This is a genomic window from Sulfurimonas sp. NW15, from assembly GCF_051132285.1.
In the GTDB taxonomy this organism is placed as follows: domain Bacteria; phylum Campylobacterota; class Campylobacteria; order Campylobacterales; family Sulfurimonadaceae; genus Sulfurimonas; species Sulfurimonas hydrogeniphila.
Genome location: NZ_CP093237.1, coordinates 2,181,646 through 2,364,656, shown reverse-complemented (window position 1 = coordinate 2,364,656; position 183,011 = coordinate 2,181,646). Strand labels below are relative to the sequence as shown.

At 39.0% G+C, this 183,011-nt stretch carries 182 protein-coding genes, 6 tRNA genes, 3 rRNA genes and 1 other RNA gene (1 of these 192 running past the window's edge); 101 read left to right on the top strand and 91 right to left on the bottom strand.

The window, feature by feature from the left end:
• The first annotated feature begins 47 nt into the window (after window positions 1-47).
• Both ruvC and MLC52_RS12195 read left to right on the top strand, forming a co-directional pair.
• Entirely contained in the window at window positions 48-527 is a 480-nt protein-coding gene (gene ruvC, locus MLC52_RS12200; RefSeq protein ID WP_151899245.1) for a crossover junction endodeoxyribonuclease RuvC, read from the top strand.
• A gap of 3 nt (window positions 528-530) precedes the next feature.
• A complete protein-coding gene (locus MLC52_RS12195) occupies window positions 531-842 on the top strand; it encodes a pyrimidine/purine nucleoside phosphorylase (protein WP_434580660.1) in 312 nt (103 codons plus the stop codon).
• A 2-nt stretch (window positions 843-844) separates the two neighbouring features.
• Here MLC52_RS12195 and trxC read toward each other — a convergent pair whose 3' ends face one another.
• From trxC to purB, 5 genes are all read right to left on the bottom strand, one after another.
• The gene (trxC, locus tag MLC52_RS12190; RefSeq protein ID WP_151899247.1) at window positions 845-1,270 is read right to left on the bottom strand and encodes a thioredoxin TrxC; all 426 of its coding nucleotides are present in this window, start codon (window positions 1,268-1,270) and stop codon (window positions 845-847) included.
• Between the two features lie 92 nt (window positions 1,271-1,362).
• Window positions 1,363-1,758, bottom strand: a complete 396-nt coding sequence (gene fliW / locus MLC52_RS12185; RefSeq protein WP_434580658.1) for a flagellar assembly protein FliW — start codon at window positions 1,756-1,758, stop codon at window positions 1,363-1,365.
• A 9-nt stretch (window positions 1,759-1,767) separates the two neighbouring features.
• Complete coding sequence (locus tag MLC52_RS12180) at window positions 1,768-2,118, bottom strand: hypothetical protein (RefSeq protein ID WP_346389054.1); 351 nt, start codon at window positions 2,116-2,118, stop codon at window positions 1,768-1,770.
• Window positions 2,100-4,466, bottom strand: a complete 2,367-nt coding sequence (locus MLC52_RS12175; protein WP_151899250.1) for a ribonucleoside-diphosphate reductase subunit alpha — start codon at window positions 4,464-4,466, stop codon at window positions 2,100-2,102. The genes MLC52_RS12180 and MLC52_RS12175 overlap by 19 nt, the downstream gene beginning before the upstream one ends.
• A gap of 224 nt (window positions 4,467-4,690) precedes the next feature.
• Window positions 4,691-6,019 carry an adenylosuccinate lyase gene (purB, locus tag MLC52_RS12170; protein ID WP_346389053.1) on the bottom strand — a complete coding sequence of 443 codons (1,329 nt, stop codon included), beginning with the start codon at window positions 6,017-6,019 and terminating at the stop codon, window positions 4,691-4,693.
• A gap of 92 nt (window positions 6,020-6,111) precedes the next feature.
• Here purB and MLC52_RS12165 point away from each other — a divergent pair, with 92 nt between their 5' ends.
• On the top strand, window positions 6,112-7,020 hold the full coding sequence (locus MLC52_RS12165) for an RluA family pseudouridine synthase (RefSeq protein WP_151899252.1): 909 nt from the start codon (window positions 6,112-6,114) through the stop codon (window positions 7,018-7,020).
• Window positions 7,021-7,546: 526 nt separating this feature from the next.
• Here MLC52_RS12165 and rlmN read toward each other — a convergent pair.
• Genes rlmN through hisF form a run of 3 tightly spaced genes read right to left on the bottom strand, consistent with a single transcriptional unit; the run spans window position 7,547 to window position 9,920 of the window.
• Complete coding sequence (gene rlmN, locus MLC52_RS12160) at window positions 7,547-8,620, bottom strand: 23S rRNA (adenine(2503)-C(2))-methyltransferase RlmN (RefSeq protein WP_151899253.1); 1,074 nt, start codon at window positions 8,618-8,620, stop codon at window positions 7,547-7,549.
• On the bottom strand, window positions 8,617-9,159 hold the full coding sequence (locus tag MLC52_RS12155; RefSeq protein WP_346389051.1) for a purine-nucleoside phosphorylase: 543 nt from the start codon (window positions 9,157-9,159) through the stop codon (window positions 8,617-8,619). The genes rlmN and MLC52_RS12155 overlap by 4 nt, the downstream gene beginning before the upstream one ends.
• Before the next feature lie 2 nt (window positions 9,160-9,161).
• Window positions 9,162-9,920 carry an imidazole glycerol phosphate synthase subunit HisF gene (gene hisF, locus MLC52_RS12150; RefSeq protein ID WP_346389050.1) on the bottom strand — a complete coding sequence of 253 codons (759 nt, stop codon included), beginning with the start codon at window positions 9,918-9,920 and terminating at the stop codon, window positions 9,162-9,164.
• A gap of 119 nt (window positions 9,921-10,039) precedes the next feature.
• Here hisF and MLC52_RS12145 point away from each other — a divergent pair, with 119 nt between their 5' ends.
• The 5 genes from MLC52_RS12145 (at window position 10,040) to fliI (ending at window position 15,303) form a co-directional block, all read left to right on the top strand.
• Entirely contained in the window at window positions 10,040-10,510 is a 471-nt protein-coding gene (locus MLC52_RS12145) for a CZB domain-containing protein (protein WP_434580654.1), read from the top strand.
• Window positions 10,511-10,580: 70 nt separating this feature from the next.
• A complete protein-coding gene (gene rsmA, locus MLC52_RS12140) occupies window positions 10,581-11,423 on the top strand; it encodes a 16S rRNA (adenine(1518)-N(6)/adenine(1519)-N(6))-dimethyltransferase RsmA (protein ID WP_151899257.1) in 843 nt (280 codons plus the stop codon).
• Window positions 11,362-13,308 carry a ribonuclease J gene (locus MLC52_RS12135; RefSeq protein WP_151899258.1) on the top strand — a complete coding sequence of 649 codons (1,947 nt, stop codon included), beginning with the start codon at window positions 11,362-11,364 and terminating at the stop codon, window positions 13,306-13,308. The genes rsmA and MLC52_RS12135 overlap by 62 nt, the downstream gene beginning before the upstream one ends.
• 99 nt (window positions 13,309-13,407) lie before the next feature.
• Entirely contained in the window at window positions 13,408-13,992 is a 585-nt protein-coding gene (folE, locus tag MLC52_RS12130; protein ID WP_346389048.1) for a GTP cyclohydrolase I FolE, read from the top strand.
• A gap of 3 nt (window positions 13,993-13,995) precedes the next feature.
• Window positions 13,996-15,303, top strand: a complete 1,308-nt coding sequence (fliI, locus tag MLC52_RS12125; protein ID WP_434580651.1) for a flagellar protein export ATPase FliI — start codon at window positions 13,996-13,998, stop codon at window positions 15,301-15,303.
• Here fliI and MLC52_RS12120 read toward each other — a convergent pair.
• The 3 genes from MLC52_RS12120 to MLC52_RS12110 are packed head-to-tail and all read right to left on the bottom strand — an operon-like array spanning window position 15,298 to window position 20,596.
• A complete protein-coding gene (locus MLC52_RS12120; RefSeq protein WP_434580650.1) occupies window positions 15,298-17,388 on the bottom strand; it encodes a hypothetical protein in 2,091 nt (696 codons plus the stop codon). The two genes, fliI and MLC52_RS12120, sit on opposite strands and share 6 nt — an antisense overlap.
• A gap of 9 nt (window positions 17,389-17,397) precedes the next feature.
• The gene (gene recJ, locus MLC52_RS12115; protein ID WP_418640827.1) at window positions 17,398-18,987 is read right to left on the bottom strand and encodes a single-stranded-DNA-specific exonuclease RecJ; all 1,590 of its coding nucleotides are present in this window, start codon (window positions 18,985-18,987) and stop codon (window positions 17,398-17,400) included.
• Window positions 18,977-20,596 (bottom strand): CTP synthase, encoded by a 1,620-nt coding sequence (locus MLC52_RS12110; protein WP_151899263.1) that lies wholly within the window; start codon window positions 20,594-20,596, stop codon window positions 18,977-18,979. The genes recJ and MLC52_RS12110 overlap by 11 nt, the downstream gene beginning before the upstream one ends.
• A 76-nt stretch (window positions 20,597-20,672) precedes the next feature.
• Between MLC52_RS12110 and MLC52_RS12105 the strand changes: the two genes are divergently transcribed.
• A complete protein-coding gene (locus tag MLC52_RS12105) occupies window positions 20,673-22,295 on the top strand; it encodes a cation:proton antiporter (protein ID WP_151899264.1) in 1,623 nt (540 codons plus the stop codon).
• 10 nt (window positions 22,296-22,305) lie between these two features.
• Here MLC52_RS12105 and pyrE read toward each other — a convergent pair whose 3' ends face one another.
• Genes pyrE through secG form a run of 3 tightly spaced genes read right to left on the bottom strand, consistent with a single transcriptional unit; the run spans window position 22,306 to window position 23,827 of the window.
• Entirely contained in the window at window positions 22,306-22,914 is a 609-nt protein-coding gene (gene pyrE, locus MLC52_RS12100) for an orotate phosphoribosyltransferase (RefSeq protein ID WP_188110002.1), read from the bottom strand.
• A gap of 3 nt (window positions 22,915-22,917) precedes the next feature.
• Window positions 22,918-23,475, bottom strand: a complete 558-nt coding sequence (frr, locus tag MLC52_RS12095) for a ribosome recycling factor (protein ID WP_188110003.1) — start codon at window positions 23,473-23,475, stop codon at window positions 22,918-22,920.
• Between the two features lie 22 nt (window positions 23,476-23,497).
• Entirely contained in the window at window positions 23,498-23,827 is a 330-nt protein-coding gene (gene secG / locus MLC52_RS12090) for a preprotein translocase subunit SecG (protein WP_418640826.1), read from the bottom strand.
• 116 nt (window positions 23,828-23,943) lie between these two features.
• Here secG and MLC52_RS12085 point away from each other — a divergent pair, with 116 nt between their 5' ends.
• The 4 genes from MLC52_RS12085 to MLC52_RS12070 are packed head-to-tail and all read left to right on the top strand — an operon-like array spanning window position 23,944 to window position 27,137.
• On the top strand, window positions 23,944-24,879 hold the full coding sequence (locus tag MLC52_RS12085) for a metal ABC transporter solute-binding protein, Zn/Mn family (protein WP_434580646.1): 936 nt from the start codon (window positions 23,944-23,946) through the stop codon (window positions 24,877-24,879).
• The gene (locus MLC52_RS12080; RefSeq protein WP_151899267.1) at window positions 24,876-25,640 is read left to right on the top strand and encodes a metal ABC transporter ATP-binding protein; all 765 of its coding nucleotides are present in this window, start codon (window positions 24,876-24,878) and stop codon (window positions 25,638-25,640) included. Before MLC52_RS12085 ends, MLC52_RS12080 begins: the two co-directional genes overlap by 4 nt.
• 8 nt (window positions 25,641-25,648) lie before the next feature.
• Window positions 25,649-26,446 carry a metal ABC transporter permease gene (locus MLC52_RS12075; RefSeq protein WP_151899268.1) on the top strand — a complete coding sequence of 266 codons (798 nt, stop codon included), beginning with the start codon at window positions 25,649-25,651 and terminating at the stop codon, window positions 26,444-26,446.
• Window positions 26,447-26,456: 10 nt separating this feature from the next.
• Window positions 26,457-27,137 (top strand): methyltransferase domain-containing protein, encoded by a 681-nt coding sequence (locus MLC52_RS12070; RefSeq protein WP_434580644.1) that lies wholly within the window; start codon window positions 26,457-26,459, stop codon window positions 27,135-27,137.
• Here MLC52_RS12070 and MLC52_RS12065 read toward each other — a convergent pair.
• Window positions 27,127-27,534 (bottom strand): thiamine-phosphate pyrophosphorylase, encoded by a 408-nt coding sequence (locus tag MLC52_RS12065; protein WP_188110004.1) that lies wholly within the window; start codon window positions 27,532-27,534, stop codon window positions 27,127-27,129. The genes MLC52_RS12070 and MLC52_RS12065 overlap by 11 nt on opposite strands.
• Window positions 27,524-28,222 carry a Bax inhibitor-1/YccA family protein gene (locus MLC52_RS12060; RefSeq protein ID WP_346389041.1) on the bottom strand — a complete coding sequence of 233 codons (699 nt, stop codon included), beginning with the start codon at window positions 28,220-28,222 and terminating at the stop codon, window positions 27,524-27,526. The genes MLC52_RS12065 and MLC52_RS12060 overlap by 11 nt, the downstream gene beginning before the upstream one ends.
• A gap of 579 nt (window positions 28,223-28,801) precedes the next feature.
• Here MLC52_RS12060 and MLC52_RS12055 point away from each other — a divergent pair.
• From MLC52_RS12055 to MLC52_RS12035, 5 genes are all read left to right on the top strand, one after another.
• A 16S ribosomal RNA gene (locus MLC52_RS12055) occupies window positions 28,802-30,322 on the top strand.
• A gap of 286 nt (window positions 30,323-30,608) precedes the next feature.
• Window positions 30,609-30,685: transfer RNA gene (locus MLC52_RS12050), tRNA-Ile, on the top strand.
• Window positions 30,686-30,973: 288 nt separating this feature from the next.
• Window positions 30,974-33,864, top strand: a 23S ribosomal RNA gene (locus MLC52_RS12045).
• Window positions 33,865-34,078: 214 nt separating this feature from the next.
• Window positions 34,079-34,194, top strand: a 5S ribosomal RNA gene (gene rrf, locus MLC52_RS12040).
• The 16S, 23S and 5S rRNA genes sit together here with 1 tRNA gene alongside, the layout of an rRNA operon.
• Before the next feature lie 422 nt (window positions 34,195-34,616).
• Complete coding sequence (locus MLC52_RS12035; RefSeq protein WP_434580643.1) at window positions 34,617-35,888, top strand: OmpP1/FadL family transporter; 1,272 nt, start codon at window positions 34,617-34,619, stop codon at window positions 35,886-35,888.
• A gap of 311 nt (window positions 35,889-36,199) precedes the next feature.
• Here the strand turns inward: MLC52_RS12035 and purM are convergent, their stop codons facing one another.
• Together purM and MLC52_RS12025 are read right to left on the bottom strand one after the other, a co-directional pair.
• The gene (gene purM / locus MLC52_RS12030; protein ID WP_434580642.1) at window positions 36,200-37,198 is read right to left on the bottom strand and encodes a phosphoribosylformylglycinamidine cyclo-ligase; all 999 of its coding nucleotides are present in this window, start codon (window positions 37,196-37,198) and stop codon (window positions 36,200-36,202) included.
• A complete protein-coding gene (locus MLC52_RS12025; RefSeq protein WP_151899275.1) occupies window positions 37,198-37,398 on the bottom strand; it encodes a YgaP family membrane protein in 201 nt (66 codons plus the stop codon). The genes purM and MLC52_RS12025 overlap by 1 nt, the downstream gene beginning before the upstream one ends.
• A 122-nt stretch (window positions 37,399-37,520) precedes the next feature.
• On the opposite strand from MLC52_RS12025, the gene MLC52_RS12020 reads away from it, so the two are divergent.
• From MLC52_RS12020 to dapF, 3 genes are read left to right on the top strand one after another with little or no spacing between them, the layout of a single operon-like run.
• Window positions 37,521-38,072, top strand: coding sequence for a spermidine synthase (locus MLC52_RS12020; protein WP_151899276.1), 552 nt, complete (start codon window positions 37,521-37,523; stop codon window positions 38,070-38,072).
• Window positions 38,072-38,668: a dephospho-CoA kinase gene (gene coaE, locus MLC52_RS12015; RefSeq protein WP_151899277.1), complete on the top strand. Its 597-nt coding sequence runs from the start codon at window positions 38,072-38,074 to the stop codon at window positions 38,666-38,668. The genes MLC52_RS12020 and coaE overlap by 1 nt, the downstream gene beginning before the upstream one ends.
• Window positions 38,665-39,423, top strand: coding sequence for a diaminopimelate epimerase (gene dapF / locus MLC52_RS12010; protein WP_151899278.1), 759 nt, complete (start codon window positions 38,665-38,667; stop codon window positions 39,421-39,423). The genes coaE and dapF overlap by 4 nt, the downstream gene beginning before the upstream one ends.
• 9 nt (window positions 39,424-39,432) lie before the next feature.
• On the opposite strand, the gene MLC52_RS12005 is transcribed toward dapF, so the two are convergent.
• The 3 genes from MLC52_RS12005 to rpsT form a co-directional block, all read right to left on the bottom strand.
• Window positions 39,433-39,621: a hypothetical protein gene (locus MLC52_RS12005; protein ID WP_434580640.1), complete on the bottom strand. Its 189-nt coding sequence runs from the start codon at window positions 39,619-39,621 to the stop codon at window positions 39,433-39,435.
• Window positions 39,622-39,712: 91 nt separating this feature from the next.
• A complete protein-coding gene (gene prfA, locus MLC52_RS12000) occupies window positions 39,713-40,780 on the bottom strand; it encodes a peptide chain release factor 1 (RefSeq protein WP_434580638.1) in 1,068 nt (355 codons plus the stop codon).
• 12 nt (window positions 40,781-40,792) lie between these two features.
• Window positions 40,793-41,053, bottom strand: coding sequence for a 30S ribosomal protein S20 (gene rpsT, locus MLC52_RS11995; protein WP_151899280.1), 261 nt, complete (start codon window positions 41,051-41,053; stop codon window positions 40,793-40,795).
• A 207-nt stretch (window positions 41,054-41,260) separates the two neighbouring features.
• On the opposite strand from rpsT, the gene glmM reads away from it, so the two are divergent.
• The 10 genes from glmM (at window position 41,261) to MLC52_RS11945 (ending at window position 49,543) form a co-directional block, all read left to right on the top strand.
• Window positions 41,261-42,601, top strand: a complete 1,341-nt coding sequence (gene glmM, locus MLC52_RS11990; RefSeq protein WP_434580636.1) for a phosphoglucosamine mutase — start codon at window positions 41,261-41,263, stop codon at window positions 42,599-42,601.
• Window positions 42,594-43,055 carry a signal peptidase II gene (gene lspA / locus MLC52_RS11985; RefSeq protein ID WP_418640814.1) on the top strand — a complete coding sequence of 154 codons (462 nt, stop codon included), beginning with the start codon at window positions 42,594-42,596 and terminating at the stop codon, window positions 43,053-43,055. Before glmM ends, lspA begins: the two co-directional genes overlap by 8 nt.
• Before the next feature lie 72 nt (window positions 43,056-43,127).
• Complete coding sequence (tig, locus tag MLC52_RS11980; protein WP_151899283.1) at window positions 43,128-44,426, top strand: trigger factor; 1,299 nt, start codon at window positions 43,128-43,130, stop codon at window positions 44,424-44,426.
• Between the two features lie 3 nt (window positions 44,427-44,429).
• On the top strand, window positions 44,430-45,020 hold the full coding sequence (gene clpP / locus MLC52_RS11975; RefSeq protein ID WP_151899284.1) for an ATP-dependent Clp endopeptidase proteolytic subunit ClpP: 591 nt from the start codon (window positions 44,430-44,432) through the stop codon (window positions 45,018-45,020).
• A gap of 9 nt (window positions 45,021-45,029) precedes the next feature.
• The gene (locus MLC52_RS11970; protein WP_151899285.1) at window positions 45,030-46,067 is read left to right on the top strand and encodes a GGDEF domain-containing protein; all 1,038 of its coding nucleotides are present in this window, start codon (window positions 45,030-45,032) and stop codon (window positions 46,065-46,067) included.
• Between the two features lie 23 nt (window positions 46,068-46,090).
• Window positions 46,091-46,615, top strand: a complete 525-nt coding sequence (def, locus tag MLC52_RS11965; RefSeq protein ID WP_346389824.1) for a peptide deformylase — start codon at window positions 46,091-46,093, stop codon at window positions 46,613-46,615.
• Window positions 46,616-46,692: 77 nt separating this feature from the next.
• A complete protein-coding gene (locus tag MLC52_RS11960; RefSeq protein WP_434580633.1) occupies window positions 46,693-48,201 on the top strand; it encodes a YifB family Mg chelatase-like AAA ATPase in 1,509 nt (502 codons plus the stop codon).
• Between the two features lie 101 nt (window positions 48,202-48,302).
• Window positions 48,303-48,554, top strand: a complete 252-nt coding sequence (locus tag MLC52_RS11955) for a hypothetical protein (protein ID WP_151899288.1) — start codon at window positions 48,303-48,305, stop codon at window positions 48,552-48,554.
• Window positions 48,555-48,568: 14 nt separating this feature from the next.
• Window positions 48,569-49,234 carry a glucosaminidase domain-containing protein gene (locus MLC52_RS11950; RefSeq protein ID WP_434580631.1) on the top strand — a complete coding sequence of 222 codons (666 nt, stop codon included), beginning with the start codon at window positions 48,569-48,571 and terminating at the stop codon, window positions 49,232-49,234.
• A 153-nt stretch (window positions 49,235-49,387) separates the two neighbouring features.
• Window positions 49,388-49,543 (top strand): Fe-Mn family superoxide dismutase, encoded by a 156-nt coding sequence (locus MLC52_RS11945; RefSeq protein WP_434581635.1) that lies wholly within the window; start codon window positions 49,388-49,390, stop codon window positions 49,541-49,543.
• 20 nt (window positions 49,544-49,563) lie between these two features.
• On the opposite strand, the gene metH is transcribed toward MLC52_RS11945, so the two are convergent.
• Window positions 49,564-53,052 (bottom strand): methionine synthase, encoded by a 3,489-nt coding sequence (gene metH, locus MLC52_RS11940; RefSeq protein WP_434580629.1) that lies wholly within the window; start codon window positions 53,050-53,052, stop codon window positions 49,564-49,566.
• 200 nt (window positions 53,053-53,252) lie between these two features.
• On the opposite strand from metH, the gene MLC52_RS11935 reads away from it, so the two are divergent.
• From MLC52_RS11935 to aroC, 8 genes are all read left to right on the top strand, one after another.
• Window positions 53,253-53,888, top strand: coding sequence for a recombinase family protein (locus tag MLC52_RS11935; protein ID WP_151899291.1), 636 nt, complete (start codon window positions 53,253-53,255; stop codon window positions 53,886-53,888).
• 17 nt (window positions 53,889-53,905) lie between these two features.
• On the top strand, window positions 53,906-55,351 hold the full coding sequence (ccoG, locus tag MLC52_RS11930) for a cytochrome c oxidase accessory protein CcoG (protein ID WP_151899292.1): 1,446 nt from the start codon (window positions 53,906-53,908) through the stop codon (window positions 55,349-55,351).
• A gap of 134 nt (window positions 55,352-55,485) precedes the next feature.
• Window positions 55,486-56,550 (top strand): YeiH family protein, encoded by a 1,065-nt coding sequence (locus tag MLC52_RS11925; RefSeq protein ID WP_434580626.1) that lies wholly within the window; start codon window positions 55,486-55,488, stop codon window positions 56,548-56,550.
• A 92-nt stretch (window positions 56,551-56,642) separates the two neighbouring features.
• Window positions 56,643-57,113 carry a hypothetical protein gene (locus MLC52_RS11920; protein ID WP_151899294.1) on the top strand — a complete coding sequence of 157 codons (471 nt, stop codon included), beginning with the start codon at window positions 56,643-56,645 and terminating at the stop codon, window positions 57,111-57,113.
• A 137-nt stretch (window positions 57,114-57,250) separates the two neighbouring features.
• The gene (locus MLC52_RS11915) at window positions 57,251-58,156 is read left to right on the top strand and encodes a tetratricopeptide repeat protein (RefSeq protein WP_434580624.1); all 906 of its coding nucleotides are present in this window, start codon (window positions 57,251-57,253) and stop codon (window positions 58,154-58,156) included.
• Window positions 58,131-58,565, top strand: a complete 435-nt coding sequence (gene rnhA, locus MLC52_RS11910) for a ribonuclease HI (protein ID WP_151899296.1) — start codon at window positions 58,131-58,133, stop codon at window positions 58,563-58,565. Before MLC52_RS11915 ends, rnhA begins: the two co-directional genes overlap by 26 nt.
• A gap of 13 nt (window positions 58,566-58,578) precedes the next feature.
• Window positions 58,579-59,262 carry a ribonuclease III gene (rnc, locus tag MLC52_RS11905; RefSeq protein WP_151899297.1) on the top strand — a complete coding sequence of 228 codons (684 nt, stop codon included), beginning with the start codon at window positions 58,579-58,581 and terminating at the stop codon, window positions 59,260-59,262.
• The gene (gene aroC / locus MLC52_RS11900; RefSeq protein WP_346389822.1) at window positions 59,259-60,332 is read left to right on the top strand and encodes a chorismate synthase; all 1,074 of its coding nucleotides are present in this window, start codon (window positions 59,259-59,261) and stop codon (window positions 60,330-60,332) included. Before rnc ends, aroC begins: the two co-directional genes overlap by 4 nt.
• A 3-nt stretch (window positions 60,333-60,335) precedes the next feature.
• On the opposite strand, the gene MLC52_RS11895 is transcribed toward aroC, so the two are convergent.
• The 17 genes from MLC52_RS11895 to MLC52_RS11815 form a co-directional block, all read right to left on the bottom strand.
• Complete coding sequence (locus MLC52_RS11895; protein WP_193150735.1) at window positions 60,336-61,076, bottom strand: DUF4395 domain-containing protein; 741 nt, start codon at window positions 61,074-61,076, stop codon at window positions 60,336-60,338.
• A gap of 22 nt (window positions 61,077-61,098) precedes the next feature.
• A complete protein-coding gene (locus MLC52_RS11890; RefSeq protein WP_434580622.1) occupies window positions 61,099-62,067 on the bottom strand; it encodes a hypothetical protein in 969 nt (322 codons plus the stop codon).
• Between the two features lie 91 nt (window positions 62,068-62,158).
• Window positions 62,159-62,602 carry an MOSC domain-containing protein gene (locus tag MLC52_RS11885; protein WP_151899301.1) on the bottom strand — a complete coding sequence of 148 codons (444 nt, stop codon included), beginning with the start codon at window positions 62,600-62,602 and terminating at the stop codon, window positions 62,159-62,161.
• A 97-nt stretch (window positions 62,603-62,699) separates the two neighbouring features.
• Window positions 62,700-63,014: a thiosulfate oxidation carrier complex protein SoxZ gene (gene soxZ / locus MLC52_RS11880; RefSeq protein ID WP_151899302.1), complete on the bottom strand. Its 315-nt coding sequence runs from the start codon at window positions 63,012-63,014 to the stop codon at window positions 62,700-62,702.
• A 48-nt stretch (window positions 63,015-63,062) separates the two neighbouring features.
• Complete coding sequence (locus MLC52_RS11875; protein WP_188110005.1) at window positions 63,063-63,515, bottom strand: thiosulfate oxidation carrier protein SoxY; 453 nt, start codon at window positions 63,513-63,515, stop codon at window positions 63,063-63,065.
• Between the two features lie 17 nt (window positions 63,516-63,532).
• Window positions 63,533-64,690 (bottom strand): c-type cytochrome, encoded by a 1,158-nt coding sequence (locus tag MLC52_RS11870; RefSeq protein WP_230973281.1) that lies wholly within the window; start codon window positions 64,688-64,690, stop codon window positions 63,533-63,535.
• Entirely contained in the window at window positions 64,690-66,066 is a 1,377-nt protein-coding gene (gene soxC / locus MLC52_RS11865) for a sulfite dehydrogenase (protein WP_346389820.1), read from the bottom strand. Before soxC ends, MLC52_RS11870 begins: the two co-directional genes overlap by 1 nt.
• Before the next feature lie 277 nt (window positions 66,067-66,343).
• On the bottom strand, window positions 66,344-66,613 hold the full coding sequence (locus tag MLC52_RS11860; protein ID WP_151899304.1) for a hypothetical protein: 270 nt from the start codon (window positions 66,611-66,613) through the stop codon (window positions 66,344-66,346).
• On the bottom strand, window positions 66,613-66,750 hold the full coding sequence (locus MLC52_RS11855) for a hypothetical protein (RefSeq protein ID WP_434580618.1): 138 nt from the start codon (window positions 66,748-66,750) through the stop codon (window positions 66,613-66,615). Before MLC52_RS11855 ends, MLC52_RS11860 begins: the two co-directional genes overlap by 1 nt.
• 3 nt (window positions 66,751-66,753) lie before the next feature.
• The gene (locus MLC52_RS11850) at window positions 66,754-67,353 is read right to left on the bottom strand and encodes a DUF2231 domain-containing protein (protein WP_434580616.1); all 600 of its coding nucleotides are present in this window, start codon (window positions 67,351-67,353) and stop codon (window positions 66,754-66,756) included.
• Between the two features lie 95 nt (window positions 67,354-67,448).
• The gene (locus MLC52_RS11845) at window positions 67,449-68,495 is read right to left on the bottom strand and encodes a DUF6781 family protein (RefSeq protein ID WP_434580614.1); all 1,047 of its coding nucleotides are present in this window, start codon (window positions 68,493-68,495) and stop codon (window positions 67,449-67,451) included.
• 9 nt (window positions 68,496-68,504) lie between these two features.
• Window positions 68,505-68,780: an HP0495 family protein gene (locus MLC52_RS11840; protein ID WP_151899307.1), complete on the bottom strand. Its 276-nt coding sequence runs from the start codon at window positions 68,778-68,780 to the stop codon at window positions 68,505-68,507.
• Window positions 68,761-69,231 (bottom strand): cyclic pyranopterin monophosphate synthase MoaC, encoded by a 471-nt coding sequence (moaC, locus tag MLC52_RS11835; protein WP_346389818.1) that lies wholly within the window; start codon window positions 69,229-69,231, stop codon window positions 68,761-68,763. The genes MLC52_RS11840 and moaC overlap by 20 nt, the downstream gene beginning before the upstream one ends.
• 51 nt (window positions 69,232-69,282) lie before the next feature.
• A complete protein-coding gene (mobA, locus tag MLC52_RS11830) occupies window positions 69,283-69,864 on the bottom strand; it encodes a molybdenum cofactor guanylyltransferase MobA (RefSeq protein ID WP_434580611.1) in 582 nt (193 codons plus the stop codon).
• Window positions 69,865-70,989, bottom strand: a complete 1,125-nt coding sequence (locus MLC52_RS11825) for an OmpA family protein (RefSeq protein WP_434580610.1) — start codon at window positions 70,987-70,989, stop codon at window positions 69,865-69,867.
• 31 nt (window positions 70,990-71,020) lie between these two features.
• Entirely contained in the window at window positions 71,021-72,280 is a 1,260-nt protein-coding gene (gene leuC, locus MLC52_RS11820) for a 3-isopropylmalate dehydratase large subunit (RefSeq protein WP_434580608.1), read from the bottom strand.
• Between the two features lie 75 nt (window positions 72,281-72,355).
• Entirely contained in the window at window positions 72,356-72,859 is a 504-nt protein-coding gene (locus MLC52_RS11815; protein WP_434580607.1) for a hypothetical protein, read from the bottom strand.
• 178 nt (window positions 72,860-73,037) lie between these two features.
• Here MLC52_RS11815 and MLC52_RS11810 point away from each other — a divergent pair, with 178 nt between their 5' ends.
• The 4 genes from MLC52_RS11810 (at window position 73,038) to MLC52_RS11795 (ending at window position 77,746) form a co-directional block, all read left to right on the top strand.
• Complete coding sequence (locus MLC52_RS11810; RefSeq protein ID WP_434580606.1) at window positions 73,038-74,261, top strand: NifS family cysteine desulfurase; 1,224 nt, start codon at window positions 73,038-73,040, stop codon at window positions 74,259-74,261.
• Between the two features lie 247 nt (window positions 74,262-74,508).
• Complete coding sequence (locus MLC52_RS11805; protein ID WP_151899314.1) at window positions 74,509-75,489, top strand: iron-sulfur cluster assembly scaffold protein; 981 nt, start codon at window positions 74,509-74,511, stop codon at window positions 75,487-75,489.
• 56 nt (window positions 75,490-75,545) lie between these two features.
• Window positions 75,546-76,145, top strand: a complete 600-nt coding sequence (locus MLC52_RS11800; protein ID WP_151899315.1) for a 2OG-Fe(II) oxygenase — start codon at window positions 75,546-75,548, stop codon at window positions 76,143-76,145.
• Window positions 76,142-77,746 (top strand): EAL domain-containing protein, encoded by a 1,605-nt coding sequence (locus MLC52_RS11795; protein ID WP_434580604.1) that lies wholly within the window; start codon window positions 76,142-76,144, stop codon window positions 77,744-77,746. The genes MLC52_RS11800 and MLC52_RS11795 overlap by 4 nt, the downstream gene beginning before the upstream one ends.
• On the opposite strand, the gene MLC52_RS11790 is transcribed toward MLC52_RS11795, so the two are convergent.
• Both MLC52_RS11790 and MLC52_RS11785 read right to left on the bottom strand, forming a co-directional pair.
• Window positions 77,743-78,885, bottom strand: coding sequence for a sensor histidine kinase (locus MLC52_RS11790; RefSeq protein WP_418640800.1), 1,143 nt, complete (start codon window positions 78,883-78,885; stop codon window positions 77,743-77,745). The genes MLC52_RS11795 and MLC52_RS11790 overlap by 4 nt on opposite strands.
• On the bottom strand, window positions 78,878-79,531 hold the full coding sequence (locus MLC52_RS11785) for a response regulator transcription factor (RefSeq protein ID WP_434580602.1): 654 nt from the start codon (window positions 79,529-79,531) through the stop codon (window positions 78,878-78,880). Before MLC52_RS11785 ends, MLC52_RS11790 begins: the two co-directional genes overlap by 8 nt.
• Before the next feature lie 26 nt (window positions 79,532-79,557).
• Between MLC52_RS11785 and MLC52_RS11780 the strand changes: the two genes are divergently transcribed.
• On the top strand, window positions 79,558-80,337 hold the full coding sequence (locus tag MLC52_RS11780) for a TrmH family RNA methyltransferase (RefSeq protein ID WP_434580600.1): 780 nt from the start codon (window positions 79,558-79,560) through the stop codon (window positions 80,335-80,337).
• On the opposite strand, the gene MLC52_RS11775 is transcribed toward MLC52_RS11780, so the two are convergent.
• The 5 genes from MLC52_RS11775 to MLC52_RS11755 are packed head-to-tail and all read right to left on the bottom strand — an operon-like array spanning window position 80,324 to window position 88,121.
• A complete protein-coding gene (locus tag MLC52_RS11775; RefSeq protein ID WP_434580598.1) occupies window positions 80,324-82,039 on the bottom strand; it encodes an ATP-binding protein in 1,716 nt (571 codons plus the stop codon). The two genes, MLC52_RS11780 and MLC52_RS11775, sit on opposite strands and share 14 nt — an antisense overlap.
• Window positions 82,032-82,997, bottom strand: a complete 966-nt coding sequence (locus MLC52_RS11770) for a diguanylate cyclase domain-containing protein (protein WP_434580596.1) — start codon at window positions 82,995-82,997, stop codon at window positions 82,032-82,034. The genes MLC52_RS11775 and MLC52_RS11770 overlap by 8 nt, the downstream gene beginning before the upstream one ends.
• On the bottom strand, window positions 82,998-84,611 hold the full coding sequence (locus MLC52_RS11765) for an ATP-binding protein (RefSeq protein ID WP_434580594.1): 1,614 nt from the start codon (window positions 84,609-84,611) through the stop codon (window positions 82,998-83,000).
• Entirely contained in the window at window positions 84,598-86,148 is a 1,551-nt protein-coding gene (locus tag MLC52_RS11760; protein ID WP_434580592.1) for a hybrid sensor histidine kinase/response regulator, read from the bottom strand. The genes MLC52_RS11765 and MLC52_RS11760 overlap by 14 nt, the downstream gene beginning before the upstream one ends.
• Complete coding sequence (locus MLC52_RS11755) at window positions 86,145-88,121, bottom strand: EAL domain-containing response regulator (RefSeq protein ID WP_434580590.1); 1,977 nt, start codon at window positions 88,119-88,121, stop codon at window positions 86,145-86,147. Before MLC52_RS11755 ends, MLC52_RS11760 begins: the two co-directional genes overlap by 4 nt.
• Before the next feature lie 96 nt (window positions 88,122-88,217).
• Here MLC52_RS11755 and MLC52_RS11750 point away from each other — a divergent pair, with 96 nt between their 5' ends.
• Both MLC52_RS11750 and dbpA read left to right on the top strand, forming a co-directional pair.
• On the top strand, window positions 88,218-88,877 hold the full coding sequence (locus MLC52_RS11750) for a response regulator transcription factor (protein ID WP_151899325.1): 660 nt from the start codon (window positions 88,218-88,220) through the stop codon (window positions 88,875-88,877).
• A gap of 27 nt (window positions 88,878-88,904) precedes the next feature.
• Window positions 88,905-90,263 (top strand): ATP-dependent RNA helicase DbpA, encoded by a 1,359-nt coding sequence (gene dbpA, locus MLC52_RS11745; RefSeq protein ID WP_434580589.1) that lies wholly within the window; start codon window positions 88,905-88,907, stop codon window positions 90,261-90,263.
• Here dbpA and MLC52_RS11740 read toward each other — a convergent pair.
• On the bottom strand, window positions 90,260-92,092 hold the full coding sequence (locus MLC52_RS11740) for an ABC-F family ATP-binding cassette domain-containing protein (RefSeq protein WP_434580587.1): 1,833 nt from the start codon (window positions 92,090-92,092) through the stop codon (window positions 90,260-90,262). The genes dbpA and MLC52_RS11740 overlap by 4 nt on opposite strands.
• Window positions 92,093-92,172: 80 nt before the next feature.
• Here MLC52_RS11740 and MLC52_RS11735 point away from each other — a divergent pair, with 80 nt between their 5' ends.
• A complete protein-coding gene (locus MLC52_RS11735; RefSeq protein ID WP_346389801.1) occupies window positions 92,173-92,400 on the top strand; it encodes a hypothetical protein in 228 nt (75 codons plus the stop codon).
• 5 nt (window positions 92,401-92,405) lie between these two features.
• Here the strand turns inward: MLC52_RS11735 and MLC52_RS11730 are convergent, their stop codons facing one another.
• Window positions 92,406-92,945 carry an RBBP9/YdeN family alpha/beta hydrolase gene (locus tag MLC52_RS11730; RefSeq protein WP_346389800.1) on the bottom strand — a complete coding sequence of 180 codons (540 nt, stop codon included), beginning with the start codon at window positions 92,943-92,945 and terminating at the stop codon, window positions 92,406-92,408.
• A 2-nt stretch (window positions 92,946-92,947) separates the two neighbouring features.
• Window positions 92,948-93,832, bottom strand: coding sequence for a DUF234 domain-containing protein (locus MLC52_RS11725; protein WP_151899330.1), 885 nt, complete (start codon window positions 93,830-93,832; stop codon window positions 92,948-92,950).
• Between the two features lie 145 nt (window positions 93,833-93,977).
• Here MLC52_RS11725 and MLC52_RS11720 point away from each other — a divergent pair, with 145 nt between their 5' ends.
• The 8 genes from MLC52_RS11720 to MLC52_RS11685 all read left to right on the top strand — a co-directional run bounded on the left by MLC52_RS11720 (window position 93,978) and on the right by MLC52_RS11685 (window position 101,670).
• Window positions 93,978-94,262 (top strand): hypothetical protein, encoded by a 285-nt coding sequence (locus tag MLC52_RS11720; protein WP_151899331.1) that lies wholly within the window; start codon window positions 93,978-93,980, stop codon window positions 94,260-94,262.
• Between the two features lie 162 nt (window positions 94,263-94,424).
• Window positions 94,425-94,865 carry an HvfX family Cu-binding RiPP maturation protein gene (locus tag MLC52_RS11715; protein WP_434580584.1) on the top strand — a complete coding sequence of 147 codons (441 nt, stop codon included), beginning with the start codon at window positions 94,425-94,427 and terminating at the stop codon, window positions 94,863-94,865.
• A 3-nt stretch (window positions 94,866-94,868) separates the two neighbouring features.
• Complete coding sequence (locus MLC52_RS11710; RefSeq protein WP_434580583.1) at window positions 94,869-96,620, top strand: glutamate synthase-related protein; 1,752 nt, start codon at window positions 94,869-94,871, stop codon at window positions 96,618-96,620.
• 71 nt (window positions 96,621-96,691) lie between these two features.
• A complete protein-coding gene (locus tag MLC52_RS11705; protein ID WP_151901463.1) occupies window positions 96,692-96,880 on the top strand; it encodes a hypothetical protein in 189 nt (62 codons plus the stop codon).
• Window positions 96,864-97,352, top strand: coding sequence for a gluconate 2-dehydrogenase subunit 3 family protein (locus MLC52_RS11700; protein ID WP_434580581.1), 489 nt, complete (start codon window positions 96,864-96,866; stop codon window positions 97,350-97,352). Before MLC52_RS11705 ends, MLC52_RS11700 begins: the two co-directional genes overlap by 17 nt.
• Window positions 97,353-97,365: 13 nt before the next feature.
• Window positions 97,366-99,030, top strand: a complete 1,665-nt coding sequence (locus MLC52_RS11695) for a GMC family oxidoreductase (protein ID WP_434580579.1) — start codon at window positions 97,366-97,368, stop codon at window positions 99,028-99,030.
• Complete coding sequence (gene msrA / locus MLC52_RS11690; RefSeq protein WP_434580577.1) at window positions 99,027-100,202, top strand: peptide-methionine (S)-S-oxide reductase MsrA; 1,176 nt, start codon at window positions 99,027-99,029, stop codon at window positions 100,200-100,202. The genes MLC52_RS11695 and msrA overlap by 4 nt, the downstream gene beginning before the upstream one ends.
• A 67-nt stretch (window positions 100,203-100,269) precedes the next feature.
• Complete coding sequence (locus MLC52_RS11685) at window positions 100,270-101,670, top strand: MBL fold metallo-hydrolase RNA specificity domain-containing protein (RefSeq protein WP_434580575.1); 1,401 nt, start codon at window positions 100,270-100,272, stop codon at window positions 101,668-101,670.
• Window positions 101,671-101,673: 3 nt separating this feature from the next.
• Here the strand turns inward: MLC52_RS11685 and MLC52_RS11680 are convergent, their stop codons facing one another.
• The 9 genes from MLC52_RS11680 to MLC52_RS11640 all read right to left on the bottom strand — a co-directional run bounded on the left by MLC52_RS11680 (window position 101,674) and on the right by MLC52_RS11640 (window position 110,631).
• Complete coding sequence (locus MLC52_RS11680) at window positions 101,674-102,042, bottom strand: HvfA family oxazolone/thioamide-modified RiPP metallophore (protein ID WP_151899337.1); 369 nt, start codon at window positions 102,040-102,042, stop codon at window positions 101,674-101,676.
• A 12-nt stretch (window positions 102,043-102,054) separates the two neighbouring features.
• Window positions 102,055-104,358 (bottom strand): copper-transporting P-type ATPase, encoded by a 2,304-nt coding sequence (locus MLC52_RS11675; protein WP_346389794.1) that lies wholly within the window; start codon window positions 104,356-104,358, stop codon window positions 102,055-102,057.
• A 14-nt stretch (window positions 104,359-104,372) separates the two neighbouring features.
• Window positions 104,373-104,582, bottom strand: coding sequence for an SHOCT domain-containing protein (locus MLC52_RS11670; protein ID WP_151899338.1), 210 nt, complete (start codon window positions 104,580-104,582; stop codon window positions 104,373-104,375).
• Window positions 104,583-104,592: 10 nt separating this feature from the next.
• Window positions 104,593-104,973, bottom strand: a complete 381-nt coding sequence (locus tag MLC52_RS11665; protein ID WP_434580572.1) for a DUF302 domain-containing protein — start codon at window positions 104,971-104,973, stop codon at window positions 104,593-104,595.
• A gap of 126 nt (window positions 104,974-105,099) precedes the next feature.
• Window positions 105,100-106,302, bottom strand: coding sequence for a hypothetical protein (locus MLC52_RS11660; protein ID WP_346389792.1), 1,203 nt, complete (start codon window positions 106,300-106,302; stop codon window positions 105,100-105,102).
• A gap of 142 nt (window positions 106,303-106,444) precedes the next feature.
• Entirely contained in the window at window positions 106,445-107,128 is a 684-nt protein-coding gene (locus MLC52_RS11655; RefSeq protein ID WP_188110010.1) for a copper resistance protein B, read from the bottom strand.
• A 10-nt stretch (window positions 107,129-107,138) separates the two neighbouring features.
• A complete protein-coding gene (locus MLC52_RS11650; RefSeq protein WP_151899342.1) occupies window positions 107,139-108,854 on the bottom strand; it encodes a copper resistance system multicopper oxidase in 1,716 nt (571 codons plus the stop codon).
• Window positions 108,855-108,870: 16 nt separating this feature from the next.
• On the bottom strand, window positions 108,871-110,232 hold the full coding sequence (locus tag MLC52_RS11645; protein ID WP_151899344.1) for a protein-disulfide reductase DsbD family protein: 1,362 nt from the start codon (window positions 110,230-110,232) through the stop codon (window positions 108,871-108,873).
• Between the two features lie 12 nt (window positions 110,233-110,244).
• On the bottom strand, window positions 110,245-110,631 hold the full coding sequence (locus MLC52_RS11640) for a FixH family protein (RefSeq protein ID WP_151899345.1): 387 nt from the start codon (window positions 110,629-110,631) through the stop codon (window positions 110,245-110,247).
• 136 nt (window positions 110,632-110,767) lie between these two features.
• Between MLC52_RS11640 and MLC52_RS11635 the strand changes: the two genes are divergently transcribed.
• The 6 genes from MLC52_RS11635 (at window position 110,768) to MLC52_RS11610 (ending at window position 114,287) form a co-directional block, all read left to right on the top strand.
• The gene (locus MLC52_RS11635; protein WP_418640783.1) at window positions 110,768-111,250 is read left to right on the top strand and encodes a putative iron-sulfur cluster-binding metallochaperone; all 483 of its coding nucleotides are present in this window, start codon (window positions 110,768-110,770) and stop codon (window positions 111,248-111,250) included.
• Window positions 111,251-111,285: 35 nt separating this feature from the next.
• A complete protein-coding gene (locus MLC52_RS11630; protein WP_346389789.1) occupies window positions 111,286-111,600 on the top strand; it encodes a nucleotidyltransferase family protein in 315 nt (104 codons plus the stop codon).
• Window positions 111,593-111,955, top strand: a complete 363-nt coding sequence (locus tag MLC52_RS11625) for a HepT-like ribonuclease domain-containing protein (protein ID WP_151899348.1) — start codon at window positions 111,593-111,595, stop codon at window positions 111,953-111,955. Before MLC52_RS11630 ends, MLC52_RS11625 begins: the two co-directional genes overlap by 8 nt.
• Entirely contained in the window at window positions 111,952-112,599 is a 648-nt protein-coding gene (locus MLC52_RS11620; RefSeq protein ID WP_151899349.1) for a response regulator transcription factor, read from the top strand. The genes MLC52_RS11625 and MLC52_RS11620 overlap by 4 nt, the downstream gene beginning before the upstream one ends.
• Window positions 112,592-113,707 (top strand): sensor histidine kinase, encoded by a 1,116-nt coding sequence (locus tag MLC52_RS11615; RefSeq protein ID WP_418640782.1) that lies wholly within the window; start codon window positions 112,592-112,594, stop codon window positions 113,705-113,707. The genes MLC52_RS11620 and MLC52_RS11615 overlap by 8 nt, the downstream gene beginning before the upstream one ends.
• A 67-nt stretch (window positions 113,708-113,774) precedes the next feature.
• Window positions 113,775-114,287 (top strand): ferritin-like domain-containing protein, encoded by a 513-nt coding sequence (locus tag MLC52_RS11610; protein WP_230973283.1) that lies wholly within the window; start codon window positions 113,775-113,777, stop codon window positions 114,285-114,287.
• Window positions 114,288-114,296: 9 nt separating this feature from the next.
• On the opposite strand, the gene MLC52_RS11605 is transcribed toward MLC52_RS11610, so the two are convergent.
• Window positions 114,297-117,419 carry an efflux RND transporter permease subunit gene (locus tag MLC52_RS11605; protein WP_434580569.1) on the bottom strand — a complete coding sequence of 1,041 codons (3,123 nt, stop codon included), beginning with the start codon at window positions 117,417-117,419 and terminating at the stop codon, window positions 114,297-114,299.
• A 269-nt stretch (window positions 117,420-117,688) separates the two neighbouring features.
• Between MLC52_RS11605 and MLC52_RS11600 the strand changes: the two genes are divergently transcribed.
• Entirely contained in the window at window positions 117,689-118,963 is a 1,275-nt protein-coding gene (locus MLC52_RS11600; RefSeq protein ID WP_151899353.1) for an MFS transporter, read from the top strand.
• An 8-nt stretch (window positions 118,964-118,971) separates the two neighbouring features.
• On the opposite strand, the gene MLC52_RS11595 is transcribed toward MLC52_RS11600, so the two are convergent.
• Genes MLC52_RS11595 through MLC52_RS11580 form a run of 4 tightly spaced genes read right to left on the bottom strand, consistent with a single transcriptional unit; the run spans window position 118,972 to window position 121,703 of the window.
• A complete protein-coding gene (locus MLC52_RS11595; RefSeq protein ID WP_434580567.1) occupies window positions 118,972-119,244 on the bottom strand; it encodes a type II toxin-antitoxin system RelE/ParE family toxin in 273 nt (90 codons plus the stop codon).
• Window positions 119,237-119,485 (bottom strand): prevent-host-death protein, encoded by a 249-nt coding sequence (locus tag MLC52_RS11590; RefSeq protein ID WP_346389785.1) that lies wholly within the window; start codon window positions 119,483-119,485, stop codon window positions 119,237-119,239. The genes MLC52_RS11595 and MLC52_RS11590 overlap by 8 nt, the downstream gene beginning before the upstream one ends.
• A 44-nt stretch (window positions 119,486-119,529) precedes the next feature.
• Window positions 119,530-120,528: an efflux RND transporter periplasmic adaptor subunit gene (locus MLC52_RS11585; RefSeq protein ID WP_188110011.1), complete on the bottom strand. Its 999-nt coding sequence runs from the start codon at window positions 120,526-120,528 to the stop codon at window positions 119,530-119,532.
• Window positions 120,525-121,703, bottom strand: a complete 1,179-nt coding sequence (locus MLC52_RS11580; RefSeq protein ID WP_434580565.1) for a TolC family protein — start codon at window positions 121,701-121,703, stop codon at window positions 120,525-120,527. Before MLC52_RS11580 ends, MLC52_RS11585 begins: the two co-directional genes overlap by 4 nt.
• Window positions 121,704-121,857: 154 nt before the next feature.
• Here MLC52_RS11580 and MLC52_RS11575 point away from each other — a divergent pair, with 154 nt between their 5' ends.
• On the top strand, window positions 121,858-122,196 hold the full coding sequence (locus tag MLC52_RS11575) for a hypothetical protein (protein WP_151899357.1): 339 nt from the start codon (window positions 121,858-121,860) through the stop codon (window positions 122,194-122,196).
• A gap of 48 nt (window positions 122,197-122,244) precedes the next feature.
• Window positions 122,245-123,729: a sensor domain-containing diguanylate cyclase gene (locus tag MLC52_RS11570; protein ID WP_434580564.1), complete on the top strand. Its 1,485-nt coding sequence runs from the start codon at window positions 122,245-122,247 to the stop codon at window positions 123,727-123,729.
• On the opposite strand, the gene MLC52_RS11565 is transcribed toward MLC52_RS11570, so the two are convergent.
• Both MLC52_RS11565 and MLC52_RS11560 read right to left on the bottom strand, forming a co-directional pair.
• Window positions 123,712-124,617 carry an A/G-specific adenine glycosylase gene (locus MLC52_RS11565; RefSeq protein ID WP_434580562.1) on the bottom strand — a complete coding sequence of 302 codons (906 nt, stop codon included), beginning with the start codon at window positions 124,615-124,617 and terminating at the stop codon, window positions 123,712-123,714. The genes MLC52_RS11570 and MLC52_RS11565 overlap by 18 nt on opposite strands.
• A 29-nt stretch (window positions 124,618-124,646) precedes the next feature.
• Window positions 124,647-126,419: an ABC transporter ATP-binding protein gene (locus MLC52_RS11560; RefSeq protein ID WP_434580560.1), complete on the bottom strand. Its 1,773-nt coding sequence runs from the start codon at window positions 126,417-126,419 to the stop codon at window positions 124,647-124,649.
• 102 nt (window positions 126,420-126,521) lie between these two features.
• Between MLC52_RS11560 and MLC52_RS11555 the strand changes: the two genes are divergently transcribed.
• Window positions 126,522-126,776, top strand: a complete 255-nt coding sequence (locus tag MLC52_RS11555; RefSeq protein WP_151899361.1) for a hypothetical protein — start codon at window positions 126,522-126,524, stop codon at window positions 126,774-126,776.
• 141 nt (window positions 126,777-126,917) lie between these two features.
• Window positions 126,918-127,919, top strand: a complete 1,002-nt coding sequence (locus tag MLC52_RS11550; protein WP_418641418.1) for a cytochrome-c peroxidase — start codon at window positions 126,918-126,920, stop codon at window positions 127,917-127,919.
• Between the two features lie 13 nt (window positions 127,920-127,932).
• Here the strand turns inward: MLC52_RS11550 and gltX are convergent, their stop codons facing one another.
• Window positions 127,933-129,321, bottom strand: coding sequence for a glutamate--tRNA ligase (gltX, locus tag MLC52_RS11545; RefSeq protein ID WP_434580559.1), 1,389 nt, complete (start codon window positions 129,319-129,321; stop codon window positions 127,933-127,935).
• Between the two features lie 174 nt (window positions 129,322-129,495).
• On the opposite strand from gltX, the gene MLC52_RS11540 reads away from it, so the two are divergent.
• The 4 genes from MLC52_RS11540 (at window position 129,496) to MLC52_RS11525 (ending at window position 131,491) form a co-directional block, all read left to right on the top strand.
• Window positions 129,496-130,332, top strand: a complete 837-nt coding sequence (locus MLC52_RS11540; RefSeq protein WP_434580558.1) for a peptidylprolyl isomerase — start codon at window positions 129,496-129,498, stop codon at window positions 130,330-130,332.
• A 3-nt stretch (window positions 130,333-130,335) separates the two neighbouring features.
• Entirely contained in the window at window positions 130,336-130,773 is a 438-nt protein-coding gene (locus tag MLC52_RS11535; protein WP_151899364.1) for a deoxycytidylate deaminase, read from the top strand.
• Window positions 130,774-130,962: 189 nt separating this feature from the next.
• Entirely contained in the window at window positions 130,963-131,196 is a 234-nt protein-coding gene (locus MLC52_RS11530) for an addiction module protein (RefSeq protein WP_188110013.1), read from the top strand.
• 1 nt (window position 131,197) lies between these two features.
• A complete protein-coding gene (locus MLC52_RS11525) occupies window positions 131,198-131,491 on the top strand; it encodes a type II toxin-antitoxin system RelE/ParE family toxin (RefSeq protein ID WP_151899366.1) in 294 nt (97 codons plus the stop codon).
• A gap of 290 nt (window positions 131,492-131,781) precedes the next feature.
• Here the strand turns inward: MLC52_RS11525 and arsC are convergent, their stop codons facing one another.
• Entirely contained in the window at window positions 131,782-132,141 is a 360-nt protein-coding gene (gene arsC / locus MLC52_RS11520; RefSeq protein WP_418640771.1) for an arsenate reductase (glutaredoxin), read from the bottom strand.
• 40 nt (window positions 132,142-132,181) lie between these two features.
• On the opposite strand from arsC, the gene MLC52_RS11515 reads away from it, so the two are divergent.
• The gene (locus MLC52_RS11515; protein ID WP_418640770.1) at window positions 132,182-132,721 is read left to right on the top strand and encodes a GAF domain-containing protein; all 540 of its coding nucleotides are present in this window, start codon (window positions 132,182-132,184) and stop codon (window positions 132,719-132,721) included.
• Between the two features lies 1 nt (window position 132,722).
• Window positions 132,723-133,217, top strand: coding sequence for a GAF domain-containing protein (locus MLC52_RS11510; RefSeq protein WP_151899369.1), 495 nt, complete (start codon window positions 132,723-132,725; stop codon window positions 133,215-133,217).
• A gap of 21 nt (window positions 133,218-133,238) precedes the next feature.
• On the opposite strand, the gene MLC52_RS11505 is transcribed toward MLC52_RS11510, so the two are convergent.
• From MLC52_RS11505 to MLC52_RS11455, 11 genes are all read right to left on the bottom strand, one after another.
• The gene (locus MLC52_RS11505) at window positions 133,239-133,685 is read right to left on the bottom strand and encodes a DUF1931 family protein (RefSeq protein WP_434580554.1); all 447 of its coding nucleotides are present in this window, start codon (window positions 133,683-133,685) and stop codon (window positions 133,239-133,241) included.
• 82 nt (window positions 133,686-133,767) lie between these two features.
• Window positions 133,768-134,748: a lytic murein transglycosylase gene (locus tag MLC52_RS11500; RefSeq protein WP_434580552.1), complete on the bottom strand. Its 981-nt coding sequence runs from the start codon at window positions 134,746-134,748 to the stop codon at window positions 133,768-133,770.
• Entirely contained in the window at window positions 134,738-135,397 is a 660-nt protein-coding gene (gene murU / locus MLC52_RS11495) for an N-acetylmuramate alpha-1-phosphate uridylyltransferase MurU (RefSeq protein WP_434580550.1), read from the bottom strand. Before murU ends, MLC52_RS11500 begins: the two co-directional genes overlap by 11 nt.
• Before the next feature lie 79 nt (window positions 135,398-135,476).
• The gene (locus MLC52_RS11490) at window positions 135,477-136,421 is read right to left on the bottom strand and encodes an aminoglycoside phosphotransferase family protein (RefSeq protein WP_434580549.1); all 945 of its coding nucleotides are present in this window, start codon (window positions 136,419-136,421) and stop codon (window positions 135,477-135,479) included.
• Window positions 136,408-137,502, bottom strand: coding sequence for an anhydro-N-acetylmuramic acid kinase (locus tag MLC52_RS11485; RefSeq protein ID WP_434580547.1), 1,095 nt, complete (start codon window positions 137,500-137,502; stop codon window positions 136,408-136,410). Before MLC52_RS11485 ends, MLC52_RS11490 begins: the two co-directional genes overlap by 14 nt.
• A 288-nt stretch (window positions 137,503-137,790) precedes the next feature.
• Window positions 137,791-139,071, bottom strand: coding sequence for a transposase (locus MLC52_RS11480; protein WP_434580545.1), 1,281 nt, complete (start codon window positions 139,069-139,071; stop codon window positions 137,791-137,793).
• Window positions 139,072-139,225: 154 nt separating this feature from the next.
• The gene (locus MLC52_RS11475) at window positions 139,226-140,740 is read right to left on the bottom strand and encodes a sodium:solute symporter (RefSeq protein ID WP_434580544.1); all 1,515 of its coding nucleotides are present in this window, start codon (window positions 140,738-140,740) and stop codon (window positions 139,226-139,228) included.
• The gene (locus MLC52_RS11470) at window positions 140,733-142,415 is read right to left on the bottom strand and encodes a glycoside hydrolase family 3 N-terminal domain-containing protein (protein WP_434580542.1); all 1,683 of its coding nucleotides are present in this window, start codon (window positions 142,413-142,415) and stop codon (window positions 140,733-140,735) included. Before MLC52_RS11470 ends, MLC52_RS11475 begins: the two co-directional genes overlap by 8 nt.
• A gap of 16 nt (window positions 142,416-142,431) precedes the next feature.
• Window positions 142,432-142,977, bottom strand: a complete 546-nt coding sequence (locus MLC52_RS11465; RefSeq protein WP_434580541.1) for a hypothetical protein — start codon at window positions 142,975-142,977, stop codon at window positions 142,432-142,434.
• Between the two features lie 196 nt (window positions 142,978-143,173).
• Window positions 143,174-143,271: signal recognition particle sRNA small type (gene ffs / locus MLC52_RS11460), an RNA gene on the bottom strand.
• A gap of 28 nt (window positions 143,272-143,299) precedes the next feature.
• Window positions 143,300-143,536 (bottom strand): hypothetical protein, encoded by a 237-nt coding sequence (locus tag MLC52_RS11455; protein ID WP_230973287.1) that lies wholly within the window; start codon window positions 143,534-143,536, stop codon window positions 143,300-143,302.
• Window positions 143,537-143,610: 74 nt separating this feature from the next.
• On the opposite strand from MLC52_RS11455, the gene rpmI reads away from it, so the two are divergent.
• From rpmI to MLC52_RS11435, 4 genes are all read left to right on the top strand, one after another.
• Complete coding sequence (rpmI, locus tag MLC52_RS11450; RefSeq protein WP_151899377.1) at window positions 143,611-143,805, top strand: 50S ribosomal protein L35; 195 nt, start codon at window positions 143,611-143,613, stop codon at window positions 143,803-143,805.
• A 107-nt stretch (window positions 143,806-143,912) separates the two neighbouring features.
• Window positions 143,913-144,272, top strand: a complete 360-nt coding sequence (gene rplT, locus MLC52_RS11445; RefSeq protein ID WP_434580538.1) for a 50S ribosomal protein L20 — start codon at window positions 143,913-143,915, stop codon at window positions 144,270-144,272.
• A 187-nt stretch (window positions 144,273-144,459) separates the two neighbouring features.
• Window positions 144,460-146,847: an EAL domain-containing protein gene (locus MLC52_RS11440; protein ID WP_434580536.1), complete on the top strand. Its 2,388-nt coding sequence runs from the start codon at window positions 144,460-144,462 to the stop codon at window positions 146,845-146,847.
• Between the two features lie 2 nt (window positions 146,848-146,849).
• A complete protein-coding gene (locus MLC52_RS11435) occupies window positions 146,850-147,869 on the top strand; it encodes a GGDEF domain-containing protein (RefSeq protein ID WP_434580534.1) in 1,020 nt (339 codons plus the stop codon).
• 7 nt (window positions 147,870-147,876) lie between these two features.
• Here the strand turns inward: MLC52_RS11435 and MLC52_RS11430 are convergent, their stop codons facing one another.
• From MLC52_RS11430 to hrpB, 3 genes are all read right to left on the bottom strand, one after another.
• Window positions 147,877-150,624 carry an EAL domain-containing protein gene (locus MLC52_RS11430; RefSeq protein WP_434580532.1) on the bottom strand — a complete coding sequence of 916 codons (2,748 nt, stop codon included), beginning with the start codon at window positions 150,622-150,624 and terminating at the stop codon, window positions 147,877-147,879.
• A 101-nt stretch (window positions 150,625-150,725) separates the two neighbouring features.
• Entirely contained in the window at window positions 150,726-151,646 is a 921-nt protein-coding gene (locus tag MLC52_RS11425) for a cytochrome-c peroxidase (protein WP_434580531.1), read from the bottom strand.
• Between the two features lie 36 nt (window positions 151,647-151,682).
• Window positions 151,683-154,187 (bottom strand): ATP-dependent helicase HrpB, encoded by a 2,505-nt coding sequence (gene hrpB, locus MLC52_RS11420; RefSeq protein ID WP_434580530.1) that lies wholly within the window; start codon window positions 154,185-154,187, stop codon window positions 151,683-151,685.
• A gap of 188 nt (window positions 154,188-154,375) precedes the next feature.
• Between hrpB and MLC52_RS11415 the strand changes: the two genes are divergently transcribed.
• The gene (locus MLC52_RS11415; RefSeq protein ID WP_434580529.1) at window positions 154,376-155,836 is read left to right on the top strand and encodes a sulfurtransferase; all 1,461 of its coding nucleotides are present in this window, start codon (window positions 154,376-154,378) and stop codon (window positions 155,834-155,836) included.
• A gap of 71 nt (window positions 155,837-155,907) precedes the next feature.
• Here the strand turns inward: MLC52_RS11415 and MLC52_RS11410 are convergent, their stop codons facing one another.
• The 7 genes from MLC52_RS11410 to MLC52_RS11380 form a co-directional block, all read right to left on the bottom strand.
• Window positions 155,908-156,453 carry a hypothetical protein gene (locus MLC52_RS11410; protein WP_434580527.1) on the bottom strand — a complete coding sequence of 182 codons (546 nt, stop codon included), beginning with the start codon at window positions 156,451-156,453 and terminating at the stop codon, window positions 155,908-155,910.
• Window positions 156,441-156,854 (bottom strand): thioredoxin fold domain-containing protein, encoded by a 414-nt coding sequence (locus MLC52_RS11405; protein ID WP_151899389.1) that lies wholly within the window; start codon window positions 156,852-156,854, stop codon window positions 156,441-156,443. The genes MLC52_RS11410 and MLC52_RS11405 overlap by 13 nt, the downstream gene beginning before the upstream one ends.
• A 59-nt stretch (window positions 156,855-156,913) precedes the next feature.
• Window positions 156,914-156,989 (bottom strand) — tRNA-Ala (locus tag MLC52_RS11400).
• Between the two features lie 43 nt (window positions 156,990-157,032).
• Window positions 157,033-157,121, bottom strand: a tRNA-Ser gene (locus MLC52_RS11395).
• A gap of 25 nt (window positions 157,122-157,146) precedes the next feature.
• Window positions 157,147-157,220, bottom strand: a tRNA-Cys gene (locus MLC52_RS11390).
• A 19-nt stretch (window positions 157,221-157,239) separates the two neighbouring features.
• A tRNA-Leu gene (locus MLC52_RS11385) sits at window positions 157,240-157,326 on the bottom strand.
• Between the two features lie 41 nt (window positions 157,327-157,367).
• Window positions 157,368-157,442 (bottom strand) — tRNA-Gly (locus MLC52_RS11380).
• 142 nt (window positions 157,443-157,584) lie between these two features.
• Here MLC52_RS11380 and ilvD point away from each other — a divergent pair.
• The 20 genes from ilvD to nosD all read left to right on the top strand — a co-directional run bounded on the left by ilvD (window position 157,585) and on the right by nosD (window position 176,370).
• A complete protein-coding gene (gene ilvD, locus MLC52_RS11375) occupies window positions 157,585-159,276 on the top strand; it encodes a dihydroxy-acid dehydratase (RefSeq protein WP_151899390.1) in 1,692 nt (563 codons plus the stop codon).
• A gap of 15 nt (window positions 159,277-159,291) precedes the next feature.
• Entirely contained in the window at window positions 159,292-161,100 is a 1,809-nt protein-coding gene (thrS, locus tag MLC52_RS11370) for a threonine--tRNA ligase (protein ID WP_151899391.1), read from the top strand.
• Complete coding sequence (infC, locus tag MLC52_RS11365; protein ID WP_188110014.1) at window positions 161,097-161,615, top strand: translation initiation factor IF-3; 519 nt, start codon at window positions 161,097-161,099, stop codon at window positions 161,613-161,615. Before thrS ends, infC begins: the two co-directional genes overlap by 4 nt.
• 128 nt (window positions 161,616-161,743) lie before the next feature.
• Window positions 161,744-162,256, top strand: coding sequence for a YeeE/YedE thiosulfate transporter family protein (locus MLC52_RS11360; RefSeq protein WP_346389757.1), 513 nt, complete (start codon window positions 161,744-161,746; stop codon window positions 162,254-162,256).
• The gene (locus tag MLC52_RS11355; RefSeq protein WP_230973288.1) at window positions 162,246-162,851 is read left to right on the top strand and encodes a YeeE/YedE thiosulfate transporter family protein; all 606 of its coding nucleotides are present in this window, start codon (window positions 162,246-162,248) and stop codon (window positions 162,849-162,851) included. The genes MLC52_RS11360 and MLC52_RS11355 overlap by 11 nt, the downstream gene beginning before the upstream one ends.
• Before the next feature lie 71 nt (window positions 162,852-162,922).
• Window positions 162,923-163,372 (top strand): hypothetical protein, encoded by a 450-nt coding sequence (locus tag MLC52_RS11350; RefSeq protein ID WP_434580524.1) that lies wholly within the window; start codon window positions 162,923-162,925, stop codon window positions 163,370-163,372.
• Window positions 163,373-163,379: 7 nt separating this feature from the next.
• Window positions 163,380-164,048, top strand: coding sequence for a Crp/Fnr family transcriptional regulator (locus MLC52_RS11345; protein ID WP_151899394.1), 669 nt, complete (start codon window positions 163,380-163,382; stop codon window positions 164,046-164,048).
• Window positions 164,041-164,994 carry a hypothetical protein gene (locus MLC52_RS11340; RefSeq protein WP_434580522.1) on the top strand — a complete coding sequence of 318 codons (954 nt, stop codon included), beginning with the start codon at window positions 164,041-164,043 and terminating at the stop codon, window positions 164,992-164,994. Before MLC52_RS11345 ends, MLC52_RS11340 begins: the two co-directional genes overlap by 8 nt.
• A 109-nt stretch (window positions 164,995-165,103) precedes the next feature.
• Window positions 165,104-167,710, top strand: coding sequence for a Sec-dependent nitrous-oxide reductase (nosZ, locus tag MLC52_RS11335; protein WP_434580520.1), 2,607 nt, complete (start codon window positions 165,104-165,106; stop codon window positions 167,708-167,710).
• Window positions 167,711-167,863: 153 nt separating this feature from the next.
• A complete protein-coding gene (locus tag MLC52_RS11330; RefSeq protein WP_151899397.1) occupies window positions 167,864-168,649 on the top strand; it encodes a cytochrome C in 786 nt (261 codons plus the stop codon).
• 1 nt (window position 168,650) lies between these two features.
• Window positions 168,651-169,865 carry a nitrous oxide reductase family maturation protein NosD gene (locus MLC52_RS11325; protein ID WP_151899398.1) on the top strand — a complete coding sequence of 405 codons (1,215 nt, stop codon included), beginning with the start codon at window positions 168,651-168,653 and terminating at the stop codon, window positions 169,863-169,865.
• A gap of 25 nt (window positions 169,866-169,890) precedes the next feature.
• On the top strand, window positions 169,891-170,634 hold the full coding sequence (locus tag MLC52_RS11320; RefSeq protein WP_434580519.1) for a 4Fe-4S dicluster domain-containing protein: 744 nt from the start codon (window positions 169,891-169,893) through the stop codon (window positions 170,632-170,634).
• Between the two features lie 8 nt (window positions 170,635-170,642).
• Window positions 170,643-171,257 carry a c-type cytochrome gene (locus MLC52_RS11315; RefSeq protein WP_230973289.1) on the top strand — a complete coding sequence of 205 codons (615 nt, stop codon included), beginning with the start codon at window positions 170,643-170,645 and terminating at the stop codon, window positions 171,255-171,257.
• The gene (locus MLC52_RS11310; RefSeq protein ID WP_434580517.1) at window positions 171,254-171,754 is read left to right on the top strand and encodes a c-type cytochrome; all 501 of its coding nucleotides are present in this window, start codon (window positions 171,254-171,256) and stop codon (window positions 171,752-171,754) included. Before MLC52_RS11315 ends, MLC52_RS11310 begins: the two co-directional genes overlap by 4 nt.
• Window positions 171,755-171,756: 2 nt before the next feature.
• Complete coding sequence (locus tag MLC52_RS11305; protein WP_151899401.1) at window positions 171,757-172,662, top strand: NapH/MauN family ferredoxin-type protein; 906 nt, start codon at window positions 171,757-171,759, stop codon at window positions 172,660-172,662.
• A 3-nt stretch (window positions 172,663-172,665) separates the two neighbouring features.
• Window positions 172,666-173,304 (top strand): ABC transporter ATP-binding protein, encoded by a 639-nt coding sequence (locus tag MLC52_RS11300; RefSeq protein ID WP_151899402.1) that lies wholly within the window; start codon window positions 172,666-172,668, stop codon window positions 173,302-173,304.
• Window positions 173,305-174,132, top strand: coding sequence for an ABC transporter permease (locus MLC52_RS11295; RefSeq protein WP_151899403.1), 828 nt, complete (start codon window positions 173,305-173,307; stop codon window positions 174,130-174,132). It begins immediately after the preceding gene.
• An 8-nt stretch (window positions 174,133-174,140) separates the two neighbouring features.
• Entirely contained in the window at window positions 174,141-174,608 is a 468-nt protein-coding gene (locus MLC52_RS11290) for a nitrous oxide reductase accessory protein NosL (RefSeq protein ID WP_434580515.1), read from the top strand.
• Between the two features lie 9 nt (window positions 174,609-174,617).
• Window positions 174,618-175,142: a PAS domain-containing protein gene (locus tag MLC52_RS11285; RefSeq protein WP_151899405.1), complete on the top strand. Its 525-nt coding sequence runs from the start codon at window positions 174,618-174,620 to the stop codon at window positions 175,140-175,142.
• A gap of 19 nt (window positions 175,143-175,161) precedes the next feature.
• The gene (nosD, locus tag MLC52_RS11280) at window positions 175,162-176,370 is read left to right on the top strand and encodes a nitrous oxide reductase family maturation protein NosD (protein ID WP_151899406.1); all 1,209 of its coding nucleotides are present in this window, start codon (window positions 175,162-175,164) and stop codon (window positions 176,368-176,370) included.
• Here nosD and MLC52_RS11275 read toward each other — a convergent pair.
• Entirely contained in the window at window positions 176,351-176,797 is a 447-nt protein-coding gene (locus MLC52_RS11275) for a hypothetical protein (protein WP_151899407.1), read from the bottom strand. The two genes, nosD and MLC52_RS11275, sit on opposite strands and share 20 nt — an antisense overlap.
• 65 nt (window positions 176,798-176,862) lie before the next feature.
• Window positions 176,863-178,188, bottom strand: coding sequence for an MFS transporter (locus MLC52_RS11270; protein WP_434580513.1), 1,326 nt, complete (start codon window positions 178,186-178,188; stop codon window positions 176,863-176,865).
• A gap of 111 nt (window positions 178,189-178,299) precedes the next feature.
• Between MLC52_RS11270 and rdgB the strand changes: the two genes are divergently transcribed.
• Window positions 178,300-178,890 carry an RdgB/HAM1 family non-canonical purine NTP pyrophosphatase gene (rdgB, locus tag MLC52_RS11265; RefSeq protein ID WP_434580511.1) on the top strand — a complete coding sequence of 197 codons (591 nt, stop codon included), beginning with the start codon at window positions 178,300-178,302 and terminating at the stop codon, window positions 178,888-178,890.
• Window positions 178,891-179,035: 145 nt separating this feature from the next.
• On the opposite strand, the gene MLC52_RS11260 is transcribed toward rdgB, so the two are convergent.
• Window positions 179,036-179,806, bottom strand: coding sequence for an undecaprenyl-diphosphate phosphatase (locus MLC52_RS11260; protein ID WP_434580509.1), 771 nt, complete (start codon window positions 179,804-179,806; stop codon window positions 179,036-179,038).
• 90 nt (window positions 179,807-179,896) lie between these two features.
• Between MLC52_RS11260 and MLC52_RS11255 the strand changes: the two genes are divergently transcribed.
• The 3 genes in view from MLC52_RS11255 to MLC52_RS11245 are tightly spaced (at most 19 nt apart) and all read left to right on the top strand, a layout consistent with a single transcriptional unit that may run on beyond the window.
• Window positions 179,897-181,024 (top strand): pyridoxal-phosphate-dependent aminotransferase family protein, encoded by a 1,128-nt coding sequence (locus tag MLC52_RS11255; RefSeq protein WP_434580507.1) that lies wholly within the window; start codon window positions 179,897-179,899, stop codon window positions 181,022-181,024.
• Window positions 181,025-181,873 carry an ATP phosphoribosyltransferase regulatory subunit gene (locus tag MLC52_RS11250; protein WP_151899412.1) on the top strand — a complete coding sequence of 283 codons (849 nt, stop codon included), beginning with the start codon at window positions 181,025-181,027 and terminating at the stop codon, window positions 181,871-181,873.
• A 19-nt stretch (window positions 181,874-181,892) separates the two neighbouring features.
• On the top strand, window positions 181,893-183,011 hold the 5' portion of the coding sequence (locus tag MLC52_RS11245) for an adenylosuccinate synthase (protein ID WP_434580505.1). 141 nt of this gene lie beyond the right edge of the window; 1,119 of the gene's 1,260 nt are visible here — the first part of the coding sequence; it begins with the start codon at window positions 181,893-181,895; the stop codon falls past the right edge of the window.

Here is a 183,011-nt window from a genome sequence, read left to right as displayed (position 1 = left end):
TTATATTGTTTTCTATATAATGGTGAAAAATGTTTTAAAGGCCTTAAATGACTATACTTGGTATAGATCCCGGAACCAGAAATATGGGGTATGCACTTATTTCGTTACAAAATTCCAAAATATCGCTTATCGAAGCGGGACTTATAAAAATGAAGGCAGAAGATTTGCAGTTTCAAATACCGCAAATGGTTGAAGGATTGAGCAGTATATTTGAAAATCATGTTATTGACGAAGTAGCCATGGAAGATATATTTTATGCCCACAATCCCGCAACAACAATTAAACTGGCACAGTTTCGCGGAGCAATAATGCTAAAACTTTTGCAGGAGTTTGGACAGTTTCATGAATATACGGCACTGCAGGTAAAAAGAGCGCTTACAGGCAAGGCAAAAGCACAAAAAGAACAGGTGGCATTTATGGTTCAGCGCCTGTTAAACATAAAAAAAGAGATCAAACCTCTTGATATATCAGATGCCATGGCTGTAGCCATAACACACTCTCAGAGAGTCAAACTAAAAAAAGGATAAAAAATGTCAAAATTTGAAAATGTGAATATTGTAAAAGAGGCAAATATTTATTATGACGGAAAAGTAACGAGCAGAACAGTTGAATTTCCTGACGGAAGTATAAAGTCTTTGGGAATTATGCTGCCGGGCGAATATACTTTTAATACGGCAGATAAAGAGATTATGGAGATCATGAGCGGTGATGTGGAAGTAAAACTGCCAGGCGAAGAGTGGCGCACACTTCTTGTGCCTGAAATTTTTACAGTACCGGCCGACTCTTCATTTGATATAAAAATAAAGAGTGTAACCGATTACTGCTGTTCGTATATAAAATAAATTTAATTGCTGTGTTTTGAAGCGAGAGAAACAAGTGCATTTACATCAAGCGCACCGCTGACTCTTTCGACTTCACGGCCATTTTTAAAGACGATAATTGTCGGAATTGAACGAATTCCAAAACGTGCACCCAGATTTTGCTCATTTTCAGTATTTACTTTTGCAAAAAGTGCTTTGAGCGGAAATTGAGTGGCAGCACGTTCAAAATTTGGAGCCATCATTTTACATGGACCGCACCATGGTGCCCAAAAGTCAACTATTACCGGAATATCACTGTTGACAATTACTTCATCAAAATTTGCATTTGTAAGTTCTACAGGTTTTGTGTCTAAAAGTGATTGTTTACACTTCCCGCAGTTTGCTTTTTTATAACTCTCTTTTTTTGGAACATTGTTTACAGTAAAACAGTGTGGACATACAATTTTCATAGAATTCTCCTTTTTGAAGTGTATTTTACACTCAATTTGGCAATTGTAATGCTACCTAAGTTCCATATTATAGTCTAATTTCAAAATATATTTTATGAAGATGTCTCTTTTTTAAATGATTCTATACTTTCTGCCATGCCATAATCCGGATTTTGTTTTGGTTCTAAAACAATTTGGGCCAATGTATTGTTGTCATGGTTAATAATAATGGGCGCTAAAAAATTAATTGTTGATTTTTCCAAAGGTTTCTGAATAAGTAAAATATTGAAAACACTTATTTCTGAATTGTCAGTAATTTTGAGTAACTCTTTTGTTTTTTCAGGAATTTCAAAAGGGTATTCGCGTAACATATAAGGATTGACCAGAGTAAAAGATATGCCCGGATTTTGGCTGTCTTTCATAATGGAAAAAAGTGCATCTATTTCATTTATATCTACCTGCCTGGTATTTACAAATCCAAGTATTTCGCCTTTTACCTCATATGCCATTGTCATCCTTTAAAATTGTCCCTCTTTATATTTCAGATCCTTAGAAATGATATAGAGCGTCGAGTTTTTAATTGCTTGGATATTATAGCACTCTCCTATGCCAAATGCAAATTCTTTGTTTACATGTAAAAGACTTGCTCCGTCACTCATATTTATAAACTGTAACTTGCTTTGTTCAAGCAGTCTTGCATCTGTTACCTCTGTAAAATCAAGTGTTAGGGTTATCCAGTCATAATCACGTGCGGCATCTTGAACTGCAAGAACTAATTTCAGATGAGTGGGTGAAATGACTTCGAGGGAACGCAAGTCGGCATTTTTAAAGCTGTCAAACCGCTCAAGGTCTATTGGCAACCGACACACTCCATACTTCTGTCTTCGACATCGCTTGCCATTTCCGGTGACTGTGAACGCAGATAATAGGTAGATTTGAGTCCCAGTTTCCATGCCAGCATATAAATTTCATTAAGATAGCGTCCGCTTGCTTTGTCAAGTGTTATAAAAATGTTGAGAGACTGCCCCTGATCTATCCATTTTTGTCTGATAGCGGCTGCTTTTATAAGAACGGTCTGGTTTAAATCATATGCCGGAGTATAATAACTCCATGTCTCAGGTGAAAGATTAGGAACAACAACAGGAATCAGTCCGCTGAGATTTTCTTCTGACCATTTGCGTTTAAAAACAGGCTCAATAGCCTGTGTAGTACCTGTTAAAATAGATATGGATGATGTAGGGGCTACAGCCATCAGATAACCGTTTCGCATTCCCTGTTTTTTTACTTTGGCCCGGAGTTCATCCCATTCGTATTTTGAAGCAAAGAGTCCGCCACGGTCAACCAGGTTTACCACCTCGGCATTTGCATGGTCTTGAGGCATTATTCCTCTGCTCCACTTGCTTCCTTCAAATTCGGGATAGCTTCCTTTTTCAACAGCCAGATCAGAAGAGGCGGAAACTGCGTTATAACAAACAGCTTCCATAATTTCGTCTATTTTGTCAAAATGTTCCTGACTTCCCCACATAATTCCGGCTTCTGCAAGCATCTGTGCTTCGCCCATAACACCCAAACCGATAGAGCGGCTTCGCATGTTAGTCCGTTTTACTTTTTCAACCGGATAAAAATTTAAATCTATAACATTGTCCAAACATCTGATAGCTGTGGGGACAATTCTGTCTATATCTTCTTTTGTATTTATGCGTGAGAGATTTATAGAAGCAAGGTTACAAACAGCCGTAGCGCCGTCAATTTTTTCTTTTTCCACAGCAAAAATAGGAAGTCCTCCCAGTGAATCCAAAGCAGTGACTTTTTTGGCGGGTTTTGTTATACCACTGTCTACAGTTACCAACTCCTCTTCTTCATAACTGATGCTGTCACCGTTTTCAAAAATAAATTTTATTTTATAATGGTTAGGCTGAGTGTTTTGAAAAATTTCTGTACAGAGATTGGAACTTCTGATAATTCCGTAATGATCATTCGGATTTGCACGGTTAGCATTGTCTTTAAAACAAAGAAACGGTGAACCTGTCTCAAAATAAGAAGTCAAAATCTTTTTCCATAAATCTTTTGCCTTTACTTTTTCTTTGATGATACTCTCATCCTGTTCAAATTTGAGATAAAGTTTATTAAATTCTTCGCCGTAGACATTCGTGAGTTCTCTGGTATCATATGGGTCGAAAAGTGTCCAGATTGCATCCTCTTCCACACGTTTCATAAACATATCGTTTAGCCATAGAGACGGAAACAGATCGTGAGCGCGACGACGCTCTTCACCGGAGTTTTTCTTCAGGTCTAAAAAGTCGTTGATATCTATATGCCATGGTTCAAGATAAACAGCAATAGCACCTTTTCTGGTACCGAGTTGGTCTACGGCGATGGCAATATCATTTGTTATCTTTAAAAAGGGGATAGTTCCACCTGCTGCATTTTTGTGGCCGTCTATAAAAGAACCCATTGAACGAACCTGGGTCCAGTCCCACCCGATTCCTCCGCCAAATTTTGAAAGCATTGCCATCTCTTTGTATGTGTCAAATATACCTTCGATATTATCAGGAGTAGAGCCTATATAACAAGAACTTAACTGGTGTCTTGGTGTTCTTGCATTGGAGAGTGTGGGCGTGGCTAACATAACTTCGAATTTACTAATCATGTTATAAAATTTGATGGCCCACTCTTGACGGTTTTCCTCACGCTGTGCCAAAAACATTGCGATGGCCATAAACATATGTTGAGGAAGCTCTATCGGGTTTGCATCTCTGTCTTTAATCAGATATCTGTCATAGAGTGTTTTAATGCCCAGATAATTAAACTGCAGATCTCTTTCCGGTTTAATATGTTTTTCCAGTTCGTCAAGATCATACATCTCTTTTAGGCCCAGAAGAATTCGTCCCTCTTTTTCTCCTTTTTCAAAATACTTTTCCAGTTTGCAATAACCGGTAAAACCGTTTACCTGATGGTAAAGATTAAAAAGAAACAGACGTGAAGCCACAAATGTCCAGTTGGGTGCATCAATATCTATTTTATCTACCGCGGTTTTAATTAAAGTTTCTTGTATCTCTTTTGATGTTATACCGTCACGAAAGTGAATTTGGGCATCAACTTCCAGTTCACTTTGGCTGACATTGGCCAAACCTTTTACAGCAGCAGAAGTATATTTTTGGATTTTGGATATGTCAAGAGGTTCTGTTCGTCCGTTTCGTTTTATAACTGTTATCATAAATTTATTCCCTGATTAAGAATTTTTTATATAATTATATATGCAATAATCATATAAAAAACTATAAGATATTGTTAATTAGCATAGTTAGTATTCTAGCGAAAACTCTCTCTTAAAAATATTAAAGCAGTAAAATTTTTACAAGTTTTATATATTTGTTATATCTAAGAAGATAGAAGAAAAAGTTATATTCAGCATAGCTGTAATTGCTATGCTGAAGTTGTTTATTTGAAAACTCTTGCAAATATTTTATCTACATTTTTTGTATAGTAGTCGTAATTAAAACATTCTCTGATAACTTCTTCACTGAGTGAATTTCTCAACTCTTCGTCTGCAAGCAGATGATTAAGATAGAGGCTCTCTCCTTTTTCATTAACCGTAGGTTTGCCCTGTTGAATCTCTTCCCAGACTTTCATGGCATTTCTCTGTACGATTCTGTAGGCATCTTCACGACTCACACCCTGCAGCGGAAGTTCAAGTAAAACACGTTGAGAAAATACAAGTCCGCCTGTCAGGTTGAGATTTCTCATCATGTTTTCAGGATATACAGTCAGGTTTGCGATAACGTTATTCATGCGGTGCAGCATAAAATCACTTGTAATAAATGCATCAGGGAGCCAAAAACGTTCTGTGGATGAGTGGGAGATGTCACGTTCATGCCAAAGAGCTACATTTTCCATAGCAGGGTTTGCATAGGCACGTATCATGCGAGCCAAACCTGTTATGTTTTCTGTGAGGATAGGATTGCGTTTATGAGGCATTGCGGATGAGCCTTTTTGGCCTTTTGCAAAATACTCTTCGCACTCATATACTTCCGTTCTTTGCCAGTGACGAACTTGTACGGCAAATTTTTCTATGGAACTTGCCATTAATGCCAAAGCTGTTGCCAGTCTCGCATAACGGTCACGCTGAATAACCTGGTTTGAAACAGGTGCCGGCTTTAAACCAAGCTCTTCACAGGTATACTCTTCAAGTTCCAAAGGAGCATGCGCAAAATTTCCCATTGCTCCACTTACCTGTCCGACTGCTATAACATCCATAGTCTGTTCAAGGTTTTCGAGATGACGAGCCATTTCATCATACCAGACAGCTAACACGAGACCAAATGTTATAGGTTCTCCGTGAATTCCGTGAGAACGTCCGACCATTAAAGTCATTTTGTGTTCCATGGCACGTTTTTTAATAGATTCCATAATCATCTTTACATCTTCTATTATAAGCGAAAGGGAATCTTTCATCTGAAGCGCAACGGCTGTATCAATAGTATCTGAAGATGTCATACCATAATGAAACCATCTGCTCTCTTCACCGAGAGATTCTGATACCGAAGTTGTAAAGGCAATCAGGTCATGGCGTGTTACCGCTTCTATTTCATCTATGCGTTTAATGTCAAACTTTGCGTTCTTAACAATTTTGTCCGCATCTTCCTGAGGGATTTTTCCCAGTTTTGCCCAAGCTTTTACTACAGCAATTTCAACATCAAGCCACGCCTGGTATTTTGCCTGGTATGTCCATTTTGATGCCATCTCTTCCCGTGAATATCTATCTACCATTATATAGGTTCCTTATGATTGTTTTTATGCTAGAATTCGCATAGATTAAAGTAGTTTATTTTACTCAAATATTCATTAAAGAGGATTGAAATTTGCCATTCGTAAGAAAGAGAATGTTTGCACCAAAAAAACAAAAAGCATTTTTATATTTAATTCAAGAACTTGGGTATACCCAAAAAGAAGCACAGCGTCTTATTGCCAAGGGAAGGCTTTTTGTTAACGGAGAACCGATGACGAGGACTGCAGGTGAAATTGAAGGTGAATTTGAATTTATCTACTTTGAACCTATTACAAGAGGTTTGGAACCTACATACGAAGAAGAAGAGTTTGTTGTTTTTGACAAGCCGAGTGGTGTGCTTATTCATCCTCAAAACAGATACACGCCCTACTCTCTTATAGATGAATTAAAATACCAATACGGCAGAGATGCAAATATTACACACAGAATCGATCAGGAGACAAGTGGTCTGGTCTTGTGTGCAAAGAACAAGCAGAGTGAACGTGATATTAAAATGATGTTTGAGCAAAGAGATATGAAAAAGAAATATTTGGCATTTGTACACGGAGATTTTAAAAAAGAGCTTACTGTGGTGGAGCCGCTGTTAAGAGCAGAAGATGAAAGTGCTATTGTTCGTATGGTAGTAAAAGTTGATACAAAAGGCAAAGCTTCAAAAACTTTTTTTAGACCATTGGAATATTTTGAAAAACTAAATATGACACTTGTGGAATGTGTGCCGTATACAGGAAGACAGCATCAAATCAGAGTGCATTTGTTTCACGTGAAACATCCGATAGTCGGTGATCCGATTTATGGACAGAGCGAAGAGAATATTGTTAAATTTTTAGAGAGAGAACTATCTGCCGAACAAAGAATAAAAAACAGCGGAGCACAACGTTTATTGTTACATGCCAGTGAATTGGCATTTGATTTATATGGGGATTCTTATACCATAAAAAGTAAGGTAGACTTTTTAAAAACATGTTTATTACATGTAATGTGAATAACTTTTTTTTAAGAAGATAAAAATAATATTTATTTATGTGAATAATTTTTTTAAATCTCTTTATAGCCCTGTAAATAGGGCTTTTGGAAGATTTGTAAACTGTTTTAAGGTAAAATTTACATAAAATATTTCTTAAAAAATAAGAAAATTTACAAATTTTTTATCCATGAAATTATGTGATATTCACACTTTAGAACAATGTGTGAATACTACACATTTAGAGAAAATTGACAAATTTTATTATGATTAAAATTTATTTTAAGATGAAATTTATTTTTAAGATTAGTAGGGTATTATTACACTCATAGACGACCTCCCTGGTGTGTTGGTCGTCTGCTTTATTTTGATCCAGCTTTATATGAATTTAATTAAAACTTTACTCTTTTTCTTCTTTGGTTGCTGCCCATATAAAACCGCCAACGCCAATGGCAAAAACTATCACTAACAAAACTACTTCACTGATATCAACACTACTCATAACTATCCTTGATTTTTATTATAATTATACTCTTAGATTTGTTATCTAACTGTTTATCTCATCTTGATTTTTTTCTTTTAACTGTCCACAAGCGGCACTGATATCTATTCCTTTAGAATCGCGTATGGTAGAGAGTAAACCGTGGTTTATAAGGTATTCCTGAAATTTGATCATATCTTCGCGTGATGGACGTTCGTAAGGTGTACCAGGATAGGGATTAAAATAGATAAGGTTTACTTTTGCTTTAATTCCGCTAAGGAGTTTTACAAGTTTTTTTGCAGAACCCAAATCATCATTTTTATTTTTAATGACAAGGTATTCAAACATAACACGCTTGCGTGTATCAATTGGAAAACGTTTTACCGCTTCTATAATTGAGTTGATGTTATGTGCTTTATTCATAGGAATAAGCTCTGTGCGCAGTTCATCATCAACCGCATGGAGTGATATGGCTATATGTACACCCAGATCCATTTGACCGAGTTTGTCTATTTTGTTACTGAGACCACTTGTGCTTACTGTTTGTCTTTTTGCAGAAATGGCAAGTCCCTCTTCTTCTTTAAAAATTTCTATAGCCTGTGCAAGATTTTCAAGATTGTCGAGAGGTTCCCCCATTCCCATGTACACTATATTTATCTTTCTGTTATGTTTGTGTTTGTTGTCACGTTTGAGTGTTACTACCTGTGCAACAATTTCTCCGGCAGTCAAATCACGGGTAAAACCGCCTTTGGCCGTCAAACAAAAACTACAGCCGACTTTGCAGCCAACCTGCGTGGAAACACAGACTGTATATTTTGCCTCTTGTGTTATTTCACCATTTTCATCAACTTGCTCATCTTTCATTTTAAGCCAGACTGCTTCAACGGTCTTGCCGTCCTGTAGCTGCAAAAGATATTTTATTGTACCGTCGCTTGACTCTTCTTTTCGTACGATTTCCATGGGATTGATGGTATATTTTTCGCTCAGTTCTTCTTTTAATGCTTTTGGGATGTTTTTCATTGCATCAAAATCCTGTGCATACTGATGATACAGCCAACCATAAATCTGTTTGGCACGAAAAGATGGTTTGACTAACTGTGTCAGTTCTTTTTGTGTGAAGTCATATAAAGAAGGTTTCATTTTGCTGTTAGCTCTGCTATACGCTTTTTTACATGCTCTTCAAGGAGTTCTTTTGCTTTGGATTGATTCTTGAGAAAATCTTCATGAGCCTGTTTGTTAGTATAGTTTGTTATACAAAACACACCGCCGGCAGGAATATTAAACTCCTGGGCAATGCGCAACACTGAAAAAAATTCCATATTTTCTATGCCGACACCAAATTTTAAAAAGTTTTTTGTCAATGTTTCGTTTGTAGATATATAATTTGATGAGTTGACAACAATGTCTTTTTTATTGGTAGTGTTTGTTGTGACAACATTATCAAGCGGTGTATAGGCATCATTACTTAAAAATGCCAGTTCTATATTTGCAGCAGTTTTTGATTCTATGATATCAAATATTTTTTTTTCTCCATAGCTTCCTGCAGTTCCTACAAAGAGTAAAAATTCCGGTTTGTCAAATAGACAAAGCCGTGTAAGATTCATAGCTGTTTCAATGAGCCCTACTCCCATTGGAGTTGCAAAAGAAAATGTTTCATTGTTTCCTGCACATATAATCATTGTTATAGCCTTACCGGAATATTTTGTTCATGTAAATAATGTTTTAGATCCATTATATCTATCTCTTTGTAGTGAAATATGGAAGCAGCCAATGCAGCATCTGCTCCGTGTTCAAATGCTTCTTTTATATGTTGCATTGTACCTGCACCGCCACTGGCTATGACCGGTACATGTACTGCACGGCTTATCTGTTCTGTTATATTGAGTTCAAAACCTGCTTTGGTTCCATCCGCATCCATAGATGTCAAAAGAATTTCTCCGCTTCCTCTGTCTACAACCTCTTTTGCCCACTCTACGGCGTCTATACCTGTATCTACGCGTCCGCCGTTTAAGTAAACATTGTATTTGTCACCTGTTTTTTTCACATCAATTGCTGTGACAATACACTGTGATCCAAAGCGTTTGGCACCTTCGTCTATGAGTTGGGGTCTTTTTATGGCTGCGGAATTAACGCTGACTTTATCACAGCCGACATTTAAAAGTTTGTATATATCATCTAGTTTGCGAATGCCTCCGCCTACAGTTAGCGGTATGAAAATTTCTCGTGCTACCTGGGCAACTATATCTACTATTGTGTCTCTGTTGTCAGAAGAAGCTGTAATATCCAAAAATGTAATTTCATCCGCACCCTCTTCATTGTATCTGCGGGCTACTTCAACAGGATCACCGGCATCTTTGAGTCCTACAAAATTGACGCCTTTGACAACACGTCCGTCTTTTACATCCAGGCATGGGATGATTCTCTTTGCAAAATAATTCATAGCGCAATTATACACTTTTAGGCTTAATGATTGATTTTGTTTCACGTGAAACAAAAGTTTTATATTGCTTTAATATAGTTAGGACTATAATCGTTCATTATATTTGGATAGGAATGTAGATGAAGAAGGATGAAACATTAAAAAGTTTAGAAAATGCAGAAGTAGAATTGACAAGGTTTGTAGAAACAGCAAAATCTTTAATAGACGGGATAGATCCGGAAGATAGAATTTTACCAACTTCATCCAGAGAAACAAAATTTGGTCAATGGTTTTATACCGATGGACAGAAGTTGAAGATACTCTCAAACAATCCGCTGGAGTGTATGAGCAATATTGAAGAGCTTCATGACAAACTTCATGAAAGATATCGTGAAATTTTCGACTTGTATTTTGCTGAAGAAAAAAAAGGCGGATTTTTATCAAGAATATTTAAACCAAAGCAAAAGGTATTGACTGAGTCGGAGTTGAAGCTTGTAAACGAAAAGTATCTTGCAATGCAACAAATAGCCGAAGAACTTTTGGCAGAAATAGCAAGACTGCAAAGACGACTAGTGGCCGTTTCAGAAGAAAAAATCAATGCTTTAGTATAAAAAAAGAGAAAAAAATTGATTTTTTCAGTCTGTTACCTTTTTGTAAGTAAAAAAAAGATATCATAGTGCTATGAATAGAGAAAGTATTGTAGCAAAGAAGAAGTTTGGACAAAACTTTCTGAAAGACCAGTCAGTTTTAAGACAAATCGTCGAAGCGATGCCCAAAAACGAGAATAAAATCGTAGAAATTGGGCCTGGCTTAGGTGATTTAACTAAATTTTTAGTTGATGTCAAAAGTGTAGAAGCTTTTGAGGTAGATACCGATTTATGTAAACTGTTACAAAGTACATTTAAAGAAGAGATTGCTACCAAGCGACTCCATATAAACTGTGGAGATGTTTTAAATGCTTGGCAGAGTGAACTTGTGCGTGAGCCTTATGATTTGGTGGCAAATTTGCCCTATTATATTGCTACGAACATACTATTGAAAGCACTCGCAGATCCTATGTGTAAAAATATACTTGTAATGGTTCAACTTGAAGTAGCAGAAAAGTTTTGTGCAACTGCAGGTGAAAAAGTTTTTGGTTCTTTGAGCGTAATAGCCCAAAGTATAGGAACAGCACAGATTGTTGTGAAAGTTCCCCCGACTGCATTTGATCCTCAGCCCAAAGTGGATTCTGCTGTTTTTCTGATAGAGAAAAATGCTGATAGAAATGACAAAGAGTTCGAGGATATGCTTAGAGTTGCATTTTCGCAGCCTCGAAAAACTTTGGTGAAAAATCTATCTTCAAAATATGACAGGAAAAAACTTCAGGAAGTTCTGGAAAAACTGGAACTTGCATTAACGGTTCGGCCTCATCAGGTAAGCACTAACGACTATCACCAACTCTATAAATTAACAAGGAGTTTGGATGGCAGAAGAGACACAAGAGGCAGCACAAAGCAAACCTCAGGAACAACGCAAACCAAATAACAACCGCAAACCAAATAACAATCGTAGACCAAACGGCAATCAGAAGAAGCCAAACGGTGAAAAAAATGCAAATGCAAAACCAAGAACAAACAACAATAAAAACAAAAGTCGCGGCCGTCACAAAAGAGGAGCTTCTCCTATTGATGACAAGCTTAAAGCATTTGTTGTAAAAAATCAGGAAGCACACAAGCAAAGACTGAATCCTCACTATAAACTTGATTTGGAATCAAAAGCGAGAGTCCGTGTCACACCACTTGGAGGGCTTGGAGAAATCGGCGGAAATATTGCTGTATTTGAAACTGACAATGAAGCGATTCTTGTCGATGTAGGGATGAGTTTTCCGGATGAAGAGATGCACGGGGTTGATATACTGATTCCCGATTTTACCTATCTGCATGAAATCAAGCATAAAATTGTCGGTATTATCATTACGCATGCGCATGAAGATCATATCGGTGCAGTACCGTATCTTTTTAGAGAACTGCAGTTTCCTATATACGGAACGCCATTGCCTTTGGCAATGATTGGAAACAAATTTGATGAGCATCATTTAAAAGAGGCTAGAAAATATTTTAATCCTATTGAAAAAAGAAAAGTCTATAAAATAGGAAATGATTTTGAAGTTGAGTGGATGCATATGACCCACTCTATTTTAGACTCTTCTTCTGTGGCGATTACAACAGCAGCCGGAACTGTGATACATACAGGTGATTTCAAGATTGACTATACACCGATAGACGGGTATCCCGCAGACTTACACCGTTTGGCACATTATGGCGAAAAAGGGGTGTTGTGTTTGATGAGTGATTCGACAAATTCACATAATCCTAATCCTACACCGTCTGAGTTAAGCGTTGCACCGGCACTTGATCGTGTGTTTAGCAAGGCAGAGGGAAGAGTGGTTCTTTCAACGTTCAGCTCAAATATTCATCGTGTTTATCAGGCAATTCAGTATGCTGTGAAATATGGTCGTAAAATTTGTGTTATCGGACGTTCTATGGAGCGTAATCTTGAAGTGGCTATGCAATATGACTATATTAAATTACCAAAAAATATCTTTGTGGAACCGGATGAAGTGGCACACATGAGTGATAAAGATGTTTTAATCGTGACAACAGGTTCTCAGGGTGAAGGCAATTCGGCACTGTTTAGAATGTCAATAGGTGAGCACAGACATATTAAAATTAAACCGACTGATTTGATTGTTCTCTCTTCCCGTGCTATTCCCGGTAATGAGGGTTCTATTTCCCAAATGCTTAATCACCTGCAAAAATGTGGAGCTAAAATTGCCTATGACAAAGATTTACATGTTTCAGGACATGCATCTTTAGAAGAGCAAAAATTGATGCTTCGTCTCGTTAATCCTAAGTTCTTTTTACCGATTCACGGTGAATACAATCATGTAATGAAACATAAAGAGACTGCAATGCTGTGTGGTGTTCCTGAGAGAAATATTTTACTTATGACAGATGGAGAACAGATAGAGATTGCACCAAAATATATGAGAAAAGTCAAAACTGTAAAAACCGGCAAGACATATATTGACAATCAAAACAATTATGAAATCGAAGATGACATAGTTATGGATCGCCAAAAACTTGCGACAGACGGTGTTGTTATGATAGTGGCTCAGGTGAGTGAACAAACCGGAAAAATGATGGATAAACCAAAAGTGACATCATTTGGTCTGGTCGCTGACAAAAGAGACAGGGCTTTTGCAAAAGAGATAGAAGAAATACTGGAAAACTTCCTGTTGAACATGAAGCCCGGACTTATCGGTAATCCTAAAACTTTAGAAGGTGATTTGCGTCAGGTTATCAGAAAACATATTTTTAGAAAAATGAAAAAATACCCGCTGATTGTTCCAAATATCTTTATTCACTAAAAAAATACCTCAAGTTTACTCTTGAGGTATTTTTATTACATCATCTTTTCAGCAAATTCTTGCTACTCTATCATACTAAAAACTTTAAAAGGCATAACCTTGTCAGAGAATAAAAACAGTGAATTTGAAAATGCAGTCAAAATAATGATGCATCATGTCGGAGAAGATCCAAGTCGTGAAGGGCTGTTGGATACACCTGCACGCGTGCGAAAAGCCTATGAGTTTATTTACGGCGGATACAAAGAAGATCCTGCGGAAATTTTAAAAAAAGCGCTTTTTACGACCTCCAATGATGAAATGGTTTTGGTAAAAGACATAGAGTTCTATTCTACATGTGAACATCATCTTCTGCCTATTATCGGTCGGGTACATGTAGCCTATATTCCAGACGGAAAAGTGGTCGGACTTTCAAAAATTCCCCGAGTTGTCAATGTGTTTGCCCGCCGTATGCAGATTCAAGAACAGCTGACGGAACAGATTGCTGATGCCATTATGGATACGATTGCGCCAAAGGGTGTTGGTGTTGTCATTCAGGCGCGTCATATGTGTATGGAGATGCGCGGTGTTGAAAAGATAAACTCAACGACAACATCATCAGCGCTTCGCGGACTTTTCAAAAAAGATGAAAAAACACGCAGTGAATTCTTTTCTCTCATTAATTCTCCTACGGGAAACAGATACTAAAATATGCCATTATCATCACTGAAAGAGAAACTTGCAAATAAAAACTATTCGGTCTCTTTTGGCGAGGTTGTGAAAATAAACGCAACGATTATCACGGCAAAAGGTTTACATGTAAGCATCAGCGATATGGTAAAGATTGTCTCAGATACTACAGGACAGGAGACTGTTGGGATGGTAACGGAGATTGATGCAGATCTCTTTTTCATTACACCTTTTTCATTTGTAGAGGGATTTCGTTCGGGAGATAAAGTATTTTTAGATTCCACAGGGTTGAATATTCCTGTAGGCCCTGCTCTTTTGGGACGTGTAGTAGATCCGTTTATGCGCCCTGTTGACGGCAAAGGCAGTATAAAAGAGGGAAAGCTTACTCCTATCATAAAAGCACCAATAGCGGCAATGAAAAGAGGCATGATAGATGAAGTTTTTTCTGTAGGGGTCAAATCAATTGACGGACTGCTTACCTGCGGAAAAGGACAGAAACTCGGAATATTTGCAGGAAGCGGTGTCGGAAAATCAACCTTGATGGGTATGATTGTCCGCGGAGCAGATGCCCCTATCAAGGTCGTAGCGCTCATCGGTGAACGCGGTCGTGAAGTTCCTGAGTTTATAGAAAAAAATCTCGGTGGTGATTTGACAAATACTGTTATAGTCGTGGCAACGTCAGATGATTCTCCTTTGATGCGAAAATACGGTGCTTTTGCCGCAATGAGTGTTGCCGAACATTTTAAGGATCAGGGCAGAGATGTGCTCTTTATTATGGATTCTGTCACACGTTTTGCTATGGCACAGCGTGAAATAGGGCTGGCACTTGGAGAACCACCGACTTCAAAAGGCTACCCTCCCTCCTCTCTCACCCTTTTGCCCCAGTTAATGGAACGTGCCGGAAAAGAAGAAGGCAAAGGAAGCATTACGGCCTTTTTTACCGTTTTGATAGAGGGGGATGATATGGGTGATCCTATCGCTGATCAGTCCCGTTCCATTTTAGACGGACATATTGTACTCTCACGGGAAATGACAGATTTTGGCATCTATCCGCCTGTGCATATTTTAAATTCGGCTTCAAGGGTTATGAGTGATATCATTACACCGGAGCATCTCAAGGCAGTGATGAAATTTAGACGCCTGTATACGCTACTCAAAGAGAATGAAACACTCATAAGAATAGGTGCCTATACAAAAGGCAGTGATGCTGAACTTGACGAGGCTATTGATAAAAAAGAGGATATGGAAAAATTCATAACGCAAGATTCGACAGTACAGATACCGTTTAGTGAGACTGTCGAGGTGTTGACTGCTCTTATGAATTCATAATATTTGTGAATCAAACCAGCTGTCCCGTGAACGTTTTTCCCCCTGTTCGTGAGTAATGGCAAGTTTTTTGGTACTATTTGTTTCATAGCCATTCATGATAATTCTAATCTCTTTGTCTATACCGAAAATATCAATATAGGAATAAATGATATTTTCGGCACTGTTGAATCTATTTGTATTGATGAGTTGTTTTATCTGTGTGTAGAAACTGAGTCGAAGAAGATTCCCTGTTCTTTGTTTTCTTGAAGGTGTGTATATCAGTTCCCCCAGTGTCTTTTTTATGTGTTGTATATCACCGTTAAGCGCATGTTTTTCACACTCATTCATAAGCTTCTGCCAGTGTTTTTCAAGAAGTTTTGTAATTTCAAGATTTTGCAGTCTTGTATCGCTGTCTATAAGTTCATAGCATTTTTTAAAATCATTATTTGCATAGTATGAGAGAAATTTTTGTACAGATTGCGCATATTCATATAACTCTTGCAGTATATTATTGTTACATGTAAAGAGCTGTGCAGATTTTATTTGCTGTAGTGCTTTTTCAACATTGGCGCTGTCAATTGTATTTTTTATATTTTGCAAAAGCATTTTTTGTGATTTTTGCAGTTCATAATATCCGGGAATATCCTTAAAAACCTCATATTTTGATATAAGTCTGTCAATTGTCCTGTATTCTTTATATTGCAGTGCTTTTAAAAATACTAAAAATTCTTCATTTTGTCTGAGCAAAAGGTTTATAAGCGGGCGTTTTGACAAAATTGTTATGTATGGAAGCAAAAGTTCTTTTGCTCTGTCTAAATTGCCAATGAGGATCTGTTTTTGGGCAAAAATATATGATTTTTTAAAATCAGCTTCCATTTTTTTATAGACAGAGGTATGTTGCAAGGGTGCAAACTTTTCACTGAGTTTGTAGGCAAGAGCATATTTTTTGTCTCTGTAAAAATGTTGAAAGGCTGCATAATTTTTATGCGCTTTGAACAAAAGCTTAATATCATCTGTTTTACTGTTTATCTGCTGTAGGATATGGAGAATTTTTTTTAGTTCATTTTTATTGGAGTTTATAAGATGAACGAATGCTTTTGCATAAAGTTTTTGATAAAGAGTTTCAACTTTTTTATGCTCTTTTGTACCTTGAAGTCGCGGATCTGCATCGATTATGTCAAAAGCTTTGACAATATCTTTGCGAAGTATACACATTTTCAGATCATCGGCATCGGCAAATGTAATAGTGTAGAGTTGTTGGTTTTTTAGAGCAACAACAAGCTTTTTCTTATGCGTCAAAATCATAGTATCGACTTCATGCCCGAAGCTGAGATATTTTGGGCTTACAAGCTTTTTGCTTCTAATATTTACAAGCGAAATACTCTTTGATCTTCCGCTTATAAGTGCAAAATCAGTCCGGGGAAAATATATAATATTTTTTATTGCACCAAAAGGCATATGTAAAGAGAAGTTTTCTTCATCTTCGTGAAGTTTTTGTATATAGAGTGTGCCATCATGACTGCCAAGCATAAGCGTCTGCTCGTTTATGAAGCATAAAGCCTCAATAGCTACTTTGGAAACACAAAGTTTTTTTATCTGCTGGTGTGACTGCAGATGAATTATACTGACATAACCTCCATAGCCGCTGCATGCCATATAGTTTCTATGAAAAGCAAAAGCATTGATATTTTGGTGTTTAAACGAGATAAGACGGGCTATTTCTCTTTGAGTATCATGCCGGTAGAGCATAACTCTACCCTCGTTCGTAGCACTGACAATATAAGGCATATCCGGTATAAAATGAAGTGCGGTAACAGTACCATTGTCGGTATAAATAGTTTGCAAAAGACTTTTGTTTGTTAAAGAAACTATATATATTTGGATACCATTGGCTATGGCGCAAATATTTTCGCTTGGATGAACAGCAACGGCAGTTGTTTTATAATTTAACTGTGCGATGGAGAGGATTTTTTTATTTTGACAATCATCAGCATCAAAAATTCGCATACCATGGAGTTTGGTACTGAGTGCTACGGTGTTATTGTCCAAAGCCTGTAAGACAGTGATTTGAGAGCGGACTTTTAGACACTCATAAATCTTTGGCATGCAAGGCTTCTAAAAGATTTTATTCACTAAAAGCTGGGCAGAGACCCTGCCGTTAAATTCATTTTTGGTTACGGAGTAACTGCATGTAATCTTTTTATTCTCTGGCATTTCATAAACACGCCGAAAAGCAATAAGCTCTATAGTCTCTCTTTGATGCGGGTATTGTCTGATTTCAATGCGCGAATGTGATTTGTCGGCACCCATCAGTTTTATACTGACAACTTCTGCATCTTTTATAAGAAAAGTCGGCCGGAGATTCGCTTCTCCATAGGGTTCAAACTGTTCAAGCAAATCCAGCAGTTCTGTATCTATATCTTCGCTTGCCAAGATTCCGCTTATCTGTTCTTTTGGTATAAAATCATCATCAGGAATTCTTTGTGCACTTCTATTGACAGCTTCTCTAAAGGCTGCTATATCCTTTACATGTAAACCCAGTCCTGCTGCCATTTTATGCCCGCCAAATTTAGTTAACAGATGTTCATTTTCTTTTATGAGTTCATATATATTGACCTCACCGATACTTCTGGCACTCCCTTTGGCTTCTTCATCTTTTATACTCAAAACTATCGCAGGAGATCCAAACTTATCAACCAAACGGGCGGCTACAATGCCTACAACACCTTCATGCCAGTTTTTACCTGCCACAACAATAATTCTATCGTTTTTATTGACAGAGTTCAGTGCCTCTTGCGTTGTTTGTGCTTCAGTCTCTTTTCGTAGATTATTGAGCTGTCCCAAGAGTTCAAACTGTTTATAAGCCGTATGTGTATCGGATGCAGTATAAAAATCAAGGGCAATAGAAGCATCTTCAAGGCGTCCGGCAGAGTTGATACGCGGTGCTATGTTAAATGCGATATCTTCACTTGTGATGTTTGACTTGTTTAAAAAGTCCCTGATAATAACACTGGCAGGCCTGTTGGAGTGCATAAGGAGATTAAGCCCTTCTTTGACAAGTGTTCTGTTTATATTGACAAGAGGCATAATGTCCGCAATAATTGCAATCGCCAAAATATCTAAAAATTGCTTCATATCTATACTGAGTGCAAGCTCTTTTTTAACAAGTCCAAGTAAAAGCCATGCAACCTGTGCGCCACATATCTCTTTAAAAGGATAGTTACATGTAGAGAGCTTTGGATCAACAATAGCATAGGCATCTGGTAAAACATCGCCTGGAGTATGATGATCAGTAATAATTAGGTCTATTTTGCGTTGTTTGCATATATCGGCTGCTTCTATTGCAGATATTCCGTTATCAACAGTTATAATCAAGTCCGTATCCACTCTTTGCAAAACAGTAGGATTTACCCCATAACCATCATGAAAACGATTGGGAATAATAGCTTCAAGAGGATAGGGAATCTGCTTGAAAAAATCAACAACTATAGCAGTAGAGCTGACACCGTCTACATCATAATCACCTACTAACGTTATACGTTTGTTAGCGCGTATAGCTTCTGCAATTTTTTTTGCGGCTTTATCCGCATCATGAAGCAATTGTGGATTTGGAATTTGGGAAAGTTTTTTGTCTTCCTTGTCAAACCTTTGTGCAAGCAGAGCAAAAAGGTCTGATTTGTTTAAGTGGGGTATATTACTCAGCATTTAAACTGGCATTGACAAATGCTAGTATAGATGGATTTGGAGTTTGGAGGCGTGATGTGAATTCAGGGTGAAACTGCACCCCTAAAAACCATGGATGGCCTTGAATCTCTACTGTTTCTATCAACCCGTCAGACTCACCTGTGACTATCATGCCGGCATCCTCAAGCTGTTGTCTGTAGGCAGGGTTTGCTTCATATCGGTGACGGTGTCTTTCATAAATTGTTTTTTGTCCGTTATAGGCTTCACGGAGCAAAGAACCCTCTTTTGTGTCACACGGGTACTCTCCAAGACGAAGGGTCCCGCCCATCGGCGACTGATGTGTCCGAAGCTGCATACCGCCGCTTTGGTCCAAAAAGTTGTCTATAAGATAAATCATAGGGTGCGGTGTGTTTTCATCAAATTCAACGGAGTTTGCACCCTCCAGTCCAAGCACATTTCTTGCATATTCTACAAGCGTAAGCTGCATGCCCAGACAGATGCCGAGATAAGGTATCTTGTTGACACGGGCATACTCAATTGCCTGTATTTTTCCTTCAATTCCCCGGTTTCCAAAACCGCCTGCTACCAATATGCCGTCACAGTCACTCAGAAGTGTCTGTGCATCTCTTTCTTCTATCTCTTCAGAATCAACCCAGCAGATTTCAACTCTGCTGTCAAGATGAGCTCCGGCATGAATAAGAGCCTCTGTTAGTGATTTGTAGGACTCTTTGAGGGCAAGATATTTTCCGACAAATCCTATAACCACTTTTCCTTTTGGCTGTACGATTTTTTTGACAAGAGTATCCCACTCCTGCATATCAGGTTCTATCTCGCCAAGATCAAGTTCTTTTGCTATAGGTTTTAAAATATTTTGTCTTAAAAATGACATAGGAACATCATATATGCTTGCAGCATCAAGTGCTTCTATAACACTGTCCGGTGCAACATCACAGCTCATTGCAAGCTTTTTCTTGAATGTTTTGGGCAGAGCATTTTCGCTTCTTGCTATAATCATCTGCGGTGTGATACCGATACGGCGAAGTTCCTGAACCGAGTGCTGTGTCGGCTTTGATTTCATCTCACCGGCTGCTTTAATGTAGGGAATAAGGGTTACATGGACAAAAAATGTACCGGCAACTTCATCATCATGTTTCATTTGGCGAATCGCTTCCATAAATGGCAGCCCTTCAATATCACCAACCGTTCCTCCAAGTTCCACTACAAGAATATCATGCCCTTCCCCGGCTGCTTTTATACGCTTGACAATTTCACCGACAATATGCGGAACAACCTGAATGGTCTGTCCGAGATACCCGCCTGCGCGTTCACGCTCAATTACACTTGAGTAAACCTGCCCTGTTGTAAAGTTGGATGTTTTTAAAAAAGACTTGTCCAGGAAACGTTCATAGTTTCCAATATCAAGATCAGTTTCTGCGCCGTCTTTTGTAACAAAAACTTCTCCATGCTCCAGCGGACTCATCGTACCCGGGTCAACATTGATATACGGATCAATTTTAAGCATGCCTATATTCTTACCGGCATGTTTGAGTAAAGTACCTATACTGGCAGCTGTAATCCCTTTTCCAAGAGAGCTTAATACTCCACCGGTAACAAAAATGAATTTAGTCATTAAAAAATCTCCATATATATTAAGTATAAGCGCGATTATAGTATATAATGTCTTATTAAATTATGAAAGTAACTGTATGCAAAATGTTTTAGTCTATATAATCATCGCTCTTGGGGTTTCCATAGTTATTAATATCTTTTTGAAAAAAATAGGCATATCGCAGATTATAGGCTATATTCTGACCGGAACACTTATTGCCTATGGTTTTGATCTGCATAAAGCCAGTCATTCGCATGCTTTGGAGATGGCAGGGGAATTCGGTATTGTATTTTTGATGTTTACCATAGGGCTTGAAATATCTTTGGCAAAAATGGGTTCGATGAAAAGAGAGATTTTTGCCAACGGATTTTTACAGGTCGGACTGACTACGGTTGTCACCTATCTGCTAGCCCATTATATTTTTGCTCTGGGACCAAAATCATCCATAATTATAGCACTCGCGTTTTCGCTTTCATCAACAGCAATCGTACTGACATATTTAAAAAGTTCTAAAGAGATTTATACTCCGTACGGGCAGAATGCAACAGGAATTCTGATTTTTCAGGATATTGCAGTGATTCCTATTTTAATTCTGATAAGCTTTTTAACCAAAGAGGGAGATCAGGAGATCTTTGTCATTTTATGGCATACACTTTTAAGTGTTTCTGTTGTTATCGCTGTGATGTTTACATTCGGCAAGAGAGTTGTTGCCTGGCTGCTGCATTTTTCATCCTCGTCAGAGGTAGACGAACTCTTTATGGGTTCTGTACTCTTTATCGTCATGGCATCTTCTCTTTTTGCCTACTATATGGGTTTTACCTACTCTTTAGGCGCATTTGTAGCCGGTATGATTATCGCGGAAACGAAATACCATCATAAAGTAGAATCAGATATCGCACCGTTTAAAGATATTCTTTTGGGAACATTCTTTGTTGTTGTGGGTATGAAAATTGACATCTTCTTGTTCGTTGACAATATCGGACTTATTATCGGTCTGTTTTTACTGATTTTTATTATAAAATCGCTCCTTATGTTTTTGGTCTTGCGGTTAAGCTCAAGCAGTGCAGTTTCCTTAAAAACGGCACTCTTCCTTTCTCAGGTAGGCGAATTTTCATTTGTAATTTTTGCACTCGCGGCATCAGGGCATATTATTGATGAGCAGTTGGCTTCTTTGTTGGTACTGATAGTGATTTTTTCCATGATAGTGACACCGTTTTTTGTTCCCTTTATCAATGCTGTAACCACCAGGCTGATAAAAGAAAAAGATATTGTTACAGATATGTCTGCACTTAAGGGCAGAGAAAATCATGTGGTTGTGTGCGGATACAGCGTGGTCGGTAAATTTGTGACACAGTATCTTGAAGAACTTGATGTTCCCTATGTTATCATTGACAATTCAAACAAACATGTACAGGAAGCACTGGAAGAAGGAAGAGAAGCCTATCTCGGAGATGCTTCCAAAACAGCTATTTTGCAAGCGCTCCATATTGAAAAAGCTGCTGCAATAATTGTAACACTTGACAATATTGCGAAGAAGCGCCTTATTTGCGAAGCAGTGCTGAATCATTCAAGAAATGCAAATTTGATTGTAAAAGTGGTTTCACTGGAAGAGAAAGAGAAGCTTTCGGACTTGGCTATAACGAATATTGTGGACGGAAAAGTAGAGGTGGCACGTGTTTTGGTTGAGAGAATGTTAACCTGCCAGCTAAAATATCGCTAGCGGTTGTATACTAGTTTCCGCGTGAGCCCGGCTTAATGGCTTGGCTGCCGTCTTTGCAAAGCGGACATGTCTCAGGCGGATACATTTCAAAGGTGAAGTCTGCAAGTGCAAAAAACGGAATATCCTGAGGAAGCTTGCAGTTTGGCTTTGTCTCTATGTTGCTGCCCTCTCTGTGGCAAAATCCGCGGTTCGCCAATGCGGCAATGCCGACTATTTCACCACCCAGTTCTTTGACAACTGCAGCAGCTTCCATAGCGCTTCCTCCGGTTGTAATGATATCTTCGCACATCAAAACCTTTTCACCCGGTTTGATTTCAAAACCGCGGCGAACAGTCATCTTGCCGTCAACCCGTTCAGCAAATATACTTCTTGCATCAAGTGCCGTAGCAAGCGCAAAACCTGCAATCAAACCGCCAAGCGCCGGAGCACAGACGGTATCAATCTCAAGGCCGCTTGCCTTGATCTGCTTGGCAAGTTCCTCTGCTAAAAGTTTCGCTGTTTTGGGATCTTCCAAAACTTTTGCAGATTGAAGATAAAACTGTGAATGGTTGCCTGAACTCAATTTGAAATGCCCTTCCAAAAGTGCTTCGGCATCCATATATATTTGCTTTATGTCCACGAATTAAACCTTTAGAATTTCAGCTTCTTTGTCTTTTAAGATGCTGTCAACTTTAGAGATATATTTGTCTGTTATTTTTTGTATATTGTCCTGAGCGGATTTAGACTCATCCTGCGTAATCTCTTTTTCTTTTTCAAGTTTTTTGATTTTGTCGTTGGCGTCGCGTCTGTCATTTCTAATGGATACTTTGGCATTCTCACCCATAGTTTTCATTTTTTTTACAGATTCCTGACGCTGTTCCACTGTCATGGCAGGAAAGAAAAGTTTAATCTGCTCTCCGTCATTATTAGGGTTTACGCCGATATTTGCCGCATTGATAGCAGACTCGATATCAGACAAAAGGTTCTTTTCCCAGGGATTGATGACAATAGTTGTCGCATCGGTTGCCAAAACAGAACCCACCTGATCAAGAGGAGTAGGCGTGCCGTAATAGTCAATTTTTACATTATCAAGTACAGCAGTTGTGACCTTCCCTGTTCTGAGTGTTTTGAAATCTCTTTGCATATGTTCAATGCTGCCTTGCATTTTCGTTTCACATTCATTAAATATTTCGTTTAACATTCTGTTTTTCTCCTTAAAAAGATTATTTTTTTGGTGTTTCTGGTTTTTCAGTCGAAGCAGTCGGTACTGCAGGAGCAGCTACATTTGTTGTCGGAACCATTTCATCTATCACAGAAGACTGTGCAGACTGAGAATACATGTATCCCAGTGTGATCGTATTGACAACGAACAAAAAGCCGATGGTAAATGTTGTTTTTGCCAAGAAACTGCTTGGCCCTTTTGCACCAAAAACCGATTCATTTGAACCACTGTAAGCACCAAGGCCTATGCTTGAGCTTTTTTGTAAGAGCACAGCGATAACCAAGATGATAACTAAGACGATTTGAATTATAAGTAAAAGACTGGTTGTCATATATTTTCCTAAATTATAAAGTGGAGAATTATATCTAAAAAACCTTATATTATCAAACTCTAAAAAAGAGGGTATAATTACAATTATTAAATAAAAATTATTTCGAAGGGTGGGCAGTGAAAAATATAAAAATTATTGCATTGATTCTTATTTTGTTTATGGCAAGCCTGTTTCTTGTTATAGAAAATGAAAAAAAACCTCAAACAAATACAAAACCGATAGTCGGGGTAACCACATTTGCTCTTTATGATATTACAAAGCATATTGCAGGCGATACTCTTGATGTCGTTAATATTTTGCCTTTTGGTGTTGACCCTCACAGTTTTGAACCAACTCCAAAGCTTATGGGCAACATAGAAAAAAGTGCCCTGGTTTTTTACAGCGGCGCAGGATTGGAACCATGGGTACACGGATTTGCATTTAAACAAAATGCTGTAAATATCAGTAAATATGTAAAATTACGAGAACTTGCAGATACGGATGAAAACGAAGAAGAGGAACATATCGGGCATCAGCATCATGAAGGAGTAGACCCTCACTATTGGCTTGATTTTGACAATATGAAAAAAGCTGCACAAGTGATAACAAATGAACTTATTGCACTGCAGCCTCAATATAAAGAACTTTACATTAAAAACAGAGACAGATATGTAAAAATGCTCAATGCGCTTGACCAGGAATACAAACAGAAACTTGCAAACTGTAAACAAAAAAGTGTTGTTGTTACACATAATGCTCTTGGCTATATTGCAGACAGGTACGGATTTGGAGTAGAATCATTGACGGGACTCTCTCCCGAAGCTGAACCGAGTGCCAAAGCAATGAAAAGAGTTTTTCAGGATATTCGCAAAAAAGGCATACAGACAATTTTTTATGAAAATTTTGTAAATGACAAGGTAACCAAAACAATAGCAAAGGATGCAAATATCACTGTTGATGTTTTTCAGCCTTTGGGCAATATTACAGCAGATGAAGCAAAGGCGGGTATGACATACCAGGCAATTATGCAAAAAAATCTTAAAAAACTCTCAAAGGCGCTTATGTGCAGATGAAATTCAAAGTTCCCATCTTTGATGTAAAAAAGCTTAGCTTTATTGTTCGCGGACAGAAAATTCTTGAGGATATTTCATTTGAAATTTTTGAAGGAGAATACATTGCCATTATCGGACCAAACGGTGGCGGGAAAACAACGCTCATCCGTATGCTTCTCGGATTGGAACAGCCTACATCCGGGGAAATCAGAATATTTGGCAAAAAGTTAAAAGAGTTTAAAGAGTGGTACAAAATAGGCTATGTACCACAGCGCGCAACGCTCGTAGACGAAAACTTTCCGGCGACTGTTGAAGATATTGTAAAAATGGGGCGTATAGCAAAAAGAGGAATACTGGCCGGTATAAGTAAAGAAGACAAAGAAATGGTAGAAGATGCCATGATAAAAATGGATATTCTTAATTTAAGAGATAAAATGGTTGGTACCCTCTCAGGCGGTCAGCGTCAAAGGGTCATGATAGCAAGAGCTCTGGCTTCTTGCCCAAAAATTCTGATTCTTGACGAACCCAATACCGGTGTAGATATGGTGTCTCAGCAAAGATTTTACACATTGCTGGCGAAGCTGAATAAAGAAGAAAAGATAACCATTTTGTTTATTACGCATGATATCGGTGTTATAGCTGATGATATCGGACGTTTATTTACAATAAATCAAAAAGCGACAATTTGTAATGACCCAAAAAAGATGCTTTCTTGTGAAGAAGTAAGTGATTTGTATGGCATAGATGCCCATGCACTTCATCACCACAAGCATGAGCATTAAGGATTCCTATGTTTGAAATGTTTGAATATGATTTTATGCAAAGAGCCTTTGTTGCAGGACTTTTTATAGCCGTGCTGGCTTCTGTAAGCGGAAATTTTGTAGTACTTCGCCGTTACTCTCTTATGAGTGAGACTCTGGCACATTCGGCGCTTGTCGGAGTTGCTGTAGGACTTGTGGCAGGATATAATCCTTTGTGGGTTGCTGTTGGTGTTGCGATTGCTTCTGCATGGTTGATAGAATATCTGCGAAGTGCATTTTCACTCTACAGCGATGCTATATTGGCTATAATCCTTTCAGGTTCACTGGCAATTGCTGTGATTATTGTCTCTTTGGGCGGTGCTTTTAACAATTCTCTTTTTTCTTATCTGTTTGGTTCTATTTTATCGGTGACAGATGAAGATGTAATGACAATAGTCACAGTAGGGAGTCTCTCTTTACTCTTTTTGCTGCTTTTCTCAAAAGAACTTTATTTTATTGCTTATGACGAAGAAGTAGCTCAAACAAGCGGTATCAAAGTAAAGTTTTTAAACTTTTTACTTGTTACCGTAGTGGCTGTTATTATTGCACTCTCGATTCGGGTTGTGGGGAGTCTGCTTATCGGAGCTTTGATGGTGATTCCGACTGTCGCTGCCTTGCAGTACCGAGTGGGCTTTAGAAGCACAATGCTTATTTCACTCTTTTTTGCCCTTTTCAGTGTTGTATTCGGCATGAGCCTTTCTTACTACTATTCTTTACCTTCCGGGGCTACTATAGTGCTTTCAATCATAGTTATTTTTATTGTTTCACTGATAATAAACAAGAAATGATAGAGAAGAGATGAAAATAAGTTCTGAATTTTCCAAGTATGCAATGCATTACGGTTCTTATAATGTTATTCAGCAAAAAGTGGCCGATAAGCTTCTCTCTCTGATCACCTCGCAGCCAAAAAATATTTTGGACCTTGGTTGCGGAAGCGGTACTTTGGCAAGAAAAATAAATTGGCAGTATGATAAACTGATGGCAGTTGATTTTGCTCCGGGAATGTTGGAGTTGCATCCAAAGTCTCAAAAGATAGAGTGCATTTACGGAAATTTTAATGATGTAAATCTTTTTGATCTTCTGAGAGAATACAGTTTTGATTATATTCTTTCCTCTTCTGCTTTACAATGGGCAGATGATATGGAAAAAACATTCCAGCAGTTGCAAGCTTTTCATACCCCTGTTGCGCTCGCAGTTTTTACCTCAAATACATTTAAAACATTACATGTAACAGCAGGATTGGAACCACTGCTTATAGATACATGTAAACTTGAAAAACTGCAAAAAAAATATTTTAATGCGAACTTTGAAGTAGTACGGTATAAGCTGGACTTTGATAATGTGAGAGATATGTTTCGTTATATAAAAAAGAGCGGAGTGAGTGCCTCCCGCAATGTTTTAAGCTACAAAGAGATGAAAAAACTGATGCAGGAGTATCCCTTAAGCTATTTGGAGTTTGAAGTCGCCTTTATCTATTGAGCATGACTTCTTTTTCTAAATTATACAGCTCATAACGCAGAGTTTTAAAGTTTTCGCTGTAGTCTATGTTGTCTAGCTTATACAACTCTTCTAAAACCCTGGCAGATTCCTGCGCGCGTTTAAAGTTGGCAGTCAGGATATCTTCAAGTGTGGAACGGTTTTGTTCACTTTTTGTAGAGGGTCGCAAGACATCATTTATACTGTCTCTGTTCTTGAGAAGCTCTTTTGTTTCTTGAATCTGTGCTTTGTGTCGGAGTGATTTGAGTCTGGAGGAGAGTTCTTTGTTGTTGTCTTTATATCGAAGTATATCTTCAACAACGCGTATGCCTTCTTTGAGACGGTTTATGTTGGCATCAATCACCCGAAAAAGCTCGGGTGAGAGAGTACTACTCTTCATTTCCAAAGATACCAAAAAGCTGCAGCAGTGCTATAAAGATGTTTAAAAAGTCCAAATAAAGCGCAATGGCACCGTCAATAGGCGTTTGATATGCTCCTTTCATGATATTTTGCGTATCATAAATTACCAGGATGCTAAAAAGTATGACTACTGCTCCGGCAATGATAATTTGGAACATCGGATTTCCAAGAAATATGTTTATTATTGAAAATCCGATGATTACAAAAAGAGCAATCATTAAAGGTTTTCCGTATCCTGTAAAATCCTTTGTGCTTTTTATAGCAAAAAAGCTCATTGCACCGAATACTACAGCTGTCATGGCAAAAGCATTACCTACTATCGCACCGCCGCCGTTCATTCCAAGTGTATAAGCCAATAATGGCGCTGTTGTCAGTCCTGTAACAAATACAAAAGCAAACATTACCAGCAGATTGATACCAGGTTTGTTTTTTACAAACTGCAAACCGATTAAAAGACCGATTTCCAAAAAGAAGAGCGGCCAGATCAAACCAGAAATGCTGGCAGCCAAAGGCACACCTACGTAAGCACCGGCTGCTCCTGCAAGCATTGATGCAGCGAAAAGCTTATATGTCTCTTTTACAAAAGAGACTATCTGCGCTTCGCTGCGACTCTCTACATGTGAAGCATAAGTATTACCTCTTGCATAATCACGATCATATAGTCCCATAGTTTTTTCCTTTTTCAATATCTATCCATAAGATATTTTTTTATTTAGTGAATTCTATAGATAAAAAGTTAATGGAAGGCAACATAAGAGAAGAAGAATGCTTACACTATAGTATATATTAGTGAATAAGCTATGCTAAAATAAGCAAAACTAATTCTAAATGAAACAGACCAAAAAGAAATTTAAAATTTCTCTCAAATACTATTGACATTAAAGTCGAAATCCCCTATAATTCCCATCCACAAACAGAGAGACCTTGTTTAAAAGGCCTGAAGAGACTTCGAGTAGAAGCTTTTAAAAATGTTTGAGATCATTGAAAACTAAGCAAGTAAGAGACTTTTTAACTTTAGAGTTAAAGAGATAAATTACTTAGAAATAACTAATAAACAACAACCGTCTATTCTATTTTGAAATCCATACAGGTTTACCTGTATGGTTCCCTTAATAGTAATAGATAACTATACAGTCTAGTAATAGAACCTTAAGCAGTTTTATTAAGACTTAAAATAACAAAGCCAATGATTTAATAATCTTGGGCAAAAGATCAGTAATAAGTTTACTTATCTTTCTGTAATAACAATTATGGAGAGTTTGATCCTGGCTCAGAATGAACGCTGGCGGCGTGCTTAACACATGCAAGTCGAACGGTAACAGATGGTAGCTTGCTACTATGCTGACGAGTGGCGCACGGGTGAGTAATATATAGATAATGTGCCCCTTGGACCGGGATAGCCATTGGAAACGATGATTAATACCGGATACTCCTTCTTATCACAAGATAAGTCGGGAAATGGATTCCGCCAAGGGATCGGTCTATATCCCATCAGCTAGTTGGTAGTGTAAGAGACTACCAAGGCTATGACGGGTAGCGGGTTTGAGAGGATGATCCGCCACACTGGTACTGAGACACGGACCAGACTCCTACGGGAGGCAGCAGTGAGGAATATTGCACAATGGGGGAAACCCTGATGCAGCAACGCCGCGTGGAGGATGACGCATTTCGGTGTGTAAACTCCTTTTATATGTCAAGAAAATGACGGTAGCATATGAATAAGCACCGGCTAACTCCGTGCCAGCAGCCGCGGTAATACGGAGGGTGCAAGCGTTATTCGGAATCACTGGGCGTAAAGGACGCGTAGGCGGGTTGGCAAGTCAGATGTGAAATCCTACAGCTTAACTGTAGAACTGCATTTGAAACTGCCGACCTAGAGTATGGGAGGGGGAGATGGAATTAGTGGTGTAGGGGTAAAATCCGTAGATATCACTAGGAATACCGAAAGCGAAGGCGATCTCCTGGAACATAACTGACGCTAAGGCGTGAAAGCGTGGGGAGCAAACAGGATTAGATACCCTGGTAGTCCACGCCCTAAACGATGTTCACTAGTCGTCGCTCTGCTAGTCAGGGCGGTGATGCACTTAACAGATTAAGTGAACCGCCTGGGGAGTACGGTCGCAAGATTAAAACTCAAAGGAATAGACGGGGACCCGCACAAGTGGTGGAGCATGTGGTTTAATTCGAAGATACGCGAAGAACCTTACCTAGCCTTGACATTGAGAGAACCTGCCAGAGATGGCGGGGTGCCCTTTTGGGAGCTTGAAAACAGGTGCTGCACGGCTGTCGTCAGCTCGTGTCGTGAGATGTTGGGTTAAGTCCCGCAACGAGCGCAACCCTCGTCCTTAGTTGCTAGCAGGTTAAGCTGAGCACTCTAAGGAGACTGCCTTCGTAAGGAGGAGGAAGGTGAGGACGACGTCAAGTCATCATGGCCCTTATGGCTAGGGCTACACACGTGCTACAATGGGGCGTACAGAGTGTTGCGATACCGCGAGGTGGAGCTAATCACTTAAAGCGTCTCTCAGTTCGGATTGGAGTCTGCAACTCGACTCCATGAAGCTGGAATCACTAGTAATCGTAGATCAGCAATGCTACGGTGAATACGTTCCCGGGTCTTGTACTCACCGCCCGTCACACCATGGGAGTTGATTTCACCCGAAATCGGGAAGCCAACCTTCGGGGGGCTACCGCTTACGGTGGAATTAGCGACTGGGGTGAAGTCGTAACAAGGTAACCGTAGGAGAACCTGCGGTTGGATCACCTCCTTTCTAGAGTAAAGAGCACTCATTCGATTGAGTGGCTCAACACAAGAAAATCTCACACGAGAAATAGTTTATTGGTTGTTTCAAAAGTTAACTTACTTGCTTAGTTTTCAGTGATCTGTGTTCATTTGAATTACGATTATGTCAAAGGTGTAACCTTGAGAGGGCTTTGCTTTCTGAGGGATTTTAGCTTTAGTCAAGGAAGGTTCTTTGCTGAAGGCGGAGCGTACAAACTGTACGTGACAACTGAAGTAAAGGTTCTGACGCAGAATAAAGTTAAAAGCACCAGAAAGGGCCTATAGCTCAGCTGGTTAGAGTGCACCCCTGATAAGGGTGAGGTCCCAGGTTCAAGTCCTGGTAGGCCCACCATTTCTTAGCGATTTGCACTTAAAAAAGAAACTCACATACTAAAGTATGCTTCGCTTCTTTTTTAAGCACAACTCATCTAAGAAACAAGTTTCTAAATTAAATATAAGTTCTTAAAGTCATAAGAATTTATATTTGGTTTAAAAACCAAACGATCATTAAATTACAATTGTTAAAGTCAACAACTTTAATTATAGAGATATAATTAAAAACTAAATAACTACAATAACAGATCATTCATCTTGTTTAATGTATTCATACATTAAATAAGGTAGTGAACGCAACATAGAATAAAAAGATATTAAGGGCCATAGGTGGATGCCTTGGCTAGTAGAGGCGATGAAAGACGTACTAGGCTGCGAAAAGTCTCGGGGAGCTGCCAAGAAGCTTTGATCCGGGAATTTCTGAATGGGGCGACCCAGCACGGAGCGATTCGTGTTACCACCTTCGGGTGGGGCGAACCTAGGGAAGTGAAACATCTCAGTACCTAGAGGAAGAGAAATCAAACGAGATTCCGAGAGTAGCGGCGAGCGAAATTGGAATAGGGCGCATACATTTAGCATATTTGTTAGCAGAACATTCTGGAAAGGATGAGCATAGAGGGTGATACTCCCGTAAGCGAAAACATTTATGTGGAACTAAGGTATGGAACGAGTAGGTCGGGACACGTGTTATCTTGACTGAATATGGGGGGACCACCCTCCAACCCTAAATACTACTACTAGACCGATAGCGAACAAGTACCGTGAGGGAAAGGTGAAAAGGACCGCGGTGAGCGGAGTGAAATAGAACCTGAAACCTATGGCTTACAATCATTCGGAGCACTATTAAATAAGTGTGACGGACTGCCTTTTGCATAATGAGCCTGCGAGTTGTGGTATCTGGCAAGGTTAATCGAACGAGAAGCCGTAGCGAAAGCGAGTCTTAATAGGGCGACATAGTCAGATGCTGCAGACCCGAAACTGAGTGATCTATCCATGAGCAGGTTGAAGCTGGTGTAAGAGCCAGTGGAGGACCGAACCCGTAGAAGTTGAAAATTCTTGGGATGACTTGTGGATAGGGGTGAAAGGCCAATCAAACTCAGTGATAGCTGGTTCTCTCCGAAATATATTTAGGTATAGCCTCGAGCATTAGCGTATAGGGGTAGAGCACTGACAGGGCTAGGGCTGCTTACCGCGGTACCAAACCCTATCAAACTCCGAATACTATACGTGTAACCTCGGGAGTCAGGCGTAGGGTGATAAAATCCTATGTCGAGAGGGGAACAACCCAGACTAACAGCTAAGGTCCCAAAGTTTTATCTAAGTGGAAAAGGATGTGGAGTTGCTGTGACAACCAGGAGGTTGGCTTAGAAGCAGCCATCCTTTAAAGAAAGCGTAACAGCTCACTGGTCTAGCGATTCTGCGCCGAAAATATAACGGGGCTAAGATAAACACCGAAGCTTTAGATTTACAGTTTACTGTAGAGTGGTAGGAGAGCGTTCCATTCAGCGCTGAAGGTATACCGGTAAGGAGTACTGGAGCGGATGGAAGTGAGCATGCAGGCATGAGTAGCGAGAAAAGAAGTGAGAATCTTCTTCGCCGTAAACCCAAGGTTTCCTACGCGATGCTCGTCATCGTAGGGTTAGTCGGGACCTAAGTCGAGTCGAAAGGGGTAACGATGGCAAATCGGTTAATATTCCGATACCGACATTACATCGTTTGAGTGATGGGGGGACGCATAGAGTTAAAGGGGGTCACTGATGGAATAGTGGCTCGAAGGACGTAGGTCGACGAGTAGGCAAATCCGCTCGTCAAGCGACCGAGATCTGACAGGCTGGTCAATCTTTTCGGAGAGCGACCAGAACCCTTGATACTGTCGTGCCGAGAAAAGCCTCTAAACGAGATGTAATGTTGCCCGTACCGTAAACCGACACAGGTGGGTGAGATGAGTATTCTAAGGCGCGTGGATGAACCCTTGTTAAGGAACTCTGCAAACTAGCACCGTATCTTCGGTATAAGGTGTGCCCTAAGTGTTATGGGATTTACTCCCAGAAGCACTGACGGGTCGCAGCAAAGAGTCCCTCCCGACTGTTTACCAAAAACACAGCACTCTGCTAACACGTAAGTGGATGTATAGGGTGTGACGCCTGCCCGGTGCTCGAAGGTTAAAAGGATTCTTAGCTTCGGCGAAGGCATGAATTGAAGCCCGAGTAAACGGCGGCCGTAACTATAACGGTCCTAAGGTAGCGAAATTCCTTGTCGGTTAAATACCGACCTGCATGAATGGCGTAACGAGATGGGAGCTGTCTCAACAAGGGATCCAGTGAAATTGTAGTGGAGGTGAAAATTCCTCCTACCCGCGGAAAGACGGAAAGACCCCGTGCACCTTTACTATAGCTTGACACTGCTATTGGGATATTCATGTGCAGGATAGGTGGGAGCCGTTGAATCCAGGACGCCAGTTCTGGAGGAGGCATCCTTGAGATACCACCCTTGAATATTCTGATAGCTAACTCCGTACGATTATCTCGTGCGAGGACAATGTCTGGTGGGTAGTTTGACTGGGGCGGTCGCCTCCTAAAAAGTAACGGAGGCTTACAAAGTTCGGCTCAGAAGGGTTGGAAATCCTTCGTAGAGTATAATGGCATAAGCCGGACTGACTGTGAGACATACAAGTCGAGCAGAGTCGAAAGACGGTCATAGTGATCCGGTGGTTCTGTGTGGAAGGGCCATCGCTCAAAGGATAAAAGGTACGCCGGGGATAACAGGCTGATCTCCCCCAAGAGCTCACATCGACGGGGAGGTTTGGCACCTCGATGTCGGCTCATCGCATCCTGGGGCTGGAGCAGGTCCCAAGGGTATGGCTGTTCGCCATTTAAAGCGGTACGCGAGCTGGGTTCAGAACGTCGTGAGACAGTTCGGTCCCTATCTTCCGTGGGCGTAGGAACGTTGAGGAGAGCTGACCCTAGTACGAGAGGACCGGGTTGGACGTGCCACTGGTGCACCAGTTGTCCTGCCAAGGGCATAGCTGGGTAGCTACGCACGGATGAGATAACCGCTGAAAGCATCTAAGCGGGAAGCCAACTCCAAGATGAACGTTCCCTGAAGTACGCTTGAAGACTACAAGCTTGATAGGCTGGATGTGTACGCACAGCAATGTGTTTAGCTGACCAGTACTAATAGTACGTTTGTCTTTTTATCAAGTTCTTAAATGAACACAATTGCTTCACTACCTTATTTAGTGTATATATACTAATAAGAGATATGTTAGTAGTTATTTGGAACCGGTACTTTAGTGCCGGCTGTTGTTGATTTTACCAATTCTAACTTAATGAGTAATCATTAACTCACTCAACTGGTCCTTGTAAGATCAGATATAAATACATCAGTCAGATGTCTTTATATCTGATCTTGTCTAGGTGGCTATAGAGAGAGGGAAACGCCTGGCCCCATTCCGAACCCAGAAGCTAAGCCTCTCATCGCTGATAATACTGCAGGTTTCACTTGTGGGAATGTAGGTCGCTGCCTAGTTGATCAGATTTTCTTCCTAACTTTCAATCTTTATAAAATTTTTCTCTGCTATATTTCTATTTACTTTATTTTTACATTTCTTTTGTACAATACTTATATATTTTAATATGTGATAAAAATGTTACAAATATACACATTGTTATTTTTTTATCACATATCTACATTTTCATCTTTTTTATCATATAGTGATATTTACTATTAATACAGCTGATATTTTCTCTATTTCTTCCATTTTTATAATATTTTATTATGTTCCTCAGTGATTTTTGTTATACAATGAACTATAATGATTTAATCTATAAGTTTTTATGATACTTATGTTTCTCTTCTTAAGATGCAATTAATTTTTTATCCCATATAATACTTTCAGTCGAAATAGCTTTGGCTATCTCAAAAATTTGACATACTCTTAAGGAGAGAAAATGAAAAAAACAATTAAATTAGCAGTAGTAGCTGCATTAGCTTTAGGTGCAACGTCTGCATTTGCAACAAACGGATCTACATTAATAGGTCTTGGTGCAAAATCAAGAGGTATGGCTGGAACTGCAATTGGTATTGGTCACGGGGCTGAATCTGCATTAGCAAATCCGGCTTTAATTACAACTATTAAAAAAGATCATGAGATTAGTTTTGGTGGCACACTTTTTATGCCAAATGTTAAAACTGATGGTGGTAGCAACGGTACAAATTGGGCAGAGAGCGATGCTAATATGAATATGATTCCTGAAGTTTCTTTGGCAACAAAAGTAAATGATAATTTTTACTGGGGTATCGGTATGTGGGGGACTGCCGGTATGGGTGTTGATTATAGAGATTCGACAAATCCTGGAACTATGAATATGGTTACAAATCTTCAAATTATGCAGTTTGGGGTACCTTTAGCATATACTACAGCTGGTTTTACAGTAGCGATAGCTCCGATTCTTCAATATGGAGCATTAGATATTAACTACAATACAGTTGATACATCAAATAATCCACTTGAAGTGGGCGAGGGTGTTGCACAAGATTTAGCTTTTGGTTATACATTAGGACTTTCATATCAAATGGAAGGGTTAACTATAGGTGCTGTTTATAAAGCAGAAATTGAGATGGACTATAAAGGTCAACTGAGTTCAGCCACACAGCCATTTGTTAATTTTGGAATTTTTCCAGCTGCTATGAAAGATAAGCTTTCAACTCCAGCAGAAATGGGTGTGGGTGTAAGTTATGCTATGGGTGAACATACAGTTGCAATTGATTATAAGCAAATTAAATGGTCAACTGCATCTGGATATGAAGATTTTGGATGGGATGATCAAAATGTAATTGCTCTTGGTTATGAATATTCTACTAAAGGTTGGGCAGTTCGTCTTGGATATAACTATGCAAGTAATCCAATAAAAGATGCGGGTGCTATGACGGTTGCACAAGCTGGTGCTGCAGCTGGTGGACCAGCTATCTATCCATATCTTGGTGGAAATGCGCTTAACACATTTAACTTGTTAGGCTTTCCTGCAACAACAGAATCTCATATTGCTGTTGGTGGATCATATAATGTAAGTGACACGACATCAGTTGATCTGGCATATACTTATGCGCCAGAAACAGAAACAACATTGTTAACTATGCCTTCGGCTACAGGCCAGGATGTTAAAACAACTGTTAAGCACTCACAAACTGCTTTAACTGTGCAGTTAACTTATGCTTTTTAAGAGTTAGAAAATTCTCCTTTCTTTATAATGTCGCCTTTTGGCGGCATTCTCTTTAACTTTCACACTTTTTTCAAAGGTAGAGTTTATTTGATTTTATTATAATATTATCTTTTAATGGGGTTGTATAATTCTTTGAGATAAGCACTCAACCTAAAATTTCATACTATTTAGATAAACGTTTTTTTGGAACCCATACTTGAGTGTGTGGTAAAAGTGACAGAAAAAAGTTGCAGCAGTCGGCACTTATGTGCCGATTCCGAAGGATGTAGAGTTTCATTGATATATACCATATCTAATTTTAATAAAAAAAGCTATACAAGCTTAGCTTCGCGTTTGCCCTCTTTTATCTCCCCGATCAGGTAAGATCCCTCGGCAGATGCCAAGACTTTCTCAACATTTGCTTCTTCAACGACAAGTATCATTCCGACACCCATATTAAATGCTCGAAACATCTCATCACGAGCTACATGCTCGCTCATAAGTTCAAAGATAGGAAGAACCCTGATAGCATCTTCTTTTACTTCTGCCATTAAGTTTTCAGGCAGTACACGTGGAAGGTTTTCTACAATGCCGCCACCTGTGATGTGTGCCATAGCTACTATCTCGTTTTTAAGTGCTTTGAATGTTTTGACATAGATATTTGTCGGCTCCAAGAGAGTTTCTATCAGCGGTTTACCATGAAAGTCGTCATCAAAGTTGAGTTTCATTTTTTCAAAGAGCACTTTTCTTGCAAGAGAAAAACCGTTTGAATGCAGTCCGGAACTTGGAAGTGCTATAAGTTTGTGTCCTGCACGAACCAAGCTTACTCTGTCCATTTCAGATTTTTCTGCAACACCGACTGCAAAACCGGCAAGGTCATAGTCATCTTCGGAGTACATTCCCGGCATTTCAGCTGTTTCTCCTCCAATAAGTGCACATTCACTGCGGATACATCCCTCTGCTATGCCTGCAACGACATTGGTTGCTACATTTACATCGAGTTTTCCGGTTGCATAGTAATCAAGAAAGAAACTCGGAGTTCCAAAGTTACAGATTAAATCATTAACACACATTGCAACCAAATCAATACCTACAGTATTGTGAATACCGCTGTCAATGGCAAGTTTGAGTTTTGTGCCGACACCGTCGGTTGCCGCAAGCATGACAGGCTCTTTAAAACCTTTTGGCAATTCAAAGGCACCGGCAAATGAGCCGATGCCTCCAAGGACTCCGGGAACTTTTGTACTTTTGACAAGAGGTTTTATATTTTCTACAAAACTGTTTCCTGCATCTATATCTACACCCGCGTCTTTATACGAAATTTGACTCATTATTTTGACTCCGAATCTTGTGGTAAATCACATTTTTTTGAAATGATACAAAGTGGACAGAAGTTAGTCAAGCCCGCAATGAGAGGAATAAGTCCAAGATAGAACCATACTATGCCTGTGATTAAGCCTGCAATAATGAGAGCAAGACCAAGTGCAATGCGAAACACTCTGCAAAACTTTCTAATTTTGTTATAATCCATTTTATACCTTTAAGTTTTTATAAATATTATGTAATTATAGCGATATTAAGTAAAATTAATCCAAATATGCTAAAATCGCTTTTAATTAATCTACGGGCAAAGCCCATAACAGGAATTTAAGAATGAAAGATTTTATATATAACGAAATGATGGTGCATGTGCCATTGTGTACACATAAAGAGCCAAACAATGTTTTAATCATCAGTTCAAACTCGGCAGGCTTTGTGCAAGAGATACAAAAATATAAATATGATGATATTAATTGTGATGTAATTTCAGCAGATATAAATTTGCTTCGTGAGGTTGCCGATGACAAATATGATGTAGTGATCTCAGAACTTGAGACAGATGCTGCAGTTTTAGCGCATTTTAATCGTGTGTTAAACGAAGAGGGACTTTTGGTAACAGCGCACCCTTCTTTGGATGATGTACCTGAAAACAAAAGAATTATGCAAATTTTAGGCAAATATGCAAAAATCATTATGCCATATAACCTAGGTAATGGAAAAACAGCTCTTTTGGCATCAAAAGAGTATCATCCAACAGCAGATATAATTTTACAAAGAACAGATTTGCTTGACGGTTTAGAATATTACAACTGTGATATTCATCCTGCTGCTTTTGCTACCGGAAACAATGTGAGAAAAGAGTATCTGGGCATTATTAAAAACTAATGGCTTATGAGTATGCTATTGCACTGACAGGCGGCATTGCTACTGGAAAAAGTACAGTAGCCTCACTGTTGGCACTGAACGGAATGCGGGTTATTGATGCAGATACGATTTCACATGAAATTCTCGATGACTCTGTAGAATGGGTGATAGAAACTTTTGGAAGTAAGTATGTAAACGGTACAAAAGTAGACAGAACAAAGTTAGGAAGTTATATTTTTTCTCATCCTGCCGCGAAAAAAACACTTGAAGCGTATCTGCATCCTAAAATACAGGCTGAAATAGAAAAACGCAGTGAAAAGCAGGATAAATTTCAATTCCCCTATCTTATAGATATCCCGCTTTTTTTTGAAAATTCCAATTATGATATAAAAGAGAGTGTTGTAGTCTATACTCCTGAAGATATTCAACTTGAGCGTTTTATGAAACGTAACGGTTACTCAGAAGAGGAGTCTTTGAAGCGAATTGCTTCACAAATGCCGATTGATAAGAAAAAAAACAAAGCGACATGGATTATAGACAATTCAAAAAATCTCAAACATCTGCAAAATGAGGTAGAGCAATTTGTAGAGAAGATAAAGGAGATATACAAAAAATGAAAATAAGCAAATACAGTGCAAACGGAAATGATTTTGTAATATTTCATGATGATAAAAAACAAGAGCGCAACGAGCTTGCAAAAGTCTTATGCCATCGTCAAGAGGGCATCGGAGCAGACGGACTGATAGTCATCGTGCCTCATGAAAAGTATGATTTTGAATGGGAGTTTTATAATTCTGACGGAAGTCATGCGGATATGTGCGGAAATGGCAGTCGGGCATGTGCACATTATGCGTACAATCATAACCTTGCACCTGCAAAAATGCAGTTTATGACAGGAGCCGGTGTTATTGGCGCAGAAGTCGAAGAAAATACTCCCAAAAATGCTATGGTGACAAGCGAACTGACAGCTCCTGAGATTCTTGAAACCGGTATAGAATTTGGCGGGCACTCCTGGTGGCTGATAAATACAGGTGTGCCGCATTTGGTACGATATACCGACTCTATAGAAGATTTTGACACAGAAGAGGCAAGAGAACTTCGCTATGTTTATAATGCAAATGTCAATATTATGCATGTAGAAAGCGGCAATTTGAGAGTCCGTACTTATGAACGCGGTGTGGAAGATGAAACATTGGCCTGTGGGACAGGAATGGCTGCCTGCTTTTACAGAGCTTACAAAGAGGGCAAAGTCAAAAACAATATTGAGGTTTATCCGACAAGTGGCGATACACTCTATTTGGGTGTAAATGAAAAAACGATTACTTTTAAGGGGCGTGTGAAAAAAACTTTTGAAACAGAGTGGGAAGTTTAGATTGCTAGGTTACATGTAAAGCTTATAAGCTTGAGGCTTTAGCATAGAACGTACGGGTTCCGAGGGAGCGTTGAGCTTTACATGTATATTTTTAGGAATCGGTACTTCAGTGCCGACTGCTGCAACTTTTCTGCCACTTTCAGCCCAGACTGAAGTCTGGGTTCCGAAAAAGTTGATGAAACTTAACGGAATAAGCATTGAATTCTGGGTTTCGGTACCTGCATCGGCTTTACATGTAAGCTTGTAAAGATATTTGCAAGCTTTAATAACGAAGTTAAAGCAAAGCCCTTTAGAGCCCTGCAGCCTCTACAATTTTTGCCTGATGGTCTGCAATAAGCGGCTCGATGATTTCATCAAGCAGTCCGCCGCTCATAATTTCATTGAGTCTGTAAAGTGTCAAGTTGATTCTGTGATCACTGATACGGTTCTGCGGATAGTTATATGTTCTGATTCTTCCGCTTCTGTCGCCTGTTCCGACTTGTGTAGCACGAGCCTCACTGTCTTTTGCCTGCGCTTCTTGCATCTCAAGGTCATAAAGTCTTGCTTTTAAGACTTTCATCGCTTTTTCTCTGTTTTTATGCTGTGATTTCTGATCCTGATTAGTGACAACCAGACCTGTAGGCAGGTGAGTAATGCGAACAGCCGAGTCGGTAGTGTTGACAGACTGCCCTCCACAACCTGATGAACGCATTACATCAATTTTTAAATCATTCTCGTTAATCTCAATTTCGACATCATCAACCTCAGGCATAACTGCAACTGTGATTGCAGAGGTGTGTACCCGGCCCTGACTTTCTGTCTGAGGCACGCGTTGCACCCTGTGTGTACCGCCTTCGTATTTCAACCTGCTGTAAACCTGTTCCCCTTTTATAAGTGCTATAACCTCTTTGTATCCGCCTGCATCTGAAGGAGAAGTGCTCATCAGTTCTATTTTCCAGCCTTTTAAATCTGCATAGCGCGTATAGGCATCAAACAGGTCTCCGACAAAGATTGCCGCTTCATCTCCACCGGCACCGGCACGAAGTTCTACAATGATATTTCTGTCATCATTGGGATCTTTTGGAAGAAGGAGCATTTTTATCTCTTCTTCCAAAACGGAAACCTGAGGTTCAAGTTCTTTAAGTTCTTCTTTTGCCATATCACCCATTTCCGGGTCTGAGAGCATCTCTTTTGAGTCACTGATTTCTTCTAAAAGTGCTTTGTACTCTTTTGTCTTTTCAACGATCGGTAAAAGGGAAGACTGTTCTTTGGAAAGTTCTGTCATCCGTTTGATGTCAGAGGTGATGTCAGGTGAACTTAGCAATTCGCTAAGTTCGTTATAGCGGTTGATAAACGGTGTAAGTTTATCTGCTAACATTTGTTGCTAGCCTTATATTGCGTTTACAGATTTGTGTAGACGGCTTACTTTTCTTGCAGCAGTCTCTTTTTTCAAGATACCTTTGCTTACAAATTTGTGAATTTGCTGGTTTGCAACTTTAAATGCTGCCTGTGCTTCTTCTTTGTTACCAGCTTCAACTGCTGAACTAACTGCTTTTACGATATTTTTAAGACGAGTTCTATAGAAACGATTACGTTCGGTACGAACGAGTGTCTGGCGAATTCTCTTAATTGATGACTTGTGATTTGCCATTTAATGAGTCCTTTTTGGAATTTAAGTGCGAAATATTACCTTAAAAATAATTAAAATTAAGTTAAAGGGTGGTAAAATACTTGAAATTGTCCTGAATGTTTACTTTCAAGCTTCAAAAAAAGAGAGCGAATCCTCCCTTTGGTCTGAGTCTCTTTTTTTAAATCTTGCAAGTAAACCGGCAAATCGAATATTTTGAGTGGAGTGAATATGAAATTATTTGGCACAGACGGCGTACGAGGCGAGGCAGGTTCTTTTTTAAGTGCTCCGGTTGCTATGAAGGTTGCTATGGCTGCGGGGATTTATTTGAAATCGTCGGCAGTTACAAATAAAATACTTGTAGGAAAAGATACACGCAGAAGCGGCTACATGATAGAGAATGCTATTGTAAGCGGATTGACGGCTATTGGGTATGATGTCATTCAGGTTGGTCCTATGCCTACACCGGCCATAGCATACATTACAGAAAATATGCGCTGTGATGCGGGGATTATGATTTCTGCTTCACATAATTCTTATGAAGATAACGGGATTAAGTTTTTTAACGCCCACGGGGATAAATTTTCAAGTGAGACAGAAAAAGAGATAGAAAATATATATTTTAACGATGCACTTCTTAATAACTCCCAGGTTACAGGCAAGGCAATAGGAAAAGCAAAACGTATTGATGATGTGATAGGGCGATATATAGTACAGCTTAAGAACTCTTTTCCTGTGCATATGACACTGCAGGGAATGCGTATAGTGCTTGACACGGCAAACGGTGCAGCTTATAAAGTAGGCCCGACTGTTTTGGAAGAACTTGGTGCCGAAGTGATTGTACTGCATGACAAACCAAACGGTTTCAACATTAACGAAGACTGCGGTGCTTTGCATACAAAAGATTTATGCAAGAGTGTTGTCAGATATAGAGCCGATCTGGGAATAGCACTTGACGGTGATGCTGACAGACTTGTTGTTGTAGATGAAACTGGAGAAGCAGTAGATGGTGACCATCTTCTGGGTGCACTTGGCGTTTACCTACATAAGCAAAACAAGCTCAAAGGCGGAGGAATCGTAACGACTGTCATGAGTAATCAGGGGCTTGAAGATTACATGTCAGAAAATGGTTTGAAACTTTTTCGATCAGATGTCGGAGACAAACATGTTTTGGCAATTATGAAAAAGCAGGACATTAACTTTGGCGGGGAACAAAGTGGGCATATTATATTTAGTGATTTTGCAAAAACCGGAGATGGACTTGTAGCAACACTTCAGCTACTTGCCTTATTGAATGATAAAAAGAAAAAAGCTTCAGAGCTTTTACGACCATTTCCTTTATATCCGCAAAAACTTGTGAACTTACATGTAAAGAGAAAAAAGCCTTTAAGTGAAATTACTTCTCTGGATGAAAAGTTGCATGCTTTAGAGAAGAAAGGAATACGGCATTTGATCCGCTACTCAGGGACAGAAAACAAACTGCGTGTTCTTTTGGAGTGTAAAGAAGCTGATATCATGAATGAAAAAATGAATGAAATCGTAGAATTCTTTAAAAAAGCGCTCAATGAATAACAGTAATAAAATGTTACGCCTTTCAGCGATATTGCTCTTTAGTATCGCAGGTGTATTTATCATCGATCAAAATATTAAAAGTCTCTTTGTTGAGGGCTTTCGTTATTATACAGAGTGTATAGATCTGATACTTGTTTACAACAAGGGTGTTGCATTTTCAATGTTTGCATTTTTGAATGAGTATTTAAAGTATATTCAGCTTTTGCTTGTAAGTGGTGTTTTGATATATGTACTGTACCTCAAAAAGCTATGTTACGCTTTACCGGTGGGAATACTTCTTGGAGGGGCGTTTTCCAATATTTATGACAGGTTTGTTCATGAGGGCGTTGTAGATATGGTCTACTGGCATTGCGGATTTGATTTTGCTGTTTTTAATTTTGCAGATGTGATGATAGATTTTGCCGTTTTATGGCTGCTTATTTTAAATTTCAAACCAAATTTATGCAAAAATTAATCGCAAAAAAAGCACATTTTTGGTATGATTGTCCAAAATAATGGTGTATACAATACAGATAAAAGGAAATTGATGGAAATCAAAGCAAACAAAATTAATGGTGCAAATGCTCAAATTGAAGCAACAATCTCAAGAGATGAGGTGAATGAAAAGATAGAAAAAATTGCGAAACAACTCTCTAAAACTGCGAATGTTCAAGGTTTCCGTAAAGGGAAAGTTCCTGTTGCTATTATCAAAAAGCAATATGGTGAAAAACTTGTTGAAGATGCTGAAGCAGAAGCACTTCGTGAAGTTCTTGCAAAAGGCTTGACAGAGTTAAACATTGACAGTGCATCTTTGATTGGTGAGCCGACTATTTCTAAATTTGAGAAAAGTGATGATAAAATAGAGGTAGCCGTAAAAATAGCTATGCGTCCTGAAATAAATTTAGAGAATGTAAAATCTTTTGTTCCTGATTTTGAAAAACCTGAAGTGACAGATGAAGAGGTTGAAGAGAGAATTAAGGAAATCGCTGAAAATCAAGCGCCTTTGGTTGACATCAAGCGTAACCGCAAAATGAAAGAGGGTGATACTGCTGTTATTGACTTTGAAGGTTTTATAGACGGAAAAGCTTTTGAAGGCGGTGCTGCAGAGAATTTTGAGCTTAAACTTGGTTCGGGACAGTTTATCCCAGGATTTGAAGATCAGTTGATTGGCGTAAAAAGAGATGAAGAAGTTACAATCAATGTGACTTTTCCTGAAAACTACGGTTCAGACACACTTGCAGGAAAAGATGCCGAATTTAAAGTAAAAGTAAACGGTATTAAAGTAAAAGACGAGGTTGTTATAGACGATGAGCTTGCAAAAAAACTGCTTCCTGGTGAAGAAGATGCAACTTTGGAAAAACTTAAAGAAGAAGTAAAAAAAGCACTTGAGCAGGAAAAACTTGCAAAACTCTACAATGAAGAGCTAAAACCGAAACTTTTAGAGACGCTGGTTGAAAAAATTGATTTTGATTTACCGGAGTTTGTCGTAGATCAGGAAATTGATATGGCTGTTAACAAAAAAGCATCGCAAATGAGTGAAGATGAAATCAAAGAGCTTAAAGAAAACCCTGAAAAGCTAGAAGAACTTCGTGAAAGCTTTCGCGATGATGCAGTAAAAAGTGTAAAAGCTACATTTATTATAGATGCCTTAGCGCAAGAGATGGGTATAAAAGTAGAAGAGCAGGAAGTGATGCAGACTATCTACTATGAAGCAATGCAAATGGGTCAAGATCCGCAAAAGGCATATGAGCATTATAAAGAGGCAGGGTATCTTCCGGCAATTCAAATGTCAATGGTAGAAGACAAAGTGTTAACTGCTCTCTTGAATGAAAAGTCAGAAGCGTAAGCCATGAGCTATATTCCTTATGTAGTGGAAAAAACAGGACGCGGTGAGCGTTCTTATGATATTTTTTCCCGTCTTTTAAAAGACAGAATTGTGATGCTCAGCGGAGAGGTAAATGATGCTGTGGCATCTACTATAGTTGCACAGTTTTTGTTTCTTGAAGCAGAAGATCCCGAAAAAGATATCTATTTTTATATTAACTCTCCCGGCGGAGTTGTAACTGCGGGAATGGCTATTTTTGATACGATGAACTATATTCGTCCTCATGTTGCTACGATTTGTATCGGTCAGGCTGCATCTATGGGTGCATTTTTGCTTTCAAGCGGTGAAAAAGGCAAACGCTATGCATTGCCTCATGCGAGAATAATGATACATCAGCCTTTAGGCGGTGCACAGGGTCAGGCAACTGATATCGCAATTCAGGCAGAAGAGATTCTTCGCATGAAAAAAGAACTCAATGCAATATTGGCAGAAAATACCGGGCAAAGCATTGAAACAGTTGAAAAAGATACAGATCGTGACAACTTTATGAGTGCTGCAGAAGCAAAAGATTATGGCATGATTGATGAAGTGTTAGTTAAGAACGACAAAGAGTAGGGAGAAAATATGGCAGGTGGATTAAAATCAAAAGTACAGAAAAACTCTAATGCAAAGACAACTGTCATAAAAAAACTGGATCTAGAGAGTTCTTCGAGTGATATTGAAATTTATGCAAAAGAGGTTTTAAATGCACTTATTGCAGACAATTTACCGCCTACTCCCAATAACTTTTCACTCTATTTTGACAGACTTTTGGAAGATAAAAGCGAAAATCTTCGGAAGCAGATACACTCTATTTTGGAACTTGAAGAGAACAATGATGATGAAAATACTATTGTTTTGGAACAAAATCTTAAACAGGGATTTAGTTCCATCAAGCATATTCTTACGGTAACAGCCAACCTGTACAAAAATATGTCTTTAATGATAAAAATTTTAGAAAAAAGAAAAAAAGAGCTCAGTAATGTACCTAGTGAAAAAGAGGCTGTGAATATAATTGGTATTTTAGAGGGGGATGTTTCCAAACTGAATTCTATTTTGAAAACACAAAGCTCTCAAATGAAAACAATCTATGATGATACAGCTAAAATTGTTAAAAATGTTGAGAATGAGACAATATTTGACAATCAATTCGGAGTCTATAACAAACGTTATCTGCTTACAAAAATTGAGCAGGAAATTGGGCTTATTAAAGAGTTTAATCATAAAAGTTCTCTTATTATGATAGAACTTTCTCGTGAGCTCAAGAAAAGCGTCAACAATGATAAGGCGGTTTTACTGATGACCAGAACAATTGCAAGACTGCTTTTAAAAACTTCAAGACGAAGCGACATTGTGGCACATTACGGGAATGGCGTCTTTGCAATGCTGCTGAAGCATACAGATATAGAGAGTGCCCAAAAGGCAAGTGAGCGACTAAGTGATTTGGTTTCAAACTCTAATTTCTTTTTGGCAGACAGAGAAATTCATCTAAAAATTTCTATCGGTGTGACAGATGTAAATCCTGAAAATTCTGTTGAAGAGATTGTAGTCAGTGCAATGGACGGTATCCAAAAAGCGTATGAAGATAAAAACAGTGATTATGCTGTCTCATTGAGATCATAAAAAGCAGGAAAATTTTTTAAGAGATGAAGTTAACTATAGTAGAATATCCGGATAAAAAACTAAGAGAAAAATCTTGCGAAGTCAAAGAGTTTGATGATTCTTTGCATGAATTGCTCGATGCCATGAACCCTTTGATGATAAGCACAAACGGTATAGGCCTTGCAGCGATTCAGGTTGGACATCCGATTCGGGCTCTTATTTTAAATATTCCTGATGAAGATGGAGAGCAGCCTCCTGAAAACCTGCTTGAAATTATCAATCCGGTTATGACGCATAAAAGCGGAGAAACAACCTATCAAGAGGGTTGCTTGAGTGTTCCCCAGTTTTATGAAGATATTAAACGATATGAAAATATTATTATAAATTATCAAGACAGATACGGGAACACAAAAACACTCGAAGCAGATGGGCTTTTGGCTATAGCTATTCAGCATGAGATGGATCACCTTGAAGGTATTTTATTTATAGACAAACTCTCCTATGCAAGACGAAAGAAGTTTGAAAAAGAGTATAAAAAAATGCAAAAAGAGAAAAAAAACAACAAATAAAATGACAATTTGTCATATTATGCCTTACATGTAAAGCATTCAGCTAAGATAGAAGCAACTAGAGGAAGGTTGATTCAATGAAAAAAGTTCGCTGTGCAACATATGAGGGAATAGATGCCAAAGTCGTTGATGTGGAATCAACTTTGACGAAAGGGCTGCCGTCCTTTTCTATAGTAGGAATGGCATCGACTGCTATTACAGAATCAAAAGAGCGGGTAAAATCTGCACTCCTGAGCAATGATTTTTCTTTTCCTCCCAAGAGAATTACTTTTCTTCTGGCTCCGTCTGAACTTGCAAAATCGGGTTCACAGTTCGATTTGAGTATGGCTTTGCTCATACTTTTGAATGAGAGTGATGCAGACTTGAACGGCTGGTTTGTCTTTGGTGAACTGGGGCTGGACGGAAGTGTAAAAGAAAATATTCAGCTCTATCCTTTAATTCTTTCTTTGGCAAATCAGGGGCTTATATCGCAAGCTGTTGTGCCGTACGAATCACTGCAAAAGCTGTCAAAAATTCCAAATGTTTCATTTTACGGAGTTAAAAGTGTCAATGAGGCTGTCAGTCTTTTGAAAAATCAGGAGACTGCAACGCCAAATATAGAACAAAGTGAAATTGGCTATCCGTATTATCAGTTAGAGGGACAAAGGTATTATTATACAAAAGAGTATACAGAAGATTTTATCGATGTCAAAGGACAAGAAATTGCCAAAAGAGCGGCTTTAATAGCCGCGGCAGGGTTTCATAATATTATTTTTGAAGGCAGTCCCGGGTGCGGGAAGAGTATGATTGCAAACAGACTCCGTTATATTCTTCCGCCCATGACAGAGAGTGAAATCCTGGATGTTGCCAAGCTTGAAGTTTTAGAGGGATATGAACCGGAATTCAAACCTCATAGAACACTGAAAAATCCACATCACAGTTCTACACCGGCAAGTATTTTTGGCGGTGGCAGTCATAAGGCAAAAATAGGAGAGGTAGGGCTTGCAAACAACGGTATACTGTTTTTTGATGAATTACCGCATTTTTCAAAAGCTGTTTTGGAATCACTCAGAGAACCAATGCAGGATGCAAAAATAAGAATTTCAAGAGTCAATTCAAAGGTAGAATATCCGGCTAAGTTTTTGTTTGTAGGTGCTATGAATCCTTGCCCGTGCGGAAATTTATTAGATTCACACAAAGAGTGCAGGTGCAGTGATCTGGAAATACAAAAATACAAAAACCGTCTCTCTGAACCATTTTTAGACAGAATAGATTTAAATGTGGTGATGCAAAATGTAAATGTCAATGATTGTCCAAGTTTTTCATCAAAAGAAATGCACAAAACGGTTATTGAAGCACATATATTTTGCCAAAAACGTGGACAAAAAGTATTTAATGCACATCTGTCAGATAAAGATATGGAGAGATTTTGCAAGATGGATAATACATCCAATACAATACTTCAGACTGCCATAGAAAGGTTTGCTTTGTCATTTCGAAGTATAAAAAAAATTCAAAAAGTTGCTCGGACAATAGCAGATTTGTCTCAATCGGTTCTGATTAAAAAAGAACATATGCTTGAGGCTCTTTCATACAGAAGAAGGTAGGTTAGTAAAAGATATTTATATATCTTTTACTTTCATTCAGTTACAATGGTTGGGATTGGTATTGTATATAGTGCGCTTAAAATGAAGAGGAGAAAAGAAATATGCATGACAGAAGAAAAAAATCAAAAATATTACCGATCTTTTTTTTATTTTTGCAGATAACTGCATTTTTCTTTGCAAGCTGTTTCTTTTATCAGTTGGCAGTTATTATGGGGGTATCGGCTAATATTACAGTACTGATTATAGCAATTGCCAGTGTATATGCCATAATAAAATTTTTTGCCAGGTATTTTGAAATTAAAAATCGGATAAAATATATGGACTATGAATATTTCGGAAAAAAAGAGAAGTGATAAAATTTGTTTTTATGTTGTGTATAAGCCCATCTCTGCTTGTTTTGAGTGATGAGCGTCTCATTATTAAAAAGAGCAAGAAGAGAGCAGCTACACATCAGCTGTCTGTAAAAGAGAAAAAAAAGAGATTTTTGATGTTGCTGGTTCCTGTTATTCGTAAAGTACATAATGAACTGATGCAAAGATATAAAAGAATTGCAAAAGATATCGCGAATAAAGAAAACAGAGAAGAGATTGAGTTCTTGAAAAAAAAATATAAGGCGACAAGTGATGAGGATTTGTTGGCACGTTTGAAACCGCATCCTGTAAGCATTGTATTGGCTCAGGCTGCTATGGAGAGTTCATGGGCTACTTCGAGATTTTTTAAAGAGGCAAACAATGTTTTTGGAATGTGGAGTTCCCATTTAAATGAAAAACGTATTGCCGCAGGTAGAAAAAGAGGTGGTACACAGACGATATGGCTAAGAAAATTTGATACACTGGAAGACGCTATACGTGCCTATTTTGAGATGATTGCAACAGGAAAGGCATATCACAGGCTTCGTCAACTGCGTTTAGAGTATGATGATCCTTATAAAATAACACAGGGTCTGGATAAGTATTCTGAAATGGGAGAGGATTATATAAAGGTGTTAAACCAGGTGATTAAGTTTAATCATTTAACAAAATATGACCGCTAAAGTATTATTTTTGGGAGCTGCTGGGTTACGGAACAAATTTTATGGCAAAGAATAAAATGATAGGGGTCTATTTAAAATAATTTTAGTTTTTTGGTTGCAGTAGTTTGTTAAGCAGTGGAATAGTTGAGATGATTTTTACATCATGAAACGCCTCTGTTTACATGTGATGTCTGGGAACATGCCTATTATCTTGATTACAAAAATGAAAGAGCAAAATATCTGGATGCTTTTTGGGCACATATTAACTGGGACAATGCTTCAAAAGTATTTGCAGATAAAGAGCAGAAGAAAGAAGAAATAGGTCCCTGATTTATAAAAACACCTGTCGGCTACACATTGTAATATGTAGCTTCAGGATGGTATACAACAAGTGCCGAAGTTGACTGCTCGGGGTGTATTTGAAATGTTTCACTCAGTTCAATTCCAAACTCTTCCGGTTTTAAAAGATTAAACAAAGGACGGTTGAGCTCCAAGTCAGGGCAGGCCGCATAGCCAAAAGAGTAGCGGCTTCCCTGATATCTGTTCATGCGTACATCGGCGAGAGTGTTTCCTTCATCTTTTGCAATGTTGAGATCAAGGCGTATTTGTTTATGGGCAATTTCGGCAAGGGCTTCAGCAAGTTCAACCCCTAGTCCGTGAAACTGGTAATACTCCGTATAATCGCCTCTGTCATATATTTCGCGCTCCGCATCACTGATTTTACTGCCGGCACTCACACAGGTAAGTGCGATGACATCATGTCTGTCATTATGAAAGAAGTCACTGAGTGCGCGGTGGGGCTTTTTTCGCTGACGAGGAAAGGTAAAAACTTCTTCGGCACGTCCTATGATGTGTTCAAGCGGTTCGCGGTTGATATCTTCTTCTTTGAACCAGCCCTCGCTTTCATCAAAAATCAAAAGGGAGGTATCATCACTTCTGCATGGCCAGTAGCCGTAGAGTATGGTCGGCTCAAAAAGTTTTTCTTCAATAAAACGCTTTTTGAGTTTTTCATAGGCAGGCCAAACGACTTCGTCAAGCTGTTTTTGATAGGCTTCTTTGCTCATGCCTTTTGAAGAGTAGCCCCAGCGGGATTTGAAAAGTATTTTATGGTTTATCCATTCAAAAGCCATTTCAATTTGCTGCGAGGTAAGTTTAATTTCGCGTCTGCCCCAAAACGGCGGTGTCGGTACGGGCACATCCCGTGAAGGCATTTTTATTTCAGACAACGGCGGGATAATAACCTCTTTGACTTCTTTACGCTCTATTTCAGGTGCATCAGGATGCAGATTGGTATCAAAATTACCGGCTTCTATACGGCTCATGGCAGTGACACCGTCAAAAGCATCTTTGCAGTAAAAGATAGGACCGTCATACGCAGGTCGGCAAAAATCATCTATAAAGGCACGTGTAAGAGCTGCGCCACCCAAAAGAATCGGAATTTTAATACCTTTTTCCTGTAAAATATTTAAGTTTTCAAGCATCACCTGTGTTGATTTTACCAAAAGACCGCTCATACCAAGAGCCTGTGCGTTTGATTTTTCCAATGTTTCAAGAAAGTTGTCAAGTTCTACTTTTATACCAAGATTGATGACCTTGTAGCCGTTGTTGGAGAGAATGATATCGACAAGGTTTTTGCCGACATCATGAACATCTCCTTTGACGGTTCCCAGTATCAGTGTGGTATCAGTCTCTTTTTCAATTTTTGGCAGATAGGGTTTGAGATGGTCAACGGCCTTTTTCATTGTTTCTGCTGACTGTAATACAAAAGGGAGCTGCATCTGTCCGGAACCGAAAAGTTCGCCGACAACTTTCATGGCATCTATGAGAATCTCATTGACTATTTTTTCAGGGGCAATTTTGTGACGGACTTCTTCCACAAGGGGAATCATTCTGTCTTTGTCCCCGTCCATCAGCAGTTTGGCTATCTTCTCTTCATCGCTCATTTTGAGATAGGCTTCATCTACCGCATCATTGTCAACTGCTTCTTTGGAGGAGAAATGTTCTATAAAAGTAAAGAGCGCTTCGCCGTTTGGTTTGCGGTTGAAAATCAAATCATCACAAATTTCCTGATCTTCTTTGGGAATCTTATTCAGAGGAATAATATGCTTGACATTGATGATAACCGAGGTAAGTCCCGCCTCTACACAGTGATGCAGAAACATAGAATTAAGGTAAGGCCGCGCATCTTTGTCGAGTCCGAAAGAGATATTTGAAAGCCCTAAAATTGCACCGACTTCCGGGTGTTTTTGACGAAGTTGGCGAATGGCTTCTATAGTGTTGATGCCAGCATCAAAATACTCTTCGTCTCCTGAGCCTAATGTAAAGGTTAAAACATCAAACACAAGGTCCTCTTTTTTGATGCCGTGACGGTTTGTTGCGAGGTCGATAATGCGCTCTGCTACTCTGATTTTGTCTTCAACGGTTTTTGCCATCCCTTTTTCATCAATCGTCAGACAGACAAGGCTCGCCCCAAATTTTTTTGCCAATTGGCAGACCGCATCAAATTTTGGTTCACCGTCTTCGAGGTTCACAGAGTTGAGAATCGGCTTGCCTCCGATATGTTTGAGGGCAGTCTCAAGCCCCTTTGTCTGGGTGGAATCGGGCATAAGCGGCAGGGCAATTTTTTGGGCATACATTGCCATGACTTCTGTCATATCTTTTGTTTCATCACGTCCCGCAAATCCGACATTGACATCAAGAACATGTGCGCCTGCACGGACCTGCTGTTGTGCAACGGAAAGCGTTCCTTCATAATCTTCTGCCAAAAGCAGTTCGCGGAATGCTTTTGAACCGGTTGCATTGGAACGCTCTCCGACAAGCAGCGGTGCGGGTTCTTGCATAAGCGGTACGGTATTAAAGAGTGACGCGATAGAGTTTTGCTGTGAACCTGATGGCGGTTTTGGAACAACACTCGAGACCTTGTTGACAAGCGCACGGATATGTTGCGGTGTCGTTCCGCAGCAGCCGCCTAAAAAGCTTACGCCGTCATACTCTAAAAACTTCTCCTGTTGTGCTACAAATTCATCAGGTCCCATCGGATAATAAGTATAGCCTCCACGGTTTTGCGGCAGACCGGCATTGGCATGCACACTGATTGGTTTGCCCCAGAGTTCACTGAGTGTTTTGACATGTTTGAGTACCTGCTCAGGTCCTGTTCCGCAGTTGAAACCAAGAGAGAGAATATCAAAAGGCTCCATAATGGTGGCAATGGTTTCGGCATCTGTTCCTATAAGCATTGTTCCGCTGAGCTCAATTGTCACAGAAACCATGATGGGGATTTCGACCTCTTTTTGTCTGCATGCTTCCTGAATGGCATGCAAAGCAGCCTTTATCTGCAGCGGGTCCTGTGCCGTTTCAATGAGAAATACATCAACTCCTCCGTCGATAAGGGCGAGACAAAATTCAGTATAGCCCGCATACATTTCATCATACGTGATATGTCCGAGAGAAGGAAGTTTTGTTCCCGGTCCGATAGAACCAAGACAAAAACGGGGATGCTCCGGTGTTGAAAAAGCTTCACACTGTTTTTTGACAAGTTCGGCTCCGGCACGTGTCAGTTCATATGCACGGTGGCCGATGTTGTATTCATCCAAAACCCAGGAAAAAGAACCAAAGGTATTGGTTGTGATGAAATCAGCCCCGGCAGTCAGATAGGCATGAAAAATATCATTCATAATTTCAGGAGCTGTAACATTTAAGAGTTCATTGCATCCCTCATTCCCTTCCCATGCCTCTTTTGGAATTTGATCATCACGTTGCTGCAGTTGTGTACCCATTGCCCCATCGATGATAAGCGGGCGTTTTTTGATAGTTTCCAAGATGTATTGTTTTGTTGTCATATATAAAATCTTTTTATTTAAATATTTTATTATTTTAACATTATTGGATATAAAATTTGCTGTATTATCAGTCTAAATTTCACTTTTTAAGTTCGAGAAATGCTAAAATGACGAAATAATAAAAAAAAATATTGACTTTTATCGTCAAATAAGTGTATAATGACGATGAAAATCAATTATTAGAGAGGTTTAATCGTTAAATGACTATTGCCTATATCCGTCCGGATAAAAATTTTTTATCCGCACATGAACAGTTGAAATATATAAATTCTTACACAACGACTAATAATCTTGTTGTTGATGATGAATTTGTAGATTACATATCGCAAAATAAACGTTTGGAAGATCGCATAAATGTAACATCTTATTTTCAATCTAAAGAAGAAGCTATACTGCTTATATATGATGTTTGGGTTTTAACTACAAATATGGAAGATTTAATTCAAATGGTAAGTTGTTTGTTGAAAAATAAATATAAAGTGCATATTATAAAACACTCTGTTATAATTTCACAAGAGAGCAGTGCAATGTTGATTTTAGGGCTTATGGATCAACTCCGGCAAAAATTGAAAAATGATGCTAAAAGAATGATAGGGAGACCAAAAGGAAGCAGATCCAGTTCTAAGTTTGATATTTATTTAAATGAGATTATAGAGTATATAAGAGAGAAAAAAAGTGTAAGTGAAATGGCACGTCTTTTAAATGTCAGTAGAAGTTCACTAAAAGATTACATTGAATCAAGAGAGTTAAAACAGATAGCTTCGGGTTCGTTGCTGACGCATACTCAAGAAGATGCCGAAGCTCAGGTTATTAATACAATAGTATGTCCAGATTAATTTAATAGGAGAAATAGATGAGTGAAAAGAAAAAAAGTATAGAGATACCTACCCCTTGGAGAATTAAACGCTATTATGTTTATGCGTTGGCGACAATAGTAGCTTTGGTGTTGCCATGGATTAAAGTCAATGGACACCACTTCTTTTTATTGAGTTTTGACAAAATGAAACTGGACCTTGCTTTTGTGCAGTTTGATATGCAAGAGTTGTATTTGATGCCATTTTTATTGATGCTTCTTTTTATTACTATATTTGGTATGACAGTTTTAGGCGGTCGTGTTTTTTGTGGATGGGTATGTCCGCAAACTGTGTTTCGTGTCATTTATCGTGACTTGATTGAAACAAAATTATTGCATTTACGAAAGCGTATCGGAAACAAGCAGCAAGAACCGGATATGTCAAAACCTGAAAACAAAGTAAAAAAAGCGATAGCTGTTATGATATGGACTGTGCTTGCATTGATTGCAGGAGCCGATTTTATGTGGTATTTCGTTCCACCGGAGACCTTTTTTCAGTATTTAAGTAATCCTGGAGAGCATTTGACGATGATTGGTTTTGTTGTAGGGATTGCAGCATTTTTGATTTATGACATTGTATTTTTAAAAGAAAATTTTTGTATTTATGTCTGTCCATATTCCCGTGTACAGTCAGTACTCTATGATGAACACACAGTTATGGCGATCTATGACTTTAACAGAGGCGGACATATCTATGACGAGCATCACCATAAAAAATTTGAAAAACAAAAAGAGTTGCAAGCAGCAGAACCAAATGCCGAATGTACGACATGTGAAAAATGTGTAACAGTCTGTCCTACTCATATTGATATACGTGAGGGACTGCAACTTGAATGTATAAACTGTCTGGAATGTGTTGATGCCTGTACAACAGTTATGGGTAAACTTGGAAAACCATCACTCGTGACATGGTCAAGTGAGTATGAGATTGCTGAGAAAAAGGGAAAAACAAAATATTTCCGTCCAAAAATCATAGCATATATGGTTTTACTTGTGGGTCTTATGTTTGCACTTGGATATATGAGTACGACAAAAGAGCATATGCTGTTAAATATCAATAAAGAGACAAGACTTTATTCTGTCAAACATCTTGCAAATAATAAATTTGCAGTTGAAAACTCTTATGTCTTTTTATTGCAAAATACTGAGAATGAACCAATGAAATTTTTCTTTGAAGTTATTCCTCCAAAAGGAATGGAAGGGAAAATTCAAATAGTAAAACCGTCAAAACCTTTCAGAGTGGTACCTGGTGTTAAAAAGAAAAAAATTGTAACACTTAGAACAACAGAGATGTTGGTTGATGACAAACGCAAGGATACTATTATTCCTATTACTATTCATGCATATGCTTTGGATAAAGACGGAAAGCCTAGCAAACTTATTTCTGTAATGAGACATACAATTTTCGTCTTTCCTAAAGAGAATGTCCTTTTAGACTCAAAATAAATTTAATAATAAGAAATCACACCATGGTGTGATTTCTATCAAATTCTTCGCAAATAAATAATTTGTTTTCTCCTCAGCATAAAATTTGCTATAATTCGCCTCTATTTATAAATTTATAATAAAAGGTAATAACTATGGCATTCTCAAAAGAAAATAGAAAAGGTACTGTTTCAGGTATCATCTTTGTTGCAATTTTTGCAGCTGCTGCAACATCAATAGCGCAAATTGCATTTGTCAAATCACTTGGCATCTCTCCTCTTGTTATCGGTATAGTATTAGGTATTTTTTATGCAAATACTTTACATAACCATATTCCGAGTGCCTGGGGAACCGGTATTACGTTTTCAGGCAAAAAGATTCTTCGTTTTGCAATCGTATTTTATGGTTTTCGTATAACATTTCAGCAGATTATGGATGTGGGGCTCAGTGGTTTTACCGTTTCACTGATTATGCTTTCCACGACTTTTTTACTGGGAACATATTTAGGTATAAAAGCGTTTAAGATGGATAAAGACACATCAATGCTTACAGCAGCAGGTGCCTCTGTCTGTGGTGCTGCAGCAGTTCTTGCAACAGAACCTGTTTTAAAAGCAGAAGGGTATAAAACTGCAGTAGCGGTTTCAATGGTTGTGCTCTTTGGTACAATTTCTATGTTTTTGTATCCTGTTTTGTATGCATCAATTATTGAGCCGGCAACAGGATTTTTGCATATGACTCCGGAACAGTTTGGTATCTATACGGGCGGAACTATTCATGAAGTGGCACAGGTTGTAGCCGTGCCTGCTTCTATTCCAGGTGCACCTGAAATTATGGCAAACTCTGCAGTGATTGTTAAAATGACTCGTGTTATTATGATTGCACCAATGCTTATTGTTTTGGGAATTTATTTGTCTATGCAGGCAAAAAAAGAGGGAAAATCTGGCGGTAAATTACAGCTTGTTATCCCTTGGTTTGCAGTATATTTTATAGGTATGGCCGGATTTAACTCTTTGGATTTGGTACCGCATACTATTGTTGATACTATCAATACAATTGATACTTTTCTTTTAACGATGGCAATGACAGCACTGGGTATGGGAACAATCTTTTCCAAATTCAAAGGGCTTGGTTTGGCACCGCTGTATACTGCCGGTGCGATGTTTGTATGGCTGGTTATAGGCGGTTTTGTGGTGACTAAGTTTGTAACAGCTGCTCTTTAGCAGCTGTTGCAGCTTTGGCAATGAAGCTTCTTAATATACTTATTTAAATAAATATTATATAATATTTATACTAGTTCACAAGGAGTTTAATTTTGTCATATATTCCAAATACATTAAACTCTTTTTGGCTTTGGAAAGAGGTTTATGTAAAACTGGGAATTTCTAATCCTGCCTATAAATATTGGAAAAACACTCCAACGTTAAAATTGAATAATAAATATATTTTTATTCAAAAACAGACACTTCCAAAAAAACATGAACATGTTGAAAATATTCTAACAGATCTTTCGGGATATTTGCCAATTAAATATGCATCAGATCAGTTACATGTAAATGAACACTTGTTCGTAAGTGATAAAATGGCACTTCATACAGAGTTTGAGTATAAGTTTGTCGAAGATGTAAAATTTGTAAATGTAAAAAGATTTTTTAGAGAATATGGAATTAAAGTGAACAAAAATTCCATTGTACAGTTAGGGAAAATCAAAGATTTGGAAATATCTTCGGATGCAATATTTTATAATTTGAAAAATGATTACGGATTGGTGGTATATAATTCATGAATACTTTTTTTATAGAGTTTCGAGACCCTCTATTTTCCATTATTATTTTCTTTACCATTATATTTATAATTACTTTTTTTTCTTATTGGTGGGGGAGATATAAAAGAAAAGAGGACTCTAAACAAATAAGTAAATTTTTGGAACAGTTTCGTACCTTACCATCACATAACGAATTGAAAATTTTAATAGCTGAAGGAGGGCTGTCAGAAAAATCATGGCTGCTTCTTGCGAGTGCATACTATAAAAACGGCGATTATGAAAAAAGTATAGAGATATATAATGAAATATTAAAACTCGGAAATAAAAGAAATACGAGAGAAACAATGTTCTTACTTGGAAAAACATATTTTAAAGCAGGATTTTTAGAACGTTCCAAGCAGGTTTTTTTAGAAATTCTGAAAAAGAATCCCCGTACACCGGAAGCTTTGCATTATTTGCTTCTTGTGTATGAGTACATGAAAGATTATAAATCCGCTTTGGAAGTTTTAGAGCCGTTGGATGAACTTCAAGAAGATGTTATTCTTGAACGTGCATACCTGCATGTTTTGGAAGCTCTTGATTCGCCGAATATGACAAAAGAAGAAAAAGTCCAGAAGTTGTTGGAGATATATAAAAATGCTCATCGTCTGGCTTATTTGATATTTGATTATATTTTTCAGGTAGATCCGCAACTTGCCTGGAAAAATATTGACATCTCTAAAAGTGAACTTTTGACAGAACTCTTCTGGCGATGTGATTCAAAAGATTTGAATTTGGATATAATTACAGACAATGGCTATCTGCGGGAACTTTATACTGCAAGAGGTGATGTGAAACTTGCATACAACAGCAGTATATTTGAGCTTGATGTGTTGATAAAACTTGAGGGAAAATCAAATGCAACACTCAGTTTTGAATATGTGTGTGATAACTGTAAAGGGACATATCCTTTTGCTTTCAGCCGTTGCAGTTCATGTCATGCGATAGATACAGCAAGAGTGGAGTACAGTTTAAGTAAAGATTACGCTAAGGAATTCAGTGAAGAAAATAACTCTTTTCAGTGACGGCAGTGCCTTGGGAAATCCAGGTCCTGGAGGTTATGGTGTTATTTTGCGATATGGTAAAAGTGAAAAAGAGCTTTGGGGCTCGGAACTCCATACTACAAATAACAGAATGGAACTCAAAGGTGCAATAGAAGGGCTTCGTGCTCTAAAGGAGCCTTGTGAGGTCGATATAATTTCTGACTCCTCTTATGTGGTGAAAGGAATCAATGAGTGGTTGCAAAACTGGATTAAAAGAGATTTTAAAAAAGTAAAGAACCCTGATTTATGGAAAGAATACATAGAAGTGGCAAAACCGCATAAGATTCATGCCATATGGGTACGGGGACATGACGGTCATGAAGAAAATGAGCGATGCGATGTATTGGCAAAAGAAGCGGCGCAAAAAGCCAAAGAGGCTTTAACACAATGAGGAGAAGGTATTTATGCATAAAAATATAAAGACATTGGAAGAAAAATTAGGATATGAGTTTCGTGACAAAAAGCTCATTATCGAAGCGCTGACACATAAAAGCTATAAGCAGCCCTACGATAATGAGCGATTGGAATTTTTGGGTGATGCCGTATTGGACCTTGTGGTCGGAGAGTATCTTTTTAAAAAGTTTCGGACATCTGATGAAGGAAAACTCTCCAAAATCCGAGCATCACTGGTCAATGAAACAGGTTTTGACAAACTGGCACGGGCTTTGAATCTGGGTGATTATATACTGCTTTCAAATGCTGAAGACAATAATGGCGGACGCGAAAAATCTTCTCTGCTTTCAAATGCTTTTGAAGCTATAATGGGTGCAATATATTTGGAAGCCGGTTTGGCAGAAGTACGAAGAATAGCCATTGATTTAATAGAAAAAAATCATGATGAGATCTCTTTGGATTCTTTGTTCCGTGATTTTAAAACAACACTTCAGGAATTGACACAGGCCCGCTTCGGGATAACGCCGGAGTATAAAGTTTTGGCATCACGTGGTCCTGATCATCAAAAAGAATTTGAAGTGGGTGTATTTATAGAAGACAAAGAGTATGCCAGAGCAAAGGGAAAGAGTAAAAAAATTGCACAACAAGAGGCAGCGAGAGTTGCTGTAGATATGTTAAATAAGGAAAAAAAGTGAACAGTTTTGGAATGAAATTACGATTTTCAACATTTGGAGAGTCTCACGGAAAAGCATTAGGCTGCCTTTTGGATGGTGTTCCGGCGGGCTTGAATATTGATGAAGAATATATTCAAAGTGAACTTGACAGAAGAAAACCCGGAAAGAGTAAATTTGAAACTGCCAGAAAAGAAGCAGACAAGGTTGAAATCTTAAGCGGTGTGTTTGAGGGAAAAAGTACAGGTACTCCAATTGCAATGGTTATATACAATACAAACCAAAAATCCAAAGACTATACAAATATAAAAGATGTGTTTCGTCCCGGGCATGCAGATTTTACCTATTTTCACAAATATGGTATACGAGACTACAGAGGCGGGGGGCGCAGCTCTGCGAGAGAGACTGCTGCAAGAGTAGCAGCAGGGGCTATTGCAAAACTAATGCTTCAAGAGCTTGGTATTACAGTGCTTAGCGGTATCAGTGAAGTTGCAGGCATACAGGCAGAAGATTTTAATTATGAAGGTGCGAAGAAAAGTGTAATTTATGCACTTGATGCCAATAAAGAAGAAGCACAAAAAGCAGCAATACTTAAAGCAAAAGAGGAGCATGATTCTGTCGGCGGTGTTTCGCGTGTAGTCATCAAAGGCACACCCGTAGGTTTGGGGCAGCCTCTTTACTATAAACTAGACGCTGTTTTAGCGGATGCTATGATGGGTATTAATGCTGTAAAAGCTGTTGAGATTGGAGATGGTGTATTGAGTGCCAAGGTACACGGTTCTCAAAACAATGATCAGATACGTGCAAATGGATTTGAATCCAATCATTCGGGTGGAATACTCGGTGGTATCAGTAACGGGGAAGATATAGTGCTTAATGTCTATTTTAAACCAACGCCATCTATTTTCAAAGAGCAGCATACTGTTACAACAGCAAATGAAGAAGTTGATTTTTCACTCAAAGGCAGGCATGATCCTTGTGTTGCTATTCGCGGTACTGTTGTATGTGAATCAATGGCCGCTTTGGTTATAGCTGATATGATACTGCTCAATATGGGTTCAAAAATGGATGGTGTCATTAAATATTATAAATAATATTTAAAAATCATCATCTCCAAATTCTTTTTCCATTGCTTTTTGATACTTTAATTCTTCTTCTTTTTGGAGTTGTTGTTTTGTTAAGACGGCTTCATGAAGAAACGCACCGAAAAATGTCTTTGGTTCTAATTTTGCCAAAGCAAGATAAATACCGCTGATAAGGGCAATGATTGTTATACCTGCTACTGCTTTTTGTATAGGATTAAATCTCTGTATAGGTTCTTTTATTCGCATTTCACAGGTTCCGCCCGGGCAGAGTGTTGGACTTTTTCTTGTTATAAACTTGTAAATCATACAGCCTACACATATCGAAAAAGCACTTTCGAGAAACATTAATGCAAGGCACAGTACACAGATGAGTACTTTGTAAAAAGTAATATCCCAGTTGAGAACAAACCATTGCATCATAGGCAAAGATATCAGCCAGCCAAGAGTCCAGGCAAAGCGTTTTTGGAGTCCGCCTACATATTCCGGTTTTTGATTTTGTACAGCCAGTTTTCCCAGCAGTAAAGAGGGCGAGTATTTGGGAGAAATCATCCTTGCTGTAAAGTCAATAAACAAAAATGTCAAGTAGACTCTTGCTACGATGACATGTCCAAATCCTATTCCTATAAAAATTACAAGCATTCCCAGCAAGCCAAGTATGCCAGCAGCAGCTCTTGCCTCACGCTCGTTAATGACGGTTACATCATAACCCGGAACTCTTTCTCCGTAGTCTAGTAAAAAACTTTTTAAATTCATAAAATACCTTTAGTTGTAATAATTATTCTGTCATTTCTTTTAAAATTTTGACAATCATCCCCTGGGCCTCTTTTAACGGACGGATAGATTTTTCGTCTTGTATGTCGAGTGTATTTATCCAGTTTTCAACACCCAAAAATCCCATATACATCTTTGATTCATTTTTTTTCTTGTAAAGATAAAAAGAACACGGTGCCCAGGCACCTGCTTCGGGATGAAGTTTTGAAACAGGGTATATTACATCAAATTTGCAAATGGAATATGTATGAAAAAAATCATATTCATGAAAATCGTAATCATCAAATATTTCTTCTTGCAGATTAGTATAGTTTGGAAACAAAAATCCCAAAGGTTCTAATTCGCCTTCAAATTCTGCTTCAAAATCTTCTATATAGTCTTCCATTGGCAGGTCGGTCTTTACTTCTGTGGCCATATCAATTGCAAATGATTTTTTTGGAAATTTTACAGTGTAATTTAAGTCTTTAAAATGTCCGTCTGGCATTGCTTTTTTCAGTCCTGTTTGTATCAAAGCAGCATATTTTATTAGATCCGGATCATTTTTCGGGATACCTGTCGCTCTTGACATTCCGTTGAGCGTCAAGGTTGCTATATTCATATTGCCGTCTCTGTCTTCCCAGATAGACATAGTTAAAGGTGTCAATGCACCAAATTTTGGATACTTCTTGATAATCTTATATGTAAGTTCGCTGTTTATATACATAGCAAGGTTGTAAGTTTTATAATGCACTTTACCAAATCTGGTTTTAAACGGCTTATTCATATCATTGTTTCCGGGAACACTCAGTCCAATGGCATCAAAAGCAGCTTCTATTGTTTTGGGAGTAACCTTTTTGTTTGTATTGTGTGTTGTAAAAACCTGCACATCCTGTGTTTGGGCAGGTTTGGAAGGTGTTACGGTAGATGTAGCATTACAGCCGTTAATAGACAGCGTTGCTAAAACAACCATTATCAGAGTGTATATCTTTTTCACTTAGTCTCCTTGAGTTTTCTATTGCATAATACGGATTAAATTTATACTGTGTAACTTTATCATTATTGTTATATAAATAATATTAATAGAGTCAAATACTTACTGTATCTCCGACTTTAATTACGCAAGGACCACTTATTATTTTTGCAAATATACCTCTGTCGTTTTTTAGCAGTTTAGGCAACTTTGGGTTTATGATGGACAAGCCTTTGCACAGAGTGCAGTTTTGTGTTATTTCCAATGTTGTATCACCTATTGTAAAGGTCTCCCCTGTATTTAAATGGTAGGGGTTGATATCAATTAAAATATTTTCGCCCAGTGCTCCGTCTGATAGGTTTATGTTTGTATCATATGCCATATTGTAGCTTTGGATAGAGGTAATTAAAATAGCTCTTTGATCATTTTTATTGTAAAATTTGTCATTTAGAATTCCGTGTTCGTCGGCATCTATATGAGAGGTGTTTATTCTTGTTTTATCTGTATCATTTTTTGTGATGAATAATTTCAGAACTTTACCCTGCAGGTTTTTCTTCATCTGTTTTTGCTCATTATTTGTATTTGTTGTAGTTGTTGTAAAAAATTGAGAGTATGAGAGCCAATGTAGTAATTGGCTCTTAAAAAAGAGGGTAAAATTATTTAATTTTACCTTTGCCTTTGTAAGTTTTACCTTTAAGGTCAACTGCTAACATTTCAACCTTATCACCTTTTTTACCAATTCCTTTAAATTGAAATTTGAAAATAGGATTTTTAGATAAGAATTGTGAAGTAGACATATCTAAAACAGTCTCACCATTGACTGTAGCAGTTAAATGAGTAATAAAGTTTGCGTTATCTCTGCTACCGGTTTTCTTTTCTGCCATATTGTAAGTCATCATTTGATGTTTAACCATTGCTTTAACTTTAACAACACCGCCTTTTAATTTTGCTTTTACTTTAATTCCAGCCATTGTATTTCCTTATTTATTTTATTTTTTTTGTATCAAAATGAGAAGGAATTATCCTTCACATCCACCAAGAGCAACATCAAGAGTTTTCTTAGCAGCGTATAGTTTGCCGTCTTTACCCTCAGCAACGATTGTTATCGTACCGGATTTAGCCATTTTGATTTTAATAGAATATTTGTTTACACTGTACTTGTTTGTTTCTACGACAAGTACTGCTGCTTCCGGATTTGCATCTTGAAATACAGAAATTGTTTTTACATCTTTGTCAGTTGAAAAATCAACCGGAATTGCACCACCGTTACTTGCAACATCAGGAGCAGTAAGTTTCACGCCTTCCATTGTTAATGCATTTGAACCATACATTGCTTTTATAGCATCATCAACAGTTTTTGCTGTCCATACAGTCGGTTTGAGTTTTCTGTAGTCTTCTGCTCTTACACTTGCCGGTACAACCGCTAACGCCAGTGCGCCTAAAGTCATGCTTAAAAATTTTCTTCTTTCCATCATTTTATCCTTTTTGTTTATTTACTTTGGTTGATAATATAGTCAACAACTGATTTGAATTGTTTGTCAGAGAGTGATGAACCGCCTTTAGGAGGCATTCCTGTATCAGTCCCTTTTAAACCATTTTCATATACTTTATCCATTCCTTTTACAAGCAACGGTGCCCATGCGGACTTGTCCCCAGGTGCTGGAGCAGCACCTGTGTCATGGCACATTGCACAGTTTGCCGCATATGCTTTTTTCGCATCAAAACTGCTCTCTTCTTTCTCTTTTGGAAGATCTCTTACTGCAGACAAAGGCGGATGAAAGTCACTGATTCCGGCACCTTTTATATAAACAACTTTTGCAGTCGGTTCCTGGCAGTTTTTCATACATCTTGATGCAGGGTTTTTGACATCATATTTCTGTCCGCCAAAGTTTTTTGCATTTGCATAATACTTACGTACATTTTCAGGACCATTCGGACCAGCGATATCCGGTTCAAATCCGTCTCTGTTTGGCATTTTTATTTTTAGGAATTTTTCACGATTAAGTACATACTCATCATCAACTTCCACACCGTCTATTTCCATTTCATTGGCATTTAATATATATGCAACCAAAGCATATACTTCATCATCACTGAGACTGTCAGTCAACGGATGAGGCATCGCATCTTTGATGTACCACCATAGAGTACTTGCCTGTGGCCAGTATGTACCAAAAACACGTACTGGACCGTCAGTATCTGGTTTGATTCTTTGATTTGTTAATGTTTTATGCAATTCATAGGCATTTCCTTTGGATAAAGCAGGATAGCCACCGCCGCCTGAACCAAAGTCACCATGACACATGACACATTTTGCTTCATAAATATTTTCGCCTTCTTCTACACTTCCCTGACCTTCCGGTAAACCGGTACCGTCAGCCATGACATCAGAATTCCACTCATCATATTCCGCTTTTGTCGGAGTACGGCCATATTTTACATCTGCATTATGCGCATTTGTATTGACATAGTATGGTCCTGTTTTTCCGTTTACAACAGGATAATCTACTCCACCGTCAATAGAAGCTTTTGTAGGCACATTTGAACCTGCAGGTGAAGCATTTTCCACACATGCAGAAAGTCCCAGTGACAATACAGCTGCAGTAGAAATTGAAATTAATAATTTTTTATTTAATGTAAACATCATTACGCTTTTCCTTCTATTACTAACTCGCCATTTGCTTTACGCCCTAATTGAGAACGTACTTCAACGTGAGTTATCTTTCCGTCTTTTTCAACTTTCCATGTTTCCACTGCATTTCTATGGTACACAGCTTCTACACCTACAGTAAGAATTTCCTGGTCAACTGTCGGTTGGATGTATCCTGCATCATCTCTGGCACGAGAAGTAAGGAAGAGTTCCTGTCCTTTTTTGTATGTATGCATATAGCTCCAGCGTGTCCAGCATTTAGGAAGAACCAAACCTTTGAGTTTTGCTTCAACATAATTTCTTCCACCGTCAAAAGAGAGATCCACACCTGTAATTGTTCCCATTCCAGACCATGCAAGACCTTCTATCTCTACTATGTCACCATCTTCCAGGTCTGTCCAGTCAATTTCCGGAGACGGAGAAGTTACTGTTGAGTTTACTTCATTTGCATAGAAGTGTTGGATGGCCTTTCCGGTTGGTTTCAAGACTGTGTATTTAGATGTTTCTTCTTTACAGTACCAAGGTTCACTTGCGAAGTCTAAACGTCTTAGCCATTTTACACAGAGGTTACCCTCCCAGCCCGGAACAAGTAAACGAATCGGATATCCTTGTTCAGGACGCAGTGCTTCACCATTTTGGCCCCATACAATCATGGCATCATCCCAGACTTTTTCCATTGGAATAGTTCGACCCATTTTTGAGGAGTCTCCGCCTTCTGCAAGCATCCACAGTGCCTCTTTTTTTACACCCAGGTCTTTGAGGATGTCTTTAATGTAAACACCTGTCCATTCTGCACAGGACATAAAGCCTTTTGCAAACTGTAAAGAGTTGTATTGTGGACCTCTCCATTCTTGACCGCCGTTTGCAGGACACTCAATAAAGTGAGTACGTGTTACACTTGGGTAGCGCTTCAGCTGCTTCATAGTAAGAACCAGAGGTTTTTCAACCAAACCGGTAATCATAAGTCTGTGCTCATTCGGGTCAATATGTGCCACACCACCGTGACAACGACTGAAAAAGAGGCCGTTTGGTGTGATGATTCCGCTTGACTCTTGTAAAGGCGTAACCGCAATAGATGCTCTGAAGTTACCCGAAGCAAGGAGCTTCGTGTATCTTCTTGTTACGTTATGCTCATACTTGGATGGCATTCCGTAAAGATTCTTTGTTACAGGATCTCCCCATTTTGTTCCCCACGGTGTAGGTTCTAAAATAGCGGGGTCGCCTGCTTCTTCTGATGCCAGCAGAGAAGTTCCAGCAAGTGCAGTTACAGATAATGCAGCTGTTTTTCTGAAAAAGTCTCTTCTGCCAAGACTTGAGTCGTTACTGTTGTCAGTAGCAGACTCTACATCTTGTTGAGATTTTTTTATATCCACAATGTTCTCCTTGGTAAGTTGTTATTCTGTTTAATACTTTTAATATCTCATTAATTTCCAGGCAATACAAATAATTGCTGATTTGTATTATGCCATTGTATGCTTAAATTATAAATACATAGCAAAAGGTATTATACAAAAAAATGAGACAAAAATGTGATATCAGCACCTAAAATGCACTAATTGGTTACTTATTGAAACACTCTCCATATATAACTAAAAATAATATTTGTACAGGTTATTTTTGGAATAACATAAACTTATTAGATAATAAAAATTATTTTTCAACTATACCCAGCACAAGATAGGTTTCAGAGGCTTTGTCAATGAAAAACGGTATTATAAATCCCTGGTGCTCAAGGTCTTTTATGTTTTCATCATTAAAATAGACAGACTGCTTGTATTTTTGTGCTTTTGTCGGAATATTGATTATTACAGTATCCAAATACATTTTAAAGTTTTTTGTTGCCATAAAATCTTCTTTTGCGAATTTTTGCAAAATATCCTGTAGCTGTTTTTCAAACAGGTCAGTGCATAGTATTTGCATCATTTGGCCTTTTCGTTAAGCCAGTTTGAAAGTTTTTGTGTGCAAGGATAGAACTCTTTTACAGAGTTCTTGTCCTGTTTGTATGTTTCAAATGCTTTTTGCATCTTTTTTTTTGCATCTTCATTAATCTTTTGCATTATCTACTCGTCATCATCTTCTTCTTGGGTTTTTGGTGTATTGCCATAAACAGCATCCACTTCTTCTGAAAGTGAACTAATCTCATCTATTGCGTCTTCATAGACTTCCACTTTTTCATCACAGTCCTCAGTGGCTTCAGCATTAGCTGTTGCTTCATGGAGAGAATCTTCTATCATATAGGCTTTAAAAGGCATACCGTAGTTGTAAACTATTTCTCCACCGTGTTTTCCTTGCAAAAGTGTTGTTGCTGTTGCTGCAAGTAAAAGAAGAATGGCCAATGCCTGCACAGCAAAATTTTTCATTTTATATCCGACTATCTGCACCAATGCGATAATACCCGTTGCTATTGCCAGATACAGCCCAAGCTCTTTATGTTCCAGGAGTTCTTCTTTACCGGCTTTGCTCAGATAATCAAAAATTTCCGGTCCGGCCTGATTCCCTGTATACCAGGCTACTGTCATTGCAAGTGCTGCCGCAAGTGTCATTATAAGAGAAGTTTTCGACATCATTTCACTTTTGCTGTAAAGATAAACAAGTCCAAAAACTGAAGCAACTACAGGTAAAGCCATCGCAAAGTGTACGGTTGCAGGGTGTAACATCATAGTAAATCCTTTGTATTTGAGTTTAGAAAATTATATTAAAACATTCAAATTTATTTTTTAGTTAATTATAATAATAAATTATCTTAAGATGAAATTTATCTATCTTTTTTTTCCATCGCATCTTTGGCTGACTTTATTGCACTGCCAAGTGCTGCCCGGGCAACTTCCCATGCCTGTATGCCCATTTTTTTGGCTTCCTGTGCCTTTGGCGAATGCAGGGCATTGTCTGCTTTCTTGGCTGCAATTTTTGCAAAGGCAGAAAACTTTTCTTTGATAACTTCAGCTGTTTCTTTGGAGATAAGAATAAGCTCTTCGAGATCATAACGCATTTCTTTGTTAAGTTCGAGAAGGATTTTTTTAATGTATTGTGAACTTTCGGAAGCCTGCGTGATGATTATCTGTGAAAAAAGTGTATCTGTCTGATGCAAATCTTCTATGATAGTATCATAGTCTTCGATAAGTATATGTTTGGCTTCTACAGGCATAAATGCAACTCTTTGTTTAAATCTGTCAATAGATTTGATCAATCCGCTTCGCATACCTTTGAGTGTGGCAGAGAGAATCTCTTGGGCTCTTGTCGGTGTTGCTTCTGCAACTTCTATAGTCGTTGCAAGAATTGTGGAGAGGATTTTTCTCACACGTATTGTATTGAGAGAACCTTCTTTTATAGACTCAAAGGTAATATCTTTTATAACCTCTTTGATTGATTCGTTTACATCACCGTCTGTATCTTTTTCCAGTGCTGTAATAATGGCTGATTCCACCATTTCGCTGAGCATATCATACAGATCAATGGACTGCAGTTTGATTTGATGTAACATGTGAATAGCTTTGTCATCTTTGAGTTGCTCTTCAATAGCATTGAAAACCTCATATTTTGCTATTTGCAGCTCTTCTGATTTTTTGTGCAAAGCTCTTTCGATGGCTTCTTTTTGTTCCAAAAGCTTTTCAACCTCTTCTTTCAAAGTATGTGTTTCTTCTTCAACAAAAGTATTTGTTAAGGCTTTCATCTCATCCAGTGAGATGTTTTTCAGATCTACTTTTGCATCGGACAATGCATGTCCGATTCTTTTTTCTATACTTTTAAATTTATGACTGTATGCTTCTTTGAGTTTTGTTTGCAGGGTTTGATTTTGATCCATGGGTTACTCCTAAAGTACCATTTTAATATCTTGATGATTTTTCAAAGCATCATATATAAATTTTCTGTCATCTTCGTTATGAACAAGTAAATCAAGGTTCATGCTGACATATTTGCCTGTTTTAGACTTGTTTGAGTCTGTAAGTTTGTGTGAGCGTTCATCAATGACCTCTTTTATGGCATTTTGCAGAGCCTCTTTCTCACTTGCAATGACTTTATAGCACCAGTTACAAGGATATTCAAGTTCCAATTGTTTGTCTTTGAGTTTATCGTTTAAAGTCTCCACTTTTTCCTCCTGATTTAGATTCAAGTTGAACATTCTGTATCACCATTCCTTTGTCGATAGCCTTTACCATGTCATAAATTGTCAAAAGCCCGATGCTGACTCCTGTTAATGCCTCCATCTCAACACCTGTCTGTCCTGTGAGTTTCGCAGTAACTGTAAGCTTAAATCCAGGAAGCTGTGTCAGTTCTTCTACCTCACAGTTTATGCCGCTTAAATTTAAAGGATGACACATAGGAATGAGTTCGCTGGTTTTTTTCGTCCCCATAATAGCTGCAATAACGGCTGTTTGCAATACAGGACCTTTTTTTGTTTTTTCGCTGACTATGGCATCGTAGGCATCTTGACTCATTCTTATGATACCGCTTGCTATTGCTACTCTTGTTGTATTGTTCTTATCACTTACGTCAACCATTTTAGGTCTTTGGTTTTCATCAAGATGCGTTAAATTCATTACTAAACTGCTCTCTGTTAAATTATTTTTTACTATTATAGCAAAGTGCCGTTAATAATGCGTGAGAATTTCAAGAGCTTTTTGATAATCTTTAGGGTGATTCATATTTAAAAAGGGTTTTGAATCAGGAAAATAAACATAGCTTGTTTTGGAATTTTTTAAAAGAGAACCAAGTTTATGATTGTTTTCATGAAGCATCTGTAAAAATTTTGCTTGTAAATTTTTGGAGTAGATCCCGCATAAGGGCTGTACACCCTCATCTGTTTTGGCAATAACCGCATCAGAAGCAGAGTTGTCGGCAAGTATGATTTTTTCTATTTCTCTTTGGGAGACAAAGGGGGTGTCAACGCTCAGAACAAATATTTTTTCTGCACTGAGCGTATCAAATAGTGTGACAAACCCAAGAGTAGGAGCGAAAACAGAAGAAACTTTTTTATCTTCTATGAAGTTCGCATCAAAAGAAAAAACTGATTTGTTTTTGCAGGAGATATAGACCTTTGTAAAAATTTTACCCAGTCTGACGTATTGGTACTCTGTCAGGGTACTGAAACCGGCAAAAGGGAGAAGCGATTTGTCCTCTCCCATTCTACTGCTTTTGCCGCCTGCAAAGATGACACAGGGAATATCGAACATTTAGTTGAGTGTTAAGTTTGCTTCAATACGTCTGTTTTGTGCGCGACCTTCAGCCGTTTTATTACTTGCAATAGGGTTAAGCTCACCCATTCCTACCGTTGTCAGTCTTGAAGCAGGTACTCCTTTTTGTACAAGAAGTTTTTTTACTTCATCGGCTCTTTTTTGAGAAAGTTTTTTGTTATAAGCTTCGCTTCCTCTGCTATCAGTATAGCCGACTATCTCAGCACTGTAGTTTTTGTATTTTTTCAAAAAGTTTGCAAATGCATCTATTTTTGCAAGAGATGTTTGCTTGACTGCATACGAATTGCTTTCAAAATGAATGTCTAAGTTAATCGTTTGAGGGCATCCATCTACATTTACCGGAGTTCCTGTAGGAGTGTTTGGACATTTGTCTAAAGAATTTTCTACTCCGTCATGGTCATCATCAAGAGAAATTTTGCAACCGTTTATATCAACTGTACTGTTTGGCGGAGTATTTGGACATTTGTCGAGGGCATCATAAATGCCGTCACCGTCACTATCCACTTCCGGTTTTTCTATGCGGATAACTTTTTCTTCGACAATTGTAACAACCTCAGGGATTGTTTGTGCTTTTTGTGCACCAAAAGAGTAAGTAAGACCGACAAGACCTACAAGGTTGCTGTCAGCATTTCCGGCATTGTTTGAAGCAATTTTTGCCATATAAATAGCTTCTAATTTAAGCGCCCAGTTTTGAGTAAAAGGGATTTTCACTCCTGCCCCTGCATCTAAAAACATACCGGTTTCATTATTTCTGTTTGTATCAGAAATATTTTCAATGCCTACACCCATTTTTGCAAAAGGGATGACGGTATGTGTTTTTTCAAAAGTATACACGCCATTAAAAGCACCACGGGTAATTTGTGTATCTCCACCTGACTTATAATCTACGCCGCGAGAATGAAATACTGAAAATTCCGGGCTTATTTTACTTTCTAAAGTATTGAATTGTACTTCAACGCCTCCTGTAAAATAGCCGTCATCTTTAATGCCAAGATTGCCTTCTGCGATATCGTATCCTATCATTGGAGAGATTTCGTATTTGTAATCGCTCGCTTGAATCAGTGTCCCTGCTAATAAAAGTGGTAGCAAAAATCTTTTTTTCATAAAATGTTCCTTATTTGTTATTAATATATCATTATCTCGGGTCTGTAATATACCCTGTAATTGCTGATGCGGCAGCAACTGCTGAGTTTGCCAGATAAACTTTGGAAGAGCGGCTGCCCATACGACCGACAAAGTTTCTGTTTGTTGTGCTGATGGCTACTTCATTGTCCCCTAAAATACCCATGTATCCGCCGAGGCAGGCACCGCAAGTAGGATTGCTCACAACACCGCCGGCATCGACAATGATGTCGATATAGCCCAAATGGTTTGCTTCACGCAGGATTTTTTGTGTTCCCGGTGTGACAATGAGACGAACATCAGGATGGACTTTTTGTCCTTTGAGTATCTCGGCGGCTACTTTGAGGTCAGCAAGCCGGCCGTTGGTACAGCTTCCGATAAAAGCCTGGTCCACTTTGATTTTATCTTTGACCGCTTTTTTGACAGAGTGACCGTTTGACGGCAAGAAAGGATAGGCAATAACGGGGTCAAGGTTTGCAACATCAATCTCTAAAACCTGAACATACTGGGCATCTTCATCAGAGTAGTGAATGCGAGGCGCGCGGGCGAGGTTTTTGTCTGCCAAAAACTCTGCTGTAATCTCATCATAGGCTACGATACCGTTTTTCGCACCGGCTTCAATTGCCATATTGCACATAGAAAATCTGTCATCTATCGTAAGGTGCTTAATCGTACTTCCTGTAAATTCCAAGGTTTTGTACAGTGCACCGTCGACGCCGATAAGACGGATAATCTCCAGGATAATATCTTTTCCTGTTGTATATTTTCCGGGTTTGCCTGAGAGTACAACTTTGATAGATTCGGGTACTTTGAACCAGTTCCCGCCGGTAATCATAGCAAATGCAAGATCCGTTGAACCCATTCCTGTTGAAAATGCACCGAGTGCTCCGTGCGTACATGTATGCGAATCGGCACCGATGATAACATCACCCGGAACAATCAGTCCCTTTTCCGGCAATAAAGCATGCTCAATGCCCATATCCTTTTCATCAAAATAGTTTTTGAGTTGGTGTTTTTTTGCAAAATCGCGGGAAATTCTTGCCTGATTCGCTGATGCAATGTCTTTTGCCGGAATAAAGTGATCAAGAACGATAGAGAAACCGTCCGGATTTGCCAGTTTTTGTGCACCACTCTCTTCAAAAGCTTTGATAGAAATAGGTGTAGTAATATCGTTTCCGATAACCATATCAATATCGCAACGGATAATTTCACCCGCTTTGACTTCACGACCGATATGCTGTGAGAATATTTTTTCAGTTATAGTTTGCCCCATGATGGTTACCCTCTTATAATATAATTAATTTCGCGATTATAACATAAGAGATTTAAAGTGATATTTCAGGAGATGCTAGATTTGATATTTAATGGCTTTTTTAGTAAATTCGGTTGAACAAAAAAACAGAGCAATAAAAACAGGGTTAAATACGATAACATCATCTTCAAGCGTTTCAAAAACAGTAAAACTGAAACCTTCTCCGTCATTGGGATTTTGGGGAGTGATGACAAACTTCAAAGGTGCAAGTGCCCGCGACATGTTGATGATGCTCTTTTTTACTTTTGAATTTGTCCCGTGTAAGATATTGAAATCTTTTTCTTCAGCCTCTCTGTGCGCAACGAGAATATTTTGAATCAGATCTATTTTGTCTTTAAAAACTACTTTGTTCCATTTTATGATTGTATTGTTTGAAGCAATTTGGCAGTTCTTTTGCATAAGCGGATGCGGTTTTTTTGCACGCATGGCTTCAATGAGTGCAAGTAAATAGTTTACGCCACCTATATTTTTGGCTGCTTTTGTTAAAAAAAGATGTAAAAACTCTTTTTTCTTTTGGTCTAGATTGTTAAAATTACACATTGTTTTTTCCTTGTTAATTTGTTATTATAACATTATTATTGGCTGTTTGAATTCTTAAACAAAATGTAAACTCAGTTTTGCTTAAGCAAATCATAATGACAAAACTATTATGATGTCAAAAGTAAAAGAAGACAAAAATAGTCTGATTTAAAATATAACCCAATTAAGAGGTAAAAATATGCAAGTTTATTTAGACAATAACGCTACTACAATGACGGACCCGCAGGTAGTAGAAGTAATGCAACCATTCTTTAGTGAAATTTACGGAAATCCCAATTCGCTTCACAAGTTTGGTACAGCATCACATCCATACCTGAGAAAAGCAATAGACCAGGTTTATACAGCACTCAATGCGAGTGACAATGATGATATCGTATTCACATCATGTGCAACAGAATCAAACAACTGGGTATTAAAGTCCATCTATTTTGACAAAATTGTCAATGGAGAAAAAGACCATATCATTACAACAGAAGTTGAACATCCTTCAGTGCTTGCTACATGCAGATGGCTGGAAGAGCAGGGCGTGAAAGTAACTTACCTTCCTGTCAATGAAGAGGGTATTGTTGAGTCACATACGGTAAAAAGCTTCATCACAGACAAAACCGCACTTGTAAGTGTTATGTGGGCTTCAAACGAAACAGGGATGATTTTCCCTATTAAAGAGATTGGTGAGATTTGTAAAGAAAAAGGGGTTCTTTTTCATTCGGATGCTGTTCAGGCAGTCGGAAAAATTCCTGTTGACCTACAAGATGTACATGTAGATTTTTTAAGCATGTCTGCGCATAAATTTCATGGACCAAAAGGTATCGGGGCACTTTATATTAAAGATTCACAGCCTTTGACTCCACTGTTTCACGGTGGAGAGCAGATGGGTCACCGTCGTTCTGGAACATTGAATGTTCCCTATATAGTAGGCATGGGAAAAGCTATCGAACTTGCTACAACAAACATTGAAGAGACAATGGCTTCTATTCGTGCAAAACGTGACAGACTTGAAGATGCACTTTTGGAGCTCAGTGATACTTTTGTTGTCGGCAGCCGTGAAAACCGTACACCAAATACAATTCTTATTTCCATAAGAGGTGTTGAGGGCGAAGGGATGCTTTGGGACTTGAATAACGGTCAAATCGGGGCATCTACAGGTTCAGCATGTGCTTCTGAAGATTTGGAAGCGAACTCTGTTATGCTTGCAATCGGTGCTGACAATGAACTTGCACACACAGGTATCAGACTATCACTTTCGCGTTTTACAACAGATGAAGAGATAGACTACACCATAGAGCATTTTAAGAGTGCGGTGGCAAGACTTCGTGCTATATCGAGTTCGTTTGCGAAAGTTGCACCGACTCCGGGCGGCGAAGCGGGGGAGTGTCATATTCCTCACCACATGGCACATTAAGAAGTAGTGGTGCCATGTTTTTCTCTATAAAATTCCGAGGGCGAATCCTCCTTACGGTCTGAGCCTCTTCATTTTACAGAGAAAAACATTATGGTAAAGCAACGGGTTGCGCGAGCTTTGCATTGAGCAAAACCAAGTGTTAGCGTAGGGAAAAGAATCGAGGTACCCCTTGAGGGTATACTTCCTTTCCCGTAATAATAATGAAGGGTCGTCTTCATTTTATAAAATAAAATTAAGGAAGAATAGTATGGCAAAAGCAGATATGTTAGGCGAGTCTCTATGGGACGCGTATTCAAATAAAGTAACTACATTAATGAACAATCCCCAGCATCAAGGGGAAATTACACCGGAAGAAGCTGAAGCACACGGAAACAAGCTCATCGTAGCAGATTTCGGAGCGGAGAGTTGTGGAGATGCGGTAAGACTCTACTGGGAAATTGATCCAAAAACAGACAAAATTGTAAACTCAAAATTCAAATCATTCGGTTGCGGTACGGCTATTGCATCAAGTGATGTAATGACAGAACTTTGTATTGGCAAAACAGTACAGGAAGCGGTAAAAATTACAAATATTGATGTGGAAAAAGCACTGCGTGATGATCCGGATACTCCGGCAGTTCCACCGCAAAAAATGCACTGTTCGGTAATGGCATATGATGTTATTAAAAAAGCAGCTTCATTGTACCTCGGTGTAGATGAAGAGAGTTTTGAAGATGAAATCATTGTATGTGAATGTGCACGTGTTTCACTCGGAACGATTCAGGAAGTTATTAAACTGAATGACCTCAAAACAGTTGAAGAGATTACAGACTATACAAAAGCCGGCGGTTTTTGCAAGTCTTGTATCAAACCGGGCGGTCATGAAGACAGAGAGTGGTATCTGGTTGACATTTTAGAGCAGACTCGCAAAGAGATGGAAGCAGAAAAAATGAAAGCAGCTGCAGATGCGATGAGTGCAGGCGGCGGAAATTTTGAAGAGATGACACTTGTACAGCAAATCAAAGCTGTTGATGCTGTCATTGATGAGAGCGTCAGACAGTTCCTGATTATGGATGGCGGAAATGTGGAAATCATAGACATTAAAAAGAATGATGACAACATTGATATCTATATCCGCTATCTCGGTGCATGTGACGGTTGTGCCTCATCTGCTACGGGTACACTCTATGCAATTGAATCAACACTAAAAGAAAAACTTTCTAACAAAATCAGAGTTTTGCCTATCTAATTTTCTTCTCTGACTCTCCTCTTGACGGAGAGTCTTCTTCTTGCTACAATACTTCCATGTATAAAAAGCTTTACTCAAAAATAACAGATGCCCTGGTCGACAACGGCTATATTATTTTAGAAAATGTGTTTGAACCTGCACTTGCAAAGCAACTTTTACAGATGTCACAAAATATCAGACAATACAAACAGGCGGGAATTTCCCATCACTCTACGATCAATACAAATCGCAGAAAAGATAAAATATACTGGATAGATGCAGAAAATGAGCCAACTGCCAGGTACCTGGATTTTATGAACGGACTTCAAAATTATTTGAACCGGCAGCTTTATCTTGGGATTAAATACTATGAGGCACATTTTGCTTTATACCAGGCAGGTGATTTTTACGAAAAACATCTTGATGCTTTTGGCGGTACAAAAAACCGTGTTGTTACGACTGTCTATTATCTTAACGAAGCGTATGCGTCTCAAAATGGGGGAGAACTGGTCATGTATGACAAAAATGATAGACAAATGCAAACAGTTACGCCTCTTATAAATACTCTGGTTGTATTTTTGAGCGAAGAGTTTCCTCATGAAGTTCTGGTTTCCAAGAAAGAGAGATACTCTATTGCAGGTTGGTTTAGAGTTGATGAAAGAGGAGTGAATATTTGAGCTTGCCATATCATGATGAAATTCAGAAACTCAAGCAGTATAAGATGATTTTGGATCATAACAGTATTGTCTCCAAAACGGATGTCAATGGCATTATAACCTATGTGAATGACAAATTTTGTGAAGCTTCCGGTTACTCCAAAGATGAACTGATCGGGAAAAATCATCGCATTATCAAACATCCTGACAACCCGGAACATATCTATCAACATATGTGGGATACGATAAAAAATAAAAAAATATGGCAAGGTACGCTTAAAAACAGAAAAAAGAACGGAGAGGCCTATTATGTAAAGTCAACTATTGCCCCTATTTTGAACTCCTATGATAAAATTATAGAATATATCGCTGCTAGAATTGATGTGACGGACCTTGTGCACAAAGATGAAATCATTAAAAATCAGTTTATGGACGAACTTACCGGTTTGCAAAACAGGACGGCATTGTTACACGATTTAAAGCTAAACGGAGAGAATAAAGCCTCTTTGGTTCTTATCAATATAGACAGGTTCTCAGATATTAATGATTATTTTGGATATGAAGTCGGAGATGAGGTGCTAAAAAGTTTTTCACAGACTCTGTTGCAGGCCCATAAAAAAGTCTACAGAATAAGTGGTGATGAATTTGCAATCTTGTGTGAGCATACATTAAACAATACGGCGAAGCAGGCAATTACAGCAATTCTGGATACCCTTCAAAACAGCAGTTACTCTTTTGAAGGGATGAACATTTCACTGTTTCTCTCTTGCGGCGTCTCCTATGGAAAAAAGAAAGATATTTACAAATTCTCCCATATTGCCTTAAAAGACAACAAAAGAACAAACAAAAAAGTGACATTTTTTAATGAAAATCCGGATCTGCAAAACCGTATCAAAGAAAATCTTGAAATAATAACAAAGATTAAAAATGCGATTGACAATGACAGGTTTGTCCCATACTATCAGGGCATTGTAGATAACAAAACACAAGAGATTGTTAAATATGAAGCGCTTATCCGCTTACAGGAAAAAGACGGGAAGATTATTTCTCCTGTCTTTTTTTTGGAACATGCCAAAAAAGCCAAACTCTATACGCAATTGACAAAGATTATGCTTGAAAAAGTATTCCAAAAATTTGCTGATTCAAAGTGCTCATTTGCAATCAATTTTACACTTGAAGATATAGAATCACAAGAGGTTGTGCAGACTTTGGTGGAGAATCTGCAGAAGTATGCATGCGGAGAGCGGGTAACTGTAGAGATTGTGGAATCCGAGGGGATAGAAAATTTTGATGAGGTCTCAAATTTTATAAAAAAAGCAAAAATGTATGGATGTAAAATTGCTATTGATGATTTTGGAACAGGATATTCAAATTTTTCATATCTTGGAAAACTTGATATAGATTTTATAAAGATTGACGGTTCTCTGGTTTTGAATATGCATCAGGGTGGTGCTGAAATGGCAACCCTGGAAAGTATTTTGCATTTTGCGAAAAAAATGCAGATTAAGACAATAGCAGAGTTTGTTAAAGATGAAGAGACATATGAAACATTGCATCAAATGGGTGTTGACTATTCACAGGGGTACTACTTTTGCAAACCGCAGGAAAATTTGAGAGATTAAACAAAGGTAAGTGTAATTTTGGTTCCTAGATTTTCTTTGGACTCTATGTTTATTTGAAAGTTATACTCTTCTATGATACTCTGGACAATATTTAAACCGACTCCAAATCCGCCGGCATAGGAATTTGCCCGTACAAAACGGGTAAAAATTTGCTGCAGTTTTTCTTGTTTGATACCGATGCCTTCATCTTGAATGACAAAAGAGTTGTGTGTGGTTGTGATTTTTATCTTTGTGTTGGGATGAGAATATTTTATGGCATTGCCAAGCAGGTTGTTTATAATCATTTTTGCTTTTGTCGGTGCTATTTTAAGCGGACAGTTTTGCAAATCGGTTTGGACAGTAATATTTTTTTTCTCCACAAGTTCACTGAAATAAGCAATATCTTCTTTGATAATTTCATCAAACAGAAGAGAAACGGCCTCTTCACTCTCATTGTCAAAACTTAAAAAGCTGAGTGATGCATATATGTCATAAAGCTGTTTTGTACTGATGGAGATGTTCTTGACCGTTTTTTCATCATACTCCTTTTTTGCTTTTAATCTTGAAGTGCTCATCATAATTGCTGTAATGGGTGTATTTAATTCATGGGTTGTGTCTTTGACGAAATCCTCTATCTCCTGCATTTTGTCTTTGAGCGGTTTGAGAAAGATATAGGATAAAAAGACGGCGATGACAATGATGAGAAAAGCTGTAATAATGACAGCATAGGCAATCTTGTTTTTTATCACTTCTATATTTTTTACACACTCGTCACTTTGTACAACAATGTACTTTACATGTAAATGTCCGGCTGTCCTTTGGGTGATTAGAGTGAAAATATCATCTTTCATGTAAAAATCTTTTGAAAAATCAACCGCTTGGACAACTCTCCCGTATAACAGGTGTTTTTGTGCATCAAAAAGGGCGATAGCTTCTTTTTGAAACGCATCAAGTTTGAATTTTTTATGGTGCATATGGGCATCAATGACTTTGGCACTGACAATGTCAGCGATGTGGTTCATTTTGTAAAAATTGGCATTTTTTTCCATGGCTACCTGAGATGTGTAAAACCAGTAAGCCGCCAAAGACAAAAACATAAAAGAGCTGAGAAGATAAAGAGAGAGAAAAGAGTAGAAGGATTTTTTTGTTATTTTATTCAAAAATATACCCTTCCCCTCGAACAGTTTTTATTTTTTCTTTGCCTATAATTTCTCTGAGTGTTCTGATGTGCGAACGCAATGTGGCATCACTTGGCAGTGAATCAAAATCCCAAATATTCTGCACAAGTTCTTCGTTGGTAATGAGGCGGAATCTGTTTTTTAAAAAATAGGATAAGAGCAGTGTATCTTTGGCAGTGAGAGAGGTTTTTTTGTTGTTTACATGTACTGTTTTTTGCACAGGGTAAAATAGAGTTTCGTCATCCAGAATGATAAACTTGTTATTTTCAATATTGAAAACTCTTTTGATACTGAGTATTCTGGCATGCAGTTCTTCAAGTTCAAAAGGTTTTTTAATGTAATCATGCGCACCGGCGTCAAAAGCACGCTGCAGGTGTTTTGTATCTCTGTAGGCGGTGATAAAAACAGTGGGGGTTTTGTTACTGAAAGCTCGGAGTTCTCTGAGGAGGTCTATACCGTCTTGACCCATCACATTGATATCAAATATAAACAGGTCATATTTGGAGTTTTCAAGATGTACATAGACTTCCTGCGCACTGTAAGCATAATCCACATGCCACTCTTCTCGCAAAAAATCCAGCAAAATATCGGACAAAACAGGGTCATCTTCCATTAAAAGTATGTTCATAAGTTATTTTATCCTAAAATAATGAAATGATTATAAAAATTGATAATATTAATACAGATGAACTGCAGATTTACAAAGAACTCAGAGAGAATGCTTTTCGGAGTGACAGAAGTTTTATAGCTGATAGTCCGAAAGTCGTCAATCTTTTGCTTGAGAGTGATTTGGAGATAAAAAGTATACTTGCAACGCAGGAGTATTATGATGAATTTATGCCTCTTGTGCAGTCAAAAAATATTCCCAAAGTCTATCTCACAACGAAAGAGGAGATGAGCAGGATTGTCGGGCATAAGATACATCATAACTGCATGGCACACGGCATACGTCCTGATGATATTACTTTAGAGGGGGCAGGTGAGCGTATCATCATGCTCGACAATATCACTTCAAGTGAAAATGTAGGCTCGATTGCCAGAAGTGCTGCCGCACTTGGCGTAACGAGTTATTTTTTGCCAAAATCCTCACCCCATCCGTTTAACAGGCGTGCTCTGCGTGTCTCTATGGGCTATGCGCACAGGCTGGGCATACATGTCTATAAAGATATTTTTGAGACGATTGCTGCTTTAAAATCTGCCGGTTACCGAGTCTATGCCGCAGAAGTTACCGAGGATTCCACTCCCTTGTCCTCTTTACATGTAAGCGGCAAATGGGTACTTCTGATGGGACATGAGGGTCAGGGAATCGCACAGGATATTTTGGATCTCTGTGATGAAATTGTCAGCATAGAGATGCAGGCGGGCATTAAAAGTTTTAATGTAGGTGTGGCTGCATCCATTCTTATGTATAGCTTTGTGCTTAAGAAACAGTAATACTAAAAAGAGCACCTTTGTCGGTATTGCGAACACAGAGTGTGCCCGCACAGTAGTTTTCAATGATAATTTTACTCATATAGAGCCCCAGTCCTGTTCCTGTATCATCTTTTGTGCTGAAATAAGGGTCAAAAATTTTGTTCATAATATCCTGAGGAATACCTCCTGCGTTATCTTCTATTGTAATTTCAGTCTGATTATGCCGCAGTGTCAGTGTAATGTATATATTTCTATCTTCAATATTATTTTCAATTAATGCATCTTTGGCATTGTTTAAAATATTAATGATCACCTGTCCGAGAATATCGCTTTGCATTGTAAGTGTTTTTGTACTTTTGTTTTCATAGGTAATGGAGATATTCTTTGCCTGAAATACCGGTTTTACAAGATTGATACTGTGAGTGATAATTTCATCTATAGAAAATTCCAACTTGTCTTTTGGCCGAAAGTAGTGCATAAAATCGTTTGTGACTTTTGTCATTTCCTGGAGTTGTTTTTTTGCATTTTTGTCAAAATACTCAATAAAATCATCATTGAGTTTAGACTGTTTGTACTTGTGCCTGACTGTTTGCATAAGCATAGAAAGTGCATTGAGTGGTTGTTTCCATTGATGCGCAATCATATTCATCATATTCCCCATCTGTGCCAGTCTGTTCTGCTGCAGCATGTGTAACTCCTGTTCTCTCTGTTTTTCTACTTCTTGTCTGACCTGCTGCTGAAGGTTTTGATTGAGTGCTCGTAGTTTGTCTTGGGCATCTTTTCTTCTTTTTACTTCGTGTTCGAGCGAGAGGTTTATGAAATAAAGGTAAATAGAAAATGGTAAAATAATTCCAAAGGCAATGGCTAAATAAATAAGTGTCTGCTTGTCGAAATAACGCTCTTTGTCTTTAATATAGCCCCATTTCAGGTAAAGAGACTGCAACTCCTGTTGGGGTAAATTGGTCACCGCTTTACTTAAAATAACATTAAGCACAGGCAGACTGCTTTGGCTTGCTATACGAAGTTGATAAAGGTAGTCCAAATCACCGGCAACCCGCAGGTTTTGAATATTATACTGACTCATATAGTAGCTCGCTCTCACAGGTTCACTGATGGTTGCCTCTGCTGTTCCTGCTGCTACAGCCTGCAGGGCTTTGAGCTCTGTTTCGCAGGGTTTTATCACAATAGAGGGATATTTGTTTTGAATGTATGCAAAAATTGCACTTTTGTCAACAAGTGCAACACTCTTTGCCTGCAGTGACTCAATATCAGAAACCAAAAAATTGTCACGCTGCGTGATGATTTTGTTTTGCTGTGTGAGAATAACATCTGTAAAATCCAGATACCCCAGACGTTCCTGAGTTTTTTGCGCTGCAAAAACTATATCGATTTTCCCTTTTTTTGCAGCGTCCATTAATGCATGCCATGTAGGAAAAGAGATGTATTTAAAAGAGATACCCAACTCCTGTTCAAGGAGATGAAAAAGATCCAAAGAAAAACCGGCAGTTTTACCCTCAGGAGATATAATAACCTGGTTTGGAATGTTGGTAATACCGACAGTCAGGGGCTTCTTTAAAGTACGCAGCCATGTTTTTTCTTTTTGATTTAAGAAATTTTTTGTTGTTATCTGTTGAGGTTTTGAGAGCTCTTTAAGCTGCATGAGGAGAAAAAAACTCAAGAGGATTACAAAGGCAATGAAAAAGAGATAGCTTTTTTTATACATCTGAACTCCGCCCTTGAGTTGTGGGTGCTGTAGAAGAATCGCCGAATTTAAAATGAGATTTTGCCTCTTTCTTTGCTGCATACATTGCCATATCTGCACTGTGTAAAAGTGCCTCTTTTGAGCTGCCCTGTATTGGGTAAACTGCTATGCCTATACTGCATGTAATGTGAAATGTATACTTTTGAAATACTATAGGAGTGCTTACAGCCTGTATAATTTTCTCGGTAAGACTCTTTGTATCAGAGATCCTTTTTACACTTTCTACAATTAAAGCAAATTCATCACCTCCTATGCGGGCAAAGGTATCTTCGATGCGAATAACTTTTTTTATATTTTGCGCGACAGACTGCAGCACTGCATCTCCTGCTGAGTGTCCGTATTGATCATTAATACTTTTAAAATTGTCCAAATCAATAAAAAAAAGAGTAAAGTTTTCATGGGAGTGTTGTGCTTTATTTACAGTTTCATTGAGTTTGACACTAAAGAGATGTCTGTTTGCAACCTGTGTCAATGTGTCGTAATGTGCAAGCGCATACAAGACCTCGAGCTCTTTTTCTTTTGCCTTTTTGGCATCTATGTCATTTTGAAGATTCCTGGCAATAGCATGGAGTCTGTCATAGAGCATTTCTATGTCAACCGGTTTTGGAATAAAACAGTCTATACCTGTATTGATCGCTTCAAGCAGTTTTTCTCTTTCATCAAAAGCAGAGAGAATGATAATCGGTTGCCATTTGTCGATTCTTTTAATTTCTTTGGAAAGTGTCAGTCCGTCTGAGTGGGGAAGCACAATATCTGATAAAATAATATCAGGTTTTTTTTCTTTATAGACAGCTAAAGCCTCTTCTGCGTCAAATGCCTGGTAAAATGCTTTGAAATCATCCTCTAAAAGCATCTTCATATGTTCCTGTGCCTGCATGTCATCTTCAACATACAAAAGTGTAAAATTCTTTAAGTTCATTTATTTTTTTCCTTTTGGCAGACGGATAACAAAGTTGGCTCCCTCGTGAGTATTGAAAACTTCTATTGTAGCATGTAACTGTTCCTGCAAGACCATTTTTGCCATATACAAACCCAGACCTGTTCCGTTTTTTTCCTGTTTTGTTGAGAAGTAAGGGTCAAAGATTTTGTCTTTTATAGCTTCGTCAATTCCCCCGGCATTATCCTGTATGGCAAGGAGTAACTCTGTGCCGGCATCTTCAAGTGTTATCTGTATCTTTTTTTCATTTTGTGTTGTTTGCAGCAGAGCATCTTTCGCATTGTTGAGAATATTTAAAAGAACCTGGTTCAGGGCATTGGGATTTGTAAAGAGTTCATAATCCTGTGCGGCATTAAATTCAATGAAAATTCCTTCATTCTTAAAAATATCGGCCGTAATATTTAAAACTTCATTGATAGCATCCTTAAGAGAAAAGGCACATACCTGATCTTCCTGTTTGAAAAAGTTTTTAAAATTATCTATAGTGTCAGACATTAAATCTATCTGTTTTTTAGAGTGGCTTTTAAAATACTCTATTGCCTTGTCATCAAGTTTTCCTTTGGTGTATTTTGAAATTGTCAGTTGGTTGATGAGGGCAAGATTATTCAGTGGTTGTCTCCACTGGTGGGCTATCATGCTAATCATCTCTCCCATTTGGGCAAGTCTGCTTTGCTGGTAGAGAAATAATTGCTGTTCTTGGCTTTTTTTTACTTCTTTGGCAATGGTTTCTTCAAGTGTTTTCGTGTATCTCTTCCTCTCTTCAACAAGCATTCCGATGGTGAGGATTACAGAGACATGGACCAGAATAAAAAGGTTGTAGTTGATGACATTGTCTATATGGTTGTTGAGAGTAAACGCCCCAATATCCAGATAAACCGCATAGGATGCAATGAGAGCTACAAGTACATTGAAAAAAGTTCCGTATACCAAGCCTTTGTATGCACTCGCGAGAGCGACAACAGGAAGTGTTAAGCTCAAAAGAAGAAAACTGTTTTCAATGCCAAATACTATCTGGAGTATATACACGTAGGCACCAAACAGCCCTGAGCAGAGAAAAAATTCTTTCCATTGGATTTTTTGAAAGTTTGTAAAAAGGAGGAGTAAAAAGGGTGTAAAAACCAACTGCCCCATTACATTGCCAAACCACCATGAAAAAAGATAGAGCGAAAACTTTTCAATAGAAATATAATGTGCCATAAGCAGTACGGTGTTTGAAAGTAAAGCACTCAAAGGCTGCAATACAAAAAATATCAGTAAAACCAATCCAAAAATATCACGAAATTTTTCAAGGCTGACACGGAGATGAAATTTTTTAAACAAAACAACAGCCAGGTAGGCTTCGGCTGTATTTATAAGAGCAATACTGAGTGATACCGCAAATGAGATTTCATTGCCAAGGGCTAAGAAAAACTGTCCAAGAAAAATCCCCGGGAGAACTTTTTTGCCGAAATACAGGGCAAACGCCAAAGCAATGCCTTCTGCTGCAAAAAGTCCGACATTGATAATCGAGTTTCCGCTTAAAAGACTGAGGCTGAGTGTTCCGCTTGCATAGTATAAAAAAGCAAGAAGAAAAACAAGGAGACTATTGCGTATCATTCTCTTCTCCTTCATAAACAGGCATTTCTATAATAAATTCGGCACCCTCTTTTGTGTTTTTGACAGAAAAATTTCCTCCGCTGTGTTTTTCTATAATCATTCTTGACATATAGAGACCGAGGCCTGTTCCGTTTTTTTCGGTTTTTGTAGAAAAATAGGGCTGAAAAATTTTGTCTTGTATATGTGAAGGAATGCCTCCTGCATTATCGATGATATGTAAGCTGTTTTTGTCAATCTTCAAAGTGATTTTCGGATGCCTAATGTTGTTTTGGACTAAGGCATCCTGCGCATTTTTTATAATATTTAACACAACCTGTACAAGTTCATTTTCAAAGGCCAAAAACTGTTGGGGTGCAGTAATCTTTTTTTCAAAATGTATATTTTTTTGTTCGAGACTGTGTTGAACCAAAGCAGTGACAGTACGAAGAATTTTTTCAAAATCTGTCACTTTTTTTTCTTTTTGCGGTTTAAAAAAGTTTCGAAAGTCATCAATAGTATGACTTAAATAGTTGATATAGTTTTGCAGTTTTTCAGAGATTTTTTTTGCTTCTTCTACATTAAGTTTGTCATTTTGCGCTTTGAGTTCAAGTACGATTGCCGCCGTTGCCATAGCATTGAGCGGTTGTCTCCACTGGTGGGCAATCATGGCTATCATTTCACCCATTTGGGCATGGCGGGACTGGGTGAACATAATTTCATCTTTTTTTCTGTTTTTTTCAACCTCTTCATAAACAAGGCGTTCAAGGTTGTCATTTGTGTATTTGAGCTGAAAGTTTGCTTCTGCCAACTCTTTCTCTTTTTTGAAGTAATCTATCCACAGGTCGACTTTGAGGATAAACTCTTCAAACACATAAGGCTTTTTTAGAAAATCATTGGCTCCGTTTTTTAATACATCCCGAATAATATCCGGCGTGGAAGTTCCCGAAAGTACAATAATGGGAATAGACAAAAAACGGCTGTCTTTACGTAAGAGTTTTAAAAATTCCAGGCCGTGGATATCCGGGAGCTCCATATCTAAAATGATAAGATTATACTCCTCTTTTTTGAGCTTTTCAAAGGCTGTTTTTGCTTTCATCGCTGTGTGCACATTATAGTTTCTGGGTTCAAGAACTGTTTTGATCTGTTTGCAGATAAATCGGGAATCATCGACTACCAAAATTTTATCTCTCTTTTTTGTACTGATTGTGTGAATTATTTTTACTATTTCAGAAATAGAGTATAAAAAATTGGTATCTTTGATAATGTAATCAAGTATACCGTACTGAAACAGTTCTTCGCGAAGATCTGCATCTTGAGAAGATGTCAGGACAATAACTTTTGTTTTTGTCAAAGACTGTATATGGGCTATGAGTTCAGAACCTTCTCCGTCAGGCAGATGTAAATCTAAAATGATAAGCTGAAACTTCAGTGTCGTCAAAAATTCTTTTGCCTCGGCAAGTGTATGGGCCTGTGAGATCTCAAAACCAAGAAGTGTCAGCTCTTTTTTTATGAGATTGTTTATGGTACGGGAATCTTCTATTACTAAAATATTGTTCATAACAGCGGCTCCGGTTTTCCAAAATAGTATCCTTGAGAAAAGTCAATTCCAAGCTTTTTGACTATCTGAAAAATGGCTTCATTTTCAATAAACTCTGCAACAGTTTGCAGTTTCTGCTCTTTTGCAAAAGTAACGATACTTTTTACTGCAGAAAGGGAGTAGGTGCTTGTTTCTATATCGCGTATCAGGCACCCGTCTATCTTGAGAATATCCGGCTGATACTCCAAAAGTCTTTCAAAGTTGGAATATCCGGCTCCAAAATCATCAATGGCAATTTTCACCCCGTATTGCTTTATCTCTGCAATGAATTGTTTGACGGTTTCAAAGTCTTTGATCCGTTCGTCTTCAAGCAACTCAAAAACTATTCTGTGGGCACTCTCTTTGTATTTTTGCAAAAGGGAGAGAATTTTTTTGCGCATACTCAGCAGTTCAATATCCAGGGCCGAAAGATTGATGGAGATATCCGCCTCACAATGGCGTAAAACAGTAAAAGAGTGCTCTAAGACGATATTCGTGATTTTGAGATAATAATTACTTCTTTTGGCAGTTTCCAGAAAAAAGTAAGGTGAGAGCACTGTACCGTCTTCTTTGACCAGCCGCACCAGGGACTCATATTTTTCTATTTTCTGTGTGTTGTTGTTGATGATGGGCTGAAAGTAAGAAATAATTTTTGAATTTCGAATGGCATCCTTAATCATATGCACTGTTTTTATATTTTCTTGTGCTTTTCTCTGCTCCTGGGAGGCAAAATTATTGGCAAGTAAAAAACGCTGCTTCTCTTTTACAAGCTTTTTCATGCCGAGTTTTACCGATTCGTAAAGTTTGTCATTTTCATAGGCGAAAGTGAGTAAAATTGCAATATCATACTCAAGATCTTCAAAAGCAATGGTATCATCGCGGACCTGCTGTTGCAGTGCCTGTAACTCCTGTACAAATAATGTTATATTGTCGGTGTGTTCTTTGGCATCAACTATAAAAGCATATTCTCCGTTTTGCAATTGATATATTTTGTCAAAACTGTATTTTTTTGCAAAAGTATTCTGTAAATATATTCGCGCTTTTTGTTCAAGAATATAGAGCGTATTTGTATCATAAAAATCCTCAAGATCATCATAGTCTTCAAGTTTGATATAAACCAGTAAAGGATTATGGGCATTTTTGAGTTCGTTTTTGAGTTGTTTGAGCGGATGCATAATGTCTGTAATATCGTGCCGCAATGAAATATACTCAAGAATGTTTCCCTCTAAATCAAGAATCGGTTTTACTGTTGCATCAAGATAGTAACTTTTTCCGTTTTTCGTTCTGTTTCTTATGCTGCCTTTCCAAATCTTTTTTTTATTTTTTATGGTATCCCACATTTCTTGAAAAATTGATTTGGGATTGTCCGGGTGGCGTATAATGTTGTGATTTTTTCCGATAAGTTCCTCTTTTGTATATCCGGAAATTTCACAAAAAGCATCATTGACATAGGTAATGATGCCTGCTGTATCTGTTTTGGAAACGATAGCGCTGTTGTTTGTTGCTTCTTGATACTCTTTGAGGAGATGAAGATTCTGTTTGGCCTGCAGCGCATATTTGTATCTTTGTGTTACCTGAAAGATGGTACTGGAGAGCTGTTTCATATCAATGGGTTTTAAAAGGTAACCGTTAATGCCGATTTGTATGCTCTGGAGAAAAAAGTCCTCTTCGTTATGGGCTGAAAGTATGATAATAGGGACTTCTTTGTTGATGGCTCTTATTTTTTTTGCCATTTCCAGGCCGTTCATGTGGGGCATATTTATATCTGTAATAATGATATCTATAGACTCTTTTTGAAATTTTTCCAAGCCCTCCTGCCCGTTTTGTGCGACAATGATAGTATCGAAAAAATCTTCCAAAAGCATCGTTGTAATCTCTCTTGCATCAATGTCATCCTCAACATACAAGACTTTTAAACTCTGCGAATACTTAGTGACTTCTTGAATTTCAATCATAACAACACCCTTTAAAACAGATTTATAATTTTAAAATACAAATCTAAGCAAAATTACACTAAAATCTGTTAAATCTGTATTTAACTGGGATAACGCATGCAAAAGGGCAAAATATTACTTGTAGAAGATGATGAACTCTCTTCGGAACTTATTTTCGAATATTTGAGTGACTGCGGGTTTTTTGTTGAGGCTGTATTTACGGCGACTGATGGTGTGGCAAAAGTAAAAAATGAGCCGTTTGATCTTGTATTGCTTGATATAAATCTGCCTGATTTTGACGGGTTTGAAGTCTTGAAAAGTCTTAAAAATCACTCTTCTGTGCCGATTATCGTGACAAGTGCCTACAGTGATACACAGAAAAAACTTTTGGCTTTTAGATACGGAGCGAGTGACTATATGACAAAACCTTTGGATCTTGAAGAACTTGAGGCTAGAATATGGCTACAGCTTGGAAAAAACAGTGCGATTAAAACAGAAGACGAAAAAAAAATCTTTGAAATAAAAAACAATCATGTCTATTTTCAACAAAAACAGCTTGATCTGACGACTATTGAGTTTGAACTCCTCTCCTTGCTTATCAAAAACAAAAACAGTGTTATGCAGAGGGAAAAACTTGTCAATGCCCTCTCCTCTATCAGTTCGCACCGTTCTTTGGATAACCATATAAAAAATATTCGTAAAAAAATAGGCGATACCGGAACAAAAGCCCAGTATCTTAAAACGGAGTACGGTGTTGGCTATAAATTGACATTTTAGCTATAATTACAAAAAAGAAACTACTCAATGAACTTTACTACACTTCCGCTTTCTCCAAAAATGCTTCAGACTATAGAATCACTCGGTTACACACAGATGACTGCCATTCAGGCTCAGGCACTTCCTGCTGTATTGGAAGGACGTGATGTTATTGCACAGGCTAAAACAGGCAGCGGGAAAACAGCTGCTTTTGGTATAGGACTGTTGCATCATCTGGATGTGAAAAAGTTTCGTGTGCAGTCTTTGGTATTGTGCCCGACCCGTGAACTTGCCGATCAGGTTGCCAAAGAGCTGCGCCGTCTTGCACGGTTTCAGCATAATATTAAAATTTTGATGCTCACAGGCGGAGAGTCTTTTGGCAGACAGCTTGGCTCTTTGGCACATCAGGCACATGTTGTCGTGGGAACACCCGGGCGTGTTTTAAAGCACTTGCAAAAAGAGAGTCTGGATCTGAGCAATCTCAAGACTCTTGTTTTTGATGAAGCAGACAGAATGCTTGATATGGGGTTTATAGAAGAGATAGATGCTGTGCTTTCTTTTGTGCCCAAGCAAAGACAGACGCTGCTTTTTTCCGCCACTTATGATGATGAAATTTTAGCAATCAGCAAAAAACTTCAAAGCAATGCTTTACATGTAAAGACAACAGCACAGGAAGTAGAAAATAAAATAAAGCAGGAGTTTTATCAAACAGAGCATAAAACAGAAACACTCATTCGTATATTTTCTACCTATAAACCGCAAAATGTAATCGTCTTTACAAATACAAAAGTTGAAGCAAAAGAGCTTGCAGAGTCTTTGGTGCGGAACAAAATAGACGCACTGGCAATTCACGGCGATTTGGAACAGTATGAAAGAAATGACGTGCTGGTACAGTTTGCCAACAAATCCTGTCCCGTTTTGGTGGCAACTGATGTGGCAGCCCGCGGGCTTGACATAAAAGAGCTAAGCATGGTTGTCAATTACGACCTGCCCCATACTCAAGAAACATATACGCACCGTATAGGACGTACCGCAAGGGCAGGGGCAGAGGGCATTGCAATTACGTTGTATAACGAGTATGAGGCACAAAAGCTTGAACCATATGAAAATGATGAAAAACATCAATTTTTAGATGTCTCTGTGCTTAAAAAAGAGCAGGGTTTTGAAATGAAACCAGAGTTCGTGACTTTGGTCATAGAAGGCGGCAAAAAGGATAAAATCCGTGCCGGTGATATACTCGGAGCCTTAACAGGTGATGCCGGACTGCAGGGAAAAAGCATCGGTAAAATTGATTTGTACGACAGACAAAGTTATGTGGCAATTGAAAATTCTTTGATAGACGAAGCCCATAAAAAACTCAAAAACGGAAAAATCAAAAACAGAAAATTCAGCGTCTGGGTGCTTTAGCTTACTTCTTCTATCTTTAAAGTATACTCTTCTAAAATTGTATCAAGTTTGGTTTGTTCTTCTTCAAGTTTTTCAAACATCTCTTCTACCTGCTTTTCCATCTCCGAAACAGTTTTTGAAAGTTCCATGAGCGTGGCGCTGTCACCTGCATTGGATGCTTCTATAAGCTCTTCATGTTTACATGTAAGTGTATCTTCAAGTTCCATTATTGTGTTTTCGAGATTTTCGACTTTTTTCTTGAGCGGGGAAGCAAGTTTGTTCCGCTCCCGTATAAGTTCGGCACGCAGTTTTTTGTTTTCTTTGTGATTTGATTTTGGTACTGTTTTCGTTTTTTCTTCCTGCTCTTCCTCATCCCAGCCGATTTTTTCTAAAAAGTCGTCGTACCCGCCGTCAAAATATTCAGCGCCATCTTTTGCAAAGATGATGAGTCGGTCACATACACGGCGCAGTAACTCTTCGGAGTGGGTCACAATGATGCTTGAGCCTTCAAACGCATTGATGGCATTTGTAAGGGCTTCAATACTTTGCATATCAAGGTGGTTTGTCGGTTCATCCAAAAGCAGGAGATTGACATCTTTGGCAATTATCTGTCCCAGCATTACGCGGCTTTTTTCTCCGCCTGAAAGCAGGGAGATTTTTTTCTCGGCGTGTTCACCGCTAAAGAGCATCGCCCCGCAGATACTTCTGACTTTTGCTTCACTGAGTTTGGTATTGGCATTGTAAATTTCATCCATGACGGTATTGTCAGGGTTTAAATGGGCAATGTTTGTCTGTCCAAAGTGGGCAGCTTCAGTTGCGGCGTTGCAGATAATCTCCCCGCTGTTTTGTTTGAGTTCCCCTGCAATGGTGTTTAAAAGGGTTGATTTCCCTTTGCCGTTTTTTCCGATGATGCCCAGGGTTTCGCCTTTTGCAAGTGTGAAGCTGATATCTTTAAAAAGTATTTTATCTGCTGTGTAGCCAAAGCTTAAATTTTTGACATCAAGCAATACTTTGGCAGGCGTATCTTTGTAATGAAATCGAAACGCAAGCGAGGCATCCGTGTTTAAATCTTCAAGCCTGTCCATCTTTTGCAGCTGTTTTACTTTGGACTGTGCAAGCGAGGCCGTAGAGGCACGTGCTTTGTTTTTGGCGATGAACTCTTCAAGCTCTTTTACTTTTCTGTCCTGAGAGAGCTTTTGTTTCTGGTGCAGTTCGTCATCGCTTGCAAGCTGGGCATAAAACTTGTGTGTATTTCCCTCGACAAGTCTAATGTTTTTTCGTACAATGCCTGCGGTATGTGTGCATACTCCGTCCATGAAATTTCTGTCATGGGTAATAAGGATAACTTCTCCCTCAAAACTTCTTAAAAATGTCTGCAACCAGCGCAGCGAGACAATATCGAGATAGTTTGTCGGTTCGTCCAGAAGCAGTAAATTTGGCTCAGTGACCAAAAGTTTTGCGAGGTTGATGCGTATCTGGTAACCGCCAGAGAAAGAGAGCGGGTCTTTGTTCAAATCATCCGCACTAAATCCCAGTCCGAAAAGGATTTTTTCCACTCTGTAGGTATCATACTGCATCTCTTCGCCAAGAGCGAGTGCCGCTTCTTCTCCCAGTGTTTTTTCACTGAAACTCAAGTGTTGTTTGAGTATGCCGATACGATAGTTTTTTGGCAGGAGAATCTCACCCTCATCGGCTTCTTCCTCACCGGTAATTATTTTAAAAAGGGTCGATTTCCCACTGCCGTTACGTCCTACAAGCCCGAGACGGTTGCCGGAGTTGAGTTTGAGGCTGAGGTTTGAAAAAAGTTCTTGGGTGGTAAAAGATTTTGAAATATTTGTTAATTGAATCATAAAGGTATTTTACACTCTTGTCTATTAAATTTTTACATGCTTTGTGCTATAATTGGGAAAAACAGCTTAAGGAGGACGATATGAATATTGCGCAGTATACATTCCAGTCACCTTATCCGAGTCCTGTTCAGATTGGAAGACTGGATCCGAGTTCACTCAAAGATTCCTCTTCATCACAAAGTGATACATCCTCATTACTCAAGGCGAGCAATGAAACTTTAAAAAAAGCACAGGTCTTGGAGACATCGTTGAAGAGTGAAGTAAAACCGAGTGTTTCTCAGTCAAAGTCGTTGGATATTTACGCGTAAGAGAGCTATAAAACAGTTTGCAGCTCTTTGCGCATCCATTCCCATTTTCCATATCCGCTGTCTGTATTGATATGCCCTGCATTGTTGAGTATTTTTATCTTTACATGTAAAGTTTTCTGCAATTCTTTTGCTTCATCCAGACTCATATAAGGGTCATTTGTAGAGGCAATAAGCAGGGTCTCTTTTGCAAACAGCTGAGCCGGTGCCGATACTGGAAAAAATTCCTCAAGTTCTTTTATCTTACATGTAAGACTCGGCGGTGCGACAAGGTACAATTTCTCTATTTCGGGTATTTTTTTTGTATTGCATAGATGAAACCATAAGGTATTTGCGAGCGAGTGGCAGATGACGATATCTGGTTTGAAATCTGCAAGAGCAGATTCAAGCTCCTGCATCCAGACAGCAAGTTTTGGCGTATCAAAATTTGAAAACTTTAAAAAATTGACACAGCCGTATTCTTTGGCAGTCTCTCCCGCAAGCCAGCTTTGCCAGTGCGGATAATCGCTTCCTCCCCAGCCATGCAGCAGCAATACTTTCTTGGCCATGACTATTCTACCAGTCTGGCAAAGTTTTTCAGTGTTAACAGACGCAGATTTTGTCCTTTCAAAGCTTTAAGTTCACTGGAAAAACCCTTTTTTGAGACAATGACAAATATATCTGCATGAATGCCTGCTTTTTTTGCAAGCTCCTGCAGGCGAGTAAGTTCACTCTTTTTGATTTTTGTATTTGTATATTTTGTACTGCCGACAACTGTCTTGCCTGATTCTGTTTTGGCAAAGATGTCAAACTCTGCTTCTTTATCCCAGTAGCCTGAAATCTCTTCAACAGGGTCCTCTTTTGCAAAAATATCTTTGAGAAGCTCATGGGAGAGCTGGGTAAAAATCAGATTGGCAAACTCCGCTTCTCTGTTTTGCCAGCGTTTTTTTACTTCGCTGTAGTCACCGTCACGAATGCCTTTAAAAAGCGGAGAGACGAATGCAAACCAAAAACGTAAAAATGGTGTTGTAAAGTAGAGTTTGTTGTCAAGTTTTTCATCATTTTCCCAGGAGGTAAACTCTTTTTTGGGCTTTTGGACACGTATAATCCCTCTTGCTGCAAGCTCCTCTACTGCTTTGTCTCCGACTTCTTTTTCAAGTTTTGCCCGCTTGTAGCTTGCATGTGTTTTGCCGTCACCCATGGCAATGGCACTCAAAAGTGCATGATACAGCGGGGCTCCGCCCGTAATCTCACTGATATCATTGCGAATGTAGTGATAGTCTTTGAGTATGAGTTTCTCTATAAGCTCATAGGAAGGCTTTGATGTATCTATCTCGCCCCATCCTACACCGCCGAAGATTGCAAATTTTTCCAGCAAATCTTCAAAACTCTTGCCTGGATGCTCTTTGTAAAATATTTTGAATGCTTCTTTGAGTGTCTGTTTTTCTGAAATCACAGCGAATGCCTTTTTTTATAAAATTATACACTAAATAATCACTACACAGATACTACACATTTAAAATGTATAATTTTTTAATGTAATAATTGTAATATATTTTATGCTACAATTGTTCTAACTTAAAATATCAAAGGATAACAATATGAACAGGTTAAATCTTACAGCTTTACTTTTGGGCGCGGCTCTTTTTACAGGACTCGGTGCAGTTTCACTCAGTGCAGGCGATATGAAATGCGGTGCAGGAAAATGCGGATCTTCAATGGACAAGCCAATGAAAAAAGAGGGTGATTCCAAATGCGGTGCCGGTATGAAAAAAGCGGGCATGAAATGCGGTGCTGCCATGAAAGAGATGAAAGAAAAGAAAGAGATGCAGGAAAAGAAAAAAGGCGGTATGAAGTGCGGCAAAGGAAAGTGCGGCGCTAACTAGCGGGCATTTTATAACAGAGGCCTCCTCTGTTATATGAATATTATCGTATACGCTCTTGCATAAAAACACGCTCTCTTCCAAAAAACATTAAATTTTCCTGATTATACACACTTATTACACACAAAAGCAGTAAAATTTTTCATACAACTTAAGGAGTTTGTTATGAATTTGAAAAAGGTATATCTTGAGTTTTCACGTTTAGGAGAATATCTGCAGCCGTTAAGTCTGCTTTTTGCAAGACTCTTGGTAGCATACGGTTTTTATGAACCGGCAATGATGAAATGGAATGATATGAAGTCTGTTGCAGAGTGGTTTGGCTCAATGGGTATTCCGTTTCCGACACTGAATGCCTACATGGCCGCCAGTACAGAAATAACAGGGGTTGTGTTGTTGACATTAGGATTTTTTACGAGACTCATTTCTATTCCTTTGATTATCATAATGATTGTGGCCATAGTCACTGTCCATCTGCATAACGGCTTTGCAGCAGGTGATAACGGTTTTGAAATTCCACTCTATTATATGGCATTTTTATTTATTTTCTTATCTTTTGGTGCAGGAAAATTTTCATTGGACAGACTTGTTTTTGGAGAAAAAAATTAAACAATGGAAGCATTATTCAGATTTACTCATGAAATAGGAGAAATCCAATTCCCAATATTGATGTTTCTATTTAAGGCAATAACTATTCTTTTTATTGTAACTTCTATAGTTTTATTTATTTATGACAGGTATATTCAACGGGAAAACCAGCTGCTGATTAACTATCCGTTAATCGGTCGTTTGCGGTATCTGTTTTATGCACTGCGTGACCCGATGCGTCAATATTTTGGTGATGAAAAATTTTATGAATCGTTTGACAAGGTCAAATGGGTATATGACTCGGCTGAACGAAAATCCGCCTATGCCTCTTTTTCTCCCGGACAACCGCAAAAAACTGCAAGACTGGGCATTAAAAATGCCAACTGTGTGCTTAATACAGAAGATGTGAGCGATGATTTTTCTGCAACTTTTGGAGAAGATTCTCCCAAGCCTTTTACAACAAGATCTGTTCTCGGGCGGAGTGCCATGAGTGACGGGGCTATCTCTCCTGAGGGAACACGTGCTTTTACCAAAGGGGCTTATCTTGGAAAATTTCCTATCAATACAGGAGAAGGCAGTCTGACTTCAAACTTTTTTTATACCCATAAATATACAAGAGAGTGTCAGTTTTTTCAAATCCAAGAGGGAACTTTCTTTGCAAAAAATGTGTATAGAGTTGTAAAATTTTTCATCAACCCGGCCACTGCACAAAAGGTATACAAACATATGGTTGTGACAACTCCTGCTCCTGACAGTTATCTTTTTGATAAAACGGAATTGGTTTTTTACCGGGTTAACTGGGATGCTCCTATGAGCACTTTTCCTTCACAGGTGCCTGATGATATGCCTGATATTATTTTTCAGATGGGAAGCGGACTCTACGGTGTGCGGGACAAAGAAGGAAATTTCTGTGAGGAACGCTACCAAAAGACAATGCGTTTTTGTAAAATGACAGAGATTAAAATGGCACAGGGAGCAAAGCAGACCGGAGGGAAACTGCTTGCATCCAAGGTAAGCGAAGAGATCGCCTATTATCGCGGGGTAGAAGCACACAAAAATCTTTTCAGTCCAAATCAGTTTCCTTTTGCACACAGCATAGAAGAGCTTTTTGATTTTACGGGCAGGCTCAAAGCCTTGTCTGAAAAACCGGTAGGCATCAAGCTTGTGATTTCATCCCAGGAGAATTTTACAGAGTATGCAAATCTTATCCAACAGCGCCTTGCTGCCGGTTCAAATGCCTATCCTGATTTTATTACCATAGACGGCGGAGACGGAGGAAGCGGTGCTGCACCACTGGAGATGATGATGAGTGTCGGCATGAATATTGCAAAGGCACTTTATATAGCAGATAGCGAGTTAAGAAGAGTAGGCGCACGACAAAAAGTCAAACTCATTGCAAGCGAAAAAGTACTGACACCTGATGATGCTGTTGTCCTGTTCGGTTTGGGCGCGGACTATGTAGCCATAGCAAGAGCTTTTATGATGAGTGCCGGATGTATCCGAGCACGGGAGTGTTCAGGGGCACACGGTCGTGCCTGTCCTGTCGGTCTGGCAACACAGGACAAGAAAAAAAGAGCCTCTTTCTTGATAGAGAAAAAAGCAAGAAACATTGCATCATATCATGAACAGCTGCTTTTTGGAATACGAAACCTGCTCGCTGTGATGGGCTTACACCATATAAAACAACTTGAAAAAGAGAATCTTATTTTCAGAGACAACAGTGGAAAAACATACATGGATGTTGAACGTTATTTTGAAGAAATGCTGATAAACTAAAAAGGTGTTACACAATTATTACACACTTTTTGAGTATAATAGTTGTAATAATTAAAAAGAAGGAGGCTGTGATGTGTATTCCTCACAGTACCGCAGGTACAGTTACACAAACTTTTGTGAAAGAGAAAAAGCCTAAAAAACATATACAAAAACCTTCAAAAGAGATGCTTGAAAAAGGGGATCCTGATTTTGTGGATGAACGGACATCCTCTTATAAACCAAAAAAGAAAGGTTCTTTTTTTGATGACCTTTTCTCGTAGAAAATTTTTACAGGCAAGTTTTCTTTCCGGTGCTGTTTTTTTAATGGACGGATGCACCCTTTTTGGCGTGACAACACCCTTGCAAACCTTCACCCTTTTACACAAAGACCTGTTCCCTCAGGCACAGCATTTAGGGATACAAACTGCTCCGTACATGCAAAAAATATTTCATCACAGCCGCATAAGCGATGCGGATAAAACTTTCTTAAAAAACGGTGTGAAATGGCTGAATGAAGAAGCCATTCAAAGCTATAGACAAGAGTATACAAAGCTTTCACCAATGCAAAGGCAAAGTATTCTTGAGAATATAACACAAACAGAGTGGGGAGAGAGTTTTGTTTATGATGTGATGAACTCTATGTTTGAAGCAATGCTCGGTGACCCTGTATATGGCGGAAACAACAAAGAAGCCGGTTGGCAATGGCTCAATTTCAAAGGCGGACAACCCAGACCGCAAAAGGCTTACATGTAATGGCCGAGATATAATGGTTGATGTATGTATAATCGGCAGCGGAGCAGGCGGCTCACCAATCGCCTATGAACTTGCCAATGCCGGGTTCAGTGTTGTCGTTTTGGAAAAAGGCGAAAACTATATAGAGCGTGATTTTAACAAAGATGAAATAGCCGTCACACGACGTGATATGTTTACTCCGCCGCTGAGTGAACAAAAACATATTATAAATGAGTATAACGCAGACGGTAGTTTTACCCGTTATGACGGGGAAGCATCGGGCTGGAATTTTTGGAACGGCTCCATGGTGGGCGGTTCCTCAAACCTGATGAGCGGATATTTTCACAGACTCAAGCCAAATGATTTTAAACTCAAGAGCATATACGGCGAGATCAAAGGGGCAAATATTGTTGACTGGGCGATCAGCTATGAAGATTTGGAACCGTATTATGACAAGGTTGAAAAAGTTGTGGGTGTGAGCGGGAAAATTGTCAAACACAAACATCTTGAACCGCGCTCAAGTGCAGATCTGCCTTACCCTGAGTTGCAGACAAACGGTGTAACAAAATGGTTTGACCTTACATGTAAAGAGCTTCATTATACCCCGATACCGACACCGCGTGCCATCTTGTCCCAAAATGCACTTGGACGCAATGCCTGTTACTATTCCAATTTTTGCGGCAGTTACGGCTGTGCAAGCGGAGCAAAGGGAAGCGGTCGTGCCGCTTTGCTGCAAAAATGCAAGGCAAAAATCATTACAGATGCTTTTGTGTACAAACTTCAAAGCAATGATAAAAAAGTGACACGGGCGTACTACTACACAAAACGCGGTATCAGACACTCTGTGCAGGCAAAAATTTTTGTTGTAGCGGCACAGGCGATCGAGACCTCAAGACTCTTGCTCAATTCTAAAAACGAGCATTTTCCAAATGGTTTGGCAAACTCCAGCGGCGAAGTCGGGAAAAATCTTATTTTTTCTGCAGGCGGCAGCGGCAGCGGACGCTTTGTCTTTGAAAAACTGACACCGCAGCAGCAAAAAGAGCTGATGGAAGTCGGTGTCTTTTTCAACCGTTCTTTGCAGGACTGGTATGATTTTGAAATGAATGCAAAGATGCAAAAAGGCGGAACGATTGACTTTTTGTTTGAGCATCAAAATATTATTTCCCGTGTGATGCGGGAAGTTTATGATGAAAACGGAAATCTCTTGTGGGGTGATGCCCTTGCCAAGAAAATTAAAAAACGCATAACACGCTCAAGAGTACTGACCTTTGAAGTCTTTAACGACTGGCTGCCTACGGATAAATGCTTTGTGAGTGTGGATGATACAGTCAGGGACAAATACGGTGTACCTGTCGGGGTTATAAATCTCTACGGACATCCGCATGACCTGGAAGTAGGAGAATATTTGGCACAAAAAGCAGTGAAAGTGTTGCAAAAGCTTGGGTGTGAGGAGATTGATTACTCCATCTCTTCTGCACCGCCTCCAAATCTTGTCGCGGGCGGATGCAGGTTTGGCGAAGATGTCAAAACATCGGTACTGGATAAAAACTGCAAAGCCCATGATTTGGCAAATCTCTATGTCTCAGATGCCTCTTTTATGCCGACAGGCGGGAGTGTTCCCTACACATGGACGATTTATGCAAACGCATTTCGGGTGGCGGATGTTATCAAAGAACAATTAAAGAAGGAAAAGTCATGATAGTCTCAATAGTATTTGCGGCAGGATGTTTTTGGGGTGTTGAGAAACATTTTGAACATATGCAGGGGGTTGTCAGTGCCGAGTCCGGTTATGCAGGCGGGAACTATGCAAACCCGATCTATGAAAAGGTACTGAAAAACCGTTACAACAAAGACGGCAAAAAGATCATCAACTACACCGAATCGGTCAAAGTCGTTTATGACAATTCTAAAACAGATGCAAAAACACTGATACAGTCTTTTTGGGAACTGCATGATCCGACACAGGCAAACGGGCAGGGTAATGACATCGGAAACAATTACAGAAGCGCCATTTTTTACACAATACCCAGACAGGAAAAAATTGCTCACGAGACAGAAAAGGTGTATCAAAAGCTTTTAAGACAAAAGGGCTTTGGTACAATACAGACAGAAATAAAACCGTTGAAGCATTTTTATACGGCAGAGGCCTACCATCAGGATTATCTGCAAAAACATCCCAACGGCTACTGTCCAAATCATGCCACCGGTGTCAAGTTTCAAAAAGAACAAGCAAAAGATGATTTTGTAACACCTTTGGGCGGCAAAGAGATTTTGGTCATCAAAAGTTCTAATTTTTGTCCCTATTGTGAAAAATTTGATGCAGAGGTGGCAAAAAACTATAAAGGGAAAGTGCCGATGCGGACAGTTCTGGCAAGTGATTTGAAGGGCTTTGCAATACAAACAAAACTTTATGCAACGCCTACTGTACTTTTTATAGAAGATGGAAAAGAAATAGCCGGTCATGTCGGTTTTATGAATGAAAAAGAATTTTATAAAGCCCTGGGTGATTTTAAACTGGGTAAAAATTCCGAGAGTTACAAGGTAGCGTTTAATCAAGGCACGGACAACCGCTTTTGCAAACAGTATGATATATTTAAACATACGTCTGAGGGTGTATTTGTAGACAAACTCAGCGGTGAAGTGCTGTTTGACACACGTGACAGGTTTAATTCAGGAACCGGATGGCTCAGTTTTTACAAGGCGGTTGACGGTGCGACAATACAAAAAGAGGACAACAGTTTCGGTATGCAGAGGATTGAAATTATTGCAAAAAAAAGCGGTATACATTTGGGGCATGTTTTTCCTTTGCCCGATGGACGTAAACGGTTTTGTATCAATGCAAGTGTCCTTGAATTTATACCAAGAAAGTAGTTTGGCAGATTTTTAAGAAATATTGGCGTATAATCGTTACATGTAGATTACATGTAAAGGATTTGTGATGGCAACAGTGAGATCGTACGGTGCAACAAAAGAGGTGACAGGTTCGTGTCATGTCCTTAAAATTGATGGCGTGAAAATCATGATAGACTGCGGGATGTTTCAGGGCGAAGATGAAGAGAAAAACGAAGAGGCCTTTTATTTTGAACCCTCGAGTATAGATTATCTTTTGGTGACACATGCCCATCTTGATCATATCGGACGGATTCCCAAACTGGTCAAAGAGGGTTTTAAGGGAAAAATATATGCTACTGCCGCCACAATGGATTTGGCAGAGATTATTTTGATGGACAGTGCGAAAATAATGAGTGAAGATTTTCAAACAAAGTACAGAAAAGCACTGCGCAAAGGAAGAGAAAAAAAACTTTCAAAACCACTCTACCAGCCTTTAGATGTGGAAAAAACATTTCAAAGTATAGAGTGGGTCAATCCTGAATATGACAAATATTATGATTTATGCGAAGGTGTGAGTTTTGTCTACCGTAATGCAGGGCATATCTTAGGTTCCGCTTTTATCGAACTCTCTTATATGGACAAGAGTGATTCGCATACTATTGTATTTTCAGGTGACATCGGAAATGATAACGGCCTTGTCATGCCAAATTTAAACAAATGTGACAAAACACAAAGTCTGTATGTTGAAACAACCTATGGAGACAGAGACCATCAGCCAATTGATGCAACAATCAAAGAGTTTAAAAAGGTTGTTGTAAAAACGCTCAATAACCGTGGAAATGTGCTGATACCGTCATTTGCGGTGGAACGTACGCAGGAGTTGCTGTGTATTTTAAGAGAGATGCATGAGAGCGGAGAGTTGCCAAAATGTAAAGTGTTTTTGGATTCTCCCATGGCAACGCGGGCAACAGCCGTATATCGAAAATATGTGAATGAATTGACAAACAAATGTCAGGCAAATGTGCAAGAAGACGGAACAGTTTTTAATTTTGATTCGCTTGTCTATACCGAAACACCTGAAGCCTCAAAAAGCATAAATGATATAAGAAGCCGTGCTATCATCATTGCAGGAGCAGGAATGTGCAACGGCGGACGCATTACACACCATTTTAAACACAGAATCTGGGATAAACGCAATGCCGTGATTTTTGTAGGATTTCAGGCTGAGGGAACCTTGGGACGTGAAATCGTCGAGGGAGCAAAATGGATCAATGTTTTGGGAGAAGATATTGTTGTCAAGGCATCTATTCATACAATTAACGGTTTTTCTGCCCATGCGGACAGAGACGGAATCTTAGAGTGGATCTCGAGTATGCAAGATTTGAAAAAAGTCTTCTTGGTACATGGAGAACTCAAGAGTCAAAAAGCTTTTAAGAAAATGCTAAATAAAAAACTGCATCTGGATGCGCATATTGTTTCTTTTAAAGAGAAAATAGTTCTCGACTAAGAACTATTTCATGGAACCGCCGCATTTCCCTGCACCGCATTTCATTGTGGGTGCCGGCATGGCTGCACCGCATTTGCCTTCTCCGCATTTGAGTGTCATAATGTGTGTTTTGGGATCTCTTACACAATCATACATTTTTTTTGTACTTTTTGCATTTTTTACACAGTTTTGACGCGGATCATCCTGTCTCATCTGTGCTAAAATATTTTTCTTTTTTTTGACAAGTGCTGCACTGCCGTCAAACATATTTGCGCCGCATTTTCCGGAGCCGCATTTCATCCCCGGCGCCGAAGATTTGGCAACTTTTTTCTCATCGCTGCAGGCACTTATGAAGAGTACAAAAGTGCTGAGCGTCAGTAAAACAATTTTCATTATACCTCCTGATTACAGTTTTACATTTTTTAAACGCAGTGCGTTTGCAATAACAGAAACAGAGCTGAAACTCATAGCTGCTGCGGCAATAATAGGGGAGAGTACAATCCCAAAGAACGGATAGAGTACACCTGCCGCAATCGGGACGCCGGCGCTGTTGTACACAAAAGCAAAAAAGAGATTTTGTCTGATGTTTTGCATTGTGGCGCGAGAGAGCCGCAGTACTTTTACAATACCCAGCAGATCGCCTTTTATAAGAGTGACTCCCGCACTCTCAATAGCCACATCTGTACCTGTTCCCATGGCAATTCCGACATCTGCCTGTGCCAGTGCCGGAGCATCATTAATGCCGTCACCGGCCATAGCAACGCGTGCTCCATTACTTTGGAGCTCTTTTACAACATCTGCCTTGCCGTCTGGCAGGACATTGGCATATACTTTTGAAATGCCAAGTTTTTTGGCAACAGCATTGGCTGTAAATTCATTGTCTCCACTGAGCATGACAACTGTTATGCCCTCTTTTTCCAAGGTGTGTACAGCTTCAACAGAAGTCTCTTTTATAGGGTCTTCTATCGCAATAATTGCACAATATTTATCATCTATTGCCATAAAAATAATACCTTTTGCATCATTGCGCATGGCATCTGCTTTTGTCTGGACCTCCTCGATGGAGATACCCTGTTCCTGCAGAAGTTTTTCACTGCCCAGAATTATTTTTTTACCGTCAATTTTGGCAATGACTCCTTTGCCGGGCACCGCTTCAAAATTGTCTACATTGATAAGTGAAATATTTGACTCTTTTGCATAGTCTATAACAGACTGTGCAAGAGGATGCTCACTGGCACGCTCAAGTGAAGCAGCATATTTTATAAGCTCTTGCGTATCATAGCCGGGTGCAGTGAGAAAATCGGTCACTTTTGGTTTTCCAAGAGTCAGTGTTCCTGTTTTGTCTACTACGAGAGTGTCTATTTTTTCCATCGTTTCAAGTGTTTTTGCATCTTTAATCAGTATACCCGAGAGTGCCGCACGACCGGTTGCTACCATAATTGAGATCGGTGTAGCAAGGCCGAGGGCACACGGGCAGGCAATAATTAAAACAGAAACGGCAGCGACAACGGCATACGCCAGTTGCGGAGACGGTCCCCAGATATACCAGCCTGTAAAAGCAAGTACCGCTGAAATGACAACTGCAGGTACAAAATAACTTGACACTGTGTCGGCAAGCTGTTGGATCGGTGCACGGGAGCGCTGGGCCTGTGCTACCATCTGGACAATCTGTGCAAGCATCGTATCCGAGCCTACTTTTGTCGCCTGCATAACCAAGGTGCCGTTTTTATTGATGGTAGCCCCTATGAGTGTATCGCCTACTGTTTTTTGCACAAGAACAGGTTCTCCTGTAATCATAGACTCGTCAATATTGCTTTGTCCTTCGATAACAATGCCGTCAACAGGAATTTTTTCTCCCGGTTTTACTCTTAGTTTGTCACCTACATGTACAAGTTCGAGATTTACTTCCTCTTCATTTCCTTCTTCATCTATAATTCTATGCGCTTTTTTTGGCGCAAGATTCAGAAGTGTTTTGATGGCTGTGTTTGTTTTGCTTCTTGCCCGCAGTTCCAGCACCTGTCCTAAAAGAACAAGGGTGGTAATGACGGCTGCTGCTTCAAAGTAAACAGGGACAACACCTTCTTTTGTGTGCATTAAAGGCGGAAAAATTTCAGGAAAGAAAAGAGCCACGATACTGTAAAGATAGGCGGCTCCCACACCCATGGAAATGAGTGTAAACATATTGAGGTTCCATGTTTTTACCGACTGGTAGCCTTTGACATAAAAAGGCCAGCCACCCCAAAGTACAACAGGCGTTGCCAGAACAAATTCAATCCACTGTACTAATTGCGCACTCAGCCAGGAGGGAATATACTGCGGAGTAATGTCATGAACCATTGCCAGGGCAAACAAAGGAATTGACAAAACGGTGCTTATCAAAAAGCGGCGGCTCATATCGTCAAGTTCTTCGTTTTTCTCTTCGGCCTGTACGGTGACAGGTTCAAGATGCATACCGCATATAGGGCAGTTTCCCGGTTCATCACGGATGATTTCGGGATGCATGGGACAGGTGTACTGTGTCTTAATCGTCGGCAGTGCCTCAACCTCTTTTTCAAGGGTCATGCCGCATTTTGGACAGTTTCCGGGATGGTCCTGGTGAATCTCCGGATGCATAGGACAGGTATAAAATACATTGCCTATTTCACAGGAATCATCAATACAGTATATATTTTCTTCTTCTGTGTTTTCTTCTGTTTTCTTTTCACTCATAATACACCTCCAAATCAGTGTTTCAGCAGTTCTTTTTTTCGTTTGTACTCTTCTTCGTCTATTTCGCCGTTTGCATACTTTCTGTCTAAAATATCTCGTGCCGATTCTCTGTCAGTGTTGTTATTGTTGTTGATAAAATAAAAAAGCGCAAAAATTAAAAGCAACGGTATAATCCATCCTAAACCCATTGTAAACCCCCATCCTGTCATTGCATGATCAAACATACTGTTTCCTTTAAAAAGCACTCATAAGAGTACGCAAGTTATTGAAAATTTCGCTCATATGCTGTTTAAAATCTTCGTCTACATCGACTGCATTGAGCATCTCTTCTATGCCGATTGTCGCCAGAACCGTTTTACCGTTTTGTTCGTAAATGGATATTCGGCAGGGAAGATACACGGAAATATCGGCAATGGCATTGAGTGCCATGTTTGCAGCAGGAGGATTGCAAAGTTCATACACTGTGATTGGTGTTTTAAGTTCAAATCCCTTGCTTTTCAATATCTTTTGAAAATCATAAGACCCCAATACACCAAAACCTAATGCTTTTGCCTTGTCCTGAATCTCTGCTTTGACTGTTTCAAGAGGAGTGCTCGTTTGTGTTTTGTAAATCATCTTCCATCCTTTTAGAATTTATTTTAGAAAAGTATAGTAAGAGTTTGTGGTGAATTTGTGAGTTTCGTAAAAGATGTCATGCTATGGAGGAGAAAAGTCTATAGCATGACAGAAAAAAAGGAAGTGTTAGAAAACCGCACGTAATGTAAAGTATATTTCATTGCGTTTTTGAGAATTTTGATTAAAGACATAATCAAACTGACATTGCACATTTTCTTTGTAAAAATATTTGACAGCCAGAAGTTGTGCATTGTCTGCAGAGTTTGTATATGCACCGTTGTCTGCCGCCCTGTAGCCTGCTGAGAACATAAGAATATGTGCAACAGGCGCTATCTCACCCATAATGGTAGCTGCTTTTACCTTGTTTGGAGTCTGTGCAAAGAGACTGCCTTGTTTTGCCTGGGCATAGGTGAGAAAAACACTCACAGGAAGTGTGTCAACGGATCCCATAGCCTGAAAGTTCAGTGCGAATTTGTCTGTTTTATCTTCTATTTTTGGTAAAGAAGTATTGGCATCATCTCTTGAGGCTGTTCCCCACCAGATTTGAGTGCTCATGCCAAGATCCCAGTTGCCGACCTGTGGTGTAAAAGCAAGGGAAGCGTAATGTGCGGGTGTAACACCTGAGACGGTACCGACAGTTGGTACATAGGCAGAGTAAACACCGTACCATAAATCACTTGCAATATAAAAGCCGATACCTTCTGCAGCAGCTTCTCCTCCTGCATTATTGACAATGTAAGACTGCGCAGATGTGACAGAAACAGCTTCAAGTGTCTGCCCGTTTGCTTTGGAACCGGTTGCCAGTGTGTCATAAGAAGCGGCTGCTCCAAATTCACTTGTTCGGTAAAATACAGTTCCGAGTGTATAGTTTGGAAGTTCATAGACAACAGGCACTACCAAAGTAGCGAGTTGAAATACAGGATCATTTCCGTCTTCTGATTCGTAACCGATTTCGGTAAATACACCAATATTGTTGGCAACACGCCCTGCTATCATAAAGCCAAGAGCCTGTGGAAACTGAATTTGGGCTGCTTCGGCAGGATCTTCTCCTTGAACATACCCGATTTTAACATTCAAAGAGAGGTTGAGTGTGTCTGTCAGTGAAAGAAATTTCCCGTTTTGGTCATCATAAATCGACTTTTGTGCACCGACCATTGTGTAGCCGCTTGCCTTAAAGCTTCGTCCGAAACGATTGAGCGCAGGAAATCCGTTTTGTGAATGGCAGGCATTACACGAGATTCCCATCTGTCTTGCAAATGCCGGAATAGCGTAAGCATTTGTTACAAAAGTGACGAGACTGATACCGAGTAAAAAAAACATTTTTAACATAATATACCCCTTATTCTTAAGTTTTAAAATTAGTTTTGAAATGCAAAACAACACTTAAGATATTGATACGGTATCAAAAAAGTGTGATGAGTTTGTGAGGAAATACTGTAAGCCAAAAAAAGCTTACAGGTTTAGTAGCGAATTAAAACCAAAATCGAAGACCAAAAGTCGCATAAGCTTCATTAAGCGGAGAGTAGGTATTTGTTGTCCCAAAGTTTTTTGCCCATTCAATGCCGACATAGGGGGCGAACTGTCTTCTGAATTCATATCGAAGTCTTGCGCCGAGAGTAAGATTTGAGATGCCTGAACCGTAACCCATAGTCGGGGCATCTTTTGCATAGGCATCGAGTGTAAATTTTGGTGTGAGGATGAGTCTTTGGGTGATGAGTGCCTCATATTCCATGTCAATTCTCAGACCAATATTGCCATCGTCACTAAAAAGTAAAGCTGCCCGTGTTTCAAAAAAGTAAGGAGCCAGGCCGGAGAGAGCAAGAACGCCCCATGTTTTGTTGTTTGATCCGGCTATATCGTAACTGATACCGGCCTGCACATCCCAAAAAGGGGCAACCGCACGGGAGTAGAGGAGTTGATTTTCACTGCTTGCATCGCCACTGTTGGGCTTTTCTCCCTCACTGTAGAAGTAAAGTTTGTTGAGATCATAGCCAATGTATCCATAGGTGTCCCAGTAAAGATTTTTTTCGCTGTTTGTCTGGTACTCCAGGTTGTCAGCGGTAAAAGTTGCACGCAGGGTATCACCACCTCCACCGGCAAAAGAGAGCGTTGCCAGAGTCGTTAAAAGTGTTAATTTTGTGAGTATATTTTTCATCATAAATCCTTTAATCAACCACGACTTTTCTAAACATATCTGTCATGTGATAGAGTAAGTGGCAGTGGTACGCCCATGCACCTTTTGCATCCACTGTGACACGAAAGCTTATTTTGGAACCGGGCTGTGAGATAATAGTGTGTTTGCGTACCAAATGATTTTCATCACCGGTTTCAAGATCACTCCATAAGCCATGCAAATGCATTGGATGGTTCATCATAGTGTCATTTATATAAGTGATACGCAGACGTTCGCCGTAATGAAACTCCAAAGGTGCCGCTTCATGATAAGGAATACCGTTAATAGACCACATGTAACGCTCCATATTTCCTGTTAGATGCAAAACGATCTCTCTGTCTGGATATCTGTCTTCTTTTGTAGAGCGCAAAGAGCGTAAATCTGCATAGGTTAATACTTTTCTTCCGTTGTTTCTTAGTCCGACACCCGGGTCATCGAGTCTGTACTGCGGATTCATTGCCCGCATGGTTGTGCCGACATCCCATCGTATTGGCAGTTTTGTAAGGGGAATGGGCTTTTGTAGAGATGGCATTGATTGTTTCTTTGCCATATCCATACTTTTCATCTGTGCCATATCTTTACTCATGCCCATATCAAGCATTGTAAGTGCTTGCGGCGGATCCATTTGCGGCACTTCTGCCAATATATTTGCATCTGTTGAGAGGTTTCCGAGTGCATAGCCTTTTCTTGCTATACTTTGTGCAAAAATAGCATAGGCTTTGTCATTTTCGGGTTCAACTATGACATCATATGTCTCTGCAACACCTATGCGAAACTCATCCACATCCACAGGCTGTATATTATTGCCATCTGCTGCAACAACTTTCATTGTAAGCCCTGGAATGCGAACATCAAAAAATGTCATTGCGGCTGCATTTATAAATCGAAGCCGTACTTTTTCTCCGTTTTGAAAAAGTGCCCTAAAACGTGTTGCCGGATTTTGCCCGTTCATCAAAAAAGTATAGGTGTAGGCTGTTACATCAGAGAGATCTCTGTCTGACATACGCATTTTATTCCACATTTGACGTGCTTTAAAGGCTTCAACAAATCCTTTGTCTTTGACTTCCCAAAAGAAATCGCCGACAGTTCTTCTGTTAAAATTATAATAATCAGGAAAAAGCTTCAGTTTTCGGTAAATAGCTGCGGGTTTTTCATCTGAATAATCGGATAAAAGGACAACATAGTCTTTGTCGTATTCATAGGGATCTTTCTCTTTTGGTTCTATGACAATGGCGCCGTAAACACCTGTCTGTTCCTGAAAAGCAGAATGGGAATGATACCAAAAGGTTCCGCTTTGACGGACGGTAAAGGTATAGGTAAATGTCTCTCCCGGCGCGATACCGTCATAGCTGATTCCCGGAACGCCGTCCATTTGGTAGGGTAAAATGATACCGTGCCAGTGAATAGAGGCGGATTCGTTGAGATTGTTGGTTACATGTAAGGTAATTGTGTCGCCTTCGCGCCACCTGAGTGTAGGACCCTGCAGCATAGCATTGACTGCCGTAGCATATGAGGGTTTTCCTGTTACATTGACAAGGGTTTTGTCTATAGACAGATTAAAAACCGTTCCTGAGAGTTCTTCGGTCTTTTTGCGCTTTTTAACTGTGTCGGTTGAAGCGTTGAGGTTTATTCCGTAAAGCATTGCACCTGAAGCGACAACGCCTTTGACAAAAGTTCTTCTTGATAAAGAGTGTTTATTGTGTTTCATAAGAATGCCTTTTTTGTTATTCTGCATTTAAATCAAGTACATCAAATAATTCTTTTGCACCTTCATAGCCGTAATGTATTGAATCCGTTTGGGGTGTTCCGTCACTCTCTATGAGCAAGAATGCGGGATAGCCGAAAACACCGTATTTTTCTTTAATAGCCAGTGTGTCTTTATTGCTTTTATCAGACAAATCAACTACTAAGGCAATATATTTGTTATTAAGAATTTCAATAATTTTTGGATCTTTGAATGTTGTTTCATCGAGTTTTTTGCAAACCTTGCAATATTTTGAATGAAAATAGACAAATACAGGCTTGTCGGTTTGTTTTGCCAGCGCTAATTTTTCATCCATTGTTTTGAGGTTTGGTACTTCTGTAAAAAGAGAAGGTGTTTTTGTAACCGTCTGCAAACTTGATGTTGATTGTTGTACAGCGTTGCTTTTGAGTGGCATATATATGTTGTCATGCCCCATAGCAGCTCCTGTCAAGCTGATAGTTCCCCAAACAAGACACAGTATTGCCAGAGTTCTTAAAAACCTCTGCCATAGCGTCAAGGACTCATCTGTTGTTGCCAAGGGGTATATAAATGCGCCGATTATTATAAAATAAACACCCCACAGATACAAAGAAGAAAAGAGTTCAAGCTCGGAAAATATACTTACAGCAACACCTAAAAGGAGAATACCGAAAAAGTACTTTACATAATCCATCCATGCGCCTGCTTTTGGAATCAGATATCCGGCACCCAGACCAACGAGTAAGAGCGGAACACCCATACCAAGAGAGAGTGCAAACATCATCTCTGCTCCCAAAACAGGATTTGCCTGTGCAATGGCAACACTTAGAAATGAGATAATGACAGGCGAGACACAGGCTCCTAAAATAAGGGCCGAGAGTAAACCGAGCAAAAAAACGGCAAAAAAGGTACCGCCTTTAATATTTCGGGTTTGACTGTCAAGTTTTGACTGAATAAAAGAGGGCATTTGCAGGTTGAAAAAACCAAACATAGAAAGTGCCAGCAGAAAAAAGACAAAGCTCATAATACCAATCGCCCAGATATTTTGAAAGTAGGATTGCAGCTGTTCTCCTGTAGCCCCGGCAAGAGCACCCATAAGTGTATAGGTCAGTGCTGTGCCAAGAACATAAGCAACAGAGAGGAGTAAACCGTTTTTCTTGGTAAGCTTTTCACCCTGTCCGGCTATGATACTTGAGAGAATCGGAATCATAGGCAGTACACAGGGAGTAAAAGTAAGCAGTAATCCGGCTCCAAAGGCTCCGAGTAACAATCCCAGAAGCGTGTGTGTTTGGAGACTTTCTGCATTGGCAAACAACGGAATTGTTACTAACAGCAGAAAAAGTAAAATAATCTTTTTTCTCATCTTTTTTGCCTTTTAAAAGTTTAATGTTGTTTTAACACGAGACCTTTTTCCTGTTTTAGGTGTGATAAATATATGCAGTTGCCATGTTCCGCTCATTGCAAGATTGAGTGTTGCTTTGTATTTTCCGTTACCAAGATTTTGGGCATTTGCTTTTGAGCTCATAGCAGGCATCCCCGGCATGGCTGGCATAAAGGCTTTGAGTGCTACTTTTGCATCAGTGACAGGTTTGCCGTTTTTCTTGATAGTGACAATAAGTGTGTTGGAACCGGTAGTAAGCGGTTTGTCTGCGGTGATATGTACTGCTGTTGTTCTGAATTTTGCATCCTTGGAGAATGCGGCTGCCTGAACAAGTGTTGTGCCTAAAAGCAGTGCGAAAAAGATTTTTGCCAAAGTTTTCATAAGAAACTCCTTTTTGTTTTGTTAGGAGAAGTATATAACTTTTTTGTGGTGTGTTTGTGTAGCACAGGGACAAAAATGTATGACACAAAGATTACACAGGAAAAATATATAATTGACTTTTTAAAAAGGATAAGTCATGACAGATCTGTTTAGAACAAAAAATGAAGGTGATAACTGCTGTACGCCTCAGCCAAAAGGCAAAGTTGCCTGTCCGATATGTGGAGAAAAAGCCAAAGGGGTGCTGGGCAAAACACTGCAGCATCTTTTAACAGAGGAGGCAAAATCAAAACTTTCCTGTTTTGACGGTTTTTATTACTGCAAAACAGCTGCATGCGAAGCAGTCTATTTTCGGGGCGATGAGATACTGACACAGGATGATATGAGCATTGTCGTCGGACTCAAAGAAGGAGCAACTCCGGCTACTGTATGCTACTGTTTTGGCTGGAGCAAAGAGAAAATAAAAGCGGAATTAGAGGCAACAGGACAAACAACAGCACTTGAAGACATCAAAGCAAAAATGAAAAATCCCGGCTGTGCCTGTGAAGTGCTGAACCCAAGCGGCGGATGTTGTCTTGGAGATGTAAGCATGGCGATAAAAGAGCTTATAACACAGAGTTAGGATGTTAGTGGCACAGATATGCTATAATCTGTCTTATGAAAGCGACAAAAAACAATATCATAGAGTATCTCAAACAGATAAAACCTGAACTTTATAAAAATGGCATCAGCTCAGTCGCCCTTTTTGGGAGTTTTGCAAAAGAGACACAAACAGTTTACAGTGATATTGACATTGCCATATCCAAAGATAAAAATTTCTTACAGACAAACACATCTTATGATTACTTTGATACAGTAGCAACGATAAAATCAAAAATACGAAAGCAGTTTCATAGAAATATAGATATTTTTGACTTAGACAGCAACAGTCCATTTAAAGAGAGTATCAAAAAGGAGCTTATATATGTTTAGTCAAAAATCTGTAGAGAGAATAAAAGTTATAAAAAAAAAGATTCTCTTTATAGAGGAGATAGTGAAACAAAACGGCTCCATTGAGAAAGCGTTAGAAGACGAACAAAATGCAAGAGCAGCTATACTTATGCATCTTACATCCATTTCAGAACAGTTTGATAAATTACTTCATAACGGTGAACTTGAGATACTTTCAAAGTTTGCAAAAGAGGATATAAAAGGAAGTTACGAACTAAGAAATTTTATAGCGCATGATTATGAAGGTGTGGACCTGTATATAGTGGAAGATGTAATAAAAACAAGATTACCCATAATTAAAAAAACGACTGAAGATATACTTATAAACGAAAAATGAAAATATTACTCCTTGAAGATGACACGGCACTGGCAAACATTTTGGTTGATTTTTTGGAAGACGAATATGAGGTTGTGCAGACTTACAGTATGAAACAGGCACTTGAACTCTCGGAAAATGAAAAATTTGATTTGTATATTTTTGACATTAATGTTCCGGATGGCGACGGTATTTCACTACTGCGGGAACTGAGAGACTTCCATGATGAAACACCGGCTATTTTCATTACCGCTTTTCATGATACAAAGTATCTCAAATCCGCTTTTGAATCAGGCGCGAACGATTTTATAAAAAAACCTTTTGATTTGGAAGAGCTGGCACAGCGTATAGAAAACATTAAGAGACATTTTGGACTGGAAAGTCTGGTGAAACTGGATGAACATATCATATTTGACACAAAAACACATATACTCAAAACGCCAGAAAAAATGATCAAACTGACACATAAAGAGAGTGACTGTCTTCATTACTTTTATAAAAACCGTCATCGTGTGGTAAGTTCTGACGAACTGTTGCAAAATTTTTGGGAGTATGAAGATATGCCGAGTGATGATGCTATTCGTACCATTGTAAAAAATCTGAGAAAATACATCGGCAAAGAACATATTGTCAATATCCGGGGAGAGGGCTACAAATTTGAATGAGTTGGAAAAAAAGTCTTTTTACTCTTTTGTAACGCTCTATCTTGTCTCTTCCTTTTTGTTTGTTTTGCTCTCAGGATACTGGTACTACAGCGCACAGAAAAATTCTTTGGAGAGTGCAACCTATTATAAGCTCAACCATATCGCCGACAAACTTTCAGGACTCATAATTAATGCACAGATGAAAGGGACAACATTACAGCTCCCAAATGAAAAAGGGTATGAATACAGTTTGATTGGTGCAAATGAAGCTGCGGGTTTTAAAACAGGATATTATGAGAAAAACGGTTATAAGGTTCTGGTTTCGGATGCACCGCAGGAACATCTGAATATTGAATATGTCCTTGTCAGAACAAAAGAGTATTTCAAACAGCTGCACGAACTGCAAAAAAATGTCCTTTTGGCTATGAGTGTGGGTTTTTTCTTTATTGTCCTCATCTCTGTCATACTTGCCAAACTGTTTATGAAACCTGTGCATCAGAGAATGGAGCAGATAGAGAGCTTCATTCAGGATGTCTCGCATGAGTTAAATACTCCTATAACCGCTTTGAAAATGAGTGCGAGCCGGGCAATCAAGAAAAAAGTTTATGATAAAAAAATACTGACGAATATCTCTATAAGCACAAAACAGCTTGAGAGTATCTATAAGTCACTGACATTTTTAAATTTTAATCAAAAACAGCAAGAAGCAGAGGATGTGAATCTTAAAAATATTTTGGAGCAGACTATCGGTTACTACAGTGAACTTACAAATGCAAAAAATATAAAAATAGAGAGTCAGCTTGAAGAATGTTATTTTCATATAATTCCCTCACGGGCAGAACTGTTGTTTTCCAACCTGCTCTCAAATGCCATCAAATACTCTCTTCCCCAAACAAAAATAAGCATAAAACTTGATAAAAATGCCTTTGTTATAGCAGATGAGGGTGTCGGTATAGAGCAAAAAAAACTTGATGCAATTTTTGAAATGTATAAACGTGAATCAGATATAGCAGGCGGATTCGGTGTGGGTCTGAGCATTGTGAAACAGATATGTAATGCATATGGTATCACAGTCAATGTTACATCCCAACTTGGAAAAGGAACACAATTCACACTTCTTTTTAAATAATAATAATTTTCTTTTAAGAAGAGTTGCCTTATACTTGAGGTAATTCAAATCAGAGGAGAAGAATATTATGACACGAGGAAATTCGATTATTAAAGGCATAGAACCTGAAACAGTGGTGAAGTTGCTTAACAGAGCCTATGCTGATGAGTGGCTGGCCTATTATCAGTATTTTATAGAAGCAAAAGTGATTAAAGGCATTATGAAAGATGCGGCATTTGCGGAGCTGACACAGCATGCAAATGATGAACTCAGACATGCCAATATGGTTGCCGACAGAATCATACAGCTTGGCGGTACACCGCTTCTGAATCCGCAAGAGTGGTTTACGCATACAAACTGCGGCTATGAAGAGCCAAAAAACTTTGATGTGGTTGCCATCCTTGAAGACTCTATAAAAGGAGAACAGTGTGCAATCAGTACCTATTCGGAACTTGCCAATATTGTCAAAGACAAGGATATCATCACTTACGATATGGTTTCTCAGATACTGGCCGATGAGGTAGAGCATGAAGCAGATTTACAGGATCTGCATGATGACATTACAGAATTTGTCCAAAATATAAAAAGTACGATGCAATAAAAAAGAGGATTAAATATCCTCTTTTTGGGAAAGTTGTCGTTTTGCATAGATTTCAAACAGGATCGGAATGATGACAAGGCTCAAAACAGCTGAACTGACAACTCCGCCAAGCATAGGTGCGGCAATACGCTGCATGACTTCGCTTCCTACTCCGTGGGTATACATAATAGGTGTCAGACCTGCCAAAATAGCAAACACCGTCATAAGTTTTGGACGGACTCTTTGTACAGCTCCTTCATAAATTGCGGCATTGAGTTCTTTGATTCCAAAGTTTTTTCCATATTTTTCTTTATATTCATCCACCGCTTCCTGCAGATAAATTATCATGACGATGGCTGTTTCCGCGGCTACTCCAAGGAGTGCCAAAAATCCGACGATAACGGCTATACTCATGGCAAAGTTGAGGATGTCTATATAGATAAGTCCGCCTAAGAGTGCAAAAGGCAGAGTGAAAAAGACAATAATTGTCGGTCCCGGTTTTTTGAGTGCCATATAGATGAGTAAAAAGATGACAACAAGAACAGCAGGCACAATCCAGATGATACGCTTCATAGCCGAATCAAGATATTCAGACTGTCCCGCCCATTCTATATAGTATCCCGGATCAAATTTGATTTGATTGATGAACTTTTGTGCGCCTATTTTATACTCTGTCGCACTGATACCCTCTTTTGGTGTGATATAAATGAAGGTCACAGGTGCTGCCATTTCGCTTTTTATGACAGAAGCGCTCTGTCTGTAAGCCACTTTTGCAAGTGAACCAAGCGGAACAAAGCCAAGTTTGGTTTTGACCTGTATGTTTCTGATGGACTCAAGGCTTCTTCTCTCATTGTCTTCCAGACGCAGTGCGATAGGATAACGTTCAAGACCTTTGTACATTGTTGAAACTTTCATGCCCCCGATGGCAAAAGCTGTGTACTCCAAGAGCGTATCTTTTGTCATGTTGTATCGGGCAAGTTTCTCCTCATCAGGGATAATGTCAATGTAGTATCCGGCACTTGCCTGATCTGCAAATACGGAGAGGGTTTTGTCATACTCCCGCAGTTTGTCTTCTATCTGTTTGCCGAATTTTTGCAAACCTGCCGCATCCATTCCGTAGAGTTTGATACCGATAGGGGTTCGGATACCGCTTAAAAGCATATCGATACGACCGCGAATCGGGTAGGTCCAGGAATTTGTCAGTCCCGGAACCTGCAAAGCGGCTTCCATGTCTTCACGCAGTTTGTCATAGGTCATGCCTTTGGGCCACTCGGACTTTGGTTTGAGCGTGATGATAGTCTCAAGCATACCAAGAGGAGCAGGATCCGTTGCCGTACCTGCACGCCCGGCTTTGCCAAAAACATTTTCTACTTCGGGAAAACTTTTGATAATCTTGTCTGTTTTTTGCAAAAGCTGTTTTGTCTGGTCTATACTGATACCGTAAGGGGTAACAGGCATATACATGAATGTCTGCTCATTGAGCATAGGCATAAATTCCCATTTCAGACTCTTGTAAAGCGGATACATGTAACCAAGAGAGAGTAGAACAAGAACAATGACAAGATATTTTGCTTTGAGGCCGTAGACAATAATTGGACGATAGAGCCAGATGAAAAATCTGTTCAGTGGATTTTTGCTCTCTGGCAGGATTCTGCCTTTGACAAAAAATATCATCAGTGCAGGGACCAGAGTGATGCTCAGCAGTGCGCCTGCAGCCATTGCAAATGTTTTGGTAAAGGCAAGCGGAGTAAACAACAGTCCCTCTTGACCTGTCAGTGCAAAAATAGGCAGGAATGATACGACAATAAGTGCAAGTGCGAAAAATATCGGACGCCCGACAAGCTGTGAGGACTTGAGTATGATGGCAATGCGCTCTTTTTCTGTCGGGATTCTTCCTTCTTTGTGTTCAAATTTGTGCAGCATTTTGTGGGCATTTTCTATCATGACGATGGAGGCATCAACCATGGCACCTATGGCAATGGCAATACCTCCAAGACTCATAATGTTTGAGCCGATACCAAAGATTTTCATCAGCAAAAAGGTAAAACCGACTGTTAAAGGCAGAACAATAATGACAATAAGCGAAGAGCGAAAATGCATCAAGAAAAGTCCAATGATGATGACAACAATAACGCTCTCCTCAATAAGCGTATCTTTTAAAGTGTCTACCGCTTTGTCAATGAGACCTGAACGGTCATAGACGGTGACAACATCCACACCCTCAACTTTAAGCTCTTTCATTTTTTCCTGAACACGCTTAATCATTGTATAAACATCTTCGCCGTAACGTGCCATAACGATACCGCCGACAACTTCGCCTTCGCCGTTTAAGTCTGCCAGACCGCGACGCGGTGCAGGGGTAAGTTCTACCCGTGCAATATCACCGAGTTTTACAGGTGTACCGGCTTTTGTTGTGACAACAAGTCCTCTGATATCATCAAGGTTTTTAATATAGCCTTTGGCCTGTACCATCCACTCATATCCGTTTTTAATGACGATACGCCCGCCTGTATCATTGTTGTTCTTGGCCAATACTCTTTTGATGTCCTGTATGCTGAGATTGTAGCGAACCAGATTGTCATTGTTTACTGTCACCTGAAAGGTAGGAATAAATCCGCCGATACTTGCTACTTCACTGACACCGTCAACACCCATAAGCGCATATTTATAGTAATAGTCCTGGAGGGTACGCAACTCGGCAAGATTCTTTGTTTTTGATTTGAGGGCATATTCATACACCCAGCCCACACCGCTGGCATCGGGACCAAGGGATACATTCATGTTTGCCGGCAATTGCGACTGAATGGAAGCAAGCTGTTCAAGAACACGGCTTCGTGCCCAGTAGAGATCTGTTCCCTCTTTGAAAATGATGTAGATAAGACCGTTCTCATAGGTAGAGTATCCACGTACCGTATCAATATTGGCAATAGCCAAAAACTGTGCAACAAGCGGATAGGTTCCCTGATCTTCGACAATTTCAGGAGACTGTCCTGCCCAATTGATTTGTACAATGACCTGAGGAGGAGACAAGTCAGGCAAAGCATCCAAAGGCGTGTTTTTCATACTCCAAATAGAAGCACCGACAAGAGCAAAAGCCGCCAAAAGAACAATAAACTTGTTTTTTATACTAAAAGCGATGAGTTTTTCTATCATAATTTGTCCATTTTTTTAGTTTTGAAAATTATAGCACGCTAGTGTGTAGCGTTTGTGAGAAATAGTATGAGACAATCAGGATTTTTAGAGCTGCCCTTCAATGTCATTAGGTTAAGCAACTTTTTTGGAACCCGTACTTCAGTGCGGGCTGAGAGTGGCAAGACTATTGCAACAGCCGGCACTGAAGTACCGGTTCCGAGAAAGCATTAATTTTCTTAACTTAATGGCATTGGAGGTTCTCTTAATATATTTTCTTATAGAATTAGGATATGAAAAACAATAATAAAAAATCTATATACTCCTGGGCACTGTATGACTGGGCAAATTCTGCCTATGCAACCACTGTTATGGCTGGATTTTTCCCTATATTTTTCAAGTCTTATTACAGTGTGGGAACTGAGGTGACTGTGAGTACCGCGCAGCTCGGATTTGCAAATTCAATTTCGAGTTTTGTGGTAGTGCTTCTTGCGCCTTTGCTTGGGGCTGTGGCTGATGCAGGTTCACTCAAGAAGCGTTTTTTGTTTCTTTTTGCATTTTTGGGTATTTTGATGAGTGCCTCACTGGCTCTTGTCGAGCAGGGAAACTGGCAGATGGCGGCACTTGTCTATACGCTGGGAAATATCGGTTTTATGGGATCAAATATTTTTTATGACGCTTTGCTTCCCTCTGTGAGTAATGATAAAAATGTTGACTATGTTTCAGGCCTGGGCTTTGCCCTTGGATATCTCGGAGGCGGTATTTTGTTTGCCTTGAATGTTTTTATGGTACAGGAACCCGCCTTTTTCGGTTTTGAAGACAAGGCTGCGGCGATAAAAGCTTCTTTTGTCAGTGTTGCAGTGTGGTGGGCGGTTTTTTCATTGCCTCTTTTGCTTTTTGTAGAGGAGAAGAAGGGAGACAAAGAGCAGAAAAATATTTTATTGGTTGCAGGGTATCTGCGTTTGAAAAAAACCTTTCAAAGAGTGGCAAGTCTTAAAGGACTTTTGCTTTTTTTGGTGGCATACTGGCTCTATATTGACGGGGTTGACACTATTATCCGTATGGCTGTTGATTACGGAATGGCGCTGGGGTTTGACAGCAGCAAGCTTATAATGGCCTTGCTTATTGTGCAGTTTGTCGGTTTCCCTGCCACACTCATTGTTGCCAAACTTGCCGATATCTGGGATACAAAAAAAGTTATCTATCTTTGTATCGCTGTCTATATATTTATTATTGTTTATGCTGCGATGATGGAAGATGTCTATGAATTTTATATACTGGCAATACTTATTGCATTGGTTCAGGGAGGTATTCAGGCACTGAGCCGTTCCTATTATGCCAAAATGATACCGCAAAAATATGCGGCAGAATTTTTCGGATTTTATGATCTTCTTGGAAAATTTGCAGTTATCATAGGGCCGCTTTTGGTAGCCTTTGTCGCACTCTTTAGCCATAATTCAAGACTCTCGATTGCTTCTGTTGCCATTCTTTTTATTCTCGGCGGACTGCTTCTCTTTTTTGTAGATGAGAAAAAAGTCGCAAAAGATGTGCGCCAGGCAATGGAATGAGATGCAAATTAATATACCTCATCATGTGAACCGATGTCTATAAGAATGATCTGCTCATCTATAATGATAAAATCTATGAGGATTCTGTAATCCATATCAATAGAGACAGAATGATATTCACTTAACGACCCCTGCAGTTTGTGCAAACGCAGTGAAGGGTGAAAAGGGTTTTTCTGTAAAAGAAGAATAGTTTTTGTGTATTTTCCTTTTAAATTTTGATGCTTTTTAAAAAACTTTTTTACTGTTTTTTCATACTTTTTACTAAAAGTGATTTCATACATCAGCTATCTCTTTTAAATGTTTTGCAACATCTGTATGATAATCTCCATTTTTAATATCCTCCATTACCTCTGTATAAGCACGGTCAAGTTCCAAAGCACGAAGCTCTTTATACCTTTCTATGTCCATAACGACATACTTTTTTTCACCACGAAAATTGATAATAACCTCGTCCCATTTCTCCAAGAGTTCTCCAAAAAGAGAAACGCCTCGTTTTTTTACTTCATTTGCGCTGACTGTCATAAGAATATCCTTAAAAGTACTTTTAAGAGTATTATAACACAGTTTTAATACAAGCCGTTTATCTGCGCATCACTGTCCATCATAAAGAGGGCATTGTTGACAACTTCATCGCCGGCATTGAGTCCGCTTGTTATGATGTATGTTTCATTATTGAGCGGTTTGACATTGACTTCCATCGGTTCATACTCTCCCTCAAATTCTCCGACAACAAAAACATAGTATTTTCCGTCTTTTAAGATAACCGCACTCTGCGGCAGTGTCAGATACTCTTTTGCCTTGTCTTTTGAAATTACATCCGCATACATTCCCGGAAAAAGTGTATGGTCTTTGTTCGCCAAAGTGAGTCGCATAGTGAGTGTTGCCTCTTTTGGACTCAGATTTGGATAAAGAAACTTTGAATGCGTCTCGTATGTTTTATCGGTTGTTTTAAAACTGACACGAAAGTCATTGGCATGTTTGAGCCATTTGACATCATCTTCAAAGACCTTTACCTCAACCCAGACGTCATCAAGATTGACTATCTCAAAAAGATTTGTTTTTGCATTAAAAGCAGATCCTTCATTGATATTTTTCATAAAGATATAACCGCTTTGCGGTGCATAGATTGTTGTGTTCGGTGATACTTTTCTCATCTTTATAACTTGAGAAATCTCATTTGGCGCGACTTCCAGCAAAGAAAGTTTCAGCTTTGCACTCTTGAGCATACCTTTGTTTGGTCTGTTTTTTGTGTAGTTGTACGAGTTGACATAGTCCTCTTTTGCTTTGTATACTTCAGGAGAGTAGACAACTGCCAAAGGCTCGCCTTTTTTGACATATTTGTAAATTTTGTCGGCATAAAGTTTTTCGACAAATCCTCCAAAACGGGGACTCACTTCATACACTCTCGCTTCATTTGCTTTGACAAAACCGTAATTTTTTTTGCTGTGGCTTGTTTTTGTTTTTTGTACCTTGACGGTCTGAACTGAAAAAAGCTGTTCCACCGATGCTTCTTTTGCCGATACCATCAACGGCAGCAAAAGTAGTAATAATTTTAAATTTTTCACTGTAATTCTCCTTTAAGTTGTGCTATTTTGGCTTGTGCCAGGTTGTAGTTTGCGACGGCTTTGATACTTTTTTGTTCCAAATCAAGTTTTTGAAACAGGACATCTATATATTTGAACAAATCAGCCCCGACAGAGATGGAAGAGCTTGAAAGCTCAAACATGTGAGCAACCTGGGGAAGGGCTTCATCTTGAATAATATGATATATTTCATAAGAAGAGAGCATTTGCGCATAATAGGCTTCAAGCTCGGCATTGACAGATATCTGAGTATCTGCTTTTTGGCTTGTAGCGGAGAGAACCAGGGCGCGTGCTTCTTCTTCTTTGTAGTCTTCCGTGCCGTATATAGGCAGGCTCAAGCCGAAACCAAAATTAAAATAGTTGTTGAAATTTTCTCGAAGAGCATAGCCTGCGATGAGATTAATGTCCGGATAGTTGTTGAGATCTGCCATTTTTAACTTTGCATTTTGTTTGAGAATCTCTTTGTCTTTTATTTTAATATCCGGGTTCTCTGCTAAAGATTTTTGCAGTTGTCCCAAATCCGGTTTTTCCCCCATTTGTATATTTATATCCAAATGGTGTACTTTAAATGAGGCCAGATAGGAGAGTCTTGCATAGGCAGCATTGATTTTTTCACGCAAAATACTTTTTTGGATTTGCAGATCTGAGAGGGAGAGTTCCGCTTTCATTATTCCGATATGCTGGTTCTCATCAATACTTGTGTAGGATTCGTACAGATCAATGTTTTGTTGTGTCAGTGTGACATACTCATCAATAATTTTATACAATTCATTCAGTTTCCAAATGGTATAGGCTTCACTCTTTATCTGTGCAACCAGTTTTGTTTTTGCTGCATTTAGTTTTTCCTGCAACAAAGCATCTTCCGCTTCTGCAATTTTTTTGTTGGTTTCACGTTTATTGTAAAAAGGAATTTTTTGTTTGAATGTCACCACAGACTGACTCATCGCCTGCGAAGAATTGAGTGTATTTTTTGTTATGAGCAGTTGGGGGTTTTCAAATTGGTCGGAGACTGCTATATTATATCTATTTGCCTCAATTCTTTCATTGATAGCTTCCAGCGACGGTTTTTTTGCCAAAGAGATGTCAATAATTTCACTCAGGCTGACTGCCTGTGCTCCGGAGCAAAGTAGGAAAATACCCAGTATCACTGTTTTCATAAATTATTCCTCTGTTTTTTTAGTTTTCAAAGTATAGCATGCTAATGTGTAGTGTTTGTGAGTTTTGTTGCTTATATGTCTACGCTAACTCAGTCAACGAAGCGGTGAGAAAGCCTTTTATTGTTAAGATGTTGTTTTAATAAAAAGGGAAAAAATGAAAGAGATAGAAGAATTACTGCAAAAGTACAACCACTTTAAGCATGAACAACTGCGTTCAATACAACAGCTGCCCGATACAAAAATTGTGACACTTGTGGTGCAGGATGACGAGGGGGAGGATATTCACACTGTTAAAATTACTTTTAGCGGTATCAATGCTTCGAGAATTTTGGAAAACCATGTCCTCTCTTTCTTAGATATGGGCTTTGGGATAACACTTATCAAAGAAAACAACCTCTATGGCTTTGCCCTTGGAAGCGGAAGTACAATGTTACATGTACACAATGCGCCTTTGTACATTGTCGCTTCTGATATCAAGATAGAAGAGAGCTAGCTTTATTCCTTAACATAGCTTTCAGTTTGTTTGCTATAAGCTATTTGTATGAAGAACTCAAAAAATAAATTTTTTATGATTGGGATTACCATTTTGCTTGTATGGGTTTTTATAGAAGCATACTTCTACATGATAGCTGTAGAGGCACAAAAAAACTATACTGACAATTTACTCAAAGATGCACGGGAACATTACGAAGAAATAGAAAATATCCGTAATCTTCCTGCCGAGATTGGAACTTTTTATGTGAAAGAAGGTGATGCCTTTAAAAAAGTTGATCCCAGTCTGCTTGTACAAACCCTCTTGAAACAATACCAAACAAACGATTTTTACTATACAGTGACTCCAAAGGTGCAACAAAAAGCTCTTTATAAGCTTGAGAGCGAAAAAAAAAGGCTTTATTATGTTTATAAAGAGATTGCCATTGATATGGATGCCTCTTTCTATGTAGAGAAGATACAGAGCGTCTGGTTCAAGTTTTTTGCAGTAAGTTTTTTATTTACTGTTTTTACACTTGTCCTTCTTTTTCTCATCAGGTTTTTACAAAAAAAGAGCAGTAGTTATGAAAAGCTAAGCAATACGCTTGAACTCAAAGTTCTCCAGCAGACAAAACTGCTCGAAGCAGAACATGCCAAAAAAGAGATTTATCTGGAGACGCTTTTTGAAAAGAGTCCCAATATCATCATTATCACAACCGGCAACAGTATTACCCGGGCGAATGAGGCATTTTTTAAATTTTTCAAAGAGTATGCTTCTTTGGAAGAGTTTAAAAGAGAGCATGAATGCATTTGTGACTTTTTTTGTGCATCATGCCATGGTGATACCATCAACAGCACAAAAATGCAATGGGTGGAAGATGTTCTGGGTGAGGAAGAGCCAATCATAAAAATCTGTTACCTGGAGCAGGAATACTATTTTTCTGTGTATGCCAAAAAGATATATGAAGAGAATAAAATGCATATGATGGTGACATTAAATGATATAACAGAAATATATAATATTCGGCATAAATTTGAAGATTTGTCCATGCAGGACGCACTGACAAATATTTACAACAGGCGGTACTTTAATGTAGTGTTTCCCCAGGAGCTAAACAGAGCAAAAAGAACCCGTGAGAGTTTTTGTTTTGCGATTATGGATGTGGACAATTTTAAACTCTACAATGATAACTACGGGCATGATGCAGGGGATGAGGCACTTCAAAGCATTACTGCAAAAATCACAGAACTGACACAGCGTGCCAATGAGTTCTTTTTCCGTTTGGGCGGAGAAGAGTTTGGCTTCGTCTGCAGCGCCTATACAAAAGAGGAAGCCTTTAGGCACCTGCAAAATATATGCAAAGAGGTGCAAAACCTGAAAATTGAGCATCTTTACAATGAAAAATATGGAGTGCTTACTATATCTATAGGCGTATGTTATCTCTCTGATGCACGCGAGGGTGAAGTGAAATATATTTATAAAAGTGCGGACAATGCCCTCTATAAAGCAAAAGAGAGCGGAAGAAACAAAGTTGTTCTATTTGAAAACTGTTGAGAGCGCTTTTTTTGTCAAAGAGGAGATTGGAGCGCTGTGCAAGGCCTTTGTTTCTACCCAGATGCCACCTTCAAAAGAGTCGAGTGTGTAGAGCTTTACATGTAGGCGGTATTTTGTGTAGGCGTGTTTGAAACTGCCTAAAAAATCTTCTTCTATCGGGTCGACGGAGGGAAGTTCAAGCATGCCTTTGTACATGTTTCCTGTAGCAGGGGTAAGGGCTATTTTTTCATTTTGTATGCAAATACCGTAAAAAAGTTCGAGTGATTCATACTCTTTTTTCTTTGTTTTTGTATATAACTCCGCTTCTGTTTTTCCCTGACACGTTTTTTGTAGCGGACACTCTTCGCATTTTGGATTTTTGGGCAGGCAGACAAGCGAACCCAAATCCATAAGGGCAAGGTTATGGCTTCTGGTGTCTTTGTGATTTAGGAGTTTTTGTGCATATTCCCAAATGGCTTTGTCCTTTACATGTAAGAGGGCAAAATAACGCTTGAGCACTCTTGCTATGTTTGTATCGACAACAGGAATACTCTGATTGTAGCCGAAACTGCAAACGGCACTTGCGGTGTATTGCCCTATGCCGGGCAGAGAGAGCAGCTCCTTGTAGTCTGTCGGCAGAGATTTTGGTGAAAGTCGGGCTGTTTTATGAAGATTTCTTGCACGCGAATAGTACCCAAGTCCGCTCCATGCCGCTAAAACATCATCCAGCGGTGCATTTGCAAGGCTTTGAAGTGTGGGAAATTTCTCCAAAAACTGGGGGTAGTATTCATCCCGTACACGATTGACCTGTGTTTGTTGGAGCATGATTTCGCTGAGATATACACGGTAGATGTCCTGTGTATTTCGCCAGGGAAGCTCATGCCTGCCTGCTTTTTCATACCATGCCAAAAGTTCTTTCTGTGCCTGTTTTATCTTTTTTATAACAACTGCTCCTTGAGAAATTCGCTGTAGTGCCCTTCTTGTTCTTCAAGTTCTTCATGCGTGCCGCGTTGGACTATTTCGCCTTCATTGAGGACATAAATCATATCGGCATTTTTAACAGTGCTGAGTCTGTGGGCGATGGTAATGACTGTTTTTTTCTCAAGCAGGGGAGCGAGTGCTCTAAAGAGTTTGGCTTCGGTGTGTACATCGAGTGCAGAAGTTGATTCATCAAAAATGACGACACTCGGATTTGCAATTATCATTCTGGCGATGCTGAGTCTTTGTCGTTGCCCGCCTGAGAGGCGTATGCCGTGATGCCCGACGAGGGTGTCAAGTCCGCTTGGCATACTTTGGAGCATATCTTGAAGCTGTGCGATTTCAAGAGCTTTGTAGATGGCCTCATCGCTAATGTTTTCATGTCCCATGGTGATGTTAAATCTGAGTGAAGCGTTAAAGAGGATAGGCATCTGCAACACTAAAAATATTTTTTGGCGCACGGAGTGTTTGTCCAGTTCTTCTGTGGGAATATCATTGTATCTGAGTTCGCCGGATGTTTTTTCATAAAAACCGGCAATTATCTGTGCAAGGGTTGTTTTGCCGCTGCCGCTTGCACCGATAAGCGCTGTTTTTGAACCGTATTTGACATCAAAAGTTATCTCTTTAAGAATGAGCTTATCACTTGAGGCATAACTGAAGCATATATTTTTTAAAGAAATATCAACGCTCTTTGTTGTAAGTTTTTTCTCCCCGCTCGTTTCTGTTTTGAGTGTCAGGACTTTGTTGATACGCTCTAAAGCAGCTTTGGCGGAGGCATAACTGTACTGCATGGAGAGGATGTCCTGGACCGGTGTCATGATAAACCAGATGTAGCCAAACATGGCAAACATCATACCGATACTCAGATCACTGTAGGCTACAAGCAAAAGTCCTGAAGCGCGAATGAGTTCAAAAACACTTAAAAAGATTGTATAAGAGAGTTTCTCATAGGCGACACTTTTAAAGCTGAATTCATTGGAAGTATCCTGAATTTTTTTTGCCTGTTCTATCGCTTTGCCAAAAAAATGCTGTTCTTTGTTACTGGCCTTTATCTGCCCGAACAGTTCAAGCGTTTCGCCGACATTTTCCTGAAATTCTGCAATTGCCTGGTTCTCTTCTTTTTTGAGTTCTCCCACGCGTGCGGACATTTTTTTGCTGACAAACATGATAAGCGGCTGCACAAAAAGTATGAGTATGCCCAAAACAGGATTGATAACAATCATCACGATACCGACGGCAAGAAGGGTTAAAACAGAGGCAACAAAACGTGAAGCACTGCTCATAATAAATGCATCAAGGGTATTGATGTCGGTGATAAGATTTGCCGTAATAGCACCGCTTCCAAGGGTCTCATAGGCATTCATGGAAGTTTTTTGGAGATGTTTTAAAAGACGTGAACGTATCATAAAAGTGACATATTTTGAAATTTTTGTAAATATTTTTGTGCTGAGTACCCCTAAAAAGTAGTATAAAAAGCGTAAAAATATAACAGCAAAGGCAACAAGCCCAATATAGTAAAAAGCAGAACCGCTGCCAAAAAGTCTGTCAATGGCAGGAACAATATACTCAGGTTTGTGCAGCAGGACTTCATCTACCATGACCGGCAGCATCAAAGGAATGGGAACACTGACGATGATAGCCAAAATGGTCAAAATCTGCCCGTTTATCAGAGAAGATTTTTTATGCAGCGCTAATGCAAAGATGGATTTTATAGTGACAGGTTTTTGATTCATAAAAGAATTATATCTCAAAAAAGCAGACTCTAAAGTTAACTTTTTTATGTTTTTAGATATTTCAGGTATAATATATTGTGAAAAAATAGATAAGGACAGGTTATGAAGAAAATATTATTGGCAGTTGTCTTTGCCGGCTTACATGTAATGGTGCTTAACGGGGATGATATTACACAAAAGCATATTCAGCAACAGATACAAAAAGAACAAAAATATGCAAAAGAGCAGAGGTTTTATCAGGGAAAAGATTATAATCTCTCAGCAGTGGAAGTGGACCCAAGTGATTTGGATGCAATCCCTACCATTGAACCGGAAAATGATTTTGATATGACGGATGTCTACAGAGATGATATTTAATGGGGATATTTTGAAAATAGACGGATTTTATAGCTGAATAAGTTCTTTTTAAGCAATAATATCAAATAATTCTTAAAAGATAATATTTTTCTATTAATGAAAGTATGCTCTTTACTAAAAAAAGGATTCTCCGTGAAGAAAATGATTTTTTCATTATCAGTTGTTATATCATCCCTCTATGCTTCAGACACTCTCCTGTTAGAACAGGCAAAACAAAATTTTGCACCATTGCCAAAAACATTTCCTTCTGCGCAATATACCATGACGCCGGAAAAAATCAGACTTGGAAAGATGCTTTTTCATGAAAAAAGAGTTTCTATAGACGGAACAACGAGTTGTGCAAAATGCCATCCGTTTAGTTATTACGGAGCAGACAATCTTGAAAAATCAAGAGGGAATTTTGGAAAACTGAATCCAAGAAATGCACCAACGGTCCTCAATGCTGCAGGTCAGGTTTCTCAGCACTGGCGCGGAGACAGAAAAGATGTTGAAGAGCAGGCAAGAAAGGCATTGCTCGGAAAAGGCTCTTTTGGCGCACCTTCTAACGAGTGGGTGGAAAAGAAGCTGCAAAGTATTGAACAATACCGTATTTTGTTTAAAAAAGCATTTCCAAATGATACGAAGCCGATAAGCGTTGCCAATTATGCAAAGGCGATTGGAGCATGGGAGCGCACACTATCAACACCTTCACGGTTTGACGAATTTTTAGAGGGCAAAACAAATGCTTTGACACAAAAAGAAAAAACGGGGCTTAAAACATTTATAAAAACAGGCTGTGCCTCTTGTCATTCAGGAGCACTGCTTGGCGGTACAATGCTGCAAAAATTTGGAGTTGTTGCGCCTTACTGGGAGTATACCAAAAGCAAGAAGATTGATGAAGGTCGCTACAATGTCACGAAAAAAGAAGAAGACAAATATCTCTTTAAGGTACCGCAACTTAGAAATGTTGCAATGACTTCCCCTTATTTTCATGATGGCAGTGTTGCATCATTGCAAGAAGCTGTAAAAATAATGGCAAAGGTGCAGTTAGGGGTAGATTTATCGCAAGAGGAAACAGAAAGTATTTATCTGTTTTTACAATCTTTAACCGGGAAATTATCGCAAGATATAGTGACTGTGCCTATTTTACCGGAGACAAATTAAAACACAGAAGCCATTATATATTGGCTTCTATGGCTCTGGCAATACGAAGGATGGTTTCATCCTTTCCGATGACAGACATAACGACATCAAGTCCCGGACCGCTCATTTTACCCAGCAGTGCCACACGAAGCGGATTGCCGATTTTTCCAAAACCGATTTCCATCTCATTGACAAGGGCTTCCATCACATGATGATAGTCACTTGGCAGGTGCAGCTCTTTTGCTTCATCAAGTTTGTTTGCAAAATGTTCAAGAATTTCAATCGCATTGCCTTTAAAGGCTTTTTTGACAGCTTTTTCATCATATGACTGAGGTGTTGTCACTATCTCATTGATAAGCGTTGCCAGCTCTTTGAGGGTTTTTGCCCGTTCTTTAAGGGCGTCAAGCAAAATCTCTTTTTTATCGTGTGAACTTAGTACCACGCCAAAATCAGCGAGCAGTTCCGTCAGTTCTTCATTAGGTGTGTTTTTAATGTAGTGGGCATTGAGCCAGTCGAGTTTTTCCGTATTGTAAATGGAGGCTGATTTGTTGATGTCTTTTGGATCAAACAGCTCTTTCATCTCATCCATAGAAAAAATTTCCTGATCTCCGTGGCTCCAGCCAAGACGCACAAGAAAGTTAAGCAGTGCCTGTGGTAAATATCCCATCTCTTTGTATGCCATGACATCTGTCGCACCGTCACGTTTTGAGAGTTTTTTGCCCTGTGCGTTGTGAATCATAGGGACATGGTAAAATTTCGGAACATCAAATCCGAGCGCTTCATAAACGACGATTTGTTTAGGAGTGTTTGAGAGGTGGTCGTCTCCGCGGATAACTTCATTGATACCCATCAAAGCATCGTCTATTGCCACGACAAAGTTATAGGTAGGACTTCCGTCTGCACGGGCAATGACAAAATCATCCAAAATATCTTCTGCCTGAAACGAGATATCGCCTTTGACACCGTCATGCACGACTATTTCACCGCTTAGAGGTGCTTTGATGCGGATGACAGGATCAACACCTTCGGGAGGAGTTCCGCAAAAGTCACGGTATCTGCCATCATATTTTGTCCGTTCTTTGTTTGCCATTTGTTGCTCACGCAAAGCATCAAGTTCCTCTTTGCTCATATAGCATTTGTAGGCTTTTCCCTCATCAAGCAGCTGCTGTATGTATTTTTTGTAAATATTTTCACGTTTGCTTTGGTAGGTGATTTCTCCGTCTGCTTCAAGTCCAAGCCATTCAAATGCTTTTAAAATGGCCTCTGTTGCCTCTTGAGAATTTCTTGCTTTGTCGGTATCTTCAATGCGAAGAAGAAACTTTCCCTTGTTCTTTCTTGCCCACAGATAAGAAAAAAGAGCCGTGCGTAAACCGCCAATATGCAGATAGCCTGTAGGAGATGGAGCAAAACGAGTAACAACCATGATATACCTCTTGTGTTAGTGTTCACTTCTTATGTAAACTTAGCGTGAGGCTCAGACTGGCAAGGAGAATTTGCCCTCTAAGTTAAGGTTACATAAGAAGTTTCTTGCAATTTTAGGCAATTGTTGGTTAAAGGTTGGTAAAATACTCTATTAAAATTAACAAAATGGATTTTTATGTTTAAATTACTCGTATTACTTATGCTTGCAAGCTTAGTAAATGCAGAAGTCTATGACGGTGTCGCAATTGTTGTAGAAGATAAAGCAATTACTCTGCTTGATATTGAAAAAGAGATGCAGCAGGCGCATATAGATGCAAAAAAAGCGTCCGACATCCTTATTCGTAAAAAACTTGAAGAGCTTGAAATTGCCAAAAGAGATATTTCGGTTTCAAGTACGGAAGTGTATGATGATATTAAAAAAATGGCTGAAGCAAACGGATTGACAATCAGTCAGTTGTATGATGCTGTGAGAGAACAAAGCGGTATGAGTTCTACAGAATTCAAAGAAAAAATAAAACAAAAACTTTTAAGCCAAAAGCTTTATGTTGCCATTGCAATGTCATCACTCTCCGAACCGACTGACGAAGAGATAAAAGAGTATTATGAGCTGCACAAAAAGCAGTTTAACCATCCCGAATCTTTTTCTGTCATCATAAACGAATCAAAAGACAAAAGCCGACTGCAGGAAAAAGTAGACAATCCAATGTTTTATGCACCCGATATCAAGACACAGGAGCAGGTATTGCCTTACAATAAAATTCCGCCACAGCTTGCGGCAATCTTGGAAAAAACACCCCCAGACCATTTCACTCCGGTTTTGCCTGACGGCAGAGGCGGTTTTATGTGTTGTTATGTAAAGTCGACAACAAAATCAAAAAAAGTGGATCTGAAAAAGCTGAAACCGCAGATCATCAATGCGATTATGGCAGAAAAACGTGAAGCGGTTTTGAGTGACTATTTTGCACGGCTTCGTGACAATGCAGATATAAATATTATCAGACTGCCCAAATAAACTATGCTCAGCGATAAAAATTTTATAAACATAGCTTCAGAAATAGCCTCAGCATCCAAATGCGTTTCAAAACAGGTCGGTGCTGTCATTGTCAAAGACGGACGCATCTTAAGTACAGGCTATAACGGAACACCTGCAGGCTATACGAACTGCTGTGATCACTGGAACGACGAGTATACAAAAGAGCACCATGAGTGGAGCAAGACATACGAAATTCATGCAGAGATGAACGCGATTATCTGGGCGGCGAGAAAGGGCATCTCCATTGAGGGCGGAACAATTTACGTCACTTTGGAACCTTGCAGCGAATGCAGCAAAAATCTTATTGCCAGTGGCATCAAACGCATTGTATATGCCAAAGAGTATGAACATACTCACTCCAAAACCATCTCAAAGTTTTTGGAAGATAACGGAGTGAGCATAGAGCAGTTAGCTCTTTAAAAACTCTTTTGCTTTAGAAATAGGAAGACAATTGCCATGCCTTGCGGGTATTTATTGGTGAACTTAGTTGTTATATCTAAGCTACTTAAGAAAATTTATCATTGTTTTTCGAAAATAGATTTTAAATTTAATAGAAAAGCATCTATTATTTTGTTAGAATAGTAGTATATGCTTAAAATGGAGTTCATTATGCTAACCTTAAAACAAGAACAACTATTTGAAGAAATAGACATTTTACCGATAGATTTAAAAACTAAAATTGTTGATAAGTTACTGGCAAGTATCACACCTTCAAATGCTGCAATAGATTCTTTATGGATTAAAGAGGTAAATAGACGTAGAGATGAGATAGAAACCAATCAAGTTTCACATGTTAACGGGGATGAAGTTTTTAAAAAAATTTTTCAAAGATTAAACGCATAGTATGATATATTTTTTTCACCCTGATGCAGAAGCTGAACTTAATGCTTCAGTAAATTATTATGAAGAATGTCAAACTCATTTGGGTTTAGAGTTTGCACATGAAATTTACAAAACAATCCAAAGAATTATAGAATTTCCAGATGCTTGGCAAAAGCTTGATAAAGATATTCGAAGATGTTTAACAAATCGTTTTCCCTTTGGTGTAGTTTACTATCAAAAAGATGATGAAATAATAATTTTAGCAGTTATGCAACTTCAAAGAAAACCTAACTATTGGAAATCAAGAAAGACATAGGAATTCCACCCTTGTGCATGAATCTTCACTTTTAGGGTGTAAAGTAACAAAGATATAACAAAAATGAGGAGACTAAGAGTTGATTCTATCAAGTAGGAGCGAACAAGTATCCATGAAAACTCATTTTCAAAGATGGCAGTCACGCACTCGCGCTCCCTGTTAGCATCCTCAAAAATTTTATTTTACACAATTCAAGTTGAGAGTCTTTTTTAGATTACAAAACTAACTGTGCTTAAATGTCAGCAAAACATACGAGCCAAATGAATGATAAAAGAGTAAGCATAGAGCAGTTAGCTCTTTAAAAACTCTTTTGCTTTTTCTGGCGGACGGGCGATGATTGCCTCTTTGTCATCTTTTATGATTATCGGACGTTCTATCAGTTTTGGGTGTTCTGCCATTGCCGCAATAAGTTTTTCCTCATCTTTTTCATTTTGCAAATCAAGCTCTTTGTAAATGGCCTCTTTGGTACGCATCATCTCTCTCGCACTTTGCAGTCCGAGCATTTTTATAATGTTTTTGAGTTGTGCGGCACTCGGACGTTCGTCAAGATACTTGACAACATCGGCAGCAATACCATTTTCTTCTAATATTTTAAGTGCCTCTCTTGATTTTGAACATCGCGGATTGTGTAAAATAGTGTATTTACTCATTCTCTTTCCTTTTTTTTAGTAGAATTTTACACTATAATAGTTGCAATTGATTAATAAAGAGGGCTTTGGAATGAAATATAAAAACAAATCATTAAAACTTGCCGAGTTTGCAAGGGAGTTGTTGACAAAACATTCTCTTGAAGATGGTCTGCCTCTGATTGCAAAATATGTCAAAGATGTCATAGGTGCCGAGCGGTGTTCTATATTTATATATGATGCTGCTGCAAATGAGGTGTGGACAACCCTGGCGGATGAAGTTAAAAAAATAACACTTCGTGCAGATAAAGGGTTGGTGGGGTATACACTCAAGGCAAAGAAACCTGTTGTAGCAAATGATGCCTATGCCCATCCGGAGTTTTTGCCCGAAATTGATTCGGCGACAGGTTATATTACAAAAAATATCATAACAGCACCAATATTCAGCTCCAAAAGAGAGATTATCGGGGTGATGGAACTTTTGAACAAAGAAGAAGGATTTGATGAAGAAGATGTCCGTTTTATGATATTTTTTGCACATTATGTCAGCGGATTTTTAGAACTGCTGCATACGTATTTAGATCAAGAAAAGAGAGTGGATTAATATGAAACAATTAAAGAGAATTGCCGAATTCGGTAAAAAACTGATGACAACCAATGCGATTGATGATGCAATTGTTTTGATAAGTGATGAGGCAAAATCTCTTGCAGAGGCACAAAGATGTTCTATATTTATTGTGGACAGTGATGATGAGATACTCTGGACGACACACAGTGACGGAATGGGAAAAATCGTTGTCAGTGCGGATGCGGGGATAGTTGGCGCCACATATAAAAGCAAGACACCGCAGATAGTGAACAAACCTTATGAAGACGAGCGGTTTTTACAGCACATAGATAAAAAAAGCGGCTATCTGACCGAAAACATGCTGACAGTTCCTGTATTTGATTCAAAGAGAAATGTAATGGGCGTGATGCAGCTGCTTAACAAAGAAACAGACTTTACCCCGCAGGATCTGGAGACACTCACTTTTTTTGCCAATTATGTGAGTGGAAGCCTGGAACTTGTACTGATAACACAGATACAAGGCGGGGAATAAACACCTTGTATTTTCTCAACATTACATTGTAATATTGAGAACTTTGTGTGCTTTACTGATAAGTTCGTGATCAACAGCTCTGTCTGCAGGATCAATGGCTTTCATTGTTTTTGCAAGGGTGACTAAAAGTGCTCCTGCTATTTCCGGAAGTTTGTTTTCAAGCTCAATTTCAAGTGATAAAACCGGTGGATAAAAGGTAAGCGTTTGCGCAACATCTTTTGCATCTATTTCTGCTTCAAGTTTTTTAAAAATTTCGACAGTCTCCTCAAACCCTTTTGTAATCGGCATATCTGCCACCCAGATAACATCACGACCATTGTATTTTGCATTTTTTTGAGCGATTGTGAGCATATCATATAACTTCTGTTCCACTATATCTGTGACCTCTTTCGCATGTCCTTTATGAATATCCAAAGATGCACTTTTTCTAAAAATCTCTTGTAATTTTGTAAATCCTACTACTGCCATTTCTGACTCCTTTTGTTTTTTTGTTTAAGGTGAAGGAATTATGACAGCTTTTGATTTTTTTTAATGCAACCTATGTAGCAAATTATTCAGTTTTTAGTAAAGTGTGGGCATCATAGGCTAATCGAATGACGCCGACGGCATAGTTTGACGAGTTGTTGTAACGCATAATTTTTTGTACATATTTTCTCATATACTGCAGGTGCTTTTTGCCTTTGCTGAAACATTGGTACGCTTTGCCGCTTTTGCTGCTTCTCTCATAGCAAAACGATGCATTGTCGTATTTGTAGGCATAGGCGTACCACTCTTGTTCTGTTTTTGGAATATCAGGCATTTTTTTCCAGTCAATGAGTGTGTCAAATTTTGCCTTTACATGTAAGAACTTCGCAGCAGAGAGGATGGCGTCTTCCATTTTACTCAAGTCTGCGACTTTGCCTTTGTAGCTGTCTGTGTAGATAAAACTGTTTGGCATAAACTGCGGGATGCCTATGGCACCGGCGTAGGAGCTTGCTAGATTACACTGTTGGGGTTTGACACCTTTTTTGTAGCAGTGTTCTATAATCGAAGCCATATTTGTTTTGCCCATTTTTAAGAGCCACTTGTTTCGGTGGGTATCGGGTTTTGTGCGTGTTACTATGGTGTTGAAAACAATAAAGGCATCATGTGTCGGTTTTATTTTGCCGAGTTTTGTCTCTTTGAGCAAAATGGCGGCAATGATTTCACGGTTGACATGATATTTATTTTCGGCATAGTCGTAAACATCTTTGTATTTTTGAAGATTTTTTACCATCTTTGGGACATACTTTACCAGTACATTGTTTGCCTGTTTTTCTTTTTCTTTATGGTATTTTATTTTTGAAGGCTGTATGTATTTCCAGGTTATTTCATCATACTTTTGTGTTTTAAAATAGGAGAGTAGAAATTGGTTGGCATATTCGTAACTGACGCCGTGTTTGATGACTTTTTTGCAAATATCTTCATAATGTTTGTTTATAAAATTGCAGTTGTCATATTTTGCAAAAAGTACACTGCCAAGGAGCAGTAAAAATATAAATTTAGTTTTCATTGATTTCTTGAAGCCTTTGTGGTGTGCCTATATCATGCCACATTTTGTTAAATACTTCGCCACTGACAAGATTTTTGTCGATATTTTTTCTCAAAAGCGGAGCGAGCGGGCTTTTTTGTAACGCTTCGTTTTCAAAGAGTTTTGGATGGTAGTAGCCTATGCCGGAAAAGGTGTACATTGTTTTGTCTTTATTTGTTACAAGTCCATTTTTGAGTCCAAAGTCTCCTGTTGGATTGTGTACAGGATTGGGTACCAAAACAAGATGGGCAAACACGTCGATGAGTTTGAAATTCGGATTGAATTCATATTCGCAAAATATATCGCCGTTGACAACCAAAAAAGGAGCATCTCCTAAAAGTGGCAGTGCTTTTTTGATACCGCCGGCACTCTCGAGGGCTCCGCTGTTTTGCTCATTCGAGTAGTGAATTCTGACATGCCACCGTGAGCCGTCTCCGAGAGACTCCTGGATTTTATGGCCAAGATGGGCAATATTGATAATGATCTCCTCAAAACCGTTTTGAGCCAGCTTTTCAATATGCCACTCTATCAGCGCCTTTCCCTTTACATGTAACAAGGGCTTTGGCAGAGTATCGCTCAAAGGACGCATGCGCTCACCCCGACCTGCCGCAAGTATCATCGCTTTCATCATATGCTCTCCTTTTTTATGGGTTTTAAGCTAATGTAATTCAGACACAATATCTGTTGCATTGCTCTTTGGAACCCAGACTTCAGTCTGGGCTGAGTTGCCGTAAAAGTTTCCCAAACTCTTTGGTCTCCTCATATCGTAAAGCCGTTTCAATCACATAACGCAGTGTCAGCGGAATATTTTTTACATATCCCTCTTTGCCGTCACGCAAATGCAGACGCGAAAAAATCCCCAACACCTTTATATGCCGCTGCAGCCCCATAAAATCAAACCATTTCAAAAACTCTTCACTGTTTACATGTAAGCCTTTTTTTCGGGCAAACAAAAGTGCCAGCGCCTCGATCTCTTTGCGCTCAAAAGAAATATAACAGTCTTTTAACAGCGAAACGAGATCATAGGTAAGCGCCCCGCTCATGGCATCTTGATAATCAATTATACCAAGTTCATTTTTACTTGTGAGCATAATATTGCGCGAGTGAAAATCACGATGTACAAAAATGTTTTGCGGCTGAGACAATACAACGCCGGATATCGCCTCAAGGGTAGAAGATATCAGCCTCTTTTGTTCTTTGTTTACATGTAAAGCAAGCTTTTTCTCCAAATACCACTCTTGCATTAAATCCATCTCTGTATGGAGAAATTTTTTGTCATACAGCGGCAGGTTTTTCGTATCGGCACTTTGCATTTGTATTATTGCATCAATGGCTTTTTCATACAGGCTTTTAAAGTTTTCACGCTTGAGTACATCCAGCAGATTTGTAGAGCCGAAATCTTCCAGAATCAAATACCCGAGCGAGAGATTTTGCGAAAGAATTTTTGGTGCTTTGACCTTTACATGTAAGAGTCTTGAAGTGATGTTTACAAAGGGTGACAAAGAGTGTTTTTCCAAAGAGGCATCCATCAAAATAAGAGAATGATTTTTATATGAAAGCCGATAATATTTTCTGAAACTTGCATCGGCAGAGGCAATATGTATGTCATAATCTTTATAGGGTGTTGTCGCAAGCCATGCTTTAATCTGCTGCATAAATAGCTCCTGCTACGGAATCTTTTTGGGCACCGGTAACTTTGGCGAGGGCAAGCGGCTCTTTGTGCAGGCGTTTCTTTGCAAACCAGGCAAATGCCATGGCTTCTAAAAAATCACTGCTGATCCCGAGGGCATCGCTTGCAATCACTTTGGCATGGCACAGATTTGAGAGCCGTTGCATCAAAAAGCTGTTTTTTACGCCGCCGCCGCAAATTATGAGCTGTGTCGCCTGTGTGGCATTGACGTCATTGGCAATGGAGCGGGCGGTAAGCTCGAGCAGAGTTCTTTGTATCTGTGCATCGGATAAATATGCAAAATCTTGCAGCTGTTTTTCAAGCCATGCGGCATTAAAATACTCTCTGCCTGTACTTTTTGGCGGTTTTTGTCTGAAATAGTCATCGTCAAGCATTGTTTTGAGCAGTTCTTCATCTGCTTCGCCGCTTTTTGCAAATGCTCCCTCTGCATCATAATTTTTCTGTTGAGTTTTTTGCATCCACACATCCATCAAAACATTCCCGCAGCCGACATCCCAACCGCCAAAAGTATCAAAAAGCAAAGAGATATTTGCCATCCCTCCGATGTTTAGCACCGCTCTGTTTTCTTGTGTATCTGCAAATAAAAATTGATGAAAAGCAGGAGCAAAAGGCGCTCCCTGACCGCCGTTGGCTATGTCTTTTCCTCTAAAATCCGCCACAGTTGTGATGCCTGTCTTGGCTGCAACGATGTTTGCGTTGCCTAGCTGCATGGAAAAAGGATACAAAGAATCAGGTTCGTGCCAAAGTGTCTGTCCGTGCAGACCGACGGCAACTATACTCTTTAGATGTAAAGCATTGCTTTTTATAAAATCATTGATACTCTCTGCAAAAAGAAGCCCGAGTCTGCTGTCGCATTCTCCGATTTGTCTTAAAGTGGCAGAATTGGCTGTAAGTTTGAGAACTTCTTCTTTTAATTCGTCTGGAAAAGGATACTCCTGTGCCGCAAGGAGTTTGCAGTTTGCAGTATCTATTTCACACAGAGCAATGTCAATGCCGTCAAGACTTGTCCCGCTCATAACACCGATGTAGAGTTCTTTTTTTATCATGTTTTTCCTGTTTCTTTTGATTATTATATCTATTTAGTAATAATTTTTTGTAACCTGGGCTCTAGTTTTGAAAGACACAAAGCCCGCACTACAGAAAAAATTTAGTTTTTTTCCAAGTCATGCTTTAGCATAGAAAGTACGTGTTCCAAAAAAAGCAAAAGAAACGAAAAAAAAGTTTCAATACCATTAGGCTCTCAACGGCTTTTTCGGAACCCGTACTTCAGTGCGGGCTCAAAGTGTTAAAGTGCTGGCAACAGCCGGCACTGAAGTCATAAGTATCTACACAACTTAAAACTCCATTTGCATAAAGTCATTGAGTTCTTTTTTAATGCTGTGGAGTTCTTCAATATCATAAAGTTCAAGCATATCCATAGCAGAGAAAAAAGTCCATAAACCTGCTAACAGAGCCGGAGAGGTAGATATCTTGTTCCTGGCTACGAGCCTGCCGCTTAATCGAACTAAAAACTTTCTGATTTCCAGCATATTTTTACTGTTTGTATGTTCAATTTCCCATACAAGCAAACAGGCATAAGAGGCAACAAACAAGCGTTTAAATATAGCCTGTGCACTTTCTTGCTGCCATTTTTCCAAATTAAACCCTGAGCTTTTTAACAGTTTAAAATACGTTTCTATATTCCATCTGTAATAATACCACAATCCTATCCTTGTTATATCAACATCTTTTGGAAGATTGCTTAACAGAAGCCAGGTAGCAACTGTATTGTTCTTCTCATCTATGAGTCTTTGGACTATAAATCTGTTTTTTATTGGCTTGCCTTTTACTTTTTGTTTTATTGTTTTACCTTGTGGCGTATCTGTCTTTTGATAGCTGTCTCTTGTTATAAGTATATCTACCGTATTAACATAAATTTTTACTTTTTTATTTTGATAGTGGATATTCTTTATATACTTTCCTTTATCCATTTTTTTGGACAACTCTTTTTGGGTAATCTCTTCATTCTCATATCTGACTTTGACATTGTCTAATGCTCGTACTATATATAAATCCTCTTTTTGCAGTCCTCTGAAAAACCCCGCACTGTCTGCTTCTCTGTCAATTACATGTACAATTTTCTTTTGTATGTTGAGGGATTGATTGATATAAGCTATTCTTTGTGTTAATTCACCGAGATGGGTAAGATGACTCTTCATTGTAGGATTATAGCTTGAGAGCACTTTATCTTGTGTCTTTAGGTTCTGTACCAAGGGAAGGATTGGTTTGCCGCTGCTGCTCTCAATTGCAAGGGAACTTTGCAACTCATATCCTCTTGATGAAGCATTATTTACATTGCTTCTGCATTTTCGTATACAATCTGTTTTTGCCGTATGGTTTTTATAGTTTATCAGTGACCAGTCATGGGCTACAAGTATATATTCATCACTGCTTTTATTAATAGTCGCAATCCCTCTTGTAAGCATTGGCTCATTGAGTGACTCTATATCTACATGCTCATTATTGTAAAATCTCCAAGCACTTTGTGCTTGTGAAAATCCTTCAGTCTTTTGTAGCAGGTTTAATCCATTGGTACTGTGTTGTTTATGATTCATATGACTTTTTACCAGTCTCATATATCTTTTTTTTTAAACGCTCTTCCATTGCATAAACTCTCTTGTTTTTTAAAATCTTATGCAATATCTATTCCGCTTTCTTTGCTTTTTTGAGTTGTGTAGATACTTATGACTGAAGTACCGGTTCCAAGACGATAGCAAGCTTTTGCTTAAGCTAATGGTTTATCCTTTTAGTTTGGGCTGTACTGCTTACGAGAGTTGTCTGCGAAGTCCCTGTCTGCATAATCAAAAAAGCAACCAAGGTTCCTAAAACCATCTGCCAGGCAAATCCTATATGAATGCCAAATAGATAGGGCTGCAAGGCTAAAACACTCACAAAACCTCCGACAAGGGCAAAGGGAACGGTCGCGGCACTTCCTCTTGTTGTAAAAACCGCCGAGAAAAATACACCTAAAAGCCCGGTATAGGCAAAGGTCATGACACCCAGGGCAAAACTTACCAGTGAAAGTTCACTTTCTCTTTGCCAAAAATAACTCACAATTGCCATAAAAAAGAGAATAAATGCAAAGATAAGTACGGCATTTCGGGAAGCTTTTAAAAAATGTATTTCTTTCGTATGGGGATCTTTTTGCAATCTCCACGGTCGGTACAAATCTTCAACGGCGACAGAAGCCATGGCACCCAAAACAGAGTTTGTGCTTGAAAGTGCTGCGGCAATGGCACCGACTGTTACAAGCCCTCTCAGTCCTGAGGGCATTTCATTGAGGATGTAATACATAAAAATGGTAATGCTCTCGCCTTGAAAATTCTGACTTACCGTACCTGTCTGGTAATGTACAAAAAGCAGTGCTCCGATGCCAAGAAAAAGCATGACAATTGGAATAGTCAAAACAATGGAAAGAATGAGTGACTGTGCAGCTTCGTTTTTGTTTTTACAGCTGAGTACGCGCTGGGTCATGTCCTGATCAAGCCCGAAAGCGGCTATGTTTAAAAGCAGCCAGCCGCTAAAAAGTGCCATAATGCTGAACTTCCCGTCAAGTGAATTATCTATTACATGTAACTTGTTATGTGCTTGCAGGATTGCTAAAATATCTACATTGTGCAAAGAGACATACAAATACCAAAAAACTAAAAGACCGGCACCGACATAGGTGAGGGCTTGAATGATATCACTGAAGATGATGGACTTGATACCGCCGAAGTAGGTGTAGGATAAAGCGCCTGCAATTAAAAGAGTGATGGCAACAAGCATATGAAAAAAACTGATGTCTAAAAAAAGTATCATACTCACAGCCAGTGCACCGATGTAGAGCCGTGCCCCGCTTGCCATAATCCGTCCAAGCAAAAACATGATGCCTGCCTGCTTTTTGGCACGCGCGCCGTAGCGTGTTTGTAAAAGTTCATAGACGGTGACAACTTTGTATTTGTAAAATTTCGGGACAAAAACAATACTGATAAATACAACAGCCAGCAGCGCAGAAAAGTAAAAGCCTATAAAGGTAAAATCATGGACATAGGCAAACTCCGGAACACCCAAAAAGGTTGCAGCAGATTGGGAAGTTGCTACGATAGAGACAGCAACGGCGAGCATAGGCATGGTGTTTGCACTGACAAAATAGTCTCTTGAAGAACTGATTTTGAATTGGGAAAAGAGGTAGGAACTGATGGCGAGCACCAGAAAATAAGCACCAAAAACAAACCAATCAAGAGAGGAAAAGCCGTTATTCATCCGCGCCTCTGAGATGCAAAGTACGCAGTCCTTGTCTGACTTTATGCATAAATTCTGCTCCGGGGTCTGCTTTTTGTGTTCTGTAGTGTGCATCACGCTCAAGCCAAAGCGGATTTTTTTGCATTTTTGTATATTCGTAATGTCCTATGAGGTAGGTAATTTCAGGATATTTTTGCTTGAGGTATTTTACAAGGGCAATGTTTGCGCGTACCTGTGCAGGGGTTAAATCTTCTTTTTTGTTTGCCTCACCGCCGACGTTTTCTATGCCGATACTTGTGTAGTTTAAGCCTATGACATGGCGTGCCATAACATCATCTGGCATCAGCTGGTAAATTGTTCCGTCTCGGTCAACCAAATAGTGCGCCGAGACATTCAAAGCCGAGGCGTTTGCTATGTCTGCTCTGTCAGAGAGCAGTTTTTGCGGATAAAGTCTGGCAAAACTTTTGTTAAGATCCATAACGGCAGTCCAGTGCAGGACAATGATTTTTGGCTTGATTTTTATATTTTTTACTGTAAGCCCGTAATGTTTTTGAATATATGCCCGCGTTAATGCTTTACGCTCTTTTTCAAATATGACAGGCTTTTGTACAAGGCTGTTCTTGAAATGCAGATTTGTGATTCGTGCATTGGATTCTATAATTTTGCTGAGCGGAATCTTTTTATTTTTGACCTGTTTGAAAATAGTCTCAACTATCTCTTGTGTCGAATTATATGCAAGCTGATTGCCAAAGAGTAAAATATCCACTCCTGAATTAATGGCTAAAGTTACGGCACTTTTGAGAGAATAGTTTGCCGAAATTGCCTTCATCTGCATATCATCACTGATGATGATACCCTGAAAGTGCAATCTGTTTCGTAAAAGTTCTGTATTTATTTTATAAGAGAGTGTTGCCGGATATTTGTCATCCAAATGTGCATTAAAGACATGTGCAGTCATAATGGCATCTGTCTTATGGGCTTTGATGAGGATTTTATAAGGCTCCAGTTCTTTTTTGCTCCAGGTATTTGTGATGTCAACAAACCCTTTATGGGAATCTCCGAGTGAGGAACCGTGCCCGGGAAAATGTTTTAAAACAGAAAGGACATTGTGGCGTGTCTGGGCGTCTATCATTGTCTGTGCATATTTTGCAACCTCTTTGGGATTGCTTCCGTAAGAACGCTCCAAGCCTACTATGACTTTGTTGTCTGGGTTGGTGCTTAAATCGAGTACGGGGGCAAAATTTACATTGATACCACTGTTTTGGAGCATTTGAGCCTGAGCCTTGTAAATTTGCTGTGCTCTTTGTAAAGGCATACATGAAACGGCAGCAGCAGAGGGGATTTTGACAAAGCCGTATTGTGGTTTGAGTCTGCTGACCTTGCCGCCTTCTTGGTCGACGGCTATAAAAAGTGGTTTGTGTGCAAAATATTGTAAATGCCGGGTAAGTTTTTTCAGCTGATAGGGTGAGAGGATGTTTTTAACTCTTTGTTTGTCTCTATAAAACCGGTCAAAAAGAATCACACCGCCCAAATCATACTTTTGTATATCTGAAACTATTTGGGACGTCGGTTCTACATAACTTTCATCAAAGCCGACAATCAGCATGCGCCCTATCATTTTTTTGAGTTGCGTATCTGTAGGCACTGTGGCATGAAGCGTTATGTAGAGACTTAAAAAAAGTAAAAAGATGCGCATTATAAGTAATCCTGATTTAGATATGCTTTTGCAATACTCTATTTATATCATGAGTAACATTAAACAAAAGTGATTTTGTATTTTCTTTTGTAATGGTGTGTGGTGCAAAATGGTCACTGACAACTTTTAGAATATGAAATTTTTCAATGGCAGGATTATGAACAACCGCCTCATAAAAACCAAAACTTTCCATATCAACGGGTGTTTCGTGTTGTATTGCGGCTGCTTCGTCTTTACATGTAAGCGTATGTTTGTCAGTGCAAAAGGGATAAACGGTATTGTGATACACTACAGTGCCTATTTCTAAAAGTTCTCCGATTTTATGCTGCTTTGGTGCACCGCAGATACCGACATTGAGATAAATGTCTTCTTTTGTAATGTCAAAATTGTCAATCAGCGTCTGCGTCGCAAGTCTGGCATTGTCAACCCCGATACCGCTGATAATGAGTCTGATATCTGTGTTTGTAAAAAGTGTATAGTTTTGCAGTTTGTTTTTTTTGAGTCTGTATTTGTCAACGAAGGCCTGAGCTTCAGGTTTGAGAGCGGTTACTATGTAGAGCATAGTTTTTCTTTTTTATTTTTTAAGCCTAAACTATACAATAGGAATTTCTAAAATTTGTCTATGCTTGTGATGAAGGAGCGTTTAATAAAAATTTAAAGCTACCTAATTGGTAGTGTAAATTTTTAATGAATGTTACTTTGTTACAATGATAGATGAAGTTTTTAATTCTCTATTGTATAGTTTAGGCTTTAGGTGCCTCTCTCCAGATGGCTGCGGCACATAGCGTACTAAGGCGTGCTGCTGTATTCCTACCCTGACACATTACCTCAGTGCACCATTGCACAGGTCTAAAGAGAAGCGGTGAAATTATAGCAGATTTTTCTTAATCTTCTCTATATTTTGAAATACCGCAGGGCTGATTTGGTGTCGGAGGATGTTCTTTTAGGTAGGTTAAATCTTCTAAAGTCTGGTCAAGTACCCGTTTTTGCTGCAAAATCGGCAGCATCAGATTGTCTTTTTCATTGAGCGGAATACTCCAGTCGAGTAAAATCTTTTGTACTTCGTCATCGAGTTCTTTGAGGGCATTTTTTATATGTTTTATGGAATTATCTATCATCATGGCAGAAGTATAGCAAAATTTTAGAAAAGTTTGGGTATAATTGCATTTCCAAAATTTTACGAAAAGGATTATCGATGCCAAAAATGAAATCGGTAAAAGGCGCTGTAAAGCGTTTTAAAGTGAAGAAGAACGGTCAGATCAAACGCGGAACAGCGTTTAGAAGCCATATTCTTACAAAGCAGGATGCAAAAACTCGTCGTAAGCAACATGCTCCAAAAGTAGTTGCCAAGTCAGATGCAAAAAACATTAAGGAAATGATCGTTAGCTAGGCTAAGAGTATCATTAATCTCCAATTTTCAGTAATTGGGCAAGACCACCCGAGAGTGGCACCCTGACTACATGTAAAGTAGCTGGGTAAAGAAACAAAAGGAAAGATATGCCAAGAGTTAAAACAGGTGTTGTTCGCAGAAGAAGACACAAAAAAATATTAAAATTAGCGAAAGGTTTTTACAGCGGTCGCCGTAAACACTTCAGAAAAGCTAAAGAGCAGATAGAACGCTCATTAATGTATGCGTTCCGTGACAGAAAGCAGAAAAAACGTGAATTCCGTAAACTATGGATTATCCGTATCAATGCTGCATGTCGTTTAAACGGTATGAACTACTCAACTTTTATGAACGGACTTCACAAGTCTGGTATCGAACTTGATCGTAAAATTCTTGCTGATATGGCAATGAACGATGCGGCTGCATTTTCTGCAGTTGTTGAAGCTTCTAAAGCTGCATTGGCAAAATAATCTTCCAGGCCCTTTTGGGCCTGACCCTTATAAAACCCCATTTCAACTCTTTTTTATTAAATTTATCTTAAAATGCACAAAATTGTGTTTTTTGGATACTGATTATGACATTACCGGAAAAGCGGAAACGCTGTTTAGCTGTACTTTTTGCAATAAAGATGAAAACGCTCCATAGAGTATGCAACAAATGATTGAAAACAGTAAAGCAGAAATTTTGCCAAAATTTGAAGAACAGGAATTTGAAAATCTGATAGGTACCATACAGGATAATTTAAAAATCCTTAAATTTGTACTCAACAGTGTGCCGATAGGTATTTTTATATATCAGCCCAATATTGTCTATGCAAACAACTACACACTGCAGCATTTTAAAATAGACGCAAAAGAGCTTTTTTCCTATACTCCAGAGATGCTCCTTGACAAAAGTACCCCGCAGCATGTTCGCAAAGACCTCATAAGCAAAGATACCGGTATCAAAAACTACAAACTGAGATTAAATGTAAAAGGTGTCATTTTAGATGTTATTGCCGTTTCGCAGACTATTGTCTACAAAGGCAAACCGGCAGGTATTATCTGGTTTATAGACAATACAAAGTTTAAAGAGATAAAAGAAGAGTTTTCTGAGTTGCTGCACTATTTGCCGATTGTGGCCTATAAAGTACGTATATTTAAAGACAAAAGTTTTCAGGTAACTGTTTCAAAGGCTATAAAAAAGTTAACAGGTTTTACTTCTAAAGAAGCAGAATCAAATTTATTTTGGTGGCAGGAACATATTTATGAAGCAGACAGAGACAGAATGCTCAAAGCGCAGAAGGCTCTTGTTGCAAACAAGTATATGCAACACCAGTACCGAATAGTATGCAAAGACGGCTCTTATATCTGGATTGATGACAGGCTTGTAAATCTGAATCGCGGTGATATGATTCTAGATATTTTAGGTTTTTGGAATGAAATAACCGTACTGAAACTCCATGAATTTGCAAATCAGGCAATAGCTGAAATCAATCAACATTTTATTACACAAAGCGATGAAGAACGGATCCTGTTTTGTATATGCAAACATTTTGTTGAGAGTGAATTTTGTGAGCAGGTTGTTTTAACACGAAAGTCAGGAAAGAAATACCGTTATCCCGAGAATGATATAAAAGATTTTGTCATGCAAAAACATCTGAAAGTTGCTTATGCAGAAGAAGTTTTAAAAATTGTTTTTTATTTTCAAGCCAAAATAACAAAACCGGAAGTTTTTGAAGGTATTTTGAATATGTTTAAAAACAATGTGGAAACCGGGCTGAAGGCTCTTAGGGATGCAAGAAAACTGAATTATCTGACCTACCATGAGTTTCTTTGCGATTATCCTAATGATAACGCGCTTAGAAAAAAACTAAAAAAGTATAAAGAGCCTTTTGCTCTGCTGATTATCAATATACGTTCTTTTTCAAATATTAACCTTCTGTATGGCTTTTCATTCGGAAATAAAGTACTTTGTGCGGTGGCGGATATAATGAAGGAGAGTTTGGCAGTCACCGACTCTGTTTATCATCTTGCAGGTGATAAATTTTGTCTTTTTATTAAAGATGTGAACCAGCTCAAAAAAATTGCCAAGAAAATAGCCAACCAGTGTGCACATAGTATTTTTGTCAAGCAAAGGCACATTCCCGTCAGTTGCAGATTCGGCATAGCAAAATACCCTCAAGACAGCGAAAACAGCTTAGAAGTAAGAGATTTAGCGATGACGGCACTCTCTTATGCAAGCAAACACAAACAAGAGATAGCAGTATATGAGCCTAAAATGAAAGAGACGTTAAGTACATACATTGAGACGGAAACAGTACTCATTGATGCAATAGAAAATAATGCCTTTGTGCTGCATTATCAGCCTGTAACAGATGTAAAAACAGAAAAAATTCTGCACTGTGAAGCACTTATCAGGCTTAAAGATAAAAACAATAAGCAGATAGTGCCGGAGTATATGATACATGTCGCAGAAGAGCTTGGGCTTATTAAAAAAATCACAAAGATTGTTATAACAAATGTTGCGAAGCAGCAGCAGATCTGGCAAAAAAAAGGTTTGCATGTAACGGTTGCCGTAAATATTTCTTCTTATGATGTAGAGAGTGAAGAATTTCTGGATTTTTTTGAAGAGACCATGACAAAGTATGGCCTGAACAATAAGAGTATAGCAATTGAAATTACAGAAAGAACAGCGGTACAAAATTATGCGGCAGCAGAAAAATTTCTGCAGATTATGAAACAGCTTGGCATATCTGTAGAGATTGATGATTTTGGAATAGCACACTCTTCACTGTCTCAAATAACGCAAATGGAATTTGATACACTTAAAATAGACAAGTCTTTTATTGATAAAATTATACAAAGCGACAAAGAGCGAGAAATTGTAAAGATTATAATTGAGATGGCAAAGGTTTTAAATGTTACAACTTTGGCAGAAGGTGTTGAGAGCAAAGAGCAACTTGAATGGCTTAAAAAGAATGGCTGTGATATGATACAGGGGTATTATATTTCCAAACCGTTGAGTGCTCAAGATTTTGAAGCATATTTTTCTTTAAGGGGCTAAGATTGAATATAGATCTGCAAAAACAGTATGTTCGCAATGAATATATACAGACCTATTTTCGTCTTTTTTTTATTGCTGTATCGGTTATTGCCATTACGTATTATACTTTTGTTGAGCATGCGCTTAGTGTTGAAGTCTATAAGTATATTATGCTGTTTCCTGTTTTGATGCTGAGTTTAATTGCAGTATATATGTTTATAGTTTACAAATATCCCTATTTTCTCCAAAACCAACGAATTGTTTTTATGAGCTTTGTTGAAACAACAGCAACTGGTTATGTTATGTATCTGACAGGACCGCTTTCGGCATATTTTCCTGCTTTGCTGTTATGGTTTTGTATAGGGTACGGAGTACGGTATGGAGAAAAGATAGGATTTGTCACCTATGGTATAGTTTTAATTACCTGGCTTGTTCTGCTCAACACCAGCCCGTTCTGGATACAAAACAGAGCACTCGGTTTTGGCTGGTTTATTGCTTATCTGGTTATTCCTCTGTATTTTTTCAAATTGCTGCAAAAACTTCATAGCGATGTGAAAACATTCAACTACAAAGCGACACATGATCCCTTGACAGGTCTTCCAAACAGATTTTTATTTGACGAAGTTTTATATCAATATTTAAAAGGCAAAAACTTTGCGTTGATATTTGTAGATTTGGACGGCTTTAAAGAGATAAATGACTCTTTTGGACACCTCACCGGCGATAAAGTTTTAGTAGAAGCATCCAAAAGAATAGAGCAGATAACTGATTTTACCTCTCGTTTGGGCGGAGATGAATTTGTTTGTATTATGACATTTAAAACAAAAGACGAATTAAAAAAGAGATTGGACAGACTTGTTGAAAATCTTCACAAAACCTGTCCAAACAAGCGTATCACAATTTCTGCGAGTATAGGTGTTTCGCTTTATCCAAATGATACATTTTCGGCACATGAATTAAAGAAGAAAGCAGATGCGGCAATGTACAAAGCCAAGGAATCCGGAAAAAACAGATATTTTTTATACAGTGAGCTTGCCAGTTAAAAAATATTTACAGAATCTTTTCAGAGAATCTTTCAATAATCTCTTTACATGTAACCGGTCGTGAAAAAAGATAACCCTGTCCAAAATCACAGTTTGCTTCAGCCAGAAACTCTTCCTGATCCTGTGTTTCTATGCCTTCGGCAACTATCATATAGCCGAGTGTTTTTGAAAGCGCTATAATTGCTTCGATGATGACATTGTCCGAACTGCCGTTGGCTATGTCATCGACAAAAGATTTGTCTATTTTGATGGTATCGGTGGGGAGTTGTTTGAGATAGGACATAGAGGAGTACCCTGTACCGAAGTCATCGATTGAAATTTTAAATCCATAGTTTCTGAAGTTTTGCAAAATATTCAAATTGGCAATGGTGTGTTCCATTATAAAGCGTTCAGTGATTTCTATCTCTATCTCATGCGGTTGGACATTGTGTCTTGCCGCTATGGCTAAAAAAGTTTCCAAAAGATTGGCTTCTTTGAACTGTAAACTGGAGACATTGATAGCAATGTAGTGTATGTGAATGTTTGCTTCTTTCATTTGCTTAAATGCTTTGCAGGACTCTTCAAAGACGAAGTACCCAAGTGGGATAATCGTACCGTTTTCTTCGGCGACAGGAATAAATTTGTCAGGGGTAACATTGCCAAGTTTTGGATTTTTCCATCGGACAAGGGCTTCAACAGAGTGGATGGTTTTTGTTTTGAGTCTGTATTGTGGTTGAAAAACCATATAAAGTTCATTGTTTTGCAAAGCGTTACGAAGTGCCATGTCAATGTCGAGTCTGTGCTGTATGTTGCGTGAAAGTTCTTGTGTGTAGTAGCGGAAGTTGTTTTTTCCTGACTCTTTGGCAAGATACATCGCACTGTCGGCATGTTTTATGAGTGTCTGGGAATCTTCTCCGTTTTGCGGATAAACGGCTATACCGATACTTGCCGTAGTGATAAGCGAGTGCTCATTTACATGTATGGGTTCTTCAAGGTTTTTTATAATGTTTTGAGCGACTATTGCCGCATCGCTTGCAAGTGTCAGGTTTTCCAAAATTATAACAAATTCGTCACCGCCCCAACGGGAAATAAAGTCACTTTCTCTGAGTGTCGTTTTCAGTCTTGAAGCAACAGTTTTTAAGACTTCATCTCCTATGTCATGCCCGAGTGTATCATTAATGACTTTAAAACGGTCCAGGTCTATAAACAATACAGCTAAAATATCCTTGTTTCTTTTGCTTATTATGAGTGCATGTTGCAAATACTCTTCAAAGTTGACACGATTGGAAAGTCCTGTGAGCGCATCATGATAGGCAAGATAATCCGCTTTTGCCTGTGAAGTCTCTATCTCTCTGAGGTCGGTCTGTACTGCAGTATAGTTGAGAACATCGCCTTTGGAGTTTGTGATTTTTTTAATTGTTGACCAAAGAGGAATCAGTTCACCGTTTTTGGTTTTATTGACAAATTTTCCTTTCCATATACCGTGTTCTATCAGTTGATTCCAAAGATCTTTGTAAAAACTTGTATCCTGTACTCCCGAGTGTAAAAATTTAAGACTTTTCCCTTTGACCTCAGTAAGGGTATACCCGTATATGTTTGTAAAAGCACTGTTAATGGAAATAATCCTTCCCTCTGCGTCTGTTATGATGATGGATTCTTCTGTATTTTCAAAAACACTGGCTGCCTGGGCGAGTTGCTGGTTTTTTTCTATATACTCTGTGATGTCAAGTTTTAAGGCAATGTAGTTGACGAGCTTGCCTTGAAGAAAAATCGGAACGATGGAAGCCTTTTCGTATAAAAGAGAGCCGTCTTTTCGTTTGTTGATAAACTGTCCCTCCCATTTTTCCCCTTTGGCAAGTTTTGCATTGAGTTCTTCATAGAGAGCCGGGTCCTGAATATCTGATTTTAAGATTCTTGGATTTTGTCCCAGTACTTCCTTCGCTTTGTATTTTGTTGTTTTTTCAAATGTTTCGTTGACATAGACGATATTTCTTTGTGCATCTGTGATGACCACAATGTTGTCACTGTGTTCTATGGCATATTTAAATGCCAAAAGTTCTTTTTTTGTTTTGTTTGACTGAAGATGTGAAAAAATAAGTACAAATAAAATCGAAACAGTTACAAGGAAAAATACTATCATCAGCCATGTCTGGTGCTGCAAGTCTTTTTCATAGTCAAGTGTTATATGACGCTTGAGTGCTTCGAGTTGCCTGTAAAGCGGATTTGTCTGTACTTCTTGTGAAACCTCTTTGAGTGATTGGAGTGTTTGGAGCATTACTTTTGCGTGCATATAAAAAGTATAAAGATATTGACTGTTTTTATTGCGGGCAATTATTTTAAGTTCATGAAGCTTTTTTTGTATGGTTTTTTTATCTATATATTCACTTGAAGCATATCGCAAGATATAAAAAAGAGCCTCATTGGTAAGGTTCTTTGCCTGAAGAGAAATATCAGCAGCATTGGAAATTGTCGTATGCAGATCAAAAAGAAAATGGGAGCTGTTTATAAGAGCAGAGTTTTGTGCTTTGAAGTATTCTAAATCATCAGCTTTTTTTTGAAAGTTTTGGGCAATTTTTTCTAAAAGAGGTGCAGTGTTTTTATTGTATTTTTGCATATCCTGACGCAGGCTTTTTAAAATTTTCTCAAATTGTTTTTTTTGCTGGTCAACTGTATCATAATTTGTGAATTTATTTGCAGTGAATGTAAAGTCATTGAGTTCTCTGTCTATAAGTTGCAGTTGGGTTATTTTATTGCTTTGGAGTGAAAAATGACTCATGTTTTCTTTGATTTTGTAGCCGTTTACAAACATTATAAAAATAAAAAGGATGAAAACAAAGAGTATGAATGTAGTTTTATCGGTATGCTTTAATTTTTTTCTCATTTTGGCTCAATATTTTTAGGAAGTTCACCGTTGAGAGACTGTAAAAAAGCAGTTATTTTCGCAATCTCTTCTTTTGTAATATGACGACCGAGTTGATACTGAGACATAATTTCTACCGCTTTTTTCAAATCATAGGTACGCCCGTCATGGAAATAGGGTGCCGTCCTTGCAATGTTTCGAAGCGAGGGGACTTTAAAAAAGTATTTGTCCCGCTCTTTATGGGTAATATTGTATCTTCCCAGCCACTCGGAATTTGGTTCATTGAAAATACCAAATTTGTTATAAAGATTGCCGCCAATGTTCTCTCCGTGATGGCAGCTTACACACCCCTTTGACTTAAAAAGTGCATATCCCTCTTTTTCTTTTTGAGTGAGAGCACTTTTATCACCCCTGAGATATATGTCAAAGCGGGAGTTTGGCGTGATGAGTGTTTTTTCATATTCCGCGATGGCATCTGTAATATTATTTTTGGTAATACCGTCATTATAAATTGCATCAAAAAGTTTTTTGTATTTGCTTTTTTTGAGTTTTGGTATGATCTCTTCAAAGCTAGAACCCATTTCAACAGGATTTTCAATAGGTCCAATGGCCTGTTCCTGCAGATTTTTTGCCCGACCGTCCCAAAACTGTCGAAAATTAAAAACAGCATTATAAACAGTAGGTGCATTCACTGAGCCTTCTTGCCCTTGAATACCAAAAGAGAATTTTAACCCGTCATCTCCGCCATTGTATAAGTCGTGGCAGCTTGCACAGCTGATAGTATTATCATGCGATAAAATAGGATCAAAAAAGAGCGCTTGACCGAGTTTTGCCTTTGCCTGATTGACCTGTACACTTTGCGGTAAAGGTGTAATAGGCTCATTTGCCGTTAGCAAAGTAACATAAAAAGAGAAGATGAGAATTATTATTTTATACATACTGTAATATTATCACAAATAACCTAAAACAATATTTCATTGTCCGTACATATGTTTTTTCGTTTTACTCGTAGCAACAGCTTCAAAAGGATTTTGCGGCCAATAATGCCTTTTGTATTTTCCCCGTAACTCTTTTGCGACCTCGGCATAAGAGTTCTCCCAAAAGCTTTTTAAATCATAAGTGATTTGTATGGGTTGCATAGCCGGTGTGAGGAGATGCATCTGTAAAGGGAGTGTGCCGTTTAACACTTTGGGTGTTTCATGAAGTCCGAACACTTCTTGTATCTTTACATGTAAAGAGGGTTTGTGAACGTCGGTGTAATCTATATGAATACTTGAACCGCTTGGTACTGTAATACTTTGGGGTACCTGAGTGTCCAAAAGCTGCTGCTGTTCCCATGTCAAGAGTGAGCGTAACAGCGCATAAATATCTAAACTTTCCAACTCTTTTATGCTTGCAATGTTGTCAAGATGAGGCTCCAGCCAAAGGTCAAGTCTCTCAAGCAGCGCTGTATCACTAAAGTCTGCAAACTCTTGATGATGGTGTAAAAAATTGACTCTTTCTTTGAATTTTACAGCTTTTTTGCTCCATGTCAAAAGTTCCAGACCCTCTTTTTTTATTAACTCTGTAAGCAGTTTTTGAAAATCTTGCCCTTTTGCAACCTGTATCGGTTTTGCAAAAAGAAGCAGTTTTAAAAAGTAAGTCTCTTCTCTTATGTCAAACTTCTTGTTCTCTTTGTTGTAGTTTATTGTTTGTTTGGTGTGCATAAAGGAAGAAAAGTATTGCTCAATCTGTGTCATTGTTACACTCAGTGCCAGATTTATAAGTGAGTCTTTGGCATGTGCATGGAGATTTGCCACAACCAGGTACTCTTCATTGCGCAAAGTGTCTTCGTCATGAAGCATGGCACCTTTTGCGTTGCTGAGTATGTATTTGTTACTGTTGCTGTCTCTCCGTCTAGCGAGTCTGTCAGGGTAGGCAAAAAGGAGCAGTACCCCGAGTATATCTTTGTCAAGTGAACTGTTTTTTTTGTGTACCTGTTTGATATTTTTGAGTTTTTTATAAAAAAACTCTGCTTCGCGGAGTACTTCTTTGGCTCTGAATGTATGGATATAGCTACTGTTGAAGTCTTGCTCAATAAGATGTATATATCGCGGCAGTATGTCACTCTCTTTTGATGCATCTTTAAAAATATCTTTTTCTCCCAAAAGTGAGGCCAGCAGACAGGCTTCATAGGCAAAGCCCAAATCATTTGCTTTTAAAATCATATAGGAAAATCTTGGATGCAGTCCCAGACTCAGAGCATCTCTGCCAAAAGCGGTGATTTTGAAAGAAGTATCAAGCATTGCAAGTTCTTGCAAAATTTTTTTTGTTTTTTGAGTAGTGTCGGGATGCGGAATATCCAAAAATTTCAGTTCGCAAAAGTCATCAACACCCCATAAAGCCAAATCCAGCATCAGTGAGGTTAAATCCGTCCGGAGTATTTCGGGTTTTGTGGACGGTTGCAGTATTTTTGATGCATGCCACAGCCTGTAGCAGACTCCGTTTGAGAGCCTTCCGGCTCTGCCTGCTCTTTGAACGGCGGCATCTTCTGAGACAAAGGACATTTCCAAATGATTCATCGCATTGGCATGGTTGTAGTGTGAGAGCTTCTCCAGACCCGAGTCTATCACGACTGTCACGCCCTCTATGGTCAGAGATGTCTGTGCAATGTTTGTACTGAGTATGATTTTTCGTTTTGAGGAGGAGGAGAGTGCCCTGTCCTGTTCTTTTTTTGAGAGTGAAGAGTAGAGCGGTACAATGAGGAGATCTTTGCTAACGGTATTAAGAAGTGCATTTTGCAAATTTTTTATCTCTTTGACTCCTGGCAAAAAGACTAAAATATCTCCTGTATGCTTTTTTAATGCCTGCAGTGTCGTTTTGAGAAGCAAAGCATTCAAAGAGCGTGCGTCAGGTTGTTTTGTTTTGATGTCAAGATATATATTTTGTACATCATATCTTTTCCCTTTTGAAGTTATCACGGGAACATCACTGAGCAGGGAGGAGATTTCGTTTGCATTGAGTGTGGCGGACATAATCAGGATTTTCAACTCATCACGTAAGAGTTCCTGTACCTGCAAAGACAGCGCAAGGGACAAATCAGTGTGAATACTGCGTTCATGAAACTCATCAAAAACAATCATAACTACATCATCCAAAGTCTGATTGCTTTGGAGTTTGCGTACTAAAACAGCTTCGGTAACAACCAGAATTTTGGTGTTTTTTGAATAAACACTGTCCATTTTTATCTGATAGCCCACACGCTCTCCAAGTGGTTCACCCAGAAGTTTCGCCATTTGCGAAGCAACCATCCGGGCAGCCACGCGCCGCGGCTCAAGCATAATGATCATTTTGTTTCCAAGCCAGGCTTCATCAAGCAAAGAGATAGGCACAACAGTGCTTTTTCCTGCCCCGGGAGGAGCCTGTAAAACAAGCCTGTTATTATTTTGCAGTGATTTTTTTACATCTTCTAAGACGTCATGTATCGGTAGGTTTATCATATAGAGTATTATAGCATTTTATCCAAATAATTTTTTCTTATTTAAATGTTTATAAAAACTGATACTGCTTTTGCCAGTGTGTAATTTTTACTCACTTTTATTATTAATTTATATTATAACATCAAAAAATTATAAAAATTATATTTTCGTGATACAGTTACGGTAAATTTTTAAAATATGGAGTAAAAATGAACAAAACATCACTTATACTGGTTGCAGCAACTTTGGCTGTATCACTTGAAGCAGGTACTTTTTCAAACTTTTTTGACAGAGTTTCTAAAAAAGGGCATTCTATAAAAGTTGTAAGGGGTTTGAACCACGATCAAAAAAGTTATAAAGATAATGAGTACGGTCTTGTAAATGCAGACGTTGCTGCAAAGTGGATTAATGACTGGGAAGCAAATAAACCAGCAGGTGTGAACGGGCGCCTGTTTGTGATGCAGGTAGGACTTTTGCCGGGAAGCAAACCATTTGTGAAGCATGACGATGTGCATGTATTTACTTTTGACAGAACAGCAGGGTGTACTACAACAGGCGATATTCGCAATGACGGAATTTCTGATATTCCTATGCCGATTTTTTCAGGCGGTATGACAGGTATGGACGGTGCTTTTTGGGCATACGATATCAATCCGAATGAAGATATGCTTTTGGTTGTAGTCGCATCAGATGATCCTCAGAATATGGCACTGGCATCACGCTTTTTGTGGACAATGAGTTATTGGGGAATGAAAGAGGATCATGTTTCATTAATGAACGGAACGGCAATGTATATGTTTGATCCTGAGTTAAACCCTCGTATAAAAAGAGCGGGTGTAACGAGCAAAGAGTCAATGTTTACAGAGATGGGGTCTGAGTATTTGATGGCTCCGGGCGGAAAACTTGATTTTGGTGACGCAAAAAGCGGTCGTGCACCGGCACAGCGCCAGAACTTTGAATCTATAAAAACACTGCCTACCCAACCAAACTTCTCATTGTTTGCCAGTATGGAAGATATAATGAATGTAGTTGATGCAAACCAAAAATCTGATGTTATTATTGATGGCAGAAGTGCGGCTGAATACAATGCTGAAATCGAAGTTAAAAGAAGCAAAACAGAAACAAAAGAGTGTGGTGTAAATCATGATAAGCAGTGCTATTCCGCGTTTGAAGGACATATCAGAGGTGCTGTTAATCTCGAATACCGCAGTGTTATTAACACTCAAGACTTTGTCAAAGATCTTAATGGTGACGGCATAGTCGATGAGCGTGATGCATCGATGACTTTTCTCTCAAAAAGAGAACTTAAAAGAACATTTAGAAAATTAGGCGTAAAGCGTGACAGTGATGTATATACATACTGCAGAACAGGTACCCGTGCATCGCTTGTGACTTTTGCATCGTATGAGATTTTAGGATACAAAACACACATGTATGACGGTTCATGGATTCAGTGGTCAAAACTTGCAGATGCGGTAGATACTTACGCAAAACAAATGCTTCCGGAAGATTCACCATGGAGAACAGATGTTTCGCGCTATACAGAAAATATAAAATATAACGATTCTGTTGATGTGGGACCGGCTTCTGCAACACTTTATCCTTATGCGCCTGAAGGTTCAGGAAACCGCATTGTAGAAGAAGATGAAGCCTATCGTTTTGACTTCTAGGTTTTAATATGCAATAGGGGAGGGGAGGTCCCTCCTTGTGTCGTTATTTTGCAGTGCGCTTTTTACATCTTTCAGCGTAAAAACTTTGCAACTCTCGGGTTGCGTTTGACTGCTTCCTGTTTTGCTTTTTGTGTCGCATTAATAATATTTTTGATAACAAATGGATTGAGTTTCACTGCTTCTAATTGCACTTTTTCTGAAGGGTAAGTGATAAATTTAATGATTTGCGGATTATGTCTTACTGCGACTATTTGTGCTTCTTCGTCAAATGATTCAATCAGTTTTGTTAATGCTATGTTAAAGCTGCCGTCTTTCATAATCTTGTTTACTGCAAGAATCTGAATCTCTTTCGTTGGATTTTCAATCTCTTCAATAGCTCTTGGAGAGGTTTCCAGTGCTGCTTTTTGTACCTTATACGAAGGGGCTTTTATAAATTGTATTTTCCACCAGTATTGTGTAACCGCTTTGATTTGTTCTTCTTCACTGAGTGAAGAGTAATACTTTGTTCTTTCTTGTATCTGTTGTGCATAGGAAAGGTTTTTTGGCTGGGCACATCCGGTAAGAAGTACAAATAAAGCAAGTGCACTGAAAGTAAAAAATTTCATTAAAGGTGCCATAAGTAGTTTTCCTCTTCCTGCCAGCCGTCAATCTCATCAATAATCTGTCCACTGGGTGCATCTATAATATAGGTAACCGGTGAAAAAGGTCTGATAAGTTTTTTGGGAATATTTTTATCTGTATCGCGATTTATTATAAGCTTTATATACTTTTTGTTGATATAGTCTCGTATATCTTTTTTTATTAAAATAGTATCTACCAGACGATGACAAAAAGGACATCCGTCACTTACCAGAATTACAAGAAGGTCTTTATTCTCTTTTTTGGCAATGTTAACAGCTTTGTTGTAATCTCTTTCATATCCCATATACTCTGCAAAAAGATTGTAATCATCCCAATAGTTGGCATACAGAGAAATTGACAGTAAGGGCAATAATAATAGTTTCTTATAAAAATTCATGTTTTTATTTTAGCATAAAATGATAAATAAGGAATTTGATGGACAAAACGAATATGTGGTGGTGGAGCATAGCGGGATCGAACCGCTGACCTCTTCGCTGCCAGCGAAGCGCTCTCCCAGCTGAGCTAATGCCCCATATATATTTGTAAGTATCGTAAATGTTTTTTGATTTTATAAATGGTGGACCCTCAGGGATTCGAACCCTGGGAGGTGTTACCCTCGCCGGTTTTCAAGACCGGTGCATTCGACCAACTCTGCCAAAGATCCACATTTGTAGTTATGATTAAAAAACTGGAGGTGCCACCCAGATTTGAACTGGGGATAGCAGCTTTGCAGGCTGCGGCCTTACCACTTGGCGATGGCACCAGTTTCAGTTAATTATCAGTGGTGCCCGGGGCCGGACTTGAACCGGCACAGTATTGCTACCGGGGGATTTTAAGTCCCCTGCGTCTACCGATTTCGCCACCCGGGCAATATATTGAGTGTACCACAGTTTAACAATCTTAAATTAAATGGAGCGGGAAACGAGGTTCGAACTCGCGACCCCAACCTTGGCAAGGTTGTGCTCTACCACTGAGCTATTCCCGCAATTTCAGTTTACAATTTGTAAGTGAGCCGGAATTATAGCTTTTTTTTTTTGCTTTGTAAAGAGTTTTTAGTTAAAAATAGTAAAAAAGTGCTATAATCGCATTCATATTTTAAGATGTAAACTACTATACAGGGATTTTTTATGAGAAGTGATATAATCAAAAAGGGCTTTGATAAGGCGCCTCACCGTTCATTGTTGCGTGCTACCGGTCTAAAAGATGAAGATTTTGACAAACCGTTTATCGGAATTGCAAACTCTTATATTGACATTATTCCAGGACACTTTTTCTTGCATGAATATGGTGAAATAGTAAAAGAGGCCATCCGTGAAGCAGGCGGTGTGCCATTTGTATTTAACACAATCGGTGTTGATGACGGTATTGCCATGGGGCATGACGGTATGCTTTACTCTTTGCCGTCACGTGAAATTATTGCGGATTCTATTGAAACTGTTATGAATGCGCACAAACTTGATGCGATGATTTGTATCCCTAACTGTGACAAAATTGTTCCGGGTATGATTATAGGGGCACTCCGTGTGAATGTTCCTACTATTTTTGTCTCCGGTGGGCCTATGGCTGCGGGACACAAAAAAGACGGTACGCCGATTGACCTTGCAACTGCATTTGAGGCAGTCGGTCAGCATGCCGAGGGTAATATGACGGATGAGGAGCTGTATGAGATAGAGTGTGAAGCTTGTCCTTCCGGCGGAAGCTGTTCGGGTATGTTTACAGCAAACTCTATGAATACTCTCTGTGAGGCGATGGGTATAGCACTTCCTGGTAACGGAACTGTTTTAGCCATGACACCTGAGCGGATTGCAATGGTGAAAAAAGCGGCAAAACGTATTGTCGAGCTTGCAAAAATGGAAAATAACGAAAAATACAATTTTAAAAATATTTTGAATGAAAAAGCGGTGCATAATGCATTTACCGTAGATATGGCTATGGGCGGAAGTTCAAATACTGTACTGCATATGCTTGCCATTGCAAAAGAGGCAGATGTTGATTTTAAAATAGAAAATATTAATGCAATTGCAGAAAAAGTTGCACACATTGCAAAGATTTCTCCGTCATTAACAACTGTTCACATGAAAGATATAGATGATGCGGGCGGCGTCAATGCGGTAATGAAAGAGGTTTCCAACAGAGGCAATGATGTCTTGCAGCTTGATGCACTGACTGTTACCGGTGAAACTATCGGCGAGAGAATTAAAGATGCCGAGATAAAAGATACAAACATTATTCATACAAATGAAAATGCCTACTCTCCTGTTGGCGGGCTCTCGATTTTATTTGGAAACCTTGCGACTGAGGGTGCGGTTATTAAAGCAGCCGGCATTGTAGACTCTATGAGACACTTTAAAGGTACGGCTATCTGTTTTAATTCACAGCAAGAAGCAATAGACGGAATTATGGCGCACAAAGTCAAACCGGGTAATATTGTAGTGATTCGCTATGAGGGTCCAAAAGGCGGTCCCGGTATGCAGGAGATGCTTGCCCCGACGGCACTTATTCAGGGTATGGGGCTTGGCGAGAGTGTTGCGCTTATTACCGACGGGCGTTTTTCTGGCGCTACCAAAGGGGCTTCCATCGGTCATGTTTCTCCAGAAGCTGCCGAGGGCGGACTGATCGCATTAATAGAAGACGGTGATGAGATAGAACTTGATGTGGACAAACACATCTTACAGTTAAATGTAGACGGCGAAGAACTTGCAAGAAGAAAAGACCATTATGTTCCTTATAAAAATGAAGTAAAATCAAAATGGCTGAAACGTTATCAGTTGCTCGTCTCTAACGCATCAAACGGTGCTGTATTAAAAACAGAATTATAAGAAGGAAAATATATTTTGAATGAAATTGCTATAAAAAGAGACGGTGAAATTATAGATACACAGACAGCAAAAGAGCTGGGCTTTGAGGGTGAGCAGATTCACCTTGACAACTCTCCTGAGTCTTTGGAAGTTCTGCGTCACTCAACGGCACACCTTATGGCTCAGGCTATTAAGTCACTTTATCCTGATGCTGAATTTTATGTGGGACCGGTTGTCAAAGAGGGCTTTTATTATGACTTTAAAACTTCTGCTGAAATCGGCGAGGCTGATTTAAAGAAAATCGAGAAGCAGATGCTCTCTTTTGCAAAGAAAAAGTACCCGATAGAAAAGTATGAAATTACAAAAGAAGAAGCGATAGAGAAGTTTAAAAACGACCATTTAAAGCTTGAAGTCATGAAAAGAATTCCGAGTGATACAGTCAGTATTTACAAGCAGGGTGAGTTTGAAGACCTTTGCCGCGGACCGCACCTGCCAAATATCGGTCTTATCCGATACTTTAAACTGACAAAAATCTCCGGTGCCTATCTTGGCGGAGATTCCAAAAACGAAATGCTTACACGTATATACGGTATAGCATTTGCAACAAAAGAAGCGCTTAAAGAGCATATGACAATGCTGGCCGAAGCTGAAAAACGGGACCACCGCAAGCTCGGCAACGAGATGAAACTGTTTACCTTTCGTGAAGAAGTCGGTGCCGGTTTTCCTATCTGGCTGCCTGCCGGTGGACGCCTGCGCGCAAGACTGGAGTCTTTACTTTTTAAAGCGCACAGAAAACGCGGATACGAGCCTGTACGCGGTCCTGAAATGCTCCGTTCTGATTTATGGAAAACATCAGGGCATTATCAAAACTACGGTGAAAACATGTACTTTACCCATATAGATGAGCTTGAATTTGGGGTAAAACCGATGAACTGTGTCGGGCATATCAAAGTATATGAAGATGAACTGCACTCTTACCGTGATTTACCGATTAAATACTTTGAATACGGCGTTGTGCATCGTCATGAGGCAAGCGGGGCTTTGCACGGGCTTTTCCGTGTACGTGAATTTACACAGGATGATGCGCACATTTTCTGTCGTGCAGATCAGATTGAAGAACAAATCATTGAAGTAGTTGATTTTGTGGATAAAATTATGTCTACTTTTGAATTTGACTATAAAATGATGATTTCTACAAAACCTGAAAAAGCGGTCGGGAGTGATGAAGTGTGGGAAATTTCTACACAGGCACTAAAAAATGCAATGGATAAAAACGAACTGGCTTATGAAATAGACGAAGGCGGCGGAGCATTTTACGGTCCTAAAATTGACATCAAAATCACCGATGCCATCGGACGTGAGTGGCAGTGTGGAACAATTCAGCTTGATTTTAATCTTCCTGAGCGGTTTAAACTTGAATATAACGGCGAAGAGAATGATAAAATTCAGCCGGTAATGATTCACCGTGCCATTTTAGGCTCATTTGAACGCTTTATAGGGATTTTGACAGAGCATTATGCCGGAGAATTTCCGATGTTTATCGCCCCTACACAGGTAGCAATTGTTCCTGTTGCAGAAACACATAAAGAATATGCTAAGCTTTTATCAGATAAACTTATCGATATTAATGCCGATAGTGAAATCTATGCGAAAAATGATTCTTTAAACAAAAGAATCAGAACTGCAGAAAAAACTCGCGTTCCTATGATAGTTGTCATCGGGGATGAAGAGATTAAAAACAAAACTGTAGCCATTCGCGACAGACGAACTAGAGAGCAGTACAACTTAAGTGAAGAGGAATTCTTGAAACTTATACAAACTAAAATAAATGAGGTAAATTTTTGAGTAAAAACAAAGACCGCGTCATCATGAATGATGACATCCGTGTTCCAGAGGTGAGATGTAATGTAGATGGAGGTGAGTCTTTAGGCGTCATCTCTACTGATGAAGCTATGACGAAAGCAAATGAATTGGGCTTAGACCTTGTGCTGATTGCTCCAAATGCCAAGCCGCCTGTTGCGAAAATTATGGATTATGGCAAGTTTAGATACCAAGAAGAGAAAAAGCTTAAAGAGCAGCGAAAAAATCAGGTAAAAATTGTTGTCAAAGAGATTAAACTTTCGGTGAAAATTGCAGAAAATGACATTGCCTACAAGGTCAAGCATGCAAGAGAGTTCCTTGAAAAAGGCTATCATGTAAAATTCAGAGTCTTTTTGCGTGGTCGTGAAATGGCACATCCTGAAGCTGCAAAAGAGGTACTTATGCAGGTATGGCCTATGGTTGAAGACATCGCCGTAATGGAAAAACCGCCAAAATTTGAAGGACGTTATTACAATATGTATGTCGTTCCGAAGAAGTAACTTTTTTTCAATTTTCTTCTATAATAAAGCCTAAAGGCTTTATTATTTTCTTCTCTTATCAGTAAGATAACAATCAATTAACAAAAATAGTATTATAATTACATGTAATTTATTATATAAGGATTATTATGATTAGACGTATGCCGTGGTGGTTAGCCGGAATCTTAATGGCGTTATTGGTACTGTTTACATTTTCAGTATTTGGAGCAAACAGGCCTTTTGGAGCATCAACCTATGTGCCTTATTTCGCAGGGATACTTTTTGATTTAAGTCCCGAAAAATACCCTTATCTCAAAGAGGTACATTTTGCCGGTGCCTGGGAAGGGGTAATGCTTTTGGGTGCTCTGACAGGCGGTTTTTTGACCTCTGTCTTTGTCACAAAAACTTTTCGTTTGAGTATTATGCCCACAGGCTGGAAAAAATATAAAAACTCTTCAGTCATATCACGGCTTGTTTGGAGTTTTGTCAGCGGTTTTTTTCTTATAATAGGTGCGCGCCTGGCAGGCGGATGTACAAGCGGGCATTTTTTAAGCGGGATGGCACAGACGGCTATAAGCAGTATGATTTTTGGCGGAGTAGTTCTTTTAAGTCTGATTATTACAGGAAAAGTATTTTATAAAAGTGAGGCAAATGATGTTTGATAGAATCTTAAACATGTTTACGACTGTCTCCAATGAATCCCACGGTTCGGTATTTGTCGTTTTTATGATAGGGCTTGTGTTTGGTGTACTGATTCAGTACAGCAGGGTGGACAAGTTTGAAAAAATTGCCGGTTTTGCAATGCTCAGAGATACAGTGGTGCCTAAAATGCTCTTTTTGGCAATAGGTTTAGCCTCTATAGGACTCTATTTTATGGTGGAAGCGGGATATGCATCGTACCATCCAAAGCCGATCATCTTAGGCGGACTGATTATAGGCGGTACGATTTTTGGTATTTCTATGGCAATACTGGGAAAATGTCCGGGAACCGGTCCCGTATCTATTGCAGAAGGGCGCATTGATGTTCTTGTGGGAGCCATCGGCGGAATATTCGGCGGGCTGGTCTTTACTGTTTATTTCGATTTTTTTAAAAAAATCATGGGTGAGAGTCTTGGAAAAACAACCTTGGTATCCTACTTTCAGGGACATGAAAATTTAAGTGTCTTTATTTTTGGTATTGTTCTTATTATTGTGAGTATTGTTATTCCTCTTCGCCAAGAGTTTGATGAAGCGGATCTGCAACAGCTGCAAGAATAATATTTATTGATAAATATCATCTTTTCACCGGATTTTCTTCTGTATAATATTCCTTAAAAAAGGAAATAGATATGCAGCAGATACAGAGAATAGCAATACTGTTTGGAGTTTTATTCCAGTTTGCAATAGCGCAAACACCAGAATTGGATACACAGGAATTTCCTTTAGAAGAATTGAAAAAACAAAATATTCAAATTGCTGCGCTCGCGGCAAAAGAGATGTCCAAAACACTGCCTCAAAAAGTCGACAGATATACTACTGTCACAAGTATCATTAATGACAAGAACATGCTGGTATATACATTTGTTATCGATACCGGCAAAAAAAGTGATGCAACTGTTCAAAAAGAAGACCACAGCAGAATGCAAAAAGCAATCACGACAGGTGTCTGTAAAACTTCAGAAAAATTTTTGCTTGCCGGAATTGATACTCTTTATGTTTACAAAAGCGAAAAAACAGGCAGGGTATTGTTCAGGTTTAAAATCACTCAAGAGAAATGCCCGAATCTAATCAGTCGATAAGTCTCTTATGCCGATTAAAAATATCATACGGTCTCAGAATTTTTTTTCCTCTTTGGAAGATGAAGACCTGGAGCGACTTGCATCCATATCCTTGCTGCATCATTATAAAAAAGAGTATATGCTTCAGTATGAAAATGAAGAGTGTAATGAACTGTTTTTTCTGTGCGAGGGTATGGCAAAAGCCTATAAAATTGACAAACACAATAATGAAGTTGTGCTGCACTACATATATGCAGATTCAATGATATCGGAGATTTCGGATACTGATGCTGAAAAACTCCGGTCCTTTTCAAATATTCAGCTGATTGAAGATTCCCAGGTTTTAAGTATAAATTATCAAAAATTCAAGAAGTATTTTTTAGAAACACATCTGTTGCAAAAGGAATTTACGGGTGAGATTGTAAAAAGATCATTACAATTACAATCTTTAATCAATCGGGAATTTATCTTTGATGCTGTTTCGAAGGTCAGCATGATGCTTTATGATGATTTGCAAATGTTTAACAAACTCAAGCGCCATGAGATATCCCTGATGCTGCATATTCAGCCGGCAACACTTTCACGTGTTCTTAACAGATTAAAACGAAACAATATTATTGATATAATACACGGGCAGGTAAAAATCATCAGTCAAAGAGGTTTGCAAAATATATACAAGGATAAAATTGATGACTAAAATAAAATTTCTAGGGGCATTGATTTTTTTTCTTTCCATAGTGCTTGCCCTGTACTCCAAACATATTGCTGCGCATAATGAAGCAAATTTGCGACTTTTGAAAGTGATTAATGAACAAAAAGCATTTACACAGGAGATTGCGAAAAATATCTTTTTTATGTATAAAAACAAAGATGCTTCAGTAGAAGAGTTGGACAAATATATACAGTCTTTTGTTGAAAATATGAACAACAAAGATGAGATACTCGATAAGATATTTTCAAAAGATATCAAACAGGAGTCGGAAAAAATTATTTCCCTGTGGAATAACTTTTATCTGCTTGTGCAAAAATTCAGAGATGCCTCCCGGATACACAACGGTTATACAAACATTGTAATTGACAAACTGGTCAAAGATATCTATGATACAAATCTGCAGCTTGTAGTAGAATTCAACAAACTGATAAAAATGCATAAAAAATATTTTGACACACTGCAGCATAAAAATAAAACTATTCAAGTTACGCTGTTTGTTGTTTTGCTTCTTTTGCTTTTATACCTTTTTTCCCAATTAAAATCTTTGCTTGGATTTATTCAGAAATTTCTCCATACTTCTAAAAAAATTGTGCAAAAATCAACGGTACTTGGTGTGGAGCCGATAGAAGAAAAGAGCAGTATTGCTGATGTGACACAGGCAGCGGATGCTTTTAATTTTCTTGTTCAAAAGATAGACAAATCAATTGAAAATTCGAGCAAGTCCATCCAGGCTGCTTCTAAATCACTCGAAGAGACAGAAAAAAGTATAGAGAATTTGCTGGAATTAATTGCTGTGATGGATGAAGAAAACAGACTTGACAAAAATTTGGTAAAAAAAGAGGATATCCTTATCGAATCTTTGGAAGAACTCACTACATCTCTGCAGAAACTCCATTCTCTGAAAATACATTTGGACAACTTTAAAAAATAAAACTAATTGAATAATTTGACCAAGGTCAAATTATTAGATGCCTTTGTGTATTAAGATTTTTCTATCATTTGGGAAAATTTCTCAAAATGAAAGAAAAAAGGAGAATACAATGGCTACTCATTTAAGTAAGCTGACTTCACTTATTTTAGGCACTTCACTGATGGCGACTGTTGCGTCGGCAGCTATCGGCGGTGAACTGCAAAAAGTAATGAAGGCAAGGGGACTTACGGAAAACGATATTATTCATGCTGCAAAAACATACACACCAAGCGGTGGCAGAGATGAATTTATTGTATTTAGTTCTGGTGGACAGTCCGGACAGATAATTGTCTACGGTGTTCCATCTATGAAAATATTAAAATATATTGCCGTATTTACGCCGGAACCATGGCAAGGCTACGGATATGACGAGGATTCCAAAAAAATCCTGGCACAAGGAAAAATCCGGGGAAAATCAATCACCTGGGGAGATACGCACCACCCGGCACTCTCTGAGACAAAAGGGGTGTATGACGGAAAATGGCTTATTATCAACGATAAGGCAAATCCTCGTCTGGCTGTAATTGATTTAAATGATTTTGAAACCAAACAGATTGTTGTGAATCCTGTTTTCAAATCAGAACACGGCGGCTCTTTCTTTACGCCAAACTCAAAACATATTTTAGAAGCATGTCAGTACGCTGCGCCGTATGACAATAACTATCACCCGATAGAAGAGTACAAAGAGACATATCGGGGCGGTGTGACTGTATGGAGTTTTGATCCAAAAATCGGTCGTATCAAACCAAAAGATTCATTTACGATTGAGATGCCTCCTTATATGCAGGATTTGAGTGATGCCGGAAAAGGCGCCTCTTTTGGATGGGGTTTTACAAACTCTTTCAATACAGAGATGTACACAGGCGGTATAGAAGTCGGAATGCCACCGTTTGAGGCAGGAATGTCAAGAAATGATACTGACTTTTTACATGTATACAACTGGAAAAAACTCTACCAGCTTTCTAAAAACAAAAAAAATGTAAAAGTTGTCAACGGAATGAAGGTTATTCCTATGAGTGTGGCAGTTGCCAACAATGCACTGTTTTTAATTCCTGAACCGAAATCTCCGCACGGTGTTGATGTCTCTCCTGATGGTGAATACATCACTATCTGTGGAAAACTTGATACACATGCTTCTGTTTTTAAATGGAGTAAAATCAAAAAACTGATTGATAACCATGAATATGCAGGAAAAGATCCTTACGGGATTCCTATTTTGGATATGAAAAAATCTTTACACGGTCAGGTAGAGTTGGGTCTTGGGCCATTGCACAACCAGTATGGCAAAAACTGGAAAGACGGTGAAATCTATACGTCACTTTATGTGGATTCACAAATTGTAAAATGGAACTACAAAACACTGAAAGTCCTTGACAAAGTCAATGTGCATTATAATGTTGGACACCTGTGCAGTATGGAAGGAAAATCGGCTGATCCGCAGGGAAAATATGTAATTTCTTTGAACAAACTTGCTATTGACAGATTTAATCCGGTTGGTCCTCTGCATCCGCAAAATCACCAGCTGATTGATATCAGAGGCAGAAAAATGGACCTTTTGTATGATATGCCGATTCCGTTGGGTGAACCACACCAGGCAGTTGCAATTCGTGCGAGTAAACTGCATCCTGAAGTACGCTACAAAATGGGTACAAATCCGAAAACGGGTAAAATGCATGTGGGAAAAACACTTGCAGGACAGGAAAGAATTGTAAGAAAAGGCAATAAAGTATATATTTACGGTACATTGGTCCGTTCCCATATTAATCCTGAACGGGTTACTGTGAACAAAGGAGATACTGTAATCTTTTATCTGACAAATCTTGAAAGAGCAGAAGATGAGACACACGGTTTTACAGTAGATAACTACAATGTACACGGATCATTGGAACCGGGAGAGACTGTAGAACTTAAATTCAAAGCGGACAGAGAGGGTGTCTTCCCTTACTACTGTACAGAGTTTTGTTCTGCCCTTCACTTAGAAATGATGGGTTATCTGATGGTCAAAGATCCAAACAAAAAATATGTCAGCGCACAAAAGCTTAAAATGAAAAAAATGTCAAAAGCCGAGTTGAAAGCCGAGTATGAAAAGACTGTAGCTGTGAACAATGCAACAGATGCGGTTATTCAGTCTGTTGTCAAGTTCCTAAAAGAAAATCATTACGAAAAATATCCTACAGTCAAAGCACTTGTAGAAGATGCACTTGACCAGTATGGAAAAATTCCGGAACAAAAGAAAAAAGCGGATGAAGCCGTCAAAAAAGGCGACTATGAAAAAGCAATTCTTTTTGAAAATATGATTTGGCAGTATATGGTCAAGACGGCAGATGTCGGTATCCGTGCCAAAGATTTGTTAGTGAAAAAAGTTGCAACAAAACAGTCTCCTGCTGCTGCTGCCGGTGAACGGGCATTTGGCGAAGGCGGATGTGGCGGTTGTCATGTTATCGGTAAAGTATCTTCTGGGCCAGACCTCACAGGTGTTTTACTCCGTCATGAAAATGCTGAGAAATGGGTCAAAGACTTCATTATGGATCCTGCATCCAAATATGATGATCCGTATGTGAAAAGTATGATAGATTACTTTAATCTAAAAATGCCGAATCAGCATATGAATGAAAAAGAAGTCAAAAATATCATTGAATACCTGAAATGGGTCGATGAGAATGCAAATCTGTTTTAAACACAACAGTATGTCAACAGGGAGGAGGAATGCTTTTTTTCCTCCTCCACAATGAAAAATTGATATATATCATTAAATTTACCCCAAACAATTAGATACAATTAACTAAGTCTATATTTAAGTTTATAATCACTTATAGTAAAGGAATAAAATATGCATCCAAGTCTCATAAAAGCCAAAATATTTGCCACAATAGCTTTACTGATTTTAACATTTTCATTTACACTGCCAATGATAGCTTTTCACGGAACCTTGAATAAAATAGAAGAAGGGAAGGCAAATGAAGTCTCATCGGTCAGTAAAAGTGTATGGAATCTATACAACAAAGGAAGATATAAAAGCGTTGCAACACCTAAAGACGCCAGAAACAATTTAGAGAAGATGATAGAAGAAGGGGCTGAAATCGGTCCGGCATCTCTGCCTATCTGGGCGGTTTCTCTCGAAGCTCCAAATTATCCGAAAGAGGCATTTCCGGAAGGGATACCTGTCTTTTTCCATTTTGACGGATACAGTGGAGAAGTACATGAAATGAACACAATCAACCACTATGTGGGTATGGACCCTATGTGGGCAGGCGGTCATATAGAACGTGCAATCGGAATTTATGCTCTTTTATTTCTTTCTTTGGGAATTATTTTGTTTATTGCCTATGATAAAAAAATCTTTAATTACATTATGCTGATTCCTGCCGCACTGCCGCTTATCTTTATAGCTGATTACTCCTACTGGCTGTATCATTTTGGGCACAGTCTGCATGACTGGGGTGCTTTTAAAATCAAGCCTTTTATGCCGACTGTGTTTGGTGACGGAAAAATAGCACAGTTTACAACACACTCCTACCCAACCATTGGTTTTTACATGCTGTTGCTTATCAGTTTTTTCAGTATTTTGGCTTTTTTCGCAAAACAGAAAGCTTTTAAAGAGATGGAAGAGAAATAAAATGCTTCTAAGAATATTTGTATTGCTTTTGTATTGTAACGGATTAAATGCAAATATTCTGCAAGAGGCTATAGACAAAGCTCCTGCAGGCTCAATTCTGAAACTCCCAAAAGGTATATACAAAGGCTCTGTTGTCATTAACAAACCGCTCTCAATCATAGGGCAGGAAGCAGGTGTGATTATTGACGGAGAGAATAACGGAACGGTCATAACAAGCAAAAGCTCGTATGTGACATTAAGAAATCTGACGATCATCAACAGCGGTGACAGGCATGAGAATGTTGATGCGGCTATTGCAATGAGTGAGTCCAAACAGTGCGAGATAAGCAACTGTACAATCAAAAACTGTCTGTTTGGCATAGATCTGCAAATGGTCGACAATTCTATCATTCAAAACAATACCATCAGTTCAAAACCTTTTGCTTTGGGGCTTAGAGGAGATGGCTTAAAGCTGTGGTATTCCAATGACAATATTGTCCGGGGCAACAGACTGATCAAATCACGGGATATGGTTGTCTGGTACTCCCACGGAAATCTGATTGAGGAGAACTTTGGAAAAGACGGCAGATACTCTTTGCATTTTATGTATGCGGGGAAAAACATTATAAAAAACAATTATTACGAGCTCAATTCTGTGGGTATATTTTTTATGTATTCGCAAGACTCCATAGCCGTGGGCAATGTGATTAAAAGCTCTCAGGGTGCCACAGGAATGGGCATAGGCTTAAAAGATGCATCCAATTTTACGATAAAAGACAATACGGTCATCTACTGTGCGCAGGGACTTTATATAGACAGATCCCCTTTTGAGCCGGGAACACACAATACAATAGTGGGCAATAAGATTTTATACAATGCCGAGGCAATGCATTTTCACTCCCTGAGTGAGAATAATATTATTAAAAACAATATCATACAGGGAAATATAGAGGATATTGTCAATGACAGCAGAGGCAGCAAGACAAACGAAAATGAAATATCGGGAAATTACTGGGACAAATATGAAGGTTTTGATAAAAATCACGACGGCATAGGCGATACACCGCATAAAGTGTATCAGTATGCTGACCAACTGTGGGTTTATAACTCTAATGTGAAATTTTTTTATGCTTCACCGGTTATCTCACTTCTTAATTTTTTGGCAAAACTGGCACCTTTTACGAAACCGCTTTTTTTGATGGAAGACAAGAAACCAAGAGTGGTAAAACCATTATGACTCAAGTTAACAAAAAAGGAACACTATGGCAAAGCAAGTAAAAACAGACAGAAGAGAATTTATAAAGTACTCTACATTGGGTGTTTTGGGACTGGTTCTGGGAGGCGGTATTGTTTTGAGCCCGTATTTGCAGGCAAAAGAGAATCGGCTTCGTCCGCCGGGGGCGGTTCCTGAAAAAGAGTTTTTAGGTTTATGCATTAAATGCGGGCAGTGTCTGCAGGTGTGCCCGTACCACTCTATAAAACTGGCAGATATTGCCAAGGGAGCAGGCGAGGGGACGCCTTACATAGATGCAAATATCCGGGGATGTTATGCCTGTGATGCCGTTCCCTGTGTGCTGGCCTGTCCAAGCGGTGCTTTGGACCACAGTTGCTCAAAACCCGAAGATATTCAGATGGGAGTTGCCGTACTGGAATTTCCCGATACCTGTCTGGCAATGACAAATACTCCGGTACCAAAAGGCTACAATGACAAGATGAAAGCCTTTACCGCCTCTGTCAACAATGTGACAAGTCAGGAATTGCAGCTTCTTGAAAAATTTGACGGGTATGAGGGAAAAGAGTGTACGCTGTGTGCCGATATGTGCCCGGTTCCCAATCCTTTAAGTGCCATCGCTATGGTTCCGGATGCGCAGGGAGGGAAGCGCCCTGAAATATATGACGGGTGTATAGGATGCGGAGCCTGTCAAGAGGTCTGCCCGACGCAAAAACCGTCGATAGTCGTCAAACCAAGAGTAACATACGAACAGTATTATGAAAAAACAACATAGGAAATCCCATGAAAACAGATAAAAGAAAAAAGAGTATGAAGGGTTTTGTTCTTACTTCGTCGTTGGTCTTGCTGACACTTTTAAGCGCATGCAGTGACTCAAAAGAGGACAGATCACAAAAAGAGCAATCTCTGTCTGCTAAAAATCAAAAGAGCAGTCCAAAGATTGAAATAGTTGAAAATAAAAATGCGCATGCGGTGAAAGTGGCCCGGCAGGAGAATGGAAAAACACAGAATAACTCGTTTTATTATGATTACGGAGAGAAAGAGAGTGTGCAGGAAGTCAATACAAAAAAGCGTACTGACATTGATGCCAATTTACATGTACGCAGCCCCTATGAACAGATTCAGGTCACGATGCTGGTAAAAAAACTAAGCAAAAACTTTATCGTCAGATGTGCACCTTGTCACAATGATTATGCAAACGGGGTTATCGGGCCGTCGCTTCTGGAGAGAAAAGCGGACTATATATACAATAGAATTCAGGATTTTAAAACCGGAAAGAAGTCCAATCCTTTGATGAATGACCTTATCCAGATGATGAGTGACGAACAGATTAGAGCTATGGCAGATGAAATATATGCCTTTAATAAAGAGATTAACAAGATGAGGGGCAGAGAATGAAAAATATAATTGTAGGAATCTTAACACTTGTAATTTTTGGACTGATGGCGTGGACGGCTATGAACGGAGGTGCATACAACGGAGGCGAACACGGAAAAATTATTGCAGATATCGGCAACAGAACAGCTGCTGTGCAAGAGAGCCAACCACAGGAAAAGAGTGACAGAGAAAAAGAGAACGAAGCATTAAGTGCATTGCGAGAGAAGGCCGGCAATGTTGCAGGTTTTAAAGTAAGTGATGCGTACAAAAGCAAATGTGCTTCCTGTCACGGTGTAGACGGCAGCGGTATGCAGTACGGGAAAAAACTGATGGGACCGAAGCTCTTTGGCCAAAGTGCGGAAACAATTTATAAAAAACTTGAAGACTTTAAATCGGGAAGAAAAGAAAACCTGGTAATGAAAGGGCTTTTAATTCATATGACACAAGAGGATTTACGCAGGTTTGCCAATGAAATAGGTGAGTTTCCGGCAAGAGCACAAACAGTGAAACAGGAATAAAAATGGATAAGTATCATAATAGAGAGACGATAAAAAGAACAACTTTCTGGTCAACATTCTATAACACGACAAAAGAGGGGAAAAAGGTTCTGAGTTACAGAGCCAAAAGATGGATTCTTGTTATAGTAATTCATCTGATGTTCTTTTTATCTTTTGCTGTGGATATTCAAATGCTTGAAGGAACATTAAACGGTTCGCGTTTTTTGGGCTTTCACCTGATTGATCCTTTTACAACTTTAGAGATGCTGATGGCAGAGCACCATCTGCATATAAACATCATTATCGGTGTGAGTACGATTGTGCTGTTTTATATTTTGGTTGGGGGCAGGAGCTATTGTGCCTGGGTCTGTCCTTATGGAATATTGAGCGAAATAGGGGAAAAGTGGCATGATACGCTGGTGCATAAAAAAATTATAAAAGAGAGAAGGTTTGATCATCGAATCCGTTATGCTTTTTGGGTAATTTTTCTTATACTCTCATTTACAAGCGGCTATCTTGTTTTTGAAACATTTAATGTCGTGGGAATACTCTCCCGTGCAATTGCGTACGGCTGGAGTCTGGCACTTGTCTGGGTTTTGGTGGTGCTGGCTTTTGAGGTCTTTTTTTCACGCCGGGCCTGGTGTACATATATCTGTCCGATAGGCACAACCTATGGTATGATAGGAAAAGTCTCCGCATTGCGTGTTGAATGGAATGACAACTGTGACCACTGTATGGTCTGTCATGATGTCTGTTTTGAAAATCAGGTTTTGGAAATCACAAAGGCAAAATATGACAAACAGAGAGAAGAAGAAGGCATCACAAGAGAGTACATTACGGGTGCGGACTGTACTTTATGCGGAAGATGTATAGATGTTTGCCATGAAGATGCGCTCAATTTCGATTTTCGATTAAAAAGTTTGGTGTAAATTATGATTCAGATATCCCATGTAACAAAAAAATTCGGACAGAATATTTCCCTTGACAATGTCAGCTGTGAATTTAGGAAAAACGAATCCATAGCACTTATGGGCGCAAACGGTGCAGGAAAAACAACACTCATCCGTTCGATTTTGGGATATTACCATCCTGATGCCGGAGAGGTGCTGATTAACGGATTGAATCCTGTAAAAAAGAGAGTCGATGTTTTGTCCCATATCAGTTTTGTGCCGCAGCTTCCTCCGCCTATCAAGCTCAGTATTGACGAACTGATACAGTATGTCTGTGTGAGTGCCGAGGTGGACAAAGAGTTGGTGAAACATTATGCGAATGAAATGAAACTCGACATAAATGCCAATTTGAACAAATCATTTTTCAAACTCAGCGGAGGAATGAAACAGAAACTTCTTATCGCAATCTCTTTGGCAAAGAAGAGTGACATTATCATATATGATGAACCGACGGCAAACCTTGATCCAAAAGCCAGAGATGATTTTTACAGACTGCTCAGGCAAAATGAGCAGGAGAAAGTTTTGCTCTTTGTAACGCACAGGCTTGAAGAGGTAAGAGAGTTGGTCAACAGGCAGATCTATATGGATATGGGAAAAATTGTATCAGATGAGAGATTTTAAATGAAAAATTTATATTTAATTGCATACTTGGATTTAAAAGAGTCAATCCGGGCGAAATGGTTTTTAGTCTATTCCCTTGTGTTTGGCGGTCTGATTGCCCTGTTTTTTATAGCAGGGGTGACGGAATCGCAGGTAATGGGATTCAGCGGGCTGAGCCGTCTGCTGTTAATGTATATTCAGATAACAATTGTTATTTTGCCTATATTTATTTTGATTACTACGGTTCGTTCCATCTCGGGGGACAGAGACAGTCATATTTTGGAGTATATGCTCTCTTTTCCTATCTCTTTAAAGCAGTATTACTGGGGGAAGATTATCGGGCGCTTTATTACCGTCTATCTGCCTGTTGTTTTTGCGATGGTGATTGCCGTTGTCTACGGTGCTTTTAAGGGAGCCGAAATTCCCTGGGGTATTTTCTTTTTGTATACCGGGCTTTTGTTTGCGATGAGTGCCACATTTCTGGGCATTGCTTTTTTTATCTCCTCTTTTGTAAAATCATCCGAAGTGGCTTTGGGTATCGCATTTTTTATTTGGATATTTTTACTGGCATTTATAGACATTGCCCTTATATCACTGATGATGCAGGAGCGTTTTAGTGAAGGTTTGATTATCACCATAGCACTGTTAAACCCTATGGAGATTTTCCGGGTGGCAGCCATATCACTGTTTGATCCACAGTTGACAGTGATGGGCCCGGTTGCCTATTATATACTTGACTCTGTAAGTCAGACAACTTTTGTACTGCTTGCTATTGGGTATCCTCTTGTTTTGGGGATTGGGTTTGCGTATCTTGGATATAAAATATTTGAGAAAAAAGATTTGGTCTAGGAGCTGTTATGAAAAAAATTATGAGTATGGTCCTGTTTGCAACACTGTTGTTTTCGTATGAGATGAATTATGACAAAAATACGACAGGGCTGATAAGACAGATGAAAGTCTACAAATATCCGACATGGGTCGCGAAGATAGAACTGGCAAGCGGAAAGAAAATATTTTTTGTTTCTCCAAAATCCATGTTTGAATTTTATTTTCGGCCTGCCGCATGGCCTGAATACGGCATAAAACAGGAGAGTGATTTCAAAAACATCTATGTGACTGATTTTGCAACGGCAGAACCTATCAAAGCCAAAGGTGCCTTTTATGTGTACGGAAGTGATACGACCTCTCCTTCGGGTGATGACCTGGTGCCTTTTGACTCATATAAAAGAGCGGAAGAGTTTGCAAAAAGGCACAAGGGAAAACGCATTCTCGGATTCAGAGAGATTAACAGAGGACTTATCAACTGGCTCAACGACAGCCTGTAGGAGGAAAAAATGACAAAACCGACACCAATAGATGAAGAGATTCAGCTGGATCCGAAACGATACATCGTCAGTGAAACAGACGAAAAAGGAAAGATCACTTATGCCAATGATTATTTTCAGGAAGTTTCAGGGTATACGGAAGAAGAACTGTTGGGACAGCCTCACAGTATTGTGCGCCATCCGGATATGCCAAAAGTAGTATTTAAACTGTTATGGGAGACGATAAAACAGGGAAAAAACATTAATGCTGTTGTGAAAAATCTGGCAAAAGACGGGCGCTACTATTGGATATTTACCGAATTTGAAATCAGAAAAGACACAGACACCGGGAAAATCATAGGGTATCATGCTTCACGAAAGACCATATCAAGGCATGTTATTGAAATCATAGCGGACCTGTATGCCAGACTTTTGGAAATAGAGAAAAAAGAGGGTCTTGCAGCAAGCGAAAAATATCTTATCTCGTTTTTAAAAGAAAAAGGCGAAACAATAGAATTTGCAGATATTATGGAAGAGATTCACAAGTTTTACTGATGTTGAGGTACAAAACAGAATGAAATTCCTCATACTTTTTGTAATTTTTATCTCCTCTCTTTTTGCAAACTCCTTGCAGGAAGCTGTTGATCAGGCATCCGCGGGTGCCGTCATTAAGCTTCAAAACGGTATTTATCATGGAAATATTCTTATTAAGAAACCGCTGACAATTATCGGGGTTGGCAATCAGGTTGAAATCAGGGGAGAAGGAAGAGGTTCTGTTGTCAGGATACAAAGCGCACATGTACGTTTAAAAAACATAATTATCACAAACAGCGGAAAAAACATGCGCTCTATTGATGCAGCAATTAGCCTGAAACAGGTAAAGTACTGTGAAATCAGCCACTGTACACTGAAAAATGTATTGTATGGAATTGACATGGATATGGTGCAAAACTCTTTGGTTTTGCAAAATGATATCACTGTTGCAAAAAATGATATTGCCTTGCGCGGAAATGCTTTGAAGCTGTACTATTCGCACTACAACACCATTGAAGCAAACAACATTCATGATGCACGGGATGTGACACTGCGCTATTCGCATCATAATCTTTTTCAGAAAAATAAATTTGCACATAACAGGTTTGCAACACATCTCGAACTCAGTAATGCAAATATATTTAAAAACAACAGCTACATGTATAATTCTGTGGGCATGATGTTTATGGGTGCAAAAGATACGCAGGTTATTGCAAATAAAATTTACAGTTCAACAGGAGCAGCCGGAATCGGCGTGATGATAGGCAGTGTTTCCAATTTTGTATTTACAGGCAACAGTGTGCGTTATAACGCAAAAGGTATTTATATTCAAGGGGCTGAAAAAGCGCGGGGAATGAAACGCTTTTTTAAAAACAATGAAATAGCCTATAATGCCGAAGCACTGCATTTTCACGCCTCTATCAGAGACAACATGATTGTACATAATAAATTTTTTGGAAATATTGATGATGTGCTCAAGGATATCGGAGGTGATTTTGATGCTTCCAATGTTGTGGAGTATAATTACTGGGACAGGTATGACGGTTTTGATGCAAACAGTGACGGTATAGGCGATACACCCTACCGTGTCTACCAGCATGCTGATCTGCTGTGGCAGGAGAACAACAAAGTCAAGTTCTTTTACGCGGCTCCGGTGATGAGTCTGCTTGATTTTTTGCTCAAACTTGCTCCTTTTATCGAGCCGGATTTAATTATGGAGGACAAAAAACCTATCTTCCGATCTTTTTGACACGTCTGAGCACTTCATTGAAATCTATAATCTCCTGATCTTTTGCTATATCATTTTTGGAAGCATGAGCAGAAAATCCGTATGCCATTGGGGTAATGTTTTCAGTGTCATAGTAGGCAGTTCTTGCATTAATCCATTTTCCTGTTTTTGCATCTGTCACCCAGATAACAGCTTTGTCCTTCCAGGGAATCTGTTCATCATGAAACCAAAGAACCATGCAGCCAATATCATCAAAGGGGTAATATTTTCCGTTTGAGGGGTTGATGACCTGGACCGTGTTTTTCCGGTCACTGACAACCATTGCACAGCGTGCACACATATCTCTGTCAAAATGGACTTCGTGGGCCTGTACGGCAGACTTTTTTTCACATCCGGTTATACTCAGCAGGCCCAAAACAAGCGTGACTGACAAGAAGAATAATCGCATAGGCAAATCCCTTTTTGATTATTCTAACTTATTCCTGTTCTTTAGAAGATGATATATGTCAAGTATTATTTAATTATCTGCGCTTTGAGAGTCTCTTCTTCGAGTTTTTCCGTTGCATATTTTATGACGACGACATGCTCTGTTTCATTGATGAACCACTCTGCAATATGTTCGCTTTCCAGGGCATTGAGTTTATCAAAGTCGACTTCATTTTGTGGAATAATCAAATGAGAATATCTTGTAGGATTTTTCATTTTCAAGAGTGTCCACAGAAGCCATAAAAGACCAATGGCACCGATGGTGAGTCCCAAAGTCTCTCTGGAGCTGACATCAAGATAGAGTCCGGCAAAGGTACCGCCCAAAAAGGTTGCAAAATATGCCGCAGAGTTTGCTATACCCAAAGCGGCACCTTTTTGGTGTACTTTGGCAAACTTGCTGATCATAGACTGCACAAGCGGTTCCATCATATTAAAGGCCACAAAAAAGAAGATAACGGCAGTGATAAATACGGCACTTGAAGTTGTTGTTCCCATCATCACAAATGAAGCGATAAACAACACAATAGAAAGCAAAAATATCTGTTTTGGAATATTTCTTTTTTCTCCAAATACAGCAGCCGGTCCCATCGCAATAAGTCCTGCGATCATTGCAGGCACATAGACCATCCACAGATCACTCTTTTCCCAGCCAAAACCGTATTCCGGCTTGGTCAAAAAGACGGGAATAATGACAAATGCGGCAGTCATCAGACCTTTTTGCATTGCATTGATAATAATCATACTGAGAAGGTTCGGGTCTTTTAAAATATCTGCCGTTTTTGTTTTTCCATGGTAAATGTGTTTTATTTTTGGCGGTGTCGGTACTTTGACAAATAGAATAACAATGGCAACAAGTGACAAGATCGCCGTAATAACGAAGATAACACTGATACCGAATTCTGCGGCGATAACCGGACCGAGTGCCATAGCAGCAGCAAAACTCATAGCGATAAACCCGCCCATGATTGCCATTGCATGGCCGCGCTGCTTCTCTTCAACCAAATCGGCAATCATAGCAGTGACAACAGAACCGATAGCGCCGGCTCCCTGCAAAAAACGCCCAAACATCAAGGTATATATATCTGTTGAGTAGGCACAGATAAGCGAACCGACCAAAAAGATGATCAGACCGAAGAGTATCGTCGGTTTTCTTCCGATTTTATCACTCATGCTTCCAAAAGGAACCTGAAAAACAGCCTGTGTCAGGGCATAGCCACCGACAACAACACCGACAAGAAAAGGTGTGGCCCCTTCCAGGTCAAGAGCATAAACGGAAAGAACCGGTAAAACGAGAAAAAGTCCTAAAAATCTGAGAAAAAGAATACTGGAGAGTGGTAAAACTTTTTTGAACATAAAAATCCTTTTGTTTTAGTGTATAATTTTGTAATTATAGAGCAACTATTATTTATAATTGATTTGCAAAAGATAAATAATATAATTTAAAAGATAATTTAAGGAAAGAAATTGAAACAACTGGTTTTAGCAACATCAAACAAGGGAAAAGTCAGAGAGATCAAAGAACTTTGCAGTGAATATGAAGTAGTGCCCTATACAGATTTAATCGATGCTTTTGAAATTATAGAAGATGCCGATACTTTTCAGGAGAATGCACTGATTAAAGCACGTGCGGTTTATAAGGCTTTGGGTAATGAAAATGCAATTGTACTGGCTGATGACAGTGGCATAAGTGTGGATGTGCTTGAAGGTGCACCGGGAATTTACAGTGCCAGATACGGAGGAGAAGGAGCAGATGACAAAGAGAACCTGCACAAGCTTATGCAGGATATCAAAGCAAAAGGTGTGACGAACTCTCCTGCACATTATACGGCAGCCATTGCCATTGTAACAAAAGGCATTGAAAAAACAGTACACGGATGGATGCACGGAGAGGTGATTACTGAGGCAAAAGGGGAAGGCGGTTTTGGATATGACCCGATGTTTGTACCGCTGGGGTATGAAAAAACACTGGGCGAGTTGGATGAAAAAGTCAAAAAAGAGCTTTCTCACCGCTCCCAGGCTTTAAAACTGGCGGGTAAAATTTTAAAAAGCTTATAAGAATTTACGGCTTGCCAGATAGAATGTTTTTTCTAATTTACTGAGCAATACATGTAAGTGATCGCTGTATCGGCTGATTCTTTGCATGATATCTCCTTATAGATTTAAAATGTCTCACAGGAGAGACTCAGCAAAAAGTGTACCATTAGTTAAATAGCGTTAAAAGTATCACACCAAAAAGAATTCTGTATACACCAAAGGCAACAAAGGTGAATTTTTCCAAAAATTTCAAAAAGAGCTTGATTGTCAGATAGGCAACAACAAAAGCAACAACAAAGCCGACCGCCAAAGCTTCGATGTTTGCAGAAGAAAATTCATGATAATGTTTGAGCAGATCATATCCACTCACGGCACTCATTACGGGAAAAGCAAGCAAAAAACTGAATTCCGCACTGGCCTTTCTGTTCAAACCGACCAGTAAGGCCCCGATGATTGTTGCTCCCGCACGTGAAGTTCCGGGAATGAGAGCAAAAATCTGTGCAATACCAATCCACAAAGACTGCCTGAGTGTAATATCTTCGACATCTTCTGTAAGTTTTTTTTCTTTGGGAATATAAAATTTTTCGACAATCAAAAATATAATTCCGCCTGTGATAAACATAATCGCAACAATATTGATACTGAAAAGTGCTTTGATCTGGTGTGAAAAAATGAAACCGACAATACCGATAGGCAAAAAGGCAAGAAAAACTTTTGTCCATAATGAAATATGTTTGAATGTAAATTTTTCTCTGTAGTTGAGAACAACAGCCAAAATAGCTGCAAACTGGATGATAACTTCATACGCTTTGGTGACATTTGTCTGGTCTATACCCAAAAATTGACTCGCTACAATCAGATGACCGGTTGAAGATATGGGAAGAAATTCGGTAAAACCTTCAATTATACCTAGTAAAACAGAGTCAGACAATGTCATGAAAGAACCTTCTTTTTTAAAATTTAAACTTATTTCGATATAATACGAGGTTTTATTTTTAAACAACCTAAAACTCACAGGAAATTACATATGTTACTTTTTACACCCGGTCCTACACCAGTACCGCAAAATGTTAGAAATGCCATGGCTGATGAGACAATGCACCATCGTACCCCTGAATTTGAAGCTATTTTTGAAAAAACACGAAAACATCTTTTTGAACTTTTTGCTACTGATGAAGTTGTTATGATTGCATCAAGCGGAACAGGCGCTATGGAAGCAACAGTAGTCAACCTGTGTAAAAATACACTTTTAAGTGTCAATTCAGGAAAATTCGGCGAGCGTTTTGGAAAAATTGCCAAAGCACACGGACTCAAAAATATTGAGATAAAAAATGAGTGGGACACACCTGTCAGTGTTGAAGATGTTGTTGCCGCTGTAAAATCCAACAGCGACATTGATGCTGTGGCTGTGCAGATTTCTGAGAGTGCGGGCGGACTGAGACATCCCGTGGAAGAGATAGCAGAGGCGCTCAAGGCAATCAATCCGGATATTATGATTATTGCAGACGGGATTACCGCTGTCGGTGTTGAACGTATAGATGTGACAAATATTGATGCGTTGATTGCAGGCAGTCAAAAAGCACTTATGCTGCCTCCGGGACTTGCCATTATCGGACTCAGCAATGCCGCGATAGATAAAATCGGCGAGGGCAAAGGCTACTATTTTAACCTTGCGTCCGAAATCAAAAAGCAGCGCCAGAACACGACAGCCTATACTGCTGCTACGACACTTGTTATCGGTCTTTTGGAAGTTTTGGAGACAATAAAAAAAGAGGGTGGTTTCGGCGTGCTGTATTGCAATACAGCCAGACGTGCCAAAGCGACAAGAGCAGCACTCGAAGCGATAGGTCTGCACTCTTACCCCAAAGTGCCTGCTAAAAGCATGACAACCATTGATGACAAAGATGCGGCAAAAATCCGCTCCGCTTTAAAAGAGGAGTACGGGGTAAATGTAGCCGGCGGACAGGACCATTTAAAAGGTAAAATATTCCGTATAAACCAGATGGGCTTGATTGCACCGCATGAATCTCTCTGGGTTGTCAATGCGATAGAGTTGATCTTGCACCGTTTGGGACGTTTGGAGTATGCGGGCATTGCTTCAAAAGTTTATAATGAGGTTTATTTTAAAACCGCATTAGAAAAAAAAGAGATATAAATGATACTTGAACATGAAATACCCAATGGTTCAAAGCTTTATTTTGGCAAATCCGCCAAGATAAAACGCCAGATAGAAAAAACTGCAAGTGATATTCTTGATGCAAATGGCTACGAAGAGATAGTAACTCCTGTGTTTTCCTACCATCAGCATCAAAGTATTGCAGATCAAAGAGAGCTGATTCGTATAAATGATGAAAAGAACAATGCGCTTTCTTTACGTGCAGACTCGACAATAGATGTTGTACGCATTATAAAAAAAAGACTCGGAAGCAATACGAAACAGAAAAAGTGGTTTTATATCCAGCCTGTGTTTACCTACCCGACAAACGAACAGTATCAGGTCGGTGTGGAATTTATGGGGGAGAAAAAACTCTCTTGTGTGGCAACACTGGCAATAGAGATTTTTGAACGCTTACATGTAAAGCCTCTGATGCAGATTTCCAATATTAAGATACCCGAGTTGCTGGTTGCAATGTTTGATGAACTGACTATAGATGATTTCAGACATATCAACATTGACAAGTTTTTGAATCTCAAAGTCGAATGGCTGAGCGAACTTGTTTATCTGCAGTATGTGGAGCAGATAGATGATGTGCTTCATAAGGTACCCGAAGCAATCAAAAAAGAACTCTTGAAGATGAAAGAACTGTGCGCGGAAATTGCCTGTGAAAATGCTGTTTTGGCACCAATGTATTATGCAAAAATGCTTTATTATGATGAGCTGTTTTTCAGATGCATAGTAGGCAATGAAGTCTATGCACGGGGCGGAAGATATAAAGATTCAGATTTAACATCTGTAGGGTTTGCAATTTATACAGATACTTTGTGTGAAGCATTAGAGCAATAGAAAAAGAGGAAAAGAAAATATGTATACAAATAAAGCAGATGTGATTGTCGGAATCCAGTGGGGAGACGAAGGCAAAGGCAAGATTGTTGATAAACTTGCAATGGAATATGATATGGTTTGTCGCTCCCAGGGCGGGCACAATGCGGGACATACGATTTGGGTGGACGGAGTCAAATATGCACTGCATCTCATTCCTTCGGGTGTTTTGAATCCAAAAGCCATCAATGTAGTGGGTAACGGTGTTGTTCTCTCTCCTGTTTCTATTATCAAAGAGATGGAGCAGTTTGAAAATCTTGAGGGACGTCTTTATATTTCAGATAAAGCACATCTCAATCTTGCATACCATGCAGAGATTGACCAGGCAAAAGAGAAGCTCAAAGGCGATAAAGCAATTGGAACAACAGGAAAAGGGATAGGACCTGCCTACTCTGACAAAATCAACCGCATCGGACATCGTGTGGGCGAACTGCTGGATCCTGAGAAGTTGTGTCAGACTATTTTGGACTATTTTGCGCTTAACAAGCCTATTTTTGATGTTATGGATCTGCATGCACCGAAAAAAGAGGAACTTTTGGCAGAGCTTAAAGGCTATAAAGAAAAGTTGGCACCTTATATTACGGATACAACACAGATGGTATGGCGGGCTCTGGACAGTGAAGGCAAACGTGTGTTGCTTGAGGGTGCACAGGGAACAATGCTTGATATTGACCACGGAACCTATCCGTATGTGACCTCTTCGTCTACCGTAAGTGCGGGAGCATGTACAGGTCTGGGTTTAAATGCCAAAGATATCGGGAAGGTGACAGGTATTGTAAAAGCCTACTGTACCCGTGTAGGCAACGGGCCTTTTCCGAGTGAAGACCTTGGTGAAGCCGGTAGACGTCTTGGTGAACAGGGGAATGAGTTTGGAACGACTACAGGCCGGGCAAGACGCTGTGGCTGGTTTGATGCGGTTGCAACCCGTTATGCAAGCCGTCTGAACGGATGTGACGAACTTGCACTGATGAAACTTGATGTTCTTGACGGTTTTGATGAGGTAAAAGTATGTGTTGCCTATGAATATAAGGGCAAGACTATAGATTATGTACCGATTGATCTGGAAAATGTCAAACCGGTTTACAAAACTTTTAAAGGCTGG

What these genes read in the sequence shown, in the direction of transcription:
- MLC52_RS11740 (WP_434580587.1), bottom strand. Translation starts at nt 92,092, where the DNA reads ATGATTCAATTAACAAATATTTCAAAATCTTTTACCACCCAAGAACTT.
- rnc (WP_151899297.1), top strand. Translation starts at nt 58,579, where the DNA reads ATGCATAAAAATATAAAGACATTGGAAGAAAAATTAGGATATGAGTTT.
- dbpA (WP_434580589.1), top strand. Translation starts at nt 88,905, where the DNA reads ATGAACTTTACTACACTTCCGCTTTCTCCAAAAATGCTTCAGACTATA.
- MLC52_RS11320 (WP_434580519.1), top strand. Translation starts at nt 169,891, where the DNA reads ATGGCAAAGCAAGTAAAAACAGACAGAAGAGAATTTATAAAGTACTCT.
- MLC52_RS11760 (WP_434580592.1), bottom strand. Translation starts at nt 86,148, where the DNA reads ATGAACAATATTTTAGTAATAGAAGATTCCCGTACCATAAACAATCTC.
- MLC52_RS11525 (WP_151899366.1), top strand. Translation starts at nt 131,198, where the DNA reads ATGATATATTTTTTTCACCCTGATGCAGAAGCTGAACTTAATGCTTCA.
- MLC52_RS11510 (WP_151899369.1), top strand. Translation starts at nt 132,723, where the DNA reads ATGAAACAATTAAAGAGAATTGCCGAATTCGGTAAAAAACTGATGACA.
- MLC52_RS11430 (WP_434580532.1), bottom strand. Translation starts at nt 150,624, where the DNA reads ATGAGTCATTTTTCACTCCAAAGCAATAAAATAACCCAACTGCAACTT.
- rsmA (WP_151899257.1), top strand. Translation starts at nt 10,581, where the DNA reads ATGAATAGAGAAAGTATTGTAGCAAAGAAGAAGTTTGGACAAAACTTT.
- tig (WP_151899283.1), top strand. Translation starts at nt 43,128, where the DNA reads ATGGAAATCAAAGCAAACAAAATTAATGGTGCAAATGCTCAAATTGAA.
- MLC52_RS11800 (WP_151899315.1), top strand. Translation starts at nt 75,546, where the DNA reads ATGTATAAAAAGCTTTACTCAAAAATAACAGATGCCCTGGTCGACAAC.
- secG (WP_418640826.1), bottom strand. Translation starts at nt 23,827, where the DNA reads ATGACAACCAGTCTTTTACTTATAATTCAAATCGTCTTAGTTATCATC.
- MLC52_RS11735 (WP_346389801.1), top strand. Translation starts at nt 92,173, where the DNA reads ATGAATATTGCGCAGTATACATTCCAGTCACCTTATCCGAGTCCTGTT.
- MLC52_RS12195 (WP_434580660.1), top strand. Translation starts at nt 531, where the DNA reads ATGTCAAAATTTGAAAATGTGAATATTGTAAAAGAGGCAAATATTTAT.
- MLC52_RS11885 (WP_151899301.1), bottom strand. Translation starts at nt 62,602, where the DNA reads ATGAAGAAAAACCTGCAGGGTAAAGTTCTGAAATTATTCATCACAAAA.
- MLC52_RS11665 (WP_434580572.1), bottom strand. Translation starts at nt 104,973, where the DNA reads ATGATTTACAAAACACAAACGAGCACTCCTCTTGAAACAGTCAAAGCA.
- MLC52_RS11925 (WP_434580626.1), top strand. Translation starts at nt 55,486, where the DNA reads ATGGCATTCTCAAAAGAAAATAGAAAAGGTACTGTTTCAGGTATCATC.
- MLC52_RS11750 (WP_151899325.1), top strand. Translation starts at nt 88,218, where the DNA reads ATGCAAAAGGGCAAAATATTACTTGTAGAAGATGATGAACTCTCTTCG.
- MLC52_RS11700 (WP_434580581.1), top strand. Translation starts at nt 96,864, where the DNA reads ATGACCTTTTCTCGTAGAAAATTTTTACAGGCAAGTTTTCTTTCCGGT.
- MLC52_RS11680 (WP_151899337.1), bottom strand. Translation starts at nt 102,042, where the DNA reads ATGAAAATTGTTTTACTGACGCTCAGCACTTTTGTACTCTTCATAAGT.
- MLC52_RS11640 (WP_151899345.1), bottom strand. Translation starts at nt 110,631, where the DNA reads ATGAAAACTTTGGCAAAAATCTTTTTCGCACTGCTTTTAGGCACAACA.
- moaC (WP_346389818.1), bottom strand. Translation starts at nt 69,231, where the DNA reads ATGAATTTAACGCATCTTGATGAAAACCAAAGACCTAAAATGGTTGAC.
- MLC52_RS11825 (WP_434580610.1), bottom strand. Translation starts at nt 70,989, where the DNA reads ATGAAAAAAAGATTTTTGCTACCACTTTTATTAGCAGGGACACTGATT.
- MLC52_RS12065 (WP_188110004.1), bottom strand. Translation starts at nt 27,534, where the DNA reads ATGAAGAGTAGTACTCTCTCACCCGAGCTTTTTCGGGTGATTGATGCC.
- MLC52_RS11255 (WP_434580507.1), top strand. Translation starts at nt 179,897, where the DNA reads ATGTTACTTTTTACACCCGGTCCTACACCAGTACCGCAAAATGTTAGA.
- nosZ (WP_434580520.1), top strand. Translation starts at nt 165,104, where the DNA reads ATGGCTACTCATTTAAGTAAGCTGACTTCACTTATTTTAGGCACTTCA.
- soxZ (WP_151899302.1), bottom strand. Translation starts at nt 63,014, where the DNA reads ATGGCTGGAATTAAAGTAAAAGCAAAATTAAAAGGCGGTGTTGTTAAA.
- MLC52_RS11355 (WP_230973288.1), top strand. Translation starts at nt 162,246, where the DNA reads ATGATGTTTGATAGAATCTTAAACATGTTTACGACTGTCTCCAATGAA.
- MLC52_RS11270 (WP_434580513.1), bottom strand. Translation starts at nt 178,188, where the DNA reads ATGTTCAAAAAAGTTTTACCACTCTCCAGTATTCTTTTTCTCAGATTT.
- MLC52_RS11540 (WP_434580558.1), top strand. Translation starts at nt 129,496, where the DNA reads ATGTTTAAATTACTCGTATTACTTATGCTTGCAAGCTTAGTAAATGCA.
- frr (WP_188110003.1), bottom strand. Translation starts at nt 23,475, where the DNA reads ATGTTAAACGAAATATTTAATGAATGTGAAACGAAAATGCAAGGCAGC.
- fliI (WP_434580651.1), top strand. Translation starts at nt 13,996, where the DNA reads ATGCCATTATCATCACTGAAAGAGAAACTTGCAAATAAAAACTATTCG.
- mobA (WP_434580611.1), bottom strand. Translation starts at nt 69,864, where the DNA reads ATGTTCGATATTCCCTGTGTCATCTTTGCAGGCGGCAAAAGCAGTAGA.
- MLC52_RS11970 (WP_151899285.1), top strand. Translation starts at nt 45,030, where the DNA reads ATGGCAGGTGGATTAAAATCAAAAGTACAGAAAAACTCTAATGCAAAG.
- MLC52_RS11860 (WP_151899304.1), bottom strand. Translation starts at nt 66,613, where the DNA reads ATGCAAATACTATGCACTGACCTGTTTGAAAAACAGCTACAGGATATT.
- glmM (WP_434580636.1), top strand. Translation starts at nt 41,261, where the DNA reads ATGAAATTATTTGGCACAGACGGCGTACGAGGCGAGGCAGGTTCTTTT.
- MLC52_RS11600 (WP_151899353.1), top strand. Translation starts at nt 117,689, where the DNA reads ATGAAAAACAATAATAAAAAATCTATATACTCCTGGGCACTGTATGAC.
- rplT (WP_434580538.1), top strand. Translation starts at nt 143,913, where the DNA reads ATGCCAAGAGTTAAAACAGGTGTTGTTCGCAGAAGAAGACACAAAAAA.
- MLC52_RS11620 (WP_151899349.1), top strand. Translation starts at nt 111,952, where the DNA reads ATGAAAATATTACTCCTTGAAGATGACACGGCACTGGCAAACATTTTG.
- MLC52_RS11530 (WP_188110013.1), top strand. Translation starts at nt 130,963, where the DNA reads ATGCTAACCTTAAAACAAGAACAACTATTTGAAGAAATAGACATTTTA.
- MLC52_RS11485 (WP_434580547.1), bottom strand. Translation starts at nt 137,502, where the DNA reads ATGATAAAAAAAGAACTCTACATCGGTGTTATGAGCGGGACAAGTCTT.
- MLC52_RS12145 (WP_434580654.1), top strand. Translation starts at nt 10,040, where the DNA reads ATGAAGAAGGATGAAACATTAAAAAGTTTAGAAAATGCAGAAGTAGAA.
- prfA (WP_434580638.1), bottom strand. Translation starts at nt 40,780, where the DNA reads ATGTTAGCAGATAAACTTACACCGTTTATCAACCGCTATAACGAACTT.
- MLC52_RS11645 (WP_151899344.1), bottom strand. Translation starts at nt 110,232, where the DNA reads ATGAGAAAAAAGATTATTTTACTTTTTCTGCTGTTAGTAACAATTCCG.
- MLC52_RS11805 (WP_151899314.1), top strand. Translation starts at nt 74,509, where the DNA reads ATGGCAAAAGCAGATATGTTAGGCGAGTCTCTATGGGACGCGTATTCA.
- MLC52_RS11425 (WP_434580531.1), bottom strand. Translation starts at nt 151,646, where the DNA reads ATGTATAAAATAATAATTCTCATCTTCTCTTTTTATGTTACTTTGCTA.
- MLC52_RS12105 (WP_151899264.1), top strand. Translation starts at nt 20,673, where the DNA reads ATGCAAAATGTTTTAGTCTATATAATCATCGCTCTTGGGGTTTCCATA.
- rlmN (WP_151899253.1), bottom strand. Translation starts at nt 8,620, where the DNA reads ATGAAACCTTCTTTATATGACTTCACACAAAAAGAACTGACACAGTTA.
- MLC52_RS11325 (WP_151899398.1), top strand. Translation starts at nt 168,651, where the DNA reads ATGCTTCTAAGAATATTTGTATTGCTTTTGTATTGTAACGGATTAAAT.
- MLC52_RS11285 (WP_151899405.1), top strand. Translation starts at nt 174,618, where the DNA reads ATGACAAAACCGACACCAATAGATGAAGAGATTCAGCTGGATCCGAAA.
- def (WP_346389824.1), top strand. Translation starts at nt 46,091, where the DNA reads ATGAAGTTAACTATAGTAGAATATCCGGATAAAAAACTAAGAGAAAAA.
- MLC52_RS11715 (WP_434580584.1), top strand. Translation starts at nt 94,425, where the DNA reads ATGAATTTGAAAAAGGTATATCTTGAGTTTTCACGTTTAGGAGAATAT.
- MLC52_RS11590 (WP_346389785.1), bottom strand. Translation starts at nt 119,485, where the DNA reads ATGACAGTCAGCGCAAATGAAGTAAAAAAACGAGGCGTTTCTCTTTTT.
- MLC52_RS11595 (WP_434580567.1), bottom strand. Translation starts at nt 119,244, where the DNA reads ATGTATGAAATCACTTTTAGTAAAAAGTATGAAAAAACAGTAAAAAAG.
- MLC52_RS11935 (WP_151899291.1), top strand. Translation starts at nt 53,253, where the DNA reads ATGACTATTGCCTATATCCGTCCGGATAAAAATTTTTTATCCGCACAT.
- MLC52_RS11505 (WP_434580554.1), bottom strand. Translation starts at nt 133,685, where the DNA reads ATGGCAGTAGTAGGATTTACAAAATTACAAGAGATTTTTAGAAAAAGT.
- MLC52_RS11360 (WP_346389757.1), top strand. Translation starts at nt 161,744, where the DNA reads ATGATTAGACGTATGCCGTGGTGGTTAGCCGGAATCTTAATGGCGTTA.
- clpP (WP_151899284.1), top strand. Translation starts at nt 44,430, where the DNA reads ATGAGCTATATTCCTTATGTAGTGGAAAAAACAGGACGCGGTGAGCGT.
- MLC52_RS11305 (WP_151899401.1), top strand. Translation starts at nt 171,757, where the DNA reads ATGGATAAGTATCATAATAGAGAGACGATAAAAAGAACAACTTTCTGG.
- fliW (WP_434580658.1), bottom strand. Translation starts at nt 1,758, where the DNA reads ATGGCATATGAGGTAAAAGGCGAAATACTTGGATTTGTAAATACCAGG.
- MLC52_RS11310 (WP_434580517.1), top strand. Translation starts at nt 171,254, where the DNA reads ATGAAAAATATAATTGTAGGAATCTTAACACTTGTAATTTTTGGACTG.
- MLC52_RS12075 (WP_151899268.1), top strand. Translation starts at nt 25,649, where the DNA reads ATGTTTGAAATGTTTGAATATGATTTTATGCAAAGAGCCTTTGTTGCA.
- MLC52_RS11625 (WP_151899348.1), top strand. Translation starts at nt 111,593, where the DNA reads ATGTTTAGTCAAAAATCTGTAGAGAGAATAAAAGTTATAAAAAAAAAG.
- MLC52_RS12110 (WP_151899263.1), bottom strand. Translation starts at nt 20,596, where the DNA reads ATGACTAAATTCATTTTTGTTACCGGTGGAGTATTAAGCTCTCTTGGA.
- MLC52_RS11605 (WP_434580569.1), bottom strand. Translation starts at nt 117,419, where the DNA reads ATGATAGAAAAACTCATCGCTTTTAGTATAAAAAACAAGTTTATTGTT.
- MLC52_RS11770 (WP_434580596.1), bottom strand. Translation starts at nt 82,997, where the DNA reads ATGAACTTAAAGAATTTTACACTTTTGTATGTTGAAGATGACATGCAG.
- MLC52_RS11580 (WP_434580565.1), bottom strand. Translation starts at nt 121,703, where the DNA reads ATGAAAACAGTGATACTGGGTATTTTCCTACTTTGCTCCGGAGCACAG.
- MLC52_RS12155 (WP_346389051.1), bottom strand. Translation starts at nt 9,159, where the DNA reads ATGATTATATGTGCAGGAAACAATGAAACATTTTCTTTTGCAACTCCA.
- MLC52_RS11685 (WP_434580575.1), top strand. Translation starts at nt 100,270, where the DNA reads ATGGCAACAGTGAGATCGTACGGTGCAACAAAAGAGGTGACAGGTTCG.
- MLC52_RS11610 (WP_230973283.1), top strand. Translation starts at nt 113,775, where the DNA reads ATGACACGAGGAAATTCGATTATTAAAGGCATAGAACCTGAAACAGTG.
- MLC52_RS11950 (WP_434580631.1), top strand. Translation starts at nt 48,569, where the DNA reads ATGTTGTGTATAAGCCCATCTCTGCTTGTTTTGAGTGATGAGCGTCTC.
- MLC52_RS11535 (WP_151899364.1), top strand. Translation starts at nt 130,336, where the DNA reads ATGCTCAGCGATAAAAATTTTATAAACATAGCTTCAGAAATAGCCTCA.
- MLC52_RS12175 (WP_151899250.1), bottom strand. Translation starts at nt 4,466, where the DNA reads ATGATAACAGTTATAAAACGAAACGGACGAACAGAACCTCTTGACATA.
- MLC52_RS11410 (WP_434580527.1), bottom strand. Translation starts at nt 156,453, where the DNA reads ATGGCACCTTTAATGAAATTTTTTACTTTCAGTGCACTTGCTTTATTT.
- MLC52_RS11630 (WP_346389789.1), top strand. Translation starts at nt 111,286, where the DNA reads ATGAAAGCGACAAAAAACAATATCATAGAGTATCTCAAACAGATAAAA.
- MLC52_RS11730 (WP_346389800.1), bottom strand. Translation starts at nt 92,945, where the DNA reads ATGGCCAAGAAAGTATTGCTGCTGCATGGCTGGGGAGGAAGCGATTAT.
- MLC52_RS11295 (WP_151899403.1), top strand. Translation starts at nt 173,305, where the DNA reads ATGAAAAATTTATATTTAATTGCATACTTGGATTTAAAAGAGTCAATC.
- dapF (WP_151899278.1), top strand. Translation starts at nt 38,665, where the DNA reads ATGAAAATAAGCAAATACAGTGCAAACGGAAATGATTTTGTAATATTT.
- metH (WP_434580629.1), bottom strand. Translation starts at nt 53,052, where the DNA reads ATGACAACAAAACAATACATCTTGGAAACTATCAAAAAACGCCCGCTT.
- rpsT (WP_151899280.1), bottom strand. Translation starts at nt 41,053, where the DNA reads ATGGCAAATCACAAGTCATCAATTAAGAGAATTCGCCAGACACTCGTT.
- trxC (WP_151899247.1), bottom strand. Translation starts at nt 1,270, where the DNA reads ATGAAAATTGTATGTCCACACTGTTTTACTGTAAACAATGTTCCAAAA.
- MLC52_RS12025 (WP_151899275.1), bottom strand. Translation starts at nt 37,398, where the DNA reads ATGGATTATAACAAAATTAGAAAGTTTTGCAGAGTGTTTCGCATTGCA.
- MLC52_RS11560 (WP_434580560.1), bottom strand. Translation starts at nt 126,419, where the DNA reads ATGAATCAAAAACCTGTCACTATAAAATCCATCTTTGCATTAGCGCTG.
- MLC52_RS11345 (WP_151899394.1), top strand. Translation starts at nt 163,380, where the DNA reads ATGCCGATTAAAAATATCATACGGTCTCAGAATTTTTTTTCCTCTTTG.
- MLC52_RS11415 (WP_434580529.1), top strand. Translation starts at nt 154,376, where the DNA reads ATGAACAAAACATCACTTATACTGGTTGCAGCAACTTTGGCTGTATCA.
- hisF (WP_346389050.1), bottom strand. Translation starts at nt 9,920, where the DNA reads ATGAATTATTTTGCAAAGAGAATCATCCCATGCCTGGATGTAAAAGAC.
- MLC52_RS11455 (WP_230973287.1), bottom strand. Translation starts at nt 143,536, where the DNA reads ATGATGATAGATAATTCCATAAAACATATAAAAAATGCCCTCAAAGAA.
- ilvD (WP_151899390.1), top strand. Translation starts at nt 157,585, where the DNA reads ATGAGAAGTGATATAATCAAAAAGGGCTTTGATAAGGCGCCTCACCGT.
- MLC52_RS11675 (WP_346389794.1), bottom strand. Translation starts at nt 104,358, where the DNA reads ATGAGTGAAAAGAAAACAGAAGAAAACACAGAAGAAGAAAATATATAC.
- MLC52_RS11475 (WP_434580544.1), bottom strand. Translation starts at nt 140,740, where the DNA reads ATGAATAACGGCTTTTCCTCTCTTGATTGGTTTGTTTTTGGTGCTTAT.
- MLC52_RS11490 (WP_434580549.1), bottom strand. Translation starts at nt 136,421, where the DNA reads ATGCAGCAGATTAAAGCATGGCTTGCGACAACACCCTATAAAGATTAT.
- MLC52_RS11550 (WP_418641418.1), top strand. Translation starts at nt 126,918, where the DNA reads ATGATTTTTTCATTATCAGTTGTTATATCATCCCTCTATGCTTCAGAC.
- MLC52_RS11500 (WP_434580552.1), bottom strand. Translation starts at nt 134,748, where the DNA reads ATGAAAACTAAATTTATATTTTTACTGCTCCTTGGCAGTGTACTTTTT.
- MLC52_RS11480 (WP_434580545.1), bottom strand. Translation starts at nt 139,071, where the DNA reads ATGAGACTGGTAAAAAGTCATATGAATCATAAACAACACAGTACCAAT.
- MLC52_RS11290 (WP_434580515.1), top strand. Translation starts at nt 174,141, where the DNA reads ATGAAAAAAATTATGAGTATGGTCCTGTTTGCAACACTGTTGTTTTCG.
- MLC52_RS11705 (WP_151901463.1), top strand. Translation starts at nt 96,692, where the DNA reads ATGTGTATTCCTCACAGTACCGCAGGTACAGTTACACAAACTTTTGTG.
- MLC52_RS11470 (WP_434580542.1), bottom strand. Translation starts at nt 142,415, where the DNA reads ATGCGCATCTTTTTACTTTTTTTAAGTCTCTACATAACGCTTCATGCC.
- MLC52_RS11960 (WP_434580633.1), top strand. Translation starts at nt 46,693, where the DNA reads ATGAAAAAAGTTCGCTGTGCAACATATGAGGGAATAGATGCCAAAGTC.
- MLC52_RS11895 (WP_193150735.1), bottom strand. Translation starts at nt 61,076, where the DNA reads ATGAATTTAAAAAGTTTTTTACTAGACTACGGAGAAAGAGTTCCGGGT.
- MLC52_RS12035 (WP_434580643.1), top strand. Translation starts at nt 34,617, where the DNA reads ATGAAAAAAACAATTAAATTAGCAGTAGTAGCTGCATTAGCTTTAGGT.
- purM (WP_434580642.1), bottom strand. Translation starts at nt 37,198, where the DNA reads ATGAGTCAAATTTCGTATAAAGACGCGGGTGTAGATATAGATGCAGGA.
- leuC (WP_434580608.1), bottom strand. Translation starts at nt 72,280, where the DNA reads ATGGGGCAAACTATAACTGAAAAAATATTCTCACAGCATATCGGTCGT.
- MLC52_RS11340 (WP_434580522.1), top strand. Translation starts at nt 164,041, where the DNA reads ATGACTAAAATAAAATTTCTAGGGGCATTGATTTTTTTTCTTTCCATA.
- MLC52_RS12120 (WP_434580650.1), bottom strand. Translation starts at nt 17,388, where the DNA reads ATGCCAAAGATTTATGAGTGTCTAAAAGTCCGCTCTCAAATCACTGTC.
- MLC52_RS12070 (WP_434580644.1), top strand. Translation starts at nt 26,457, where the DNA reads ATGAAAATAAGTTCTGAATTTTCCAAGTATGCAATGCATTACGGTTCT.
- MLC52_RS11845 (WP_434580614.1), bottom strand. Translation starts at nt 68,495, where the DNA reads ATGGATCAAAATCAAACCCTGCAAACAAAACTCAAAGAAGCATACAGT.
- arsC (WP_418640771.1), bottom strand. Translation starts at nt 132,141, where the DNA reads ATGAGTAAATACACTATTTTACACAATCCGCGATGTTCAAAATCAAGA.
- MLC52_RS12020 (WP_151899276.1), top strand. Translation starts at nt 37,521, where the DNA reads ATGAAAGATTTTATATATAACGAAATGATGGTGCATGTGCCATTGTGT.
- nosD (WP_151899406.1), top strand. Translation starts at nt 175,162, where the DNA reads ATGAAATTCCTCATACTTTTTGTAATTTTTATCTCCTCTCTTTTTGCA.
- MLC52_RS11670 (WP_151899338.1), bottom strand. Translation starts at nt 104,582, where the DNA reads ATGTTTGATCATGCAATGACAGGATGGGGGTTTACAATGGGTTTAGGA.
- MLC52_RS11870 (WP_230973281.1), bottom strand. Translation starts at nt 64,690, where the DNA reads ATGATGTTTACATTAAATAAAAAATTATTAATTTCAATTTCTACTGCA.
- MLC52_RS11765 (WP_434580594.1), bottom strand. Translation starts at nt 84,611, where the DNA reads ATGATACGCAATAGTCTCCTTGTTTTTCTTCTTGCTTTTTTATACTAT.
- MLC52_RS11720 (WP_151899331.1), top strand. Translation starts at nt 93,978, where the DNA reads ATGAACAGGTTAAATCTTACAGCTTTACTTTTGGGCGCGGCTCTTTTT.
- MLC52_RS11575 (WP_151899357.1), top strand. Translation starts at nt 121,858, where the DNA reads ATGAAAGAGATAGAAGAATTACTGCAAAAGTACAACCACTTTAAGCAT.
- MLC52_RS11250 (WP_151899412.1), top strand. Translation starts at nt 181,025, where the DNA reads ATGATACTTGAACATGAAATACCCAATGGTTCAAAGCTTTATTTTGGC.
- MLC52_RS11350 (WP_434580524.1), top strand. Translation starts at nt 162,923, where the DNA reads ATGCAGCAGATACAGAGAATAGCAATACTGTTTGGAGTTTTATTCCAG.
- MLC52_RS11465 (WP_434580541.1), bottom strand. Translation starts at nt 142,977, where the DNA reads ATGCTCTACATAGTAACCGCTCTCAAACCTGAAGCTCAGGCCTTCGTT.
- MLC52_RS11710 (WP_434580583.1), top strand. Translation starts at nt 94,869, where the DNA reads ATGGAAGCATTATTCAGATTTACTCATGAAATAGGAGAAATCCAATTC.
- gltX (WP_434580559.1), bottom strand. Translation starts at nt 129,321, where the DNA reads ATGGTTGTTACTCGTTTTGCTCCATCTCCTACAGGCTATCTGCATATT.
- MLC52_RS11855 (WP_434580618.1), bottom strand. Translation starts at nt 66,750, where the DNA reads ATGCAAAAGATTAATGAAGATGCAAAAAAAAAGATGCAAAAAGCATTT.
- MLC52_RS11785 (WP_434580602.1), bottom strand. Translation starts at nt 79,531, where the DNA reads ATGAACATACTTTTAATGGAAGATGACCCTGTTTTGTCCGATATTTTG.
- rpmI (WP_151899377.1), top strand. Translation starts at nt 143,611, where the DNA reads ATGCCAAAAATGAAATCGGTAAAAGGCGCTGTAAAGCGTTTTAAAGTG.
- purB (WP_346389053.1), bottom strand. Translation starts at nt 6,019, where the DNA reads ATGGTAGATAGATATTCACGGGAAGAGATGGCATCAAAATGGACATAC.
- hrpB (WP_434580530.1), bottom strand. Translation starts at nt 154,187, where the DNA reads ATGATAAACCTACCGATACATGACGTCTTAGAAGATGTAAAAAAATCA.
- ccoG (WP_151899292.1), top strand. Translation starts at nt 53,906, where the DNA reads ATGAGTGAAAAGAAAAAAAGTATAGAGATACCTACCCCTTGGAGAATT.
- ruvC (WP_151899245.1), top strand. Translation starts at nt 48, where the DNA reads ATGACTATACTTGGTATAGATCCCGGAACCAGAAATATGGGGTATGCA.
- MLC52_RS11815 (WP_434580607.1), bottom strand. Translation starts at nt 72,859, where the DNA reads ATGTGTAATTTTAACAATCTAGACCAAAAGAAAAAAGAGTTTTTACAT.
- MLC52_RS11330 (WP_151899397.1), top strand. Translation starts at nt 167,864, where the DNA reads ATGCATCCAAGTCTCATAAAAGCCAAAATATTTGCCACAATAGCTTTA.
- MLC52_RS11555 (WP_151899361.1), top strand. Translation starts at nt 126,522, where the DNA reads ATGAAGAAAATATTATTGGCAGTTGTCTTTGCCGGCTTACATGTAATG.
- MLC52_RS11775 (WP_434580598.1), bottom strand. Translation starts at nt 82,039, where the DNA reads ATGTATAAAAAAAGCTATCTCTTTTTCATTGCCTTTGTAATCCTCTTG.
- MLC52_RS11755 (WP_434580590.1), bottom strand. Translation starts at nt 88,121, where the DNA reads ATGATTGAAATTCAAGAAGTCACTAAGTATTCGCAGAGTTTAAAAGTC.
- MLC52_RS11660 (WP_346389792.1), bottom strand. Translation starts at nt 106,302, where the DNA reads ATGTTAAAAATGTTTTTTTTACTCGGTATCAGTCTCGTCACTTTTGTA.
- MLC52_RS11955 (WP_151899288.1), top strand. Translation starts at nt 48,303, where the DNA reads ATGCATGACAGAAGAAAAAAATCAAAAATATTACCGATCTTTTTTTTA.
- MLC52_RS11780 (WP_434580600.1), top strand. Translation starts at nt 79,558, where the DNA reads ATGATTATAAAAATTGATAATATTAATACAGATGAACTGCAGATTTAC.
- MLC52_RS11695 (WP_434580579.1), top strand. Translation starts at nt 97,366, where the DNA reads ATGGTTGATGTATGTATAATCGGCAGCGGAGCAGGCGGCTCACCAATC.
- coaE (WP_151899277.1), top strand. Translation starts at nt 38,072, where the DNA reads ATGGCTTATGAGTATGCTATTGCACTGACAGGCGGCATTGCTACTGGA.
- MLC52_RS11570 (WP_434580564.1), top strand. Translation starts at nt 122,245, where the DNA reads ATGAAGAACTCAAAAAATAAATTTTTTATGATTGGGATTACCATTTTG.
- MLC52_RS11315 (WP_230973289.1), top strand. Translation starts at nt 170,643, where the DNA reads ATGAAAACAGATAAAAGAAAAAAGAGTATGAAGGGTTTTGTTCTTACT.
- MLC52_RS11300 (WP_151899402.1), top strand. Translation starts at nt 172,666, where the DNA reads ATGATTCAGATATCCCATGTAACAAAAAAATTCGGACAGAATATTTCC.
- MLC52_RS11440 (WP_434580536.1), top strand. Translation starts at nt 144,460, where the DNA reads ATGATTGAAAACAGTAAAGCAGAAATTTTGCCAAAATTTGAAGAACAG.
- MLC52_RS11810 (WP_434580606.1), top strand. Translation starts at nt 73,038, where the DNA reads ATGCAAGTTTATTTAGACAATAACGCTACTACAATGACGGACCCGCAG.
- murU (WP_434580550.1), bottom strand. Translation starts at nt 135,397, where the DNA reads ATGATGAAAGCGATGATACTTGCGGCAGGTCGGGGTGAGCGCATGCGT.
- MLC52_RS11405 (WP_151899389.1), bottom strand. Translation starts at nt 156,854, where the DNA reads ATGAATTTTTATAAGAAACTATTATTATTGCCCTTACTGTCAATTTCT.
- lspA (WP_418640814.1), top strand. Translation starts at nt 42,594, where the DNA reads ATGAATAACAGTAATAAAATGTTACGCCTTTCAGCGATATTGCTCTTT.
- MLC52_RS12060 (WP_346389041.1), bottom strand. Translation starts at nt 28,222, where the DNA reads ATGGGACTATATGATCGTGATTATGCAAGAGGTAATACTTATGCTTCA.
- MLC52_RS11635 (WP_418640783.1), top strand. Translation starts at nt 110,768, where the DNA reads ATGACAGATCTGTTTAGAACAAAAAATGAAGGTGATAACTGCTGTACG.
- MLC52_RS11260 (WP_434580509.1), bottom strand. Translation starts at nt 179,806, where the DNA reads ATGACATTGTCTGACTCTGTTTTACTAGGTATAATTGAAGGTTTTACC.
- MLC52_RS12080 (WP_151899267.1), top strand. Translation starts at nt 24,876, where the DNA reads ATGAAATTCAAAGTTCCCATCTTTGATGTAAAAAAGCTTAGCTTTATT.
- MLC52_RS11655 (WP_188110010.1), bottom strand. Translation starts at nt 107,128, where the DNA reads ATGAAAAATATACTCACAAAATTAACACTTTTAACGACTCTGGCAACG.
- MLC52_RS12135 (WP_151899258.1), top strand. Translation starts at nt 11,362, where the DNA reads ATGGCAGAAGAGACACAAGAGGCAGCACAAAGCAAACCTCAGGAACAA.
- MLC52_RS11875 (WP_188110005.1), bottom strand. Translation starts at nt 63,515, where the DNA reads ATGGAAAGAAGAAAATTTTTAAGCATGACTTTAGGCGCACTGGCGTTA.
- MLC52_RS11275 (WP_151899407.1), bottom strand. Translation starts at nt 176,797, where the DNA reads ATGCGATTATTCTTCTTGTCAGTCACGCTTGTTTTGGGCCTGCTGAGT.
- MLC52_RS11650 (WP_151899342.1), bottom strand. Translation starts at nt 108,854, where the DNA reads ATGAAACACAATAAACACTCTTTATCAAGAAGAACTTTTGTCAAAGGC.
- MLC52_RS12005 (WP_434580640.1), bottom strand. Translation starts at nt 39,621, where the DNA reads ATGCTTATTCCGTTAAGTTTCATCAACTTTTTCGGAACCCAGACTTCA.
- msrA (WP_434580577.1), top strand. Translation starts at nt 99,027, where the DNA reads ATGATAGTCTCAATAGTATTTGCGGCAGGATGTTTTTGGGGTGTTGAG.
- recJ (WP_418640827.1), bottom strand. Translation starts at nt 18,987, where the DNA reads ATGCTGAGTAATATACCCCACTTAAACAAATCAGACCTTTTTGCTCTG.
- MLC52_RS11850 (WP_434580616.1), bottom strand. Translation starts at nt 67,353, where the DNA reads ATGATGTTACACCCTGCAACCGTACACTTTGCGATGGCTTTACCTGTA.